Source organism: Bradyrhizobium sp. SZCCHNR1015, from assembly GCF_032489875.1.
In the GTDB taxonomy this organism is placed as follows: domain Bacteria; phylum Pseudomonadota; class Alphaproteobacteria; order Rhizobiales; family Xanthobacteraceae; genus Bradyrhizobium.
In genome coordinates this window covers 1-230,686 of the sequence record NZ_JAUEYW010000015.1, presented here as the reverse complement: position 1 = coordinate 230,686, position 230,686 = coordinate 1, and the positions used below count along the sequence as shown (strand labels likewise).

Here is a 230,686-nt window from a genome sequence, read left to right as displayed (position 1 = left end):
GCATGGTCATGGTCAGGATGGTGCCGACCAGGCCCGGCACGATGTTGAGCCGCGACGAGGCCGCCGGATTGTAACGGGCATGGGCCCTGATTTCGAACGGCGTGGTGACGGGATTGCCGGTGTAGAGATCATGCGCCAGCGCGGTCTGCACGATCATGCCGAGCGAGGACAGTGCCGAGGACGCCGCGACCGGATCGGTCGCGTCGGCCGCGACGAGCAAGGCCGGCCGGTCGCCGCGGCGGACCGCGCGCTCGAAGCCGCGGGGGATCTCGACGCCGAACAGGACCTTGCCGGACAGCAGGAGATCGTCGAACTCAGCGACGCTGCTGACTTCCCGGGTGAAACGGAAATAGGCGGTGTTCTCCATCGCCTTCAGGATCGAGCGGCCGAGGTCGCTGTCCTCCTGCAGCAGCACCGCCGCCGGCAGATGATGCGGCGTGGTGTTGATGGCGTAGCCGAACAGCATCAACTGCATCACCGGGATCATCACGATCATCGCAAACGAGACCCGATCGCGCTTGAGCTGGATGAACTCCTTGACGAGCATCGCATAGGTGCGCCGCCAGAAGCCGAAGCGCGGCTCGGAAGACGTGGGATGGACGGCCGCATCGCTCATTGGAAGTTGTCCCGCGAACGGTTCATCAGGTCGATGAAGACGTCCTCGAGCGAGGGCGCGGCGGGCTGCCAGTGCAGGTCAGCCTTGTCGCGCCAGGACGCGATCGCCGCGTCCAGCGCGTTGCGGTCGCGGCCGGACACGTGCAGGCTGGTGCCGAACGGCGCCACCATGTCGACACCCGGCTTGCCGGTGAGGTCAGCCGTGAGCTCGCGCAGATCGTCGCCGCTTACCGTGTAGGTCGTGAGCGCCGATTGCGCGATCACCTCGGCGACGGTGCCGTGCGCCAGCAGATGACCATAGGCGATGTAGGCAATCTCGTGACAGCGCTCGGCCTCATCCATGTAGTGGGTCGAGACGAGCACGGTCAGCCCTTCGCTGGCGAGCGCATGAATCTCGTTCCAGAAATCGCGCCGCGCCTTGGGATCGACGCCGGCAGTGGGCTCGTCGAGCAGCAGCAGTTGCGGGCTCGGCAGGGTGCAAGCCCCGAGCGCCAGCCGCTGCTTCCAGCCGCCCGACAACTCGCCGGCGAGCTGCCGCTCGCGGCCGGCAAGCCCGAGCCGCTGCACCATGTCGCGCGCGGCCCGGCGCGGATCGGACATGCCATAGAGGCGCGCCACGAATTCGAGGTTCTCCCGCACCGAGAGGTCCTGATAGAGGCTGAAGCGCTGCGTCATGTAGCCCACCCGGCGCTTGATCTTGTCAGCGTCGCGCCGGATGTCGAAGCCGAGGCAGGTGCCCTCGCCGCCGTCGGGTGTCAGCAGGCCGCACAGCATCCGGATGGTCGTGGTCTTGCCCGAGCCGTTCGGGCCGAGAAAGCCGTAGATCGAGCCGCGCTTCACCTGCATCGACAGATCATGCACGACCTCGCGGCCGTCGAAGGACTTGGTCAGTCCCTGGACGTCGATCGCGATCTCGGCCGGTCCCGCCCCGTTCATTGCTTGTCCGCCACCGGAGTCTTCCGATCGGGAGTCTTGAGGTTTGGATAGATGCTGACCGGCTGGCCGACGCGCAGCGCGTCCGGCCGCGAGGGCCGCGCCTGGATCAGATAGACGAGCTTGTTGCGCTCATCGAGGCTGTAGATCACCGGCGGCGTGTATTCCGCCGAGGTCGCGAGGAAATAGATTCTGGCGGTCAGATCATCAGCGCAATTGTCACAGGTGACGCGGACCTCGTCGCCGATGGCGAGTTTCGGCAGATCAGGCTCGGGCACGTAGAAACGCAGCTTCATGTTGCCCGGCGGCATGATCGATAGCACCGGCCGCTGCGCCGCGACCATCTCGCCCTCGCGGAAGTAGATCTGCTGGACGGTCCCCGCGACGGGCGCCACACCTTTGCGCCTTGCCAGCCGCGTCTGTGAGGTCACGAGATGGGCCTCGGCGACGCGCAGCGCCGAAACGGCGGAGTCGAGCGTCGCCTGCGTCCCCGCGCCCGTCTTGCTCAAGGCGGCGGCGCGGTCATAGGTCTGCTGCGCATTGGCCAGCGTCGCCTTGGTCTGGTTGAGATCGGCCTGCTGCAGATCGTCGTCGACCGAATAGAGCGGATCGCCGATCTTGACCACGTCCCCCTCATGCACGTTGAGCTTCGTGATCCGGCCCGCTTCGTCCGGGCTGACGAAGATCATGTCCGCCTCGACCCAGCCCTGATAGCCGGGATCGCGCGTCTCCTTGCAACCGTTGAACGTGAAGGCCGTGACCAGCACGGCGAGGCAGTGCAGCAGACTCATGTCGGCCTCCTCGCGCCAAAGATCAGATCGAGATGCGTCTGCAGCATCGCTTCCGCATCGAGCGGCGCATGACGCTCGAACAGGCTCTTCCAGATCACCGCGACCATCATCGGCGCGATCATCAGTTGCGGATGTTGCGCCAGCTTGGGCTCGCGGATCTCGCCGCGCGTGATCGCCAACTGGATCAGCGCACGCATGGCCGCGAGACCGCGGGAGACGACCTCGCGATAGTAGAAATCGGCAATGGACGGAAAGCGCGGCCCTTCCGCGATGATGAGCCGGACGAGATCGGCCCGCCGGGTGCCGGCGATTTCCTGCAGGAACATGCGCGCCAACGCCTCGACCATGTCGCGCACCGAGCCGCCGGCCGGCGGCGGCGCCGCAAGACGGCCGACGAAGGGCACGATCGCGGTCCGGATCAATTCCTCGAACATCGATTCCTTGTCCTTGAAGTGCAGATAGATCGTCCCCTTGGCGACCCCTGCCCGCTTGGCGACGTCGTCCAGCCGGGTCGCCGCGAAGCCTCGGGCGATGAACTCGTCCATCGCCGCCTGCACGATCGCCGCGCGGCGCTCGGCGGAGCGATCCGCCCGGCGCGAGGCGCCGGCTGCCGCCGGCTTGACGGGCTCAACTCTGCGCTCGGACAATTTCGACGGCTTCGACATTGAACAATTATGACTGACTAGTCAGTCATTGTAAAGAGGCCCCGAGAAGGCTGAGCCGTCGGCGCGGGTCAGGAGCCCGACCCGACCGCGCGCGGCCCCTCATCAGACGAAGTCAGCGCGATCACGCGCAGGACCTGATGTAAGGCCGATTGATCTCCCAAAGCTCGTCCACGATCTGGCGCGCGGCGGCGGCCGAGTTGACGACGGGATCGATGAGGAGCGCCTGCAAGGCGAGATCCTTGGACGCCGTCATGGCCGCCTGCACCGCCAGTTGCTGAACCTGAACCTGGACCGACATCAGCTTGGCGACGGCATCTGGAAGCGGGCCCAGCGAAACCGGATGGATGCCGACGCGATCCGCGACAACGGGCACTTCGACAGCGGCCTCAGCAGCCAGGTTGGGAATGACGTGACGGTTCAGAACGACGCCGGACTCGATGACCTGCTTGCGATCGTGCAGCACCGAACCGATCACGGTGACCGCGCGCTCTCCGGATGGCATTCGCCACCAGTCCGGCATGCCGGCTTTGCCCGCCAGGATCTCGTCGATCTGCCGAATCAGCTTGGCCCGCTCCGCCTCGTCCCACGCAAAGTCGTACCCGCTCTCGCCCGCTTCCCAGCCATACGCGAGATACTCGCCGACATGGCTGTCGCCGCAGCCCAGCCAGAAGCCGAAGTCGCGCAACAGCGCCCGCGTCAGCGGCGCGACCTTGGGGTCGTGGCTCCCGGCCTTTTCGCGAAGCAGTGGATAGAGATCGGCCCCGGTGTCGCGATCCCGGATCTGCACGAGGCATTGGAAATGATTGAGCCCGGCGCCCCACACGTCCACGCGCTCCTCGGCGAGTCCCAGAATGGAGGCCACCTGGCTGCGCGCGATGAAGATGCCATGGCACAGGCCGATATGCGCGACGCGGCTGTGAAGCCCGAGCGCGAGGATGATGCGGCTCTCGGGATTGGAGAAGTTGATGAACAGCGCGTCCGGACAGCGCCGCTCCATCTCGCGCACGAAGTCGAAGACGACCGGCAGGGTACGGAGCGTGAAGAACAATCCACCAGGCCCGCCATTCTCACCCAGCGTGTGTCGGATGCCGTATTTGCGCGGCACCTCGAAATCGAGCTTCCACAGGCGGTTGCGGTCGATCGCGGTGGCATGGATCACGAAGCCGGCGCCGTCGAGCGCCGCGCGCCAATCCGTGGTCGCCTCGATCTTGAGGCCGGCGCCGGAGAGGTCGTTGAGCAGCCGGGCGAGTGCTTCCGACCGGGCAAGCCGGACCGGATCGCGGCCGATCAGCACGAGCGTCGAGCCGGCGAGATCATGCGTCGAGAACAGGTCTCGGAAAACGCTGAGTCCGAAGGACGCGCTGCTCGCGCCGAGGAAGACGATCTTGGTGACGGCTGCCATGAACAATTTGTGCCAGCGCCGCGCGTCCCCCTTCCTGATCCAGATCAAACCGCCGCGAAGTGTTCGGCGCGGCGGCGCACCAATCGGTCATGCTGATCAGCCGAAGTCGAGCACCACGCGACCGTCGATCTTGCCGGCCTTCATGCGGTCGAAGACGGTGTTGATCTCCGACAACGGCGCCGTGGTCACCTCGGCCGTCACCTTGCCGTCCGCGGCAAACGCAATGGCTTCGTCGAGGTCACGCCTGGTGCCGACGATCGAGCCGCGCACGGTGATGCGCTTCAGCACGACATCGAAGATCGGCGTCGGGAATTCGCCCGGCGGCAAGCCGACAAGGCTGACCGTCCCCTTGCGGCGGACCATGTGCAGCGCCTGGGCAAAAGCCGGCGTCGACACCGCGGTGACCAGCACGCCATGAGCGCCGCCGCCGGTGATCCGGATCACCTGCTCCACGGCATCCTTGTCGAGCGCGTTGACGGCATGTTCGGCGCCCGCCTCCAGCGCGAGTTTCAGCTTGTCATCGGCGATATCGAGACCGATCGCCTTCAGCCCCATCGCCTTCGCGTACTGGATGGCGACATGACCGAGGCCACCGACGCCGGAGACCACCACCCACTCGCCGGGCCGCGTGTCGGTCTCCTTCAAGCCCTTGTAGGTGGTGACGCCGGCGCAGAGGATCGGGGCGATCCTGGCGAAGTCCACATTGGCCGGCAGACGCGCGGCGAACGCCGCGGACGCGATCACGTATTCGGCAAAGCCGCCATTCACGCTGTAGCCGGTGTTGTGCTGGTGCTCGCACAGTGTCTCCCAGCCGGTCTCGCAATACTCGCAGCGCAGGCAGGCATCGTGCAGCCAAGCCACGCCCACGGCGTCGCCGACCTTGAAGTCGGTGACCCCTGGCCCGAGCGCCGCGACGATGCCGGCCGCCTCGTGACCCGGGATGAACGGCGGCACCGGCTTCACCGGCCAATCGCCGGAGGCGGCGTGAAGATCGGTGTGGCAGACGCCGCAGGCCTTCACCCTGACCAGAATCTCGCCGGGTCCCGGCGCAGGAATTGGAACGTCCTCGATGACCAGCGGCTTGCCAAAGGCTTTGACGACGGCGGCTTTCATGGTCTGCATCTGTCTGCTCCTCATGTCGCGGCGCAAACTAACGACGTCGGAGTCGTCCGGTCTTGATCGGCGTCAAGCCGCGCCGCCGCATGAAGTAACAGTTTGATGACAGCGCAATGCGCCCGTTTCTGTCAGGCGTGAAATTTGAGTCCGTCGACGACCTTGTCGACCACCTTGCGCTCGGCACGAAACGCCAGTCCCACCAGATTGAGATCGGTGCGCGCCACCGCCTTCACGGCATCGCGGTTGGCCTCGTCATGCGTGGTCTTGAACATGTCCTCGGTGTAGAGCGCAGGCTTCACGCTGCGCGACAGCGCCCGATCCAGGGCACGCGCCAGCGCGGCACGATCCGGCGCGCCGTAGATCAGGATCGGCTGCCCGATCAACGCGTGATACAGGGTTGCCGAGCCGTCCTCATAAGGTGCGCCAATGCATTCGGGAAATGCGGCGGCGATGCCACTGGAAAGAAACGCCGCGACGTTGAGCTTCTGCCAGGCCTCGAGATCGTTGCGGATGATCAGCGCGATCTTGGTGTCGAATTGCATGTCACTTCCGGGGTTCGATGTCATCGAACGCCGAGAATAGCCGAGCCGTTCTCGGGGTGAAGCATCGAAATGAAAGCGGACGTGGAACCCCGGCAGCCGAGCCGTTGAGATCATCAGACTTGAATCAACCCTTGGCGTCGCAGACCCAGGCGCGGATGACGCATTCCTTGCCGCCATATTTGTAGCATTCCCGGGTCGCCTCGTTGAGTGAGGTCGAGATCGTCGGCCGAACAGCATAGCCGTGGGCGCCGCAGGGATTGGTGAGATCGACCGCGAACGCGGCGCAGGCCTTCTTCATCGTCACCGCGGTGCAGTCGCCCTTGCACTGCTTGAGCGCGGCGGCCTTGGCGAGATGCTCCGCCGGATAGTCGAACGCCTGGCCGTAGGCGGCGCACTGGCCCATGGCGAAGGCGCCGGCGGCGTGGGCCGGGCTGATGGCGCTGGTGCTCGCGATGCGCGCGGCAGCAACGATCACGGTCAGTCCAAATGCAAACAGCGCGAAACGTCGCGCAGCGGTCGAAATGATCACTCTCTCCTCCCCCGAGGCCCAATGTCGGCAAATCTAGCCGGGGGTCGTTGAGACTTGGTGAATGGGAGGTTGAGGGCGGGCTACGTGGGCTCAGCCACGCCGCGCGGCTTCCAGCGCCTGCGGCGTGTCGATGTCGAGAAACGCACTGTCACCATCGACCGGCACCTCGGCGACGGCCTCGGTGTGCTTGGCGATCAGGTGCCGCGCGCCGACGTCGCCGTCCAGCGTCATCAGCTCGGCGAAGAAGCGGCGCGACCACAGCACGGGGTTGCCGCGGCGTCCCTCGGACACGGGCACCACGATCAAATTGCCGCGATCAGGCGCGAACGTGCCGATCAGACGGTCGAGCAGATCCGAGGACACCATCGGCATGTCGCCGAGGCACACGACCGCGCCATCGACGCCCTCAGGCACCGCGGCAATGCCTGATTTAACCGAGCTGGCGAGCCCGCCGGCGAAATCGGGATTGCGGACGAAGCGGACCTTCAGGTCGGACAGCGCCTGTTCGACCAGCTCGGCCTGATGACCGGTGACGACGATGACTTCGCAGGCCCTGGAGGCCAGCGCCTGCTCGGTGACCGTCCGCACCAGCTTCTTGCCGTCGAGCTCGGCCAGCAGCTTGTTCGGTCCGCCCATCCGGGTCGAGCGTCCGGCGGCAAGCACGACCGCGGCGACCTTGCGTTCGCCCTCGGCCTCCGGCTTGGCACGCGGCTGCGGCCGCGTCACGATTTCCATCAGCAGGCCGCCGACGCCCATCGCGGTCAGCTCGGCGCGGGTGACCTTGATGCCGGCGAGCAGCCGCATCAGCACCCAGTCGAAACCGTTCTCGGCCGGCGAGCGGGCGCAACCGGGCGCGCCGAGCACCGGCACACCGCCGGCATTGCCGATCAAGAGCAGATTGCCGGGATCGACCGGCATGCCGAAATGCTCGATGGCCCCGCCGATGCCGGTGATCGCGGCGGGAATGACGTCGCGGCGGTCGGCGATCGCGGACGCGCCGAACACGATGACGAGCTCGGCGCCCAGCGCCAGCAGCTCCCTGATCGCAGCCGCCAGCGCGGCCTGCTCATGCGGCACGCGGCGCTCGGCGATGATGGTGGCGCCGGCCGGTGCGAGCCGCTCTGCGGTGACGCGCAGCGTCTTGTCGATGACCTTGGGCGCGAGCCCAGGAAGAAGCGTCGAGACCACGCCGACGCGCTTGATCACATAGGAGGCGATGCTGAGCGCGCCCCTGCCCGCCGCAGCGACGGCGGCATCTCGCAGGCGGCCTTCGACGCCGAACGGGATCAGCTTGACGGTGCCGACCATCTCGCCTTCGACCACCGGCTTGAACGCCGGCAGGGTCGCAAAGGTGATGGCCTCGTCGACGCCGTTGATGCGCTCGACCGCGGCGCGGTCGATCATCAGCACGCCGGGCTGCGCCGCGAACAGATTGGCGCGCCCGGTGAAGGCGCGATCGACGTGAATGCCCGCGCCGGCGACGACCTTGGCGACATCGGCGGCCGCCTCGTCCTCAGAGACGTCGCCGGCCTCGAGCCGGACGACGACGATCTCCTTGACCTCTTCCCGGGCCAGCGCCTCGACCTCCGCGGGACCGATCAGCGTGCCCTTCTTCAGCACCAATGATCCCTTGCGCAGGGTGTGCACCGTCACCCCGCCGATCGCATCGGCCGGACTGGCAGGACCGAACTTCATGCCGCCTGCTCTTTCTCCTTGGCCGGCAACCGCAACGTGGCGGTGATCTGGGCCATGATCGAGACCGCGATCTCCGACGGCGACACCGCGCCGATGGCGAGCCCGATCGGCGCATGGATGCGGGCGATGTCGGCGTCGCTGGCGCCCTGCGCCCGTAGCCGATCATGACGCTTGGCATGCGTCTTCCGCGAGCCGAGCGCGCCGATGTAGAAGCAGTCGCGCGAGAACGCGTGCAGCAGCGCCGGATCGTCGATCTTGGGATCATGCGTCAGCGCGACGAAGGCCGTGTAGTGATCGACGTTGAGCGGCGGCAGCGCCACGTCGGGCCATTCCGCGATCAGCGGCACGTCGGGGAAGCGTTCGGGGCTGGCGAAGGCCGTGCGCGGATCGACGACGGTGACGTCATAGCCCAGCGACTTGGCGATCGGCGCCAACGCCTGGCTGATATGGACGGCGCCGATGATCACGAGCCTGGCCGTCGGGGCGTAGACGTTGAGGAACAGCCGCTTCCCGTCCACCTCGACCATGCCGCTCTTGCCCATGCGCAGATGCGTCGACAGCTCGTTGCGCAGCGGGTCAGTCGCGATGGCGGCGGCCTTGACCAGGCGCTGCGCGCCGGACGCGACGTCGGTGACGAGAATGGCCGGGCGACGCGCGGCACGCTCGGCGTTCAGTTCTGCCAGCGTTGCAAGTTGCATCGGTCAGCCCACTTTCTCGACGAACACGCGGATGGTGCCGCCGCAGGACAGCCCGACGTTCCAGGCGGTCTCGTCGGCGACGCCGAACTCAAGCATCTTCGGCTGGCCGCTGGAGATCACGTCCAGCGCCTCGGTGACGACCGCGCCCTCGACGCAGCCGCCGGACACCGAGCCCAGGAAGGTGCCCTCGTCGTTGATCACGAGGTTGGAGCCGACCGGGCGCGGGGCCGAGCCCCAGGTTTCGACCACGGTGGCGAGCGCCACGCCGTGACCGGATTTGTGCCAGTCCTCGGCGGCCCTGAGGATGTCTTCGTCGCGATTGAGCATGGTCATCTCCCTCTCAGGCGGCGGGCCGGATCGCGCTGCGCTGATGCGGCGGCAGCGGCGACGACAGCGCCGAGATCAGCGTCTCGATCGAGGTCAAGTTATGCACCGGGCGGAATTCGTCAACGTGGGGCAGCATGGTTTTGATGCCCTGCGCCTTCGCCTCGAAGCCGGAATAGCGCAGCAGCGGGTTGAGCCAGATCAGCCGCCGGCAGGAGCGGTGCAGCCGGTCCATCTCGAAGGCGAGCTTGCTGTCGGCCTCGCGCTCCAGCCCGTCGGAGATCAAGAGCACGATGGCGCCCTGCCCGAGCACGCGCCGCGCCCACTGCTTGTTGAAGGTCTGCAGCGAGGTGGCGATCCTTGTGCCGCCGGCCCAGTCCTCGACATTCGCCGAGCAGCTCGCCAGCGCCTCGTCGGGATCGCGCTGGCGCAGCGCCCGCGTCACGTTGGTCAGCCTCGTGCCGAACAGGAACACCGAGACCCGCTTGCGCGCATCGGTGATGGCGTGGAGGAAGTGCAGGAACAGGCGGGTGTACTCGCTCATCGACCCGGAGATGTCGAGCAGCGCCACGATCGGCGCCGGCTTCTCGATCCGCCCCAGGCGATGGAAATTGATGATCTCGCCCTCGGTGCGCAGCGCCTGGCGCAGGGTCTTGCGCATGTCGATGCGGTGGCCGCGCGGATCGGTGGTGTGGCGGCGCGTCTTCAGCTCGGCCTGCGGCAGCCGCATCTTGGCGATCGCCCTGGTGACGTCGGCGATCTCCGCCGCGCTCATCTGCGCAAAGTCCTTCTTCTGCAGCACCTCGCGGTCGGACACCGAGAGCCGCAGGTCCTGCTCCTGCGCCTGCGGCTCCTCATGCATCTGCGGCTGCGACATCGCCTCCTGGACGCGGCGCGAGGCCGGCGGCGGCTTCTTCTTGGCGTGGTCCGGCAGCGGCACCGAATCGAGCATCGACTTCCATTCCTCGGCGGGACGGAAGAACAGGTCGAAGGCCTGGGCGAAGATCAGCGCGTGCTCGTGGCGCTTGACGAAGATCGATTCGAGCGTGGCGAAGACATCCGGCCGCTTGCCGATGTCGATGACCTCGAGCGCGGTCATGGCATCGATGACGGCGCCGGGCCCGACGGGCAGGCCCGCGGCGCGCAGCGCCCGCGCAAAGCCAGCGATGTTGTCGGCGATGCCGCCGGTCGGCGGCGCGAGGTGATTGATGCTGGTGGGCATGGCTCCATCCCCTCGTCATTCCGGGACATGCGAAGCACGGGCCCGGAATCCATAACCACGATCGTGAGTATGGATTCCGGGCTCGCCCTCCGGGCGCCCCGGAATGACGACCGTTGTTGTTGCGCGACCCCGCCTCAAGTCTCGCTGGTCGCGTCCTTGATCACCTTCTGCAACGCATCGCCCTGCATGCGGGCGATGTCGTCCTGATACTTCAACAGCGCGCCCAGCGTGTCGCCGACGACCTCGGCGTTCAGCGAGCGCGCATCGAGCTCGGTCAATGCGGTCGCCCAGTCGAGCGTCTCGGCGACCCCCGGCGACTTGTAGAAGTCCTGGTCGCGCAGCGCCTGGACGAAGCGCACGATCTGCTGCGACAGCCGCTGCGAGATGCCGGGCAGCCGGGTCTTGACGATGGCGAGCTCGCGCTCGGCGGAGGGATAATCGACCCAGTGATACAGGCAGCGCCGCTTCAGCGCGTCATGGATCTCGCGGGTCCGGTTCGAGGTGATGATGACGATCGGCGGATGCGGCGCCTTGACGGTGCCGAACTCCGGGATCGTGACCTGGAAGTCGGAGAGGATCTCGAGCAGATAGGCCTCGAACGCCTCGTCGGCGCGGTCGAGCTCGTCAATGAGCAGAACCGGCGCGCCGGCGACATCCGGCTCCAGCGCCTGCAGCAGCGGGCGCTTGATCAGGTAGCGGTCGGCGAAGATGTCCGACGTCAATTGATCGCGGTCGACCTCGCCGCCCGCTTCCGCCAGCCGGATCGCGATCATCTGCGCCGCTGAATTCCATTCGTAGACGGCGGAGGCGACGTCGAGACCCTCGTAGCACTGCAGTCGGATCAGCTTGCGACCGAGCGCCGCCGAAAGGACCTTGGCGATCTCGGTCTTGCCGACGCCGGCCTCGCCTTCAAGGAACAGCGGCCGGCCCATGCGCAGCGACAGATAGGTCACCGTCGCCAGCGATCGCTCGGCCAGATAGCCGCGCGAGGACAACAATTCGAGCATCGCGTCGACCGATGCTGGCAGGGCCGGAGCACTCATGGGCGAGACCGCTTCCTTCTTCACGCGTCCGTCACGAAGCCGGAGCCTCGGGTTCGGCGGCTCCCTCCGACGCGGTTGAGGCCTTGGCGCCGGTATTGGCCGCATCGACCGCACGGCGCGCCAGCACGCCGATCAGATGGGCACGATATTCGGCGCTGCCGTGAATGTCGCTGTTGAGGCCTTCGGCCGAGACCGGAATGCCTTCCAGCACCTTCGGCGAAAACCGCTTCTGCAGCGCCTCCTCGAAGGCGGTGACGCGGAACACGCCGTTGCCGCCGGCCCCGGTCACGGCGACCCGCACGTCCGACGGACGGCGCGCGACGAACACGCCGACCAGCGCGTAGCGCGAGGCCTGGTTGCGGAACTTCACATAGGCCGCCTTCTTCGCCAGCGGAAAGCTCACCTTGGTGATGATTTCGTCGGGCTCCAGCGCGGTCGTGAACAGCCCGAGGAAGAACTCCTCGGCCTTGAGCTTGCGCTTGTTGGTGACGATGGTGGCGCCGAGCGCGAGGCATGCCGCCGGATAGTCCGCGGTCGGATCGTTGTTGGCGATCGAGCCGCCGATGGTGCCGCGATGGCGCACCGCGGGATCGCCGATCAGGCTCGCCAGATGTGCCAGCGCAGGAATCGCCTCGCCGACGGTGGCGGAGTTGGCGACGTCGGCGTGACGCGCCATCGCGCCAATCACGAGGTTGCGGCCCTTCACCTCGATCGTATCGAGCCCCTCGACATGGGAGAGATCGACCAGATGCGGGGGGCTTGCGAGCCGCTGCTTCATGACCGGCACCAGCGTGTGGCCGCCGGCGACCAGCTTGGCGTCTTCGTTCTTGGTGAGGAGATTGGCGGCCTGGCGCACGGTCGCCGGCCGATGATATTTGAATTCGTACATGGGGAAATGTCCTGTGCGCAGCGGGCGGACTAAGGCGAGGTCAGACGTTTAGGCGAGGTCCGATTTGGCCATCGCCTTGGCGCCGGCGGCGATCGATTGCACGATGTTCTGATAGCCGGTGCAGCGGCAGAGATTGCCCTCCAGCTCCTCGCGGATGGTCTCTTCGCTGAGCTCATGTCCCTTGCGATGGACGAGATCGACCGCGGTCATGATCATGCCGGGCGTGCAGAAGCCGCATTGCAGGCCATGGTGCTCGCGAAACGCTTCCTGCATCGGATGCAGCGGCGCGCCGTCGGCGGCGAGCCCCTCGATCGTCCTGACCTCATGACCATCGGCCATGACGGCCAAGGTCGTGCAGGACTTGACCGCCTTGCCATCCAGATGGACGACGCAGGCGCCGCATTGCGACGTGTCGCAGCCGACATGGGTGCCGGTGAGGCGCAGATTCTCGCGCAGGAACTGCACCAGCAGCGTCCGCGGATCGACGTTCGCCGTGACGGGATTACCGTTCACAATCATGGAAATCTTGGCCATTCAGGACTCTCTATTATCCGCGCCACAGCGTTGCACTGCAGCGCAGCCCAGCAAAATCAGTCGAAAACCATCATATGGGCGCTCCCGGCGGCGGGCAACCTCGCCCCCGGCCGCGCATGGGTCGGTTGCGATCAGCCTTGAACCGCCTTGGCGAAGTTGGCGAAGAACTCGTCGGCGAGTTTCTTGGCGGTGCCGTTGATCAGCCGCTGGCCGAGCTGCGCCAGCTTGCCACCGATCTGCGCTTCGACATTGTAGGTCAGCAGCGTGCCGCCGTCCTTGTCCGCCAGCGCAACGACCGCGCCACCCTTGGCGAATCCGGCGACACCGCCCTCGCCTTCGCCTGAGATCTTGTAGCCGTTCGGCGGATCGAGATCGCTCAAGGTCACCTTGCCCTTGAAGCGCGCGGAGACCGGTCCGACCTTCATCTTGGCGACGGCGCGGAGGCCGCCATCCTCGGTCCTCTCCAGCTCCTCGCAGCCGGGAATGCAGGTCTTGAGCACCTCCGGATCATTCAGCTTGTCCCAGACCTGCTCTCGCGAAGCGGCCAGCTGGACCTCGCCCGTCATCGTCATTGCCATGTGCATCTCCCCCCGATTGGCGCGGTTAGAGGCATTCAAGTAAAGCACCGAACGCCCAAAAGGAAGGGCGGGCAGCGCCCGGAAGCGTTGCAGAAAAGCCGGAGCACCGCAGCATTCCGGACCTCGTCACCGTCGGGTTTTGATTGGCAGACGGCGGCGGCGGTGCTTAGTTCGCCATCAAATCTGCACGATTCCTCCGGCGGCGCGACCGCCTGCGACAAGGATTCCGCCCATGCCGATGATCGATGCCGACGGCTGTCTGTTGAATGTCACCGTCGAGGGCCGCGACGGCGGGCCGACCCTGATGCTGTCGAACTCGCTCGGCTCGACCCTGCAGATGTGGGAGCCGCAGATGCGCGCCTTCACGCAGGTGTTCCGCGTGATCCGCTATGACCGGCGCGGTCATGGCAAATCGCAAGTGCCGCCCGGGCCCTACTCGATCGAGCGATTCGGCCGCGATGCGCTGGCGATTCTCGATGACCTCAACATCGAGAAGGTGCACTGGTGCGGCGTGTCGATGGGCGGCATGGTCGGGCAGTGGCTCGCCGCCCATGCCCCTGAACGCGTCGGCAAGCTCGTGCTCGCCAACACCACCTGCTACTACCCCGATCCGGCAATCTGGGACGCCCGCATCAAGGCGGTCGAGGACAGCGGACTCGCTGGAATCGCCGACACCGTCATCGCCGGCTGGCTGACACAGGAGTTTCGCGATCACAATCCTGATGTCGCCGATCGGATGAAGGCGATGCTCGTGGCCACGCCCGTCGAGGGCTATCTTGCCTGCTGCGCGGCACTGCGCGCCTTGGATCTGCGCGAGGATCTGCCGGCCATCAAGAGCCCTACCCTCGTCGTGGCCGGCCGCTACGACAAGTCGACGCCGATCGCGATGGCGGAAGCGACCCGCAGCCGGATCGCCGGCGCCAGCATGACCATCGTCGATGCCGCGCACATCTCGAATGTCGAAGCGGCAGGCCAGTTCAACGATGCCGTGCTGGGCTTTCTGACCCAGCGCTGATGCACCGCGACGGATCGGGGCGTCATGCCTGCTGCGGCGACGGCGTCGCCGTGGGCTCCATCATCTTCGGCGGAGCGGATGCGGAGGACGGCGAGGCCTGCGTCGACGGCTTCTCCACGAGCATGACGATGGCCGTGCCGAGCAGCATCAGGAGTTCCGTGGCATGCAGACGCAACGCCTGGGGCTCCCCGACTTTGGCGGCCATGATCATGCTGAAGAAGGCGAGCATGCTGCCGAAGCCGAGCCCGATCGACAGCGCCTCGACATAGCCGGCCACCTTTCGCACCCGCGGAACCAGGATCAGCACCAGGAACATCGCGAAGAAGCCTGCGACCGTCAGTCGCGCCAGCGCAAGCAGCCAGGCGGCACGGACCGTCTCGATGCCCGACAGCTGCAGATGGTCGCTGATGAACAGCGCCACCGCGATATTCGGCCGCGCGAACAACCCCTGGATCGGCGAAACCATGATCTGAAACGCGATGATGGTCCAGGCGGGCACGAAATAGAGCGCCAGCAGCACACCGTTGACGCAGCTGAGCCGCCAATTCCTGATCACGCAATCCTTGATCATGTCACGCCCACCTTTGCATCCCACAAACCGCCCGTCCGGCCGATTTCCAGACGAGCTAACGCCCGGCAAACCCGCACGGCAATTTAAACCATTTGTTTACCTTAACAGGGGGCGACGGGCGCGAGAGTCCACCGTCCAATCGCCGTGGAGACGGTGCTGATGACCTCGCCGGTCAGGCCTCGAATATCCGCGTGACAGCGGCCTTTCCGGCCATCGACGCGTCCTCGAACATCTGCATCGCATCGAACATTGCGCCCGCTCGGTCTTCACCCCCGCGATGCGGCTCCTCCGGCGAAGGACCGCCGTCGCCGACGCCTGCATCAGGGCACGATCGATGCGCCGGCAGCCCGATCGCGGCAACAGCCGCTGATATCGCCCAGGCGCCTCGCAATTCTGTGCCGCCCCATCGGTGTTCTTGACTAGCGTCAAAGTAGCCGGACAATTAAATACTATCTTAAAACGAGCGCCACTGCGTTTCGCACAGCGGGATGGTGATGCGGCAGGCAGCTGCCGAGCGGGAGTACCGCATGAGAGTAGCTCGGATCTTCGTCGGCATCCTCCTGCTCGCCGGCGGCCTTTACATCCTGATCGGCGAGCATTTCGCGGGAACTTCAGGCGACGCGACCGTCAATGCCCGGCTGTACGTCGTGCGCGCGCCGATCGAAGGCCGCGTGACGCTGGGGGTGAGCAATATCGGCGCCAGGGTCAATGCCGGGGAACTCATGGCCGAGATCGTCGATGACCGATTCGACACCACGCGCCTGCTCAATCTCGAGCGCGAACGTGACGAGCAGAAGATCGCGCTCAAGCGGGTTCCAGCGCAGCGTTCGGCGCTCGAGCAGGCCCGGGCCGCCTTCGCGACCCAGTCGGCCAACTACAAGACCGGCCGCGTCCGGCAGATCGCGGCACGCATCGCCGAGGCAAAGGCGGCGGAAGATGCCGCGGCCGCCCGGCTGAAGCTCGCGGATCTCACCTTCACGCGGGCCAACGAGCTGAAGGAACGCGGGGTCCAGACGATTGCCAGCCTCGACCAGGCCAGCGTGTCGCTCGACATCGCCAAGCAGGATGTCGAAAGCGCGAAGCAGCGCACCAACTATTTCGAGACCGAGCTGGGCTCCGCGCAATCGGGGGTCTTCATCGGCGACTCCTACAATGACGTGCCGTTCTCGATGCAGCGCATCCACGAGCTCGACCTGCGTCTCGCCGAACTTGCCGTGGACGAGCAGCAGATCCAATCCCGCCAGCTCCAGTACGAGCAGCAGATCAACGCCGAGCGCGTCCGGATCAATCGACTGACCTCGGCGACGCTGAGGGCCCGCGTGCCGGGCATGGCTTGGGACTTCCTCGTCGACGATGGCGAGTATGCCCGTCGAGGTCAGGATCTCGTCAAGCTGGTGGACTGCAACAGTCTCGTGGTGACCGCGAGCGTTCCCGAAAGGCTCTACGACAGCCTGTCGATCGGTGTCCCGGTGCAGTTCCGTCTGTTCGGCGACGACCGGATATTCGATGGAACGGTGACACGTCTCGGCGGCTCGGGCGCCTCGCAGCTCTACGCCAATCTCGCCGTCGGCCCGACGCCGCAGCACTTGCAGCGCTTCGACGTCACCGTGGCGGTGCCAGATCTCGCCAAGCAGCCGGACCTGTCCTGCGCCATCGGGCGCACCGGCCGGGTGATCTTCACCAGCGGACCGGTCGCGGCATTCCGCCGCTTCGTCGCCCGGTACGGCTACTGATGCCGACGCTGTCACCATTTCTGTCCGCGTTCGCAGTCATTGCAGTCGTCATCGGACTGCGCCTCCTGGTGTTGCCTCTCCTGGACCCGAGGAAATGGTACTGGCGGGCCCTGCTCCTGAGCGGCTCGATCCTGCTGGCCTGGCGCTATGTCGCCTGGCGCTTCACGGAGACTCTTGCCCCGCTTGGCCTTACGCCGGATGGGCTCCTCAGCTGGGGCTTCGCCATTCTCGAAGCGCTCACCGTCGTCTCGTCGTCCTTCGCCTTCCTGATCCTGACCCGGACCAAGGAGCGGACGACGGAAGCTGATCGCCATGCCGGCTGGTGGCTTCCGAGGCCGCCGCCTCGGGTCGACATCTTCATCACAACCTATAACGAGCAGCTCGAAGTCCTGGAGCGAACCATCGTCGGCGCCAAGGCCATCACTTATGCGGCATTACGCGTTTTCGTCCTCGACGACGGCAGCCGGGCCTGGCTCCAGAACTACTGCGCCGAGCACGACATCGGCTATGTCGCCCGTACCGACAAGTCGCACGCCAAGGCCGGCAACATCAACAATGCCTTGCGGCTGCGCGCGGCGGATGCGGACCGGCCGGACTTCGTCGCCGTTCTCGACGCCGACTTCGTGCCTCATGTCGACTTCATCGAGCGGACGATGGCGCTGTTTCACGACCCGGCTGTCGGCCTCGTACAGACGCCGCAACACTTCTTCAACCCGGACCCGATCCAGCACAATCTCGGCATCGGCGCAGCCTACCCCGACGAGCAGCGCCACTTCTTCGACAACGTCGAGCCGGCGCGCGACGCCTGGGGCATCGCCATGTGCTGCGGGACCTCCTCGATATTCCGCGTCTCCGCCGTGGAGGAGATTGGCGGCGTCCCGACCGAGAGCGTCACCGAGGATTTCCTGCTCACGCTGCGCCTGTCTGCACACGGCTATCAGACCGTATACCTGAACGAGGCGTTGTCGGAGGGATTGGCGCCGGAAGGCCTTGCGGAATACGTCGTGCAGCGCGGCCGCTGGTGCCTCGGCCTCATGCAGATCGCGCGCAACGTCTACAATCCGTTCGGCTCCCATGGTCTCGATGTCTTCCACCGGCTCAGCGTGCTCGACTCGCTGCTCTACTGGACGTCGACCTATCCGTTCCGCCTCGCCGCGCTGATCTGTCCGCTGCTTTACTGGTGGGGCGGCGTGACCGTGGTGAATGCCTCGATCGCCGACATCATCCGGTACTACGGCCCATATTATCTCTCGATCATGTACACGCTGAACTGGCTGTCCAAGGGACTGTTCATTCCGATCGTCAACGATGTCTCGCAGATCGTCGCCGCCTGGCCCGTGCTCCGCGCCGCCGTTCTCGGCCTTCTTTCCCCCGGTCCGCACAAATTCTCGGTCACCGCCAAGGGCGGCGACCGCGCCAAGATCATCGTCCAATGGCCGCTGATGCGGCCCTTCCTGATCCTGATGGCGCTGACGGTCGGTGGCCTGATCGTGTCGCTGACGTCCGATTTCGTTTTCAATACCACGGGGACCGCGGGAGACGGCGTCGTCATCGTGATGTTCTGGACGGTCTACAACATTCTGGTGCTGTCGGTGGCGATCGCCGTTTGCATCGATCGTCCACGCTACAACCGGCCGCAACGTCAGATCGTCGAGCCGATAACCCTGACGATCGACGGCAAGGCGCAACGCGGCTGGATCGTCAATCTCGGTCCCGGCGGCGCGCGCGTCAGCGGTCCCGTCGGCCTTGCGACCGGCACCACCGGCACGCTCACCCTTCCCCTGATCGGCGAAATCCAGACCAAGGTCGCGGCTCCGACAAACGACGGCTACCGGCTCATATTCGGCGTAACGCCGCAGCAGCGCGCCCAGATCATCGAGCGACTACACACGGCAAGTGGAGTGCCGGGCGCCGACAGCGGCGATCTCGGCCGCATGCTGAAAGAACTCGCGCGAGCCGTGGCCGATTGAGGAGAACACGATGACCAGGCGACGGTGGAGCTTACAGACTACGGTGTTCCTCGGCGGCGCGACGCTGATCCTCGTGACGGCGCTGGCCGTGGCCATTCTCTATTCGGCGTCTCTGCAGCGGCGCGGCGAGGAACTCGCGATCGAGCAGTTGAGGACCCGCGGTGAGCTCAGCACAAACCTGCTGGCGCGACAGATGTACGGCACGTGGAGCGACGTGTCGCGGCTCGCCGCGATCATCGACCCAGCCGACGTCGCCGAGGCGCGCCGACAGATCCAGTTCGTGAGCGAGCTCGAGCCGCGCTATGCCTGGCTAGGCATCGCCGACCCCGGCGGCAAGGTGATCGCGAGCAAGGACCGGATGCTGGAAGGACGAAGCGTGGCCGACATGCGCTGGTTCCGGCAGGGTCTCGGGACGCCGACGGCTGTTGATGCCCACGAGTCGGAGGCGCTAGACCGGTTGTCGCAGACCGCTTCGGGATCGTACCGCTTCATTGCCATGTCGGCTCCGCTGATGCGCGACGGCACTCCCGGCGGCGTCATCGGGGCTCAAGTCGATTGGAAATGGGTGATCGAATCCGTCGCGGCGCTGGCGTCGCGCAACATAGACCTGGTGTTGCTGTCGCGCGAAAGTATCGTGCTGTTCGGGCCGCCGGATCTCGTCGGCAAGCAACTGACGATCGGCTCGGCGCAGGCCGCAAGCCGCGGGGCCTCGGTCGCGCTCATCGAGCGATGGCCCGACGACAAGGACTATTTCACCGTCACCATCCCCACCGTGGGCTACGCCGATCTGCCGAGCTTCGGCTGGTCCGTCCTGGTCCGGCAGGACGCCGTTGCCGCGATGGCCCCGACCCGCCAGTTGGTGCGCTCGTTCTGGTTCAATGTTGCCGGCGGCGTGTTCTCGATTCTGGTCCTGCTCAATTTCGCCGCGCAATGGGTGGCGACGCCGATGCGCCGTCTCGCCCAGGGCGCCGAGACCATGGTGAAAGATCCGTTCTCCGGCCTGCTGGCTCGGGAAACCCGGTACGACGAGGCGACGCGGCTGCGCGACGCCCTGGTCCGGCTTCAGTCGAAGCTGATGGGGAAAGTGCCTGGGCCGCCGGAAGACAGCGGTAGCGGCATATAGCGGCGCCGCAACCAGTGCGAGAACCCCCCTTTTCGGCGCTCGGTGCTGGGTTCCCTGGCGTTCGTTTGATGGCGACGGCCGGCCCCGAGGAAGGCAGGGGAACCGCGCCATCAAAGGAGGCGGGATAAGCCCGCAATTGTGGCACTGCACGCTGTTGCGGCACCCGGTTCCTAGCTGTTAGTACTGCCGCACGCGTCGCCTTGGGCGCGGGTGCATCTCCAGGCATACCAGCACCCGCTCTGCAAGGCCCCCGCCGCGTTGCGAACCGGTATCGGCAGTCTCACCCACGGCAGTTCATGGATTATTTCGCGCAACAGCTCATCAACGGCCTCGTCCTCGGCTCGATCTACGGCCTGATCGCCATCGGCTACACCATGGTTTACGGCATCGTCGGCATGATCAATTTCGCCCATGGCGACATCTTCATGATCGGCGGCTTCATCGCGCTGATCTCCTTCCTGGTGCTGGTATCGCTGGGCCTGACTGCGGTTCCGGTGATCCTGCTGATCGTGCTGCTGGTGTCGATGGCCATCACGGCGCTCTATGGCTGGACCATCGAACGCGTCGCCTACCGCCCGCTGCGGCACTCGTTCCGCCTGGCGCCCATGCTGTCCGCCATCGGCATGTCGTTCGTGCTCACCAACTATTCGCAGGTGTCGCAGGGCGCGCGCGTCAAGCCGGTGCCGCCGATCATCACCGGCGGCTACACGCTGCACGAGGGCGCGAGCGGCTTCGTCGTCCAGCTCTCCAACATCCAGATCGTGGTGGTCATCACCACCATCGTCCTGCTTGCGCTATTCACCTGGCTGGTATCCCGCACACGGCTCGGCCGCGACATGCGCGCCTGCGAGCAGGATCAGACCATGGCGGCACTGCTCGGCGTCGACGTCGACCGCACGATCTCGATGACCTTCGTGATCGGCGCGGCGCTCGCCGCCGTCGCCGGCATGATGTACCTGCTGTATTACGGCCTGGTCGATTTCTTCATGGGCTTCGTCGCCGGCATCAAGGCGTTCACGGCGGCGGTGCTCGGCGGCATCGGCTCGCTGCCGGGCGCGATGCTCGGAGGCCTCGCGATCGGACTGATCGAGACGTTCTGGTCGGCCTATTTTTCCGTGGAGTACAAGGACGTCGCGGCGTTCTCGATCCTGATCGTGGTGCTGATCTTCCTGCCGACCGGCCTGCTCGGCCGGCCCGAAGTCGAAAAAGTCTGAAGATGGAGTCCGCGTGAGCGCGTCCCTTCCCGCCTCGTCGAAAGGCTCCGAACCGGTTGGAGCCGCCTTCATCCTCAGGAAGGCCTTTCTCAGCGCACTGGTCGCTCTCGGCCTGTTCTCCCTGATGGTCGGCGTCCGCACCGAAGCGGGCCAGAGCGGCCAGCTCGTATACTGGACCCGCTTCGGCGACCTCGCCAGCCTGGTTGCGGCGGTGTTCGTCGGCTCGATCGTGGTCGAGCTGCTGCGGCTATGGCTCGGACCGCGTGGCGGCCTCGGCAGCTTCGTTCCGCCGGCCGTGCAGAGCGGCATGTCGGTCGCCGGCCGCTATCTCGCGCCGGCGCTGCTGATCTTCACCCTCCTGGTGCCGGTGATCTTCTACAATCAGCGTTACATCCTCGACCTCGGCATTTTGGTCCTCACCTACGTCATGCTGGGTTGGGGCCTCAACGTCGTGGTCGGTCTCGCCGGCCTGCTCGACCTCGGCTACGTCGCGTTCTACGCCGTCGGCGCCTATTCCTACGGCCTGCTCTCGACCACCTTCGGCCTGTCGTTCTGGATCTGCCTGCCGCTCGCCGGCATCCTCGCCGCATTCTGGGGCGTGCTGCTCGGCTTTCCGGTGCTGCGGCTGCGCGGTGACTACCTCGCCATCGTCACCCTGGCCTTTGGCGAGATCATCCGCCTTGTCCTCATCAACTGGCAGGACGTGACCGGCGGTCCCAACGGCGTCTCCGGGATTCCGCGACCGACGTTGTTCGGCATTCCGCTCACACCGGGCGAAGGCGGCCTTGCGTCGATGCTCGGCATCCCGTTCTCGCCGACGCATCGCATCGTCTTCCTGTTCTATCTGATCCTGGCGCTCGCGCTCTTGACCAACTGGGTCACCATCCGGCTGCGCCGGCTGCCGATCGGCCGCGCCTGGGAAGCGCTGCGCGAGGACGAGGTCGCCTGCCGCGCGCTCGGCATCAACATCACCACCACCAAGCTGACCGCATTTGCGACCGGGGCGATGTTCGGCGGCTTCGCCGGCGCCTTCTTCGCGACGCGCCAGGGCTTCATCAGCCCGGAATCCTTCACCTTCCAGGAATCGGCGCTGGTGCTCGCCATCGTCGTGCTCGGCGGCATGGGATCGCAGCTCGGCGTGGCACTGGCGGCGCTCGCCATGATCGGCGGCTTCGAGCTGTTCAGAAGCCTCGAGGACTACCGCATGCTGGTGTTCGGTCTCGCCATGGTGCTGGTGATGATCTGGCGTCCCCGCGGCATTGTCGGCCATCGCGCGCCGACCGTATTCCTGGAAAAATCCAAGAGCATCTCTTCGGACCTCGTCAAGGAAGGCCACGGATGAGCTCCGCTCCCATTCTCGCACTCGAAAACCTCACCATGCGCTTCGGCGGCATCGTCGCCGTCAATGCGCTGTCGTTCACCGCACAGCGCACGCAGATCACGGCCCTGATCGGCCCCAACGGCGCCGGCAAGACCACCGTGTTCAACTGCATCACCGGCTTCTACAAGCCGACCTCCGGCGTCATCCGCCTGACCCATGATGACGGCGCGCAGTTCGAGATGCAGAAGCTGAAGGACTTCAACATCTCCAAACAGGCCAAGGTGGCGCGGACGTTCCAGAACATCCGGCTGTTTCCGGGCATGACGGCGCTCGAGAACCTGATGGTCGCGCAGCACAACGCGCTGATGCGCGCGTCCGGCATGACGCTGCTCGGCCTGCTCGGCGTGCCCTCGTGGCGCGCGGCCGAGCAGAGCGCGATCGACAATGCGGTGTTCTGGCTGAAGCGCGTCGGTCTGATCGACCGCGCCGACGACGCGGCCGGCAATCTGGCCTATGGCGACCAGCGCCGGCTGGAGATCGCGCGTGCGATGTGCACCTCGCCGGCCCTGCTCTGCCTCGACGAACCGGCCGCCGGCCTCAACGCGCGGGAGAGTGCGGCGCTGAGCGAGTTGCTGCTGTCGATCCGGGCCGATCACGCCACGTCGATCCTGCTGATCGAGCACGACATGAGCGTCGTCATGGAAATCTCCGACCGCGTCGTCGTGATGGACTACGGCGTCAAGATCGCCGAGGGCACGCCGCGCGAGATCCGCGACGACCCGAAGGTCATCGCCGCCTATCTCGGCACCGATGAGGAAGAGGCCGCAGCCGTGATGGAGGCCGAGGCGTGAGTGCGTCCCTGCTCGCGATCCGCAATCTTCGCGCGTCCTACGGCAAGATCGAAGCGCTGAAGGGCGTCGATCTCGACATCAAGCCCGGCGAGATCGTCGCGCTGATCGGCGCCAACGGCGCCGGCAAGTCGACGCTGATGATGTCGATCTTCGGCCGCCCGCGCGCGAGCTCCGGGCACATCGTCTATGACGGCAACGACATCACGCAGGTGCCGACGCATCAGATCGCGCGGCTGCGCATCGCACAGTCGCCCGAGGGACGCCGCATCTTTCCGCGCATGAGCGTGGCGGAAAACCTGCAGATGGGCGCCGATGCCGGCGAGACGACCGACGCCGAGCGGGCCGCCACGCTGGAGCGCGTCTTCGCGCTGTTTCCCCGGCTGAAGGAGCGCATGGACCAGCGCGGCGGCACGCTGTCCGGCGGCGAGCAGCAAATGCTTGCGATCGGGCGCGCGCTGATGAGCCGGCCCCGCCTGCTGCTTCTGGATGAGCCCTCGCTCGGCCTGGCGCCGCTGATCGCCCGCCAGATTTTCGACGCCATTCGGACACTCAACCGCCAGGACGGGCTCACCGTGCTGATCGTCGAGCAGAACGCCAATCATGCGCTGAAGCTCGCCCATCGCGGCTACGTACTGGTCAACGGCATGATTACGCTGTCGGGCACCGGCACCGAGCTGCTGCAGCGGCCGGAGATCCGCGCCGCCTATCTTGAGGGCGGCCGCCACTGAGGCGGGCCCTCAAAACCCGGCCAGAATGGCCTTAGTCCTTCGTAGGTGTGGTCAAAAATTGCCGGTGACTTCGCCGGAAAATCAGCCACAATGCGCGCGGTCTGCGGCCCGCCGTTCGGGCCGTTCCGTGTCGACCTACCCCCCGCGAGGATTTCTCATGAAACCACTCAAACTCATCGGCTTGGCTCTGGGCGCATCGCTGGCGTTCTCGACCGCAGCTTTCGCCGAAGACATCAACATCGCCGTGGCCGGCCCCATGACCGGCAGTGAATCGGCCTTCGGCCGCCAGATGCAGAACGGCGCCGAGATGGCGGTGGCCGACCTCAACGCCGCCGGCGGCGTGCTCGGCAAGAAGCTCGCACTGCAGGTGGGTGACGATGCCTGCGATCCGAAGCAGGCACGCTCGGTTGCCGAAAAGCTCGCCGGCTCCGGCATTCCGTTCGTCGCCGGCCATTTCTGCTCGTCGTCGTCGATCCCGGCCTCCGAGGCCTATGCCGACAGCAACGTCCTGCAGATCACGCCCGCCTCGACCAACCCGCTGTTCACCGAGCGCAAGCTGTGGAACGTGGCGCGCGTCTGCGGCCGCGACGATCAGCAGGGTCTCGTCGCCGCCAACTACATCGCGAAGAACTTCAAGGGCAAGAACATCGCGATCCTCAATGACAAGACCACCTACGGCAAGGGTCTCGCTGACGAGACCAAGAAGGCGCTGAACAAGGCCGGCGTCACCGAGAAGATGTTCGAGTCCTACAACAAGGGCGACAAGGACTTCAACGCGATCGTCTCTCGCTTGAAGCGTGACAACATCGATCTCGTGTATGTCGGCGGCTATCATCAGGAAGCCGGCCTCATCCTGCGCCAGATGCGCGACCAGGGTCTCAAGACCATCCTGATGGCGGGCGACGCGATGAACGACAAGGAGTTCGCCTCGATCACCGGTCCTGCCGCGGAAGGCACGCTGTTCACCTTCGGCCCCGAGCCGCGCAACAAGCCGAGCGCGAAGGCGATCGTCGACAAGTTCAAGGCCAAGAACATCGATCCCGAGGGCTACACGCTCTACACCTACGCCGCGATCCAGGTCTGGTCGCAGGCGGTGAAGAAGGCCAATACCACCGACGCCAAGAAGGTGATGGACACCATCAAGGCCGGCGAGTGGGACACGGTGCTGGGCAAGCTCGGCTTCGACGCCAAGGGCGACATCAAGCAGATCGACTACGTCGTCTACAAATGGGACGCCAAGGGCGGCTACGCCGAGCTCGGCGGCAAGGGATCCTGATAGGAACTCCCGCTTCGATCATCAGCTGGATGCAAACGCCCCGGTCATCGACCGGGGCGTTTTGTCGAAACGTCTGAAGGAAATTGCGAAACTCCGTCATACGGAGAGAAAGTAGCAGGCCGGCTCAGCCGGCACAGGCCGAAAGCGATGCGGCCCCCTTCGCCGCGACTGCCGACCGGGCCGTTTCGACGGCGCGCATCAGCTCCGCCGGGCGGAACGGTTTCTGCAAGTACACGACACGGGTCAGCTCGTCCGACATCGACGCGCCATCGAAGGCGTTCATGCCGGAGACGGCGACCACCGGCACGTCGGGAACCAGCGCACGCATGCTACCGATGAGATCGAGCCCATTGGAATCATCGAGATAGATGTCGACGATGGCCGCATCGAATGCCTGGTCGCGGAACAGCTGCAGTCCGGACGCGGCGGTTCCCGCTTCGACCACGTCGAACTGATTGACGCGCAGCACCATGGAGATCATGGCGCGCACATCCTTCTGATCGTCGACCACCAGAATCCGTGGCATCAACTTCTCCAGAATTTTTCCGTTGGACAGCCTACAACATCGAAGGAAATCGAGCACAACTACCGGTATATTTATCTCATTAGCGGTAAAGGTGCAGTTACTTCTACTATCGACTCATTCTACAGAACGTCTCGATCTGGTACCATACAACCTTCATTAGAACATTGATTTTTATCGCGTACAAGTGGTGGCCGCCGCGTTTTGCACGTTGGCTCTGTTGCGCAGGATTCCTGGAGATGCAGAGCATCGAGGATCATCGCGAAGTCCTTCTGTCGACGTCCACCGCGACGCGCCGAGACCAGATCGCAGCATTGGCTGCGATTGCGATCTCGACCCTGCTGTTTGCCGCTGCCGCTCCCTTTGCAAAGGTGCAGTTGCCGGCAGTGCCTGCGTTCGTCGCGAGCTACCAATCGGCGTTGGCGCTAAACGATCTCATCACTGCGTTCCTGCTGTTCTCCCAGTTCGTGCTGCTGCGCTCCCGACCACTGCTGTGGCTGGCCTCCGGTTACCTGTTCACCGCGCCGGCGTCGCTGCTGCATACGCTGGTGTTTCCGGGGCTGTATTCTCACAGCGGCCTGCTCGACGCAGGTCCGCAGACCGCGGTGTGGATCTACATGATCTGGCACGGCGCGTTCCCGCTGTTCGTTCTCGCCTATGCGCTGCACGACCGTGTCCATCCGACACCCGTCAAATCCGTCGCGCTGTCGCTGTCGGTCGCCATTCTCGGCGTGGCGATCGCGCTTGCGGCACTGACCTGGGCGGTGATCGCCCATGATGCAGCGCTGCCCGCGCTCGTCCGCGCCGACGCTGCCACGCCGGCATTGAAGATCGTGGTCGGCGCCATCTGGTGCGTGACGTCGGCTGCCCTGCTCGTGCTGGCGCTGCGCCGGCCGCACAGCATTCTCGACCTCTGGGTCATGGTGGTGCTGTGCGCCTGGCTGTTCGATCTCTCGCTCTCCTCGCTGCTCAACGCCGCCCGGTTCGACCTCGGCTACTACGCAGGGCGCATCTATGGCCTGCTGGCAGCGAGCTTCGTGCTCGGCGTCCTGCTCGCGGACAATGTCAGTCTGCAGGCAAGACTCACGCGGCTGTTGCAACGGCAGCGCCGCGAGAGCGAGAGCGAGCGGGCACGCTTCATCGCGCGCGAGCGGCTGTTCAGCGCCGTGGTGGAATCCTCCAGCGACGCCATCATCACGCTGACGCTGCAGGGCAAGATCACGTCATGGAACCGCGCTGCCGAACACCTGTTCGGATATCGCGCAGACGAGGCGCTCGGCCACGACATCGGCCTGATCGTGCCCGCGGAACGGCGCAGCGAGGTCGATCGCATCCTGAGCCGGATCGGGGACGGCGAGAACATCGAGCATCACGAGACGATCCGCCGCCACAAGGACGGCCACGAGATCGAAGTGTCGCTCGGCGTGTCCCCGATTCTCGACGCGCGTGGCGCGGTCGTCGGCGCCTCCAAGGTCGCGCGCGACATCACCGAGAGCAAGCGCACCCGAACCGCCCTGACCCGTGAGACCGAGGAGCGCCGCCGCATCTTCGAGACCTCGCAGGACCTGATCCTGGTGGCCAACTCCTACGGACAATTGATGCAGGTCAGCCCGAGCGCGGTGGACGTGCTCGGCTACCGGCCGGAGGAGATGGTCGGCCGCAATGCCAGCGACTTCGTCTTTCCGCCCGAGCTCGAGGCGGTCCGTAGCCAGATGCGCGCCTGCCGCCGCGGCCGCGACGTCCACAATTTCGAGGCGCAGCTCCTGCACAAGGAAGGCCGCGGCGTCGTCCTGAACTGGATGGCGAGCTGGTCGGACCCGGTGCAGCGCCACTTCTTCGTCGGCCGCGACCTCACCGAGAAGCGCGCCGCCGAGGCGCAATTCCGCCAGGCGCAGAAGATGGAGGCGGTCGGGCAGCTCACCGGCGGCGTCGCCCACGACTTCAACAACATCCTCACCGTCATCACCGGCAGCATCGGCATTCTTGCCGACGCCGTGTCCGACCGGCCGGAGCTCGCCTCCGTCGCCAAGCTGATCGACGACTCCGCCGACCGCGGCGCGCAGCTCACGCGGCAGTTGCTGGCCTTCGCCCGCAAGCAGCCGCTGCAGCCGACGGATCTCGACGTCAACGCGCTGTTGAACGAGACCGCAGCCTTGCTGCAGCCGACGCTCGGCGCGCAGATCGAGATCGAGCGCACGCTCAGCTCCGATCCATGTACCGCACTGGCCGATCCGAACCAGCTCGCCACCGCGATCGTCAACCTCGCGCTCAATGCACGCGATGCGATGCCGCAGGGCGGCAAGCTGACGCTGGAAACGGCCAACGTCGCGCTCGACCAGGACTATGCCGACGCCCATAGCGAGGTTGCCGTCGGCGATTACGTGATGATCGCCGTCAGCGATACCGGCTGCGGCATCCCGCCCGCCTATCTCGAGAAGGTGTTCGATCCGTTCTTCTCGACCAAGGGCACCGGCAAGGGCACGGGCCTCGGCCTCAGCATGGTGTTTGGCTTCGTCAAGCAGTCGGGCGGCCATATCAAGATCTATAGCGAGGTCGGCCACGGCACCTCGATCAAGCTGTATCTGCCGCACTCGGCGTCCGCTCCGGCCGCCAGCGCGGGCCTGCAGGCGCCGGACGCGCGCGGCGGCAACGAGACGATCCTGATCGTGGAGGACGATCCGCTGGTACGCCAGCACGTGATCGCCCAGGTCGGCAGCCTCGGCTACACCACCCTGGCCGCAGCCAATGCCGCCGAGGCGCTCGACGTGCTGGAGCGCCATCCGGAGATCGACCTGCTGTTCACCGACGTCATCATGCCCGGCGCCATGAACGGCCGACAGCTCGCCGATGCCGCCCGCGCGCGGCAGCCGTCGCTGCGGACGCTGTTCACCTCGGGCTATACCGAGAATGCGATCGTGCATCACGGCCGCCTCGACGCCGGCGTGCTGCTGCTGCCCAAGCCCTACCGCAAGCCCGAGCTCGCACGCATGATCCGCATCGCGCTGGAGCGATGAAGCAGCGCGCTGTTGCATTGAGCCGCCGCGTCGGCCGCGCTATCCATCCGGCATCATCACCTGCAGCGAGGGCGACCGTGCAGAACCTCCTCACCGACATCCCTGGCGTGCGCGTGGGACACGCCGATGACGCGGCGCTCGCATCCGGCGTCACCGCGATCCTGTTCGATCAGCCGGCGGTCGCCGCGATCGACATCCGCGGCGGCGGGCCTGGGGTGCGCGAGGACGCTCTGCTCGATCCTGCGAATACCGTGGAACGGGTCGACGCCATTGCCCTGTCGGGCGGCTCGGCGTTCGGGCTGGAGGCCGCGAGCGGCATCCAGGCCTGGCTGGCGGAACAGGGGCGCGGCTTTGCCGTGCGCGACGCGCTGATCCCGATCGTCCCCGGCGCGATCATGTTCGACCTCTTGAACGGCGGCAACAAGGCCTGGGGTCGCTACGCGCCCTATCGCGAGCTCGGCTATGCGGCCGCAGCGGCGGCCGACACGACCTTCGCGCTCGGCAGCGTCGGTGCCGGGCTCGGCGCCACCACCGCCAACCTGCAGGGCGGACTTGGCTCGGCGTCAGCGACGACGACAGGCGGCATCAAGGTCGCGGCCGTCGCGGTCGTGAATGCGGTCGGCAGCGTCACGGTCGGCGACGGTCCGTGGTTCTGGGCAGCGCCGTACGAGGTCGACGGCGAGTTCGGCGGCCGCGGCCTGCCGGCCGCCTTCACGCCGGACATGCTGGCGATGCGCATCAAGGGCGGCCCGGCGGCGTCGGCCTCCGAGAACACCACGATCAGCCTCGTCGTGACCGACGCCGTCCTGACCAAGGCGCAGGCCAAGCGGCTCGCGATGATGGCGCAGACCGGCATGGCGCGTGCGATCTATCCGGTGCATCTGCCGCTCGACGGCGACATCGTGTTCGCGGCGGCGACCTGCGCCAGGCCGATCGAGCCGCTGGTCGAGCTGAGCGAGCTCGGCATGGTCGCGGCCAACGTCCTGGCGCGCGCGATCGCCCGCGGCGTCTATCACGCGAGGCCGCTGCCCTTCGCCGGCGCGCTGCCGTCCTGGCAAGGCCGCTTCGGCAGTTGAGCCTACGCGCTGACCGCGGTCGTTGAAGTCGTGGAGGCCGACAGCATGTTGGACTGCCGCTGGATCAGCTTCTCGATCATGTTGTAGGACGAGGTCGCAGCGCTGGACGCGGTGGTGGCCGCCGGCGTCGTCAGCGTCACCTTCGAGCCATCCGCGTAGGTGATCGTGGTGGTGGTCGACCCGTCGCTGTTGGTGGACGAGGAGCTCGAGGCGCCCGACAGCGCCTGCATCAGCGCATCCGCTCCTGCTCCCGACGAATTGCCGCTGCTGCCCGACCCGCCAGAGCCGGCCTGATGACGATGATGGCCACGACCGCTGCCCGCGCCCTTCAGCGCCGATGTCAGCTCGTCCATGCTGACACTGCCGTCGCCGTTGCTGTCGAGCTTGCCGAACACCTTGTCGGCATTCGCAAGGTTGGTGCCGCCGGCGCCGAGCGCAGTCTCGAATTCCGACTTCGTGATCTGCCCGTCGCCGTCGCCGTCGATCTGCGAGAACAGGTCCTGCAGCGGATTGGCGCTCGAGCTCGCGCTCGACGTCGTTCCCGACTGGCTCTGCGCCGCCAGCAGCGCGTTCATCGTCTCCGGCGCGATCTGCCCCGAGCTGCTGCTGCCGGAGCTCGACCACGGGGCGAAATTGCCGGAACTGCCCGCGTTGCCGCCGCTGAGGCTGAACAGCCCGCCGCCAGCATTGCCCGATTTGCCGGAACCAGACTTGGTGGATCCCAGCGACTGCAGTCCATCCAGGACCGACGCCGCGGCCCCCAGTGCAAACCACATGGTGAAACTCCGAGAAGGCCGCAGCGAACGGCGGCGACATGCGAACGTCCGCTCTCCTCGCAATCGCCATGCCATCGCCAAACCGCTGATATGTCCGGACATTTCGCGATGTTGCGGATGCCCCAACCCGGCACTTCATGCCGCGCCCGGCAGATTTTTCCTGCTCGCGTTGCCGGACTGGCCCCTGCATGATACGGCGACAATCCCGATCGCACTGGAACAGCCGTCCATGACCCAGCCCTTCACGCCGCGTCCGCTCGTCATCGCGCCTTCGATCCTGGCGTCGGATTTCTCCAAGCTCGGCGAGGAGGTTCGCGCCGTCGATGCCGCCGGGGCCGACTGGATCCATCTCGACGTCATGGACGGCCATTTCGTGCCGAACATTTCCTACGGCCCTGACGTCATCAAGGCGCTGCGCCCGCACACCACCAAGATCTTCGACGCGCATCTGATGATCACGCCCTGCGATCCCTATCTCGAAGCCTTTGCCAAGGCCGGCTGCGACCACATCACGGTCCATGCCGAGGCCGGCCCGCATCTGCATCGCTCGCTGCAGGCGATCCGCGCGCTCGGCAAGAAGGCCGGCGTCTCGCTCAACCCGTCGACGCCGCTCAACGTCATCGAATACGTGCTCGACCTCGTCGACCTCGTGCTGATCATGTCGGTCAATCCCGGCTTCGGCGGCCAGGCCTTCATTCCCTCGGCGATCGGCAAGATCCAGGATCTGCGGGCGATGACCGCCGGCCGGCCGATCGATATCGAGGTCGATGGCGGCGTCGGCCGCGACAATGCCGGCGCGCTCGCCGCCGCCGGCGCCAACGCCTTTGTCGCAGGCTCCGCCGTGTTCAAGGGCGGCACGGAGGAGGCCTATCGCAGCAACATCGCCGCGATCCGCAGCGCCGCCACGTTGGCGCGCGGCGAAGCGATCTGAGGCACGCGAGGCGGGATGCACGCGCTCACGCCGCAGCCGCTGACGAAAGCCGCGTTCGCCGCCTTCGGCGACGTCGTCGAGACCGATGGCGCCCAGCCCATCGACATCAACCAGGGCTTTGCCCGCCGCTGCAACGGCCTCGCCGCCATCGACGTCACCTCGGGCGGCGTCGGCGTCAATATCAGCCTGTTCGAGGCCAAGCTGCGGCCGCTCCCGATCGAGATCAGGCTGATGGAGCGGCATCCGCTCGGCACCCAGTTGTTCATGCCACTGCAGGACCGGCCTTGGCTGGTGCTGGTCTGCGCCGATCCGCGGGATCCCGCGAGCTACCGCGCCTTCGCCGCCAGCGGACGCCAGGGCGTGAACTACGCGCGCAACGTCTGGCATCATCCGCTGCTGGTGTTCGACGAGGCCTCCCGCTTCATGGTGGTCGACCGCATGAGCCCCGACAATCTCGAGGAGCTGTGGCTCGACCAGCCGCTGTTTCTGAGCATCCCCTGAATCATGGCGCGCGGGCGTGCCGATCCGCGCGCAGGAGAGACGACGATGGACAAGCCGAACTACTTCGTGCCGCAGGGCGGCCACCCGCCGCAGACCGATCTTCTCACCGGACGCGCCGTGTTCACCGAGGCCTACGCCGTGATCCCCAAGGGCGTGATGCGCGACATCGTCACCTCGGCGCTGCCGTTCTGGGACAAGACCCGGACCTGGGTGATCGCGCGTCCCCTCTCCGGCTTCTCGGAGACGTTCTCGCAATACATCGTCGAGGTGTCGCCCGGCGGCGGCAGCACCCAGCCGGAGCCTGATCCCGAGGCCGAAGGCGTGCTGTTCGTCGTCGGGGGCGAGATCGCGCTGACCATCGCCGGCACCGAGCATCGCTTGGGCAAGGGCGGCTACGCCTTCCTGCCGCCCTCCTGCAAGTGGACGCTGAAGAACGCCAGCGCGGCGCCCGCGACCTTCCACTGGATCCGCAAGGCCTATGAGGCCGTCCCCGGCATCCCCGCGCCGGACGCCTTCGTCACCAACGAGGCGACGACCGCGCCCGTCGGGATGCCCGGCACGGACGGCCGCTGGGCCACCACGCGCTTCGTCGATCCGCTCGACGTCCGCCACGACATGCACGTCAACATCGTCACCTTCGAACCGGGCGCCGTAATCCCATTCCTGGAGACGCATGTGATGGAGCACGGGCTCTACGTGCTCGAGGGCAAGGCGGTCTACAAGCTCAACCGCGACTGGGTGGAGGTCGAGGCCGGCGACTTCATGTGGCTGCGCGCCTTCTGCCCGCAGGCCTGCTACGCCGGCGGACCCGGCCGCTTCCGCTATCTGCTCTACAAGGACGCCAACCGCCACATGAAGCTGCGGCCCTTCCGGTGAGGGGCGCGGGCCCGCGAATGCTCCGGCAACGCCGGACCTCGTAGGACGCGCGATCGGAAACGGACTTCAATCTCAACCCTAACGTCTCACGTCCCCGATACGGCCTTGCCCGGCGCGTCGTCATCCTCATCATCCGCCTCTCGCGCGGCGTGGCGTGTGCGGACCACGGTGACAGTGCACCCCGCCTCCGCTGCGACCTTCGCCGAGACGCTGCCGAGCAGCGAGCGCAGCACGGAGTCGCGCCTCGCGCCGATGATGATGTGGTCGACCTGGTTGGCCTCGGCGAATTCGATGATGGTGGCGGCAGGATCGACGGCCTCCAGCACATGCACCGTCAGCCGGCTGGCGTCGAGCTTGAGCGGCGTCGCCCAGTGCTTCAGCGCGACCATGCGATCGATGTGCTTGTTGTTGCCCTCCTCGTCCAGGGTGCGGTCGATGGTGAGGCGCCCGAGCTTCAGCACGTTGACGCAGGCGAGCCGCGCCGCAGGCAAGGTCGCGAGGATGCGCTGCGCGGTGAGCCGCAGCGCGCCGTTGAGCTCCTCGCCGCCTTCCGCGGTGTCGATCGCGACCGCCACGATCGGACTGGAGGCGATCTGCACCGCGACATCGGATGCTTTCTGTTCCGGCTGCACCAGGCCGCGGTTGAAGCGGCGCCGCCACACGGTGGTGATCGGATCGCGCTTGACCTTCTCCGCGCGCGCCGTGAGCTTGACCTGGTCGGGATGGCCGAGATCGAAGGCAAGCTGCGCCGCGGTCGGGTAGCGCCAGACCGGCTCGATCTCCAGGCAGCGCAGCACGATCTCCTGCAGCCACGGTGGATAGTCCGGCTTCAATTGCCGCGGCGGATAGGGATCGCGCCAGAGACGCCGGCGCATGCCCCGCAGCGTCTCGGTCTCGCCGAACGGCCGCACGCCGGTGGTGAAGAAGTAGAGCAGCACGCCGAGCGAAAAGATGTCGCTGCGCGGATCGCTGCGCGTGCCCATCATGCGCTCGGGCGCCATGTAGGGGGCAGTGCCGTAAGGCAGGCGGAACTCCTCCTGCAAGAGATCCGGCAAGTGCTTGTGGCAGGACAGGCCGTAGTCGATCAGCACCGCCTCCCCAGACGGCCGGAACATGATGCTGGAGGGCTTGATGTCGTGATGGATGACGTGCTGCCGGTGAATATCGGCGAGCGCGGTCGCGATCTTCGCGACCAGCACCCGCGCCTCCTCGTAAGCCAGCGGCAGCTCGGGCAGCCGCTTGTACAGCGTCTCGCCCGGAATCTGCTCGATCACGACATAGGCCTGGGTGGCGAAATCGCCGGTGCCGAAACAGGCCGGCACATGCGGCCCGGACAGTTTCGGCAGGATCATCTGCTCCATCTCGAAGCTGACGATCGCCGCGGGATCCTCGCCCTCGGAGACGCGCGGCACCTTCATCAGGATGGGCCGGTCGATGTCCGGATGGGCGACGCTCCACAGCGTCGCCATGCCGCCGGAATGGACACATTCGCCGACCGTGAAGCCGTCGATCACGACGCCCGGCTGAAGTTTCGCTCTTGGCATGCTCTACCGCCCCATCGAGAGCCGCTGCGCCAGCCAGGGCGGCAGGCCGTTGTCGCGAATGCGCTGCGCCGCCGCGTCGACGTCATAGGGCACGCGGCAATAGGTCAGCTCGCGGGTCTTGGTGTCGAAGGTCACGAACGACGCGGCCGGATCGCCGTCGCGCGGCTGGCCGACCGAGCCGACCACGGCCAGCCATTGCCGGCCGCGCAACAGCTGAATGGGCATGTTGGCGGTCGGGGTGAAGCTCGTCATCTTGGCGGTGGCGGACATCGAATATAGCGCCGGACGGTGGATGTGGCCGCAGAACGTCACCTGCGCCTCGGTCGCGATCATGCTGCGCGCGGCATCGGCCGACGACTGCACATAGCGCCAGCGCGGCGGGCTGGACGCCTCCGCATGCACGAACAACCGGTCGTCGTCACCGATGCTCATCGGCAGCTCGGCGAGAAAGTGGCGCTGCTCGGCGCTGAGCCGGCCGCGCGTCCACTCCATCGCCGCCTGCGCCTCGGCATTCATGCTTTCGCTCGCCGCCGAGACGGCATTGTCGTGGTTGCCGCGCACCGCCAGCCCGCCCTCGGCGACGATCTCCATGACGGTGTCGACCGACCATTCCGGATCGGCGCCATAGCCGACGATGTCGCCGAGACAGATGAGACGATCCGCGCCACGGGCACGCGCCGCCTCCAGGCAGGCCGCAAAGGCCTGCCGATTGGCATGGATATCGGTGAAGATCGCAAGCAGCACGCCGTTCCTCCCGGTTCAACCGTACAAGCGGGCTTCGCACGGAATTTGAGCAACATCAAACCGGCCGGGCCGGGCAAGGGTTTTGAGCGCTGGCGGTTGACGCGCGGTCTTTCGTTCTCGCGGCGGCTCACGCCCGAGCTTTGCGATCGCGGTGCCCAATCGACAAGCGAGAGGGCGCGGGGAATGCCGGGTGAAGGCCTCACCCATGGCCCGCCTGCAGAAAAACGCAGGCGGCAGTCACCACAGGTTCAGCCGAACATCCGGCATTCCCCGCGCGACGGTTTTAACGCTTATATCGTGATCTCCCCGGGGACCGGCTTGTTGACCCCGTCATTGACGCAGCGCGCGAGCGCTGGCGTCAGCTTGACCTCGGCACCGGGAGGCCAGGACGACACGACTTCACGTCCGCAGGCCAAGCGCTCGTCTCACGCTAGCCCAGCGTCCATCGCTTCCCCGCCCCACGTGTCGTGACGATCGCGCGCTACGCCCCTCTGCTCGGGACGGGATGATAGCGTATAGCATGATTTCTGAAAAAATGAAATAGATTTCTTGGATGGCGCTTGCTACACGGCGAAATCCGTTCCCGCGTCTCACGCTCCGGAATAACCGATGATTATCGCTGTTTGGAACGAAGTACTTGGTGGTGTCGATCTGATGGTCGATACCGACAGCGTCGATGTGTTGATAGATCAATTGACTAGACTTAAGACGCAAAACAGAAATCACCTGCATATTTATGATGTCGGGCTGACATCTCCTTGGGGACACAAGCAGGTTGCCAAGCAGATCGTCATCAATTGGATTGGCGAACCCGACCTCTTTGAGGAGGAGGAGTCGTAGTCCGTGTGCCCACGCCGGAAGCGGCAGTCGAGTGTCTCACGCGCTCTGTCGGTGAACCCGGATATCGCTTTCGCTCTTCCGGGCTACACGATGATGAAGACCTCGCCGCTGTCATAGTCCCCGCCTCGCATGGTCGATGAGCGCGCGGAGCTTGGGCGCCAAGTTCCGGCGCCTTGGAAAGTACAGGTAGAATCCGGCAAACGGCGCGGAAAAGCTTTCGAGCAGCGGCACCAGTTCGCCACGCGCGACGTAGGGCTGGAACGTCTCCTCCATGCCGAAGGTGATGCCGCCGCCCGCGCATGCGGTGCGGATCATCAACGACATGTCGTTGGTCGTCAGGCTGGGCTTCACCTCGACATTGAAGTCCCTGCCCGCTTCGGTGAACTCCCAGCGATAGGGCGCGACCAGCGGCGCGGGCCGCCAGCCGATGCAGGCATGATGAATCAGGTCGCGCGGGTGCGCCGGCGCGCTGTGTTCTTCCAGATAGCTCGGTGCGGCGAAGGCCAGCTGCCTCTGATCTCCGGACACCGGGACAGCGATCATGTCCTGCGCGATGACTTCTCCGAGGCGCACCCCCGCGTCGTAGTGCTCGGCGACGATGTCGAAGGTGTCGTCGGTGATGGTGATGTCCAGTTCGATCGCGGGACAGGTTTGCATGAACGAGGCCAGCAATGGCCCGGAGATGAAGCGCTCGGCGATGGAGGACACGGCCAGCCGCAGCAGGCCGGACGGCGGCCCGGCCTTGTCGCCGATCTGCTCGGCGGCGGCATTCAGCGCGCCGATCGCCGGCGCGACATCGGCATAGAAACGGCGTCCCGCCTCGGTCAGGCTGAAGCTGCGGGTCGTCCGGCTGACCAGGGAAATCCCGAGATGGTCCTCCAGCCTGCCCATGGCCTGGCTGACGGCAGACCGCGTCACGCCCAGACGGTCCGCGGCAAGGCGGAAGCTCCCGGCCTCGGCGACTGCCACGAACAGCTCGATCATGTTCTTGTCGATCCGCATTGGTTAGACTCGCTTACCACCGAGACAATTATTGGGCAAATTGTCGTGACAATGCCGGCAAACTAGCTTCCGTCCGTCACCAACTGACGGGAGTTGAACATGGACAAGGTCATCCTGATTACCGGAGCTTCGAGCGGCATTGGCGCTGGGATCGCACGAGAGCTGGCCGCCACGGGCGCGCGGCTGCTGCTGGGCGCGCGCCGCCTGGATCGGCTCGAGGCGCTCGCCGCCGAGCTGCACGCGGCCGGCCAAACCGCCGAGGTTCGGGCGCTGGATGTGACCAACCGCGCCGATGTCGCGGCCTTTGCCGAGGCTGCGCGCGCGATGTGGGGGCACGTGGACGTCATGATCAACAATGCCGGCATCATGCCGCTCTCGCCGATGGCCTCGATGAAGGTCGACGAGTGGGATCGCATGGTCGACGTCAACATCAAGGGCGTGCTGAACGGCATCGCGGCGGTGTTGCCCGGCATGCTGGCCCGCGGCTCCGGACACATCATCAACATCGCCTCGATCGGCGCTCTGCAGGTCGTGCCGACCGCCGCAATCTACTGCGCGACCAAGCACGCCGTGCGGGCGATCTCGGACGGGCTCCGGCAGGAGAATGAGAAGCTGCGCGTCACCTGCATCCATCCGGGCGTGGTCGAGAGCGAACTCGCCAGCACCATCACGGACGAGACCGCAGCCGAGATGATGCGCAGCTACCGCGCGATTGCCCTGCAGCCGGACGCGATCGGCCGCGCCGTGCGCTATGCCATCCAGCAACCCGACGATGTCGACGTCAACGAGATCGTCGTTCGTCCGACGCGGGCGCCGTGAGGCGCAGGCGGCTCTACCGCAACACCACCTCGAGAAGGTTGGCGAGCCGCGCAGCGGCGAGCGCGGCCTGCTTGCGGGCAAGGTCGCGGGCGTTGGTCTCGTACTCGCGGGTCAATTCGACCGGCTGCTTGTCCGTGCGAACGGGAGAGGCATAGGCCACCGTCTTGGCGAGATCGAAGCTCTCTTGCGCCCACACCGCGGGGTCGATGATCTGCGCCTTGCCGGCGTCGGGCGTGACGGTCGACAGGCCTCCGCGCTGGTCGGCGTCGAAGATCGCGCCGAACACGGTCGAATAGCCGCCGAAGATGCCGTCCCAATAGGCGTGCAGATTCTGCGTCTCGCCGTTGGCGGCGATCACCTGCTCCTCATTGCCGCCGCGGTCGCCGCCTTTGTCGGGAAGCGCGGACGAATAGCGGGCGATGGCGTGCAGCGGCTGGTGCAGATCGCCGACGAGGTGGATGCTCCAGCTGAGGCTGTACGAACGCAGCGGCTCCGAGGCGTCGGTGTTCGCCGGCAGCTTGGCGATCATCAGCTTGAGCTGCGACACCGCATCCACAGCATCAGGGCGCGGCAGCGGCGTGTCGTCGGCCGAGAACAGCGCGTCCTTGTAGTGCCAGTACTGATGCTTGAGGTGGCCGTACGGCACCAGCTGCTTCGCCGTCGAATCCGTGACCTGATCGTCGTAATAGTCCGGCTTCATCTTGATGTCGTCCGGCCAGGTCGCCGCATGCACGAAAGCGTATAGCTTCTCCTGTCCCGCAGGCGCGCCGGCAACCCAGCTGGCGTAGTCGGGATTGAGCTTGAGCAGCGCATCGGCCCGGTCCCGCGTCGCCGGGGACAGCTTCTTGTAGGCCAGATAGGCGATCTGCATGTGGCCCTCGTCCCACCAGGCCAGAGCCGGTCCGGCCGGCCACAACATCAGGGCCAAAAACGCAATCATCAGCTTACGCATCGCGAAGCCCCCTCGAGATTCAATCAACAAATGAAACGCGCATTCGGCTGGATTACTAGACGATCCTGAGCCTAGCTTGAATGGAGAAAGTTGGCAATTTCACCGCTTGCGCCGCGGTCATTTTCCGCCGTCATTGCGAGCGCAGCGAAGCGATCCAGGGCTGCGAACTGGACCCTGGATTGCTTCGTCGCTTCGCTCCTCGCGATGACGGTGGCGAGTTATCGACTCTCCGCTGGGAGGTTCTTCCGCGTCGCCCCGTTCACTGCTCGTCCTTCGGCGGCATGCGCGGCGGCAGCAGTGGCGTGAACGAGACGCCGTCGCCAGCGTTCTTGGCGGCCTTGAACTCGCCGGTGGAGGGATCGCCGCCGGCGGTCTCGATGATGGTCTTCGGCAGGATGTATTCGCGCGCGGCGTCGATGACCCCGCCGTCGCCGGTGCCGAAATCAGCGGCGCGACCGCCCTGCGGATGACCGGCCGCGATCTGGTCGGCGGCGTGCTGGGCCTTGTCGGCGAGTGTGTCACTGTAGGGAATGCGATAGGCGCGCGGCACGCCGCTCGGACGGTTGTCGTCGTCGAGCGCCTCGACCCACAGATAGACCGCGCCGGGATCGCCCTCGACGGAGTGCGGATCGACGATCCGCACCTGCAGCACCTTGAAGCTCCGCGGCAGCCGGTCGACGCTGGCCCAGCCGAGCAGGCCGCGGGCGCCGACGAAGCTGCCGACATAGAACGCGCTGGTGACGATCACTGCGACCGCCTTCACCTGCCACGGCAGCCTTGCATAGACCAGCACCAGCAAGAGCAGCGCGCCGATCAGCGCATAGCACACGGACAGCGTGACGATGACGGTCTGCAGATTGCTCATCATCGCCTGATCATCCTGACGCCGGTCTTGGGATCGAGGTCGGCGCCGTTGGCGCGGACATTCCGGAACGTCTCCAGCAGCGATTTCGGCCGCCGCTGGACGTCGATCACCTTGCCTTCCGCATTGAGCTTGAAGCGCAGCGCGGTCTTCTCGTCGCCGGAATGGTCGAGCACGACCTTGTCGTCGAAGATCACCTGCGCGGTCGGGTTGAGCTTCTGCACCTTCACCGTGGCCTCGACCGGCGCGCCGCTGACGTTCTGGAAATGCGAGATGTTGACGGTGTATTCGCCGGCGACGATGCCTCTGATCGTGACGATCTCCTCGCGGATCGGCGACGGGATCTTCAGGCCGTTGACCAGGATGAAATCGTTGGCGCCGCCGCGGTCGTCGCGATCGAGCGTGAGGAAGCCGGCCTCGCGATGCCGGTACCAGGCGATGTTGCCGACGGGGTCCTGCACGAACAGGTCGAGATCGTCGGGATGGTTGTCCGGCCAGTCCATCGTGATCAGGAACTCGGCCTTGCTGTCCACCTTGCCGTCCTTGGCGTCCGGCGAGATCGCGAGCACCGCGATGAAGAAGAAGAATGCGACGATCTGCAACGCCTTGAACAGCATCACGCTGAACGGGTCGAACTGCTCCTCGCGCGGATAGAGTCCGAAATCGTCCATCATGCGTCCTGCTCCGGCGCGCGATCCATCGCGCGCTCGAGCCGCGGTGTCACCCGCGTCTCGGTGAGCATGACCGCGTCCGAGAACACGCGCCCGGTCGCCGCATCCAGCATGTAGTACTGGATGCGCACCAGGATCGAGCCGACGAGGCCGGCGAGCGTCGTGTACATCGCCACCGCCATGCCGTCGCTCATCAATCCCATCGAGGACTTCATCGCCAGCTTGTCGTTGATGTCGAGACCGGCAATCGGCGCCAGCATGATGATGAAGCCGATGATGGTGCCGAGCAGGCCGAGCTTCATCAGCGTGTCCGAGGCGAAGCCGCCGAAGCCGTTGGAGCCGCGCAGGCGGTCGGCGAGCGTCCGCAGCAGCAAGGTCTGGTCGAGACGCCCTGCCCCTTGCGTTTGCGCCTTGGTGACGAGGCTGCGGATGTGGTTGGTGACGAGCCCTTTGGGAAGCAACTGAGCATCAGGTTCGAGCGCGCGCGCCGCATCGGGCCCGATCAGCACGGCGCGGCAGCGCCGCGCTGCATCCGCCTCGCGCGCGATCGCTCTGGTGCGCCAGAAGCAATGGCAGCAGGTCACGACGTAGAGCACGGCGATGACGCTGGAGATGTAGGTGCGGTCTGAGGCGACCATCAGGTGGAAATAGCCGTAGCGGGCGAGCACCACGGCGGCGAATATCGTGAGGCCGGTGAAGATCATCCAGAGCAGCAGCGGCCCGCGCTCGGCGCTATCGCGCGCAGGTTCCACCCGATCGGCACTGCTGATCACGCTCATGCAAGACCTCCCGATGCGCGCCTTTTCGTTCGGCGCTTCGCAGAGGGAGTTAAGCAGAGCGGCGGAACAGCGTCCAAAGACATCTGCCTCGAGGCGCTCGGGAAAATTTCCCAACCTGCGGCTTGCTGCAGTGCATTTACTTGGCGGAGCACCAGCCCATTGTTACGCTGCGGCAAAAGCCGTGGAGAGGATCGCATGCGTCTCGTGCTCCAGCTCATTGCGCGCCTCGCGCTGATCGTGCTGCTGTGTCTGGCCGCCGCGGCCGTATGGGTCACCATCGACGCCTATCGCAGCGTCGACCGCGCCACCGCGGCATCGGCCGACCGGGTCTCGCAGGCGCTGGAGGCGCTGTATTGGCGCGAGCTTCTGCTGCGCGGCAACCGGTCGCGCGAGCGGCTGCTGCCGCTGCCCGACTGGCGCACGACCGAGACCATGAAGCTGATCGCGCCCGGCATCTGCGTGCAGCTCAAGCCAGAGGCCGCCTTCGAAAAGCCGCTGTGCGGCCAGAGCAAGGGCCTCGGCGCCGCGCCGCCGCGCTGGTTCTCAGGCGCCGTGGAAGCCATCCTCGGCGATCACGCGGCGGTCGCGCAGCCGATCAGCGCGCGCTCCACCACGGCGGGAACCGTTTCGGCGATCGCCGATCCCGATGCGGCGATCCAGCTCGCCTGGCTGCGTATCCAGGACAGTTTTGGCGTGGCGCTGGCGATGGCAATCGCGATCGGCGTGCTGGCCTCGCTGGCGATCGCGCATGCGCTGGCGCCGGCGCGCAGCATCGTCCAGGCCCTGCAGCGGATGGCCGAGGGCGACCACCGCCCCGCACTGCCGCGCTTCCGTTCGATGGAGCTCGCCATGATCGGCCGCGCCGTCGGCGAGCTCGGCGACCGGCTGGCGCAGGCCAACGAGCAGCGCGCCGCGCTCACCGAGCGCCTGCTCGACATCCGCGACGAGGAGCGGCGGGCGCTGGCGCGCGAGCTGCACGACGAATTCGGGCAGAACCTCACGGCCATCCTCGCCTTTGCCTCGACGATCGAGAGCACCGGCAGCGGCCGCAACGATCAGGTCGCGCAGGATGCGCGCATGATCACGCAGTCCGTCAGCCATCTGATGGCCTGCCTGCGCGGCACCTTGAGCCGGCTGCGCCGTCCGCTCACCGAAGAGCTCGGCCTCGCCGCAGGCCTGATCGCGCTGACCGAGAACTATCAGCATGCCGCGCGACCCGCGATCCGGCTCGACCTGCACGGCGATCTCGCCGACATCCAGGGCCCGGTCGCGGTCACCGCCTATCGCATGGCGCAGGAATGCCTGACCAATGCGCTCCGCCACACCAGCGCGAGCGAGGTGTCGCTGCGGGTCGAGCGCCGCCAGGGTCCCGACAGCGCGCTCGTGATCTCGGTCGAGGACGACGGCGGCGGCGATGCGGCACTGCTGGTGCAATCGAGCGGCTTCGGCCTCACCGGCATCCGCGAGCGAATCGCAGCCGTCGGCGGCTCGCTGTCGATCGGCCCGGCCGCGCGCGGGCTCAGCGTCTCCGCGACAATTCCACTGGCCGCCTGAGATAACGGGGATGCCCGAGCGCACAGGCATTTCGATCCTGCTGGTCGACGACCACCCGGTGGTCCGGCAAGGCTATCGCCGCGTGCTGGAGAGCCAGGAGGGATTTCGCGTCATCGCCGAGGCCGACAGCGCCGCGGCGGCCTATGCCGCGTTCAAGGCGCATGCGCCCGACGTGGTCGTGCTCGACATCTCGATGAAGGGCGCCAGCGGGCTGGAGGCGATCCGCAACATCCGTGCCCGCGACAATCGCGCCTGCATCCTGGTGTTCTCGATGCATGGCGAGGCGCCGCTGGTGAAGGCAGCGTTCGCCGCCGGGGCCGGCGGCTTCGTTACCAAGAGCAGCGAGCCGTCGGCGCTGGTCCGCGCCATCCGCATGGTGATCAGCGGCGGGCGCGCGCTCAGCGACGACGTCGCCCATGTGCTGGCCGCCGACAGCCTCGATCCGCAGCAGACCGTGCTGGACCGGTTGGGCGAACGCGAGATCGAGATCCTGCGCCAGTTCGCCTCGGGCCTGACCACCGAGCAGATCGCCGCGAACCTGCACCTCAGCGTCAAGACGGTGCAGAACTATCATTATCTGGTGAAGGCCAAGACCGGATTGCAGACGGACGCACAGCTCGTGCGGCTGGCGGTCACGAGCGGGCTGACGGATCTGTAGCCCGGATGAGCGAAGCGACATCCGGGGTCTCACGCGCTCCCGGCATGACCCCGCATGTCGCTGTGCTCATGCGGGCTACGCTTGGCTAACGCGCCGCAAGCCCGCGCAACAACAACGTCAGCACCGCATCGGCTCGGGCCGAGCAGGTGCACTCGCTCCACTCGTCGGCATGGGCCGGATGATGAAAACTTCTCGTCGCATCGAAGATCGCGGCGGCCGCAACTTTTGGATCGGCGACGTCGAACGCGCCCTGCGCGACGCCCTCCGCGATCATGCCCTCGACCTGGGCGATCAGGTTCTGCTTGTGCGCCTTGACCACCGAGCACGCCTCGCGCGCCAGGGTGAGATAGGTCGCGAACATCTCCGGATCTTCGCAGACCCTCTTCTGCTTGGCGCCGAACAGCTCGCGCAGCCAGCGCTCCAGCTTCGCCGGCGCGGGGGCCGGCTCCGCCGCGATCTGCGCCAGCGGCGCGCTGACCCGCTCGAGCCAGCGCTTGGCAACCGCCTCGCGCAGCGAGGCCTTGCTGGGAAAGTGACGATAAACGGAGCCGTGGCTGACATCGAGCGCTCTCGCGACGTCGACGACCGTCGCTTTGGCGAGCCCATAACGGCGCAACACATCCTCGGTAACTTCGAGGATGCGCTCGGATGTCAGAACCACGGCCTCATTCATGCGTGCACCATATCGGCGTCGGACGTATGCGCCTTGATCTGGATCGTCTCAGCCCGGTCGGCGGACGACGGCGCGCGAAACCTGGCGGCCTGGGCCTCAAGGTGACGCGCGACCTGGAGATTCAGCCAGTCCTGAAATTGTGAGTGCAACAATCGCTTTTCAATCTTCATCGAAGCGGTCCTTCGCAGTTGAAACCGCTGAACCCAAGGTCAGACAGTGGAAGTTGGTCTTAAGCACGGTGGCACAATCGATATACATCATCGCGCTGACAGATTTCAATATCTGTCAGCACGATTTTTGAGAAATGGTATTATAGTCTTGAATTGAGCCGCCAGCTCGCCGGAAAGACCGCCGTTTGTGTCGATCCGGCCGCTCTGGTAAAGCGCGGCGTAAAATGTCGGCGCGGACGCTTGGTCCCGCCCACCTTCCCTCCCGCCTCGGAGCGCCGTCGATGATCCCCCGCTATTCCCGTCCCGAAATGGCCTCGATCTGGGAGCCGCAGACCCGGTTCAAGATCTGGTTCGAGATCGAGGCGCATGCGGCGGACGCCCTGGCCGAGCTCGGCACGATCCCGAAGGACGCCGCCAAGACGATCTGGGCCAAAGCCAAGGACGCCACCTTCGACGTCGCCCGCATCGATGAGATCGAGCGCGAGACCAAGCACGACGTCATCGCCTTCCTGACCCATCTCGCCGAGATCGTCGGCCCCGAGGCGCGTTTCGTGCACCAGGGCATGACCTCCTCCGACGTGCTCGACACCTGCCTCAACGTCCAGCTCACCCGCGCCGCCGACCTGCTGCTCGCCGATCTCGACCGCGTGCTGGCGGCGCTGAAGACGCGCGCCTTCGAGCACAAGATGACGCCGACCATCGGCCGCTCGCACGGCATCCATGCCGAGCCGGTCACGTTCGGCCTCAAGCTCGCTTATGCCTATGCCGAATTCTCCCGCGCGCGCGAGCGCCTGGTCGCCGCCCGCAAGGAGGTCGCGACCTGCGCGATTTCCGGCGCCGTCGGCACCTTCGCCCAGATCGATCCGCGGGTGGAAGAGCACGTCGCCAAGGCGATGGGCCTGTCGCCAGAGCCGATCTCCACCCAGGTGATTCCGCGCGACCGCCACGCGATGTTCTTTGCGACGCTCGGCGTCATCGCTTCGTCCGTGGAGCGCCTGGCGACCGAAGTGCGCCATCTGCAGCGCACCGAGGTGCTCGAAGCCGAGGAGTTCTTCTCGGAGGGCCAGAAGGGCTCGTCGGCGATGCCGCACAAGCGCAACCCGGTGCTGTCGGAGAACCTCACCGGCCTCGCCCGCATGGTGCGCGCCTATGTGACCCCGGCGATGGAGAACGTCGTGCTGTGGCACGAGCGCGATATCTCGCACTCCTCCGTCGAGCGCATGATCGGCCCCGACGCCACCGTCACGCTCGACTTTGCGCTGATGCGCCTCGCCGGCCTGATCGAGAAGCTGCTGGTCTACCCGGCCAACATGGAGAAGAACCTCGACAAGCTCGGCGGCCTCGTGCACTCGCAGCGCCTGCTGATCGCGCTGACCCAGAAGGGCGCCAGCCGCGAGGACTCCTACAGACTGGTCCAGCGCAACGCGATGCCGGTGTGGCGCGGCGAAGGCGACTTCCGCACCTTGCTCAAGGCCGATGCCGAGGTGAAGAAGTATCTCACAGATGCCGAGATCGACGAGCAGTTCGACCTCGGCTATCACCTCAAGCACGTCGACACGATCTTCAAGCGCGTGTTCGGGGAGAACTGAGCGCGCGTCGAGCGGGCGGACGCCTCAGTCCGCCTCCTCGCACTTGTCCTGCTTGACCTTGAACATCTTCCGGAACTGGGTCTCGAGCGCGCTCCGCATCGCCTCCATCTTCGTCTCGCCGGTGTTGCGGAGGTTGTAGTTCACAGCGCAATTGGTCCAGCCGAAATTGACCAGATAGATCCGCATGCGCTCCTGGCCGTCCGCTTTCTGCGATTCGGCGAGGTTCCGGGCGACGCAGGCCTTCGGGCTGGCGTTGTCGGCACAGCCCTTGTCCACGGTCTGGCGAAACATCTGTTGCAGGTCGGTTTTGCCCTCGATCGCGTCGACGAAGCGCGCGCAGGCGGCGGCAGGCTGATAGTCGCGCAGCGCCGAGGGCGTCTTGAAGCCCCGGGTCTGCGCCAGGTCGAAATCGCAACTGTCCTTCAGCTCCGCGATCTTGGCGCGGCGGTAGTCGTCGACACCGGGCAGCGCGATGAACTCCAGCCGCGCGGCGGCGTCGAGCGTGGCCTTGCAGGCGCGATCGATCTTGTCGGGGTCGAGCGCTGCGACCGCCTTCGGATCGAACGCCGGCAACGTGCCCGGTGAGTCGAAATCGGACGGGCCGAACAGCAGACGCACGGTGTTGCGCAGCCGCGTCTCGTCGTGCTTGGCGGGATCGTATCGGACCGTGAAACGGCAGCCGCTCTCCCAGGACATCGTCCGCTCGGCGGCATGGGCGCTGGCACCGGCGAACGTGACGGCGGCGAGCGCCAGGCGTGCGATCCATCCGGTGCAGGTTCGTCGGGTCATGGTGCTCCTCGCAGGCGATCCCTGCCTGCATCCTACCCAGTCCCGACGCCAACACCAACCCGTGCCGCGCAGCATCCGCAGCGCGATGTCGTCACGCTCGACGCGGCGATGCCAGAGCTGACGGCGCGCCCAGCTACAGCTTCTTCAGCGAGACGGCCGCGTTGCCCTTGTTGTTGAAGTAGAATCGGTACAACAGCAGCCAAGGAAGCATAATGGAGGTGTCGTTGACGTAGACGAACACCTCCCCATCGCTGCGGGCCGTGAACCTGGCAGTCCAGCGGCTGCTGCCGGGCGTTTCCTGCTGGAAAGCTGGGAGATGCTCCTCCAGCCCGGTGCTGCCCACCCGCACGATCGGCGCGAACCAGTTCGACCAGATCAGGCGCTTGAAGGGTATCCCCGGCAGCTGCGTCCAGGTGCCGTAACCGAAGCCGGCCGGAGTCGCAGGGATGCCGCCGTCGCTCCATGCCTCCCCGACGTCGAGCACGATCTGATAGGTCTCGCCCTGCGCCACGGTCAGCGCCGTCGGATAGCAATGGTGACGCGTCTCGAACACTGGCCGAATGCTTCCACCAGGGTACGCGCCGATCTCTGTCTGCTCGACTTCGGTCGGCCTCAGCGTCTCCTTGCAGAACAGCCCGGCCGTATTGGCCGCGCCGAACCCCAGCCACCAGAACAGCCAGAACATGATGGCGAACGGGAAGATCCACGTTTTGAGGAGATAGAAACCGGCAACATACCAGCCCTGGCGGCGCAGCGAATAGACCGTCGCGCGCCAGCCGGTCACCGACGTGTGCCGTGACGGATCGTTCCAGGCGATGCGTGCGGTATCGCGGATCTTCTGCTGAAGCGAGGTGCCCCACGACGTCAAGCCGAGCGCCACAGCTACCCCGATCAAAAGGAAACCGGGCGAATCCCGAAACGCGACGAACCAGGGGTCGAGAAATTTTGGCAGGAACGCAGCGGCCGCGTTGACCGCCGGATCGCCCACCACATGCAGCGGAACATAGAGGAAGCGCGGCCAATAGATGACGGCGTATGGGATCGCCGCGACGAACAGCAGCGCGAACATGGTGACGAAATAGACCACGCGGCGCAGCCACACCCAGTTCCAGACGTCATCCTGGACGCGTATCCGCGCGCGTCCCTGATCGCACGGATGCAGACCATCGGCTGATGTGCCCGAGTCGTCGGTCACGCGGTAGCTGGCCGGCACGACGACCGGTGCATAATGATCGGTGCCCGACCGGATGCGTTCGAACACGGTGTGGTGGATGACAGGCTTCGCCGGCGGCAACGGCGGCTGTGGCAGGCTCGGATGCAGATCGCCGGCCAGAAGCTCCGTCTGCGGCTTGAACGGCGAATGCAGCAGCCATTTCATGCGCCTGATATCGTAACGCAGCGAGAGCTTGTACGGCGGCGCGTCGTAGATCTCGCGCAGATTGCGCGGCTTGTAGCGGTAATAGGCCGCAAGCCCCTTGCGGGAGTCGTTGAGCTTATCGAGCGGATCGATCTCTGGGTCGTAGAGCAGGCTGCGCCGCTCGTCGAGATAGACGAGACCATAGGCCTGAGCCCGGTCCAGCATCCAGTCGAGCGTCACATAGGACAGACCATCCTGCGGATAGCCGCCGCCGATGTCGGAGTGCACGCCGGTGAACCACACCTGGCTGATGCGCTCGCGGTCACTGGCCGGCAGATCGGTGCGCAGATGCGGCGGCGGGTCGGCGCGTTTCGCGGCCTCGCTGCGTGGATCGTGATCGATGCCGAACAGCCAGTCCTTCTTGTCACTCCGGCCGGGCACCGCCTCGTCACGCCCCCACACGTAGCGCTCGTCCCAGATCACCGGGCGGAACGCATCGCGCTCCTCCTCGATCGCGAGCGCATGGCAGGCGCGATGGACCTTCGAGCTCATGAATTGGTCTGGCATCGACAGCGGCCAGATCCAATAATCGATGGCACGGGTCATCTCCTCGATCGGACCGCCATAGGCGTCGACCGTGTCCCAGATGCCGACGAAATGGATGCTCTCCACCTGAATGGGCGGCGGCTCGGGGGGCAGGTTACGCCAGCTGCGCAGCTTGCGGATTCCCCAATCGCGGATCCCGCGGAGATCGAGGCCGATCCTGCCGAGATAGCGGAGGATGCCGCTGTTGTAGCGCCGGCGGTAGCGGCGATAGGCATCGGCGGCGAACCGTGCCAGATCAGCGTCATTGTTGTTGTAGGGAACGAGCCCCTGCCCCGCGATCATCGCCGCCACGATGCGGATCGTGAAAGCGCCGCGGCTGAAGCCGAAGCAGTAGATGCGATCGCCAGGCCGGTAGTTGCGGCAGCAGAAGCTATAGAGCGCAATGACGTTGCGCTTCAGGCCGAAGCCAAAGATGCCGCCGAGCGCCGCGAACAGCTTGAACGACGAGGTGCCGACGCCGTCGTCGTAGAACGCGATCTGCCGGCTGGGATCGCGCAGATCGAGCAGTTGGAACAGCCGCCAGACATTCGTCTTGAACAAGGCCTTGGCACTGTTGCCGGTCCCATCCGACAGCAGCACGATGTTTCTCGCAGCAGAGTTGGACATGAGGCCCCCCGACCAGAATGCCGGAGCGGAGCTTGGGACCCAATTGTAATAAAAGCAAGGCGCAATCCCCGCGCGAGCGACTTGGGCTGCTCGGCCTGTCAGATTGCTCTCGGGATCGCAGCAGCGACCGTCTCCACGCAGCTCGCATCACCCAGAAATGATCGAGAGAGACCCTCATCCAGTTGTCGTGCGAGAGGACGTCGACCTCTGATCCTTCGACATCGCGCCAGCGTGGTCTTATGCAGGCCGCTCCTTTGCGCGTGCGAGACCCGGATATGATCGAGACGACGACCGCCTACGACCCCTGGCTGCGATGGATTCACTGGGCCACCGCCGTGCTGTTCATCGCGGCCATGCTGATCGGCCTGTATTGCGGCCTGCAGCCGGCCGGCACGTCGCCGCGGCGGGAGCTGCTGGAGATCCACAAATCGCTCGGCATCACGCTGTTTCTGCTGGCGATCGCCCGGCTCATCGTGCGGGCCCGCACCACCGCTCCGCCCGCACCCGCGGCGTTCGGGCCGATGGTCCGCGCGCTGTCGCAGCTCAATCACTGGGCGCTCTATGCCGTGCTGCTGGTGATGCCGGTGACCGGCTACATGTTCTCGTCAGCCGGCGGCTATTCGCTGCGTTATTTCGGGACCTTCAGCTGGCCGCGGCTGTTCGCCGGCGACAAGGCGATCGCCCGTGCCGGCGAGGTCACGCACGATACGCTGGCCTATGTGGTCTACCTCGTGGTCGCCTTGCACATCGCAGCCACGCTCTGGCACGCGTTCGTCAAGAAGGATGAGACCTTGGCCCGGATGTGGCCGCGGCGGTGACGTCGCTGCCACAGCTAGCGGCTGCCGTGGGGTGGGCAACAAAACGAGGCGCGAATGGTGGGCACGGCGCCATCATCGTCTCAATTGTGGAGAGAGCACGGTTGCGCCTTTTCCCATCCTACGCAATCATGACCTACATCGGCTTCGCTGCCACGACGAGATCGCCGGCGCGCTGGTCCTGCTTCAGCAGCGCGGCCAATTCGCTCTCGTCGAGCGTCTCCTTGACCAGCAGCCGGCGCGCGGCGCGCTCCAGGACGTCGCGCTTGTCCTGCAGCAGCTTGCGGGTGCGCTCGAGCGCTGCGGTCACGATGGTGCGCACCTCGGCGTCGATCGCGTCGCCGGCCGCCTCGCCATAGTCGGCGCTGCGCGAGGCGCCCGGCGCCAGGAACGACTGGTTGTCGCGCTCATAGGCGACCGAGCCCAACTGCTCCGACATGCCGTAGCGCGTCACCATCGAGCGGGCGATGTCGGTAACGCGGCGGAGGTCGTCCGCGGCGCCCGTCGACAGATGGCCGTAGACCACGAGCTCCGCGGCGCGGCCGCCGAGCAGCACCGCCATCTTGTTCTCGAGCTCCTCGCGCGTCATCAGGAAGCGGTCCTCGGTCGGACGCTGGATGGTGTAGCCGAGCGCGCCGACGCCGCGCGGAATGATCGAGACCTTGTGCACGGGATCGGTGCCCGGCAGGCTCATCGCCACGATCGCATGCCCCATCTCGTGATAGGCGACGATCTCGCGCTCCTTCGGATTGAGCAGCCGGTTGCGCTTCTCGAGCCCTGCGACGATGCGCTCGATCGCGTTGTTGAAATCGTCGAGCGAGACTTCATTGGCGCCACGCCGCGTCGCCAGCAAGGTGGCCTCGTTGACGAGGTTGGCGAGATCGGCGCCGGTGAAGCCCGGCGTCAGCGCCGCGACCTTCTCGGGATCGACGTCGGCGGCGAGCTTCGCCTTCTTCAGATGCACGTTGAGGATCTGGATGCGGCCAGGCTTGTCGGGACGGTCGACCAGCACTTGGCGGTCGAAGCGGCCGGCGCGCAGCAGCGCCGGATCGAGAATCTCCGGCCGGTTGGTCGCCGCGAGCAGCACGAGGCCGGTGGAGGAATCGAAGCCGTCGAGCTCGACCAGGAGCTGGTTGAGGGTCTGCTCCTTCTCGTCATGGCCGCCCGCGAACGGGCCCATGCCACGGGCGCGTCCGAGCGCATCGAGCTCGTCGATGAAGATGATCGCCGGCGCCTTGGCGCGCGCCTGCTCGAACAGGTCGCGCACGCGCGCCGCGCCGACGCCGACGAACATCTCGACGAATTCGGAGCCCGAGATCGAGAAGAACGGCACGCCGGCCTCGCCCGCGACCGCCTTGGCGAGCAAGGTCTTGCCGGTGCCGGGCGGGCCGACCAGCAGCACGCCCTTGGGCATGCGGCCGCCGAGCCGGCCATAGGATTTCGGATCCTTCAGGAAGGACACGATCTCGCGCAGCTCGTCCTTGGCCTCGTCGACGCCGGCGACGTCCTCGAAGCGGACGCCGGTGTTGGCCTCGACATAGACCTTGGCCTTGCTCTTGCCGATCTGCATCAGGCCGCCGCCGAGCCCACCGGCGCCGCCCATCATCCGCCGCGAGAGCCAGTACCAGACGCCGAAGAACAGCGCGATCGGCATCACCAGCGAAAGGATGTCGCCGAGGATGTTGCTCTCGACCCGGCCGGTGAAGGTGACATTGGCCTTGGCGAGCTCCTTGGCGAACTCCTGGTCGACGCGGGTGGTCGCGAAGCGCGTCTGCCCGCTCGGCAGCGGCTCCTTCAGCGTGCCTTCCAGATAGTTCTCGGAGACGCCGACCTCCTTCACCTTGCCGGCGTTGAGCAGATCCTGGAATTGGCTGTAGGGAATGACGGCGACCTGGCGATAGCTCGTCCACGCATTGTGGATCATCATCGCGACGAAGATCGCGACAACAGCGTACCAGAGATTGAAGCGGGTCTGCTTGGTCATGGGTCTCTCGATCGGTGATCAGTCGAAAACGGGCGGCCGCAACCTGCGGATCATCCGGCGCCGCCCTCAGGTGCGGTCCTGCGCTGCGGCCTTGGGCACGAACACCGCCACCGCGCGCGGCAGCACGGAGAAGCGCGCCGGCGTGAAGGTGACGAGCTCGCCGTCGGCATTGATCGGGCGCGGCCGCCGGGTGCGGATCTCGAATGATGTGTCGCGCGATGCGCGCACCTCCTGCCACAGGCCGTGGCGGCCCCTGCGGAAGTCATAGGCCATCGCCAAGAGCTTCCAGACGCGGCCGATCTCCAGCGAATAGAGATCGAGGTGGGAATCGTCGATCTCGGCACGGTGGTCGACCGCCATGCCGCCGCCGTAGTAGCGGCCATTGCCGACCGCGATCTGCAGCGTCTTGACGCGCACCGCGCCGTCGGACGACACGATCATCGCGCGGAACGGCCGGGCATTGGTCAGCACCTTCAGCGCCGTGACCGCATAGCCGAGCCGACCGAACCTGCGCTTGGTCTCCTTGGTCAGTTGACGCGCGAGCTCGGCGCTCAGGCCGAGGCTGGCGACGTTGAAGAACGGATGGCCGTTGACCTCGCCGAGATCGATCCGGCGGCAATGGCCGGCGGCGATCACGTCGACCGCGGCCTCCATGTCCTGGGGCAGGCCGAGCGTACGGGCAAGGTCGTTGGCGGTGCCGGCCGGAATGATGCCGAGCGGCAGGCCGGTCCTGACCAGCGCCGGCGCAGCCGCGTTCAGGCTGCCGTCTCCCCCAGCGACGACGACCGCCTCCGCGTCGTCGGCATGGGCCTCGATCCACGGCGCCACCTCGCGCGGACTATGCGGTGCCGAGATCACGAGATCATAGCCGGCCGCGCTCAGCCGCGACACGGCAATGCCGGCCGCCTCGCCGCCGGAGCGGCTGCCGCGGTTGATGATCATCAGGAGGCGGCGCGTTGCCACGGCGGGGCGCGACGGCGGCGCCTTCGCGATCGATACCTGGTCACCCCCCGTGGTCACGATTGTCTCCCGTACACAAGATGCCAGCGCGCCTCGGCGCGCGGGTTCCATACAAAGTGGCGAGCAGGCACTCCGGTTCCATCACGATCCCGGCCCCAACCGGAGTATTCCGGAAGGCACGCGGATGACGATTGTCGGGATAGTGAAGTGGGGGGCGAGAGCCGCGAGGGCCGATAGCTACAAGCGACGCGTGTGGCCGCATCTCGTCAAACTCCTCCGCGCTCCAAAGCGCGCAATACCGTCAGCGGTATCGGTCATGAAAGAGAGTCCGACATCATAGTCCCGGGGACTATCAGAGGGGCCCGGATCTCCGGTCCTCTGGAATTAGTTGACCGACGCCCGCCTGCAAGACGCCTGCCGGGGTGGCAGACACTCTGTCGCACCTCGCCGTTCATCTTGCTGAACGTTGACGCAAACCGCGGGCTCTTGAAAACCGCGGGCTCTTGAAAACCAATCGGCAGACACCTACGTCCGTCGCCTACCCCTGGTCCGGGCCCCTCTGGTGAAGCTGCCGGTGCGCTCACGATGTCGGACCTGACATCAATCTCACCGGCCTGATTAAGAGGACCCGTCGTGGAATTCCTGTTCATCGCGTTTGCCGGCAAGCCCGTCTGGATGTGGCTCGCCTTCCTCGCAATCGTGCTCGCCCTCCTCGTCTTCGACCTCGGCATCCTCCATCGCAAGACGCGCGAGATCTCGGTCCGCGAGAGCCTCGTCATGAGCGCCGTCTACATCATGCTCGCCCTGGCCTTCGGCGCCTGGGTGTGGTGGCAGCTCGGCGCTGAGGCCGGCACCGCCTATCTCACCGCCTTCACGATCGAGAAGGCGCTGGCGATGGACAACGTCTTCGTCATCGCCATGATCTTCAGCTATTTCGCGATCCCGCGCGCCTATCAGCACCGCGTGCTGTTCTGGGGCATCGTCGGCGTGATCGTGCTGCGCGCGATCATGATCGGCCTCGGCGCCGCGATCGTCGCCCAGGCGAGCTGGGTGCTGTATCTGTTCGCGCTGTTCCTGGTCGCGACCGGCGTCAAGATGCTGGTGTTCAAGGACAAGCCGCACGACGTCGGCGCCAATCCGGCGCTCAACTGGATGCGCCGCCGCTTCGACGTCACCGACCGCCTGCACGAGGAGCGCTTCTTCGTGCGCCAGCCCGACGCGCGCGGCAAGCCGACCTGGTTCATGACGCCGCTGTTCCTGGCGCTGATCCTGATCGAGTTCGCCGACGTGATCTTCGCGGTCGACTCGGTGCCCGCGATCTTCGCGATCTCGACCGACCCGTTCGTGGTCTACACCTCGAACATCTTCGCGATCCTCGGCCTGCGCGCGCTCTATTTCGCGCTCGCCGCGATGGTCGATCGCTTCCAATATCTCAAGCTGGCGCTGGCGGCGGTGCTGATCTTCATCGGCTCGAAGATCTTCCTGGCCGACCTGCTCGGGCTCGAGAAGTTTCCGCCCGCCATTTCGCTCGGCATCACCTTCGGTCTGCTCGGCGCGGGCATCGCCTACTCGCTGTGGAAGACGCGGCCTGCGGTCGAGCCGATGAAGTGAGGCAGGTCAGAGGACATGAGGTTGCTGCGTGGCAATGAATGATGTCACATCCGACGATGAGGACTCCTCGGCGCCGCGCCGTCACAACGGGCCGATCAGCCGCCGGCTGCTCGCGATCGCCCGCACGGTGCGGTCCGAGGAGCCGTCGATCGGCGAGTTGTTCGACCGGCTGGAGTCGGAAGGTCTCGGCCTGACCCTGCTGCTGCTGACCCTGCCGGCGCTGATCCCGTTGCCTGGCCCATTCGGCATGGTGTTCGGCACGTTTGTCGCGCTGGTCGCGTTGCAGATCCTGTTCGGCGCCGAGCGGCTGTGGCTGCCCGAGCAGTTGCGCCGCCGGCCGGTGCCGCAGCGGCTGCTGCGCAAGATCATCCGCGCCGGGCTGGACTGGGCGGGCTATGCCGAACGCGGCCTGCGCGAGGACCGGCTGGTCTGGCTGACCGGCCGGCCGGCGCGGATGCTGCTCGCGCTGCCGCTGCTGCTGATGGCCGTCACCATCATCCTGCCGATCCCGATGGGCAACGTGATGCCGGCGCTGGCGCTGATCGCCGCCTCGATCGGCTTCATGGCCGGCGACGGCCTCGCGGTGCTGGTGTCGATCCTGATTGCAATGGCCGCCGTGGTGTGGACGGCCGTTCTGCTCTACACCGGCGCCGCGGCGGCCGATTATGCCGCAACTCTCCTGGCACGGCTTGCGGTGCAACTGCGGGCCATGCTGGAAAGCATCGGTGTCGATCTCGGCTTTGCCGCCGGCGTGACAACCGTGTTTGCAGTGGCAACCGGCATCGCCGCGCTGGCCCTCTGGGTGCAGGCGGTGCGCCACCGCCGCAGCCGGCGCGCATCCTACGATCCGGCGCAGGATCCCCGCGAGCGCTCCCGCGCGCTGGCGCGTCGCGGCCGCGGCCTCGTGGCCGCCGCGAGCATTGCGACCACCGCAGCCGCCGTCTTCGTCGCCACGCGCTTCATGCTCACCGGCTCGATCTGAAGTTCCCGCTGTGGCAGCGCGGCCGCGCGACGGTGCATTGCGGCTGCGACGGACATATCTCCGTGAGCGCCTGTCCGCGCAAGCGCGAGCACTTGTCATTGAAGCGGCAACAAAAAATGCGACCGGTAAGCGCCGACGCGTCGCGTATCATCGACGCCCTGCGAGAAATGCCACTGTCCCTTTGTGCCGGCTGCAGCTATACGAGAGATGACTGTCACTAAACGGTTACAGAATCGACACATGCCCGATTCGAACGCACCGGCGTCGATCCACGGCGATGGCCATGCGGTCGGCGTGCGGGAGGGTGGCGAGTCGGCGAGCAGCGATCCCGGCGGCGCCGCCGACAGCTTGACTGCGCAGCACCTTGCCGATCATGCGGTCACGCAGGGTGATGCCACGGCGCCCAGCGTGGACGCCGCAGCGCCGTCCTTGCCGGATCCGGCGGCCGGCAGCGGCCACGAGATCGAGCTGAAGCTTCTCGTCCCACCCGATCAGCTCGCCGGCTTCAACAACGCGCCGGTCGTCATCGCGCATGCGCGCAACAAGGGCTCGCGCAAGCATCTGACCTCGGTCTACTACGACACGCCAAAGCGCACGCTGTGGAAGAACGGCTTCACCTTGCGGGTGCGCCAGAGCGGCTCGCGCTTCGTGCAGACCGTGAAGGCGCAGCACTGCGACGATCCGCTCAAGCGCGGCGAATGGGAGGCGAATGTATCTTCGCTGGCGCCCGATCCGGCGCTGGCGGCCGCGCTGCTGCCGGAGGAGCTGCGCGCGACGCTGGCCGATGCAACGCTCGAAGCGGTGTTCACGGCCGACGTGCATCGCCATGCGCGCATGCTCGACGTGCCCGGCGCGATCATCGAGATCGCGTTCGACAGCGGCGTCATCAAGGCCGCCGAGCACAGCGAGATCGTGAGCGAGATCGAGCTGGAGCTCAAGAGCGGCAACCCCGCCGCCATCTACGAGATCGCACAGCGCATCGGCGATCACGGAGCGATCCGGCCTTCGATCCGCAGCAAGTCCGCGCGCGGTTTCGATCTCGCCACGGGCAAGGCTCCCGGCGCCGAGAAGCCGCGCAAGCCGTGCCTCGATCCAGCGGTGTCGCTGGACGAGAGCTTTGCGATCGTCCTGCGCGGCAGCCTGCATCATCTGTTGCAGGCGATGCCTGCGGCGGAGGACGGCCGTGATCCGGAAGGCGTGCATCAGTTGCGGGTGGCGCTGCGCCGCCTGCGCGCCGCGCTGCATCTGATGCGGCCGCTCGGGACCTCGGCGAGGCTCGACGGCCTCGAGGCGGATGCGCGCTGGCTGGCGCAGAGCCTCTCGGCAGCGCGCGACCTCGACGTGTTCCTGACCGATACGCTGCCCGAGATCGCCGAGGCCTGCCCGACGGTCGCAGGCTTCGACTCGCTCCGGGCGCTCGCCGAGCGGCGGCGCGAGCTCGCCTATCGCACGCTGCGCATCGCGATTGCCGAGCGCCGCTGCGCCGCTTTCGTGCTCGGCCTCGGCGAATGGATCGAGACCCGCGGCTGGCGCAACGACGTCTCCCCCGACGATCTCCGACGCCTCGCCGCGCCCGCGATCGATTTCGCCGGGCCCGTCCTGTCGGAGCGCCATCAGAAGGTGCTCAAGCGCGGTCGCCGCTTCAAGAAGCTGCCGGCCGAGCGCCGCCACCGGCTGCGTCTTGCGCTGAAGAAGCTGCGCTACAGCATCGACTTCCTGCTGCCGCTCTACGGCGCCAGCAAATCGGCGAAGAAATACGCGAGAACGCTCGCCGGCTTCCAGGAGCAGCTCGGCCACTACAACGACATGGCGGTCACCGCCGGCGTGATCGAGACCCTCGGCACCACCTCCACCGACGCGGCGATCGCGGCCGCCGCGATCACCGGCTGGCAGTCGCATGCCATGGCGGGCGTGGAGGAGCCGCTGCGCGAGGCGTGGCGCGCCTTCACCAAGGCGCCGACGCCGTGGGAGGCCGAGGAGGCGTGACGACCGGAGGCCGATGACGTCGGTTCATGGACCGCATTGATCTGGTTCAAGACATCCGGGCGAGAGATGTAGGAGCGTGATCCCATGAAGATATCCAGCGTGACGTGTCCTCATTGCCGTGCCGCCTACGAGATCGCGGAATCGACATCCGCGGTCGGCTCGGCCGGCCGGTTCGACTGCGGCGTCTGCGGGACGCCATTGGCGGCGTGGGACGAGCCGAAGCTGCGGGCCTTCCGGCTGGAGGTGCCGCCCGAGCACAAATACCCGCGCGTGCCGGCCCCCGCTCCGCTCGCCTGACTCCCGTTCCGAAATCCGGAACGACCGGCATGGTCGGTCGAGATGACCGCGCATCTGCGCATGGCACCATGGCCGGGCGCAACTTGCCTGGCTTTTTTGACCGGGTCATAGTCGGTGACAGCGCGGTGCTGCCGGCCGGTCTGGCCGCATCACTGCAGCGTCCCATTCCACTTCAGCGAGTCATCCGGTCCTCATGCCCATCCTCAACAGCATTGCCGCTCTCTCCGACGAAATGGCCGCCTGGCGCCACGATTTCCACGAACATCCCGAGCTGTTGTACGAGGTGCATCGCACCGCCGGCATCGTCGCCGACAAACTGCGCGAATTCGGCTGCGACGAGGTCGTGACCGGCATCGGCCGCACCGGCGTGGTCGGCGTGATCCGCGGCCGCAAATCGGCCTCCGGCAAGACCATCGGCCTGCGCGCCGACATGGACGCGCTGCCGATCGAGGAGACTTCGGGCGTGCCCTACGCCTCGAAGACGCCGGGCCTGATGCATGCCTGCGGCCATGACGGCCACACCGCGATGCTGCTGGGTGCCGCCAAATATCTCGCCGAGACCCGCAATTTCGACGGCACGGCGATCGTCATCTTCCAGCCGGCCGAGGAAGGCGGCGCCGGCGGCAAGGCGATGGTCGACGACGGCCTGATGACGCGCTGGGGCATCCAGGAGGTCTACGGCATGCACAACATGCCGGGCGTCCCCGAAGGCCATTTCGAGATCTCGCCCGGACCGATGCTCGCCTCGGCCGACGCGATCCACATCAAGGTCACCGGCAAGGGTGGCCATGGCGGCGCCGGCCCGCACCGGGCGATCGACAGCATCCTGATCGCCTCGCAGATCGTCAACGCGCTGCAATCGATCGTCGCCCGCAACGTCGACCCATTGAAATCCGCCGTCATCTCGGTCTGCTCGATTCACGGCGGCACCACCTTCAACGTGATCCCCGAGACGGTCGAGATGCTCGGCACCGTGCGCACGCTCGATCCGGAGATCCGCGATCTCGTCGAGAAGCGGATCGTCGAGGTCACCGAAGCCACCGCGCGCGCCTATGGCGGCTCGGCGGAAGCGATCTACGAGCGCAAATATCCGGTGACGATGAACCACCCTGCGCAGGCGGCTTTCGCCGCCGACGTCGCCCGCGAGATCGCTGGCCAGGAGCGCGTCAACGACCGCGCCATTCCGCTGATGGGCGGCGAGGACTTCGCCTTCATGCTGGAGGCCCGCCCCGGTGCGTTCGTGTTCCTCGGAATGGGTCCCGGCAACGAGTGCCACCATCCGGCCTACCGCTTCAACGACAACATCCTCAGCGCCGGTGCGTCGTACTGGGTGAAGCTGGTCGAGAAGAGCATGCCGGCGAACTGATCGGCTGACGAAAACGTAAGGTGGGCAAAGCAGCCGCCGAAGGCGGCAGCGTGCCCACCGTCGCGCGGCATTCTCCGCGGCGAGATGGTGGGCACGGCGCCACCACGATCTCACGCGACGAAACAGCACGGCCGCGCCTTTGCCCACCCTACAGACTGGATTCCTTCGCTCGCAATGACGCCGGTGGTGGGCACCGGAAGCCCTCCAAGCTCCGACATCGCGAGCGCCAGCGAAGCGATCCAGGGGCGCAGTGCGCGAACCAGACTGGCGTGCGCTTCGAACTCCAAGGGAACAGTTCGCTCCCTATCGAAACGTCGCGCGCGGCCAGCGGCTAGGAGAAGGGCTCCCTCTCCGTCCGCGAGACCCATATGCAGCGCAGCTCCGACCTCCCCCGAGACCTCGCCCTCCTGCTTCTGCTCTCCACTCTGTGGGGCGCCTCCTACACCCTGATCAGGATCGGCGTCGAGACGATCCCGCCACTGACCCTGATCGCCGCGCGCACGCTGATTGCGGGGCTGCTGCTGGCCGCGATCATCCGCAGCCGCGGCCTCGCCTGGCCGCGCGAGCGCAGGATCTGGCAACGCTTTCTGATCCAGGCCGGCCTCAACAGCGTCGTTCCATTCACGCTCATCGCGTGGGCCGAGCGCACCATCGAGGCAGGCCTCTCCACGATCCTGAACGCGACCTCGCCGATCTTCACCTTCCTTCTGACCGCGCTGGTCACGCGCCACGAGCCCGTCACGCTGCGCAAGCTGATCGGCGTCGCGGCCGGCCTCGCCGGCACCAGCCTCATCGTCGGCGTCGAGGCGCTGCACGGGCTTGGCCAGCAATTATGGGCCCAGCTCGCGATCGTCGCCGCCACCATCTGCTATGCCGGCGCTGCGATCCTGGGCAAGAGCTTCAAGGGGCTCGATCCGATGCTGCCGGCCGCGGGATCGCTGCTGTCGGGCGCCGCGGTGCTGATACCAGTCGCGCTCGTCGTCGACCATCCATGGGCGCTGGCACCGTCGCTGCGCTCGGTGCTGGCGCTGAGCGCGCTCGCGACCGTCTCGACCGCCGCCGCGATGGTGATCTATTTCCGCCTGGTGCAGACGCTCGGCTCGATCGGCGCGACCGCGCAATCCTATCTGCGGGTGCCGATCGGCGTTGCGATCGCCGTCGCCGGCCTCGGCGAGCACCTCGCGCCGACGGCGTGGATCGGGCTCGGCTGCATCATCATCGGCGTGCTCGCAATGACGATGCCGGTGCGCAAGGCGGTCACGAAAGATCGGGAAGCGTCGTAGCCCGCATGAGCGCAGCGACATGCGGGGACGGTTGCCCGGGGTCGCTTCGCTCGCCCGGGCTACGCGGAGCGAGCAAACCACGCCTCACCCGATCGCGATCGCGACCTTCCCCAGATGCGCGCCGCTCGCCATGTAGTGGAACGCCTCGCGCGCCTCGCTGAACGGAAACACCCGGTCGACCACCGGCTTCACCTGATGCAGCGCCAGCGCGTTCGCCAGCGCCTGGAGATCGTCGACCGCGCCGACCGTGACGCCCTGCAGCCGCTGCTGCTGCATCACCATCAGCGGCAGCCGCAGCTCCGAGGCCGGCGCGCCGGCGAGCACGCCGATGAAGGCGATGGTGCCGCCGATCCGGGTGGCGCGGATCGATTCGTTCAGCGTGCCGACGCCGCCGACCTCGACCACGAGATCGACGCCCTGCCCGGTGATCTCGCGCGCCTTCTTGCCCCAGTCCGGCACCTGCTTGTAGTTCAGCGTCACGTCGGCGCCGAGCGCCGCCAGCCGCGCGATCTTGGCCTCGCTCGACGACGTCGCGATCACCCGCGCGCCGGCCATCTTCGCGATCTGCAGCGCGAAGATCGAGACGCCGCCGCTGCCTTGCGTCAGCACGGTCTGGCCGGGCCCGATGCCGCCGAGCTTGATCACCGCACTCCAGGCGGTAACGCCGGCGCAGGGCAAGGTCGCAGCCTCGATGTCGGTGAGATGCGCCGGCGTCCGCACCAGCGCCTGCATCGGAAACACCCGATACTGCGTCAACGTGCCGTCGACGGCGCCGCCCAGCGCCGCGCGCATCTTCGCCTCGCTCGGCTCGCCGCCGGTCCAGCTCTCGAAGAAGCTGCCGATGACACGGTCGCCGGCCGCGAACGCCGCGACGCCCTCGCCGACCGCCTCGACCACGCCCGCACCGTCGGACAGCGGCACCAGCGGAAATTTCTGCCGCGAGCCGTAGCCGCCCCTCACCGTGAGCAGGTCGCGATAGTTGATGCTCGCCGCGGTCAGCCGCACCAGCACCTCGCCTCGCCCCGGCTGCGGCACGGGCTTGTCGACCAGCGCCAGCGCATCGATTCCGCCGGGCCCCTGCAGCTCGTAACATTGCATCGGATGTCTCCCGCCCCTGCGGCGCCGCCTTGTTGTTCTGACGGGAATGGTGAAGCGTTTCGTGCCGGCGATCAAGCCGAGTGCGTTCCGCGCGACGGACAAACGACGCGGCCCTCAGTCATCGATCAGCGGGATCACGACATGGTTCAGCACATATTCCGTGCCAACCCAGGTGATGGTGATCGAGAGCAGCAGCAATCCAGCCAGCAGCAGCATGTCGCGTCGTTCCATCGACCACATACGCGGCGGCGCTGCTGCGCGTTTCGCATCGCAGCCATGCCGCGCGCCGCGAGACATGCGACGCCTGCGAGGAACCGCACACCGACCGACGACACGCCGTCACATCGCCGCTTCGAACCTGATCCGGCAGACCAGACCTTCGTCGCGATAATCCTGCTCGATGCTGCCGCCGATCGCCGCAAGGCTCGCCCGGATCATGCGCGTGCCGAACCCCTCTTTCCCGGGCGGCTCGATCGGGTGCGGACCGAGTTCGCGCCAGGCCACGGTGCCCCGGCCGCCTTCCTGCGCAATCTGCAGCTCGAGCCGTCCGCCCGGGCCGCGCAGCGCGCCGTATTTGACGGCGTTGGTCGCGAGCTCGTGAAACACCAGCGCGAGGTTGCGCACCGCCTCCGGCCCCAGCGGCATGTCCGGCCCCTCGACCGTCACCGCGCCGGAGGCGCGATACGGCTGCAGCTCGACGTCGAGCAGCATGCGCAAGGTCATCAGGCGGTGATCCGACCAGGCCAGACTGTTGGCGCGCGCGACGGCATCGAGCCGCAGCGCGATCGCTTCTCCCTTGGCGCGATCCTCGCCCGACAGGCTCGATCTGACGATCGCCTGAAACAGTGCGAGCTGATTGTTCACGCGATGCCTCAGCTCGCCGAGCAGCAATTCGCGCGCATGCTCGCTGCGCTTCAGCTCGATCAGCGCGCCGCGACAGAGATGCGCAAGCCAGATGATCAGCGCCGCAGTGCTCAGGAACCCGACGAGGTTGACCGCCTCGGTATGATCAGGACGGTCGGTGAAGCCCACCAGCACCACCGTGGCCGAGAGCCAGGCGGCAAAAATGGCCGCGGGAATGCCGCCGAGCAGCGCGGCGAACACGACCGCGGGATAGAAGGTCGCGTAGGGCAGCGTCGCGCCGGCGAAATCCAACCCGATCCGGCCTGCGGTCGAAATCGCGACAGCAAACGTGGTGAGCAGAAACGTGGTCGCCGACCACTGTCTGCCCCGACCGATCCAATCTGAGAAACGCTGACCCACTCGCACGACTGACCCCGAGCGCAACGTCTATCGCCCGACGCCGCCGGGAACAAGCTGAAGGAACTGCCACTCAGGTGCAAAAATTTTAGGAACTTTTGCAGTGTCGTTGCGTTCAGCCGTCCCTTTTACCATCGCCGGACCGCATCATGCCGCGCCGTGGGAGAAGCCACCATTCAATCGTGACAGACATGCGTCACTGCATAGCGTGAAGCGCGCTGCATCGGGGCTGCTCGAGGGCATCGGTGCTACTCCGCGTCGCGTCCGAGTAGCACGAATGCCGGACGTTGCACGATCAGTTCGTCGCAGGCCGCGCCGACGAACTGATTGGCGATGGTATCGGAGCGCTGCACGTAAGAGAGCTTGTATCCAGCGCCTCTTGTTGCGCTAATCCTAGCGGCTTGCCGCTGAGCGCCGCAGCGTCGATCATGCGACCATGACGACGAAATCGCGCGAGAGACTCTACGGTGCCGGCATCCGCATCGCGCAGGAGCAGGCCGCGCGCGCACGCAAGGAAGCGGATCGTCTGGCCTGCGACGCCTGGAACAAGCGCATGCTCGGCTACAAGGGACCGGCGCAGCCGTCGCCGCTGCTCGGCGATGCGCTGAACGCGGGCTACTGCTATCTCGAAGTGCGCTGCCTCGGCTGCGACACCAATCAGACGGTCGCGCTCGACGTCATCAGGCGCGCCAAGACGACGCCGATCCATGAGCTCGAGCGCTACATGCGCTGCCAGGACTGTTCGCGGCTTCGCGGTCATCCCTATAAGCGCAGCGCGCTGGTGGCATTGCGCGAGACCAAGATCTCGGCCGCACATCCGGCCTCGACATGGTGGCCCGGTGAACGATAGACAGTCGAACCGCGCGCGTCGTGTGTCGCCTCTGATCCGCGGAGGTACTCCGATCAGGACCGAGCGCTGCACTCGCAAAAATACATCGACACCCGGAACAAACATGAAGATCCCCCGTTCTGAACTGTTGCCGGCGCGGCAGGGAAGCGGAACATGTCAGAGTTTATGACCCAGCCGGACAAGCTGCGGGCCGACGCGGCAGAATGCGCCCTCATTCGTGATCTCGCCACCGACCGCGACAAGCGCGAGCTGTTTGCGCGCCTGGCCGAGCATCTGAGCATGCTCGCCGCCGAGGTCGAACGCGCGGCGCGCGCACCCGACAGCCGCGCGGACGCCGGCCTTCGCTGAACCGCTCTCGCGACGACCTGCTCCGATTGCGCTCCGCTGCTGTCGCGGTGCTCGCCACACAATCGCGCAACTCCACTTCGCTATAGATCGGGATGATCCGCGATCGATTCGCGCAGCGAGCGATCACGCCCCTCTCAGCGCCACAGGTGCCGATCTTGCGACGTCTCCTCCCCCGCCTCGCCTGCCTCGTTCTGCCGCTTCTCCTCAGCTTCCCCGCCGCAGCCGCCGAGCTCGTCGGCCGCGTCAGCATCGTCGATGGCGACACGCTGGACATTCATGGCGAGCGCATTCGCCTGTGGGGCATCGACGCGCCCGAAAGCGCGCAGCTCTGCCGCGGCCGCGACCGCAAGCCATATCGTTGCGGCGCGCTGGCCGCCAACACGCTGGACGCGTTCACGCGCGGCAAGGTTCTGCGCTGCCTGCCGGTCGATGGCGATCGCTACGGCCGCATCGTCGCGCGCTGCGCAGCCGGCGCGACGGATCTCGGCCAGTTCATGGTGGCGCGCGGGCTCGCGGTCGAGGAGCCGCAATATTCGCGCGGCGTTTACACCGCCGATCAGCGCGCCGCCCGCCGCGCCGGCCGCGGCATCTGGTCGGGCCGCTTCACCGAGCCGCCGCTCTATCGCAGCTGCATGCATTCAGGTGGAACGACGGCGGTGTGCTCGGACGGCGGGATCGGCTGGCGTTGAGTGGCGCCGCCTTGTCCACCGGCACAACAGCTCAATTGCCACGCCTCGGCGTCTCGCTGTACGGTCGCGCACCGCAAGGACCAGGGCTGGACGAGGACGATGACAGAGACAAAGACGCGCGTGGCGATCCTGTTCGGTGGGCGCTCGGCGGAGCACGACGTCTCGCGCGCCTCGGCGGCCAACATTGTCCGCTCGCTCGATGCCGGCCGCTACGCCGTCACGCTGATCGGCATCACCACCGATGGACGCTGGGTGCTGGCCGACGCCGCGAATGACGGCACAGGCGCGGCGCTGACAGTGCCCGCGGACGGCCCGCAGATCGTGCTGCTGCCGGCCGGTCGGGGCCGCGCGCTGGTCATCGGCGACGGGCCCCTGCGCGAGCTCGCCTTCGACGTCGTCTTCCCGGTGCTGCACGGTCCGAACGGCGAGGACGGCACCGTGCAGGGCGCGCTGGAGCTCGCCGATGTCGCCTATGTCGGCGGCCGCGTGATGGGATCGGCGGCGGCGATGGACAAGGACGTCGCCAAGCGCCTGCTGCGCGACGCCGGCCTGCCGATCGTGCCGTTCGTCACGATGACCGCCGCATCAGCGGTGAGCTATGAAGCGGCGGTCGCCGCGATGGGCTCGCCCGAGCTGTTCCTCAAGCCGGCCAATCTCGGCTCCTCGGTCGGCATCTCCAAGGCGCGCAACGAAGCGGAGTTCGACGCTGCCTGCCGCCTCGCGCTGCGCTTCGACGGCAAGATCCTGATCGAGCGCTGCATCAGCCCGGTGCGCGAGATCGAATGCGCCGTGCTCGAGCATCCCGACGGCAAGGTCGCCGCTTCCGAGCTCGGCGAGATCGTGCCCGCCGACAGCCACGGCTTCTATTCCTATGAAGCCAAGTACACCGACGCATCCGGCGCCTCGCTGCACGTCCCGGCGCAGGTCGAACCTGCGCTCGCCGCGCGCATCCGCAAGATGGCCACCGAGGTGTTCGGCGTGCTCTGCTGCGAGAGTCTCGCGCGCGTCGACTTCTTCGTCCGCGGCGAGGAGGTCTATGTCAACGAGGTGAACACCCTGCCGGGCTTCACCAACATCAGCATGTACCCGAAGATGTGGGAGGCCACCGGCCTGCCCCAGCCGGCGCTGATGGATCGTCTGATCGCGCATGCGCTGGCGCGTCATGCGCGGCTGAGAGAATTGGCGTCGCAGCGCTGAGGAACGCTTCTGCGGCGGCCGCAGGTCAGCGTGGCGCCACCTTGACGCCGGCGGCGACCCGGTCGCTGGGATAGATGATCACGACATCGCCGCCGGCGACGCCGTCGGCCACGGCGGCGAACCGGCCCGAGCGCCGGATGAGCCGGACGGTGCGCAGCTCGGCGCGCCCATCCTTCAGCGCAAACACCGACCAGTCGTCACCGCGCTTGAACAGCGCGCCGGTCGGAACGATGGTCGCATCCTCCTGCGTGAAGACGACGATCTGCGCATCGAGCTGATAGGCATCGCCGAGCCGCTGCCATTGCTCGGCCGGCGAGACGATGTCGATCAGCACGTTGACGCGCTGCTCCTCGACGCCGAGCGTGGAGATCTTCGTGAAGGCCGCCGGCTCGACCCGGCGAACCCGGCCCGACAGGCGGCCTGCCCCGCCCCAGCGATCGATCGTGACCTCGGCGCCGGGACGGATCTCGACCGCGTCGGTGCTGAGCACGTCGATGACCACTTCGAGATCACGGGGATCGCCGAGCTCGAGCAGCGCCTCGCCTGGCTGCACCGTCGTTTCGCTTTCCTGGGTCACTTTCAGCACCAGCCCGCCGACCGGTGCGGTCACGTTCCAGCTATCCGCGGGCGCGTCGGTATCCGTGTTGCTCCCGTAGCGCGCCAGCATCGCCCTGAGCTGGCTGAGCTCGTGCTCGGCGGCATGGTCGGCATATTCGGCGGCGCGCAGGTCACGTTCGGCAATCCGCATCGCGAGCTCGGCGCGCTCCCGCGCCTGCGCCGTCGCAGCGCCGCTGGCGGCCAGCGCCATGGTGCGCGCAAGATCAGCGCTCGCCTGCGCGCTCTGCGCCTGCGCCCGCGCCACCACCTCCTTGGCCCGCTCGACATTGGCTTCGGCCGCGCCGAGCTGCTCCTCGACCTCGCGGCGGGAGCGCGGATCGAGCAGCGGTGCCGGCGCCGGCGTGATGGTGGCGACGACGTCGTCGGCCTTGACCTGGTCGCCGGCCTTGAAGCGGATGCGCCCGAGACGGCCGGCGAGCGGCGCCGCCACGACGTAGCGCTGGCGCACCCGCGTCTTGCCGTCGTCATCGACGGTGGCAACGAACCGCCCTTTCGTCACCGCGGCCGTCTCCACCGGGACCGGACCCGGCATCACCATCCAGGCGATGATGCCGGCCGCGGCCAGAACGCTCGATACGATGACGACGCGGCGCAAAACGGGGGGCATGCTCATTCCCTGGTCTTGAGGGCCGCGACCAGATCGAGCCGATCCACCCTCCTGCGAACGATGATGGCGCTGATCGCGGCGCTGGCCAAGACCACCGCGGTCGCGATCAGGTAGGTCCGCGGCGCGATCACACCCGGGATCTGAAAGCTCTCGCTGGAATGCAGCCGCGCGATCAGCCCGATGATGGCGTGCGACAGCAACAGGCCGAGCGGAATCCCGACCGCGATGTCCAGCGCGAACTCGCCGAACAGGATGCCCGCGACCTCGCCGCGGGTGAAGCCGAGCACGCGCAGGCTGGCGAGCTCCCAGGCGCGCTCCTGCAGGCTGATGCGGGCGCTGTTGTAGACCACGCCCACGGTGATGATCGCGGCGAAGCCGGTGAGGATGCCGGCGGTGACGAACACGAGGCCCGCGATCTTCTCGATGAAGGATGCGAGGGTGTAGGCCTTCATGGTGACGGATTCGATTTTCGGCATGCTCTTGAACTTTGCGCCGAGCGCGGCCAGCGCCGCCGGCTCGACATGGAGGCTCGCCGCCGAGATCACCGCGCCTTCGCCGGTGAAGCGATTGAGCGTGTCGATATCCATGTAGGACGCCATCCCGATCGCCTCGTCGACGATGGCGCTCACCGGCAGGTCGCGTCGCCGGCGGCGGCCTTCCATCGCCTCCACCGTCACGACCTGCCCCGCGCCCAGCGCCAGCCGCTCGGCGAGGCGCCGGGTCAGGGTGATGCCGTCGGGCGCCGCGACGATCGGGCGACGTGCGGAATCGTGCGGCCGGCGCAGCTCGTCGGTGGCCGCCAGTCCGATCACCGAGGTGAGGTAGCTCTGATGCCCGGCCCGCAGCCGCACCGGAACGATGCGCTGGCCTTCGATCGCGAGCACGCCGGGCTGGCGCGCCAGGTCACGCAGGATCGCGCGGTCCATCGGATGGATGAACGTGATCGTGGCGTTGCCGCGCTCGACCAGGTTGAACTGCAGCTCGATCATCTCGCCGATGGCGTCGCGCCAGAAGATCCCGAGCACCATCATCGGCACCGCGAAGGCGATGCCGATGATGGTGAACAGCGAACGGAACGGCCGCCCCGCGACGTTGCGCAGCATCATCATCCGCCGCGCGCCGAACGCCGTGCCGGGCACGATGCGCTCGATCCAGGAGCGGCGGAACCCCAGCGGCATCGCGGGCCGCATCGCCTCTGCCGGCGCAAGGCCGACGACCTCCTGAAGCGCCGTGACCACGCCGAGGGCGCCCGCCGCGACGCTGATCGCGACGCCGGCCACCGCCGCCCAGGGCGCCAGCCGGAATGGCAGCTCGGGCAGACGGAAGAATCCCTGATAGCTCGATATCATGGCATGGCCGAAGCCGACGCCGCCGGCGATGCCGAGCGCCGATCCGATCAGCACGATCACCAGCATCAGCTTGAGATAATGGAAGGTGAGCCGCAGCGTCGGAAAGCCGAGCGCCTTCAGCGCCGCGATCTGCTCGCGCTGCGCGGCGACCAGCCGCCCGAGCGCGCCGTTGAGCAGGAATGTGGCAACACCGAAGAAGATGATGGGGATGGTGATCGACATCACCTTCTGCTGGTTCAACTCGTCCTCGAGAAAGCGGTTCGACGGCTGGTCGCGCCGCGCGATCGCGCCGATCGAGCCATAGGGCTCGAGCAGCCGGTCGAGCTCCTCGATCACGGGCTTGGGATCGACGCCCGGGGCGAGCGCGATCACGGCGTCGTTGAACGCCCCTTTCATATCGAAGGCGGCCTCGGCCGCGCTCCGGTCGACCCACAGGATGGCGTAGAGACGATCGTCGGGGATCGGCAATCCCGGCTTCACCGCGTAGACATATTCCGGCGACAAGGCGATGCCGGAGACCCGGAAGCCCTGCACGCGGCCATTGAGCAGCACGCGGATGTCGTCGCCCGGATTGACGCCATTGGCCTCGGCAAACGCCTCATTGACCGCGGCGCTGCGCGCGGTCCCCGGCTCGGGCGCCGTGCCGCGCCGCAGATGCAAACGCGCCAGCGCTTCGTCGCCCGCGCGGCTCAGCGACACCAGGCGCGCCGAGACCGGCTGCGACGCCGCCGGCCAGTCGACGATCACCTCGCGCACGATGCGCGGCTCGACCGCGACCACGCCGGCGATGGAGCTCAGTCGCGGCACCAGCGCCAGCGGCGCCCGCTTCAGCGTGACGAAGATCTGCGGAAACCGGCCATCGGCATAGAACTGCTCGCAGCCGTCGCGCAGGGACAGATAGGTCGAGACCGAGCCTGCGAACACCGCGACGCCGGCCGCCACCAGCAGCGCGATCGTGATCACCTGCCCGCGCATCGCACCGATGTCGCGCCACAGCTTGCGGTCCAGCAGGCTCACCAATGCACCTCCTCGGCCGACAGCCGCCGTGCATTGCGCTCCTCGCCGACGATGCGCCCGCCGCCGAGCCGCAGCACGCGATCGGCCATGCCGGCGATCGCCGCATTGTGCGTGATGATGATCGTGGTCGTCCCGAGCTGCGCGTTGGCGCGCGCGATCGCGGCGAGCACCACCTTCCCGGTCTCGTAGTCCAGGGCGCCGGTCGGCTCGTCGCACAACAGCACGTCGGGCGCCTTGACCATGGCGCGGGCCACCGCGACGCGCTGCTGCTCGCCTCCGGAGAGCTGCGAGGGAAAGTGGTCGATCCGCCGCTCGAGCCCGACGAGCTTGAGCACCTCGCGCGGATCGAGCGGCCTGTCGGCAATCTCGGTGACCAGCGCGACGTTCTCGAGCACCGTCAGACTCGGGATCAGGTTGTAGAACTGGAACACGAAGCCGACATGTTCGCGCCGGTAGCGCGTCAGCTCGGCATCGCCGGCGCCGACCAGTTGATGATCGCGCCACTGCGCCTCGCCCGAGGTCGGGCTGTCCAGCCCGCCGAGAATGTTGAGCAAGGTCGACTTGCCGGATCCCGAGGGGCCGAGCAGCACCACGAACTCGCCCTCGTAGATGTCGAGATCGACGTCGCGCAACGCATGCACCTCGACCTCGCCCATGCGGTAGGTCTTGGAGAGCTTGCGGGCGCGAAACACGGGTGCGGCACCCGGATGCTCCGGACGCGCGGCAGCGCTCGCGTCGTTGATCGTGGTCGGACTCATGAGGCCGCAGTTCCTGTCCGGCGAAGGCCTACGCAGAACGCCCGAGACACCTCCATGCCATCGAGGCCGGACGACTTCATAGCCCACAATCGGTCAGCAGCCGTCTTTGCCGGTTGATGCATATCAAGCGACCGACATCATCGGGGCGCGTCACACACATCTGCTCACGTCCATCCCAACGTCGAGACCTCGTAGATCAGCACGGCGGCCCCGAGACAGCGGCGCCAGGGATTGACGCCGCGCACGAGCTCATCGACGGCCCAGACGACGAGACCGGCCTTCACCAGACAATCCAGATTCGCGCCCGTCCGACCCGGCGGGTGCAAGGCCCAGCCCACGAGGCTTCCCACCAGCACGATCCACAGCGCCGGGTTCGGCATCTGGGCGATCGTGATCTCGCCGGTCGCGCGATTGCGGAAGAGCCAGTTGAGAAAGCGCGACATCGTGCCGCCAGCCTGCCCGGTCACGCTCCGCGTCCCTCCTGCTTCCCACGCTGCAGGATGCGGCCCAGGCCGCGCGAGATCAATGGCCGCACGGGAAGAAACAGCCTGTAGCCGAACTCCAGGACCGCCAGCGCGCCCGGCATCGAGGCCACACGCGCCGCCCAGCGCCAACGCGGCAGACGGCGCCAGATCTCGACGAACGCCGCAGCGCCCGAGAGCAGGCGCCCGTCACTGGCACGCACATGAAACCGCGCCATCGCCTGTTGCTGGGTCACGCCATCCGGCGTTTCCGCGCCTGGTTCGGAGACGTCGACGAAACACAGCGCACCCGCCTGATCGGTCCGGCCGTAATAGCCGATCTCCGCTCGACACAGCGGACAGGATCCATCGAAGTACACGGTCGATTGTGCAGGCTCTGGCGCCATGCAGATCTCCTCCAAAACACCAGCTCAAACCTCAGAGCCCTGAACGTCCGCGCCGGCGCTTCGGGTCTGTGGCTCGTCAAATTTCATTGGGAGGAGCGGGTGATAGTCAAGGCTATCGCATTTGAAGAATGGACCAGGCGGCCATAACGACCGTCCATTTGTTACTCCGTCATGCCCGGGCTTGTCCCACGGCTGTCCGGTTCAGCTTCCGCATATTGCGAGGCTCAACTGTTGTGGGTTTTTGGCAAGTTGGGGTGGCCCCGTGAGCAATTGATCGATGGGGCGGCGATGCATGAGGTTGGTGCGGACCAATCTGGCAAAGACCAAGGGGCTTTGGATTGCCTTCTGAAGGTCTTGCGCGAGGCGAAGCAAGAGGAAGGCGATCAGGGCAACGGCGATCTGGATACGAACGGCGTTCTCAGAAGTCCCGAGGAACCTGGTGATCTTGAGGGTCTGCTTGACCCAACGAAAGAACAACTCGATGGCCCAGCGGCGACGATAGAGGTCGGCGATCTCTTGAGCGCTGGCATCGAGGTCGTTCGACAGGATGCGCAGGATCTTTCCCGTTTCCAAGGTGACGCGCACTTCGCGCACCGCAGTCTGCATTGGATTGCGGCGGCTGTAGGCTTGGCGTTGTGGAAGGAAGCCGATGCGGTCGGAGAGGATGTTGCCATCCGCGATGACAGGCAACTCCTCCACGACCCGCAGCGGCGTATTGGATTTGAACCGGGTCACGATTCGACAACCGGCGGCGTCCAGTTGAGCCCACCAAGCATATTCATAATAGCCGAGATCGAAGACGTAGGTTGCTCCCGGCTCGATGGGCATCTGATGCGCTGCAGTATTGTCGTTGACGTTGGCTCCGCTGATTGCCGCATAAATCGGCCGGTCGGCGTCGGCATCATAGATCACATGCACCTTGGCACCGCAGACACCGGTAGAGAACCGTGCCCAGCCAGCGCTGGCTTCTGTCAGCCGTACGCTGGTCGAATCAATCAAATACGTCGTCTCGGCAAGCTTGCGGCGTAACCGGCGATGGGCCTGCTTCATCATGATGGCCAACAGGGCGGCAAACATCTCCGCAGGCCGATTCATATTGGCGTCCGCGAAAGTCGAGCGGCGGACAGGGCCCCCACCCAGGTGATAAAGCCGCGCGGTGTGGCTCGACAGCCCGGTGACAATCTCACGCAGACTGGAAGCCCCCGAAAGCTGACCGTACAGCAGCGCCACAAATTGGTCTTTGGTGGAAAGCCGTCGAATCCGCGCGTCCGTGCCATGCTCGTCCACAAGCGCCTCGAAGCGATGCCAGGGGACCAACTTCAGAATGTCTCGGAATACTGTATTCTGATGCGGCATGGCGGGACCTTCCTGGTGTGTCTCGAACATTTGGCGATGCTCAAGACCGCAGAAGAATCCACGCCATGCACCATGTCCAGTCTGTCTGAACCGGACAGCCGTGGGCTTGTCCCGGCCATCCACGTCGTTCGGAGCGCGCAGGACGACGTGGATGGCCGGGACAGGCCCGGCCATGACGATTCGGAAACGATCCGCGCAACACCTCAAGCGCAGTTGACGAGAGCTTTGCGGTGGCAATCCAGCCCCGTCGCCGCGGCGCCCCACTCACCGCGGCGGCATCTTCTCGAATTTCGGCAGCGCCGGATCGAGATGATCCCAGGGGTGTCCGGCCGCGGTCCAGGACACCAGTTGCGGCCGGTAGCGGCTGGGATCGTCGAGGCTTGCGGGCGTGACGATGAACACATCGGGCATCGCCGGAAACGTCAGGTGCATCGACGAGCCGCAGGTCTGGCAGAACGCCCGCCGCTTCACCGTACCGCCATCGCCGATGGTCTGGAAATGCGACACCTCGCCGTCGACCTTCACCTCCGCCGCGACGAAGGTCAGGTGCGACTGATGGCCGGTGCCGCTGTCGCGCTGGCATTGCCGGCATTGGCAATCCAGCATGACCGCCGGCTCGCCCTTGATCTCGTAACGCACCGCCCCGCAGGCGCAGCCCCCGACATAGGAATTGGTCATGTTGCTCTCCTCAGTGCGACCGCTGCGGTGACGCCTGCTCGGCGGCGACCTGATCGAGCTTCTTGACGACGGTCTTCCAGCCCTCGCCCATCTTGCGATACGCCGTCTCGTTGGCCGGCAGCACGAAGCCGGAATGCACGAGGCGAAGGCGCGTGCCCGTGTCCGCTCTGGACAGGCTGAAGGTGACCACCGTCTCCAGCTTCGCGCCGTAGCCGACATTGCTGTCATGGCCGCCCCTCCACGCGTAGGACAGCCGCTCGTTCGGCACGACCTCCAGCACCTCGCAGTGGATGGTGCCGTCCCATTGGCCCGCCGGCGTGGTCTGAAAGGTGAAGCGATTGCCGATGACGGGCTCAAAACCCTTGGGCGCCATCAGCCAGCGGCCGATCAGCTCGCCATTGGTCAGGGCTTTCCAGATGACCTCCGGCGCATGCGGGAAGATGTCCTCGACGACAATGGCCTGCGTGTCCGCGTTCACGGCCTGGTTCATGGATCGATGTCCTTCAGCAGTTTTTTCAGATTGGCGAAGCGGTCGCGCCAGAACACGCCGTAATGGCTCATCCAGTCGGCCAGCGGCTCCAGGCCGCGTGGCTCGGCGCGGTAATAGACCTTGCGGCCCTCGGGGCGCTCGCAGACCAGGCCGGCCTGCTTCAGGGATTTCAGATGCTGCGAGATGGCGCCCTGCGTGACGGTGCTGCCGCGCGTGAGCTCGACGACGGTGATCTCGTCGGCCGCGACGATGCGCTCGAACACCGCGCGCCGGGTGGGATCGGCCAGCGCGCGCATGACGGCCGTGATGGGTTCAGACTGGATCATGCGAAAGCAATAGCAATCACTAATCAATCAGTCAACACTAATGTTATACGTGACGCCAATCGCGGCTCGTATGCTCCCGCTGGACGGTGCCGCCAGAAAATCCGAATTTTTATCTTCCGTTTTTCAGAATTCAATGCTATGGTATCGCGTCCCGCCCCGATTGAGGGGCGCATCGCGATCGTCACGAGCGTTGGGTGCGGGATGCGGTGGGCGTGTCGGGTTGCAGCGTGAGCGATCATGCCGACGAACGATCCGATGCGTACGGCGAAGTCGTGTGGTCCTGGCATCGCGGTGCTGATGCCAAGCTGGCGCTGCAAGTTCGACGAGCGCGCTGGCGACGGGGGCAAGAAAGCCGATCCCCGGGGAGATCACGTATAAGCCGTTCAAACCATTGCGCGGGGAAGGCCGGGATGATCCGGCCCGTACCTGTGGTTCCTGCCGCCTGCATTTTTTTCGCAGGCGGGCCATGGGTGCGACCGGCACCCGGCCTTTCCCGCGCCCTCATCTTGGAGAGGGCGATCAGATGAGCAACACTCGGACGCGAAAGCGGGCGCGAGGATGAGAACGCATGTTTTGCCCGTGTCTCACCGCCGTCATTGCGAGGAGCGCAGCGACGAAGCAATCCAGAGTCGTCGCGGGACTCTGGATTGCTTCGCTCGCAATTACGCTGTCGTCCCCGCAAGCTGCGGCAACGCGCAAGCGTTGGCGCGGCGCCGACCCGGGACCCCTACGCCGCGGCGGTTGTTTGAGGCACGCTGGAGCGGACGGCCTTGGCGCCAATTTCCGCCGGTGGTCATGGATCCCGGCGTTCGCCGGGAGGACATCGGTTTCTGGATGGCCAGCTTGGCCCACATGCGCGTTTTTGAACCTTCCCTTCTGCCGCGGGAACACACCCAAGCGCCTCACTGCCGCCAAACCCCGCAGAAAAACCGACTGAATCGCCCCTCCCATTCCGGTACACTCGCCGCGTGACCCATCGCCCTACGATTCTCGTGTTCGACTCCGGCCTCGGCGGCCTCAGCGTGCTGCGCGAGGTGGTGCGGGCGCGGCCTGACGCCCACTACGTCTATGTCGCCGACGACGCCTTCTTTCCCTACGGCCATCACAGCGAGCAGGCGCTGGTCGCCCGCGTGGTGCCGCTGATGGGCGAGCTGATCGCCGCGCACCGGCCCGACCTCGTCGTGATCGCCTGCAACACCGCCTCCGTGCAGACGCTGGCGCCGCTGCGCGCCGCCTACCCCACGCCCTTCGTCGGCACCGTGCCGGCGATCAAGCCGGCCTGTGCGCAGTCAAAGACCAGGCGCGTCTCCGTGCTCGGCACCAGGGCGACCGTGCAGCGCGAATACACCCACGCGCTGATCCGCGATTTTGCGCAAGGCTGCAACGTCACCCTGGTCGGCTCGCCGGAGCTTGCGTCACTGGCGGAGGCCGCGCTCAGCGGAACGCAGGTCAGCGACGCGGCCATCGCCGCCGAGATCGCACCCTGCTTCGTGGGCGACGCCGCCGATCCCGCTGATCGAACCGACACGGTCGTGCTCGCTTGCACGCATTATCCGCTGCTGCTCGACCGGCTCGAACGCCTGGCGCCCTGGCCCGTCACCTGGATCGATCCGGCACCGGCGATCGCGCGCCGCGTCGTCGACCTGCTGGGCCCCCCGGCTGGCGACGCCGACGATGGCGGCGCCACCATGATCTTCACCTCGAGCAAGCCACATCAGCTCGGCCGCGCGCTCACGCCCTATTTCGGCGGCCGCGTCCCGGCCTGACGGAGACCGCCGATGTCCGCACCGCGCCAACCGCTCAACCGTCTCAAGCAGGCCTGGCGCGACAAGCGGCCGACGTTCGGCGCCATCGCCACCATCCCGAGCATCCAGACCGTGCGCATCATGGCGCAACAGCTCGACTGGATCATCGTCGACCTCGAGCATGGGCCGATCGATCTCTCCACCGCGCACGCGATGATCACCGCCACCGCGGGCACGCCCTGCGTGCCGCTGGTGCGGATCGCCGCCAACGAGCCGCATCTGGCGAAGGCGCCGATGGACCTCGGCGCGCTCGGCATCAACTTCCCGATGATTTCGAGCCGAGCGGACGCCGAGAAGGCGGTGCGCAGCGTGCGCTACCCACCCCGCGGCGACCGCCTGTGGGGTCCGTTCCACGCGCCGTTCCACTGGAACGTGTCGATGGCCGATTACATGGCGACGGCCGATGACGACATGATCTGCATGGTCACGATCGAGCATGTCGAGGCGGTCGAGCGCATCGACGAGATCATGGCCACGCCCGGCATCGACATCGCGGTGATCGGCCCCGGCGACCTGGCCACCTCGATCAACAAGCGCGGCCAGCTCGATGATCCCCAAGTGAAATCCCTGATCGCGCGCGCCGAGGCCGGGATCATCAAGTCAGGCGTGCCGATCGGCGGCGCGGCGCGCAGCGCCGATCAGGCCAATGCGATGATCGCGCGCGGCTACCTGGCGCTGGCGCTCGGCTTCGACTGGTCCTTGTTCCAGCGCGGGATTGCCGCGAGCTTCGACGGGATCAAGCGCTGAGTCCGTGCCGCTTCACGTTCCAAACGAAAAACAGGATTGGAGGCGAAGCCCATGACGAAGAAGACGATTTTGGGCGTGGCGCGGGCCGTGCTCGGGCCGCCGGCCGCACCGGCACCCTAGAGCGGCGCTTCCGTAACCCGGCCTGCGGTGTTAACAGCAGCCGCCGCCGGGGAGCCGGACCAGGCCAAGCAGAACGAACGGGAGCGACAGGTCCAGGATGCGCGGAACGACCAGGCCGATTTCGCTGCACCGCCGTCTGATCATCGATCTGATGCACGCCTCGCGCGGCGTGCCGTTCGTGTCGCTGGCCCGGACGATCCAGATCGGGCCGCTGCTGGAGGCCCGCGCCGCGGCCGTCTGCCCGCCCGGTTTCGCCGCGATCTTCGTCAAGGCGTTCGCCCTGGTCGCCCGCGACGAGCCGGTGCTGCGCACGCTTTACACCGGCTGGCCGCGGCGCTGCCTCTACGAGCTGCCGCGCAGCGTCGCCACCGTCACCATCGCCCGGGTCGAGAATGGCGAGGATTGCGTGCTGCCGCAGCGCGTCTCCGGGCCGGAGGCCATGTCGCTGGCCGAGATCGACGCCCTGATCCGCCAGGGCAAGGAGGCGCCGGTCGACGACGTCGCCATGTTCCGCAAGATCATGCGCGCGACCCGGCTGCCGCTGCCGCTGCGCCGGTTCGCCTGGTGGGTCGGGCTGAATTTCGGCCGCCAGCGCGCCAACTGGTTCGGCAATTTCTCCGTCACTAGCATCGCCGCCTGCGGAGGCGGCCAGTTGCACGCCCTGAGCCCGGGACCGTTCATCATCAATTACGACGTCGTCCAGCCCGACCAGACGATTCCCATCCTGATCCGCTGGGACCACCGGGTTACCGACGGCGCCATGATCGCCCGGACCGCGATCCGACTCGAGCAGGTGCTGAATGGCGAGATCGCAGCCGAGCTGAGGGCCTGCCCGGTTCCCGGGCGCAGTCCGGCGGAAGCCGACCTGGGATGCGAGGCGGGGCGGCGGAAAATGACCGTCCTGAAGGGGCCGAAAGGGTGATTTTGCCGGCAAAAGCGGCCGTTGCGGTTTGACAAGCCGGCAGTTTCTCGCCTAAGAACCCCCTGCTCGCGGGCCGCTTTCGGCCCGCGTTGCGTTTCGCGACCCGTGGCCTTCTCCCTTCATGCTTTGGGGAGGGGTCTGTCGGTGGACCGGATTTCCCGGACACACAGGAGGGCGCGTTTCCTCAAACCCGAACGAAAGACTTGAAGAGGACGCGATGACTAAGCGCAGTGAGGCGAAGTACAAGATCGATCGCCGCATGGGCCAGAACATCTGGGGCCGCCCGAAGAGCCCCGTCAACCGCAGGGAATACGGCCCCGGCCAGCACGGCCAGCGCCGCAAGGGCAAGCTCTCCGACTTCGGCGTGCAGCTGCGCGCCAAGCAGAAGCTGAAGGGCTACTACGCCAACATCTCCGAGCGCCAGTTCCACGGCATCTATGTCGAGGCCGGCCGTCTCAAGGGCGACACCGGCGAGAACCTGATCGGCATTCTCGAGCGCCGTCTCGACACCGTCGTGTTCCGCGCCAAGTTCGTGTCGACCATGTTCGCCGCGCGCCAGTTCATCAACCACGGCCACATCAAGGTGAACGGCCGCAAGGTCAACATCGCGAGCTACCAAGTCAAGCCGGGCGACGTGATCGAGGTCAAGGAAGCCTCGAAGCAGCTCGCCGTGGTGCTGGAAGCGAGCCAGCTCGCCGAGCGTGACGTGCCCGACTACATCGAGGCCGATCACGGCAAGATGACCGCGAAGTTCATCCGCATCCCGGCGCTGTCGGACGTGCCGTTCGCGGTGCAGATGGAGCCGCATCTGATCGTCGAGTTCTACTCGCGCTGATCTTGACCGGACTGCGGTCCGGCACCATCTGATAATCCGAAGGCCCTGGCACGCGCCGGGGCCTTTGCTTTTTGGGGTTTCGGATGCGGCGAACCGATTCCCGAATGCCACACTTGCCACGAATTCGCCCCAACCTGGGCTGACAGGGAATCCGTCCCGTGATTCACTGTCTGCAGTTGTAAAGTAGCGGGGCGTTCGCCATGGAGTTCAACAGGCGCAATATCATCTTTGGTGCGTTGCCGACCGATGCGGTCGGCGCCCCGCCTCTGCCGCCGTTGCGGGCGCCGCCGCTCACCGCTCCGCCGTTACGCGCACGGACCTCCGGCGTCCGCTATCGCTTCAACGACGGCCTCTATCCCTCGACCGTCTTCGACATCCTCGAACGCTCCTGCTGGCACGTCCAGTCCGATGCGACAGCCCATGTGATCCGCCATGTCGGGACCGGGCTCACCTTTGCCGATGCGCAGCTTCGCCACGATCCCTACGCGCTCGAGCTTCTCCACTGTTTCGACGACTCGCGCGAGCTCACCGACGAATGGCACACCATGCTGGTGGGCTGGGCCGCGGTGAACATGGGCTGGAACGTCAAGCGGCAGCGCCCGGGCGCCGCGCTGCTGCTTTCACCGTCGCGGCAGAGCCCGCTCGAACCCTGGGTGTTCGACTGCACCGCGGCGCCGCCGCTGGTCGCCGAGCCGATCGAGAGCAAGCCGTTGCGGCGGCCGGACATCTGGCTCAACCCGCCGCGCGCGGCGTAGTCGAGGAGGCGTTTTGCGGGAGCGTTGCGAGTTGGGTAAGGTCGGGTCGTGATAAGCGAACGAGGACTGCCGATGTATTACACCCCGCCCCCGCGCGATCCCAAGGCGCCGCCCGTGCGCGTCAATCTGCTGTCGGACACGCAGACCCGCCCGACGCCCGCAATGCGCGAAGCCATGGCGCGGGCCGAGGTCGGCGACGAGCAGATCGGCGACGACCCGACCGTGCACGAGCTCACCGCCCGCGTTGCCGCCCTGCTCGGCAAGGAGGCGGCGGTGCTGATGCCGTCGGGCACGATGTGCAATGTCGGGGCGACCTTGGTGCATTGCCGGCCGGGCGACGAGATCCTGGCGCACGAGACCGCGCACATCATCTCGCGCGAGGGCGGCGCGCATGCGGCGCTCGGTGGTTTCCAGGTGACGCAGCTGAAGGGCCCCGACGGGCAGTTCACACCGGAGACCTTTCGCGCCGCGCTACATCCGCGCAGCCGCTACCAGCCGCCGCAGACCGTGGTCAGCGTCGAGCAGACCGCCAATATCGGCGGCGGCACGATCTGGAAGAAGGCTGATCTCGACGAGATCGTCGAGATCGCCAAGGCGAATGCAATGGCGACGCATATGGACGGCGCGCGGCTGCTCAACGCGACCGTCGCCACCGGCATTCCCGCGGCCGAGATGACCGCGGGCTGGGACTCGGCCTGGATCGATTTCTCCAAGGGACTGGGCGCGCCGATCGGCGGCGTGCTCGCCGGCAGCGCCGCCTTCATCGACGAAGTGTGGCGCTGGAAGCAGCGGCTCGGCGGCGCGATGCGCCAGGCCGGCGTCGTCGCGGCGGCCTGCATCTACGCGCTCGATCATCACGTCGGCCGGCTCGCCGAGGATCACGCCAATGCGCGGGCGCTGGCGCGCGGGCTGTCGCAGATCCAGGGCGTCGAGGTGCAGGAGCCCGAGACCAATCTGGTGTTCTTCAAGCCGGATGGCGCCGGCGTGTCAGGCGACAAGATGGTGAGTGAACTACGCAAGCGCGGCGTGCTGCTGGCGATGATGGACGGCCGCATCCGTGCCTGCACGCATCTCGACGTGTCAGCCGCTATGATTGAGGAAGCGATCGGCCATGTCAGGGAGATCGTGCGCGGCGCATGACGATCATGACGCGAGGGCTGCGTAAACCAGCCGGCCACACAGGCGGCCGCCGTTATCGCGGCGACCCCTTGCGAGCGCGGCTCTCGATCGCCTTACTCAACGCCTCATCGTGCAGCTCGGCGCTCGCCTCGGAGAAGCAGCAGAACACGATCTGCGACAGCGAGGTCTCGCCGCTGATGGCCTCGATCGTAGTGGCGACCGCAATCGAGGCGGCGCGATCAGCGGGAAAGCGAAAGATGCCGGTCGAGATTGCGGGAAAGGCGACGGAACACAGCAGGTGGTTGTGACACAGCTCAATCGAGCGGCGGTAGCACGAGGCCAGCAGCTCCGGCTCACCGCGGTCGCCGCCCTGCCAGACCGGGCCGACCGTGTGGATCACATGACGGGCGGGCAACCGGTAGCCCTTGGTGATCTTGGCCTCGCCAGTCTTGCAGCCATGGAGCATGCGGCATTCCATGACGAGGTCCGGTCCCGCCGCACGGTGGATCGCGCCATCGACGCCACCACCGCCGAGCAGAGACGTGTTCGCGGCGTTGACGATGGCGTCAACGCCGAGCTTGGTGATGTCGGTGACGACGACCTCGAATCGGGTCGTGCCGATCTTTCGGACCGGATAGCTCAGGCGGAGGCCGCCGTGCCGACCGGGATGCCCTTGTCGGTGAACAGCTGCTGCAGCTCGCCGCTCTGGAACATCTCGCGGACGATGTCGCAGCCGCCGACGAACTCGCCCTTCACGTAGAGCTGCGGAATCGTCGGCCAGTTCGAGAACGTCTTGATGCCGTTGCGCAGCTCGGCGGATTCGAGAACGTTGAGGCCCTTATAGCCGACGCCGACGTGGTCCAGGATCTGCACGACCTGGCCGGAAAATCCGCATTGCGGAAACTGCGGCGTCCCCTTCATGAACAGGACGACGTCGTTCGACTTCACTTCATTGTCAATGAATTGCTCAATGCTCATCTTCGCTTCCTCTAGGGCGCCTCAAGGAACGCCTGGGGCTCGGTCCGCGCTGATCGCCATCGGACGGATTTCGCCCGCAGCCGATCGCCACTCTTCTATATGTAGCGCAAACCGTTGTTCAGCCAAAGTAAAATGCCGAGGATCGGCCCGCGACCCAGGCCCCCCCGGCCGGACCATAGGCTGACGGCAGCAATATTATAGCCGCCACGAGGGTTTCATCCCGTAACCAAGCCCCTATTTAGGACGAACTGTCGAAAGGAACTTGTTCCGTCGAACATCGTTTTCTGCTGGCAAACGGAGACCCTCGTGACCAGTTCTGCCTCCGCTACGGCCTCCATCCCCGTCACTGATACGCTTCAGACCGGGTCCGGCTCCCTCGCCGGGCGCCTGACCGAGGCGTACCTCGCCGTTCGGGGCGAGACCGAGCGGCGCGCGGCGCCGCTGAGCCCGGAGGATCAGGTCATCCAGTCGATGCCGGACGCCAGTCCGGCCAAATGGCATCGCGCCCATACGACCTGGTTTTTCGAGCAGTTCGTGCTGGGCGAGCACTGCCGGGGATATATCCCTTTTCACGCCGATTACGCGTTCCTGTTCAATTCCTATTACGTCAGTGCCGGCCCGCGCCACACGCGGGGCGAGCGCGGCCTGATCACCCGGCCGGGCGTGGCCGACATCACGGCATATCGGCAACACGTCGACGCGGCGATGGCGGACTTCCTGGGCAGCGCCGAGCCTGCCACATTGGCCGCTGTGGCGCCGCTGGTGGAGGTCGGCCTCAATCACGAGCAGCAGCACCAGGAGCTGATGCTGACCGACATCCTGCACGCATTCGCGCAGAACCCGACGGCCCCGGCCTATGATCCATCCTGGACCTTTCCTGCCCCGGCAGGCCGGGGCGCGGATTGGATTCACCTCCCCGAGGGCATCCATACCGTCGGACACGCCGGTGATGGTTACCATTTCGACAATGAGGAGCCAGCCCATCGCGCGCTCGTCGGGCCGGTGAGCATCGCGCGCAATCTCGTCACCAATGCCGAGTGGCTCGCTTTCATGGATGACGGCGGCTACCGGACCGCCACGCTCTGGCTCATGGACGGCTTCGCCGCCGCCAGTCGCGAGGGCTGGCAGGCGCCCGGCCATTGGTACAAGGTCGAGGGCGAATGGCGCATCATGACGCTGGGAGGGCTGCGGCCGGTCGATCCGGATGCACCCGTGTGCCACGTCAGCTACTATGAGGCCGACGCATTCGCACGCTGGCGCGGCAAGCATCTGCCGACCGAGATGGAGTGGGAGGTCGCCGCGCGCGGCAACCAGCTCAGCGACGCCTTCGGCATTGTCTGGCAGTGGACCCGCAGCGCCTACAGCCCCTATCCCGGCTATCGTGCCACGGAAGGCGCGCTCGGCGAGTACAACGGCAAGTTCATGGTCAATCAGCTGGTGCTGCGCGGCTCATCGCTCGCGACGCCGGCGGGCCACAGCCGCGTCACCTATCGCAACTTCTTCTATCCACATCATCGCTGGCAATTCACCGGGCTCCGGCTCGCGGACTACGCCTGAGCTATCAGCATTCGTTGCCCGACAGTCGCGCGTGTGCGCGTCCAGGAGAGTATCATGAACGTGCACGTCAACGCGCTGCTCGATGCCCATCTCCCCGACGACAAGACGTCGGCCTTTGCGACAGACGCAGTCGCAGGCCTCACCCAGCAGCCCAAGCAGCTATCGCCGAAATATTTCTACGACGCCGCCGGATCAGACCTGTTCGAGCAGATCACGCGCCTGCCGGAGTACTACCCGACGCGCACCGAGCTCGGCATCCTCAGGGATCGCGGCGCCGAGATCGCGGCGGTCATTCCCGACGATGCTGCGCTGATCGAGTTCGGCGCCGGCGCCACCACCAAGGTGCGGCTGCTGCTGGAGAGCTGCCGCTTCGCGGCCTACGTGCCGGTCGATATTTCCGGCGAGTTCCTGACCGCACAGGCCGACAGCCTGCGCCGCGACTTCCCGCAGCTGGCCGTGCACCCGGTCATCGCGGATTTCACCACCGCATTCAAACTGCCTGATGCCATCGAAGGCAAGCCGAAGGTCGGCTTCTTTCCGGGATCGACGATCGGCAATTTCGAGCCGCATGAGGCGTGCCGGTTCCTGCGCTCGGCACGCGAGATCCTGGGGACCGGCGCGCTGATGATCGTCGGGGTCGACCTGGAGAAGGACGAGCGCGTCCTGCATGCCGCCTACAACGACGCCGCCGGCGTGACCGCGCGTTTCAATCTCAATCTGCTGTTGCGGATCAACCGGGAGCTCGGCGGCAATTTCGACCTGTCCGCCTTCGTTCACCGCGCGATCTACAATCGCGAGCAGCACCGCATCGAGATGCATCTGGTGGCACGAAAGCCGCAAACCGTGCGGCTGCTCGGCACCACTCTCTCGTTCCGGGCCGGCGAGAGCATCCACACCGAGAACAGCTATAAATACAGCATCGAGCGCTTCGGCGCGCTGGCCCGCGGCTCCGGCTGGAAAGTCCAGACCGTGTGGACGGATGCGGAAAACATGTTCTCGGTTCAGGCGCTCGTCGCCGAGGCGTGAGGCTCCGGCTTCGACCGCAGCGACAGCGTCTCCCACAGCGCGACGATCGCCAGCAGCGCGCTCGTCAGCGCTGATAGCACGAGCGGCGACAGTTCGGTCGCGAACCAGCCGAGCCCGATCAGCGCCAGCAGGCCAGCGCCGTGCGACAGCTGCAGGAAGCCGCGGATGTTGAACTTGAAGAGGATGGTCCCGAGCAGAAACACGAACGGACCGCCGATCGTTGTCGCCGCCGTATTCAGGCCGGTATGCCCGAGGGGGTGCTTCAGGATGATCTCGTCCGATACCGCCGAAACGATGATGCCGGCGACGATCGGCATGTGCAGGTAGGTGTAGGCCGAGCGCGCCATAAGCCCGGATTGCGCCGACTGCGAAATCACCTCCGATCCCGCCTCAGCGCCGCGGTTGAAATACACCGCCCACATCGCCACCGTGCCGATGAAGGCACTGGCAAAGGCGGCAATGTTGGCTCCGGTCCAGTCGAGCTCGGCAAAGGTCGCGCCGGTGACGACGATGGATTCGCCGAGCGCGATGATGATGAACAGCGCACAGCGCTCCGCCATGTGGCCGCCTTCGACCATCCAGTCCTCGACGGTGGATGCACCCAGCCCGGGGACCCAGAAGTGGACGGCCGGCGACACATATTCCAGGGTGAGCGCCGCCCCCACAGCCCCATCCGCGCCGGGCCCTCGGCAAGGCCGCCGAGCAGCCAGAGCACTGCGGAGGCACTGAGCCAGGAGAGAATGCGGGCGGCGTTGCGACGGACGGCCAATCGCTGCGGCGGCGTCGCGGTCAGCCAGAACGCGGTCCGGCCGACCTGCATGGCGGCGTAGGCCATGGCGAACCACAGGCCGCGGTCCTCGAACGCCCGCGGGATCGACATCGACAGAACGAGGCCCGCCAGCATCAGCGCGAACAAGAGACCTCGGACGAGCGCCTTCTCGGGATCGAGCCAGTTGGTCACCCAGGCGGTGTAGACCCACACCCACCAGACCGCGAGAAACAGAACGGCCGTCTGGGCGGCGCCGAGCGGCGAGAAATGGCCGATCAGATAGTGCGAGATCTGCGTGACCGCGTAGACGAAGACGAGATCGAAGAACAGCTCGACGAAGGTGACCCGGCTGTGCCGGTTCGGCTCGATGACGCGAAACAGCGCACCACGCGGATTGTCCACCGCCATCTCCCCCGGATGCGTGCTGCGCGATCTGCCCCTGAATGGTCAGCGCTGGTCCGGCACCCCGGTCTGCAGCGCCAGAGCATGCAGCACGTCACCCATCTGGCCGCGCAGCGATTGATAGACGAGCTGGTGCTGCTGCACGCGGGATTTGCCGCGGAACGATTCCGAGATCACCGTCGCGGCGTAGTGGTCGCCGTCGCCAGCGAGATCGCGAATCGTCACCTGGGCGTCAGGGATGGCAGACTTGATCATCTGCTCGATATCGTGGGCATCCATGGGCATCCCGGTGCATCTCCTTGTGTCGGGCCGGCGCCGCATCCCGTAGACGATGTAGCCCGCAGGGCCCGCGGCTTGGCTGCAGCTCCCATCAGTGGCCCGCCGAGCACGGCGAATCAAGGCATTCTCGCGGGACCGTGATATTGAAATCTAGCGCGAACCGCTTTCGAGGTCACGCGCGGAACCACTATATACCGGGATCAGACGAGATACGTCGGACTGGGTGACGCACCCAAAAGGCCGAATCGTGAGGACGACGACATGAAGCTTCCAGGACCGGATCATCCGATCACCGTCACCCCCAACCCGAAACGCGTACGGGTGATCGCCGACGGCGTCGTGATTGCCGACACCGCCCGTGCGTTGACGCTGAAGGAAGCGAGCTACCCCGCGGTTCAATACGTGCCGCGGGCCGACGCCAACATGGCGGCCTTGCAGAAGACTGATCGTGTCACCCATTGTCCGTACAAGGGGGATGCGAGCTATTTCAGCGTCGTCGCCAACGGCAAGACATTGGACAATGCGATCTGGAGCTACGAGGCGCCCTTCCCGGCGATGACCGAGATCTCGGGCCACCTGGCGTTCTATCCGGACAAGGTGCGGATCGAGGAGGTCGCAGCTGATTGAACCCGGTGACAGCCCGCCGCGCGGCGGGCGCGAGGCGATACCGGCGCGGCGGTTGTTTCGATCACTGACGCGATGGCGTGCTACACTCTGAAAATCGTAAGCCCGAGAATCAGGAGCACGAGGAAGATCACCAGGAAGATATAGAACAGGATCCGCGCAATGTCGGCGGAAGCTGCCGAGATGCCGGTGAAGCCGAGAATACCGGCCACCACCGAGATCACGAAGAACAGCAGCGCCCATTTGAGAAGTGTCACGGTATGGTCCTCCGGTTCTGCGCCGTGCCGGCGCGGCGCCTCACTAACGATGAGGCGGGGAACCGGTTCCTTCGGCCATCGGTCCCGGCGCCGAAGAAATGCGCAACCCACGACCGTCCCGGCCGTAACTTCATAGGTCGTCGGTTCGTAAGGATATCGGGAGCGGAAATCGGCATGTGTGAGAAACCGGCTTGCGGACCGCGGCACTTGCTGATTTGCAGCACCAAAGACGACATCTGGTAGTCCGGCGCCGTCATTCGCCCGCTTGCGGGCGACTCCAGCGAATGACGGTGCCATAGGTCACACGAGCTCATCCACTCATTCCGGCTCGCGCAGCCTTGGACGACGTTTGCATGACGCCCCGCGGCGAGGGGGATGCGAACGTCCCATCCGCTGCACGGGCCGGGCAGCAGCGACGCCGGGGGGCGTATGGTCATATCGGTTACACAATCGGCGGCGGCCGCGAAGATCGAGCTTCAGGCCCGCCCGCGCGCCCGGGCGCGCAACGCCGCGCTCGATCACGCCCGGACATTCCTGACGCTGGTGGTGCTGCTCCACCACGCCGTGATTCCCTATACCTATTTCGGGCACACCGATCCGACGTTCTTCCTCGGCTTCGATGCCATCGTGCTGGCCACCGACAGCTTCTTCATGGCCATGTTCTTCTTTCTGTCGGGCCTGTTCGTGTGGTCGGGCCTTGCTCACAAGTCGACGCTGCAGTTCCTGCGTGACCGGCTATTGCGCCTTGGCCTGCCGTTCGCCATCGCAGCCCTGACCGTCATTCCGCTTGCCTATTACGCGATCGAGCTGCGCGCCAATCCGGACGCCACCTTCGCTGCCTTCTGGTGGAAGACGGTCACGGTCGGTCCATGGCCGAGCGGGCCGATCTGGTTCATCTGGGTGCTGCTGGCGTTCGACACCTCGGCAGCCCTTTTGTACCGCGTCTCGCCACGCCTGCTGGATCCGATCAATCGGCTGTCGCAGCGCGCCTTCGAGCATCCGCGCGACTTCTTCTTTGCCTTCCTGCTGATCACAGGCGGACTCTACATCCCGTCCCGGCTCTATTTCGGCCCGACGTTCTGGTTTGAAGCCGGACCGCTCTCGGTGCAGGCCAGCCGCGTCCTGCTCTACGCCGCCTATTTCTACGTCGGGGCTGGCATCGGCTCGGCCAATGTCGAACGTGGCCTGCTGGCCGCAGAAGGGCAGATGTCGCAGCGCGGACTCGGGGCCTGGATCGTGGTTACGCTGGTGCCCTATGCGCTGCTCTGGGTGCTCATCACGATCAAGCGCCAGGTGCTGGGCAATCCCCCCGTGTTGCCGCAATGGTACGAGGCAGCCTATGGCTTCCTGTTCGTCATCTTCAGCGCCGCGATCCTGTTTGCGATCCTGTCCTATTTCCTCAACAACCGCCGCTCGGAATTCTCCGTGCTCGATCGCATGCAGGCCGACGCCTATGGCATGTTCCTGGTGCACTATCCGATCGTGCTGTGGATCCAGTACTGGCTGTTCGACTTCGGCCTGCCGGCCATCGCCAAGGCCACGATCGCCTTTGTCGGCAGCATGCTGCTGAGCTGGGGCGCGACCTGGGTGCTCAGGCAGATTCCGGGGGCGAAGAACGTGTTGTAGGACGGTCCTGCCTCCTCCGTCATTGCAAGGAGCGCAGCGACGACGCAATCCAACCTCCCGCCGGAGCTCTGGATTGCGTCGCTGCGCTCGCAATGAGCGCGTGGAAAGGCACCGCGCTGACAACGTACTCCGCTGTCGTCCTGCGAACGCAGGGACCCATAACCGCAAGATCTTGTTGTTGGCGCAGGTCAACGACCAGTCCCGCCGACTACTCCGTACACCGAGTGGGTCCCGGATCGGCGCCACGTCGGCGCGGTGCGCCGCCGTGGCTTGTCCGGGACGACAACGGTGTGTCAGGCAGCCGCCCCGCCCATATATTCTGGTAGCCAGCTCTCGAACCGGCTCTTCAGCGTATCCACTTCCACCGAGGCCTCGCCGGCGATCGCCAGCGCAGTGCCGCCTGTCGTGCCGATGCGCGTGCACGGCACGCCGGCGCCGCGCATCTTGGCGAGCACGCGGCCGGCCTCGGTCTCCGGCACCGTCACGAGATAGCGCGCCTGGTCCTCGCCGAACCAATAGGCATGTGGCACGATCGAGGCAGGCGCGGCCAGCAGCCGCGCGCCGATGCCGGAGGCCATCGCCATCTCGGCGAGCGCGACGAGCAGACCACCGTCGGCCAGATCATGCGCAGCCGTCGCCGTGCCCGCATGGATCATGCCGCGCACGACATCGCCGATGCGCTTCTCCGCGGCCAGGTCGACCGGCGGCGGAGCGCCCTCCTCGCGGCCGCAGACGTCGCGCAGGTAGACCGACTGGCCGAGCCAGCCATGGGTCTCGCCGATCAGCAGGATCGCCTCGCCCTCGGCCTTGAAGGCGATGCTCGCCGACTTGGTGAAATCATCGAGCAGGCCGACGCCGCCGATCGAGGGCGTCGGCAGGATCGCGCGGCCGTTGGTCTCGTTGTAGAGCGAGACGTTCCCGGAGACGACGGGGAAGTCGAGCGCGCGACAGGCCTCCGAAATGCCCTTCAGGCAGCCAACGAACTGGCCCATGATCTCGGGCCGTTCCGGGTTGCCGAAATTGAGATTGTCGGTGATCGCAAGCGGCCGGCCACCGACCGCGGTGATGTTGCGCCAGGCTTCGGCGACGGCCTGCTTGCCCCCCTCGAACGGGTCGGCCTCGCAATAGCGCGGCGTGACGTCGACGGTGAGCGCCAGCCCCTTCGGCCCGTCCTGCACGCGCACCACGGCGGCATCGCCGCCCGGGCGCTGCACGGTGTTGCCGAGGATCACATGGTCGTACTGCTCCCAGATCCAACGCTTGGAGCACAGATCGGGCGTTGCGACGAGCTTCTCCAACGCCGGGATGATGGCCAGGGGCGCCTTGACCTCGCGGGCGTGGATCACCGGCAGCGCCGATGAGGCCACGTGCGGGCGATCATACAGCGGCGCCTCGTCGCCGAGCTCCTTGATCGGCAGGTCGGCCATGACGTCGCCGCCATGCTTCACCACGAACCGCTTGCTCGGCGTGGTGTAGCCGACCACCGCGAAATCGAGCCCCCACTTGCGGAAGATCGCTTCCGCCTCCTTCTCCTTCTCCGGCTTCAGCACCATGAGCATGCGCTCCTGACTCTCGGAGAGCATCATCTCGTAGGCGCTCATGCCGATCTCGCGGGTCGGCACGGCATCGAGATCGAGATCGACGCCGAGGTCGCCCTTGGCGCCCATCTCGACCGCCGAGCAGGTCAGCCCGGCCGCGCCCATGTCCTGGATCGCGATCACGCAGTCGGCGGCCATGATCTCGAGGCACGCTTCGAGCAGCAGCTTCTCGGCGAAAGGATCCCCGACCTGCACCGTCGGGCGCTTCTCCTCCGAGGAGTCGTCGAATTCGGCCGAGGCCATCGAGGCGCCGTGGATGCCGTCGCGGCCGGTCTTGGAGCCGAGATAGACGATCGGCATGTTCACGCCGGAGGCGGCCGCATAGAAGATCTTGTCGGCGTCGGCGAGGCCGACCGCCATCGCGTTGACCAGGATGTTGCCGTCATAGCGGGTGTGGAAGCGGGTCTGGCCGCCGACCGTCGGAACGCCAAACGAGTTGCCATAGCCGCCGATGCCGGCCACCACCCCGGACACCAGATGCCGCGTCTTCGGATGCTCCGGCGCGCCGAACGACAGCGCGTTCAGGCAGGCGATCGGGCGTGCGCCCATGGTGAACACGTCGCGCAGGATGCCGCCGACGCCGGTCGTGGCACCCTGGTACGGCTCGATGTAGCTCGGATGGTTGTGGCTCTCCATCTTGAACACGACCGCCTGGCCGTCGCCGATGTCGATCACGCCGGCGTTCTCGCCGGGGCCCTGGATCACCCAGGGCGCCTTGGTCGGCAGGCCCTTGAGATGGATGCGGGACGATTTGTACGAACAGTGCTCGTTCCACATCGCCGAGAAGATGCCGAGCTCGGTGAAGGTCGGGACCCGCCCGATCAGCTTCAGGATGCGCTCATATTCGTCGGGCTTCAGGCCGTGGGCGGCGACGAGCTCGGGGGTGATCTGCGGTTCATTGCGCATGGAGAAATGCCTTTGCCCCGTGGGCCGCTGGTCCCTTAAACCCTGCTTCATAGATACAGAGGCAGAAGCGGAAAAGGCCTTTTACGGCCCTATTCCGCCCTGTCCAGAGCTTTGGCCCGGACCCGCCAAGCGGGATATTTGCAGATTGGCGGCCAATCGGATTTAAGACGGTAAATCAACAGTTAAAGGCCCTTGCACGTGCACGATCTGACCCGTTCCGCCTTCGAGAACCGCCCCGGCATCCATATCGCGACCGACGGCGAGTTCGCCGGCTGGCGCACCTGGATGCGCGACAGCTACGAATCCCATACCGGACCGTTCTGGCACCGGATGGAGGACGACGGTTCGATCCGCTGCGCCTTCCGGGTCGAGAAGAAGCATTTGAACGGCGGCGGCAACGTCCATGGCGGCTGCCTGATGACCTTCGCGGATTACTGCCTGTTCGCCTTCGCCGCGCCGATCATGCAGGGCCCGGGCGTCACGGTCTCGTTCTCGTCCGAATTCCTCGACGCCGCGCGCGAGGGGGAATTGATCGAGGCCACCGGCGAGGTCACCCGCGCCGGCGCGTCGCTGATCTTCCTGCGCGGCATGCTGCATTCCGGCACCAAGCCGCTGTTCTCGTTCTCAGGGACCATCAAGCGCGTCAAGCGGCGGACGCCGGAGGCAGCGAACTCGCCGTAGCCTGATTTGATTTGTAGCCCGGATGAGCGCAGCGATATCCGGGATCTCACGCGCTCCCTCGGTGAACCCGGATGTCGCTGCGCTCATCCGGGCTACGGCCTCACCCCGCGAGCTGCTTCTCGGCGATCGATATCCACTCGGCCTGCGCCTTGCGCACATGGCGCGGGGCGCGCTTCATCTGGATCAGCAGCTCGGTGAATACGATCTTGGCCTCGTCGATGCGGCCGGCCAGCTTGAGCAGCAAGCCGTAGCGGACCTTCGCCTCGCTGCCCGGCGCGTAGTCCAGCAAGGCCTGGTACTCCTCCAGGGCCTCGTCGGTGCGGCCGGCTTCCTGCAAGGCGCGAGCATAGAGCAGATGCGCCTCGACCGAATTGTAGTCCGGCCAGGTCTTCTGCAGCTCGTCGAGCGTCGCCAGTGCATCCGCGGGGCGGCGGCGCGCGAACTGCGCCTTGGCCTTGCCGAGCGCGAACAGCGGCTCGTGGCCCATCGGCAGGCTCAGGATGTGATCATAATGCTGCTCGGCCTCGTCATAGCGACCGACGGCGACGCATTCCTCGGCGAGCGCGGCGCGGTTGGCAATCGTATCCGTCACGGCGACGCGATCCGACAACTCACGATAGTATTTCTCAGGGTCCAGCTTGTTGGCGACGCGCTTGCGCGCCTTCTGGACGTCGTGGCTGCCCAGCCATTCCGGCACCAGCTCGACGACGATGTAGGCGAGCGCGCCGATCAAGGGGACCAACAAGATGATGAACGCCCAGGGCTGCATCCGCCCGGTCCGCGACGCATGATAGATCAGCGAGATCTGAAGAAGTATAATGACGAGTGCAACCGGCACGGCGGTCCCCACGGCCAATCCCTACACGCCAACGTTGATAGCGTGGCCGCGCGCGGCCGACAATCCCGTCCGCGCCAGCTCAATTGACGAGGCCGGTTTGACGCATGAGGACAACGGCCGGTTCGAGCAGCGGAGCAAGGCTCGTTCGATGGCCGTACGGAAGGCGATCCTGTCGCGAAGAAGGGCGGAAGCGCGTCGCGCCCCCGCCCTCGAGCCGCCGTCGTATCGCCACGCCGCTATTGCTGCTGGTCGATGACCTGCACCACCTTCTGATCGCGCGGGTCGACCAGCACGACCTGCTCGCCGATCGCCAGATACTGGTAGTTGGCGAGCTCCGGATTGCTGCGCGCGAGCTCATCGGGCACCCGGCGCAGGCTCAGGCAGCTCGTTCCGGACGAGGTCGATGACGATGTCGTCGATCCGACGGTGCCGGTCTCGGTCGCGGCGCGGCGCAGGATCTGGCGCTGATCGTCGGACAGCACGATGCGGGTCGAGCTCACGCCGTAGCCGCCGCGCTCATAGCCGCGATCGGCGCGCATGCCGTCCTGGGGGATGACATCGACGATCTCGCGGCTGCGCGGATCGACGATGGCGATCTCGTCATGCACGACGGTGTACTCGTAGCCGCGATATTCCGGAACGATGGTGACGATGTCCGACGGCAGCGGACGCGGCCGCACGCGCTCGGGCAGGCGCTCGCCGACGTTGATGCGGATGTCGATGTCGGTGCGGGCACGGTCGAAGTCGTGATCACGCTTGAGCTGGTCGACCACGCGGGTCTTCTGTTGCTCGTTGACCGAAACCTGCGTGCTGGAGCGGGTGTTGTTGGTCTGGGTCTGGTTGCTGGCCTGCCCGGTCGCGTCCGGCTTGCCCGCAGCGGCACCGGCCGGACCGGTCTGCTGGTTCTGCTGCGCGGTCGTGCTCTTGCTGTCCGTTGCGCCCGGCTGATTGGCCTGCTTGCTGCGGCCGGTCTGCTTGTCGGCCGCCTGGTCCGACGTGCCGGCCTTGCGCTCGTCCTGGCTTTGCCGGCTCTTGTCGCTGCCGCTGCGCTCGGCCTCGCGGTCGGACTTGCGATCCGTGGCGCCCGACTTGGTTTCGGCGGCGCGATCCTCGCCCTTGCGCGGCTCGTCGGCGCGTCCCTGCTGTTGCTTCGACTCAGCCTTGCTCTTGCTGTCAGACTGCTTGCTGTCGGCCTGCGACTTGCTCTCGGCGCTGTCCTTGGCGTCGCGCTCGCGCTGTGCCGAGTCCGGCCCGCGCTCGCCCTTGCTCTGCTCCGCGCTCTGCTTCGCATCGTGCGCCGAGCGCTCCTGAGCCTGCTCGCGCGCGGCCGATGACGGCTCGCTGCGACCCTGCGCGCTCTGCTTCGCCTCCGACGCGCCGTGTTCCACGGCCGCGCCAGCGCTCTTGGCCTCGCTGCCGGGCCGGATCGCTTCGCGTGCGGTCGGGGCAGTGGCGCCACCCTCGCGCTTCATCTCGGACTGCGCCGATGCGGCACCTGATGCCGTGCCGATCGCCAGAATGATCGCGGCCGTTCCCAGCCAATGTTTCGTCGTCATATGAGAACCTCCTTGGTTCCTGTCCCGTGGAATCGGGCGGACAACGCAAACAGCCGCCGGGCGTTGCCGGACGGCGCGAGAAAAAACTACGGAACGATTTCGATGAACGGCGTCAGGCCGCGCGGTCGAGATGGGCGACGAGGCCGGCAAACAGGCCACGGCCGTCGGTGCAGCCCATGATGTCTTCGACGTGATTCTCGGGATGCGGCATCATGCCGAGCACATTCCCGTTCTCGTTGACGATGCCGGCGATCGAATGCGCAGCGCCGTTGATGTTGCTGAGGTCGCCAACCTCGCCATCGGCCGAGCAGTAACGATAGAGCACGCGCCCATCGCCATTGAGCCGCTTCAAGGTCTCCTCGTCGGCCGCATAATTGCCCTCGCCGTGAGCGACGGGCACGCGGATGACCTGTCCCGCATTGTAGCCGCGGGTGAACGGAGAATCCGAGCGCTCGACCCGCAGATGCACGTCCTTGCAGATGAATTTCAGCTTATCGTTGCGCATCAGCACGCCCGGCAGCAGGCCGGACTCGCACAGGATCTGGAAGCCGTTGCAGACGCCGAGCACGAGGCCGCCCTTGGCGGCGTGATCGCGCACCGCGTCCATGACCGGCGCCCGCGCCGCGATCGCGCCACAGCGTAAGTAATCGCCATAGGAGAAGCCGCCGGGGACGACGACGAGATCGGTGCCCTTCGGCAGCGACGTCTCGGCGTGCCAGACCATCGCCGGCTCATGGCCGGAGATCATGCGCAGCGCGCGCGCCATGTCGCGCTCGCGATTGATGCCGGGGAAGACGAGGATGGCGGATTTCATGCTTGCGACCTATTTGCTGGCTTCCTGCAGAGCCTTCTCGAATCGCGCGAGATTGGCTCGGCTGGCGTATTCGTCGTTCGACGAACTGATCAAAACGTATTGTGATGTAGCGCTGTCGACGATACCGGAGAGTCTGTGGCTCGTCGTTCGCACCTCGGGCGGCTCGCCCGAGAGCTCAGCGGCCATCTCATCCCACTTGCGCAGGATGCCCGGAAGCAGCGCCGAATGGGGCGGCTTGCTTTGGCAAACAAGCCGAGACCCAGGCACACAGTCGACACGTGCGCATACGAAGACATGCAGGCCGTTCGGTCCAGCGGTGTAGCGCCATCCGTCCATAGTGACCGGAGCCGCTGCGCTCGCCATCGATACCGATAGAAGGAGACCAACTGCCGCGACGCCCAGTCTGACTTCGTTTCGGCGGATCATGTCTCCCCCTCAGCGCCCTACCCCAGCAGCTCCACCCGGTAATTCTCGATCACCGTGTTGGCGAGCAGCTTGTCAGCGGCGGCCTTCAGGGCCGCCTCCGCCTGGGCCATGTCTGCGCCGGCGAGCTCGATGTCGAACACCTTGCCCTGGCGCACGGACGCGACGCCGTTGACGCCGAGCGATTTGAGGGCGCCCTCGATCGCCTTGCCCTGCGGATCGAGGATGCCGGATTTCAGCGTCACCGTGACACGCGCTTTCACGTCTTTATCCCTTTTAGCTCTTGACCAGGACCGGGCCGGAGCCCGCCGGACGCTCGTTCTCGATGAGGATGCCGAGCCGCTTGGCGACCTCGGTATAGGCCTCCAGAAGGCCGCCAAGATCACGACGGAAGCGGTCCTTGTCGAGCTTCTCGTTCGACTTGATGTCCCACAGCCGGCAGGAATCGGGGGAAATCTCGTCGGCGACGATGATCCGCATCATCTCGTTCTCGAACAGCCGGCCGCACTCCATCTTGAAGTCGACCAGACGAATGCCGATGCCGAGGAAAAGGCCGGTCAGGAAGTCGTTGACGCGGATGGCCAGCGCCATGATGTCGTCGATCTCCTGGGGGGTCGCCCAGCCGAACGCGGTGATGTGCTCCTCCGACACCATGGGGTCGTTGAGCTGGTCGTTCTTGTAATAGAATTCGATGATCGAACGCGGCAGCTGGGTGCCTTCCTCGATGCCCAGGCGCTGCGACAGCGAGCCCGCCGCCACGTTGCGCACGACGACCTCGAGCGGGACGATCTCGACCTCGCGAATCAACTGCTCGCGCATGTTGAGCCGGCGGATGAAGTGAGTCGGGACCCCGATGTCGTTGAGGTGCTGAAACAGGTACTCCGAGATCCGGTTGTTGAGGACGCCCTTGCCTTCGATCACCTGATGCTTCTTGGCATTGAAGGCGGTGGCGTCGTCCTTGAAGTGCTGGATCAGGGTGCCCGGCTCGGGGCCTTCGTACAGGACCTTGGCCTTGCCTTCATAAATGCGACGCCGACGGCTCATTGGGATGTACCGTGTTTTGTTGAAATCCATGAAATGGTGGGCTCCGGATGACTTTGGACAGGACCACGACGGAGCTGCCGCGAGGGCCCGGACGGACGGAAACAGAACAGGAACCGGGCCTGTGGGAAACCTATCTCATTGGTGTCCCGAGCACAATCGATCCAGACCTCGGGGGCGGAGTTTTACCGCCCTTCCCTGCGGCCTCGTACCCGTTGTATTGGCAAGATGTTCCAATTATTTAGGCGTGCGGCCACCGCCCCGCAACCGCCTGCGCGGTTAACCCTCTTCGGCAACACTGGAAGTTCCGACCATGACCACGTTCGACAAGCGCGAGGACGCCTTCGAGAAGCAATTCGCCCATGACGAGGAATTGAAGTTCAAGGCAGAAGCCCGCCGCAACAAGCTGCTCGGCCTGTGGGCCGCCGAAAAGCTCGGCAAGTCCGGCGCTGACGCCGACGCCTACGCCAAGGAGGTCGTCGCGGCCGATTTCGAGGAAGCGGGCGATGCCGACGTGCTGCGCAAGGTGCTGGGAGACCTCAACGCCAAGGGCGCCGCCGTCACCGAGGCGGACGTGCGCGCGAAGATGAGCGATCTGCTGTCGACCGCCGTGGCGCAGGTCAAGGCGGGACAATAACGGGCGAGTTGCGAATGGCGAGTAGCGAATAGGGCAAGAAGATCCCTATTCGCCACTCCCTATTCGCCTATTCTTCCTTGAAACCGTACTCCGGCACGTTGCCGCTGGCGCCGTAATATTTGTACGGCAGGAACTTGCCCGACATCGTGATCTTGACGCGGTCGCCCTTGGCATTGGGCAGGCGCTCCATCACCATGTCGAAATCGATCGCCGACATGATGCCGTCGCCGAACTCCTCCTGGATCAGCTCCTTCCACGCCGGGCCGTTGATCATCACCAGCTCGTAGAAGCGATAGATCAGGGGATCGGTCGGCGGCATCTGCACGCCCTCGCCGCGCATCGGCGTCTCGTTCAGCATCGCGATCTCGGACTTCGACAGGCCGAACAGCTCGCCCGCATTGGCGGCCTGCGGCTTGGTCAGCTTCATCTGGCCGAGAATGGCGCCGACGATCAGCACCTCGGAATAGCCACCGATCGTCTCGCAGATGTACTTCCAGCTCCAGCCCTTCTCGCGCTTGATGTCGAGCAGCTTCTCGGTGAGGTCGGATCGCTTCATGCTTGGTCTCCCTTGATGGATCTTCGTTGATGGGTTTCTTCCGTGCCTCAGCGGGCGACCGCCAGCGGCGTATCGCTCTCGACCGGCTTGGACGCTACGATCGCCGGCTCGGTGCGCCCGATCTTCACCACCGGCACCTTGCGCGGGTCGTGATCCGGCGTCTCGGCAGTGAAGGTCCTGCTGCGGCTAACCAGGAAATCGATGATGTGATTGCGTAGCGCGTAGTACAGCGGATGACGATGCAGGTCGCCGCGCAGCCGGTCCTTCGGCAGCGGGTTCTCGACGATCTCCGCCAGCACCGCGCCGGGACCGTTGGTCATCAGCACGATCTTGTCGGCGAGATAGATCGCTTCGTCCACGTCGTGGGTGATCATGAACACGGTCTGCCCGGTCTCGACGCAGATGCGGCGGACCTCGTCCTGCAGGGTGCCGCGCGTCAGCGCATCGAGCGCGGAGAACGGCTCGTCCATCAGCATGATCTTCGGCGTGATCGACAGCGCCCGCGCGATGCCGACGCGCTGCTTCATGCCGCCGGACAGCTCCGAGGGACGCTTGTGCTCGGAGCCGGCAAGCCCGACCAGCTCGATATATTTCAGCGCATGCGCCTTGACCTTGGCGCGATCCCATTTGCGCCATTTCGACGAGACGGCATAGGTGACATTGCCGAGCACCGTCCGCCATGGCAGCAACGCATGACTCTGGAAGATGACCGCGCGGTCGAGGCTCGGGCCTTCGATGGCCTGGCCGTCGACGATGACGGCGCCTTCGCTCCGTGCGTCGAGGCCGGCAAGAACATTCAGCACCGTGGTCTTGCCGCAGCCGGAATGCCCGATCACGCAGACGAACTCGCCGCGCGCCATCGCGAGCCACAGGTTCTCGAAGATCGTCGTGCTCCGCGCCCCGTCGTAGCGCTTGGCGATGCCCTCGATGGAGATGAACTTGTCTGAGGTCATCGAGCAGACTCCGCGAGGACGGTGCGCTCCCTCTCCCCGTTCTTCACGGGGAGAGGGTTGGGGTGAGGGGCAGCCGCACGAAAGGTGCCTATGGAAAGAGATGATTCGGGGCACACGCGCCGGGAGTGTCCGTGGATGGACCTGTACCCCCTCACCCGGATTGCATCTACGATGCAATCCGACCTCTCCCCGCAAGCGGGGAGAGGTAAGACGGCCGCTCTGCTTGGGATCACGACCGTCATCCCCCTACTCCGGAAACGTCACAAGCCGCGCGACACGGGCCAGGATCTGATCGAGCATCATGCCGACCAGACCGATCATCAGGATCGCAATGATCACGTTGGTGATCGAGAGGTTGTTCCACTCGTTCCAGACGAAGTAGCCGATGCCGGTGCCGCCGACGAGCATCTCGGCGGCGACGATGACGAGCCAGGCGATGCCGATCGAGATCCGCATGCCGGTGAGGATCGTCGGCGCCGCAGCCGGCAGGATAACCGTGAAGGCGCGGCGGAAATTCCCGACTTCAAGTGTGCGCGCGACGTTGATCCACTCCTTGCGCACGCTGGCGACGCCGAAGGCGGTGTTGATCAGCATCGGCCAGACCGAGCAGATGAAGATCACGAAGATCGCCGACAGGCTGGAATCCTTGATGGTGTAGAGCGCCAGCGGCATCCAGGCGAGCGGCGAGATGGGCTTGAGAATCTGGATGAACGGATCGAGCGCCTTGCTCATCAAGGGCGACATGCCGATCAGGAAGCCGAGCGGGATCGCGACCGCGACCGCGATCAGGTAGCCGAGCATGACCCGCCCCAGCGAGAAGGCGAGCTGGATGCCAAGCCCCTTGTCGTTCGGGCCATTGTCGTAGAACGGCCGCCGGAGATGCTCCCACAGCTTGGCGCCGACATCGAGCGGCCCGGGCATCGCCGACTTGCCTTGCGTCGCGGTCATGCCCATCAGCTTGGCGTATTCCGGGCTCATGTTGGCAGCCGTGCCGGTGCTGCGCGTGGCGATGTGCCAGGCGCCGAGGAAGACGGCGAGCAGCACGATTGAGACGACGGCGGCGCGCAGACGAAGTGAGGCGGTCATGCCGTCGCTCCACCACCGGCGTCATCCCTGCGAACGCAGGGACCCATAACCACCGAAATCAATGGATGGATAAGATTGTCGCTACTGCTCCTGCCACAAGCCAGGTTACGGCGTATGGGTCCCCGCGTTCGCGAGGACGACACCGGTGGTGTGGCCGGCAGCGTGCCCATCGCTCCCATCACGACGCCTTCTTGATCTTGAAGCTGGCAACGTAGTCGTCCGGCTTGGTCGGATCGAACGGCTTGCCCATCACCGAGAACGATTTGTAGGAGTCCTTCGGCGGCGTCAGGCCCATGTCGGTCATGACCTTGCGGGTGTCGGTGGCGAGATAGATCTGCTCGGCGACCGCCTTGTAGTCGACGTCGCCCTTGATCTGCCCCCAGCGCTTCATCTGTGTCAGCATCCACACCGCGAAGGACTGCCACGGGAACGGATCGAAATCGACGCGTTTCGGATCGGTCTTCACGCCGCCGAGGCCATCGGCGTAGGTGCCGGTCAAGACCTGCTCCATGACGGTCACCGGCGCATTGATATAATTCGCCGGAGCGATCGCCTCCGCGATCTGCTTGCGGTTCTCGGCCTTCGACGCGTACGCGGTGGCATCGACGATGGCGCGGGTGAGCGCCGCGAAGCTGTTCGGCGCCGTCGTGATGAACTCGCGGCTCGCCGCGAAGCTGCAGCAGGGGTGACCGTCCCAGATCTCCTTCGACAGCACGTGCAGGAAGCCGACGCCGTCGAAGATCGCCCGCTGGCAGATGTTGTCAGGCGCGAGAAAACCGTCGATGTTGTCGGCGCGCAGGTTCGCGACCATCTCCGGCGGCGGCACCGAGCGCAGCTGCACGTCGGTGTCGGGATCGATGCCGTGCTCGGCGAGATAGTAACGCAGCAGATAATTGTGCATCGAATAGTCGAACGGAATGGCGAACTTCATCCCCTTCCAGTCCTTCGGGTCACGCTTGTCCTTGTGCTTCATCGCCAGCACGATGCCCTGCCCGTTGATGTTCTCGATCGCGGGCACGGTGAACGGGATCGGCTGTGCACCGAGGCCGAGCGAGATCGCGATCGGCATCGGCGCCAGCATGTGCGAGGCGTCGTATTCCTTGTTGATGGTCTTGTCGCGGATCACGGCCCAGCCGGCGGTCTTGACGACCTCGACGTTCAGCCCGGCCTTAGCATAGAAGCCGAGCGGCGCTGCCATGATGATCGGCGTGGCGCAGGTGATCGGGATGAAGCCGACCTTGAGATCCTTCTTCTCCGGCGCGCCCGCTTCGGCGAAAGCTTCAGTCGCCGTCTTCAGCGGAAAGAATTGCGAGACGGCAGCGAGCGCGGTGGCGGCGCCGACCGACTTCAGGAACGCGCGGCGGGTGGCAGCTTGCGGAAACACCGCGCGCAGCACGGCGGACGCGACCACGTTCTCGTAGCGCTTCTCGGTGGACTCCGCCACGGGCTCGCAGCGCAGCGCCAGCATGGCGTGCTCATGTTCGGCCGGGCTGCGATGCTGGCCGCAGATACAACCAGCATTCACGCGTGAATCGGCATCGAACGGATCATCGAAAATCGACATGTGCTGCGCCCCTTTGTCACACCTGCGCTATCAGCGCCTTCGAACTGCTCATCCGGCCGCGTTTTTCAGCGGCCGGACGTGCTCAACATGCAGCTTCTATGCCGCCTTGCTGGTCATCGCCGGCATCGGAAGACCTTCCTCGATCGGCAGCGACGGATCGCGCGACCACTCGTTCCACGAGCCGAAGTACATCCGCACATCCTTCACGCCGGCGTTCTTCAGCGCCAGGAAGGTGTTCGAGGCCCGCGCGCCCTTGAAACAGTAGAGATACACCGGCGTGTCGACGGTGATGCCGACGGTGGCGCATTCGGCGAGGATCTCGTCCTTCGACTTGAAGCGCGGCCCCTCTCCGGTCGGCTTCATCATGCGGTACCATTCGAGCCAGACGGCACCGGGGATGCGGCCCTTGCGCGGACAGAAATCCTTGCCGTAGGGCGAGGAGGAATCGCCGATCCATTCGTCGACATCGCGGACGTCGAGGATCGCGATCGCGGGATTGCCGACGGCGGCCAGCATCGCCTTGGCGTCGATCAGGATGCTCCCCGCCTCCGGAACGATGCTGAACGATGCCTTCGCCGGCGACGGCACGTCGGTCGTCACGGGCGTGCCGGCGGCGACCCAGGCGTCGTAGCCGCCATGCAGCACCTTGATCTTGGGATAGCCGAGCATCGTGAGCAGGAAATAGCCGCGGCACGACTGGCCGAAGCCGGAGTTCATCGACTGCTCGTAGACCACGGCGGTCTCCGCGCCCGACAGGCCGGCGGCACCGAACGCGTCGGCAAACTTCGTCTTCAATTCCTCCATGCCTTCCGGGGTCGACGTCGCGAGATAGGTGAAGATCTCGTGGACGTTGACCGCGCCGGGAAGATGTCCCGCGGCATAGGCATCGGGATTGCGGGTGTCGATCACGACACACGGCTCGGTCTTGATGAACTCGGCGAGTTCGCCGGCAGTAATCAGAACGTCCGTCATGGCAGGCCTCTCCTGGTCTAAACTTCGTTGTTTGCCGTTCTCGCCGGCGTCAGCCGTCGGCGAGCATCTTGCGGAGCTGCTTGGTCGCGGGAGTCACGATCGCGACGAAATAGGCCTCGCGCAGGCGACGTTCGGCGCGATTGCCCTTGAGGTAGCCGCGCGCTCCGCAATGGAGCATCGCGGCATGAGCCGCAGCGACGCTGGCCTCGCCGGCCCGCAGGCGCAGCGCGACGACCTTGCGCCAGTAGGTCTCGTCGGTGTTGAACGGATCGCTGGCGAGGATGGCGGTCTCCCGTGCGAGCTCGTCGGCGAGCGCGCTGAAGTCGACCGGCTGTTGCGGCAGATAGCGGTTGACGTGACCGAGCGGCGCCTCGACCTCCTGCATGATCTTGATGCAGTCCTTGATCAGGCCGAGCGCCATGCCGGCCTGCAGCAGGATGAATCCGGCGCGGATCTTCTTGACGAAGGGACCGGCGGGATCGGCCAGGATCAGTTCGTCCGGCACGAACAGGTCGCGAAACTGGATGCCATAGGTGCCGGTGCCGTCCATCGCCAGGAACGGCTGGCATGGCTGCAGGGTCACCGCCGGATCGGAACAGTCGGCGATGAACATCACGATCTCGCCCGGCGCGTCCTCACGCTCGAAGATGGTGCCGAACATGTGGTCCGGTCCGAGGTTCGAGACCCAGGGCAGCACGCCGCGCACGACGTAGCCGCCCTCGACCTTGCGGCCCTTCAGCTTGAGCTTCTCGATGCCGAAGAAGCTCTTCATCGGATTCGACAAGCCGGTGCCACCGAGCAACCGGCCGCTCGCGGCGTCGTCGAGCAGACGGTCGACGAGCGCCTTGTTGGGCGAGTTGGCGATGTACCAGACCAGCGTGTTCTGGCACCACGCCATGAAGGCAGAGGCGCCGCAGACCTCGCCGATCGCGCCGATGGCGTCGATCGCGCAGTTGAGATCCGCCGCGCCATTGTCCGGCACGTGGCTGCTCCACGCGCCGACCTCGCCGAAGCGGCGGAGCACGTCGGCCGGGTACACCGTCCCGGCGTCGATGCCAGAGGCCAGCGGCGCGAGCTCCTTGCGCGCGATCGCCGTGACCTGCTCCACGGTCGACGGCACGGGCATCACGCCCGCGCTGTCGACTGCCAGATGCTGTCCGAGTGAACCCATGACGTCCTCCGCTACTCGCAGGCCCTCGGCCGATCAGATTCCGACTTCGAGATTGACGGGGCGGGTAAACGTGTTGGCGACCGGCGACCACTTCTTGACGTGATCGATCAGCGCCTTGACCTCCTCTTGCGGAATGCCCTCGCACTCCATGTCGACCTTGACGCGGACGTCGGTGAAGCCGACCGGCTTCTCGCTGACGTCGCCGGTGCCCCAGACTGCGGTGATGTTGAGATCGCCCTCGAGCTCCAGCTCGAGCTTGTTGACGATCCAGCCGCGATGCACCGCATTGGCGTGCAGGCCGACGGCCAGGCACGAGCCGAGCGCGGCGAGCGAGGCTTCCGACGGATTGGGCGCGGTGTCGTCACCGAGCAGCCCCGGCGGCTCGTCGACGATGTAGGGCGCGAGGTTGCGGATGTAGTTGGCGTGGCGGAACTTGCCCTCGGCGACGGTCTTGCACTTCAGGGTCTTGATGACCTTGGGGTTGGCCTTGCCGTTGACGATGAGCTGCTCGAGCCCACCTCTGTCGATGGGCGCGAGGCAGCCCGTCAGCGCCGTCTTCTGAACCACAGCGGTCATCTCATTTCTCTCCCTGGGATGAGGATACCGAACGGTCTGTATCCTGCACGAAGCGTGCCAGAGAGGCCGAAAATCAAAAGCCGGAGTGATCCTCGCGGCTTACGCGATCATCGCGGCAAGCGGCGACCCGCTGCGTCCCCTCCGCTGCCCAAGCGCGGTGCAGAATGCCGCCCTCGGAGATCAAATTGCGCGCAACGCTGCCTCGCGCACGTCAGCGGTCTTGCTGACTCACGCGCACAGCGATTAAGCTTGCAGGTATGGCAAAGTCAGTTGCGGGCAAACAAACCGGCAAGAAGCAGGCGATCGCGAGGACGATCGCGGCCGGCGATGACGAATCCGCGCGCGGCCGTCTGCTCGGCGCCGCCACGCGGCTGTTCTGCAAGAACGGAATCAATGCCACCGGCATCGATGCGATCATCAGCGAGGCCGGCACCGCGAAGACCACGCTCTACAAGCTGTTCGGATCGAAGACCGCGCTGGTCACCGCCGTGCTCGAAAGCGAAGGCAAGCAGTGGCGCGAATGGTTCATCGCGGAAATGGAGAGCGGCGGCGGTGACGCCGAGACCAAGCTGGCACGCATCTTTCCGGCGCTAAAGAGCTGGTTCGGCGAGGAGCGCTTCTACGGTTGCCCCTTCATCAATGCGGTCGGCGAGCACGACAAGGATCAGAAGCAGTTTCGCACCATCGCGATGCGCCACAAGAAGGTGGTGCTGGCGCATATCGAGAGGCTCGCCCGCGAGATGGGCGCCGCCGAGCCGGAGAGCTTCTCGCATCAGCTCGCATTGCTGATCGACGGCGCGATCGTGGCGGCAATGGTGTCACGCAATCCCGAGGTCGCGGACACGGCCGGCCTGGCCGCGAAGGCGCTGATCGAGCCGGCGAAGCTGAAGGCGGCACAGCGCAACAGCAAGGCAAACCCGCAGCTCGCGACGGCGTGAGCCGCCCTGCTCCGCGACCGAGCGTCTGGATTAGCGGAAATACTCCGTCACCAGCTTCAGGTCGGCCCGGTCTGCGCACGCGCCGTTGAGGCTGGCATCGATGACGCGGCGGCAGGCCGCGACCGCAGCCTCATCACCGAGCTCGTTGGCCGCTTCGAGTACATGCCAGGCCGCATCGGCCGCCGCGCGGTCCGCAGGCGTCTCGCGATGGCCGAGCCGCTGCTCTCTGCGAAGAGGGAGTTCCGTGCCGTTCATCCGCGATCACCTCCGTCCATCGCTGCAGGTTCAATACGCCGCCGCGCGCGGCGTGGACGCCTTGCCGCCTTTGCCCGGATTCTTGCGGGACTGATAGAATTCGAGCACGCTGCGCGACGTCTGCGACTGGAGCTTGGCATAGTCACGCTCCAGCTCCTGCAATTCACCGGCCGTGATGCGATGTTCGCGGGCACCGAGGAAGGCGAGCGCCATCATCGTATCCCAGGTGAAGCCGAGCGCCTTGGCGAGCATCAGCAGCATCTCGCGGTTACGGTCAAACAAGGCGCGCTCGACGACGTCGACCGGCAGTCCCGACAGCAGCGCGAGGCCGATCGTCACCTCCTCGACCTTGTGCGCCGTCGCATAGCTGGCGATGGTGCTCTCGTGCAGATTGCCGAGGCGGTGCTGGATCGTCACGGTGCGCTTGGCGACGAAGTAGTTGCGCGAGCCGGGCCCGAACTTCGACTGCAGGTCGCCGGCGATGTTGGCGACCGAGCTGTGGATTTCACCGAGCAGTTCAGGGCGCTCGCCGGCCAGCCGCTTGCCGACGTCGTCCGAGGCCTTGGCGATGAGCTGCTGGAACAGATGGCGCGGGATGTCGAGCCGGCGGCCGAGATGCTCGGCGAGGATCGAGTCGTTCTCGGCCCGCTTGACCATGTGCAGGAAGCCGGCGCCGGAGAACTGAGCGCCCTGGTTGCGCGCCACCGCCGTGGCGACGGCGCGGTTGCCGCGCGTCGCCAGCACGTCGGTCACCGCCGGGCTCAAGGTCTTGCGTTCGGCGATCGCGAGCAGATGGTCCTGGCTCTTGGTGCTGGCGTTCTCGACCAGGGTGGCGTCATCGAGCCGCTCGGATTCGCGCAGCACCGGGCCGGCGACCCAGATCTCGTCGTCGAAGGCGAGCTTGCGGATGACGCTGGCCGGTGAATATTCGATCCTGGCGAGGCGATCGGCGAGTTTGGCGCGCGCTTCGACCTCGATCTCGTCGGCCAGCCGGCCGATGACCTCGCCGAAGGTGGCGATCTCCTCCTCGCAGTACCGTCCCGCGATCAGCAGGTCGGTCGCATGCCACAGCGCGCGCTCCCGGCTGTCGGCGGTCCCCCGCGCGATCGCATCCTCGAGGTCCCGCAACACCGATCTGGTTTCGTTCATGATGAAAGGCCGCACCGCTGCAACAATGGAAGGGCAATGCGCAGATCATACCGTTCGAACCCGAGCGTTCCGTAACCCGCCGCGTGCGGATTTGACCGGGCATTTTCACTCAAATGCGCGCGTGCGCGTTAAGCATGCGCGCGCATGCTGTCTACGGCATGACGTGGAGCGCGCGCGCCTCTGCCTCGGCGACCGACCGTTCGCGCGACGTCCACCGGCACTCGGCGAGAGCCCGGTCGATCAGCTGCATGGCGTCGCCCTCGCGACCCTGGTGGAGCATCAACTCGCCGGCGAAGAAGCTCGCCTCGCAGCGCCGTGCCTGGCGCGTGGCGGGAGCACCGCGGTCCGCCGCCGCAAGCACGGCCTCTGGCGTTTCCTGGCCGAGAAACAGGCGGACGATCGGCGCCGGCCATTTGCCCATGTCGAGCCGCTTGGCGTGGTCGGCAAGCTCGCTCGCGAGCCCGGCACGGCGGCGCGCCAGGTCCAGCCACAAGGCCGCATCGGCATTGTTGGGATCGATCTCGCTGAGCCATCGGAAGTCGTCCTGCGACTGCTCCAGGAGACCCGCCTGGAAGCTTGCGATCCCCAGCGCGCGATAGGCTTGCGCGCGGTAGCCATTGCGACCGAACGCCCGCCCGAAACCCGACCCCGGCTGCGGCTCGCTCTCGCGCAGATCGGGGCCGGCGCGATCGAATGCGACAAGAAGACCGGCCGAGGACTGCTCGATGACGATCTTGTAGTCGTCGATCGCATGCTCGACATCTCCCTTGCGGAAATAGGCGCCGGCGCGTGCGAAACGGGCTTCGATCACCTGCGGCGTCGCCGGCTTGCCGTGCTCGATCACGACAGTGCAGCCGGCGATGCGCTCGTCGGCGCCGAGATCGGCCGCGGTCGTACACCGCTTCGGTGCCGCCGCCTCGGCGCTCGCCGACAAGCCGAAGATCGAACCGGTGATCAACGCACAACTCAAAAACGAGCGCCATCGTCGCGTAGCCATGAATGCCCCCTTAGGTCTTGCTCTTTGTGCTGCGATCTAACCAGAACCGATCGGACGAACCACAATCTGGAATTGCGTTCGCAAATCATCGTTCAGCCGGTGTAAACGGGATCGCAGACTCGAGGCCCGCCGGGGCGCGGATGAATTGCCAGGGCCGTGTGAGCCGCCCGACAACTCAATCGGCAATTGCGCGCGATGGACGGATGCGCGAAGCCATTGATAGCCGCCACGCGGCTCGCGACGCGACCGTCGGCGACTACTTGGCTGCGCCGATCAGCGCCTGCAGCCGCACCAGCTCGGCCTCCAAATTCGCCTCGACATCCGCGGCCTTCACCTCGGTGACGCGATAGTCGCGGCTTTCCAGCCATGCCCGCCGTGCGCTGCGATCGGCGACGACGCCCTCGCTCTCGTCGGGGCCGACGAGCTCGATGGCGAGGCGGTGGATGAAGGAGACGAAATCGGGGATGTGGCGGCCGACCGGGGTCTGGCGCTTGAACTGGCCGGCGAAGCGGCGGTCGCGCGACAGCGCGTGCCACAGCGCCCGCTCGGCGTCCGTGGGATTGCGGCGGAGCAGCCGCGCCAGCCCGCGCAGCGAGCCGCGCGAATCCGGCAGGTTGGCGACGGTACCCTGCTCGGCGATCAGCGCGCGCAGCCGCGTCGCCTGCTCGCTGTCGAGCACGCCGCCCTTGGCCGGTCCCTTGCGTCCCTCGGCGATCGCCATCACCACGCCGTGCAGGGTGTGGATGTCCTGCCGCGACGGCTCCATGCGGAAGAAGATGTTGCGCAGGTTGACCAGCATGGTCTCGCGCTTCTCCGGCGGGCGCAGGAATTCGACCCGGTCGAGCTCGCGCACCAGGTTCTCGAAGAACGCCTCCATCTGCCCCTGGCTGGCGCGCTCCGAGCGTTCGGGCATGGCGAAGGGCAGCGCGCCGGATGTCACCAGCTTGAACCACTCATAACCCATCAGCAGCACCGCCTGGGCGAGGTTGAGCGAGGCGAAGCCCGGATTGACCGGATAGGTGATGATGCGGTTGGCGCGGGCGACCTCCTCGTTGGTCAGCCCCGCCCGCTCGCGGCCGAACAGGATGCCGGCGCGGCCGCCGGCGGCAATCTGGCCCTGCATCTCCCGCGCGGCCGCCTCCGGGCCCATCACCGGCTTGGCCTGGTCGTGGGCGCGGGCGGTGGTGGCAAACACCAGGTCGAGGTCGGCGATCGCCTCCGGCAGGGTGTCGAACAGCCGGACGTGATCGATGATGTGGTCGGCCCCGGCCGCCGCCCGTTGGGCGGCGATGTTCGGCCAGCCGTCGCGCGGGTTGACCAGTCGCAGCTCGGACAACGCAAAATTGCCCATGGCGCGCGCGGCCATGCCGATGTTCTCGCCGAGCTGCGGCTCGACCAGGATCACCACCGGGCCCGCGATCTCCAGTCCCGCCTTCGTCTTGTCGGTGCCCGACACGGTCAATCCTCGACTTCCAGATCCGGTTGAAGCGCGCGCCCGCGCGCCCTGCCCGCTCCGTTGGCCCGGCTGGCGAGAATTCTCAAGCAAAATAATCGGCTTAGCCAAGAATTTTACGGTTTGCGCGAAACCGCAGCCGGCCGCCTCGCCGCCGCTGCCCAGCGCATGAGCGGGCTGCGAAAATCAGCACCGGACGCATACCGGGTGCGCTTCCGCCCGCGGTGCAGCAGTGCTATGACGCGCTTGATTTCACAAGCGCTTTCCATTCCTGGCGCGCTGTTCCCAAGAAGGCCCCATCGATCATGGCAAAAATCAAGGTGACCAACCCGGTCGTCGAGCTCGACGGCGACGAGATGACGCGGATCATCTGGCAGTACATCAAGGACAAGCTGATCAACCCGTTCCTTGACATCGATCTGCAGTATTTCGACCTGGGGATGGAGAGCCGCGACAAGACCAACGACCAGATCACGATCGATGCCGCCAACGCCATCAAGAAGGTCGGCGTCGGCGTCAAGTGCGCCACCATCACCCCCGACGAAGCCCGCGTGAAGGAGTTCGGCCTCAAGGAGATGTGGAAGTCGCCGAACGGCACCATCCGCAACATCCTCGGCGGCGTCGTGTTCCGCGAGCCGATCATCTGCAAGAACGTGCCGCGCCTGGTCCCCGGCTGGACCAAGCCGATCATCATCGGCCGCCACGCCTATGGCGACCAGTACCGCGCCACCGACTTCAAGTTCCCCGGCAAGGGCGTGCTGACGATGAAGTTCGTCGGCGACGACGGCACCGTGATCGAGAAGGAAGTCTTCAAGGCGCCCGGTGCCGGCGTCGCGATGGAGATGTACAATCTCGACGAGTCGATCTACGACTTCGCCCGCGCCTCGCTCAACATGGGCCTCGCCAAGAACTACTCGGTCTACCTCTCGACCAAGAATACTATCCTGAAGGTCTATGACGGCCGCTTCAAGGACATCTTCCAGGAAGTGTACGAGAAGGAATTCAAGGACAAGTTCGAGGCCAAGAAGATCACCTACGAGCACCGCCTGATCGACGACATGGTCGCCGCGGCGCTGAAGTGGTCGGGCGGCTATGTCTGGGCCTGCAAGAACTACGACGGCGACGTCCAGTCCGACACCGTGGCCCAGGGCTACGGCTCGCTCGGCCTGATGACCTCGGTGCTGATGACGCCGGACGGCCAGACCGTCGAGGCCGAGGCCGCGCACGGCACGGTGACCCGCCACTTCCGCGAGCACCAGAAGGGCAAGGAGACCTCGACCAACTCGATCGCCTCGATCTTCGCCTGGACCCGCGGCCTGTCGCACCGCGCCAAGCTCGACAACAATGCCGAGCTCGCGAAGTTCGCCTCGACCCTGGAGAAGGTCTGCGTCGACACCGTCGAGTCCGGCTACATGACCAAGGACCTCGCGCTGCTGGTCGGCGCCGACCAGCGCTGGCTGTCGACCACCGGCTTCCTCGACAAGATCGCCGAGAACCTGACCAAGGCGATGGCGGCGTAAGTTTCGCCACTTTCGCCCTTCACATTGGTCACCTATCAACGGGCCGCGCCGCCAGCGCGGCCCGTTTCGTTTCCGCTGTGACCCGAGGACTTGACCATGCGCGTGATCCCGACGCTTTCGCTGCTGCTGCTCGGCGCCCTCTCCGTCCCCGTCGAGGCCGCCGAGACCACCATCCCCGATGCCCTGGTCGCCGCCGGCGAGAAGCCGGTGCTGACGCTGCACGCCGAGGGCGCCCAGGTCTACGACTGCAAGGCGGACAAGGACGGCAAGCTCGCCTGGACGTTCCGCGAGCCGATCGCGACCCTGTTCGCGGATGGCAAGACGGTCGGCCGGCACTATGCCGGCCCGAACTGGGAGCATCAGGACGGCTCGATCGTCGGCGGCCGCGTGCAGGGCACCGCGGTCGGCGCCACCGACAACGACATTCCCTGGCTCAAGCTCGAGGTCATCTCCCATCGCGGCGCAAAGGGCGCGCTCTCGGATGTGACCACCGTGCAGCGGATCAACACCGCCGGCGGCAAGCTGTCAGGCGCCTGCGACACCGCCGGTCAATTCCGCAGCGTCGCCTATTCCGCGGACTATGTGTTCCTGAAGAAGGAGTGAGGCGCCTCACGCCTCGCGATAATCGAGCAGGATCAGCCCGACCAGCACGAACGCCACCGGCCACACCCAGGCGGCCGCGCGGCTGATCCTGCCATCCATGCGCAGCTCCAGCCAGCGCGCCCAGCCGGCGGTGATGCCGCAGAGCGCCAGCGGCGTGTGGCTCATCTCGATCAGCAGCTGGTCCTTGATGTTGGCGATGGCGTGCGAATGCGTCATCAGCAGCGCGCCGCCGGCGGCGACCGTCAGCGGAAACACCAGCGCCGCGCGCCCTGCCTGCTGACCGCGCAGCCGCACCCGCCATTCAAACAGGCCGAACAGGAGGATCAGCACCACGAACAGCCGGTGCTGCGCCACTTCGGGATCGCGCCACGAGGCCCAGAAGCCGATCGGGCCGAGGGGCCAGGCCATCTCGTCGGCGCGCAGGAACAGGAACGCGGCCATCACCAGGAACAACAGCGGCCAGTGCCGCGCCCATCGGCCCCAGGCAAAGCGCTCGATCAGCGCCAGCACGCCGATCAGCACCACGAAGATGCCGGCCCAATGGTGGTTGTATTCCGACCAGGCGATGTCGGCGGCGCTGCGCGGCAGGATCACGCCCTCGCCCGGCACATAGGCTTGCGGCGCCGTCAGGCGCTGCGCGTCGGCGGCGTCGATCCTCGCCTGGAGCTGCGAGATCGTGAGCTGGTCGACCGAGGGGCTCGTCAGCCGCGGCCATTGCGGCGCGGCGCGCTCGACGATCTCGCTTAAGCTCAACCGGTCCTGGCTGAGATCGATGCCGGGCGGCAGCGAGGTCAGCGAGCCCGCCGTCAGGAGCGCCGTCAGCCCGATGCCGAGCTCGACCTCGACGAAGCGCTTCATGCGCGAGAGCGGTGCTGTGGGATCACGGCGGCGCAAACGTTCGACGGCGAAGAAGTTGCCGGCGCCGAGCGCGAGCAGCATCAGCAGCATCGCGACCTTGGCCGACATCATCACGCCATAGGCGGTGCCGTAGATCGCCGCGAACGAGCCGAGATAGGCGATCGCCATCACAATGCCGCCGAGCACGATCGCCGCCACCGAGACCATCGACATCAGCGAGTAGCGCCGTCCGATCAGGCGCTGATCGTCATCCGCCTTGCAGCCGTGCAGCGCCATCAGGAAGTACGGCAGGCCGCCGATCCAGATTCCGGCGCCGAGCATGTGCAGGAAGTCAGCGGCGAGCAGCGGCCAGCGCACCTCGAGCCGGCTCGCCGCGTGCGTCAGGTTGAGCTGCAGCAGCAGCGCGGCACCAGCCAGCACGGCCAGTGCCACGACGCGCCAGGCGGCCCAGCTGCCGGTCCGGGCGAGCGCCGCGATGCCGAGCGCGCAGGCGCCAACGGCCATGCCGGAGCGCGCGAAGTCGGCGCCCGCCGCCGCGCCGAGCGACAGGTCGAGCGTCCCGATCAGCGCCGCCATGTTGACCGCGAGCGAGGCCAGCACGACCGCGAACCAGCCGAACGCGCTTCGGCGCAGGAAGCGCTGGCTGCGCTTCCCCACGACGATCGCGTCGGCGGACAGCCTTTGCTGTAGCGGGCGAAGCAGCAACAGCAGAAACGCCAGGCCGCCCACGGTGAAGGATTGTGCCAGCAGGGTCAGGCCGCGCAGCACCACCGAGAGATAGCCGAAGATGTCGAGGAAGAGCGACACGGCTAGCGCACGTTGAAAGGAATGTCGCCACGGGTGATGTGGCCATCGACGCTGAGCACCTGCCATTGCAGATGCCAGGCGCCGGGGCTGAGCGCCCTGGCCTCGGCGTCGATCTCGTCGGCCGGCGCGTCGGCGGCCGGCGTGAGCGCCTGCTCGGCGCCGTCGGGCGCGCGCAGCTTCAGCCGCGAGCGGGCGTGATCGATGCGGCTGTTGAAGCGCAGCCGGATCAGTGTCGGCTGCTTCTCGATGGTCCCGCCCGCCGCGGGCTGCGACGAGACGATGATAGCATGGGCCGAGGCGGCGCCGGGGGCGGCCAGAAGCAGCGCGGCAAGGGTCGGCAGGTGACCGAATCGGATGACGGACGACATGGGACGCGCGGGCGGAGGCTGCGGCGGGAACGTTCGGGCTGGACCGGGTCGAACAAAACTCTACCGTTCAAATCTAAGCGCCCTTCCTGTTCCCCGCGTAGCCACAAAGTCGTGACTGCGCCGAACGGGGACCTGCGGCTGTGGACAGCCGCGCGCCGGCCCTGCCCGCGGAGCATCCCGGAACGGCGAAATTTAGGGTCGAATCATCAAGCACTTCGCTGTATGCCTCGCCGCATCATTGCCGTCTGTCCGGCCCGGCCTGCCGGCCCGCGGACCAACATTGCCTTTCGAGGAACGCCTGAGGAAACCCGTCATGCCCGCCTATCGCTCCCGCACCTCCACCCATGGCCGCAACATGGCCGGCGCCCGCGGCCTGTGGCGCGCCACCGGCATGACCAACGAGGATTTCGGCAAGCCGATCATCGCCGTGGTCAACTCCTTCACCCAGTTCGTGCCGGGCCATGTCCACCTCAAGGACCTCGGCCAGCTGGTCGCCCGCGAGATCGAGAAGGCCGGCGGCGTCGCCAAGGAGTTCAACACGATCGCGGTCGATGACGGCATCGCGATGGGCCATGACGGCATGCTCTACAGCCTGCCGTCGCGCGAGCTGATCGCCGACAGCACCGAATACATGGTCAACGCGCATTGCGCCGACGCCATGGTCTGCATCTCCAACTGCGACAAGATCACGCCCGGCATGCTGATGGCCGCGATGCGCCTCAACATCCCCGCGGTGTTCGTCTCGGGCGGCCCGATGGAGGCCGGCAAGGTCAACATCGAGGGCAAGCTGCGCAAGGTCGATCTGATCGATGCGATGATCGTGGCCGCCGACGACAAGGTCTCGGACGCCGACGTCGAGGTGATGGAGCGCTCGGCCTGCCCGACCTGCGGCTCCTGCTCCGGCATGTTCACGGCCAACTCCATGAACTGCCTGACCGAGGCGCTCGGCCTGTCGCTGCCCGGCAACGGCTCGGTGCTGGCGACGCATGCCGACCGCCGCGGCCTGTTCGTCGAGGCCGGTCACCTGATCGTCGATCTCGCCCGCCGCTATTACGAGCAGGACGATGCGTCGGTGCTCCCGCGCTCGATCGCCAACTTCAAGGCGTTCGAGAACGCGATGAGCATGGACATCGCGATGGGCGGCTCGACCAACACCGTGCTGCATCTGCTCGCCGCCGCGCATGAGGGCGAGATCCCGTTCACGATGACCGACATCGATCGCCTGTCGCGCAAGGTCCCCTGCCTGTGCAAGGTCGCTCCCGCCGTGGCCGACGTGCACATGGAGGACGTGCACCGCGCCGGCGGCGTGATGGGCATCCTCGGCGAGCTCGCCCGCGCCGGCCTGCTGCACACCGAATTGCCGAGCGTCCATTCGGCCTCGCTGGCATCAGCGCTGGAGCGCTGGGACATCCGCAGCACGGCGAGCGAGAGCGTCAAGAACTTCTACATGGCCGCCCCCGGCGGCGTGCCGACGCAGGTCGCGTTCAGCCAGGACCGCCGCTACCAGGAGCTCGATCTCGACCGCGAGAAGGGCTGCATCCGCGACCTCGCGCATGCCTATTCCAAGGATGGCGGCCTGGCCGTGCTGACCGGCAACATCGCGCGCGACGGCTGCATCGTGAAGACCGCGGGCGTCGATGCCTCGATCCTGAAGTTCTCGGGTCCTGCGCGCGTGATGGAGAGCCAGGACGCCGCGGTCGAAGCGATCCTCACCAACAAGATCAAGGCCGGCGACATCGTCGTCATCATCTATGAGGGCCCGCGCGGCGGCCCAGGCATGCAGGAGATGCTGTATCCGACCAGCTATCTGAAGTCGAAGGGCCTCGGCAAGGCGTGTGCGTTGATCACCGACGGCCGCTTCTCCGGCGGCACCTCGGGGCTGTCGATCGGCCATGTCTCGCCGGAAGCCGCCGAGGGCGGCCTGATCGGCCTGGTGCAGGACGGCGACCGCATCGAGATCGACATCCCCAACCGCACCATTCATCTGGCGGTCTCGGATGCCGAGCTCGCGCAGCGTCGCGCGGCAATGGAGGCCAAGGGCGACAAGGCCTGGAAGCCGAAGACCCGCGCCCGCAAGGTGTCGACCGCGCTGAAGGCCTACGCCGCGTTCGCGAGCAGCGCCGCCAAGGGCGCGGTACGCATCGTGAAGGACTAGGACGCTCGACGGTCCCTAGCCAGGACTATCGTCTACGATGATCGGAGTTTTGCGCCGATCTGTCTCCACTGTCATGGCCGGGCTTGTCCCACGGCTGTCCGGTTCAGCTTCCGCATATTGCGAGGCTCAACTGTTGTGGGTTTGGCAAGTTGGGGTGGCCCCGTGAGCAATTGATCGATGGGGCGGCGATGCATGAGGTTGGTGCGGACCAATCTGGCAAAGACCAAGGGGCTTTGGATTGCCTTCTGAAGGTCTTGCGCGAGGCGAAGCAAGAGGAAGGCGATCAGGGCAACGGCGATCTGGATACGAACGGCGTTCTCAGAAGTCCCGAGGAACCTGGTGATCTTGAGGGTCTGCTTGACCCAACGAAAGAACAACTCGATGGCCCAGCGGCGACGATAGAGGTCGGCGATCTCTTGAGCGCTGGCATCGAGGTCGTTCGACAGGATGCGCAGGATCTTTCCCGTTTCCAAGGTGACGCGCACTTCGCGCACCGCAGTCTGCATTGGATTGCGGCGGCTGTAGGCTTGGCGTTGTGGAAGGAAGCCGATGCGGTCGGAGAGGATGTTGCCATCCGCGATGACAGGCAACTCCTCCACGACCCGCAGCGGCGTATTGGATTTGAACCGGGTCACGATTCGACAACCGGCGGCGTCCAGTTGAGCCCACCAAGCATATTCATAATAGCCGAGATCGAAGACGTAGGTTGCTCCCGGCTCGATGGGCATCTGATGCGCTGCAGTATTGTCGTTGACGTTGGCTCCGCTGATTGCCGCATAAATCGGCCGGTCGGCGTCGGCATCATAGATCACATGCACCTTGGCACCGCAGACACCGGTAGAGAACCGTGCCCAGCCAGCGCTGGCTTCTGTCAGCCGTACGCTGGTCGAATCAATCAAATACGTCGTCTCGGCAAGCTTGCGGCGTAACCGGCGATGGGCCTGCTTCATCATGATGGCCAACAGGGCGGCAAACATCTCCGCAGGCCGATTCATATTGGCGTCCGCGAAAGTCGAGCGGCGGACAGGGCCCCCACCCAGGTGATAAAGCCGCGCGGTGTGGCTCGACAGCCCGGTGACAATCTCACGCAGACTGGAAGCCCCCGAAAGCTGACCGTACAGCAGCGCCACAAATTGGTCTTTGGTGGAAAGCCGTCGAATCCGCGCGTCCGTGCCATGCTCGTCCACAAGCGCCTCGAAGCGATGCCAGGGGACCAACTTCAGAATGTCTCGGAATACTGTATTCTGATGCGGCATGGCGGGACCTTCCTGGTGTGTCTCGAACATTTGGCGATGCTCAAGACCGCAGAAGAATCCACGCCATGCACCATGTCCAGTCTGTCTGAACCGGACAGCCGTGGGCTTGTCCCGGCCATCCACGTCGTGCGGCATACTGAGAACGACGTGGATGCCCGGGACAAGCCCGGGCATGACGGAGTAACTCATCGGCAGGATCGTTCGTTGCAACCGAGCCCTGCCGAGGGCCGCGTTACACTCCACGCGGATGCACGACGTTTCCATCATTTCGCTCTTGCCCCCTCGCGCGAGCAGGTTCACGCTCATCCTCCACAACGAGCGCGTCAGCCGCAACGCATGCGCCTTTCCGTGGAGAGACCGCCATGTTGAACCGCCGCAGCCTGCTGCTCGGATCGTTGGCCGCCGGAGTGACGATGACCACGACAGCCGCACGCGCCAAGCCCGCGCAGCCTTCCACCCCAGTCGATTTCGACGTGCCGCCCGGCGCCTGCGACTGCCATACCCACATCCACGGCGATCCCGAGAAGTTTCCGTTCGCGGCCAACCGTGTCTACACGCCCGAGCCCGCCTCACCGGAAGAGATGGCGGCGCTGCACAAGGCGCTGCACATCCAGCGCGTGGTGATCGTGACGCCGAGCGTTTACGGCACCGACAATTCCGCGACGCTGTACGGGATGAAGGCGCGCGGCAATGACGCGCGCGGCGTCGCCGTCATCGACGACAAGACCACCGAGGCGCAGCTCGATACGATGACAACGGAAGGTTTCCGCGGCATCCGCCTCAATCTCGCGACCGGCGGCATCAATGACCCCAATGTCGGCCGCGCCCGCTTCCAGGCCGCGGTCGAACGGATGAAGGCGCGCGGCTGGCACGTCCAGCTCTACACCAACACGGCGATGATCGCGGCGATCAAGGACCTCGTGATGCAATCGCCCGTGACGGCCGTGTTCGACCATTTCGGCGGGGCGCAGGCCGATCTCGGCCTCGGGCAGCCGGGCTTTGCCGATCTGGTCGAGCTCGTCCGCAGCGGCAAGGCCTATGTGAAGATCTCCGGCGCCTATCGCGCCTCGACCCGCGGTCCCGACTACACCGATGTGATCCCGTTCGCGAAGGCCCTGATCGAGGCCAACCCCGACCGCATCGTCTGGGGCACCGACTGGCCCCACCCGGATTCGTCGCCGCATCCCGAGCTGAAGGTCACGGATGTTAGGCCCTTCTATCCCATCGACGACGGCCGCCTGATGAACCAGCTCCCGGTCTGGGCGCCAGACGCCGCGGTCCGCAAAAAGATCCTGGTCGATAATCCGGCGCAGCTTTACGGGTTCTAGCTCCTCGCGATCCTGGCGTCTCGGAACGACACCAGCCGGCGCTGCTGTTCGTCCCACAGCACCAGTCGGACGCAGCGCAGGCTCTCGGGCAGCGTGATGCGGCCGATCTCGCGCAGTTCGGGATGATCGCGCAGCACGACCGGCAGCCGGTAATAGGGAATTCGGCTCGAGAGATGGTGGACGTGGTGGATGCCGATGTTGGCGGTGAGCCAGTGCAGCCATGCCGGCAGGTCGTAATGTGAGCTGCCGTAGAGCGCAGCCTGCTGCTGCGTCCAGCGCTCGCCCCGCTCCCAGACGGTGTGCTCGAACTGATGCTGGACGTAGAACAGCCACACCCCGGCCATGGCGGCGAGCAGCATGATCGGGAGATGCACGACCAGGAACGCCTGGATGCCGATCAGCCACATCAGCCCGGCGACCACCAGGGCGATGCCGAGATTGGTGGCCATCGTGCTGACCCAGGGCGACCAGCCAGCCCGCATGAGACCGAACGGAAGACGGTGCTGCAGGAAGAACAGGTAAGCGGGACCGGCCACGAACATGACCAGGGGATGGCGGTAAAGCCGGTAGCGCAGCCGGGCCCAGCTCGACCGCGCCTGATATTCCCGCACGGTCAACGTATCGATATCGCCGATGCCGCGCCTGTCGAGGTTGCCGCTGCTGGCGTGGTGGATCGCATGCGTGCGCCGCCACCAGTCGTAAGGCGTCAGGGTCAGCACGCCCAGGATGCGGCCGACCCAGTCGTTCGCCTGACGCCCGGCGAAGAAGGTGCCGTGGCCGCAATCGTGCTGGATCATGAACAGACGCACCAGAAAGGCGCCGGCAGGAATCGCGATGAGCAACGACGCCCAGGCATGGCCGAGCGAGAACGCGAACCAGGCGGCCGTCCACAGCGCCACCAGCGGCACGGCCGTGATCACCAGCTCGGTCACGCTGCGCAGGCGGTTTGGCGTGCGATAGCTGCTGAGAATCTGCATCCAGTACCTTGCGTCGGCCGCCGCGCGGCCCTCGTCGTCGCCGGCGCGCAGCGTGGCGCGGTCCTTGGGCGGCACAGTCGCCATCGCGACTGGCTGATCGAACTGCAATGTCGTCTCCACCTTGTGTTCTTGGCGATCGCGCATGGCGGGACCGCGGCCAAATGGACCCCTGCGGACCGCCGCAGGCGTTCGAAACCAGAGCTTTCGCGGATTCAACCGGGGGTCGAAGCCAAATGATTCATCGTGCGCCCGACGATGAGCCGGTCTGGAAGAGCAGTCTGAGACATGCCCGCAGGAGAGAGGTCAAGGGCGCGCAGGACAGATCATACAGCGTAACCCGCCGGACTCCGCATTGCTAGGAGATGGCGGATTACGATCCGTTAATTCCCTCTTGTTTGCCGCGCCGATATGGCGCTGCGCTGTTTTCTCCGGGTTATTGCGGGGTGGGCCCGGGCTCCGTAGCCACCACTGCACGAGATGAGACGAGCGCAGCGATGATCCCGCCAATGACGGCCTTTTGGTGGTCATGAATCCGGGCCGACCCCTGGCGCTTCTGCCCGGGAATGACGGGAGCAGAATTCGAGTCATCCTCACGGTGGCGGTCATCGGCCCATCGTGACGTGCCTCATCGTCCAGTACCCTGCGTGGTGTCGTGCACGAACGCCCCATCGCCGCGCGCGTCGGAGAACATGTTCCAGATCGCGATGAACATTGCGGCGATGACCGGCCCGATGATGAAGCCGTTCAGACCGAACGCCTCGATCCCGCCGAGGGTCGAGATCAGCACGACATAGTCGGGCATCTTGGTGTCTTGGCCGACCAAGAGGGGACGCAGCAGATTGTCGACAAGCCCGATCACCAGGGCGCCATAGGCGATCAGGATCACGCCATGCCAGACCGATCCGGTGGCCAGCAGATAGAGCGCGACCGGAAACCACACCAACCCAGCTCCGACAGCCGGAAGCAGCGACAGAAACGCCATCACGACGGCCCATAGCAGCGGCGCGGTGATGCCGAGGAACCAGAAGATCAGACCGCCCAGAGCGCCCTGCGCCAGCGCCACGACCAGATTGCCCTTCACCGTCGCGCGAATGACGACCGTGAACTTGCCCAGCAGCGCGTGCCGCTGCTCCGCGCGCAGCGGAATGGCGTTGGCGATACGCGCCGACAACGCCTCCTGATCGCGAAGCAGAAAGAACAGCAGATACAGCATGAGGAACAGATTGACGAAAAACTCGAAGGTCCCTTGGCCGATGTTCAGCGCCTGGCCCGCAATCATCTGGCTGCCTTTCAGCAGGCCGGCCGACAGCCTGTCCTTCAGTCCGGCCAGGCTGCCAAGTCCAAAACGGTTGAGGAGATCGACCACCCATGTCGGAAGCGCCTCCAGCATCTTCTGGAAATACTGCCCGAGGTCCAACTGGCCCGACTGCGCCTGGCCGTAGACACCGGAGGCCTGCTGCGCCAGCGCCGCCCCGATCAGCGACAGCGGCAGAATGACGATCAGGACGACCAGCAGTACGGCGACGGCTGCGGCAAGCCCATCTCTGCCGTGCATCGACCGCGACAATCGGCGGTGAAGGGGAGAAAACACGATGGCCCCCACGACTCCCCACAGCACGGCAGGGTAGAATGGCAGCAGGATCCAGCCGAGCATCAGCGTGATCACCACGAGCAGGAACAACAGAACTCGGTCTTCGAAGCTGCGCATGTCAACTTTCCAGTCTGGCCGCGACATCTGGACGCGTGCCGTGGTCTTTCGAGCATCGCGAGTCGGCTATCGCCGAATCCAACAGGGGTCAACGCGCGAACGCGCCATTCGGGCTCCAAGCTGGTCGCGAGATCGATGCGGCACGTTGCATGACATCCATCATCGCGTCGCGCTCATATCACGCGCGGTGTCAGGGACGCCCCCGCCTCCCCGCCGTCATTCCGGGGCAGCGGCGAGAGCGTGCGCCAAAACGCGGATTTCGCCTGAACCCTCAACAACAACGCCAATTTCAAGAGTTTCCGCGAAAAATCAATCGCTTCTGAACACCAGCAGATCAGTTCACAGGGCGGGGGTTGGCGCAGCGTAACCCGCCGAAAGCTTGGCGCGAGAAGATGGTGGATTGTGCTACGGCAATCCGCCCTGCGCGCTGCTATGAGGTCGTAGGGCGGGTCGCGCCGAAGGACTTCCGAGATGGCGTGCGTTAGACCCGGCTGCTCAAGCGCTCGCCTGGGCAGATACCGGCTCGCTGCGGGAGGAGCGCGATGCATCCGATGATCACTGCCGCCAGAATTGCCGACGCGTAGTACCGGCTGAACGCCAGCCCGCCGTTCGCGATCGGCTTGTCCAGAAAATCGCCGAGCGTCGCACCAAGCGGTCTGGTGAGAATGAACGCGGCCCAGAACAGCGTCGTGCGCGACAGCGAGGTGAAATAGTAGGCAGCGGCGATCGCCGCTAGGCCGGCGCCGAAGACGAGAGCACCGCGTTCGTAGCCGAGACCGTTGGTGTCGGCCATCCAGTCCCCAAGCGCGGTACCCAGCGTCTGAGAGAACAGAATCGATATCCAATAGAAGGCCTCGACACGCGGAGTCGAAACGGTGTTGACCGAGATTGATCCTTCCGATCGGTACCAGACGAGGAGGGAGAGCATCAACAGCGCGAAAAGAAGCGACGTGCCGCCAGCATATCCGATTTCCAAGGAGCGGTCGGCAAGGTCGGCCACGGTCGTGCCGGCCGTGGTCGTGGCGATGACAACCAACCAATAGAGGAAGGGGCGAAATTTTCCTGCCGCGATCTGGGCGGCGACAACAACGAGGAAGAGGCCGATGAATATCGCGCTGCTGACCCCGTATCCAAGTTTCATCGACATCGAAGCGGCGTCGCCACCCGTCTCGCCAAGCGTCGTCGCCAAAATCTTGATGACCCAGAATATCAGGGTCACTTCCGGAACCTTGCTCGTCTCGATGCCGTCGTTCATGCGGCGATCTTTCATTTGATTGTAGATTGCTCCGGTGCGCCGGAACGTGGCGGCCCATTGCGAAATGGGCCGCCACCGGCTCTGGAGACGCGGGCTAGGCCTTCATGGAGTCCATCGCCGACAGCAGAACGGCGAGGGCCGTCTTGCACTTCGCTGCGTCCGGCTTGGTCTCGCGGACGGCTTCGAGCGCCCGGTCGATCGCCTTGTCGACGGTGTGCCAGTCGGCCGCGGCGCGCGGTTTCAGGCCAGCCTCCGACTCGTCCCACTTGGTCTCTAGGTCCTTGATGCGGGTCTTGGCGCCCGAAAGGTCTCCCTTGTCGACGAGAGCCGCGACTTCGGCGGCGATGCTTCTGAAGGCGGTCAGGTCGCCGAGCTTCGACTGCGCCGCTTCCGCGCGCGGCACCAGGAAAGCGCCTCCGCGGGCGACCGGGGCCAACTGGGCGATGGACAGGGCGAGGATGACTGCGGTGCTCGTGAACAGGGTCTTCTTCATTGTTGGACTCCGATGGTGGTCTGGGTTGGATCGGTTTGCGAGGAACTAGATCATTCGCTCAGATAGGCCTCGGTCTTCCGAGGGCGGTCGTCTTCGAAGGACAACCATGCGACCAGCCCGATGATGACGGCGAGGAAGGCCAGGCTGGTATGGATGGTGCCTAGTCCGAGTCCGCCATATTCGCGTGACTGCGAAAGGAGGTCTCCGAGCGAGGCTCCGAGCGGACGGGTCAGGATGTAGGCGAGCCAAAAGGTCAGCACGGCGTTCGCGCCCAGCAAAGAGGCAACGGCGACGGCGGCGATCAGACCCGCAAAGGCAAAGACGCCGACGTTGAAGCCAAGCCCCAAAGCCTCGGTCGCGAGGTCGCCTGCGGCGGTACCGAGCGCGAACGTGAAGAGAATCGCGGACCAGTAGAAGGCCTCGCGCCTCGTCGTGAAGATGGTATGGATCGAGAGCGTCCGTTCGAACGCGTACCAGACCGCGAAGATCGCAGCCAGGACGATGGCAAACGCCACCGTGCTGACATACAGGCTGACCTCGAGTTTGTCGGTCAGCGCATCGGTGATCTGGGTGCCAACCACGCTGACCAGGACCACGGTCAGCCAGTAGATCCAGGGCACGTACCTCTTCATGCTTAGCTGGACCGCGAGCACCGCTGCAAGAAGGCCCGCCATGACGAGACCGGTCACCGTCGTTCCCAACCCGACGTGCACGGCAAGATAGTCAGCGCCGGTTTCGCCGACGGTGGTCGACATGATCTTGATCACCCAGAAAACGAGGCTGACCTCGGGGACCTTGTTGAGCATCCTGTGGCCTGTCCATTCGTTCCCGGGCATTTCGCGCAACTCCTGTTCGATCTGGTCTGGCGACGTTTCGTCGTTCCCATGCAAGGTGCCTGCTCAGACTTAGCTCCGCCTTAGAGGGAACCTCTGAACGCGGCTAAGTCGCCCCTAAGTCGCGATCGTCATGGTGCCGGAGGGGGACATGAAACGGAGAAACGGAATGCTACGTTCACCAATCGCCGCCTGCTCCATCCTTCTGTTGACGATCGTCGCGGCTTCGGCGGAAACTCCGAGCACAGCCCCGAATGAGGCCGGTCCGATCGCAACGGCCAGAATCTCGCTGCCGTCCGCGATCGACATCGCCGAGAGGCACGCCAACGGCAAGACGGTCCGGGCGGAATACGAAAAGCAGAAAGATGGAAGCTGGGTCTACGACGTCGAAGTGAAGGCCGACAACGGAGTGACCGACGTCAAGGTCGATCCGGAGAAGGGAACGATCGTGGCGTCTGCGGCGGACAGGGACGACGAGGACAACGACAAGGCCGATTGATCGAAGGTGCTCGGCGGCCGGCAGGCTTATCTTCCGGTCGCCGTTCGGGGACGGACAGATGCGTGTATTGCTCGTGGAAGACGACGCGATGATCGGTGCCGCGGTTTCGCAGGCGTTGAAGGACGCCGCCTACGCAGTGGATTGGGTGCGGGACGGCGAACTCGCGATCGACGCGGTGAGAAGCGAGGCCTACGATATCGCGCTGCTCGATCTCGGCCTGCCCGAGATCGACGGTCTGGAGATACTGCGGAAAGTCCGCAGCGGCGGCGCGCGCCTGCCGGTGATCATACTGACCGCGCGTGACGCGCTGGACGACCGCATCAGAGGTCTCGATCTCGGAGCCGACGACTACCTCGTCAAGCCGTTCGAGATCGGGGAGCTGCTGGCGCGCATGCGGGCGGTGACGAGGCGGGAGGGCAGCGGTGCGGCGCCAATTCTGACGAACGGAAAGCTTCAACTCGACCCGGCGACGCGCGAAGCCTCCTATTTCGAGGAAAAGGCGGTTCTCAGCGCGCGCGAATTCGCGCTGCTTCGGGCGCTGCTCGCACGGCCTGGAACGATCCTGTCCCGAAGCGAGCTGGAGGGACATATCTACGGATGGAGCGAAGAAGTAGAAAGCAACGCCGTCGAGTTCCTGATCCACGCCGTGCGGAAGAAGCTCGGCAATACGTCGATCAGAAACGTTCGAGGCGTCGGCTGGATGGTGGATCGCTCTACATGATCGGATCGCTGCGCGGCCGCCTCTTCGCCGGACTCACTGCCGTCATCGTCGTTGCAGGAGCGGTCGGAGGAGCATTTGCATATGTCTGGGCTTACGACGAGGCCATCGAGATGCAGGACTCCGTCCTCAACCAGATCGGGGTCTTCGCGCTGAGCTCCCCGATCAGGCAGAGCCAGCCGCTCAATGGGGTCGACGCCGAGTCGGAGATCGCCATCGTCGAATTGGGCGAGATCCCGCGTGGTCCGGCCGACAATCGTCGGTTCTGGGGTCTTCAGGATGGATTGCACAACGATACGTATCAGGGGCAACCGGTGCGTGCTCTGCTCCGGACGCGTCCCGACGGGACCCGGCTCGCAATCACGCAACGAACGGAAATCCGGACCGAGCTCGCGAGCGATATGGCGCTGCGCACGCTGCTTCCCATCCTCGCGCTGATCCCGTGCCTGATGCTGGTCATCGCGATCGTGATCGCCCGCTCCCTGCGGCCCCTGATCGTTCTGGCCGGCGAGCTGGATGCGAGGAAGCCTGACGATATCGAACTATTGAAGGCCACGACCGGCCCCAGCGAGCTGCAACCTTTCCTCGACTCCATAAACGGTCTGCTTCGGCGCATGCGCGCCATGATGGAGCAGCAACGGCGCTTCATCGACGACGCGGCGCACGAGCTCCGGACGCCGATTACGGCTCTCAGCCTGCAGGCGGAAAATCTCGACCTCATGGAGATGCCGGCGGCGTCTCGGGAACGCCTCGCCGCTTTGAAAAGCGGTATGCGGCGAACGAAGCATCTGCTCGAGCAGCTTCTGGCCCTCGCCCGTCACGACGCCGAAATGCCCGCAACCCACGAGCCGTTACATCTGCACAGGATCACGAAGGGCGTGGTGGCCGATCTTCTGCCTGAAGCCGCCAGCCGCGACATCGACGTCGGTTTCACGATGGCCGAGACGGTCGTGGTGGAAGGCACGGCGTTCTTCGTCATATCGGCCGTTCGGAACCTGATCGAAAACGCGATCAAATTCACCCCAGACGGCGGCAGAGTCGATATCGGTATCTATCGGGAGGGCGAAACAGCGATCGTGCAGATCGAAGATACCGGGCCAGGCATCCCGCTATCGGATCTCGAACGCATCTTCGAGCCTTTTTTCCGGTCGAGACAGGCCGGCGGCGAAGGATCGGGGCTCGGTCTCTCGATCGTCAAACGCATCGTCGAGAGGTATCGCGGATCGATTTACGTCGAAAATATCGTGGAGGCGGATCGCTCCGGCCTTCGCGTCATTCTACGCTTGCCCGCCTCGGACAAGGTGCCCGCATAGTGACCTGCTTCCCTGGTATTGTTCGGTTCGGACTATGACGGCGCGGCGCGCCGCCTACCACGTGAATCTCACCCGGCAGCGGTTGCAGGCAGCCCCGCTGCACGAAAATCCGCACCGCATGCGGCCTTTGAACCAGGCACCTCGTCACCCCAGGCTCGACGGGTCCGTACGAAAGATGACCACGGACGGCCAGGCGCGGCTGGCTAGGGATTCCCGGCTTAGCCGCCGGCACGGCAGCTTCGTAAACAGCGTCCCAATGTGCGGCGAAGCGGTGCGCTGAAACGCGGATTTGGCCTGAACGCTCAACAACAACGCCCATTTCAAGAGCCTGCGCGAAAAATAAACCGCTTCCGAAAATCAGCAAATCAGGCGTATACTGCCCGCGTTCCGGTCCGGATGAGGGACGTACGCGTCGTCACGATACGTTGGGCCGGCAATGCGGTGGACGTGAGGGCATCGGCACGCATCATGTGCGGACGAACGATGCACTTGCGGACGTGAAGTCGCGTGGTCCTGACACCCCGAAGCTGGTGTCCCCGCGGCGGCGTGCGAGAAGCGCGTCGTCGCGTACGGTGGCCAACAAGCCCGGTGCACCGAGGAGAGCGCGTATAAGCGTTAAAACCTCCGCGCAGGGAATGCCGGGATGTCTCGGCTGACCTGTGGTGACTGCCGCCTGCTTTTTTTCTGCAGGCGGGCCATGGGTGCGGCCAGCGCCCGGCATTCCCTGCGCCCTCATCATGTCACGAGGGCCCGCCTATCGCATGACCCGGACGCACTGGGCGTCGCGGCGATGCTGCGGCTCGTCCTGATCCGGATCCTCGTCTGCGGCCTCCGCCCCGGTTGCCAACCGCGCGATGAGTCGCAATAAACAGCGCTTCCGAGCCGGCGCGACCGGCCCGTCGACCTGGAGGCATGATGATGACGACGAGACCGACCGCAAAATCATCCGACAAGGATGTCTGGCGCGTCGGCGTGCTGTTCTCACGCAGCGGCCTGATGGAGGTCACGGAGTCCGAGCATTTCTTCGGCACCGCGCTGGCGATCCAGGAGATCAACCGGGACGGCGGCGTGCTCGGCCGCGAGATCGAGGTCATCGCCTATGATCCGGGCTCGCAGCCTGAGACGTTCCGCAAGCTCGCCGATCGGCTGCTGACCGAGGACGGCGCCTCCGTCATCTTCGGCTGCTCGACCTCGGCCGAGCGCAAGGCGGTGCTGCCGGCGATCGAGCGTCGTAACGGCCTGCTGTGGTATCCCTCGCTCTACGAGGGTTTTGAATATTCGCCGAACGTGATCTACACCGGGCCGGCGCCGAACCAGAACGCGTTCCAGCTTGCCGAATACATCGTGCGCAAGCATGGCCCGCGCGTCTACCTGATCGGCTCGGACTACATCTATCCGCGCGAATCCAACCGCATCATGCGCGACCTCGTCGAGTCCTATGCGGGCCGCGTCGTCGGCGAGCAATATGTGGCGATGGAGGCGACCGATGCCGAGCTCTCGCGCGGCCTCAATGCCATCAGGGATGCCGCGCCCGACGTCGTGTTCTCGACCATCGTCGGCCGCACCGCGCAGCGCTTCTATCGCATGTATGCGCAGGCCGGCTTCGATCCGAAGCGGCTGCCCATCGCCAGTCTCACGATGGCCGAGGGCGAGGTCCGCGCCATCGGTCCCGAATATTGCGCCGGCCACCTCACTGCGGCGAGCTATTTCGGCACGCTCGCGCGCGACAGCAACGACCGCTTCAAGGCGGCGTTCGCGGCCGCCTTCGGCGCCGACAAGCCGGTCAGCATGTGGAGCGCCTCGGCCTATGCGCAGATCAAGCTGTTCGCGCTGGCGTTGGCGCAGGCGGGCAGCCTCGATACCCAGAAGCTGGTCGAAGCCGCGCTCGGCCTCAGCCTGGAGGCGCCGGAGGGACCGATGCGGATCGATCCCGACAACAACCACGTCTGGACCACGCCGCGCATCGGGCGCGTGCGCGCCGACGGGCAGTTCGACATCGTCTGGGAGAGCAAAAGCCCGATCAAGCCGGACCCGTATCTGTCAGTCTCGCCGATCGGTGGCCGCTGGCTGAGCGAAGAGGCGCTCTCAGCATGAGACCGGATGACCGCATGAAGCCGGGGGTGCGCCGGCTGATCGAGGAGCTGCGCGGCGCGCGCGTGCTGGTGATCCATCCGCGCGATGCCGAGGGCGATGCGCTGATCGACCAGCTCAAGCGCATCGGCTGCAACGTGCGCGGCGTGTGGCCGCCGCCGGCCGCGATCCCGCACGACATCGACACCGTGTTCCAGCTGATCGAGACCTCCGAGGAGATGATCTTTCCAGAAGGCACCAGCGAGCATCCCCTCACCTTCATCGCCATCGTCGACTACGAGAATCCGACCATCCTGAAGCGGCTGCTCGACAGCAACGCGCATGGCGTCGTCAACAAGCCGATCCGCTCGTTCGGCATCTTGTCGTCGCTGGTGCTCGCGCGCTCGCTACGCGGCTACACGCGCAGGCTCGAGGGCAAGGTGCAGAAGCTGGAGGAGACCTTGAAGGCGCGGCGCGACGTCGACAAGGCGGTGAAGATCCTGATGGGGCTGAAGCAGGTCGGCGAGGTCGAGGCCTATGAGCTGATCCGCGCGCAGGCGACGCAGAAGCGCGTCGCGATGGCGGATATCGCGATCTCGATCATCAATGCGCAGGAGACGCTCGGCGGATTGGGTGTGCTGGATGCGCCGGCCTCGCGCTGAGCGGGTGTTTCCGCGCTCATGCGCTGGGCAGCCGCGGCCCGAAATTTTTGCAGCCGATGGCGTTGACTTCGTATCAAGCATGGGAATTACTTGAGGACGTCGCGGACATCGGATGTCCGCCAATGGCCGGTCGGCCATTTCACATCAGGCTATGCAGCCCTCGCATTGCGCCGCAAGGCGCAGTCGGGGGCTTTTTGTTTGGCGCGCGCGACCCTCGCGAACGCAACGGAGACTCGTGCCTTGACGACGGATGACGACAGCAAACTGCGGATCGCCTGCATCCAGATGCAGCCGATGGTCGGCGAGTTGGCAACCAACCTCGCCCACAGCCTCGACCTGATTCACCAGGCCGTGGCGCAAGGCGCCAGGCTCGTGGTGCTCCCCGAGCTCGCCTCCTCCGGCTACGTATTCAAATCGCGCGAGGAGGCCTTCGCCGCCTCCGAGACCATTCCAGGCGGTCCCGCAGTGACCGCCTGGAGCGAGATCGCCGCCGAGCACGGCCTGCATCTCGTGGCAGGGATCTGCGAGCGCGACGGCGCCAAGCTCTACAACAGCGCCGTGCTGATCGGACCGAACGGCTATATCGGCACGTTCCGCAAGGTGCACCTGTGGAACGAGGAGAACCTGTATTTCGAGCCCGGCAATCTCGGCTTCCCCGTCTACCACACCGAGATCGGCCGCATCGGCATGGCGATCTGCTACGACGGCTGGTTCCCCGAGAGCTATCGTCTCAATGCGCTGCAAGGCGCCGACATCGTCTGCGTGCCGACCAACTGGGTGCCGATCCCCGGCCAGGCGCCGGGCCGCGAGGCGATGGCCAACATTCTCGCCATGGCCGCCGCACATTCCAACTCGATCTTCATCGCCTGCGCCGATCGCGTTGGCATCGAGCGCGGCCAGCCGTTCGAGGGTCAGAGCCTGATCGTCAGCTACACCGGCTGGCCTGTCGCCGGTCCCGCGAGCCGGGACAAGGAGGAGATCGTGGTCGCCGACGTCTCGCTCGGCGAGGCCCGCCGCGCCCGCAACTGGAACGCCTTCAACCAGGTCCTGCGCGACCGCCGCTCCGATGTCTATGACGAGATGCTCGGCAGCGAGGTCAAACGGGGGTGGTACTGACTGCTCCACGGCAATTTTCATCTCGACCATTCACGGAGGACAATCGATGACGTCGCGTTTGATCACCACCTCGCTGGCGCTCGCCCTTGCGGCGGGAACGGCACTCTCGCCTGCTCTGGCCGCCGATCCGATCAAGATCGGCGTTCCCGTCGGCCTGTCGGGCGCCAACTCCGTCGTTGCACCGTCGGTGGTGCAATCCGCCGAGCTCGCGGTGGAGGAGATCAACGCCAAGGGCGGCGTGCTCGGCCGCAAGCTCGCGCTCGAGGTCGCCGATGACGCCTCGGGCGCGGCCGGCGCCCAGAAGGCATTCGACGCGCTGATCTTTCAGAAGAAGGTCAACGTGCTGATCTCGATGGAGACCAGCGCGGCCCGCAACGCCGGCCTGCCGATCGTCGCCCGCGGCAAGACGCCCTACATCTACACCTCGTTCTACGAGGGCAAGTCCTGCAGCCCCTATCTGTATGTCAACGCCTGGGTGCCGGACCAGCAGGTGCCGCCGATCGTCGACTACTTCAACAAGGAGAAGAAGGCGAAGAACTATTTCCTGATCGGCTCCGACTACGCCTTCGGCCGCGGCATGCTCGGCTTCACCAAGAGCTACATCGAGAAGACCGGCGGCAAGGTGGTCGGCGAGGAATATCTGCCGATGGACGGCTCGGACTGGACCTCGATCATCTCCAAGCTCAAGACTTCCGGGGCTGACGCGCTGATCACCTCGACGGCGGGCGGCGCGCCGAACGTGACCCTGACCAAGCAACTGCGCGCCGCCGGCGTGAATCTGCCTTACGGCAACCTCGCCGTCGACGAGGGCACCGCCAAGGGCATGGGTGCTGATGCCGCCGGCATCTATCTGTCGGCCTCGTACGTCACGGGCATCGACACCCCTGCCAACAAGACCTTTTTGGCGGCGATGGCCAAGAAGTTTGGTGCCGAGCTGAAGACGCCGAACGATCTGTCGGTTCCGGAGTATGAGGCGGTGTACGCCTACAAGGCGGCGGTCGAGAAGGCCGGCAGCACCGACCAGGACAAGGTGCTGAAGGCGCTGGCCGAGGTCTCGGTCGACGGCCCGCGCGGCACGATCAAGATGGACAAGCAGCGCCATGCGCCGCTGACGATGTATCTCGGCCAGGTCCAGGCCGACGGCAGCGTCAAAGTGATCCAGAGCTTTGCGAACGTCGATCCCGGAGCGCAGTGCCCGGGCAAGTCCTGATCGCGTATGCTCCCGCGGGGCGGACGCGCGTCCGCCCCGCAACCTCTCGACCGGGAATGACCATGCTGACCGTCGCCCTCGATGCCGTCACGACGGCCGCCATGCTCTTCATCATCGCCGCCGGCCTTCTGATCGTGTTCGGCGTGATGAAGATCATCAACTTCGCCCATGCCGCCTTCCTGACCGTGGGCGCTTATGCAGCCCTGGTCGGCGCGCAACTGGGCCTGCCGTGGTTTCTGATCCTGCCGCTCGCCTTCGTCGCCGGCGCGGTCTGCGGCGGCGTGACGGAGATCGTGATCGTCCGCCGGCTCTACAAGCGTCCGCTCGATGCGATCCTCGCCACCTGGGGCCTCGGCATCGTACTCGGGCAGCTCATCACGCTGATGTTCGGCCGCGAGGTGCAGTTTGTGCAAGCGCCGATCTCGGGAACGGTGCATCTGTTCGGCGCCGATTATTCGGCCTACCGGCTGGTGATGATCGCCGCGGCCATCATCGTCGGCCTGCTGTTCACCGCTCTTCTCAACGGCACGCGGCTTGGTCTGTCGACCAAGGCCGTGATCATGAACGAGATGCTGGCGCAGGGCCTCGGCGTCGACTCCTCACGGGTCAGGCTGATCACCTTCGCACTCGGCAGCGGGCTCGCCGCGCTGTCGGGCGCACTGATCACGCCGCTGTCGAGCGTCGACCCGAACATGGGCGTGCCCTGGCTGATCGGTGCGTTCATGCTGGTCATGGTGTCCGGCGGCTCGCTGCTGGCGCTGGCCGGCTCCTGCGCGGTCCTCGGCACCCTTCAGGTCCTGGTTTCGACCTTCGTCAATCCGATCCTCGGCGGTCTCACCATCGCGATCTGCGCCGCCGTCGTGCTGCGGATCCGCCCGGAGGGTTTTGCCCGTGCCTGATGCGCGCCCCCTCGCCTCTCCTGTGTCCCCAACGAAGCGCGCGATGCCGCTCCTGATCGTCCCCGCGTTGCTGGTCGCGCTCGCCGCCGGCGTGATCGTCGTGGCGCCGCTGCTGCTCGATACCTACCTCGTGAACATCCTGGTGCGCGCCTGCTTCGTCGCCATCGCGGCGATCACCGTCGACATCATGTGGGGCTATTGCGGCACGCTGACGTTCGGCCAGTCCGCCTTCTTCGGCATCGGCGCCTATGCGCTCGCGATCATGTTCACCGAATATGGCTTCGGCCCCTGGCAGATCTGCGCCGCGATCGGCGCAGCCGTGGTGGTGGCGGCCGCTGTCGCCGCCTTCACTGGCTGGCTGTCGTTCTACCCTGGCTCGACGCCGCTCTACGCCTCCGTGATCTCGCTGGTGGTGCCGATCGTGCTGGTGCAGATCCTCTATTCCGGCGGCACATTCACCGGCTCGTCGAGCGGACTTGTCGGCTTCGAAAGCTTCGATCTGGAGATCGAGACCTGGCTGCGACTCGCTGGTTTCGGATTGCTGGCGACGGCGACGCTCGCGCTCGTCGTGATGCGCAGTGACACCGGACGTCTGCTGGCGGCGCTGCGCGACAACGACGCACGCTGCACCTATCTCGGCATCGACACGTCGCGGCTGCGTATCACGGTGCTGGTATTGTCCGCGATCGTCTCCGCGCTGGCCGGATTCTTTTATGCCGGATTCGGCGGTATCGCCGCGCCCGAAAACGCGAGCTTCAGCTTCGGAACCAACCTCGTGATCATGGTCGCGCTCGGCGGCCGCGGCACCGTGATCGGTCCGGTGATCGGCGCGCTGTGCATCGAGGTGGCGAGCGCCTACCTTGCCAATAGCCTCCCCTACGTGTGGGAGCTGATCGTCGGGCTTGCGCTGATCATCGTGATCCTTGTCTTCCCGGACGGTCTGCTTGGCGCTGTGATGCGCCTGGTCAAGCGCGGCGGTTCGGGACGGCGCACTGCGACGACGCTGCGCCCGGCCGCTGCCGCCACGGCGGTCAGCAATCCGGACGCCGTTGCCATCGAAGTTCGCGCGCTCGGCAAGCATTATGGCAGTCTCGCAGTGCTGGACGGCGTGCAGTTCACGGCATATCGCGGCGAATTGCTGAGCCTCGTCGGTCCCAACGGGGCTGGCAAGACCACCTTGATCCGCTGCCTCTCCGACGGCCGCGAGCGCTCGGCCGGCGACGTCGCGATCGCCGGCCATGACATCGCGCGGTTGCCACCGGATCGCGTCGTTCGCTTTGGTCTCGGCCGCAAGTTCCAGACCGCGTCGGTGTTCGAAACCCTGACCGTCGCGGAATGCCTGCGCGTCGCGCGGACACATGCTGATCCTCCCGCACTGACCTCGCGCGCGGTGACGCTGGCGCTGCCGCCTGCAGCCATGTCGGTCGTCGAACGCTCCGGGCTCAGCGAGCGGCTCGATGAGGAAGCGCGCAATCTGAGCCACGGGCTCAAGCAGGCACTCGAGCTCGCGATGGTGCTGTCGCTCGAGCCCGACGTGCTGCTGCTGGATGAGCCAACCGCCGGACTGACGCGCGCGGAACGGCAGAGCTTCGCCGACATCCTCACCGCCCTCGCCCGCCGCGACCGGCTCTGCATTCTCCTGGTCGAGCACGATCTCGATTTCGTGCGCGAGATCTCGTCGCGCATCATTGTGCTGCACCAGGGGCACCTCGCGCTCGACGGCTCGGTCGACGAGGTCGTGAACAGCGAGCTGGTGCGCGAAATATACACCGGACAGCATGTTCCGCATGCGGAGGCCCTCGCATGAGCAGCGTTCTGGATGTTCACGAGCTGGCAAGCGGCTACGGCTCGTCGGAGGTGATCAGCAATGTCGGTTTTGCGCTCGGCAAAGCCGAAACCCTCGCGATCGTGGGCAAGAACGGCATGGGCAAGACCTCGCTGCTCAAGGCCATCGTCGGCTTCCTGCCGGCCTGGCGCGGCCGAGTGAGACTTGCAGGCAAGGACGTGACGCGGATAGCGCCGCATCTGAAGCGGAAGATGGGGCTGGTCTATGTGCCGCAGGAGCATGCGCTGTTCCAGGATCTGTCGGTGCGCGACAATCTCAGGCTCGGCGTGCTCACGGACGACGACATGACCGCGCGTTTCGAGCAGGTCGGCGGCTGGTTCCCCGTGCTCACCAAGCGGCTGAGCCAGCGGGCCGGCACACTGTCCGGCGGCGAGCAGAAGATGCTGATCGTGGCGCGCGCGCTGATGGCGAAGCCCGACGTGCTGCTGCTCGACGAGGTCACGGAAGGTCTGCAGCCGTCCGTCGTCGACCGGCTGTCCGAGGTGCTGGTGCGGGCTCGCCGCGAGATCGGCACCTCGATGATCGTGGTCGAGCAGCATCTGCCGTTCGCGCTCTCGATCAGCGACAGATACCTCGTGTTCAAGCGCGGCGAGATCGTCGATGCCGCCGCGGTCGACCGTGACTCCGCCGCGCGCATCGACGAGCACATGCGGATCTAGCGAACGCCTCGGCGGGAGAACAGCGAGATCAGCACCGGCAGCGTGATCAGGATGACCATCGGGGCCAGCATCATGCCGGTGACCACGACGATCGCGAGCGGCTTCTGCACCTGCGAGCCGATGCCGGTCGACACCGCGGCCGGCATCAGGCCGATGCCGGCGACGACGCAGGTCATCAGCACCGGACGCAACTGCAATTCGCCGGTGCGGATGACGGCCTCGATGCGGTCGACACCCTCGTCGATCAGCTGGTTGAACTGCGACAGGATGATGATGCCGTCCATCACGGCGATGCCGAACAAGGCGATGAAGCCGATCGCCGCCGAGACGCTGAACGGGATTCCGGTCAAGACGAGGCCGACCACGCCGCCGAAGATCGCCATCGGGATCACGCTCATGGCGAGCAAGGTATCGGCCATCGAGCCGAAATTGAACCACAGGAGCACGCCGATCAGCGCGAGGCTGATCGGCACCACGATCGACAGCCGCTTGATCGCATCCTGCAGATTGCCGAACTCGCCGACCCACTCGACATGCGAGCCGGGCGGCAACTGCACCTGCTCGGCGACCTTCTGCTGCGCCTCCTGGATCGCGCTGCCGAGGTCGCGCTCGCGCACCGAGAACTTGATCGGCAGATAGCGCTCCTGCTGCTCGCGATAGATATAGGCCGCGCCCGACACCAGCTTGATGGCGGCGACCTCGCTCAGCGGAATTTGCGTAATGCCGTTCGGCCCCTGCGCACCGATGCGCAGATTCTCGATCGCCTCCGCGCTCTTGCGATATTCCGGCGCCAGACGAACGATGATTGGGAAATGCCGGTCGGAGCCGGGCTCGTAGAGATCGCCCGCGGTGTCGCCGCCGATCGCGACCTTGATGGTGGCGTTGATGTCGCCAGGCGCGAGCCCGTAGCGCGCCGCCTTGGCGCGGTCGATGTCGATCTGCACGGTCGGCTGTCCGAGCGAGGTGAACACCGCGAGATCGGTGATGCCCTGCACCGTCGACAGCACCTGCTTGATCTTGTTGGCGGTATCCGTCAGCGCCTGCAGATCATTGCCATAGAGCTTGATCGAGTTCTCGCCTTTCACGCCGGAGACGGCTTCGGAGACGTTGTCCTGCAGATATTGCGAGAAATTGAACTCGACGCCGGGGAAGCGGTCGTCGAGCTGCTTCAGCAACTCCGCGGTAAGCTGATCCTTGTCCTTGGTGCCGGGCCAGTCCTTCACCGGCTTCAGCGGCGCGAAGAACTCGGCATTGAAGAAGCCCGCGGCATCGGTGCCGTCGTCGGGACGGCCGTGCTGCGAGACCACCGCATCGACCTCGGGCCGCGCGCGGATGATCTTGCGCATCTCGTTGACGTAGGCGTTGCCCTCCTGCAGCGAAATCGTCGGCGGCAGGGTCGCACGGATCCAGAGATTGCCCTCCTCCAGCTTGGGCAGGAATTCGAGCCCGAGCAGCCGGCCGACCACCACGGTCAGCAGCACGAGACCGATCGCGCCGGTCATCACCAGATTGCGGTTGCCGACCGCCCAGCGCAGCACCGGCGAATAGATCGCGTGCAGCAGCCGCATCAGCCGGGTCTCGGTCTCCTCGACATGTGCGGGCAGGATGATCGCGCTCAGCGCCGGCGTCACGGTGAAGGTCGCAAGCAGACCGCCGGCGAGCGCATAGGCATAGGTGCGCGCCATCGGCCCGAAGATGTTGCCCTCGACGCCGCTCAGGGTGAACAGCGGCAGGAACGCGGCGATGATGATCGCGGCGGCAAAGAAGATCGAGCGCGACACGTCGGCGGCCGCCGACAGGATCGCGTGGCTCTTCATGCCCATCATCGTCTCTGGCGAGATGTGGCTCTCCTCGGCCTCGGACAATGGCGTGGTCTGCGTCAGCCGGCGGAAGATCGCCTCGACCATGATGACGGTGGCATCGACGATCAGGCCGAAATCGATCGCGCCGACCGACAGCAGGTTCGCCGACTCGCCGCGCAGCACCAGGATGATGACGGCGAAGAACAGCGCGAACGGAATCGTGGCGCCGACGATCAGCGCGCTGCGGAGATTGCCGAGGAAGATCCACTGCAACAGCACGATCAGACCGATGCCGACCACCATGTTGTGCAGCACGGTGTGGGTCGTGGTGTCGATCAGGTCCTTGCGGTCGTAGATGCGCTCGATGCGCACGCCCGGCGGCAGGATCGTCGAGTTGTTGATCTGGTCGACCAGTTGCTCGACCCGCGCGATCGTCGGCGAACTCTGCTCGCCGCGCCGCATCAGCACGATGCCCTGGACGATATCGTCGTTGTTGTTGAGGCCGGCGATGCCGAGCCGCGGCTTCTCCGCCACCGTGACGTTGGCGACGTCCTTCACCAGCACCGGATTGCCGCCGCTCTGCGACACCATGGTATTGGCAAGGTCGTCCATCGAGCGGATCAGGCCGACGCCGCGCACGACCGCCGACTGCGTGCCGATCTCGACCGTGTTGCCGCCGACATTGATGTTGGAGTTGCCGACCGCCTGCAAGAGCTGCGGCAGGGTCAGACCGTTGGCGACCAGCTTGTTGAAATCGACCTGGATCTCATAGGTCTTGGTCTTGCCGCCCCAGCCGGTGACGTCGATGACGCCAGGCACGGCGCGGAAGCGCCGCTGCAGCACCCAGTCCTGTAGGGTCTTGAGGTCGAGCACGCTGTAGCCGGGCGGACCACGCAGCCGGTAGCGATAGATTTCGCCGACCGCGCTCAAGGGCGAGATCTGCGGCGTGACGTTGCCCGGCAGTGGTGACAGCTGCGACAGCCGGTTCAGCACCTGCTGCAAAGCTTCGTCGTAGGTGTAGTCGAACGAAAACTGCAGCTTGACGTCGGACAGGCCGTACAACGAGATCGTTCTGATCGTGCGCAGGTTCTTGATGCCCGCAACCTGGGTTTCGATCGGGATCGTGATGTAGCGCTCGATCTCCTCGGCCGAGAGACCCGGGCTCTGCGTCACGATGTCAACCATCGGCGGGGTCGGATCGGGATAGGCTTCGATGTTGAGCTGGCGGAACGCGATCAGGCCGCCGATCAGGACGGCGACGAACATTCCGACCATCAGGAAGCGCCGCTGGACGGCGATGGCGACGAGGCGGTCCATTCAGATCGGCACTTTCAGGAAGGCAGGCGGGAGGCGCGCATCTCAGCTGCCCGAGGCTGCGCGATCGATGAACAGGCTGCCCTTGGTGACGATCTGCTCGCCTGCGCTCAGATTGCTTTCGACGGCGACCTGATCGCCATTGATCAGACCGGTCTTGATCTTGCGCAGCTCGATCGACTTGTCGGGACGGGCGACCCAGACGCGAACCTGGTTGCCTTCGTAGATCAGCGCCTGTCGGGGCACCGCGACGGCGGGTTGCTCGCCTGGCGAATAGATCGTCACATTGGCGAACATCTCCGGCTTCAGCAGGCCGTCCTTGTTGTCGATGGTCGCCCGGACGAGCAGCCGGCGGCTCGCCGGGTCGATCGAAGCGGCGACGTAGTTGATGCTGGCCTTGAGCGGCCGGCCGGGCAGCGCCAGCACGTTGACGAGGATTTCCTCGCCGATGTTCACCAGCGCCGCATCGCTCTCACGGACGAACGCGGTCAGCCAGACGGTGGAGAGATCGCCGATCACGAACACCGGGTCGCTCGCGCCGGAGTTTACGTATTGTCCGGGGCCGACCTTGCGCTGCACGACCGTGCCGGCGATCGGCGAATAGATCGTGATCTCGCGGTCGATCACGCCCTTGCTCTGGAAATCGGTGATCGCGGCATCCGTGAAGCCGAGGATGCGCAGCTTGTTGCGGGCGGCCTCCAGCGCCGTTTGTGACGACCGCATGTCATTCTGGGCCTGAACGGAGGTCGCCTCCGCCTGCTGGAAATCCTTCAGCGGGATGGCCCTGCCTTCAAACAGGTCCTTGGCGCGCTTGTACTGGATGTCGGCGAGATCGAGCGCGGACTTCGCCTTGTTCATCGAGGTGATGGCCGCAATGAAATCGTTCTGGGCCTGCACCGTGTCGGCGGCCTCGATCACGAACAGCGGCTGGCCCTGCTTGACGTTGTCGCCCGGGCGGGCCAACAGCTTGGTGACGCGGCCGGCATAGGGCGAGAACACCGGCGTCGAGCGGTCCTCGTCGACGGCAACCTTGCCCTCGGTGACGTGCTCGGCACGGAAAATCTTGTCGCAGACCGGCTCGATCGTCAGCGTCGCCCATTCCGCCGCCGATGGCGTGAAAGTGGTGCCGTTGCGCTTGGACTGGCTGGAGAGCTCGATATTGTCTTTCGCAGCCGATCCCGACTGGAATTGCGTATAGCCATAGCCGCCCGCGCCGGCCACCGCCAGGGCAGTCAGGCCGATCAGCAGCCGCTTGGTGCTGAGCATCTGCGGGGATGGGTTCATGTCAGACGCCATGGCTGGTCAGATAGGCTCGCTTTATCTGTCGACGATTCCGGCTCTGGCGGTCTCATCGTGGCGCTAATAGTGCGGAACTGGAGCTTTAAACAACCTAAAAATCGCCCAACTCGTCCCTGTTTTGCTTTAAAAATTTGAAAGTTCAACGACAGCCGTTCAGCTTGCATTCAGCTCGTTCCGGGCAATCGCGGTTACACCGCGGCGCACCATGGACGCATCGACGGCGCCGCGGATCGCCGGGACGGTGTCGCCGGTCGATGAGCCAACCTCCGCGGGTACGCCCCTACTCCGGCCTCACCTTTTGTGCTCCGGCTCGGGCGAGATCGCAACGTCGTGCGTGTTCGCGAAAATCGAGTCATGGTTTCCATGGCCCTGCGATGGCTGGCGGCCATGCGATCATCGATGGCAGCCTCGATCAGGTGACTGGGACGCGCACATGAAGACGCAGTCTCGCGGCGCAGATGCGTCCGAGTCTTGCTGATTTTCTTGCCGATCGCTTCACCCTCTCGTGAAGAGGGCGCAGGGAAGGCCAGGCGCCGGCTGGCGCCTGCGGCCCGCCTGCGAAAAGAATGCAGGCGGCAGGTACCACAGGTGCAGCCGAGAACGCCCGGCCTTCCCTGCGCGATGGTTTTCACGGTTATAGCGCGCTCTCCCCGGTGTCCGGCTTGATAGCCACCGTCGTCGGCGGGATCATCACCCGCGGACTTAGCGCCAGCGTCGGGGCGCCAGGACCACACGCCTTCCCGTCCGTGCCACGCCGTTCGTCCGCGTAGCCAAGCTACGCTGCGGCATGAACACAGCCATCGCTCCCCGCCCCGCGTGTCGTGACGATCGCGCGCTACGCCCCTTCTTCATGGAGCGGGATGCGCGGAATAGAGCATGATTTCTGAAAAAATGAAAGAGGAATTTTGGAGTGGAGCGAAGTTTTCCGGATTTCTGAATTCCAATGATGCGACCTCTGCCGGTGGGCAGGTCGCGCAGCGCCGTTATCAGCTTAAGTTAGGTCCTGGATGCGCTGTGAGATACAGCGCCCTCTCCCCTTGTGGGAGAGGGCATCTCCGACCTGTCCACAAACGCGATTGGGTGAGGGGTATCTCTCCGAAAGCAACGACCGTGGAGACAGACCCCTCACCCAACCGAACTTGCCGCACCTTCCTACATGCCCTCTCCCACAAGGGGAGAGGGCGCATTCACTTGCACTGCGCACGATCTTTCAACGTGCAAACACCGCGATGATAATTCCAATCGTTGATGCGGATCGTCATTGCACTTGGTGGAGGAAGTTACTTCGGGCGATGCGAAGCATTGCACGAAACACCGCGCCCAACATGTTAGGCGAGCCATGTGGCAACACCTCTCCGTACCTCAATGAAAATCCCGCGAGCGCGGCAGGATGCGGACGTTGCGGGGGTGGCTGACGCGCTGGGAGGGAGTGTCGGGGTGGTCGCGGCGGTCGTCGTTGAGCGGCTCGGCGGGCGTGGCGCCATGAGGGACGGCGCCGAGGCGGTCGTCTGACAGCAAGGTGAGATCGGCGCTGCGGTCGACCAGGCTGATGGCGACGAGATGAACGACTTTCTCGGGGCTGCTCTGGATGCGGCCTTCGACCAGCACGAGGCGCGCACCCATCACTTCCTTGCGGAAGGTCTCCATCACCTTCGGCCAAACCACGATGTTGGCGATCCCGGTCTCGTCCTCCAGTGTCATGAACACGACGCCTTTGGCGCTGCCGGGCCGCTGCCGCACCAGCACGACGCCAGCACAGCGGACGCGGCGCCGATCGTTGGCGTGGTTGACGTCGCGGCAGGCCAGCACGCCTTCGGCAGCGAAGCGCTGGCGCAGGAACTCCATCGGGTGGCCTTTCAACGACAGGCGGATGGTCTGATAGTCCGCGACGACGTGCTCCGGCAGCGGCATCTCGGGCAGCGGCTTGGCGCCCTCGTCCGGCTGCTCGCGGGCGATGGCGGCCTCGAACAGCGGCAGCGGCACGTCGTCGGGCAGCCGGCGCACGGCCCAGAGCGCGGCGCGACGGTCGAGCCCGAGCGATCGGAACGCATCGGCATCGGCCAGCAGCAGCAGCGCGCGCTTGGGCAGCGCAGTGTCGCGGGCGAAGTCTTCCAGCGAGGTGAACGGTCCGCGGGCGCGGGCCTTGATGATGCGGTCGGCCCAGTCGTCTTCGCGGTCGTCGTTTGGGAGTGACAAGTGAATTTGTTGCTCGTTGTCATTCCAAGGCGAAGCGACAGCGTCGAGCCCTCGAAACGCATCAAGTCTTTGTGAGTCACCCGCTGTATCCCCACCGTCATTCCGGGATGCGCCCTCTTGGGCGCAGGCCCGGAATGACACCGGGGAGACAGCTGGCAATAAAGGTGTGGAATCAGCCAGCGTCTCTCTCCGCATCTTCTCCGACAATTTCCTGATCCGTTCCTCGTCGCGGTCGATCCAGCGGAAGCCGTCGATCTGGCGGAAGCCGAGGCGGACGGCGCAGTATTTGTCGTTCGTGTTCTCCAGCGTGTTGTCGGCGAAGCTGTGGGACACGTCGATGTTGCGGATCTCGACGCCGTTCTTGTGGGCGTCGCCGACGATCTGCGCCGGCGCGTAGAACCCCATCGGCTGCGAGTTCAGCAACGCGCAGCAGAACGCATCCGGATGGAAGCATTTCAGCCAGGACGAGACATAGACCAGTTGCGCAAAGCTCGCGGCATGGCTCTCCGGAAAGCCATAGGAGCCAAAGCCCTTGATCTGGTCGAAGCAGCTCTTGGCGAAGGCCGGATCATAGCCGCGCGCGATCATGCTCGTGACCATCTTCTCCTCATAGGAGCCGATGGTGCCGACGTTGCGGAACGTCGCCATCGCGCGGCGCAGGCCGTTCGCCTCCTCCGGCGAGAACTTTGCCGCCTCGATCGCGATCCGCATCGCCTGCTCCTGGAACAAAGGCACGCCGAGCGTCTTGTGCAGCACCTTGTAGAGTTCGTCCGCCGGGCCGTGATCGGGCGACGGCGACGGATAGGTCACCTTTTCCTGATTGTTCCGACGTCGCAGATACGGATGCACCATATCGCCCTGGATCGGCCCGGGCCGGACGATCGCAACCTCGATCACGAGGTCGTAGAAGGTGCGCGGCTTCAGCCGCGGCAGCATGTTCATCTGCGCCCGGCTCTCGACCTGGAACACGCCGAGCGACTCGCCCTTGCACAGCATGTCGTAGACTCTGGAATCCTCCCGCGGCACCGACGCCAGATCGTGATGAATATGCTTATGCTGCTCGATCAGCGCAAAGCTCTTGCGGATGCAGGTCAGCATGCCCAGCGCGAGCACGTCGACCTTCATCATGCTGAGCGCATCGACGTCGTCCTTGTCCCATTCGATGAAGGTGCGGTCGTCCATCGCGGCATTGCCGATCGGCACGTAGCTGTCGAGCCGATCCTGCGTCAGCACGTAGCCGCCGACATGCTGAGACAGATGGCGCGGAAAGGTGATCAGCTCCCCCGCCAGCTCCACCGCGCGACGGATCATCGGGTTGGCGGGATCGAGCCCGGCCTGGCGCACCTGCATGTCCGACAGGCCGTCGCCCCAACTGCCCCACACGGTGTCGGCGAGCACGGAGGTGACGTCTTCGGTCAGGCCGAGCGCCTTGCCGACGTCGCGGATGGCGCTGCGCGGGCGATAATGGATGACGGTGGCGATGATCGCCGCACGGTGGCGGCCGTAGCGGCGATAGACATATTGCATCACCTCCTCGCGCCGCGAATGCTCGAAATCGACGTCGATATCCGGCGGCTCCAGCCGCTCCTTGGAGATGAAGCGCTCGAACAGCAGATCGATCTTGGTTGGATCGACCGAGGTGATGCCGAGCACGTAGCACACGGCCGAATTCGCCGCGGAGCCGCGGCCCTGGCACAGGATGCCCTGGCTGCGGGCATAGCGGACGATGTCGTGGACGGTGAGGAAGTAATGCGCGTAGTTGAGCTCGGCGATCAGCGCCAGCTCCTTGTCGAGAACAGCGCGCAGCTTGTCATCGAGATGGTCGCCGAAACAGGTCTTGGCGCCGGCCCAGGTCAAATCCTGCAGATGCCCCTGCGCGGTCTTGCCGGGAGGCACCGGCTCGTCCGGATATTGGTATTTGAGCTGGTCGAGCGAGAAGACGATGCGGTCGGTGAAACGGATGGTCTCGGTCACAGCGTCGGGGTGGTCACGGAACAGCCGCGCCATTTCGTGGCCCGGCTTGAGATGGCGCTCGGCATTGGCCTGGAGCCTTCGGCCGATGGTCTCGATCGAGGCTTTCTCGCGGATGCAGGTGAGCACATCCTGCAGCATGCGCTGCTGCGGATGATGATAGAGGACGTCGTTGGTGGCGATCAGCGGCACTTTGCTGGACGCCGCAAGGCGCGCGAGCCGCGCCAGCCGGCGGCGGTCGTCGCCACGATACAGCAGGCTGCCGGCCAGCCACACGCCTTCGGCGGGGCTGTCTTTCAGCCGTGCCAGGATTTTGCCGAGCACAGCCTCGTCGAAGCGATGCGGCGGCATCAGCACCACGAGCTGGCCTTCGATGAACTCGAACAGATCCTCGAAACTCAGGCGGCAGTCGCCCTTGGCGACCTTGTCGAGATCGCTGCCGCGCTTGCCGCGGGTGAGCAGTTGGCACAGCCGGCCGTAGGCGGCGCGGTCGCGCGGATAGACCAGGATGTCCGGCGTGCCGCAGGTGAACACCAGCCGCGCGCCGTAGAGCAGCTTCGGCTTGCAGCTCAGCCGGTCGCTACTCAGCTCGCTATAGGCGCGGACGATGCCGGCGAGCGTGTTGTGGTCGGCGATGCCGATGGCGGTGAGGCGATACTCGGCGGCCTGATGCACATAGTCCTGCGGATGCGAGCCGCCGTGCAGGAAGGAAAAATTGGTGGTGATGCCGATCTCGGCATAGGGGATGGAGGTCATGGCGGAGGCGCTCGTGCTGGAATAGCGGCGGCCCTGCACCCCCAGTCGTCATGCCCGGGCTTGTCCCGGGCATCCACGTCGCTCCCAGGATGCCGAACGACGTGGATGGCCGGGACAAGCCCGGCCATGACGGAGTCAATAATTGAGCGGGTCGCTGGTCGCGACAGCCCCATATCCTCATATGGAATGGACCTGCCCCTCATGCGAACAGCCCGTGCATGTACCAGGCGGGCTGCATCGGCAAACCGTTCTCCGGCTGCTCGAGCTCGCGGTCATACAGACCGTCGCGGTAGAGCCAGAAGCGCAGGCCGTGCTCGTCCTCGACGCGGAAATAGTCACGCGTGAGGCCCCGCCCGTCCGGCCGCCACCATTCCATCGCGATGCGCTCCGGGCCTTCGGCGCGCACCACCGCATGCGCGGCACGACGCCAGACGAAGCGCGCGGGCGGGCCGTCGGGCACACCGGCGATCACTTGAATCGCCTCGGGACGCGCGAACAGCCGCAAGGGCCGCAGCGGCGGCTCGCCTTCGCTGCGCTCCGGCCAGTCGGCAACATTCGAAGCCGCCAGATGCTGCTGCGCCGGCAGCGGCAGCGCCGCGCGTTCCGGAATATGCGTGTCCACCGGCAGATGCACGACCACACGCTTGCCGCCGATGCGCGCGGCGATGCGGTCGATCAAGGCCGACAGTTCGTCATTGTCATGGACATGGGCATCGAGATCGCGCTGCTGCTGCACCACGATCTCGCTGCGGCTGGCCGACAGCCGGATCATGTCGAAGCCGAAGCCGGGATCGAGCGGATCGTTCAGCGCCTCGAGCCGTTCGCGAAACAGCCGGTCGATGACGGCGGCCTCGGTGACCGGCTGGCCGGTGTCGACCGCGATGACGCGCACCAGCCCATCGGTGCGGAAGAAGCAGGCCTCCAGCCGCCGCGCGCCCTTGCCCTGCTGCGCCATCGCCGCCACCAGCATCGCGGCCAGGCTGGAGAGGCTGGCCGCGATCACGGTGTCGGTCGCGACCGGCTCGGCGAAGCGCTTGTCGACGATGTAGTCCGGCGGGACTTTGCGCGGGCTGATCGGCGCATCGGCCTCGCCCAGCGCCTGCGCCAGCACACGGGTGAAAGCGGCGCCGAACCGCGCGGTGATCTCGTTGCGGCCGCGCGCGGCGACGTCGCCGATCGTCTTCAAGCCGGCGCGGCGCAGGCCGAGCGTGATCGCCTCGCTGCCGCCCAGCGCGGCCACCGGCAGCGGCGCCACCGCAGTCGCCTCCTCGCCATCAGGCACGATGCGGCCGTGCACCTGCCGGTTCAGCGTCCGCGCGCAGACGGCGTTGGAGGCGATCGCCGCCGACACAATGAGGCCGTGCGCGGTCAGCGCGTCGCAGACCGACCGCATCAGTCTGGCTTCGCCGCCGAACAGATGCACGCAGCCGGTGATGTCGAGCAAAAGCCCATGCGGGGGATCGAGCGCCACCAGCGGCGTGAAGCGGTCGCACCAGTCGGCGATGCCCTCCAGCATCTTTGCATCAGCCGCCAAATCCGCCTCGTGCACGACGAGATCGGGACAGACCGCGCGGGCATTCGCCAAGGGCTGGCCGAGGCTGACGCCGTGACGCGCCGCCGCCTCGTCCAACGAATGGATCAGCAGCATATTGGCATCCTTGAGGACGACGGCCTGCGGAAGGCCATCATGCGGATCGGCGGCGCGGCTGCGCTTGATGCGATCGATGGGCAGGCGCGGCAGCCACAAGCTGAGGATCCGCCGCCGGTTCATTGAAACGGCATGCATCGGGGGTCCACTCCATGATCCATCGTCCGGTCTGGCCGTGACGGTTGCGAATGAGCTCGGCATCGAGGCGCGGCGCGCCCCACGCCATCCAGGGCGCCGAGGGCAGCGACGGCGCGGTGCGGACGATCCAGCGCGTCTCGGCGGTCGAGGGCTCGGGCGTGGCCGCGATGCGCAGCATGAGCGCCGTCACCCCGGACTCCTGCGCCGCCAGGGTCAGCTTGCGGCTGGCGACGAGATCGAGCTTTTGCGTCTCGCCCCACACCTCCAGCATCACACCGCCCAGCGCATCGCAGGCGAGCGCGTCGGCGGCGGTGCGCAGGGCGTGATCGAGATCGGGCGCGCGCACGATCACGATCCGACGCGGATCGAGGCCGAGCTCGGCGAGCCCGCTCATCGACAGCGCGCCCATCTCGCGCTCGGCGAAATCCTGCCGGATCCAGATCAGCGGCCGGCGCGCGGCGACACGCGCGGCAAGCCCGCACAGAAAACCGGTCGCGGCCGCCGCCTGGCGGCCGGTCTCGGCGAACACCTCATGCAGCGCGCCGGTGGCGAGCCCACCCTGCAGCACCGCATCGGCCGCGTCATGGCCGAGCGCGACCCGGCGCAAATCATGTGCGCCATCTCCCGCCTCGAGACGGGCAATGCGGCCGCGCAGACGCGCGAGCGTATCCATGCGTGCGCCGGTCATCCGTCGCCGCTCCTCTTCAATCCATCGTGCGGGCGCTGCCGTTCTCAAGTGAAGCAGGCAGTTGAACCCGCGACGACCCTCTTTGTTCATGATACGTTCTAATATAAAGCTAACGCCTTCGAGAGAGTCAATCGGGATTGCCCCGGATACGATTCAACGAATGGAATCAAAGGGATTCAAAGGTATGGAGCTGCTCCGCAAGCTGGAGATCCTGGCCGATGCCGCCAAGTACGACGCGTCCTGCGCCTCCAGCGGTACTGAGATGCGGGATTCCCGCGACGGCAAGGGTCTCGGCTCGACCGCGCCCGGCATGGGCATCTGCCATTCCTATGCGCCGGACGGACGCTGCATCTCGCTGCTCAAGGTTCTGCTGACCAATGCCTGCAACTACGACTGCCTGTATTGCGTCAACCGCGCCTCCTCCAACGTGCCGCGCGCCCGCTTCACGGTCGACGAGGTGGTGAAGCTCACCATCGACTTCTATCGCCGCAACTACATCGAGGGGCTATTCCTGTCGTCGGGCATCATCCGCAGCCCGGACTACACGATGGAGCAGGTCGTGAGCGTCGCGCGCAAGCTGCGCGAGGAGCATCGCTTCCGCGGCTACATCCATCTGAAGACGATTCCCGAAGCCGACGAGGCGCTGATCGCGGAAGCCGGCCGCTACGCCGACCGGCTCAGCATCAACATCGAGACGCCGCTGGAAGAGAGCCTGACGCAGCTCGCGCCGGAGAAGGACCAGCGCGCGATCCGCCGCACCATGGGCCGTCTCAGGCTGAAGCTCGACGAGACGGCGGAAGCCAAGAAGACGGTGCGCCGGGCGAAGCCGCCGCGCTTTGCGCCGGCCGGCCAGAGCACGCAGATGATCGTCGGCGCCGACGCGGCCAACGACCGCGTCATCCTGTCGACCTCGGCCAATCTCTACGGCGCCTACAAGCTCAAGCGCGTGTATTACTCCGCCTTCAGCCCGATCCCCGATGCCAGCCGCGCGCTGCCGCTGCAGGCCCCGCCTCTGGTGCGCGAGCACCGGCTGTACCAGGCCGACTGGCTGATGCGGTTCTACGGCTTCGACGCCGACGAGATCGTCGAGGAGAACGAGGGCATGCTGCCGCTCGACATCGACCCCAAGCTTGCCTGGGCGCTGCGCCACCGCGACCGCTTCCCGCTCGACATCAACACCGCAAGCCACGAGGAGCTGCTGCGCGTACCCGGCTTCGGCACCCGCACCGTGCAGCGCATCCTCGCGACCCGGCGCACCACCACGATCCGCCTTGCGGATCTCGCCCGGCTCAACGTCGTCCGGAACAAGGCGCTGCCGTTCATCGTTCTCTCCGACCACCGGCCGTCTCCGTCTTTGCTCGACGGTGCCAGCCTCAGAGCCCGGCTGCGGCCGAAACCGCAGCAGCTGGGATTTGGATTTTGACGGAAGCCGTCATCGCGAGCGCAGCGACGCGATCCAGGGGCGACACGACGACTCTGGATTGCTTCGTCCTCGCAATGACGTGAGGAGACAAATGCACGTCGTAACCCTCGACAGCGACACCGATTTCGACGGCTGGCGCCGGGCGGCGCGGGCGCTGGCGATGAACGACGTCAGGCCGGCGGATGTCACCTGGCGCGTCAAGGGCGCGGCGCCCGATCTGTTCGACGACCATGCTGACACCCAGCTGCCCGAGGTGCCCAAGGGCGCGTTTTCGGTGCCGGCGAGCTTCATGGAGCTTGCTGAAAGCGCGATCCTGCACAGCGACCCCAGCCGCTTCACCCTGCTCTACCGGCTGCTGTGGCGTCTGCGGACCAACCACGATCTCATGGACATCGCCACCGATCCCGACGTCGCGCAGGCCAATGCGCTGGCGCGCGCGGTGCGCCGCGACGTCCACAAGATGCACGCCTTCGTCCGTTTCCGCGAGGTCGGCCGCGAGCGCGAGTCACGCTACGTCGCCTGGTTCGAGCCGGAGCATCACATCGTCGAGCGCGCCGCGCCGTTCTTCGCCCGGCGCTTCGCCGACATGCCCTGGTCGATCCTCACCCCGGAAATCTGCGCGCATTGGGACGGCAGCCACGTCTCGTTCACGCCGGGTGTGAGCAAGGCCGAAGCGCCGTCGGAAGACCGCCTCGAAGAGGTGTGGCTGCGCTATTATGCCAGCATTTTCAATCCGGCACGGCTCAAAGTGAAGGCAATGGAAAAGGAGATGCCGAAGAAATATTGGCAGAACCTGCCCGAGGCCAAGCTGATCCAGCCGCTGATCGCGGCTGCCGCCCGGCGCACCACCGAGATGATCGCCGAACCTGGCACCGAACCGCACAAGCCACAGAAGCGCGTCGAGGAGACCGCGATGACCCGCAAGCCGAAAGCCCACGCGCATGCTGCTGCTGAGACCTCACGTGATGTTGTCGCCGCCGACCTTGAGACCTTGCGTGAAGAAGCCGCGTCCTGCCGCGCCTGCCCGCTGTGGAAGGATGCGACCCAGACCGTGTTCGGGGAAGGTCCTGAGCATGCGCCGCTGATGCTGGTCGGCGAGCAGCCGGGCGACAAGGAGGATCTGGCCGGCCATCCGTTCGTCGGCCCGGCGGGACAGATGCTCGACCGTGCGCTCGCAGAGGCTGGCATCGACCGGTCCAAGGTCTACGTCACCAATGCGGTGAAGCATTTCAAGTTCGTGCCGCGCGGCAAGATCCGGCTGCACCAGAAGCCGGCCACGCCGGAGATCAAGGCCTGCCGGCAATGGTACGAGCGCGAGCTCGCCGCCGTCCGGCCCGCTCTGGTCGTGGCGCTGGGTGCCACCGCGGCGCAGTCGGTGTTCGGCAAGATCACCCAGGTCACCAAGAATCGCGGCCATGTGGTCGACCTGCCCGATGGTGTCAGGGCGATGATCACGGTGCACCCGTCCTATCTCTTGCGCCTGCCCGACGCCGACGCCAAGGCGCGTGAATACGAACTCTTCGTGCAAGACCTGAAGATCGCCGCCGCCGCGCTCAAGCGCGCCCACGCGGCATGACCGCCTCCCCGCCATCGGGCGTAAAGCACGACGCGGCAACCGTCGGTCAGGATTTGCGCGAGGTGTAAACGTGCTCGCGCAGCAGGGCCTGGATCAGCGCGGCGCGATCCGGAAACCCGAGCGATCCCGCCAACTCCGCCTCGTCCTGGCCTCCGTCGTCGGGCGCTGCCGGCAGATATCTCGCCATCAGCTCGTCCTCGCTGATCCCGAAATCGGCCGGACAGCCGCCGCCATCGATCTCCGTCTGCTTCAGCACCTCGCATTTGTCGCGGGCGCGCGCCAGCAGATCCTCGAAATGGCCGTCGATCCGGGCCCAGTCGGCCAGCGCATTCAGGGCCGAGCCGTTGAGCCCCTTCCTGAACGAGCGTATGCGCGCCTCGTCCAGCATCAGCTCCAGAAACTCCGAGCGGGTCAGGCCGTTGCGCGCGATCCACGCCTCGAGCTCGGCCGGGTCCATCAGATCCCTGCTCTGGCGAAACCGGATGATCTCCGCGCTCAGCGCCTGGGCGTCGACCCTGACGCCGCGGCGCTTGGCCTCCGATGCGGCGAGAAATCGCGCGATCGCCTTGTCGGACAGGTCGCCGCCGCGCGCCGCCAGCAGCCGCAGCTCGTCCATCAGTTGCGGCGTCCCGTCCGGGATGCCGGACTCGCGTTCTGCGGCCGCCGAGCGCTGCGCGTCCTGGATCAGCCCGTCCCACAACTGCGTGTGTTCGAAGGCGTACTCGACCGCCTTGGGCACCACGTCTCCGGCGAACCGGCGCCGCATCGTCCGCAGCATCTCCAGCGCGTCCTCGCGCTTCTGGTCGATGCGGTGATCCGGCAGCCAGGCCTCGAGCGCGGCGATCTCCTGCGACGTCAGGCGGCCATCGGACCGCGCGCCCTGCAGCAGCGCCGGGTAGCTGCGCTCGGGATAGAAGCTCGCCTTGCCGAGCGCCTCCAGGATCTGACGGGACGCCTCCGAGATCACCCCAGCGGCGACCGCCTTCTGCAGGGTGAAACGGATGTTGACCAGCGGCTCGGACAGCGCGGGAAAGCCGAGCTCCGCCGGCCCGTGAATCAGGGCGACCTCGTCGTCGGCCTCGAACACGCCGTCGCGATACGCCGCGAATACCTTGCCGACGCCCTCCATGCCGAACGCGTGCAGCTCGGCCGCGCGCAGCGCGCCCATGCTGGCGCTGCCGAACACATGGATGCCGCTGGCCATCGCCCACAGGATCTCCTTGTGCCACACCGACGGCACCTGCTCGAAATAGCCGTCGATGATCCCGATCGCCGCAGGCTTCGCCAGCGCGGCGCGATAGACGTCGCCCTGCTGCACCGGCGGGAGATACTCCGCCTCCAATTCGAGCGCGGCGTCGCGCGGATGCAGCGTCGGCCCGGTGAACACGATGCATGTCATAGCGGATGCCCCGATGGCTGGCGCCGCGAGAGCTGATCATCGGCGAAGGCCCGCGCCCTCCGCCCCGGGCTGTAGTCCGGATTCTTGTCGAAGGTCTCGAGCCCCGGAATGACGACCCTCGCCACGGGGATCTCGAACCTGCTCTTGGTGAGATCGACCGCGATCACCTGCCGGACACCGGCGGACTGCAGCCGTTCGAGAACCACGGCGAGGTCGTCGTTGAACGTCTCCGACGCCAGCGACGGCGTTTCGCGCAGGCTTCGTTTCGGCGGGCTGGTTCGCAGCAGCGCCCGCTGCTCGCCGAGAAACTGCGCGGCCAGCGCCGTCTCGTCATATTCCTCGCGAAACACATCGTCGCGCGCCCCCGCGATCAGCGTCAGCCGGCTCTGCGCCGCTTCCGTCAGCGCGCGCAGGAAGGCGATCTCCGGCGACAGATGCGCGCCCATGCCCAACGCAGCATAGAGATCCCGCCCCAGCTCCAGGTCGCGATCGAAGATCAGGCACTGGCAGGCGGCGAGCCCGACATCGGAGCTGATGTCCCACGCCACCACCTCGAGGCCCGCACGCTCGCACATCTCCAGCAGCCGCCTGTTGCCTTCGTCCTGAACCGTGTCGAGCGCGATGCGCCGGCCCTGCTGCTCGTCCGGACTGCGCAGGTGCCAGAGCGTGGTCGCATCGCGCTCCACGACCTCGCAGATGCCGTGCAGCAGCGCCTCGATCAGGTGGTTGCCGGACGCCAAGCCGTTCGACGACGAGATGAAGCTGCCGGCCGGCATTTCGGGGCGCGATGTCGAGAGGTTCACCATCTCGAACGGCACCCAGACATCGGCATCCGCCATCAGATCGCGGCCTTCGATCCACAGCATCTGCAGATCCGGATGGAAGCGGCCGCCGGCGATCAGCGGCAGGTCGGCGACGTCGACCACGTCATGGTCGCGGATCAGCTCGGCATAGGTCGCAAGCTTCAACGGCAGCGTGATCGTCTCGGCGTGAAACAGCTCGATCGATTCCATCAGGCCCGACGCCTTCGCGGCGTCCAGGGTCAACCCCTTGCCCTGCGACACCGAGACCGAGCGCGAGTTCGGCCGGCAGACCATGGTGACGGGAATGCCGACCCGGTCGAGGCCGGTGACGTCGGCCACCCGCGTGATCCCCATCTCGGCGAGGTAAGGACGCACCCGCTCCACCGTCTGCGACGGCGGCACCGACCGCTGCGTTCCCGATCGAAAGCTCTTCTGGACCGGATGCGCGGCCAGACGATCCCGATGCAGTGCCGTTCCGCTCCCCATCCGCAGCCTCCGCACTCAACCGTCACCGACGTCGTCGTCGCATCAGCCTGCATGGCGGACATCGGCGAAAGCGCCGACGACGACGTTCTGCATCTCCTCGATGGTCTTCTGCACATCGGCGTCGACCACCGACGTGAACCCCGCGATGCTGTCGAGCAGCGGCTGCTTGCAGAAGCCGCGCAGGCAGAGCTGGATGCGCTTGATTGCGACGCCCTGCTCGAACGCGCCGGACTGCATCGCCCGGCTCCAGAAATGCAGCAGGCCGTACCAGACGAAACAGGCCTGCAGGAACGACGGAAACGGCAGCCGGCTGCCGCTCCAGGGCGAGGTGATGCGCGGCAGCGACCCCTTCGCCGTCGAATCGAGAAACCAGGGCTGTTCCTGCTCCTGCATGTAGAGCAGCGCGTGGATGCCCTCATGGACCAGCGCATCGGCGACGTGGGATTCGTCGATCTCGGGAAGATGCGGGTTGGCCAGGAAGGTTCGGCCGATGTAGTAGCCGTTCGATCCCGACGAGAAGCTTTCCGGGCTCTCCGGATCCTTCTGCAGGATGAGTGCGATGTTGAAGCGCGCGACGAAGCGGGGAAGCCCCGCCTCGGTCCGTTCGAGCGCCGCCCGCGACCGGCGCAGCAGATCGTGCAGCCGGTCGATTTCGCTGTCCGAGAACGGCGGGCGCGGCGGCGGGACCGGCCGGTCCTGGCCGGACAGGTCCACCCTGAGCGCATGCGGGCTGCCGTAATCGGTCACCGGCATGCCCTCGACCTGGGGCCAGATGCAGGCGCCGTCACGGAGATAGCCGCGGTCGCCGAGCGCGGTCCACACGTCCCGGTCGGCGGCGACGTCGAGCCCCTGGCGCAACGCCTCGGCCACGAACGCATCGCGCAGAAATCGTCCCTTGTCCTCGGCGTGCCGGCCTGGCGCCGACAGCAGACGGAACGAGGTCTCGGGAGCATCGAGAACCCGCATGAAACCTTCGTCCGCAACGCGATCCATCAGGCTGCGCAGCTCGTCCCCGCCCGCGGGATCGTCGCGGCAGATCTCGCCCACGGCCTCGCCCAGCTTCTGCGCGAGCCGATCGCCATAGCTGGCAAGCACGCCGTCGCACACCGCGTCGTAATCGTCCCAGCGCAGAACATCGGGCATCCGGGTGATCGTCATCGTGCGCACTCCTTCCGCTTCCGCATTCCACTCTCCGCCCCGCGGCCATGCCGCAGGTCGGCGCGATCGCTCATAAGACGGCGATCAAGGTCCCGCCTCAGCCGATGGCCGGCAACTCCTGCTGCAGCCCCACCGCCCGCTGCAGCGCCATGTCGATGAAATGGGCCCGGCGGAGCTTCGTTTCTTCCACCGACGTCCCCAGCCGTTCACGGACATGATCGAACAGTTTCAGGAGATCGGCGCACCACACCGTCGGATTGTTGAAGCCGGTCTGCGACGCATAGCGATGCGGAAGATAGCCGCCGGCACAGGTGTCGCGCTCGCGGCAGGCGCGGCAGCCGTCGGGCAGCGGCAGGCCCTCGAACACCGCCGCGCGGTGAAACGCGCCGGCGTGCTGGACGTCCATGAAGTCGGAGGTCCGCACATTCAGGCCGGTGCGCGCGGCACCGTCGTAGCAGACCCGCAGCACATCCAGCCCTTCGATCTCGCCATCGGTGTTGACGAACAGGAAGGTCAGCGGCTGGTTGCCGAGCATGTCGATGCGGCTCTCCCCGCCCTGAACCAGCCAGGCGATATTCCAGAAAATCTTGATCCGGAGATCCAGCGTGCCGTCCCGCCACCAATCCTCGAAGATCGGGATCAGGAAATCGGCACAGGGCGTCGGCCCATAGCGGTCGCGAACCGCCGCGATGGTGTCATGGGTGAAATCCGGCAGCAGATAGTCGATGGAGGCCGGGCTCAGGCTCGTCAGATGGCGATGCACCGCGGCGCCGCTGGCCCCGAGCTGGATCACCGACAGGAAGCGCAGCGGAATCCCGGCGCGGCGCAGCACCGAAAGGCCCTGTTCGACGTCGTGATAGGAGCCCCGCCCGGCATGATCGACACGCAGGGAATCATGCACGTCCGGCGTTCCGTCGATGCTGATCCCGAGATCGATGTCGAACCTCTTGATGATCTCGGCCCAGCCGTCGTCGAGCAGCGTGCCGTTGGTCTGCATGCAGAGCTGCACCCGCGCGACGCCCGCCAGCCCGTCCTTGATCTTCTGGCACCAGGAGCTGAACCGCTCATGCTTGACCAGGCACGGCTCGCCGCCATGAAAGGTGATCGTCAAATAGGTCTGGCCTGTTGCCAGGCAATGGCGGCGGATGCGGTCGATCGCGATCTCGACGACCTCATCGTCCATGATCGCGGGGCGCTCTTTCCAGGTGCTGTCGCCCTTGTTGTAGACGTAGCAATAGGAGCAGTTCAGATTGCAACGCGACGCGACCTTGAACACGAAGTGAAGATGCGGACCGTCCTTCATTGGTAGGCTATCTCGGCGGTGCGATCGACGAAGATGCGGCCATCCTCGGTCAGGAACTGTCGGGCATCACCCAATACGACCTGCGCCTCCTTGAGCTTGGTCAGCATGTTGGCAAGCTCGGCATCATACTCGGCCGATCCGCCAAACCCCTGCTTCTCGGCCTCGCGATAGAAGGCACAGATGTAGGCGATGGCGTGAAACGCCAGCAGGATCCCGCGCAGGGGCCGCGGCTCCGGTCGCAGCGGCGATGCGTAGCGGCCCTGGTGCTGCGGATCCACCAGGGGTCCAGAGGCCTCCGCCATGAACAGATGCAGATGCGCGGATTCGTGGACGATGGCCTCCATCACCTGCATCAGGCCGCCGAACAGGTCGGCATAGACCATGCCGGGCACGTCGGCCTGCGATCCGCTGCGGAAATAGGATCGCTCGCTGCTGCGCAAGGGGATCAGGACCCGCGTCACGTCGGACACCCAATTCACGCATTCGGGAAACTTCTTCGCGGCGGTCACGAGGATCTCGAGCGAGTTCGTCACCTCGCGCGTCATCTGGGCCCGCTCGTCGGCCGAGAGATCGGTGTGCTCGGCCCAGGTATCGGGGATCGGAAATCCCAGCGAGTGGCACCCCACATCGACGGATATGTCGTAGGGCCACTCCTTCATCGGAAGCAGTCCGGCCAGCTCGTTCAGGTCATACGTGCCGGCCTCGATCCGATAGCCTCCGACCGGCGACCATAAGGTCAGCGGCTCCGGCGCCGTCAGCGACGTGGACGCCGTCGGCGCATTGGCAGCCGTCCAGATCGCGACCTGCAGATCGCGCTGCGGGCTTTTGTCGTGTCCCTCATAGGTGATGGAGTTCATGCAGGGATGGCGAAGCCAATCCGCTTCATGCGCATTGGCTTCGATGAGCGATGCCTTGAGCGGCTCGCCATCCAGGCCGAGGCGCTCCTCGGGCTGCCATCTCAGGATCTTGTCGCTGAATTTCTCATGCCAGGCAGATTTCGACGGTCGCCAGGTCCAAGCGTCACTCATGATCGAGCATGCCTCCGGAAATACGCCAACGAAGCCAGCCGCAAGCTTTCCTGCCGAGGCAGGACCGCAACCGATGCCGGTATCAAGAGCAGCTATCAGGAAAGCTCATGCGGACGACGGCGACCACGTCCCGTCATACACAATGGTCAGGCGCAAGCGGGCCACGACCAGTCACATCGGCAAGATCCGACATGGCAGGCCCGCTTCGCTTGGTCTGAGCCGAACGATCGATCCGTTCACCTGGTCGATTTCGGCGCGGCCGGTGCCTGAGACACGTTGAACTGACCCTTGAGGTCCTTCACCGCCCGCACCTGCGTGAGGCGCTCAGCAAGAGCCCCCAGGACCGCAGGATCGTTGGCGATTTCGCGTTCCATCTCGTCCGGACGCTCCATCGCCGCGAGGCGGCTGAAGACGATGCCGCGCGAAAACGGGTTGGTCTTGCTGAAGATCGCTCCGCGCGAGAATGGAACGCCTTCCGCCATGATGTCGATCTTCAGAGAGGCACGTGCAATCTCTGAATCTACTACGGATTTCAACGCAAGATCGACCTTCTTGCGCATTTCCGCCGGATCGCGATCAGCCATTCCTAAAACTCCCAGTCGGTTGAGAACCGCCATTCATTCAGAAAGGAAATAGCAACGTCCCGGTACAAGTCCTGTGACCTCGCGCCCTGAACTCACAGATCCTGGAACATTCGTCTTGGAACACAGACAGATCTTGCAACGATGTAGCTGTGCTAACCACTTCGCTCAGGCCGTCCACACTCGGCCAGTCGCCGAAGTCGGAAAAAACTAACATGAAGCTATTTGAGGCACAATAGAGTAGTCGGGTCGATACACCTGCTGATTGCTTACATGGAGGACATGCTGCGATCGCCTCATATGCCTGCAACGGCTGCGCATGACGCGTGCCTGGCGCCTGCAAACATCATCGCAAGGCATATCGTCGCACCTCGCTCCACCGCAGCGCACGCGCAGCCATCTCGCGAAGGTCATGAACCCCAACGTGCATAGGCAAGCAAAAGGCCCGCGCTCACCGCGCGGGCCCGTCACATTCCCATGCGCGATGACGAGCCTCACGCCGCCAGCGTGTTCTCCACCACCTTGATGAAGAACGACGTTCCGTAGACGATCGCCTCGTCGTTGAAATTGTAGGCGGGGTGATGCAGGCCGGCGCTGTCGCCATTGCCGACGAAGATGAAGGCGCCGGGACGGGCCTCGAGCATGTAGGCGAAATCCTCGCCGCCCATCATCGGCGGCATTTCGTGGACGTTGGCGTCGCCGGCAACCTCCTTGGCAGCGCGGATCGCGATCTCGGTCTGCTCGGCGTGATTGATCACCACGGGATAGCCGCGCGCATAGTTCAGGTCGATCCTGGCGCCGGTCATCTGAGCGACGCCGGTCACGACTTCGCGCACCCGCTTCTCCATCAGCTCACGCACCTTGGGTGTCAGCGTCCGCACGGTGCCGCGCAGCACCGCGCTCTGCGGAATCACGTTGCGGGCATTGCCGGCGTGGAACTCGCAGATCGACAGCACTGCGGCCTCCAGCGGATCGACGCTGCGCGACACGATCTGCTGCAGCGCGGTGACGAGCTGGGCGCCGACCAGAAGCGAGTCGATGCAATTGTGCGGCTTGGCGGCATGGCCGCCATGGCCCTCGATGGTGATGTCGATCGCGTCGGTCGACGCCATCAGCGCCCCCTGGCGGATGGCGAAGGCGCCGACCGGCAGGCCGGGCCCGTTGTGCATGCCGTAGACCTGGTCGATCTTGAAACGGTCGATCAGGCCGTCCTTGATCATCGCGTCCGCGCCGCCGCCGCCCTCCTCGGCCGGCTGGAAGATCACCGCCACCTCGCCGGCGAAGTTGCGGGTCTCCGCCAGATAGCGCGCGGCGCCGAGCAGCATCGCCGTATGGCCGTCATGGCCGCAGGCATGCATCATGCCCGGGGTCTTCGAGGCATAGGGCAGTCCGGTCGCCTCCACGATCGGCAGCGCGTCCATGTCGGCGCGCAGTCCGAGCACCTTCACCTCGCCATGGCCGGGCTTGCGGCCCTTGATGACCCCGACGACGCCAGTTTGGCCGAGGCCGGTCACGACCTCGTCACAGCCGAACTCGCGCAGCCGATCCGCGACGAAGGCCGCCGTCCGATGCACATCGTAGAGCAGCTCCGGATGCGAATGGATATCCCGCCTCCAGGCCTGGATATCGGGCTGCAGATCGGCGACGCGGTTGACGATGGGCATGGGGAATCTCGTAACTCCGGTGGGACTTTGCGCCTGTTTAGCATGCAAAAGTCGCACCGCCCAAGATAAGGGCTGCGCCCGTCTCATGGCTCGGTCAACCAGCCATGAACGTGGCGCTTGTCCGGGCCGGTCCGGGCTGACTAAAAGCTCGCAACGATGGGAAGGGAATGCCGATGCCGAGACAGCTCGAGGGGGATTACGACTATATCGTGGTGGGCGCCGGCACCGCCGGCTGCATCCTCGCCAACCGGCTGTCGGCCGATCCCAAGGCCCGCGTCCTGATTCTCGAGGCAGGCGGCAACGACAACTGGATCTGGTTCCATATTCCGGTCGGCTACCTCTTCGCGATCGGCAATCCGCGCTCCGACTGGATGTTTCGCACCGAGGCCGAGCCGGGCCTCAATGGCCGCTCGCTGGCCTACCCCCGCGGCAAGGTGATCGGCGGCTGCTCGGCGATCAACGCCATGATCTCGATGCGCGGCCAGGCCGCCGACTACGACCATTGGCGCCAGCTCGGCCTCGCCGGCTGGAGCTATGCCGACGTGCTGCCGGTGTTCCGGAAGCTGGAGGATCATTTTCTCGGCGAAAGCGAACACCATGGCGTCGGCGGCGGCTGGCGGATCGAGGCGCCCCGGCTGTCCTGGGCGGTGCTCGACGCGGTCGGCGACGCCGCCGAGCAGATGGGCCTGCGCCGCATCCCCGACTTCAACACCGGCGACAATGAGGGCATCAGCTATTTCCACGTCAACCAGAAGCGCGGCCGGCGCTGGTCCTCCGCGCGGGGCTTCCTCAAGCCGGCGCTGAGCCGGCCGAACCTGCGGCTGGAAACGCAGGTGATGGTGGATCGCCTGATCATCGAGAACGGCCGCGCCGTCGGCGTGCGCTTCCGGCAGAACGGCGAGACCATCGAGGCCCGCACCAGGGGCGAGGTCATCCTCAGCGCCGGCTCGATCGGCTCGGTGCAGGTGCTGCAGCGTTCGGGCATCGGCCCGGCCGAGTGGCTCGGCGCGCTCGGCATCGACCTCGTCCTCGACAGACCGGGCGTGGGGCGCAACCTGCAGGACCATCTGCAGCAGCGCGCGATCTACAAGGTCACGGGCGTGAAGACGCTGAACGAGACCTACTACTCGCTGGTCCGCCGCGGCCTGATGGGGCTCGACTACGCGTTCCGGCGCCGCGGGCCGCTGACCATGGCGCCGTCGCAGCTCGGCATCTTCACGCGCTCGGATGCGACGCGCGACCGCGCCAACATCCAATTCCACGTGCAGCCGCTGTCGCTCGACAAGTTCGGCGATCCCCTGCATCGCTTTCCCGCGATCACGGTCAGCGCCTGCAATTTGCGCCCGACCTCGCGCGGCAGCGTCCGCATCCGCTCCGCAGCAATCGATGAAGCGCCATCGATCGCGCCGAACTATCTGGCGACCGAGGACGACCGCCAGGTCGCGGCCGACGCCATCCGCGTCACCCGCCGGCTGATGAAACAGAATGCGCTCGCCGCCTACAGGCCGGAAGAATATCTGCCCGGCCCATCGGTCGGCGATGACGACGCGGCGCTCGCCAAGGCCGCCGGCGACATCGGCACCACCATCTTCCACCCCGTAGGCACGGCGAAGATGGGCTCCCCCGATGATCCGATGGCCGTGGTCGACGAGCGGCTGCGCTTCCGCGGCATCGACCGCCTGCGCATCGCCGACGCCTCGATCATGCCGACCATCACCTCGGGCAACACCAACACGCCGACCGCGATGATCGCAGAGAAGGCGGCGATGATGATCCTGGAGGATGGGCGGTGAAGCGCGCGCATGCGATCCCGCTCGTTTTGCGCCGAACTCGCGCGCGCAATTCTCACCATCGGCATCGATGGCGTTGACACAGGGCGCTGTACGATACAGCGCCCTCTCCCCTTGTGAGAGAAGGCATCTTCGGCCTATCCACGCGCGCGGTTGGGTGAGGGTATATCTCGGCGAGCGACGCTCGTTGAGGCATACCCCTCACCCAACCGAGCTTGCTGCACTGTCCTACATGCCCTCTCCCACAAGGGGCCCACAAGAGGAGAGGGCGCATTCACCCGCACCGCGCCTCGTCTTATTGACGCCAAGTGTCACCGTAACGAGTTCGACGGCAGCCACCGCCGCGCGCAACGGATCAGACGATCCGCGCCACCAACGGGATTCGGCGCAACAGCACAGTCGCCAGCCAGCTCACCGACAGCGTGCCCGCCAGCACGATCGCGAACTTCACTCCCGCCGGCCACGCCGGGTCGTAGACCAGATATTGCAGCCACAGCAGCGGCAGGAAGTGCAGCAGATAGATGCCGTAGGCCGACGGCTGCAGGCGATCCATCAGCGCCAGCGGCGCCTTCGCCCAGCGCAGGAAGAAGGTCGGCACGCCGAACGCCATCGCAGCACAGAAGCTTGCCACGGCGCTGCCATAGGCCGCACGCCACCATAGCGGCGGCGAGTCGAAGTCGGCGATCCAGTTGTGATGGGCGTAGGCCAGCAACAGGATCGCGCCATAGCAGCCATAGGAAAGACCGAACCAGATCCACCAGCGCCGCACCAGCGCGCCGTCGGCCGCGAACGGGCCCGCTCGCAGCCCGGCGGCACCGATCGCGACGCCGCCGACGAAGAAGGCCGGATAGAGCAGCACCCGGCTCGCCTGCAGCGGCAGCGGAAAATGTCCGGGCATGAACCAGAAACCGTCACCGAAGCCGAGATGCGGCGGCAGATAGGCCAGGTTGGCGATCACGAGGAAGATCAGGAAGCCAGTGAGCGGATAGTGCAGCAACGCCCCGGCCCAGCGCCCGACTGCGCCGATCGCCTGCGGCGGCCAGGACGCAGACGAGCGCAGCCAGTATATCAAACCCCAGCAGCACGCCGAGAAACCAGGCCGAGCCGGACGGCCACGGCCCTTCGCTGATCATGCGCCACCACACCGCGGCGAACTGATCCTCGGCCACGTAGTATCGGTAATAGGCGATCGGCATGATCACGAGGATCGACACGATGTAGGGCACGCCGAGCCGCAGCGCGCGGCGCCCGACATAGTCCGACGCGCCCCGGCCCGCCAGGCTTGCCGGCACGAACAGGCCGGAGATGAAGAACATGCACGACATGAAGTAGCTGTCGTTGAACAGCGCGACGAGGTCGAAGCCGAGCCAGTGCATGCGGTCGCCGCCCTGGCCGAAATGAGTGTAGTTGATGGCGGAGTGATAGAGCACGACCGAGAGCGTGATGAACGTCCTGGCGCGATCGAGCGGCACGATCCGATCGGCAGACAGCTCGGTTCGTTGCAGGTTGGGGATCACGCGCTCATGCATCGACGTCGCATCCAGTCCATCAGCCGCCCTTCGGCGGCGCACGCCGCTTGTATATTTCGCGCGGCCCTGCGCCGACATCCTGCGCGAGCAGGTGAGCCGCCGGCCATGGCCGGCATGATCACGAACACGTCATCGCGTTTCGATCGCGAGAAGCCGGGAATAAAACCGGGCCGCCATCGCTCTTCTCACCCGCAAGCCCGATGACGGGCAACGGGAGATGACGATGAGCCTTGGTGATCACGACGAGAACGGCGTCAGCCGTCGCAAGGTGCTGGAGTGCATGACGTGGGCAGGCACCGGCGTGCTCTGGACGCTGTCGGGCGGCGTGCCGCGTTCGCTCGGCCTGGTCGACGCCGCGCGGGCGGCCGAGCAGCCCGCCTCCGGCCTGACCTTCCTGCAGATCAGCGACAGCCATGTCGGCTTCGACAAGCCGGCCAATCCCAACGCGCTCGGCACGCTCGAGGAGGCCGTCAACCGCATCAAGGCGATGCCGGTGAAGCCGTCCTTCATGATCCACACCGGCGACATCTCGCATCTGTCGAAGGCGGCCGAGTTCGACGACGCCGATCGCATCATCTCGCAGACGCGGCTCGACGTGCACTACGTGCCCGGCGAGCACGACTTCCTCGACGAGGACGTCAAGCTCTACAAGGAGCGCTACGGCAAGGGCACGCGCGGCTCCGGCTGGTATTCGTTCGACGCCAATGGCGTACACTTCATCGGGCTGGTCAACGTGGTCGATCTCAAGGCCGGCGGGCTCGGCAATCTCGGCGCCGAGCAGCTCGCCTGGCTGGAGCAGGATCTCAAGGGCCGCTCCAAATCGACCCCGGTCGTCGTGTTCGCGCACATCCCGTTGTGGACCGTATATCCGGAATGGGGCTGGGGCACCGAGGATGGCGGCCGCGCGCTGGACAGCCTGAAGGGGTTCGGCTCGGTGACGGTGCTGAACGGCCATATTCATCAGGTGATGCAGAAGGTCGAGGGTAACGTCACCTTCCACACCGCGCGCTCGACCGCCTTTCCGCAGCCGGCGCCGGGCACGGCGCCCTCGCCCGGCCCGATGAAGGTCGAGGACGCCAGGCTGCGCAGCCTGCTCGGCATCGCCAGCATCGACTTCAAGGTCGGGTCCGAGCGGCTCGCCATCATCGACACGCCGCTGGCCGGCTGAGGACGGAAACGCAATGAGCCAGTCTGTTGTTCGCGGCGCCTGCCTCGCCGCCGCGCTGCTTCTCGGCGCCACGCCGCTGCGCGCCGAGACCATCAAGGTCACCATCGACAACTTCACCTTCACCCCGGCCGCGGTGACGGTGAAGGTCGGCGACACCGTGACCTGGACCAACCACGACGACATCCCGCACACGGTGGTGTCGGCCGGGAAATACCGGTCGAAAACGCTCGATACCGACGACAGCTTCTCCTTCACCTTCGCAGCCGCCGGCGACTACAAATATTTCTGTTCGCTGCATCCGCACATGACGGGGCTGGTCAAGGTTGAGTAGCATCGCGAACCAGGGCATGAGCATCGTCGCATGGACCGGTCGGCGGCGTAGCGCCGGCCGCGCCGTGCGACCGCGAACCGGGCCGGAGACCACGCCGGTGACGACAGCCAGTGACGATCCCGAGAGGGCGCGACGCTTCCGCGAGGCGGCACTGCCGCATCTCGACGATGTCTACACGCTGGCGCGCTATCTGCTGCGCAACGCCGCCGACGCGGAGGACGCGGTGCAGGAATGCTACCTGCGCGCGCTGAAGCATTTCGACACCTACCGTGGTCCGGCGATGAAGCCGTGGCTGTTTGCGATCCTGCGCAATGTCTGCCACGCCGAATTCGCGCGCCGCGCCGGTGCGCCGGTCAAGGCGCTCGACGATGCGCCCGAAGCGGCCGAGCAGCCGCCGCTGTGGCAGGAGAGCACCGAGACGCCGGAAGGCGCCGTGCTGCGCGAGCGCGATGCCTCGGCGATCCGGCGAATGATCGACACGCTGGCCGAGCCGTTCCGCGAGACGTTCGTGCTGCGCGAGGTTCACAATCTGTCCTATCGCGAGATCGCGGAGGCCGCCGACGTGCCGGTCGGCACCGTGATGTCGCGTCTCGCCCGCGCCCGCGCGATGCTGCGCGCCGCCTGGCTCGCGCAGGAGGAGCTCTAGCCATGACCTGCGATGAAGCCGAGATCCTGATCCACGCGCTGGCCGATGGCGAGCTCGACGCCGGCCACGCTCTCGAGGTCGAAGCCCATGTCGCGACCTGCCCGCGCTGCGCTGCGGAGCTTGCTGCCATCAGGGAGATGAAGCAGATGCTCGCCGGCGCCGACCTCGGCTACAAGGCGCCCGCCGCCTTGCGCCAGCGCATCGAAGCCGCCCTGCCGCCGGTCGAGGCGGCCGTCGTTACTCCGTTTGCCGTCCGGCCGAACCGCCGCTCGCTGCTGAAGGGCTTTGCGATGGGCTCGGCCGTGTCGGCGCTGGCCGCCACCGGTCTCGTCGCCATCGTGCTGCGCAATGACGACCAGCAGCGGATCGAGGCCGAGATCGTCTCGGCGCATCTGCGCTCGCTGCAGGCCGGCCACCTGACCGACGTGATCTCGACCGACCAGCACACCGTCAAGCCCTGGTTCAACGGCAGGCTCGACGTGGCGCCGCCGGTGATCGACCTCACCGCTGAGGGATTCACCCTGATCGGCGGGCGGCTCGATTATGTCGATGCCCGCCCGATCGGCGCGGTGGTCTATCGCCGCCGCCAGCACGTCATCAATCTGTTCGTGGCGCAGACCTCGTCCACCGAGCGCCGCGCCGCACGGATGGACACGATCCAGGGCTTCAATATCAGGAGTTGGCGCGACCGCGGCCTCAGCTATTGGGCGATCAGCGATATCGGCGGCGACGAGCTCGAGGAGTTCGGCGAGCGGTTCGAGCGGAAGATGGGTGGGAGCAGCTGAGTCGCTCTCGCGCGCTCCGTCATTGCGGGCGAAGCGACGCAATCCCGAGGCGCGAAGGAAGGCTGGATTGCTTCGCTCACCATGACAAGCCCTTCGTAGGGCGGGCAAAGCGTAGCGTGCCCCACCAAAGGTCCTGCGAGGATCGAGATGGTGGGCACGGCGCGTCGCGCCTTTGCCCACCCTACATGTTCGTCAGTTCACGCCGATTTGCGGATGGCGTTGTCGACCAGCGTCTTGCCGAGCGACCAGATCGCGCCGGGGACCTTGTGGCTCTGTGCGATGACGTCGTCGAAGGCGCGCTCGATCCAGGCGCAGTCCTCTTCGGTGATGGTCAGCGGCGGCAGCAGCTTGATCGTGTGCAGACCATGGCCGGCGACCTGGGTCAGGATCTTGTGATCCTTGAACAGCGGCACCGTGATGAGCTGGCAGAACAGGCCCTTGTTGGCGCTCTCCAGCATGGTCCACGAGGCCTTGAGGCGCAGCGATTTCGGCGGACCGAACTCGACGCCGATCATCAGCCCCTTGCCGCGCACTTCCTTGAGCAGCTCGTAGCCCGGCACCATCCGCGTCAGCGCCAGCCGCAGCTCGGCGCCGCGCTTGGCGGCGGCCTCCACCAGCTTCTCGGCCTTCATCACCTCGAGGGTCGCGATGCCGGCGGCCATCGCGAGGTCGTTCTTGGCGAAGGTCGAGCCGTGCACCACGGCGCGGTCCATGCGGTTGAAGATCTTGTCGAAGATCTGCTTGCGCGTCAGCAGCGCGCCGACCGGGACGTGGCCGCCGGACAGCGCCTTCGACAGCAGCACCATGTCGGGCTCGACGTTCCAATGTTCCACGGCGAGGAACCGGCCGGTGCGTCCCATCCCGGTCTGGATCTCGTCGGCGATGAAGATGGTGCCGTATTTCTTGCAGAGCGCAGCGGCACCCGGCAGGAACTCGTCGGAGGGCATGTTGACGCCCTTGCCCTGGATCGGCTCGACGATGAAGGCTGCGATCTCGCGCGACGACAGCGCCTGCTCGAGCGCGGCAAGATCGTTGAAGGGGATCGCCGTGCAGCCCGGCAGCAGCGGCTCGAAGCCGTTGCGGAAGTTCGAATCATCGGTCAGCGACAGCGCGCCATAGGTGAGACCGTGATAGGAGTGCCCGCAATAGACGATGCCGGGCCGGCCGGTCGCGCCACGCGCGAATTTGATCGCGGCTTCCACGGTCTCGGCGCCGGAATTGGCGAAGAACACCTTGTCCAGATACGGGACATATTCCAGCAGCCGCTCGGCAAGAACGCCCGCCAAGGTCGAGACGTCGAGCTGAACGAGATTCGGCAGGTCGGTGTCGAGGACGCTTTTCAGCGCGGCGCGCAGTGTCGGATGATTGCGGCCGATTGCAAAGACGCCAAAACCGCTGAGCAGGTCAAGATAACGGGCCCCATCACGATCGTAGAGATATTGCCCTTGTCCCTTCTGGAACCCAACATCATATCCAATCGTTTTGAGAACGCGGACAAGCTGCTCGTTCAGATGCCGAGAGTGCATCGTGCTGCGCTGCGCTTGGCGCTCCACAAACATCTCGGAAACGTCTAGATTGGGTTTTAGCATCGGCTACATACTTCGGTTGATGGACGTGACGTCAACTGAAAACGCGCAATGCGGCGTTTTGCCCTCATTCGCACCATCAAAGCAAGCACGGGTTTCTGCCAATGTTGCATCGCCTTAGATATCTCATGTCGACGACACTAGCATACTCCGCAGTCGTGTTCGCAGCAGGAATTTCTTCCGCGCTCGCGGCCGACCCCACCGGCGACTGGCGGGTTGCCGACGGCGTCGCGAACATCCGAGTCGCACAATGTAATGGCAGCATGTGGGGCGTCGTGGCCTGGGAGAAGACCCCGGGCGGACGCGACAGCAACAACCCCGATCCGGCCCGCCAGAGCCGCCCGACGCTCGGCATGCCGATCCTGATCGACATGAAGAAGAAGCCCGGCGCAGACGCGTGGGAAGGCCAAGTCTACAACGCCAAGGATGGGCAGCTCTACAGCTCCACCATCACGCCGGTCGACCCCGATCACCTGGAGATCAAGGGCTGCGTGCTCGGCTTCCTGTGCGGCGGCGAGACCTGGACGCGGGTTGCTCCGCCGATTCCGTCGAGCCCTGTGAACAGCATGGCCAAAGGTACACAGAAACCAATCGCGCCGGCCCCTGCTCCGGCGGCCAAGACGACCACCGGCGTCGGCAGTGGCGCAACCGCATCGGCCAAGCCGGGACACAAGCCCGCGGACCAGGTCGGCGATATCTGCCTGCTGCCCGAGATCGCGCGCCCCCGCTAACTAACGGGCGTCCGTCACGCGAACAAAAAAAAAGCGGCCGAGAGATCGGCCGCTTTTTCTATTCCGTGATCACGAGCCCTCTTGCTCCTTGATCTCGCGAGGCTTGCCCATCAGCGCCGGCTGGAACAGCAGCACGGCGGCGAGCGTGGTGACCAGCGACAGCGCCAGCAGCTTGCCCATGCTGGACGTGCCGGGATGGCTCGACAGCCACAGGCTGCCGAATGCGGTCGCCGTCGTCAGTGCGCTGAAGAAGATCGCCCGGGTCAGGCTGGTCTGGAGCAAATTTGTGCGGCCGCCGCGCCACGCCACCACGTAGTAGATCTTGAACGCGACGCCAATGCCTAGCAGGAGCGGCAGGGCGACGATGTTGGCGAAGTTCAGCGGCAGCTTGATCAGCACGCAGATCTCAAGCGTCACGGCGCCCGCAACCAGCAGCGGCACGATCGTCATGAGCACGTCGCTGAAGCGCTTCAAGGTCACCCACAGCAGGAGGCTGATCACGACCAGCGAGTAGATGCCGGCGTGGATGAATGCCTTCACGATCGTGTCACCGGACTTCAGGATCGAGACCGGACCGCCGATCGCGTTGGGCTCGGCCGTCAGGACGGCGTTGGCGAATCGCCTGAGATTGTCGTTGTCGTTCGGATCGCCCTTGGGCTGCGCCTCGACCCGAATCAGTCCGTCCTTGCTCTTCCACTGCGACACCAGTTCCGGCGGCAGGTTCGCGAGGCTGACCGGCTGCGCCTGGAGAGTGGCGCTGAGCTGCGTCAGCGTGATCTTCCACGGCTCGACGAACACCGCCTGCGCCTTGTTGCGAACCGTTTCGCTGGCGCCCGCGAGCCTGGCAAGCGCGTCGGCGAGCCGCCGCGACGCGACCGCGCCCGGCCCGTTGCTCTCGCCCGCGGTGCGCCGGAGATTGTCGACGGTCGAGTTCAGGGCGTCGACATTCTCCTTGTCGCTCGGCACCGCATCGACCTGATCGGGGTTGAGTGCAGGCCCCAGCACCTTCGCGCCCTGCGCGATCAGCTTCAATTTGGCCGGCTGGTCCTCGGGGACGAAGCTGTCGAGCGACATCACGCGCGCCACCTCGGGCAACTTCGCCAGCTTGGCCTCGATCGCCTTGGCCTCGGTCTCGGAGCGCGTCAGCACGTCGATCGCATTGGCGCCCGTGTTCGGATCCTTTCGCAGGTCGAGATAGGTCGCGATCGACTCGGCGCGCGGATTGCGCAGGTTCATCGGATTGAAGTCGAACTTCATGTAATAGAGCAGCGGCAGGCCGGCGACGACCAGGCCGAGCGTGCCGACGATGATCGGCACGCGGTGCTTCTCGAGGAAATGATCGACCGGCGCCAGGAAGGCGTAGCCGACCGGCTCCTTCTCGCCGGGCGGATTGAGGATCCTCAGCAATGCCGGCAGCACCGTGATCGACGACAGGAACGCGATGATCATGCCGGCGCCGGCGATGGCGCCGAGCTCGGAGATGCCCTTGTAGTCGGTCGGCAGGAAGCACAGGAAACCGGCAGCCGTCGCCATCGCCGCGAGCGACAGCGGCACCGCGGAGCGGCGCGCGGCTTCCGCCAGCGCCTCCGGAAGATTGTCGTTCTTGAACCGCTCGGAGCGATAGCGAACGCTGAACTGGATGCCGAAATCGACGCCGAGGCCGATGAACAGCACGGCGAACGCGACCGACAGCAGATTGAGCGAGCCGACCATCATCAGGCCGACGGCCGTGGTGAGCGCGAGGCCGATGAACAGGTTGATGAACACGGCCGAGATGATCTTGGCCGAATGCAGCGCCAGCCACAGGATGATCAGCACGACGACCACGGTGCCGATGCCGTTGACGACGGCGCCTTCCTGCACGGTGGCGTATTCCTCGTTGGCGATCGGCACCGGCCCGGTCAGCCGCACGCGGGCGTGAAAGCGGTGCGGGAAATCGAGCTCGGCCGCCGCCTGACGGATCGCATCCGTCGCCGCCTTGCCGGGCTCCAGGGCCTGGTAGTCGAGGATCGGCTTGAACTGGATGAAGGCGCGCTTGTCGCTGTCTTCGAGCGGCTTGTCGGAGATCAGCTGGCGCCAGGAGAAGGTCGCATCGCCCTTGTCGAGCACGGTCTCGACCGTCTGGGAGATGTAGTCGAACGGCCGCGCGGCATTATCGAGCTTGACCTGGCCGCGCTTGACGCCGGCAAGGCCGGTCTCCAGCGCACCGGTCAGGCCGCGGATCGAGGGGTCCCCGGCCATGATCTCGACCAGCGGCGCCGCCGCCGTGAACTGGTCCGTGAGCTGCTTGACCTCCTCGGTCGGCAGGAACAGCAGGCCGTTCCTGGCGAAGAACTCGCCGCCGCCGAGCAGCTCGACCGATGAGAAGTTCGCGGTGTCGCCCTTGAGCTTCTTGGCAAGCGCATCAGCCGCCACGCCGGTCAGCTCTGGTGTCGCCGCCTCGACCACGCCCAGGATCATGCGATCGCGATCGAACGCCTGCTCATATTGCTGGTCGCGCTTGCGCCAGTCGAGATCAGGCGAAATCAGCTTGTTGATGTCGGTATTGATCGAGAAATGACGCGCCGTATAGAAGCCCGCGCCGACGGAGAGCAGCAGGGCCGCAATCAATGTCGGCCAGGCAAACCGGGTGCAGGCCTTGACGATCGAGACGACAAACGTGGTCAGCACTTCGTGACTTTCTAATGTTTAGAGAGCTGGGCGGAAACGTCCGCTTCATGGCGGAGTTCCCCGATCAGGGCGAGCCCCGGACGCACACATCCTGAGCGCGCCCCGACCCGGCCTGGCCCAACCTTGAAGACGAGGATGGTCCCTCGACGGCGGATCAAGTTGAACGATGCACGGAACCGTCGGGCCGGCTGATATAGCGGCTGTTCTCGGCGGTAAAGTGACGAACGAGTGAGAGCATAACCAACTCAATTGATTGATCTAATTTATAATTACTAAATTACCTGCAACCTCTCGGGGGCTGCGTGCGACGCATCACATGCGAGCGACTTGCAGACCGGCTTTTCTCTTCGCTCGATTTTTGACACAAAGCCCTGCGTTTCCATCCGTGTGGCGGGCCATTGGGGCACTCGCTGGTGCGATTATTGCAACCCTGTCGCACGCACGGAGGTGCCGGGTCGAAAGTGAGGCAACGTGGCTGGACGTCCCATGCAGGTGTATCTCGCGCAGCCGCGCGGTTTTTGTGCTGGAGTCGTGCGTGCGATCGAGATCGTGGAGCGCGCGCTGGAGAAGTATGGCCCGCCGGTCTACGTGCGTCATGAGATCGTCCACAACAAGCATGTGGTCGAGAGCCTGAAGGCCAAGGGCGCCATCTTCGTCGAGGACCTCTCCGAGGTGCCGCCGCGCGCCGTCACCGTGTTCAGCGCCCACGGCGTCGCCCGGACGGTCGAGGAGGAAGCGGCCGCCCGCGGGCTGCCGGTGCTCAATGCCACCTGCCCGCTGGTGACCAAGGTTCACAACCAGGGCAAGCGCTACATGTCCAAGGGACGTACCCTGGTACTGATCGGTCATGCCGGCCATCCGGAGGTGGAGGGAACCATGGGCCAGGTTCCCGGCCCGGTCTACCTCGTGCAGAACGTGGCCGATGTGGCCGCCCTGCCCCTGCCGCTCGACACCCCCTTGGCCTATATTACCCAGACCACGCTCAGCGTGGACGACACCAAAGACATCATTTTAGCCCTTCAAGCCCGCTTTACAGACCTTCAAGGTCCCGATATCCGGGATATCTGCTATGCGACACAGAACCGGCAATCTGCGGTAAGGGACTTGAGCAAGCTGGTGGACGTCATCCTGGTGGTGGGCGCCGCCAACAGCTCCAACTCGAACAGACTGCGCGAGATCGGCACCGAGGCCGGGGTCGCAAGCTATCTGATCGCTGATGGCAGCGAGCTCGATCCGGTTTGGCTGAAGGGGGCCAAGGCCGTCGGCATCACCGCCGGCGCCTCGGCTCCCGAAGTGCTCGTCGACGACGTCATCGAAGCCCTGCGGCGCATCGGACCGGTCGAGGTCGCGGTGGTCCCGGGGCGGGAAGAAAACATCGAATTCCGCCTGCCGGCCGAGCTGGTCGCGGGCTGATCGGTCCTCGTTTGGTCCAGAAAGAAGAGACGTAATGGCAATCCCCTTCCATAAGGAACTGCGTATCGGGGCCTATCTGATGAAGCAGAAGCTTCTCGGCCGGAAACGCTATCCGCTCGTGCTGATGCTGGAGCCGCTGTTCCGCTGCAACCTGGCCTGCGCGGGCTGTGGCAAGATCGACTATCCCGACGCGATCCTCAACCGCCGCATGAGCGCGCAGGAGTGCTGGGACGCCGCCGACGAATGCGGCGCGCCGATGGTCGCGATCCCCGGCGGCGAGCCGCTGATCCACAAGGAGATCGGCGAGATCGTGCGCGGCCTCGTCGCGCGCAAGAAGTTCGTCTCGCTCTGCACCAACGCGCTGCTCCTGGAGAAGAAGCTCGACCTGTTCGAGCCGTCGCCCTACCTGTTCTTCTCGGTGCATCTCGACGGCCTGCGCGAGCATCACGACAAGGCGGTGTCGCAGAAGGGCGTGTTCGACCGCGCCGTCTCCGCGATCAAGGCCGCCAAGGAGCGCGGCTTCACCGTCAACGTCAACGCCACCGTGTTCGACGGCCACCCGGCCGAGGAGATCGCCAAGTTCCTGGACTTCACCACCGAGCTCGGCGTCGGCGTCACCATGTCGCCCGGCTATGCCTATGAGCGCGCGCCGGACCAGGAGCACTTCCTCAACCGCACCAAGACCAAGCAGCTGTTCCGCGACGTCTTCAAGCTCGGCAAGGGCAAGAAGTGGAATTTCATGCATTCCGGCCTGTTCCTCGACTTCCTCGCCGGCAACCAGGAATTCGAGTGCACGCCCTGGGGCATGCCTGCGCGCAACATCTTCGGCTGGCAGAAGCCCTGCTATCTGCTCGGCGAAGGCTACACCAAGACCTTCAAGGAGCTGATGGAGACCACCGACTGGGATTCCTACGGCACCGGCAAGTACGAGAAGTGCGCCGACTGCATGGCGCATTGCGGCTATGAGGCGACCGCCGCCAATGCGGCGCTGACCAACCCGATCAAGGCGATGTTCGTGTCGCTGCGCGGCATCAAGACCGAAGGCCCGATGGCGCCGGAGATCGACCTCTCCAAGCAGCGCCCGGCGCAATACGTGTTCTCGTCGGAGGTGCAGAAGCGCCTCTCCGAGATCCGCAAGGACGAGGCCGTCGAAGCCCAGCAGAAGGCCTCGACCGCGGCCTGAGGCCGCTGAGATCAGTCCACAACGAAACGGCCGCCGGGCAACCGGCGGCCGTTTTTCGTTGAGGTGCTATGGGCTCGTAGGCGCCGCTCCGTTTCGGTGCAGGGATTGCGCCTCTGAGCGAAGCTCTTTCCACACGTCATTGCGAGCGCAGCGACGGAGCAAGCGGGATTATCGGAGCCTTAGCCGATAAAGCCGACGATCATTCGCCAGCCGGCGCCTTACGCTTCGGCGGCGGCCAGCGTCTCGGTCTCGAGGAAATGCTCGGCCGCCAGCAGGCCGCTCAGCAGCAGGTCGCGGGCGCCGCGCAGCGAGCGCAGGGCGCGATTGAACTCGATGCCCGTCGACACCAGACCACGCAGCACGGCCGGATTGCGGGCGACGCCGCGCAGGATCATCGGCAGGTCGATGTCGCCGTTGGGCTTGATGGCGTCCTTGGCGAGCGACGGGAGGGTGCGATGGGCGGGATCGGAGATCACCCGCAGCGCCGCGAACGGCAGCCCGTACTCGGCGGCATAGGCGGCAGCGATGTGGCTCTCCATGTCGACCGCGGCCGCGCCGGTCTTCATGCGCAGCGCCGCCTTGCGGGCCTGCGCCACCACCACCTCTTCGGCCCCGGCGAGCACGCCGCGCACGACGCGGCGCTTCTTCAGGGCGGCGCGGGCGATGTGCTCCTCGCGCAGCGACAGGCCCGACAGCCAGCGGGCATCGCCGGCGGTCACCTCGGTGGCGACGACGATGTCGCCGGCCTTGAGGGTCGGATCGAGGCCACCGGCCACGCCGAAGCTGACGACGCCGCGGATCGAGGTCGGGTCGAACACGGTGAGCAGCGAGCGCAACTGTCTGGGGTCGCTCGAGCTGCAGATCACCATCATGCCGGGCCCGGCAGCAATCCGGGCCTCCTGCACCAAGCCCGTCACGACCAAGACCGGCCGCGGATCAATCGGGCGATCCGCGGACGTGTCGTCCCCCATCCCCAACTTCACAATCCGACCCCTGACACCTTCTCGGACGTCGCGTGATCCGACGTCTCCGTCTCTTGTTCCAAAGCCTCAGCCGCGGCGGCGCCAGAGCGGAAAGACCTTAACAAACCGAGGATTACGCAGAAAATTTCCACGAGGAAACCCCGTTTGCGCCGCACTGCACCCGCACCCGATGCGTTTTTTGCCGGGTGTTGCCATTTGGCCCCGCCGACCCCTGTTCCGCCCTGGAACAGATCGCGCCAGCGCCTCCAGGCGTGGAACTTTAAGCAAGAACTACGCCACGAAAATGTGAGACTCGCGGCGCAGGCGGCCTGACGGCGCGTCCAGATTCGGCAGCCCTGCGCCCGTCAGCCGTGCCCGAGCAGGAGATTCGCGGCGCGGTCGCCGGAGCGCACCGAGCCTTCGATGGTTGCCGGCAGGCCGGTATCGGTCCAGTCCCCTGCCAGAGCGAGATTGCCGAACGCCGTCTTCACTCCGGGCCGGAGCGCGTTCTGCTCCGGCGTCGCCTCGAAGGTGGCGCGACGCTCGCGCACGATCTGCCACGGCGGCAGCTCGCCCGAGATCCCGGCGGCCTTGCAGACGTCGGCCCAGATCGCGGCGGCGAGTTCCTCGCGCGGCATGTCGACCAGGCGATCGCCATTGCTGATGGTGACCGAGAGCCGCTGCGGGAAGGCGAACAGCCACTCGACCAGGCCGCCGACCACTCCGAGCAGAGCTGGTGCATCGCGCGGCGGCGTGATGCGGAAATGGGCATTGACGATGGCACGATATTTCGTCGGCCCCGTGAGTCCCGGCAGCAGCGCCATCGCCGGCCGCGGCGGCACGGCGAGCACCACGACGTCGGAGGGACCGAGCGCGACGGTTTCATCACCGCCGAACCTGAGCCCGGTGACGCGACCGCCTGCATTGTCGAGGCCGCGCAGCTCGCGGCCGATCCGGACGCTGCCGCCCTTGCCTTCCAGGAATTTCACGGCCGGATCGATCAGTACGCCCGACAACCCGTCGCGCGCGATCAGCGGCCGGCAGGCCTGTCCGCCGGCCAACAGCGTCTCGCGGACGATGGCGCCGGCGAGCCCCGCCGAGCCCTCCGGCGGATCGCAGTTCAGCGCCGCGAGCAGCAGCGGCTGCACCAGCCGGTCGTACAGCGCGCCCTTGCAGGGAATCGTGCTGCCGATGGTCTTGGACGTGCCGGCCCAAATCAGCGGCGACAATGCGAGATAGTCGCCGAGCTTGGTATCCGGCACGCGGCGGCCCTCGTCGAACACCCACAGCGGCAGCCGGCCGTTGCCGAGATCGAGCAGCCAGCGCTGGCCGCTCCGGATGTCGACGAATGCGAACTGCGCCTTCTCCGGCCCGACCAGCCCCGCTTCCGAGCCGATCGCACGGGCATAGGACAGCACGTGATGATTGGCCGACAGCAGCAGATGGTTGCCGTTGTCGATCACCAGGTCGGTCGCGGCGTCGTAATAGGACCGGCAGCGGCCGCCGAGCTGCTGGGTGGCCTCATGGACGTGCACGATGTAGCCCGCGTTGGCGAGCCGCACGCCGGCGGAAAGGCCGGACACGCCGGCGCCGATGATGTGAGCTGTCTTCTGCATCAGATGATTGCGTAACGGAGGATGATGCCGATCTTCGTGAGCTTGCTCACGCGGACGGGCTCGCGCGGCAGCGCGAAGCCGCGTTCGAGCAGGAGGTCGAACACGGCGCGATAATATTTCGACATGATCCGCGGCGCCCGCACGGCGCGCCGACGATTTCGCCGCATGATCTCGTCGGCCTTCTCGAAATGCGTCTTGGCCCTGACCGCTACCGAGTTGCAGACCTTGGGCAGCGCCCGCTCCTGCATCACCTTGACCGGATCGTCGCTGGTGATGCCGGCGAACAGCAGCGCCTCGCGCGGCAGGTAGAGCCGGCCGATGCCGGCATCCTCGTCGATGTCGCGCAGGATGTTGGTGAGCTGCAGCGCGCGGCCGAGATGGTGCGCGAGCAGGATGCCGTCCTCCTCGGGCATGCCGAAGATGCGCACCGAGAGGCGGCCGACCGCGCTCGCCACGCGGTCGCAATAAAGGTCGAGCGTGGCGAGATCGGGCGCGCGGATCTCCGCCGGCACGTCCATCTCCATGCCGTCGATGATGGCGAGGAAGTCCTCGCGCTTCAGTCCGAAGGTCTTCACCGACGCGACATAGTCGCGCAGCCGCGGCGGCGGGTTGCCCTGGTACAGCGCGTCGATGTCGTCGCGCCATTTCTGCAGCGCTGCCAGCCGCTCGGGCCGCGGGCCGTCGGAATCGGCGATGTCGTCGACCTCGCGGCAGAAGCTGTAGACCTGGAACATCGCATCGCGCTGGGCGCGCGGCAGGATGCGCATGGCGGCATAGAACGAGCTGCCGGAGGCCGCCGTGCCGTGATCGACGTTATCCGCGGTCGCCTCGAGGGTCATGCGCCGGCTGCCGATTTGGTCTGGGGATGACGCCCGGCCACGCGGCGGCCGATCTCGCCCATCACCGAGGTGAAGGTGAGACCGAGCATGCCGATGGGCGACAGGTGCACGCGCTCGCTCAGCGGATCGCGCACCTTCAGCAACGCCACGATGCGGTCGGCGAAAGCCTGGATCACGGCGATCTCCAGTCCGAAGCGGAAATCCCGGACGCCGCCGTTGAGGTCCCTGCCCTCCTCGAGCAGCGCCGCATTGCGGACGGCGAGCTTCTGCAGGCAGGCCAGCAATTGCGGCGGCGATCTGGCCTCACCGAGCATCTCGACCGTGGCGCCGGCTTCGGCAAGCGCATCGCGCGGCAGATAGACGCGGTTGAGCGCCTTGTAGTCCTTGCCGCAGTCCTGCAGGTGGTTGTTGATCTGAAGGCCGGCGCAGATCGCGTCCGAGGCCGGCCAGGTCGCGGTGGACTCGCCGTGCACATCGAGCATGAAGCGGCCGACCGGCATCGCCGAATAGCGGCAGTAGTGGATGACCTCGTCCCAGTTCTCGTAGCGCAGCTTGGTCACGTCCATCCGGAAGGCAACCAGCAGATCGAGCGCGTGCCGGGGCGACATGCCGCGCCCGGCGAGCGCCCGGCGCAGGCTGACGGCGACGTCCTGGGTCTCGCCCGTTCCCGTCAGCTCAGCCTCGAGCAGGTCGAGCAGCCGCAGCTTCTCGTCGCCCGGCAGGCTCGGATGGTCGGCGATGTCGTCGGCGGTGCGCACGAAATTGTAGAAGGCGAGGATCAGCGCCCGATGCTCAGGACGGATGATCCACGACGCCACCGGAAAGTTCTCGTCCCGGTGTGTCTTGCCGGATCGCAAATCGCTCGCGGTGGTCATGGACGAAACAGCTATCAGGTTGAAGGGGCGCTACCGAAAACAATGCCCGCCGCTTCGCTCATGCGAACGGATTGCTCGCCCCCCATATAGGCGAAGATCCCGCCAAAACCAATGCAATCGATGTCGGGCAGCCCATAGAAGCGAACCGCCGTCCTGCCCCGAGGGGGCGGGCCGGCGGTCGTTAACCAAGAGAGTTCGAAAACAACCGTTCCGAACGGCAACCGCTTACTGGTTGTGGGTCTTCAGCACCTGATCGCAGGCCGAGCTGATCTTGGGGCGGTTCTCCTTGAGGCACGCCAGAATCGTGAAGTCACCCTGATCGATGACCGCACGGCAGAACTTCTGAACGTCACGCGTGCAGGCCGCCTGCTCTTCGGGCGTGCCGCCGCGGCCTTGCGCGAACGCACCGGTGGAAACGGACACCGACGACAGCAGGGAAAGTGCCAGGAAAATCTTACGCATCGTGTTCCTTCATTTTGACAGCAGAGGAGACCTCCCGGATCGCCGATGCTGCCCGGGAAACACCTGTTTGGTTTGGCAAGGACCGCAAGCCCCCCAGCGCCGGAGGTACGCTGCCAAATGCGGCCAAATTTGCGCCCTATGATCCCGAGCGGATCAAGCTCGGAGATCACAGCTTTGGCACAAACAAGGCGTTGATACTAGGGCGTTATTCTCGGAACACGTTTTTCGCATTTGGCTGTTGCAAGCATGCCGCGCGGACCGTTAGATGCGGGCGCCGTCGAGGCGGCTTGCGTGCAGCCGTCTTGCGAGGACGACCATTCGGCGCCGACCGGTCGCACGGTATCGGCGGGCATCATGGCATCCGGTCGCAGCGCCCGACCGGCCGTCATTTGAACCTAACCTTCGGCGAGAACACCAAGTGTTCGAAGCGGCGGCATACGCCGACACAGCGGTGTCATTTTGGATGGGAAACTCGATATGAAACTGTTCGGCTCACCTTTCTCTGGGCACGTCGTCAAGGCCGCCGGTCTCGGAGCGGCACTGTTCGTGGCGGCGACCGCAGTTCAGGCTCAGTCGGGCCCGTTCGCCGGCTTCGACGGCTCGTGGTCGGGCAACGGCACGGTCGCGCTGTCGGACGGCACCACCGAGCGCATCCGCTGCAAGGCCAGCTACAAGGTGGCCGGCGCCAATCTGAAGCAGAGCCTGCAATGCGCCAGCGACAGCTACAAGTTCCTCCTGTCCAGTGACGTCACCAGCCAGGGCGACCGCATCTCCGGCAACTGGAGCGAATCCAGCCGCAACGTGAACGGCGAGCTGCAGGGCACCGCCGGCAACGGCCAGATCGACGTGTTCGTGCAGGCCGCCGGCTTCGCCGCCAGCATCACCCTGCGGACCAGCGGCAACAAGCAGGTCGTGCAGATCTCCTCCAAGGGCGAGATTCGCGGCGTCAACATCACGATGTCGAAGACCTGATCTTTGGACCGGAGCGCGTCGCGCGCTCACGGGCAGTCGAATGCGCAAACGGCCCTGACAATGTCAGGGCCGTTTTGTTTTGCGGTGCTTCCGCAGCCGTCGGATACGAATGAGACCCACCGTCGTCGTCGCCCGGCTTGCCGCCTTCGCTCACGCTTCGGCACGCCCCCGAGGTGTTTAGCCGCGTCGAAGCCGAAGGCGCAGACAGGACCGGGCGCCCAGTGTTCCAGAGGCTGTCGTAGTTGAACCGATAGGCCACGGCGTACTGGATCACCCGCTTTCGCGGGTATAACGGCCCTGGTTTACGCAACAGCCTGGGCTAGAGCGGTTTGCGCTTCAGCTTCTGCGACAGGTTGATCAGGAACATCGCGGTCGGGCGGAGGATGAAGAGGTCGGCAAACAGCGCCGCCACCATCGAGAACGCGCTGAGCCAACCGAACAGCCGCAGCGACGGCAGATCCGAGAACACGGTGACGACCAGGCCGCAGGCCAGCACCACGGTGGTGAGGATCAGCGCCGGTCCGACCAACACGGTGGCCCGCTCCACTGCGACCGCGGCACTGACGCCGGGCGCGCTCTCCATCCGCAGCCGGTTCAGGAAGTGGATGGTGGCCGACAGGCCAAGGCCGAAGGAGACCGTGAGCGCCACCACGCTGGCGAATTGCAGCCCCTCCCCCATGGCCCACAGCACGGTGCCCGACATCACGACAGGGAAGATGCCGGGCAGGATGCAGGCGAGCATGACGACCCAGGACCGGAAGGCCAGCCCGATGAACATCGCCACCAGCGCGAACTCGATCGTCAGCCCATGGTTGAGCTTTTCGATCATGCCGGCCGAGTTGCGCGCGGCGATGGCGGCGAGACCGGTAACGGCGATTTCATAGCCGGGATGCTTCTTTCTCACCGCATCGAGCTCGTGGTCGAGCTTGTCGACCACCGGCAGCAGCTGGCTGGAGTCGACATCCGGCACACGGCCGGCGACCACCACCGCATCCTGCTCCTTGTCGATGAAGCGGCGCACCAGATGCTCGGGGATCAGATTGACGTATTCCTGCAGGGTCGCGGTATCCGACGAGCCGGCCTTCTCGGCCAGCCAGCGCCGGAGCGTCTCGACCGACCAGACGTTGCCGACACCCGCGGTCTTCTCGACCGTGGCATGGACGTCGGCGATGGTCTGCAGGGTCTCCGGGGCATAGAGCGAGGCGCCCTTCGGAAACTGGATGAGCACGTTGACCGGATTGGCGCCGGTCAGCTTGGCATCGAGCCGGTTGCTCGCCGCAACCGCCTGCTGCTTGTCCGGCACCTGGTCGGCGAGGCGATAGCGCGGCTCCAGGGTCGAATACACCACCGCGAGCGAGCCGACGAACAGCACCGCGATCAGGCTGAACAGGCCGGGACGGCCGACCATGCGCACCGCGATCCAGTAGCAGAAATTGCGCAGCGCCTGGACGCCGGCGTCGGCGCCCTGGAATTTGACCGCGAACGTCTTCTCGTTGCGCACCAGCAGCACGCCGAACACCGGCACCAGCGACAGCACCGCGACCAGCGCGATGATGGTGGCGGCGAGCCCCGCCTCGCCGAACTTGCGGATCAGGTCGCTGTCGGAGAACTGCAGGGCGATGAACGAAATGCCGGCGGTGGCGTGGGTCAGGACGCAAGCCGGGCCGACGACCAGCACGGCGTTCTTGAACGCCGTCACCTTGTCCTGCCCCGCGATCAGGCGGTCGCGAGCGGCGAAGGTGAGCTGCATCGAATCGGAGAAGCTGATGACCATGATGAGCGGCGTCATCACGTTCAGGAACATGTTGAGATTGAAATTGGCCCACCCGAGCGCGCCGAGCGCGAGCATGATCGCGATCAGCGGCGGAAACGCCGCCGCGATCATGAACGAGACCTTGCGGAAGAAGATGATGGCGATGACGCAGCCGGCGAGAATGCCGAGAATGTTGTAGGTCAGCCCGTCACGCTCCACCGCGTTGCGGATCTCGAGCTGCATGACCGGCACGCCGGAAAGCTGGACATTCAGGCCGGTGTCGCCGAGGTCCTCCGCCATCAGCTTCCGGATGTCGCCCACCACCTTCCCGAGATCGTTCGAGGCGACCACCTTGGGCTCGAGCGACAGCACGATCAGGGCCAGCGTGCCGTCCTCCGACAACAGCTTGCCACGGATGATCTCGTTGGACTTCACCGTTTCGATGAACTTGTCGTAGGCCTCGCCCTCCGGCAGATCCGACGGAAACAGCGCGGCCGGCAGCTTGCCGGGCGCCGGCGCCTGACGGGCCGAGAACAGCGACACCAGGCCCCGGGTGCCCTCGACCAGTTGCAGGTCGGTCACGAAGTCACGAAGCTTCTCGAGGTTTGGGCGGGCCAGCAGGGTCTTGCCCTCGACCACGACGAGGACGTCGAATTCCTCGGCCGGGAACTTCTTCGTCACCTCCTCGTACTGGTGGAATTCCTTGCTGTCGGAGCGAAACAGCTGGCTGAGCGAATCGTCGATCTGGATGCGCTTGATGCCGAACACCGCCGCCACGATGAGGACGAGCAGGACGACGCAGGAGAAGATCGGCGCCTTGACCGCGAGGAGGCCGAGCCGCTCGATGCCAAAGGCGATGCTGTCGGCCGGCCGGTGCTCGACCTTCTCGACATGGACTTCGTTGTCGTGCCTGACTTCCAGCATGCGGTGTCCAGTGGTTGGGGCGCGGCCCAATTCGGAAGGCCTGAGCGCATAGGGCAGAAATAAGGCCGCTCAGCGAAGCAGAGATGACCGCATTGTGGCCCGCAGCCGAAGCTAATCCTTGAAAACACGTGAAAATTCGTCGAGGCGGTCTAGCAGGGTTCACTCCCCGGCCGCAACCATGCGCGGCCACACAAGACGGCGAGCCGCGACGGCTTCCGATCACGCCACGATTCTGCCGTGCTTGAAAAGAGGTGGACGGCCCCGACGGACGCGGGGCTCGAAACCTGAACGACTCAAGGACCGGTATCCGACTGAGCCGTCCTTGCCGGAGCAGGCCGCGGCGCCGGCGAGCGCCCCGCTGCCCTGCCCCGGCGAGGCCATCACCCCGCAGGAAGGGCGGCCTCGCGCAGCCGGATCGAGTAGTTCGACGCGTTCTGATGCCCGCGCGAGGCGGCGCGCGCAAACATGATGAGGTGATGCGCGATCAGCGTCACGGCGATGAAATTCTCGATCTCGCCGCGCTTGAGCTGGCTCCAGGCAAAGCGCCAGAACGGCCGCTTGTAGTCGCCGAGCACGCCCACCTTCCAGAAGATCTTGCCCATCATGACCAGGCCGCGCCTGACGTTCGGCCAGCTCTTCATCTCGTCGCTGACCGGCACCTCGATGCGGTTGGCGTAGGTGGTGTCGCATTGGTGCTTGTAGCGCGCGAACAGCCGCTCCGGCTCATAGGCCACCTCCATGCAGCGCCGCCACGCCGTGACCACCTCGTCATAGGGCATCAGGAATTTCACGTTGGAGTCGCGACCGTCGTCGTGGACCAGCCTGCCCTCGCGCTCGAGGCGATCCCACAGGGGCGTCTTCGGGAGCGCCTGCAGCAGATTGATCGTGAGCAGCGGGATCCGGCTCTCCTCGACGAACTGCAGCAGCGCGTCCGCGGTCTGCGGCGTGTCGGTGTCCAGCCCCATGATGATACCGGAGACGACCTCCATGCCGTAGCTGTTGATGGTCCTGATCCCCTCCAGGATCGGCACCATCATGTTGTGATCCTTCTGCATGGCCGTCAGCGCATCCGGATCGGGCGTCTCGATGCCGCAGAAGATGGTGATGAAATAGGCCTCGCGCATCTTCTCCAGGATCTCGGGCCGCTTGGCGATGTTGAGCGTGGCCTCGCAGGCGAGCCGCATCACATAGCCGGTGCGCTTCTGCCATTCGATCAGATGCGGCAGCAGCTCCGTCGCGGCTTTGCGGTTGCCGATGAAATTGTCGTCGACGAAATAGACCGAGCCGGTGACGCCGCATTCCCTGAGCTTGTCGAGCTCGGCGATGATCTGCTGCGGCGACTTGATGCGCGGGTTGCGCCCATAGAGGCCGGGGATGTCGCAGAACTCGCATTGATAGGGACAGCCGCTGGAATACTGGATACTGCCGAGAAAGTACTTCTTCACCTCGGCGAGCTCATAGGCCGGCACCGGGAAATCGGTCATCGCCACCCGCTCGCTGGTCCGCAGCACGACCTGCTGCGCAGGCCGTGACGGATCCCGCGCCAGCCGCGCGATCAGCTCGTCGGTCGCATCGCCAAGCTCGCCGACATGCAGATAGTCGAAGCTCGGATAGTAGTCCGGGCAGGCGCTGACCGAAGGGCCGCCGAGCGCGACCGGCAGGTCGAACGCGTGCGCCCGCTGGCAGATGTCGTTCATCTGCTGACGCTGGATGTGCATGCCGCTGACGAACACCGCTTCGGCCCAGGAGAAATCCTCGTCCCGCGCCGGGCGGATGTTCTCGTCGATGAAGCGCACCTGCCAGGAGCTTGGAAGATAGGCCGCGATCAGCAGCAGCCCCTGCGGCGGCATGAAGGCCTGGATGCCGTCGGTGAGCGGATAGGCATGCTCGAAGGTTCCGAACGACGAGGTGTAGCGCGGAAACACACAGAGAATGCGACGTACCGTTTCGATGCCCTCGAATCTCATCGACTGCCCCTCGCGACAACCCGCTAACTGGTTACCTTACGGCCGAAGACAAGGCTTCGCCACCCCTTCCGGAAAAGTTGAGGTGCGATCGAGTTTTCCGCTCCTGTCGCAAGGCGCGACGTCCCCGCCGCGTGCCCGATGCTCACGCTGCCAGGCATGATCAGACGCGACCTGATGAGGCGACCTGATCCAATGTATCGCAATACGGATGGCGGAATGCGACGGGCGATCCAAGGTTCCAATCAGATGGATCATCGATCGGTCGAGCGCGACGACCGCTCCCGCCTGTCTCCGATCGGCGACCAATTGCTGAGCGCGCGTGCGCGCGGTCACTGGTTTGCAATGCATTTGCAAGGGAACGAGGGGCCTCGAAAGGGCGCATGCCCTCCGTAGTCAACCGGACGCCCCGGCGCGCGCCCCTGCTGCGGAGCACCAACTAATCGATTGAAACGCCAAGCAAAGTACGCTGTGGTTGTATAATACTGACGGTGTCCACTTAACGCTTTCTCCATGAAGGTTTTGCATAACTATTAACAATCAAGCGCCTCCTCCGTCGCAGCAAAAACTCGCGGTGTCTCACCTCATGACCTCACGCCCGACGTCAACGAAGACGGCCACGCGCCGATCCATCGCAGTCAAGCTCTATGCAATCTTCGCGTTGTTTGCGCTATTGACCGCCGCAATCACCTGGCTGTCCGACTACAACTCGCGGCGGGCCACGGAGCTCATCAAAGCCATCGAGACGGCCAATCTCGCCGCTCACAACGTTCAGCTGGTCAACGGCCTCGTCTATGCCGTCGTGATGGAGTCGCGTGGCGTCTACATGTCGACAGATCCGGCCGTCGTGAAGCAATACGGCAACGGCTTGCTCAAATTCAACGCCGAGATTCTGAAGGTCGTCGACAAGTGGCAGGCGATCGTACAGGCCGACGACGCCCAGCAATTCGCAACTTTCAAGAAGCGGATCGAGCAATTCGTCGAATTCCGCGCCGAACTGGTCCGCCGCGCCAATGAAATCAGCCCGGCTGCGGGACGCGAGTGGGGCGACAACGACGCCAATCGCTCCGTGCGCAAGGCGCTCAACACGGACCTCGAAGCGCTGTCCAAAGTCTATGTCGAGCGCGGAGGAAAGATCGCCGAGAAAGCGGCGCTGAACAACAAGCTCTCGCTCATGCTGACAGGCCTTGGCGGCTTGATGTTGGTTCTGGTCGCAGCCGGCGTGGTGATCATCGCTCGCTCGATCGCTCGGCCGCTGTCTCAGATCACCGAGACGATCCGCCAGGTCGCCACCGGCGCCGAGAACGTCGAAGTGCCGTATGCCGGGCGCGCCGACGAGGTCGGCGAGCTGGCCCGCGCCATCGGCGTGTTCCAGCAGGCGATGGCCCACAACCGCGACCTCAATGTCCAGGTCTCGCAGGACTCCGAAATCCGCGAAGCCCGGGCCCGCCACATCGAAACCGCGGTCGAGGAATTTCGCACCGCAATCGGCAGCGTGATGCGGACCGTCACCGAGAACGCCGCCGCGATGCGCGCCACCGCCGAGGCGATCACACGGCTGACGGCGGACGCCAACGAGCGCGCGGTCACCGCAGCCGGCGCGACGTCGCAGGCCTCGACCAACGTTTCCGCCGTCGCGAGCGCCGCCGAGGAGTTGTCGACGTCCGTCGAGGAGATCGGCCGGCAGATCCGGCAGTCGGCCGGCGCCGTCGAGCAGACCGGCCAACGCACCGAGAAGTCGGTCACGGAGATCGAGGGCCTTGCCGCCGCCACCCAGCGCATCGACGGCGTATTGACCCTGATCCAGACCATCGCCGAGCAGACCAACCTCCTCGCTCTGAATGCGACCATCGAGGCCGCCCGCGCCGGCGAGGCCGGCCGCGGCTTTGCCGTCGTCGCTCACGAGGTCAAGGCGCTGGCCGGGCAGACGGCCAAGGCGACCGAGGAGATCAGCCAGAACGTCGGCCTGATCCAGGCCTCGACCAAGACCGCGGTCGACGCGGTCCGCGAGATCGGCCAGGCGGTCCGCGGCATCAACGAGATCACCTCGAACATCTCCAATGCCATCCAGCAGCAGGACCAGGCGACGCGGGAGATCTCGACCAACGCGCAGTCGACCGCCCAGGGCAACCAGACGCTGGTCATGAACATCGGCTCGCTCCGCGACGCCATCAGTGAGACCTCGACGGCCGCCGCCTCCGTCCTGTCGGCGTCCGGCGACCTCAACGCGACCGCGCAGACGCTCGCCAACGAGGTCGAGAAGTTCTTTCAGAACCTGCGCTCGGGTCCGTCCGCGGAGATGCGGCTGCGCAAGGCGAGCTGACCGGGGCGAGCCCTCGGTTGCGGAAATCGCCCCCCGCAAGACGTGATCCGTTCCGACACCGGAACCGTTTCTTGGTTTTTGGAGAGCCGTCGTGCGCCAGACAGCCAAGAAACTTCCGTTCGCCTGCGACCCGGTCGCGGTCACCCAGGATGACGTCGAGGACGCCATCCGCACCATCCTGACCTGGATCGGCGAGGATTCGTCACGCGAGGGTCTCTCCGAGACCCCGGCCCGCGTGGCGCGGGCCTACAAGAGCTATTTTTCCGGCTATGAGCAGAACCCCGAGGAGTATCTGCGCAAGACGTTCGAGGAGACGGCCGGCTACGATGAGATGGTGCTGTTGCGGAACATCCCGTTCCAGAGCCATTGCGAGCACCACATGGCGCCCATCATCGGCCGCGCCTGGGTCGGCTACGTGCCGCGCAACCGCGTGGTCGGGATTTCCAAGCTCGCCCGGGTCGTCGAGGCCTATGCCAGCCGGCTGCAGATCCAGGAGCGCATGACCGCCGAGATCGCCAACATCATCGACGAGGTGCTGCAGCCGCAGGGCGTGGCGGTCGTGATCAAGGCAGCCCATCACTGCATCAGCTCGCGCGGCGTCAAGAAGCACGGCGTCGATCTCACCACCAGCCGCATGCTCGGCTGCTTCCGCACCGACCCGATGAGCCGCCAGGAGTTCCTGGCGATGGTCAATTCCGACCTGAAGGATTGAAGGGGCCGGAAAATCCTCCGCCCACTGTGATCCAGCCGTCCATGGTCCACGTTATCCAGGGTCAAGCAGCGTGCCGGGGACCATGACCACGCGACTGAGAGCGACTGGATTAGCGCAATGGAACGTGGCATCGTCCCGGCATCGATTTGCACGGGCCTTCAGTGCCCGTACCAGGGTGAATGTGAGCAGAGGGCCGAAGGCGACTGTGGACTGGGCTGAATTGATCGGACGCGTCGCCGCGCGCGGCGATCGCGAGGCATTCAAGGCCCTGTTTGCGCATTTTGCGCCCCGCATCAAAGGTTTCCTCATCAAGACCGGCTGCAACGCCGACGACGCTGAGGAAATCGCCCAATCCACCATGGTGGCGGTGTGGACGAAGGCGGGGCAATTCGATCCGTCGACGGCCGGCGCGGCCGCCTGGATCTTCACGATCGCGCGCAACCAGCGGATCGACGCCGCGCGCAAGGCTGCCCGCGACAGCCGGCTGAGCAGAGAAGTGGGGCGGGACGAGGAAGCCGATCCGACGCCCGCAGCCGACCAGATCGTCTCGCGTGTCGAAGATGCCACACGGGTGGCGGCCGCGATCGAAAGATTGTCGGTGGAGCAATCCACCGTGATCCGCCTGTCGTTCGTTGAAGAACGACCGCATTCGGAAATCGCGGCGGTGCTCGGCCTGCCGCTGGGTACGGTAAAGTCACGAATCAGATTGGCGATGAATCGCCTGAGAGACCTGTTGGACGACGCGACATGACGATCAGCCACCACCCGCCGGAAGACCTGCTGGCCGACTTCGCCACTGGTGCGCTCGACGAGGCCGAGCGGCTGGTCGTCGGTGTCCATGTCGCCGATTGCGGCCGATGCCAGCGCTTCGTCCGCGCCATCGAGCAGCTCGCCGGCGCCTCGCTGGATGCGGCCGAGCCGATCGCGACGGGCGCGGATGCGTTCGATGCCGTGATGGCACGCATCGATCGACGCCCGCAGGCGGCGCCACAGGTGAGCGAGGTCGCCGAGCACGATCCCGAGCTCGCCGACCTCCCCGAGATGGTCAAGCGCTGCAAGATCGGCAAGCGCCGGCGTGTGGCGCCCGGCATCAGCATGCGCCCGATCCTGCTGCCGGGCACCGGCAAATCGCGCGCCTTCCTGCTGCGCTCGGAGCCTGGGGCGCGGATGCTGGAGCATACGCATTCCGGCAACGAGCTGACCTGCGTGCTGAAGGGCAGCTTCAGCCATCTCGGCGGCTATTACGGACCCGGCGACTTCGACTATGGCGACGACGAGGTCGACCATCGTCCGGTGGTCGGTGACGAGGGCCCCTGCCTCTGCCTCGTCGCCATGACCGGCGACCTGCGCATGCACGGCCTGCTCGGCCGGCTGATCAGCCCATTCGTCCGGCTCTGAATTGCTCCGCCGTCATTGCGAGCGCCGCGAAGCAATCCGGAGCGACGCGGAGGGCCTGGATCGCTTCGTCGTTTCGCTCCTCGCAACCATGACCGCAAGCATTCGGGTGATCCGCATCGGACTCTGACCCGTTTCCGCTCAGGAAGCGCATGGAGGAGACAGATGCGATCAGCAAGCGCGGATAAGGGGTACGTCGCGCATCTCGGCGGCTTGCTGGCCCGTGCCGGACGCAACGACGAGCAAGCCTTTGCCGAGCTGCATGCTGCAACGATCTTGAAGATGCGGAAGACCGTGCGCGCCTTGCTGCCCTCCTCGGCCGACCTCGACGACATCCTGCAAGATGGCTACCTGAAGATCTGGCGGCATGCCGCGAGCTTCGACCCGGCGCGCGCCTCGCCCATCACCTGGATGTGCACCATCATGCGCAACACCGCGATCGATGCGCTGCGCGCCACCGGCGTGCCGACCTCGGAGCTCGATGAGGCGCTCGCGATCCCTGATCCCGCTGACAGCGCCGCCGACGACGAGTTCGACTACGCGCTGGCGGAACCGATCGCCCGCGAGGCGCTCGAGCGGCTGCCGGAGGAGCGCCGACGGCTGCTGGCGCTCGCCTATCTCGAGGGCGAAAGCCGGACGCGGCTGTCGGAACGGTTCGGCGTGCCGGTCGGCACCATCAAGACCTGGCTGCATCGCAGCCTGCTCACGGTGCGCAAGGATTGTCTCGGCCAGGCCCACGCGGTTACCGTGGCGGCCTGATCGTCGGCATGGCGCGATGACCAACGTATCATGATCAGGACACGTCCCGTCAGACATCTCGTCGTCGTGCTGGGCGACCAGCTCGATGCGGACTCGGCGGCCTTCGACGGCTTCGACCCGGAGCAGGATGCCGTGCTGCAGATGGAGGTCGCCGACGAGGCGAGCTACGTGCCGCAGCACAAGATGCGCATCGCCTATTTCTTCGCGGCGATGCGCCACTTCCGCGCCGATCTCGAGGGCCGCGGCCGTACCGTCCACTATGTCCGGCTCGATGATCCCGCCAACACCGGCACGCTCGACAGCGAGATTGCGCGGCATCAGGCCGCGCTGCAGCCGGCGGCGACGATCGTGCTGGAGCCCGGCGACTTTCGCGTGCGCGAGGGCTTGCGCAAGCTGCCGCAGCGGATCGACATCCGCGCCGACCGCCACTTCCTGTGCACGGCGGACGAGTTCGACGCCTTCACCGAGCGCCATCCCCGCCCGATCATGGAAACGTTCTACCGCGCGATGCGGCGCAAGACCGGCATCCTGATCGACGACAGCGGCCGCCCGGTCGGCGGCAGCTGGAATTTCGACGCCGACAACCGCAAGGGGTTCGGCAGGAGCCGCCCGCCTATTCCCGTGCCCCGATCCTATGCTCCCGACGCGATCACGCGCGACGTGCTCAAGCTGGTCGCGGCGCGCTTCTCCAACAGTCCGGGCAAGCTCGGCCGCTTCGACCTGCCGGTGTCGCGCGTCGACGCGCTGACGGAGCTGTCGGACTTCGTCGCCTGGCGGCTGTCGCTGTTCGGCACCTATCAGGACGCGATGCTGAGCGACGAGCCGTTCCTGTATCACTCGCGGCTGTCGGGCGCGCTAAACCTGCACATGCTGAACCCGCGCGAGGTGGTCACGGCCGCGCTCGAAAGCCGCAACGCGCCGCTGAACGCTCTCGAAGGCTTCGTCCGCCAGATCATCGGCTGGCGGGAATTCGTGCGCGGCATCTATTGGCAGCGCATGCCTCACTACGCCGATGAGAACGCGCTCGACGCCAGCCTGCCGATGCCGCGCTTCTACTGGACCGGCGAGACCGAGATGCGCTGCCTGGCGCAGGCGATCGGCCACACCATTGACCATGCCTATGCGCATCACATCGAGCGGCTGATGGTGCTCGGCCTGTTCGCGATGCTGCTCGGCGTCCGGCCCTACGACGTGCACCTCTGGCACATGTCGATGTTCCACGACGCCATCGACTGGGTGTCGCTGCCCAACACACTCGGGATGAGCCAGCACGGCGATGGCGGCGTGGTCGGCACCAAGCCCTATGCGGCGTCGGGCCACTACATCGACCGCATGAGCGACCATTGCCGCAATTGCCGCTACGATCCGAAGCAGGCGACCGGCGACAGCGCCTGCCCGTTCACGACGCTGTATTGGAGCTTCCTCGCCAAGCACCGCCGCCGCTTCGCCAATAATGGTCGCATGCGCAACCAGTACGTCAATCTCGAGCGCCGCAGCGCGGCGGAGATCCGCGCCATCCGCAACCACGCCGACGCGATCGTGTCGGCCCTGGTGTAATCCGGCGTTCGCCGGTCTGAACAGCGCTCACGGCTTGCTGGCCGGACGCCGATCGGTCATATCTTGGGCAGTTCCATCCCGCCCCTCCGCCGATCAAGCCCGGAATGCCTCACTCATGACCGCTGCCATCGTCGCCGTCTTCACGCTCGCCTATGCCGTGGTGGCGCTGGAGCACCCGTTCCGGATCAACAAGGCGGCCACCGCCCTGGTCGGCGCCGGCCTGATGTGGACCGTCTATGCTGTCATGGGCGGCACGGCTCCGGCGGTCGCGACCGAGCTCAACGAGTCCGTGGCCTCGACCGCCCAGATCATCTTCTTCCTGATCGGCGCGATGACCATCGTCGAGGTGATCGACGCCCATAACGGCTTCGAGGTCGTGACCTCGCTGATCGGCACCCGCAACCAGGTCACGCTGGTCTGGCTGGTCGGCTTCGTCACCTTCTTCCTCAGCGCCATGCTCGACAACCTCACCACCGCGATCGTGATGGTGTCGCTGATGAAGAAGCTGTCCGGCCGCGACGAGGACCGCCTGGTCTTCGCATCGATCATCGTCATCGCCGCCAATGCCGGCGGCGCCTGGTCGGCGATCGGCGACGTCACCACCACCATGCTGTGGATCGGCGGTCAGATCACGCCGCTCGCGATCATGAAGTCGGTCTTCATCCCCTCGCTCCTGAACCTGCTGGTCCCGCTTGCCGTCATCAGCTTCACCCTGCGCGGCAAGCAGCTCGTGCCGCCGGCGAGCGCCGGCCTCGCCTCGATCAGCCCGATCCTGCCGTTCGAGCGCAATTTGATGTTCTTCATGGGCCTCGGCATCCTGGTCGCCGTGCCGGTGTTCAAGGCGGCGACGCACCTGCCGCCGTTCATGGGCATCCTGTTCGGCCTCGGCCTGTTGTGGATGGTCGGCGAGATCGTCCATCGCGAGAAGGCCTTCGAGCAGAAGCAGCGCCTGACCCTGGTGCATGCGCTGACTCGGATCGACATGCCCTCGATCGTGTTCTTCATCGGCATCCTGCTGGCGGTGGCCGCGCTCGAGCACACCCACATCCTGGAGGCGCTGGCGCAATGGCTCGACCGCAGCGTCGGCCGGCTCGACCTGATCGTGATCGTGCTGGGGCTCGCCAGCGCCGTGATCGACAACGTGCCGCTGGTCGCGGCATCGATGGGCATGTACAGCCTGAGCCAGTTTCCGCCGGACAGTTTTCTCTGGGAGTTCGTCGCCTACTGCGCCGGCACCGGGGGCTCGATCCTGATCATCGGCTCGGCGGCCGGCGTCGCCGCGATGGGGCTCGAGAACATCCACTTCTTCTGGTACGTCCGCCGCATCAGCCTGCTCGCGCTGCTCGGCTATTTTGCCGGTGCCGCGGCCTACATCGTCCAGTACAATCTGCTGCACTGAGCGGATCGCATGAGCTGGTCGTGGCGCATTCTGGCAGTCGTCGCGACCCTGCTGCTCGGCGCGGGCGACGGCCGCGCCGACGACGTGACGCTCAAGAGCGGCTACGCGCTCGGCGCGAAGAGCTGCGGCGAAGCGCCCCTCGGCTTTCCACGGCTGCGGATCGACATGAAGGCCGGCTTCTGCGCCGGCCTCGTCGCCAGCCGCGACGACGGCCTGAGATTTCCCCGCGGCATCGTGCAGATCCCCGGCCATCGGCAGTTCGTGATCGCGGACATGGGCGGCTGGGGCCATGATGACGGCCGGCTGCTGATCCTCGATCCCGCGGCGCCGGCCGGCCAGCGCCTCCGCGAAGTGATCACGCGGCTATCCTATCCGTTCGGACTTGCGGCCGGCCCTGGCGGCCGCATCTACGCCTCCACCGACACGTCGATCTTCCGCTTCGATCCGCTCGCGGCCGATCCGAGAGCAACGATCGAGACCATCATCCGCGACCTGCCGGGACGCCGCCTCACGCTGCCCGACGGCACCCGCCTGTCGGAAAGTGCGCATCCGCTGAAGGCATTCGCCTTCGACCGTACCGGACGGCTGTTCGTCAATATCGGCGCGCCCAGCGACAACTGCCTGTCGCCGGCGCCGATCACGCAGCCCTGCGCCGCGGGCGAAGGCCCTTCGGCACTCGCCGCGATCTGGCTGTTCACGCCACCGGCCGGCGGCGTCTTTGCGGCGCTGAAGCCCGGCGATCCCTCGCCGCCGCACCAGGTTTACGCGCGCGGCCTGCGCAACTCGATGGCGCTGGCATTGCATCCGCGCTTTCCCGATCCCGGCACCGCCTTCCTGCAGGGCGAGAACGCGCGCGACCTGCAGGACGTGTTCGCACCGAACGAGGAGATCAACGCGATCGAGCAAGGGCGCCACTATGGCTGGCCCTATTGCTACGACCTCGCCACGCCGAGCCCGGAGTTCAGGCGCGTGCTGCAATCCGGAACGCTCAAGAGCTTCTGCACGACAGCCTCGCACTATCAGCAGCCGTGGTCGCTGCTGCCGCCGCATGGCGCGCCGCTCGGCATGCTCTACTACACGGGCGATCGTTTCGAGGAGCTGAAAGGCAGGCTGCTGGTCGGCCTGCACGGCTATCGCCCGACCGGCAGCCGCCTGCTCGCCTATGAAGTCGACGAGCACGGCTTTCCCAAGCTGAGCCCGGCGCCGGTGCGCTATCACGTGAGCTGTGCCGCCGAGCCGACGCGCGCCTTCCAGACCGCGGCGGGGCCGGCGCGCGCCGCCGCGTTCGACGAGATCATCGCCGGCTGGCATCGCGTCAACGGCATCCGGCCGCAGGGCGCACCGGTCGGGATGACCATGGCTGACGACGGCGCGCTCTGGCTGGTCGAGGACAAGAACCAGACCGTGATCCGGATCGACCGCACCGGCGAGGCTGCGCCCGAGCCGCTGCCCTGCGATGTCAGAAGCGATCAGTTGATCGACCGGCTGGCCGCCTTGGTGATGGACGATGGCACGAACCGCGCGCGGCTGGCGACGGTGCGCAGGACCCTGGTCGAGAGACATTGCAGCGGCTGCCATTCGGATTTCGGCCTCAAGGCCGGACAGTCCGAGCGAGACAAGGACCTCGCGGTGCTGCGCTTCATGCTGGCCCAGGACGGCTGGATCTATCCCGGCGATCCCGAGTCCGGCCGGCTGCGTCAGCGGCTGCGCGGACTGGGCGCCGAGCGGCAGATGCCGCCCGGTGCAGATCTGATCAAGACGGAACCAGGCTATGCGAAGCTGCTTGATGTTGCCGACGACCTCGTCGCGCGCATGGTTCCCGGCACGCGGATGCGCGTCAAGCCCGGCGGTCCGCCGCACCGCAAGTTCTTCGCCGCTGATGGCCGCGAATGCGGCGACATTCCGTTCGGCAAGATCGTCGTGGTGACCGAGAGGTCTGCCGTCAATAAGCCCGGCTTCAGCCGTTTCTTCCGGCCGGCCGACACCTATCTCAACGGCGCCTGCACGGACGATGATGGCTATTACATCCAACAGCAGTTTCTGGTGCCGCTCTGACGACGCCGCGATGAATCGTAGGGTGGGCAAAGGCGCAGGGCGACGCTTCCTCCGCCAAAACGCAATCTCGCGCGCGCCGTGCCCGCCGGCCGCGGGCACCTGTCTCCGTGATGGTGGGCACGGCGCGCACGAGAGCGCGTTGTGGCGCGCGCAGTGGCGTATCGCGCCTTTGCCCACCCTACGCATCTCCTGTTGGGCGATGCTCGTCACGCTCGCCCTCGCGACCGTCCCTGCCCTGGCCACCTCGAAACTGTTCGAGAGCGCGCAGCTCACACCTTCCGGCGAATACACCTTCGGCATCGAGGGGCCCGCCGTCGATCGCGACGGCAATCTCTTCGTCGTCAATCTCGGCAAGCCCGGCACGATCGGCCGGCTCGCACCTGAGGCGACCACGTCAGAGAAATTCACCGAGCTGCCCGACGGCAGCGTCGGCAATGCGATCCGCATCGACGCCGCCGGCACGATGTTCATCGCCGACTACAAGAAGCACAACATCTTTGCCATCGCACCGGGCGAGACCGCGCCGCATCTCGTCTTCCATGCCGACGACATGAGCCAGCCCAACGACATCACGCTGTCGCGCGACGGCACGATCTATGCGAGCGATCCGAACTGGAAGGCGCGCAGCGGCCGCATCTGGCGGATCGCGAGGGGGCCCAACGGCGCGCTGCAGGGCGAGGCGATGGCGGCACCGCGGGCGATGGGCACCGCCAACGGCATCGATCTGAGCCCTGACGGCCGCACGCTCTATGTCGGCGAATCCAACAGCGGCGAGATCTGGTCCTATGCGGTGGATGGCGACGCGCTCGCCACGCCCAGACTGATCAGAAGGTTCGAGCCCAACACGATCGACGGCCTGCGTACCGATGCCAGCGGCCGGCTGTTCGTCGCACGCATCCTGAAGGGCAGCATCGCCGTGCTGACGCCCGACGGCCGCGCCATCAGGGAGATCACGCTGCGAGCCAAGGAGCCGACCAACCTCGCCTTCGGCGGCAGCGACGGCAAGACCGTGTTCGTCACCCAGCGTCAGGGCGGCTTCGTCGAGTCCTTTCGCACCGATGTCGAAGGGCGCGAGCATTGCTTGCAGACACAGACGTGCTGACTGCTCAGCCGGGTGGGACACGACCAGCATCACTCGGACACGACGTGTAGCGACACTACTGCAGCATATTCAATGTCTGGCGCTCATGAGAGACCGTGCAACAGATTGGCTGTCGTCCCGGGCAAGCCGTGCCAGCGCGACAGCGTTGGCACGGCGCCGACCCGGGACCCATACTCCGCAGCAGGAGTGAGATGCGAGATGTAGCTAACGCTGTGCCGGCCAATAAAACAGTTGGGGTTATGGGTCCCGGCGTTCGCCGGGACGACACTGGTTGTTGCGCAAGCGCATTCCAACTCACTGGAAACGGAAAGCCCCGCATGCGCGAGGGCCTTCCTGACAACAGCGATCGCTTACCGCCCGTACACCACCGGCGCGCGTTGGACGATCAGCGGCGGCGGCAGGTCGCGCTGCCAGACGCGGCCGTCGTCGAACTGGATACGCATGCCGTCGGGCGAATAGACCGCGCTTTCGTCACGCGCATCGATCCAGAGCCGGCTATTGGGCGCATTCCAGTCCGGCCAAGCCTGGAGGGACTCGCCGGTCTCGGTGGTCAGGTTCACGGCATCGCCGTTCTGCGTCACGAAGGCCGGCGCGCCGATCATGCCGTCGCGGCACATCTGGATGCAGCGGTAGGTGCCGGTGAGGTTCGCGCTCGGCTGGGCCGAAGCGGTGCCGGCGACGCAGGCGCCGACCAGGCCAATCACGATTGCAACACGTTTCATGTCGATCACTCCATCGCTCGAAAGGGTCAGCCAGCCCCCATTCGGGCCCCTCGGGCGGATCAAGTGCGATGCGGGAAAAATGTTCCGGATGTTCCCCTCGAGGGAACCGCCCTACTCGACCCTCACGACGTCGACGGCGACGCCGAGCTTCTGCTTGGGCGAGCCGACGATGATGCCGTCGACCGGCGACACGTCGGAGAAGTCGCGGCCCATGCCGAGGATGATGTGATCATTGCCGACCAGGAGATCGTTGGTCGGATCGAAGCCGATCCAGCCGAGCTCGTCGCCGCACCACAGCGACACCCAGGCATGGGTGGCGTCGGCGCCCTGCAGCCGGGGCTGGCCCTCCGGCGGGATGGTGCGCAGATAGCCGCTGACATAGGCCGCGGGCAGGCCGAGGCCACGCAGGCCGGCGATCATGACATGCGCAAAATCCTGGCAGACGCCATGGCGATTGTCGAACACCTCGCGCAGCGGGGTCGAGATCACGGTCGCCTTCGGATCGTATCTGAACTCCTTGCGGATGCGCCGCATCAGATCGGCGGCGCCGGTGACGATGCGGGTGCCGGCGCGAAAGCTTGCCTGAGCATAGTCCGTCACCAGCTCCAGCACCGGCACCAGGGCGCTTTCGAAGACGTAGCCGATCGGCGACGACGGGCCGAGGCTCGTCGCCTCGAACGCTGCATCGCGCACCTGCTCCCAGTCCGCACTCGGCGCATCGCGCTCGGGCGGCGTGCGCGACAGCCTCACCCGCGAGCGCGAGTCGATGCGCAGGTGGCGGTGCTGGGTGTCGATCACGACGCTCTCGGTCAACGTGCCGAAGAAATCGCGCCGCGCGGTCCGCTCCGAGGGCCGCGGCCGGATGTCGACGCTGTGCGAGATCAGCTCCTGGCCGTCGCCGCTGAGCGGCTCGAGCCGCAGCGAGCAGCGCGCGAAGCTGACGGCGCTCTCATACTCATAGGTCGTGACGTGCCGGATGTCGTAGATCACGCGAGGCCCGTCAGCTTTTCCGGCCGCGTCGCATTCGGACCATGCGGGAAATAATGCTGGCCGATCGCCTCCGCCAGGTTGAGCAGGTCCTGCTCCAGCGCAAACAGGGCGCGGCCATCGAGATGCGCCGCCTCTGCCGCGGTCAGCCGCGCGCCCAGCGAGATCGCGAGGCGCTGCGGCCGCTCGATCAGCCCGTTCTCCTTGAGCACCGGCAGGCTCGCGATGTGCTCGTTGAGCAGCTCGACCTGGAACGCGACCGAGCGCGGATTGTAGAGGTCGAGCACGACGAGGTCGCGGATCGGCGCCAGCGACGGGCCGATCAGATAGCGCGAGCGATAGGTGATCTGGCAGTCGACGAGCGTGAGCAGGACGTCGAGATCCTCGGGCGTCGCCTCGTCATAGCCGAACTGGCGCGCGAAGCGCGCGGTGTTGATGGCGCGTTCAACGCGGCGGCCCATGTCGAGAAACCGCCAGCCGGCGGCGCGGTTCATGTTCTCCTGGGCGAGGCCGGCGAAGCTCGCGAGCCGGTCCAGCGTGAGCTCGGCGATGCTGACGACGGCGTCCTCATCCTCGGCCTCCTGCGCCAGCCGGTTCGGCATCTCGGTGATGACCTGCCAGGCGTCGGGCGAGAGGCGCTCGCGCAGCGAGGTCGCGGTGCGCTGGGCGGATCTGAGCAGCGACAGCGCCGAGCCGAACTGCGCCTCGGCCTGCAAAGCCTCGGCCGCCACCTGGAATCCCTTGCTGCGCGAGGTCTGCTCAACCGCGCCCCACGCCAGCAACAGCCGCTGGATGCGCTCGGCGGTGTTGAGCTGCGCCAGCGACCCCTTGCCGGGATCGCGATGCTGGGCTGCGAGCGCGCGGATCAGCCGCACGGTGGCCTCGGCGCGCTCCAGATAGCGTCCCAGCCAGAACAGATTGTCGGCGGCGCGGCTCGGCAGCACGCCGGCGATTCGGCGGATCCGCACGTTGTCAGAGCCCGGCAGCAAGGTGCGCGCCGCCACCGCCTTGTCGGCGACCACCCAGACGTCGGCCGCGCGGGCGCCGTCGCCCATCGACACCGCGCGCGCATCGGGCTTGTCGGCGATGCGACAGAAGCCCCCGGGCATGACGGTCCAGCCGTCCGGCGTGGCGGCCGCGAACACCCGCAACACGAATGGCCGCGGCGCGATCCGGCCGTCCTCCCACACCGGCGTGGTCGACAGCCGCACCACCTCCTGGCCGACATAGTCGATGCCGCGCTGGCTGATCGCCGCGCGCAGCCGCTCGCGCTCCGCGGCCGAGAGCTCGCCGGCCAGCACCGGACCACTGCTTGCAAAGCCGGGCACGCCGCGGCCATAGGCGCCTTCGATCGCGAACTCCTCGAGCCGCGACAGCACCTCGTCGCGCGCGGACTTCTGGCCGCACCACCAGGTCGCGATGTGCGGGATCTTGAGATCCTCTCCGAGCACGCGCCGCGCGAGGCTCGGCAGGAAGCCAAGCAGCGCGCGCGCCTCCAGCACGCCGGAGCCCGGCATGTTGGCGATCGCCACGCCGCCCTTGCGCACGACGTCCATCAGGCCGGCGACGCCGAGCCGCGAGCCGGCATCGAGCTCGAGCGGATCGAGCGAGTTGGAATCGAGCCGCCGCAGCAGCACGTCGACGCGCTTGAGACCGGCGACGGTGCGGATGTGCACGCGGTCGCCGCTGACGGCGAGATCGTCGCCCTCGACCAGCAGAAAGCCGAGATAGCGCGCCAAGGTCGCGTGCTCGAAATAGGTCTCGCTGAACATGCCCGGCGTGAGCACGGCGATCCGCGGCTCGTCACGATCGGCGCTGGCGCGCAGCGCATCGCGGAACGCCTCGAAGAACGGCGCGAGCCGCTCCACGTTCATGGACTTGTAGATCGAGGAGAAGGCGCGCGACTGCACCAGGCGGTTTTCCAGCGCGTAGCCCATGCCGGACGGCGCCTGGGTGCGATCATTGAGCACCCACCAGCGCCCGTCGGGGCCGCGGCCGATGTCGGCGGCATAGATGCTGAGGAAGCGCCCGCCCGGCGGTTTGACGCCGCAGACTGGACGCAGATATTCGCTGGAGCCGGCGACGGCGGCTGCCGGCAGCGCGCCGCTCGCGATCAGCCGTCCTTCGCCATAGATGTCCTGCAGCACGCGCTCGAACAGCTCGGCGCGCTGGACGATGCCCTGCGAGAGCTGCGCCCATTCGGACTCGTCGATCAGCAGCGGCAGATGACTGAGCGGCCACGATCGCTCGGCGTTGTCGCTAGGCGAGCGATAGGTGACGCCTGCCTCGCGCAGATGGCGGTCGGCGGACGCGAAGCGGCGGTCGATGTCGGTCGGCGCGAGCGCGGCGAAGGTGTCGGCAAAGCGGGTCCAGACCGGCCGCGGCTGGCGATCGGCGCCGATGAACTCATCGGGGATGCCTGGGAGCCGGGCATAATCGCGGGCCCACTGCTCGGCACGGCGCAGCGGAGAACGTGCCGCCGGCCGACCGGCGGCGGGGCTCGCTCCCTGGTCCTGGCCGCTCGAGCCGTCCATACCCTGGTCCTCCGCACAAACTCCGTGCCATCAATGCAGGAGCGGCCTGCGCAAGTCGAGGGTCATCGGGAATTCATTTGTGCGTTCTTCCGGCGGCAGCGCGATTCGTCCGGGAGTGTGGCCGTGGTCCTGGAAGCGGGCGAGCCGCCGCGCCTCAGCCTCGTAGGAGTTGATCGGCTTGGTGTCGTAGTTGCGGCCGCCGGGATGGGCGACGTGATAGACGCAGCCGCCGAGCGAACGGCCGTTCCAGGTGTCGATCAGGTCGAAGGTCAGCGGCGCATGCACGGGAATCGTCGGGTGCAGGCCGGAGGCCGGCTGCCACGCCTTGAAGCGCACCGCCGCGACCGCCTCGGCGGATCGCCCGGTCGAGGTCATCGGCATCCTCCTACCATTGCAGGTGATGAGGTGGCGGCCCTCGACAAACCCTTCGGCTTTCACTTGAAGCCGCTCGACCGAGGAATCCACGTAGCGCACGGTGCCGCCCGCGGCGCCCTCCTCGCCCAGCACATGCCAGGGCTCCAGCGCCTGCCGCAGCTCCAGGGTCACGCCGCCATGCTGCACGCGGCCGAAGGTCGGAAAGCGAAATTCGAGCTGCGCCTGGTACCATTCCGGCGAGAAGTCGTAGCCGGACGACCGCAGCTCATCCAGCACATCAAGAAAATCTTCCCAGATGAAGTGAGGCAGCATGAAGCGGTCGTGCAGCGCCGTGCCCCAGCGCACGAACCGGCCGTCCTGCGGCTCGCGCCACAATTTGGCGATCAGCGCTCGGATGAGAAGCTGCTGCGCCAGCGACATGCGCGGATCCGGCGGCATTTCCAGCGCGCGGAACTCCACCAGTCCGAGCCGGCCCGTCGGTCCCTCCGGCGAGTACAGCTTGTCGATGCAGATCTCCGAGCGATGGGTGTTGCCGGTGATGTCGACCAGCAGATGCCGGAACAGCCGGTCGACCAGCCACAGCGGCACGCTCTGCCCGACGTGGGGCACGTTGGCGAGCGCGATCTCGAGCTCATAGAGGCTGTCGTGGCGGGCCTCGTCGATTCGCGGAGCCTGGCTGGTCGGCCCGATGAACATGCCGGAGAACAAATAAGACAGCGACGGGTGCCGTTGCCAATACAGGACGAGGCTCTTCAGCAGATCCGGGCGCCGCAGGAACGGCGAATCCGGCGGCGAGCTGCCGCCGACGACGACATGATTGCCGCCGCCGGTGCCGGTGTGGCGGCCGTCGATCAGGAAGCGATTGGCGCCGAGCCTCACCTTCGCCGCGTCCTCATAGAGCCCGAAAGTGATGTCGACCGATTGCCGCCAGCTCGCGGCCGGCTGGATGTTGACCTCGATGACGCCGGGATCGGGTGTCACCTTGATCACCTCGATGCGCGGATCGAACGGCGGGGCATACCCCTCGACGTGAACCTTGATCTGCATCGCCTCGGCCGTCGCTTCGACCGTTGCGGCCAGTTCCAGGTAGTCCTCGATGGTTTCGACCGGCGGCATGAACACGCAGAGAATGCCGTCGCGGATCTCGACCGACATCGCGGTGCGGACGCCGAGCCCTCCCCAGTACTGATACTGCACGTCCTGCGGCGACTGTGCACGATCGAGCTTCGGCAGTGGCGGCACCTGCGGCACGATCACCGGGCGTCCCTGCGCGTAGGTCGGCAGCGGCCCGCGCTCCTCCATCGGGTCCTGCTCGTGGATGTACGGGAAATCCTCCGGCGGAATGTGGGCCAGCGAGCCGATCGGCAGCCGCAGGCCGAGCGGCGAGTCGCCGGGAATCAGGAAAAGCCGCTTGCGCCGCAGGCCCCAGCGCTCGCTGCGCCAGCGCCTGGGCTGTGCATTCCAGCGCTGGATCGGCAGCACGAAGCCGCGCGGAATGTGCAGCCCTTCGTCGAACACCCGCGCCATCCGCGCGCGTTCCTCGGGATCGGCGAGCTTGGAGTCGAGCGCATCGACGTTCTCGGGCAGCGCGGCTTCCTTCTGCAGCCAATGCGCGGGATCTTCGAACGCGGGCAGCACGTAGTCCGGCTCGAGCCCGAGCGTCTCGGCGGCCGTATCGAGGAAACGCTCTGCGTCCTGGATCGTCGCCATGCGCGGGCCATCCACGCTGGCGATCAGATCCGGATTGCGCCAGACCGGCTCGCCATCCTTGCGCCAATACAGTCCGAACGCCCAGCGCGGCAGGCTTTCGCCAGGATACCACTTGCCCTGGCCGTAGTGCAGCAGGCCGCCGGGCGCGAACCGCGCGCGCAGACGCCGGATCAGGCTGTCGGCGAGCCCGCGCTTGGCCGGGCCGACCGCCGCCGTATTCCACTCCGCCGATTCCATGTCGTCGATCGACACGAAGGTCGGCTCGCCGCCCATCGTGAGGCGCACGTCGTGCGCGGCGAGATCGACATCGACCGCTTCGCCGAGGCGGTCGAGCCGGTCCCACGCCTCATCCGAAAATGGCCGGGTGATCCGCGGCGCTTCGCGGATGCGCCTCACATTCATCTCGAAGTTGAAATCGACCTCGGCAACGCCGGCACTGCCGCTGATCGGCGCGGCCGAGTGATAGTGCGGCGTAGCCGCGACCGGAATGTGCCCCTCGCCCGCGAGCATGCCCGAGGTGACGTCGAAGCCGATCCATCCAGCGCCGGGCAGATAGACCTCGGCCCAGGCATGCAGATCGGTGAAATCATTCTCGACCTCGACCGGTCCCTCGACCGGATCGATGTCGGGACGGAGCTGGATCAAATAGCCGGAGACGAAGCGGGCGGCGAGGCCGAGATGTCGCAGCGTCTGGATCAGCAGCCATGCCGAGTCGCGGCAGGATCCGGCGGCCTGCGACAGCGTCTCCTCCGGCGTTTGAACGCCGGGCTCCATCCGGATGATATAACGAATCTTTTTCTGCAACTGCGCATTGAGTTCGACGAGATAGTTGACCGTGTTGTCCGCGTCACGGGGAATCGACTTCAAGTATTCCGCGAACAACGGCCCCGGCTCGATCGTCTCGAGATAGGGCGCGAGTTCCACCTTGAGGCCGTCCGGATAGGCGAAGGGAAAACTGTCGGCATAAGGCTCGACGAAGAAGTCGAACGGATTGATCACGGTCATCTGCGCCGTGAAGTCGACCTCGATTTTGAGTTCGTTCACCTTCTCGGGGAAAACGTAGCGGGCCAGCCAATTGCCCTGCGGGTCCTGCTGCCAGTTCACGAAATGGTTGGGCGGCGTGACCTTGAGCGAATAGCTCAGCACGGGGGTCCTGGTATGGGGTGCAGGACGCAGGCGGATGGTCTGCGGGCCCAGTTCGACCGGACGATCATATTTGTAATGGGTGACGTGATGTAACGCGACGTAGATTGACACGAGGTTTCGGCGCTCCAGCAACTTTTTTGAGCAGAACATTGCCGTGCTTAGGGATCAAGCACTAACAAAGGGCAAGAGCTGCCTATTGAACTATCCTAAGCCCGAAAGGCGGCATTTGGCGCCGCGCCGTTGGAATGTATCCCCCCTATCAGGTGCCTCCGCTGCACGTACCGGTCGCTTTTCCGGCCGCTGCGCGCCCCAATCGGGGCTGGAACGAAGAACGAGAGAAGAACAAACAACCTATCAGCCGCTCCACGCAGAGTTGTCCACAGGAAGCCGCGGAAGCGCTCACGGAAGATTGACCAGTTCGTCAAAGCAGGGATTAACCCCGAATGATGAACTAACAAGAACTAATAGCGTTGCATTTGCCGCAATCGCTTGATAGCTCGACTACACATGCTATTTAGGACCACCATTGCCAAAAGGAGAATCAAGTGGCGAAGACAGCTAAGAAGGCAGCTACCAAGAAGTTGGCGCGGAAACCCTACACGCCCGCCGACATCAAGCTGCTGAAGCAGCACTCGAAGTCCAAGACCCCGGTTGCCAAGATCGCCAAGGCGATGAAGCGGACCGAAGGCTCGCTCCGCCAGAAGGCTCTGGCGCTCGGCATCGGCCTGGGTCACCAGCGGTAAATTGCTCGGCGCCGCTGTCGCGCGAGCGTCGGCAGGGCAAGCCCATGACGGACTGCCCATAACAGGCTGACCACGACAGCCAGCACATGGCGGCGCGCTCACCTGTCATCTGATCTCAGTTGCGATCCAATCTCAGCTAACTTGCGATCTCAGCTGCGATCAGATGCCGGGACATCCGAACCACAGCCCCGATGGGGGCCGTCGAATAGCTGAGTGATCCAGCTACACCGATCAAGCTACATCGTCGCGCCGAGCACCCAGGGTGCGAACTCGGCCCCGCCGAAATCGAAGCTCTCGCTCTTGGTCGGCTGCCCCGAGGCGGTCTTCAGCATCAGTTCGAAGATGCGCTGGCCGCAGTCCTGCACCGTCTCCTCGCCGTCGAGGATGGTGCCGCAATTGACGTCCATGTCGTCTTCCATCCGCTTGTACATCGGCGTGTTGGTCGCAAGCTTGATGGACGGCGCCGGCTTGCAGCCGAACACGCTGCCGCGGCCGGTGGTGAAGCAGACGAGATTGGCGCCGCCGGCGACCTGCCCCGTCGCCGCAACCGGGTCGTAGCCGGGCGTGTCCATGAACACGAAGCCCTTCTTGGTGACCGCTTCCGCATAATGCAGCACATCGACCAGATTGGTGCTGCCGGCCTTGGCCATCGCGCCGAGCGACTTCTCGAGAATCGTCGTCAGGCCGCCGGCCTTGTTGCCCGGGCTGGGATTGGCATTCATCTCCGCGCCCTCCCGCGCCGTATACTCCTCCCACCAGCGCATCAGGGAGACGAGCTTCTCGCCGACGTCGCGGCTGACCGCGCGGCGCGTCAGCAGATGCTCGGCACCATAGGTCTCCGGTGTCTCCGACAGGATTACTGTGCCACCATGTCGCACGAGGAGATCGCTTGCCGCACCGAGCGCCGGATTGGCCGAGATGCCGGAATAGCCGTCGGATCCACCACATTGAAGGGCGACTGTCAGTTCGCTGGCCGGAACCGTCTCGCGCTTGACCCTGTTGGCGTCGGCGAGCGCTTCCTTCACGAAGCCGATGCCGGCCTCGACGGTCTTGCGGGTGCCGCCGACCTCCTGGATGTCCATGGCGCGCAGGCGGCCGGCGAGCTTCTGCTCCTCCATCAATCCGCCGATCTGATTGGCCTCGCAGCCAAGGCCGAGCACGATCACAGCGGAGAAATTCGCGTGCCGCGCGTAGCCACCCAGGGTTCGCCGCAACAGCTTCAGCGGTTCGTCCAGCGTCATGCCGCAGCCGGTCTTGTGCGTCAGCGCCACCACGCCGTCGACGTTGGGGTAGTCGGCGAGCGGATCGTCGCCAGTGAACGGATTGCGCTTGAACACATCGGCGACCAGGCCCGCGACATGGGCGCTGCAGTTCACCGAGGTCAGAATGCCGATGTAGTTGCGGGTCGCAACCCGGCCATCGGGCCGGCGAATGCCCTCGAACGTCGCCGGAAGATCGAAATTCGGTGTCGGCTTCACGTCGACCCCATAGGCGTAGTCCTTGGCGAAATCGCCCATGCCGCAGTTCTGTGTATGAACATGCTGGCCCGGCGCGATCGGCGCGGTGGCGAAGCCGATGATCTGGCCGTAGCGGCGGATCGGCTCGCCCTGCGCGATCGGACGCACCGCGACCTTGTGACCGGCCGGAATCCGGTCGGTCGTCGTGACCCCCTCGGCGATCGACAGCCCCGGAGGCAGGCTGGCGCGCGCGATCAGGACGCTGTCCTCGGGATGAAGACGGATGACGGGGGGCGGAGCCATGGCTGTCTCTCTCGTATCAGGACGTCGATCGCGAACAAACATGCGAATGGCGAGCGGCGCATAGCGAAAGGAAACGAATCCTCTTCGCTACGCCCTCCTCGCCATTCGCCTTTCTCGTTACGCCTTGCCGCCGGAGTCCTTGCGGGTCTGCGCGACCTGCTGGCGGGCATAGACCTGCATCAGGCCGACCTCGTTCGACAAGGTCACGAGCTTGAAGCCCATGTTGATGGCGCGGACCGCACCCTCGGCGCCGCTGCAATGAATGCCGGGATTGAGCCCGCGTTTGCCGCATTCCTTCACGATCTTCTCATAGATCTTGAGGATCTCCGGCTCGTCGCGATCGAGCTTCGGCACCAGACCATAGGAAAAGCCGAGATCGGAGGGCCCGATATAGACGCCGTCGATGCCTTCGACATCGAGGATGGCCTCCATGTTCTCGACCGCGGTCCTGGTCTCCATCATCGGCAGCAGCACGATCTCGTCGTTGGCCGTCTTCTGATACTCGCCCGCACTGCCATACATGCCCGAACGAATCGGACCGTTGGAGCGCACGCCCTTCGGCGGATATTTTGAGTAGGAAACGAGGTTGCGGGCTTCCTGCGCTGTGTTGACCATAGGGCAGATGACGCCATAGGCACCGCCATCGAGCACCTTGCCGATGATGCCGGGCTCGTTCCACGGCACGCGCACCATCGGCGTGACCGGATGGCCATGCATCGCCTGGAAGCATTGGACCATCGACAGATAGTCCTGCACCCCGTGCTGCATGTCCACGGTGACGCTGTCGAAGCCGCACTGAGCCACGACCTCCGCGGAAAACCCCGAGGGGATCGCGAGCCAGGCATTCACCACCGCCTTGCCTTCGGCCCAGAGCTGCTTGACCTTATTGTTCGCCACGACTGCGTTTCCTTCCCTTGTTGTTCAACCGTTCTGTCTCGTTCAAATTCGTTCTCGCCGATGGCGCAACGCAATGCAATCCCGCTCAATCTGCGCGTGGATCGCTCGCGCCACCGGCGATCACACTGATATCACGATGTCGCCCGCTGAATGCTCGCTTCGCTGACACCCACGTCGCGCGCCGTGTTCACTATTGCCGCCCAGGTGTCGTCGGGCAATGGCACGCCATTGGCCGTACGCTCGGCCCGCATCTTGCGCTCGGGGTCGCCCGGCACCAGCACCTGATCGACGCCGGAGACCGGCTTGGTCGCCCGGATGAAATCCGTATAGCGGGTGATCTCACCGTCGAAGAAGCTCGCCGGATCGACCACCTTCGGGTCGATGTAGATCGCGAGCATGCCGTTGGCGAAGCGCCGGTTTGCCGACGTCGCCCCGGTGCCGGTCAAGGCGCCGCCGAGCAGCTCACAGATAAAGGCGAGCCCGGAGCCCTTGTGCTCGCCGAAAGCGCGGATCGCTCCCGTCCCCTTGGTGTGGTCGCGCGTCCCCTCGGTCTCATAGGGTCCATAGAGCACCGCCGGATCCTCGCTGAGCGTCCCGTCGGCATCGATCAAAGCGCCCTTGGGCAGCTTCTTGCCGCCGCGGCTCGCCACCAGGACCTTGCCCTCGGCCACGATCGAGGTCGCGAAATCGAGCACGATGGGGTCCTGCCCCTGGCGCGGGATGCCGACACAATAGGGCGCGGTCGAGAACCGCTTCTCGACGCCGCCATAGGGCGCCACCAGCAGGGAGCCCGCGGCCGTGACGAAATGAATGGACACGAGTCCTTCGGCGGCGGCCATTTCTGCCCAGTCGCCGACGCGGCCGAGATGGCCGGAATTGCGCAGCGCCAGCGCAGCCAGGCCGCTCTTCTTGCAGCGCTCGATGCCGATCCTCACGGCCTGCGGCGTCACCGTCTGGCCGTAGCCGAACTTGCCGTCCACGACCACCAGCGACGGCGTGTCGACCACGATGTCCGCCGTCTGGTTGGGCACGATCGATCCCATCTTCTTCCAGCGGATATAGACGGGCACCCGGATCACACCGTGACTGTCATGCCCGGTGAGATTTGCCGTCGTGAGATAGGTGGCGATCCGCCGCGCCTCCTCAGCAGAGGACTCGGCATGTTCGAAGACGTCGGCGACGAAATCGATGAGGCGGGCAACCTTGATTGTGACCATGACAACTCGCGGGTTCGATCAGCATGCGGACAGAGTTAGCATGGAATGCCATGCCTGCGACGCACGCCATCTCCGCTCGACTGCATCGCTTCTTATCAAAACGCCGAACGGCCTGCCAAGTACGAGACCCCTTCCGTTGCGCCTCGTCCGCGGCATATCAGCCGTCACCGCTGTCGTCGGGGGCGAGATCGCCGCCGATGCTCAGCTCGAGCTCGCCAAGCATCTTGTGCAATGCGGCAAGCTTGCGTGTACCGTACCGGCTGGCAATCGATGCGTAGATCGCCTCCGAGCTCGGCGCGACCTGCGCGATCAGCTTCATGCCCTTGCTCGAAATCGACAGCACGCCCCTGCGCATGTCGCGACTATCGACTTCGCGCAGAATCAAGCCACGCGCCTCGAGATCGCGCAGGATGCGGGACAGGCTGGGCCCGAGCAGGAACGCGACCCGCGCCAGCTCGGTCACCTCGATCACGTCGACCGCCGCCAGCGCGCGCAGGATGCGCCATTGCTGCTCGGTCAGGCCGTGCTGCCGCAGATTGGGACGAAACTGCCGCATCACGGCCTCGCGCGCCCGCAACAAGGCCATCGGCAGCGACTGCGAGAAGTCGCGCATCGGCACCTTGCGGGCGTCCTTCGCCGCCGGCCTCGCGACCTTCGCCCTGGTCTCGCTCACATCAATCTCCTGGGGGTCGCCCCGAATATTTGCACTGCAGCAAATGTCCTTTCGGTTTGCCGGCAGAAACTTAACATGTTAATCATCTGCGGCCACCTCTTTTCTGAGCGACAACCATGCCTCTTTCGAGCGACCAGATACATAGCTGCGCGTTACGCCTGGATCAGGCTGAAAAGAGCCGCCACCAGATCAGGCAGTTTTCGCAGGAGTTTCCCGATATCACCATCGCAGATGCCTATGCCATCCAGGAGGCCTGGATCGGCATCAAGGTGGCCGCGGGCCGCGTCATCAAGGGGCACAAGATCGGGTTGACATCGAAGGCGATGCAGAGCGCGCTGAACATCGATGAGCCGGATTCGGGCGTGCTGCTCGACGACATGTTCTTTGCCGATGGCGGGCTGGTGCCGTCCGACCGCTTCATCGCGACGCGGATCGAGGCGGAACTTGCCTTCGTCATGAAGCACCGTCTGTCGGGGCCGGACTGCACGGTGTTCGACGTGCTCAACGCGACCGATTTCGTGGTACCGGCACTGGAAATCCTGGATACGCGGATCGAGCGGGTGGATCCCGCGACCAAGGCGACCCGCAAGATCTTCGATACGATCGCCGACAACGCGGCAAATGCCGGAATCGTGCTCGGCGGCCGGCCGCTGCGGCCGCTCGATACCGACCTGCGCTGGATCGGCGCACTCTGTTATAAGAACGGCCAACTGGAAGAGACCGGCTTGGCCGCCGGCGTGCTGAACAACCCGGCGACGGCCGTTGCCTGGCTCGCCAACAAGATCGCAGCGCGCGGGCTTGCCCTCGAACCAGGCCAGGTCGTTCTGGCCGGCTCCTTCATCCGGCCGATCGAGGCCCGCAAGGGCGACACCATCCAGGCCGACTACGGCCCGTATGGAACGGTGAGCTGTTACTTCACCTGACGCCTGCACCGGAGCGACCGCATCATGCCGCATTTCAGCATCGAATACTCCGCCAATCTCGACGCCTTTGTCGTGATGGCCAACGTCTGCGAGGTGGTCCGTAAGGCCGCCAGTGAGACCGGGATCTTTCCGATCGGCGGCATCCGCGTGCGCGCGATCCGCTGCGAGCATTACGCGATCGCCGACGGCAAGCCCGATGCCGCCTTCCTCGCCATGCTGCTGCGGCTCGGCGAAGGCCGCGACCTCCCGGCACGGCAGAAGGCCGGCGAATACGTCTTCAAGGCGCTCTCGGATTACCTCGATCCCGTCTTCGCCAGCAGCAAGTTCGCGCTGTCCTTCGACATGCAGATCAACGACGCCGCGACCAGCTGGAAACGCAACAACATCCACGACGCCCTGAAAGCGAAGGCATCCCATGGATAAGGCCAATCCCAAAACCGACATTTACAAGTCCAACCTCGACCGCGCGGCTCCCCTGCTCGCGAAGCTGAAGCACGAGGGCATCGGCCATTTCATCGACGGCAAGGTGGTGCCGGCCATCTCGGGCGCAACGTTCGAGACCAAGTCTCCGATCGACAACACCGTGCTCGCGACCGTCGCACGCGGCAATGCCGAGGACATCGACCGCGCGGCGACATCGGCCGCACTTGCCTTCAAATCCTGGCGCGACATGGCGCCGGCGATGCGGCGCAAGCTGCTGCATCGCGTGGCCGATGCGATCGAGGATCATGCCGACGACATCGCGGTGCTCGAATGTATCGATACCGGGCAGGCCTATCGCTTCATGGCCAAGGCCGCGATCCGCGCCGCGGAAAACTTCCGCTTCTTCGCCGACAAATGCACCGAGGCCCGCGACGGCCAGAGCACGCCGAGCGACGAGCACTGGAACATTTCGACCCGGGTGCCGATCGGCCCGGTCGGCGTGATCACGCCCTGGAACACGCCGTTCATGCTGTCGACCTGGAAGATCGCGCCCGCGCTCGCGGCCGGCTGCACGGTCGTGCACAAGCCGGCGGAATGGTCGCCGATCACGGCGCAATGGCTCGCCAAGCTCGCCAAGGACGCCGGCATTCCCGACGGCGTGCTCAACACGGTGCATGGCTTTGGCGAAGAGGCCGGCAAGGCGCTGACCGAGCATCCCGCGATCAAGGCGATCGGCTTCGTCGGCGAGAGTTCGACGGGGTCTGCGATCATGGCGCAGGGAGCACCGACCTTGAAGCGGGTGCATTTCGAGCTCGGCGGCAAGAACCCGGTGATCGTGTTCGACGATGCCGATCTCGACCGCGCGCTCGACGCCGTCGTGTTCATGATCTACTCGCTCAACGGCGAGCGCTGCACGTCGTCCAGCCGCCTGCTGGTGCAGCAGAGCATCGCCGAGACTTTTACGGCCAAGCTCGCCGCGCGCGTGCGTGCGCTGAAAGTGGGTCATCCGCTCGATCCCGCCACCGAGATCGGACCGCTGATCCATGAGCGGCACCTCGCGAAGGTCTGCTCTTATGTCGACGTTGCGCGCGAGGATGGCGCGATCATCGCCGTCGGCGGCAAGCGGTTCGACGGCCCGGGCGGCGGCCATTACGTCGAGCCGACGCTGGTGACCGGCGCGCGCCAGACCATGCGCGTGGCGCAGGAAGAAGTGTTCGGGCCGTTCCTCACCGTGATCCCGTTCCGCGACGAGGCCGACGCGATCGCGATCGCCAACGACGTGCAATATGGCCTCACCGGCTATGTCTGGACCGGCGACATGGGCCGCGCGCTGCGCGTCGCCGACGCGCTGGAGGCCGGCATGATCTGGCTGAACTCGGAGAACGTCCGCCACCTGCCGACGCCGTTCGGCGGCATGAAGGCGTCGGGCATCGGCCGCGACGGCGGCGACTATTCGTTCGACTTCTACATGGAGACCAAGCACGTCTCGCTCGCGCGCGGCACCCACAAGATCCAGCGGCTCGGCGTGTAAGGAGAGATGCCCATGACCTCCCCTCGCCTCGCGACCTACTCCGTCAACGGCTCTGTCCGCTATGGACTTGTCACTGACAAAGGTCTTGTCGATCTCTCGGCGCGCTTCGCCAAGGACTATCCGACCTTACGCGAAGTCATCGCGGCGGGCGCCCTGCCGCGGCTGATCGAGACCGCCGCCGGCCTCTCGCCCGATCACGGCCTCGATGCCATCACCTGGCTGCCGCCCATCCCCTCGCCCGAGAAGATCATCTGCATCGGCGTCAACTATCCCGATCGCAACGCCGAATACAAGGATGGCCAGGACGCGCCGAAATATCCGTCGATGTTCATGCGCACGCCGCGCTCCTTCGTCGGCCACGAGACGCCGCTGGTGCGCCCGCGCGCCTCGCTGCAACTGGACTACGAAGGCGAGTTCGTGCTGATCATCGGCAAGGCGGGCCGTCACATTCCCGAGGCCCAGGCGTTGGATCACATCGCGGCGTTGACGCTGTGCAACGAGGGCACCATCCGCGACTGGGTGCGGCATGCCAAGTTCAACGTCACCCAGGGCAAGAACTTCGACTCCACCGGCAGCCTCGGGCCCTGGATCGTGCCCTACACCGACGAAAGCCAGATCGCCGACATCCGGCTGACGACGCACGTCAATGGCGAATTGCGCCAGGACGATCGCACGTCGCGGCTGATGTTCGGCTTCCGCTACCTCATCAACTACATCTCGACCTTCACCACGCTGATGCCCGGTGACGTGATCGTGACGGGCACGCCCACCGGCGCCGGTGCACGGTTCGACCCGCCGCGCTATCTGAAGCCCGGCGACGTCATCGAGATCGAAGCCGAGGGCGTCGGCACCTTGCGCAATGGCGTCGTCGACGAAGCTCTATAAAATCAGCAACGGAATGTCAGCATGACCACCATGACCGGCGGCGAAGCCATCGTCAGCGGGCTCGTCGCCCACGGCGTCGACACCGTGTTCGGCCTTCCTGGGGCGCAGGTCTACGGCCTGTTCGACGCCTTCCACCAGGCGCAGCTCAAGGTCGTCGGCGCCCGCCACGAACAGGCCTGCGGCTACATGGCGTTCGGCTATGCCCGCGCCAGCGGCAGGCCCGGCGTATTCAGCGTCGTTCCCGGACCCGGCGTGCTCAACGCCGGCGCGGCGTTGCTCACCGCCTTCGGCTGCAACGAGCCGGTGCTGTGTCTCACGGGCCAGGTGCCGACGGATTATCTCGGCCGTGGCCGCGGCCATCTGCACGAGATGCCGGACCAGCTCGCCACCTTGCGCACCTTCGTCAAATGGGCGGAGCGGATCGAATATCCTGATAGCGCGCCGACGCTGGTCGCGCGCGCGTTCCAGGAAATGCTGTCGGGGCGACGCGGTCCCACGGCCCTCGAGATGCCGTGGGACGTGTTCACGCAGAAGGCCGAGACAGCGGCTGCCAAGCCGTTGCCGCAGTTCGCGCCGCCGCAGCCCGATCCCGACCGCATCGCCAAGGCCGCCGGACTGATCACCTCTGCGAAAACGCCGATGATCTTCGTCGGCGCCAGCGCGATCGAGGCCCGCGAGGAGATCCTCGAGCTGGCCGAGATGATCGACGCGCCGGTCGTGGCGTTCCGGTCCGGACGCGGCATCGTCTCCAACGCGCATGAGCTCGGGCTCACCATGGCCGCCGCCTACAAGCTCTGGCCGACCACCGACCTGATGATCGGAATCGGCACCCGCATGGAGCTGCCGACCACGTTCCGCTGGCCGTTCAAGCCCGATGGTTTGAAGTCGATCCGCATCGACATCGACCCCGCCGAAATGCGGCGCCTGGTCGTCGATGCCGGCATCGTCGCCGATGCCAAGGCCGGGACGGCCGCGCTCTCGGCGGCCGTCGGCAAGGCGGGCTACCGCAAGACCTCCGGCCGCCGCGCAACCATTCGCGAGGCCAGCGCCGCGACCTTGCAGGAGATCCAGAAGGTGCAGCCGCAGATGGCCTATCTGAACGTGCTGCGCGAGGTGCTGCCGCCGGACGCCATCGTCACCGACGAATTATCGCAGGTCGGTTTCGCCTCCTGGTACGGCTTTCCGGTGTACGAGCCGCGCACCTTCATCACCTCGGGCTATCAGGGCACGCTCGGCGCGGGCTTCCCGACCGCGCTCGGCGCCAAGGTCGCGCATCCCGACAGACCGGTGGTGGCGATCACAGGCGACGGCGGCTTCATGTTCGCGGTGCAGGAGCTGGCGACGGCCGTGCAGTACAACATCGGCGTGGTCACGCTGGTGTTCAACAATAACTCGTATGGCAATGTCCGGCGCGACCAGCGCGAGCGCTTCGACGGCCGCGTCGTGGCCTCCGACCTCGTCAACCCGGATTTCGTCAAGCTCGCGGAGTCGTTCGGTGTCGCGGCGAGCCGCGTTACCGCGCCCGGTCAGTTCAAAGCCGCGCTGGAGACGGCGCTCGCGCATGGCGGGCCCTATCTGATCGACATCGAGGTGCCGCGCGACTCGGAAGTCTCGCCCTGGGCCTTCATCCATCCGGCGAAGCCTGCAGGGATCTGATCGTCCTCACGGTGGGGACGCGCGGCGTCCCTGCAATCCAGCCGCGGCCATCGCCAGCAGGCCGGCGCCGGCCACGAGCCAGCAGGCGACCGGCGCCCACTGCACCAGCGGCGCATAATCCGGCAGCTTCTGTAGGCCGCCGGCGACGGCGGCGATCCGCGCGAAGGTTGCCAGCGCCAGCGCCGAGAACACGAGCCCGGTCACCTTGCCCTCGGCGCCGGTCGTCCCGATCGCGAGCGCCGCGGAAATGGCGCTCATCATCATGCAGCCCCAGGCGGCCCCGGCGATGAACTGCGCCACGATCAGCACGGTCAGTGCGCCCGCGAGCTCGGCGATCACGATCGCGAGCGTGCCGAGTAGACCGGCGATTCCCATCACCATGAGCCCGCCGCGATGCTTGACGACCACGCTGGCCGGGAACAGCACAAGGTTGAAGCCGATCCAGAACACCGGCATCAGCCAGGACAAGTCCTCCGGCCTGGCGAAGCGCAGGAAGAAGGCCGAGCTGTTGATGCTGAAATGCAGCTGGTAGCCGAGCGCGAGGATCACCATGGCGCCGATGAACAGCAGCGGCAATCCCCGCAACGGCTTGGGCTCGACCTTCAGTGTGACCTGTTTGGCCGCCGATCCGCCATCCTGCGCGATTCGCGACAGGCCGAGCGCCGTCAGCAGCAGCACGGCCGAGGAGACGATGAAGGGCAGCCGCGGATCATAGTCGCGCAGGACCACGCCGAGATACGGCGACACCGCGCCGGCCACGCCATAGCCGAGCATGACCAGCGCCATCAGGAATGGGATGGTCGGCCGCGCCGCATGGCGCCCGAGCAGGGTCAAGGGTGGCGCCCGCAGCACGGAGGAGGTCAGCGCCCACACCACGATCAGTCCGACGAAGGCGGTCGGACCGGCCGACGCCGCGACGAATGGCAGCGCGACGAACGCGCAGCAGGAGACCGCCGTCACCAGGCCGATGAAGAGGCCGAATCGCGCGGCGATCCTCCCGAACCGGTCCGCGGCGATTCCCATGGCCGTATCCGAGAGCGTGAAGATCGCCTGGTCCAGCATCAGGATCAGAACGACGGCCGAAGGGGCGATGCCGGCCTGCGCCGCGAGCTTGGGCAGATAGATCACATAGGTGGTCCACAGCAGGCTGAAGACCAGTTGCAGCAGCGCCAGATGAAGTCCGAGGCGCGTCGCCCCCGACGCGCGCTCGTCCGAAAGTTCGACAGTGCTCATGGCCCCTCTCCGTGGCGCAGCATAGAGCCAGGGATGCCCATTGCAAAATGAGGAAGGTCACAGAGCGGCCAGGACTAGCGCGCGCGGCGAAACGTCAGGTTGACGCGCTGGCGGCCGAGTTGTGCATGCTCGCCATCGGCGAGCGGCGCGACCCCGTGAAAGGCGAGCCGCGCCGGACCGCCCCACACGACGACGTCGCCATGGACCAGCCGATGGCGCTGCGTCTTGTCGGTGCGTTTCAGACCCCCGAACAGGAACGTCGCCGGCAGCCCGAATGATACCGAGACGATCGGCGCCCCCAGATCCTGCTCGTCGCGATCCTGGTGCAGCGACATCCTCGCGCCCGGCTCGTAGCGGTTGATCAGGCAGGCATCGGGCGCGAAGGCGGCAAAGCCGGCGTCGGTCGCGGCCTGCTCGGCAAGCTGCCGAAACAGCGGCGGCATCGCCGGCCAGGGCTGGCCACTGTCCGGATCGCGGGCATCGTAGCGGTAGCCGCTGCGGTCCGTCACCCAGCCGACCAGGCCGCAATTGGTCATCGCCACCGACATCTGATGGCCACCCGGCGTCACCATGCGGCGGAACGGCGCCTGCGCCGTGATCGCCTCGATGGCAGAGATCAGCTCGGTCTCCTGTGGCCGCGCGAAGCCGCGCAGCAGCATTGCCCCGGGCGCGAGCGGCTCGCGCGCCGGTCCCGCCGCCTCCAGGCCATCGAACAGATCAGCCGTCATCCGCCTCACTTCGCATCGTGAAAGATCACGCCGAGCGTATGCCGCCGGCCTGAGCGCAGCCGACTAACGCCATGGCGCATGGTGACCCGGTAGCTGCCGCGCGTGCCCTGCACCGGACGCTGGTGGACAGCGAACACCACGGCATCGCCCTGGCGCAACGGCACCACCTCGGCGCGCGACTGCATCCGCGGCCGCTGCTCGGTCAGCACGAACTCGCCGCCCGCGAAGTCGCGCCCCGGCTCGGACAGCAGGATCGCGACCTGCAGCGGAAACACGTGCTCGCCATAGAGATCCTGGTGCAGGCAGTTGTAGTCGCCTTCGACATATTGCAACAGCAGCGGCGTCGGCCTCGTCTGACCGGCAGCATGGCAGCGGGCGAGAAACGCGGTGTGATCGTCGGAATATTGCACGTAGATGCCCATGGTCGCATTCCAGCGATTGGCGACCGGAACCAGGCCGGCATAGAGCTGCGGCCGCAGCTTCGCGACCGGCTCCGGCAGCGGATAGCTGAAATATTTGTACTCGCCGCGCCCGAACCCGTGCCGCGCCATCACCACGCGGCTGCGGAAATGCGCGTCATCCGGATAAAGCGCCGCCAGCGCGCGGCATTCATCGGGCGACACGAGCTGCGGCAACACAGCGCAGCCGCTGGCATCGAGATCACGTTCGACCACTGGCCAATCGATCGCATCGATCCCGGTCGCGGCGGGAGAAGCGAGGTCGGGCACTGCGTGCGTGAGTCTGGCCATGCAATTCATCCCAGTTGTCATTCCGGGGCGGCGCGCAGCGACGCGCCCGGAATCCATACTCACGATCGTGGTTATGGATTCCGGGCCTGCGCGCAAGGGCGCGGATCCCGGAATGACGAGGATGCGACAGAAGGGGCGCAGCGCCCACCCGTTTCCTGGACATTTTGGCGATATCACGCAGGAAAGACCTGATGAACCAGGACGCATCCCAAGGAACCAATCTTCCGACGATGCCACGTTCCCGCACCCAATGCGTCTTCATCCTGTTCGGCAAAACGATCCTGGCCGTGCTCTCGCTCGCCGTCATGCTGCTGCTCTACGCCGAAGGCTATGTGATCTGGTACTTCGAATATGGCCTCGGCCTGCCCACCGAGAGCCAGCTTGCGGCTCTCCCTACCACAGGCCCGCTCTGTACGACGAAACCGGGAAGCTCCTATGTGCCGCTCTCAGAGATTCCGCACCTGGTCCGGAACGCCGTCGTCGCCTCCCAGGATCGCGACTTCTACGAACGACGGTCGATCGGCCCGCTGGCACGGCTCGCATCCGAGATCGTGGCCGGTCGTCAGCCGGGCAATTCGAGCATCATCCACGCGGTCAGCCGCGATTGTCTCTGGACGCTGGTTCCGGACTGCTGCAAGGGACCGAGCCTGGAATGGCAGCTCGGCACACAGGTCTTCATGGGCCGTATCGAGCGCACGTTCACGCGCGACCGCATCCTCGAGGCCTATCTCAACAATGCCTATTTCGGCCGCGGCGCCTTTGGTGCTGCAGACGCCGCCACGGCGTATTTCGGCAGATCCATCGCCAGCCTCGACATCGGCGAGATCGCCTGGCTCATCACCCGGCTGCGAATTCCGAGGCCTACGCGATACGACCAGGAGCGCCGCGATCGCGTCATCGACACGATGCTGGCGGCCGGCCTGATCGACCAGGCGCAGGCGGCAGCGGCGAAAGCCGTCCAGCCTCCCACCAGCGGCGGCCCGCCACGCAATCCCTGATCACGGCTCGCGTTCGATGCAGTCGCGCGGAACGCAGAAGCTGTGGCCGGTGCAGCGCGAGCCATCGGCGTCGTCGACAGTCATACCGAAGCCGAGCCAGTAATAGCCATGCGCATCGATCTCACTCACCGCGCATGATTGGCCAAGGAAGCCGCGCATCTCCGCCTGCTCGCTCGCGGGCAGATCATGCAGCAGCCAGTCGGGCAGGCCGAGCAGCCTCACGCGGTCCCCGACCCGGATGTCATCCGACACCGCGCCCTCCTCAGCCCCGCACCGCGCCCTCGATCCCCGCCGCGATCTCCAGCAGCTTGCGGTCGTGGCCGCCGGACTGCGCCAGCATCAGGCCGACGGGCACTTCGCCATGGCGGTGCGCCGGGAGCGAGATGGCGCAGCCGTCGATCATGTTGATGAAGGTGCAGTTGCGCAGCGCACGGACGTTCTCGCGGGCGAAGGCCTGGTCGTCGGCGAGATCGGCGATTTTCGGCGGCGCGTTGGCGGTGGTCGGCATCACCAGCGCGTCGTAGGGCGCGATCCGCGCGGCGGCGCGCGTCACCAGCGAGCGGCGGGCGTTGAGCATCTCGATGTAGTCGGGCACGGTGATCGCCTCGCCGCGCATGATGCGCACCGAGACGCGCGGATCGTAGACGTCGCCCTTGGCCGCCAGCAGGAAGCGGTGCCAGGCATAGCTCTCGGCGGCGGCGAAGCCGCCCTTTGCGCCGATGATGCCGACGTCGAGGAACTCCGGGAATTCGATGCGCGCGATCAGCGCGCCCTGCTTCGCCAGGCTCTCCAGCGCGCGTTCGAACGTAGCGGCCACCTCGGCATCGAGCTCGTCCAGCACGATGGTGGTGGGCACGGCGAGCCGCAGGCCCTTCACCGGGCGTGATGCCAGCGGCCGGATCGGCTCGTCGGCCAGCACGGAATCGAGCACGGCGCAGCACGCCACGGTGTTGGCGAGCGGGCCGAAGCTGTCGAGCGTGGTCGACAGCGGCACGCCGCCGTCGAGTGGCACGCGGGCCTGCGTCGGCTTGTAGCCGACGATGCCGTTGAACGCCGCCGGGATGCGGCAGGAGCCGCCGGTGTCGGTGCCGAGCGCACCATAGGCCATGCGATCGACGATGGAGACCGCGGCGCCCGACGACGAGCCGCCGGGCACGTAGCCAACGTCGCGCTTCCAGGCGCTCTTCGGCGTGCCGTAATGCGGGTTGATGCCGATGCCGGAATAGGCGAACTCGGTCATGTTGGTGCGGCCGATCACGACGAAGCCGGCCCGGCGCAGCCGCGCCACCGCCGGCGCATCGGCCTCGGCCGGCGCGGAATCCTCCAGCGCCCGCGAGCCGGCGCGGGTGACCTGGCCCTTGATGTCGAACAGATCCTTGATCGACACCGGAATGCCGGCGAAGGGCGACGGCGCGGCATTGGCCTTGCGCAGCGCGTCCATGCCATCAGCGGCAGCGAGCGCCGCCTCCTTGTCGACATGGATGAAGGCGCGCTCCCCCTCACCCGCAGGATCGGCAATGCGGGCGAGGCACCCCTCCACCAGCTTGCGCGCGGTGGTGCGGCCGGCGGCGAGATCGTCGGCCAGCGCGGCCAGGGTCGGAATTGAAACGGTCATGGCATCCTATCGCATGTCTGCGGCATCGGCCGCGATGTCCAGATCGAGCAGCGCGGAACTCAGCGACTTGCCGTGCGCATCCAGCGCGAGCGAACGGGTGACCCCGCCGCCGAGCGCCCGGCTCATCACGAAGTTCAGCGCCGCAATGTTGGGCAGCTCATAGCGGACCACCTCGCCCTGGACAATGCCGGCGAAGTGCGCCTTCACCCGCTCCGCCGTGACTTGTGCGAGCAGCAGCGGGTAATCCTTGGGGTCGTAGGCGATGACCGAGATGTTCGAGGTGTCACCCTTGTCGCCGGTCCTGGAATGGGCGATGTCACGCAGCTTCATCTCGGCTCCGATCCTACTCTCCGCATCAAAGACCAATTTTCATCAGGCGGCAATTGCCGTCCAAACACCTCTGCGCCCCCCGGAGGGCCGCATGCGCGGCGTGATGGACCGTTGACGCGTCTGCGTCAAATGGCGCATCACGGATGCAAAGGAGCGGGCGACGGAGCCCGCCGCAGGGAGGATCAACCCGGATGGCCGAGCCGATGCGCGCACGTCCCAAACCGACGCCGGAGACGCAGCATTTCTGGGACGGCACCCGGGCCGGTGAGTTGCGGCTGCAGCGCTGCGACGCCTGCGCCCACGTCTACTTCCCGCCGCGCCCGTTCTGTCCGGCCTGCGCCAGCCGCAAGGTCAGCGTCTTCAAGGCCACGGGCAAAGGCACGCTCTACAGCTACGTCATCAACCATCGTCCCCCTGCGCCCGGCTTCACGCCGCCTTACGCCATTGCCGTCGTGGCGCTCGAAGAGGGCCCGCGCATGATGAGCAACATCACGGGCTGCCCGCAGACACCGGAGGCGTTGGAGCTCGACATGGCCCTCGAAGTCACATTCGAGACATTGGACGAGCAGATCACCCTGCCCCTGTTCCGGCCGGCGAAAGGATAACGCCATGCGTCGAAACCAGGTTGCCGTGGTCGGCGCGGCCGAGACCACCGAGCTCGGTGTCATCCCGACGATGTCGCAGATCCAGCTGCATGCGGACGCGGCACTGAATGCGATCGCCGATGCCGGGCTGAAGCTGTCGGACATCGACGGCTTCGCCACCGCCGTCGAGACGCCGCAGCAGATCTGCCATTACCTCGGCATCACACCGACCTGGGTCGATGGCACCTCGGTCGGCGGCTGCTCCTTCATGCTGCATGTCCGCCACGCCGCGGCTGCGATCGAAGCCGGCCTGTGCAAGACCGTGCTGATCACCCATGCCGAGAGCGGCAAATCGATGATCGGCAAGCTGCCGCGCTCGATTGCGCCGGATAGCCTGCAGGGCCAGTTCGAGGCGCCGTTCGGCGTCTACGGCCCGCCCAGCATGTTCCCGATCCCCGTGCTGCGCTACATGAAGACCTACGGCATCACCCATGAGCAGTTGGCGATGGTTGCGGTCGTACAGCGCGAATGGGCGGCAAAGAATCCGCGCGCGATGATGAAGGACCCGATCACCGTCGACGACGTCCTGAACTCGCGCATGATCGCCTACCCGTTCCGCCTGCTGCAGTGCTGCCTCGTCACCGATGGCGGCGGCGCGCTGATCCTGACCTCGGCCGATCGCGCCAAGGATTTTCCGCGCAAGCCGGTGTACATTCTCGGCACAGGCGAAAGCGTGGAGACGCCGATGGTCAGCCAGATGGAGACGTTCAATTCGTCGCGTGCCTTCAAGGTCGCGGGCCCCCTCGCCTTCAAGGAAGCCGGCATCGGCCATGCCGACGTCGATCATCTGATGATCTACGATGCGTTCGCGCATCTGCCGCTGTTCGGTCTCGGCGATCTCGGCTTCATGCCGCATGAGGAGACCGGGCCGTTCATCGCAGCCGGACACACGCGGCCGGGCGGCAAATTGCCGCTCAACACCAATGGCGGCGGCCTGTCCTACATGCATTCGGGCATGTACGGCATGTACGCGCTGCAGGAGAGCGTGCGCCAGATGCGGGGCATCGCGCCGGCGCAGGTGCCGGGAGCCAAGATCTCGGTGTGTCACGGCGTCGGCGGCATGTTCGCCGCATCGGGCACGATCATCTTCACGAACGAGAGATAGCAGCCTCCGTCATTCCGGGGCGCGCGGCACGTGCGAACCCGGAATCTCGAGATTCCGGGTCTGGTGCTTCGCACCATCCCGGAATGACGGAGCAAAACAGGAGAAGACTCATGACCAAATCGCTCCAGGACAAAGTCGTCATCGTCACCGGCGCCGGCCGCGGCATCGGCCGCGAGATCGCGCTGCTGTGCGCCGCCGAAGGCGCCAAGGTCGTCGTCAACGATCCCGGCGTCGCCTCCGACGGCTCGGGCACCAGCGCCGCGCCGGCGGAGGAAGTGGTCGAGGAGATCAGGAAGCGCGGCGGCACGGCGGTGGCGAATTTCGAGAGCGTGTCCGAAGCGATCCCGGCCAGCAAGATCGTGAAGGCCGCGACCGACCACTTCGGCAAGCTCGACGGCGTGGTCAACAATGCCGGCATCCTGCGCGACATGATCTTCCACAAGATGAGCATCGAGGCGTTCGAAGCCGTCATCAAGGTCCACCTGATGGGCTCGTTCTACGTCGCGCACTCCGCCGCGCGGCTGTTCCGCGAGCAGGAGAGCGGCTCCTTCGTCCACTTCACCTCGACCTCGGGGCTGATCGGCAATTATGGCCAGGCCAACTACGCCGCGGCGAAGCTCGGCATCGTCGGCCTGTCGAAGTCGATCGCGCTCGACATGGGCCGCTTCAACGTGCGCTCCAATTGCGTCTCGCCGTTCGCCTGGAGCCGCATGATCGGCACCATCCCGGCGGAGACCGAGGCCGAGAAGGAGCGCGTCGAGCGCATGAAGCGGATGGGGCCCGAGAAGATCGCGCCCGTCGTCGCCTATCTGCTAGGCGATGCCTCGAAGGACGTCACCGGCCAGATCTTCGCCGTTCGCATGAACGAGATCTTCCTGATGAGCCAGTCGCGCCCGCTGCGCTCGGTGCACCGCGGCGAGGGCTGGACGCCGCAGACCATTGCGGAGCATGGCATGCCGGCGCTGAAGCCGTCGTTCTACAAGCTCGATCGTTCCGCCGACGTGTTCGGCTGGGACCCGATCTGAGATTGCAGCGCCGAAATTCCGCTTGCGGCGCACACCATCTCAAGTTGTTTTTTATCCACACGACCCGCGCGCCGCCATGATTTCGTCGTATGGTCGCCTCCCAACAAAAAGTCGGGAGGACACAGATGACGAATTCACGACACGACGGCGCACCGGACTTGTCGGTCGCAGCTCACGGCTTCAACCGGCGCAGACTGCTGAAAGGAGCCGCGGCTTTCGCCGCTGCTTCAACAGTCACGACTGCGTCGGCCGCAACCGTCACGCCGCCGGGCCAGACGGGGGCGCCGACAATCTCGACGGACCCGCTGCCGCTCGGTCCCTTGCCGGGCAGCCGCTATCCGGACTCTCATCTGGAGTCGGCGAAGAAGCCCAAGCTGTCATTCGGGCCGGCGGAATTTCCGGCCTTCGCAGGCACTATGGCCGTCGAGCGCGTCGCCACCGGAATGCGCTGGGCCGAAGGCCCGGTCTATTTTGCTGCTGGCCGCTATGTGCTGTTCAGCGACATCCCGAACAATCGCATCATGCGCTTCTCCGAGGACGATGGTCATCTCAGCGTCTATCGACAACCGTCGATGAATTCGAACGGCAACACCATCGATCGGGAAGGACGGCTGATCACCTGCGAGCACAGCGGCCGACGGGTCACCCGCACCGAGCTTGACGGCTCGATCACGATCATCGCCGACAGCTACAATGGCAAGCGCTTGAACTCGCCCAACGATGCGGTGGTCGCGGCCGACGGCGCAATATGGTTCACCGATCCGGTCTACGGCATCGGTGGTTTCTATGAGGGCCTCAAGGCGCAGCCCGAGCAGGACAAGCACAATGTCTATCGGGTCGATCCGAAATCGGGAGAGGTGAAGGTTGTGGTCGACGACTTCGTCGAACCCAACGGGCTGGCCTTCTCGCCCGACGAGAAGAAACTCTACATCATCGACACCGGCTTCACCGACGGGCCGGACAATCCCGCACACATCCGCGTATTCGACGTCGATCACGCGGCCGGCAAGCTGGCCAACAGCAAGGTGTTCGCCGAAATGCCGAAGCCAAGCATCTCCGACGGTGTCCGATGCGACCGCGACGGACGGGTCTGGTGCTCCGTGGGTTGGGGTGATCCGAACGAGGACGGCGTGCGCTGCTATGCCCCGGACGGAACGTTGCTGGGCAAGATTCATATACCTGAAACGGTCGCCAACCTTTGCTTCGGCGGCCAGCAGCGCAATCGACTCTACATCTGCGGCTCAACATCGCTCTATGCGGTGTATACGAGTGCACAAGGCGCTCTGAAGCCCTGATCCGCAGACAGCTGATGTGTCGGGCTGGCGAGGAGCTCATTGTCCTCGCCAGTCCGCGTTCGTCGCGTCAGCCCGTATTCCTCAGCCCCGCCGAGATGCCGTTGATCGTCAGCTGAATCCCGCGCAGCACCTGCTCGTCCGGGTTCTGCGCGCGGTGCTCCTTCAACAACTCGACCTGCACGTGGTTGAGCGGATCGAGATAGGGAAAGCGGTTGCGCACCGAGCGCTCGAGCAGCGGGTTGCCCTGCAACAGACGCTCCTGCCCGGTGATGTCGAGCAAGGTCTCGATCACCAGATTCCATTCACGGCGGATGCGGCCGAAGATCTTTTCCCGCAGGGCCTCGTCAGGGACCAGCTCCGCATAGCGCGAGGCGATCGCGATCGAGCTCTTGGCGAGCACCATGTCCATGTTCGACAACAGCATGCGGAAGAACGGCCATTCCCGGTAGAGCTCGCGCAGGAACGGCATGCCCTGCTCCGGATTCTCCGCGATCCAGGTCTCGACCGCGCTGCCGAAGCCGTACCAGCCCGGCAGCATCAACCGGCACTGCGCCCAGGAGAACACCCAGGGGATGGCGCGCAGATCCTCGATCGCGCGGGTCTTCTTGCGCGAGGCTGGGCGGCTGCCGATGTTCAAGGTCGCGATCTCGTTGATGACGGTCGAGGCCCAGAAATAGTCGACGAAGCCGTCGGTCTCGTAGACCAGGCCGCGATAGGCCTTGAACGCGAGCTCCGAGAGCCGGTCCATCGCGGTGAGATATTCGCGCTTTGGCGCCGGCTGGCGCGGATGCAGCAGGCTGGCCTCGAGCGTCGCCGCGGCGAGGATCTCCAGATTGTTGCGGCCGACCTCGGCATTGGAATATTTGCTGGAGATGATCTCGCCCTGCTCGGTGATCCGGATCTGGCCGTTCACGGCGCCCCCGGGCTGCGCGATGATGGCATCGTAGCTCGGGCCACCGCCGCGGCCGACCGAGCCGCCGCGGCCGTGGAACAGCCTGAGCCGGATGCCATGGCGTTCGAAGATATCGACCAGGCCGATCTCGGCCTTGTAGAGCTCCCAGCCCGAGGTGACGAAGCCGCCATCCTTGTTGCTGTCGGAATAGCCGAGCATGACCTCCTGCACGGCGCCGCGGCTATCGACCAGGCGGCGGTAATCGTGCAGCGCCAGCATGCGGTCCATGATGCCGCTGGACGCCTGCAGGTCCTCGATGGTCTCGAACAGCGGCACGATATTGACGGCGCAGCGGCCCGATGGATCGATCAGGCCGACCTCCTTGAGCAGCAACGCCACCTCGAGCATGTCCGACATGCCCTTGCACATCGAGATGATGCACTGGGGAATCACATCGGCACCGAACGTCGCGTGCGCCTCGGCGGCGGCGCGGAACAGCGCGAGCTCGCCGACGGTTTCGTCGCTGTACTTCACGAACTGCGAGACCAGTGGCCTGGCATTGCGCAGCTCGCTGACCAGCAGGCCGACGCGGGCATCCTCGCTGAGCGCCATGTAGGACATGCCGGGCATCGCGGTGTCGATCAGCTCGGCCACGGTGCGCTCATGCACCGCCGAATTCTGGCGGATGTCGAGCCGCGCCAGATGGAAGCCGAAACAGTCGACCGCGCGACGGAGCATCCGCAGCCGGCCGCGCGCAATGACCTCGGCATTGTTGGCGATCAGCGAGCGATGCAGCACGTCGAGATCGTCCTGCAGCTCCTTGACGCTGTCGTAAGGCGCGACCGCCGCCACCGGCAGGCGGCTGATCTGGATGCCGAGCTTCTTCGCGGTGGCCGCCAGCCGCGCATAGATGCCGGACACCGCGAGACGATACGGCTCACCACGACGATGCGGCGACGTGTCCGGCGAGCGCTCGGCCAGCGCGCGCAGCTCCTCGGAGACATCGGCGAGATGCGCCGCAATGGACAGCTCGCTGCCGAGCAGATGCAGCTCCTCCAGATAGTAATGCAGCGCCAGGCTGGATTGCAGCTTGAGCGTTCCGCGCATGACCTCGGCGGTCACGAACGGATTGCCGTCGCGGTCGCCGCCGATCCAGCTCCCCATCCGCAGGAACGAGGCGAGATCGCCCGCCACCTCCGCGCCGTCGTTGAGCCGATCTTCCAGCGTGCACAGCAGCCGCGGCACCTCGCGCAGGAAGGTGTAGTCGTAGAACGACAGACCGTTGGTGACCTCGTCGAGCACCGTCAGCTTGGTCCGGCGCAGCAGGTTGGTCTGCCACAAGGTCAGCACGGCGCGGCGCAGCGCCTCGTCATTGGCCTCGCGCTCATCCGGCGTCAACTGCATCCGCTCGCGGCGGTCGAGCAGCATCGCGATCTCCATCTCGCGATCCATCGTGCTCTTGCGCCGCACCTCGGTGGGGTGCGCGGTCAGGACCGGGCTGACCAACGCGGTGGAGAAGAACTTGCGCAGCTCCGCCGCCTCGAAGCCGGCCGACTTGGCGTGGGCGAGCGTCGCCGCCAGCATGCCATTGCCGCCGTTGGCGTCGCTCTTGGCGCGCATGCGGCGAATGTTGTTCTGGTCCTCGGCGATGTTGGCGAGATGGGAGAAATAGCTGAAGGCGCGGACGATGCGGACGGTCTCCGCGGTCGACATGCCGTCGAGGATCTGCTCCAGCTCGCGCCGCGCCTGGCGGTCCTCGTCGCGATGGAAGCGCACCGAGGTCTGGCGTATCAGCTCGACGAGGTCGAAGACGTCGGCGCCCTCCTGGTCGCGAACGGTGTCGCCGAGGATGCGGCCGAGCAGCCGGATGTCGTCCCGAAGCCGCGCATCCTCCTCCATGGCCTGCGCCTCGGCGGCGCGGTTGGGACGGATTTCCTCTGGTATGGCTTGCGGCGACATGGATGCGCTCTCCAGCAGCTGCCCATTTACGGGTCAGTCTGCCGTATCCGCATTGCAGCGCAAGATCAAGAAAGAGGCGTCGCCTGCCCTATTCCAAGCTATCGTTCCTCCCCTCGGTCAGATTTGCCTTCCGGCTCGCTCCCAATACGGATCGCGCAGCCGCCGCTTGAAGATCTTGCCGGAATCCTCGCGCGGCAGCTTGCCGTGGATTTCGATATGCCTGGGCACCTTGTAGTCGGCCAGCGACGCCTTCAGCCGCGCCTTGATCTCGCCGGTATCCAGCGTCACGCCGGGCTGCGGCTCGACCACCGCCATCAGCGCCTCGCCGAACTCCGTGTCGGGGATGCCGAACACAGCGCAATCATGCACGCCCGGCACGGCATGCAGCACCGCCTCGATCTCGGCCGGATAGATGTTGACCCCGCCGGAGATCACCATGTCGCGCTTGCGGTCGCACAGGAACACATAGCCATCGGGGTCCATGTAGCCGACATCACCCGAGGTGATGAAGCCGTCGCGGTCGATCTCGGCGCGCTTCTCCGGCTTGTTGTGATAGGTGAAATCCGGGTTGCCCGCGATGCGCGAATAGATCTCGCCGATCTCGCCCTGCGGCAGGATGCGCCCGTCCTCGCCAAGGAAGCGCAGCTCGGCGCCCGGCGAGACCTTGCCGACGGTGCCGGGCTTCTTCAGCGCGTCCTCGGAGCTCGCGAAGGTGACTGCGCCCGATTCGGTCGAGCCGTAGAATTCGTAGATGACCGGCCCCCACCATTCGATCATCGCGCGCTTGACGTCGGCCGGGCACGGCGCCGCGGCGTGGATGATGTGACGCAGCGACGACATGTCGTAGCGGCCGCGCACCTCCTCGGGCAGCTTCATCAGGCGGATGAACATGGTCGGCACCATGAAGATGGTGTCGATCCGCTCCACCTGGATGATACGGAGAAACTCCTCCGGCTCGAACCGCGGCATCAGCACCAGCGCGCCACCGAGCCGTCCGGCCCGCAGGCCGAAGGCGTTCGGCGCGGAATGATACAGCGGTCCGGGCAGCAGCGCGCGCGAGCCCGGCTTGAGTCCATAGATCAGCGCCCGCATCCGTTCGGCCGAGGCCGCCTGCTCCACCGTCGGCGCATTGCGCCGGACGCCCTTGGGATGACCAGTCGTGCCGGAGGTGTAGATCATGTTCTGCGGCTGCGGCACCTGCGGTCCTTCGTAAGGACCCTGTTGCATGAGCCAGCTTTCCAGGTCGGTCGCGAACTCCGGTGTTGCGAGCAGATCCGCGCCGATCTTGTAGTTGGACAGGATCTCCGGCGGCGTCGGGACGCTGAGCACGGTGATGCCGGAGGGAATCATGCCGCGAAGCTGATGCAGCAGATCGGCGTGACCGATCAGCACCCGCGTCGCGGAGTCCTTGAGGATGTAATCGATCTCCTCCGACTTGAAGTGCCAGTTCACCGGCACACCATAGGCGCCCAGTCGCATCGCGCCGTAGGCGGCCTCGATGAAGGCGATGTCGTTGCGCATGAGCATGCAGACGCAGTCGCCCTGGCGCACGCCGAGCTGCGCGAGACCGCTCGCGATCCGCGCGGCGCGGTCGGCGATGTCAGCGTGGCTGCGCCGGCGTTCGCCGGAGATGATGCCGCAAAACAGGGAGGACGTTTCCATTGTTATTGCCTTGTCCGATCTGGCGTCGGTTCGAGTTTCCGCCGTCATTCCGGGGCGATGCGCAGCATCGAACCCGGAATCTGGAAATTGTTTGGCTCAGCTCCTTCGGGGCTGCCCGCAAGGAGGAGGCTAATCTACAAACTTGGGCGCACGCTTTTCGATGTTCGCCCGCACCGACTCCAGCTGGTTCGGGCTGCCGATCAGCTTCTGCTGCTCGACCGATTCCGCGAGCAGCGCTGGGCCCGGATCGACCGAGAGGTTGTTCAGCATGCGCTTGGCGGCGCGGATCGCATCCGGATTTTTGCCTGCGATCTCACGCGCCGTCTCCAGCGCGGCGGCGCGCGGATCGGCGCAGATGCGCGTAACGAGGCCGTAAGCCTGCCCCTCTTCCGCCGAAAACACGCGGCCGGTATAGGTCAGCTCGCGCAGGATGTCGTCGCGCATCAGGGTCGCCAGGATCGGCGTGCCCGCCATGTCCGGCACCAGACCCCATTTGATCTCCATGATCGACATCTTGGTGTCCGGTGCGACGTAGCGCATGTCGGCGCCGAGCGCGAGCTGGAAGCCGCCGCCATAGGCCACGCCATGCACTGCAGCAATCACCGGCACCGGCAACTTCCGCCAGCCCCACACCGCCTGCTGGGCGAAGTTCGCCTTGCCGTGGGTGCGAACGGTGAGGTCGCGCTTCTCGCCGCCGGGTATGCCGTTGCCGCCGGAGTCCTTCATCGCCGCGAAGCGGCCCATGTCGAGCCCGGCGCAGAAGGCGCGGCCCTCGCCGGACAGCACCACGGCGCGCAGCCCCTTTTCCTTCGCCAGCCGCTCGGTGGCCGCCACCAGCGCCTCGAACATCTCCATGTCCAGCGCATTCATCTTGTCGGCGCGGACCAGGCGAACGTCGGCGACGCCGTCCTTGATCTCGATCGCGATGCGGTTGTCCATCGAGCGGTCTCCTCACGAATGTCTTTGTGACTTTACAGAAGGCTGTCGGAGCGATTTAGTCAATCGACCAATTAACTCACAACATGTCAGGCGGAAACTCTCCCATGTTCAAGGACAATCTCCTCGAAGGTCGGCGCATTCTGGTGACCGGCGGCGGCACCGGCCTTGGCAAAGCGATGGCCGCACGCTTCCTGCAGCTTGGCGCCGAAGTGCATATTTGCGGCCGGCGGAAAATCGTCTGCGACGAGACCGCGACCGAACTGATGGACCTCTATGGCGGGCGCGTCACCAGCCACGGCGTCGACATCCGCAATGCGATGGCGGTCGAGGAAATGATCGAGGCGATCTTCCAGGAAGGCGGCCTCACCGATCTCATCAACAACGCCGCCGGCAATTTCATTTCCCGCACTGAGGAATTGAGCCCGCGCGGTTTCGACGCGGTTGCCAACATCGTGATGCACGGCACGTTCTATGTGACGCATGCCGTCGGCAAGCGCTGGATCGCAGCGATGCAGCCGGGCAACGTCGTGTCGATCACGGTCACCTGGGTGCGCAACGGCTCGCCCTATGTGGTGCCCTCGGCAATGAGCAAGTCGGCGATCCACGCGATGACGATGTCGCTCGCCACCGAATGGGGCCGCTACGGCATCCGCCTCAACACCATCGCACCCGGCGAGATCCCGACCGAAGGCATGAGCAAGCGCATCAAGCCCGGCGACGAGGCCGGCGCGCGCACCAAGGCGATGAACCCGATGGGTCGCGTCGGCACCATGGAGGAGTTGCAGAACCTCGCGGTGTTCCTGATCTCCGGCGGCTGCAACTGGATCAACGGCGAGACCATCGCGATGGACGGCGCCCAGGCGCTGGCGATGGGCGGCAACTTCTATCAGCTGCGCGACTGGAGCGACGACGACTGGACCAAGGCCAAGGAGTCGATCAAGGCGCAGAACGAAAAGGACCGCGCGACGCGCACGAGCTGATGGCCCAATCGCCCGGTTGATCGGCGACGTGCTCTCTGTAGACTGATCGAGAGATGCTTGCTCCGGCGCAATCCGGGGCGAGGACCACGACAAGACATCGAACAAAGAAAAAGACGTAATCGGAGGGGAAACATGTCCGTCTCGACGGCAACGTCGACGCTCGTCGACGTCGTGCGCGACAGAGCGCAAACGCTGGGCTCCGCCACCGCATATGAGTTCGAAGGCCGCGTCACCAGCTTCGCCGAATTCGACCGCAAGACCAACCAGGTCGCCAACGCGCTGAAGGCGCTCGGCATCAAACAGCACGAGCGGATCGCCTATTTCGGCAAGAACAGCGACATCTATTTCGAGCTGCTGGTCGGCGCCATGAAGGCCAACGTCGTGATGGCGCCGGTGAACTGGCGCCTCGCCGGTCCCGAGGTCGCCTTCATCGTCGAGGACTGCAAGGCGCCTGCCCTGTTCGTCGGTCCCGAGTTCATCACGATGATCCGCAACATCCGCGGCCAGATTCCGAGCGTGCGGCACATCATCACGACCGAAGGCGGCGCGCCGGAATGGCAGGACTACACGGCCTGGCGCGACGCGCAGAGTGCCGACGATCCTGGCGTAGCGATCACGCCGCGGGACATCGCGCTGCAGCTCTACACGTCCGGCACCACCGGCAAGCCGAAAGGCGCGATGCTGTCGCACGCGAACTTCCTCAACCTGGTGAATACCGGCAATCCCGAGGAGAAACCGGACTGGAACAAATGGTCGACCGACGACGTCTCGCTGATCGCGATGCCGATCTTCCACATCGGCGGCTCCGGCTGGGGCCTGATGAGCCTCTACCACGGCGCCCGTGGCGTCATCGCGCGCGAGTTCGATCCCACGAAGATCCTCGACTTCTTCGAGCAGTCCGGCATCACCAAGCTGTTCATGGTGCCCGCCGCGATGCAGTTCGTGGTGCGGCAGCCGCGCGCGCGGCAGGTCGATTTCTCGCGGCTCAAATACATGCTCTACGGCGCCTCGCCGATCCCCGCGGCGCTGCTGAAGGAATGCATCGAGGTGTTCAAATGCGGCTTCGTGCAGATGTATGGCATGACCGAGACCACGGGCACCATCATCGCGCTGCCGCCCGAGGATCACGTCGAAGGGCTGGAGCGGATGCGCTCGGCCGGCAAGCCGCTGCCGGGCGTCGAAGTCGCGATCATCGATCCCTTGGGCAATCCGCTGCCGCCGCGGCAGGTCGGCGAAATCGCCACCCGCTCCGGCTCCAACATGACCGGCTACTGGAACCTGCCGGAGGCGACCGCACGCACGCTTGGCAGGGACGGCTGGCTGCGCACCGGTGATGCCGGCTACATGGACGAGGACGGCTACGTCTACATCCACGACCGCATCAAGGACATGATCATCTCCGGCGGCGAGAACATCTATCCGGCCGAGGTGGAGAGTGCGATCTGCGATCATCCTGACGTCGCCGAAGCCGCCGTGATCGGCATTCCCGACGAGAAATGGGGCGAGGCTGTCAAGGCGATCGTCGTGATGAAGCCGGGCAAGCAGGCGACCGCGACCGACATCATCAACTTCACCCGCACCCGCATCGCCGGCTTCAAGACGCCGAAGACCGTCGACTTCCTCGACGCCCTGCCGCGCAATCCCTCCGGCAAGATCCTGCGGCGGAATCTGCGCGACCCATATTGGGCGGGCAAGGACCGGCAGGTGAATTGACAACCGGCGGTCTTCTCGTTGCGACAGCCTGGATCGCGTCGCTGGCGCTCGCGATGACGTGGAGAGAGCGCGCACTCTCTCCACACCGTCATTGCGAGGCGCCCTTGCGCCGAAGCAATCCAGGGGCCAAGTGACAGGTCTGGATTGCCGTGCTGACGCTCGCGATGCCGCCACGCGATCAGGCCGCGCTCACCGCTTGTTCGCCCCCATATAGCCAAACAGGAACCCCGCCACCTTGCGCATCTGGATCTCCTCACTGCCCTCGGTGATGCGATAGCGGCGGTGGTGGCGGTAGATGTGCTCGAACGGCTTGTGGCGCGAATAGCCCATGCCGCCATGCACCTGGATGGCGCGGTCGGCGGCCTCGCAGCACAGACGGTTAGCCCAGTAGTTGCACATCGACACCTTGTCGGAGAGCGTGTGCTCGACCTGCGCCTGGGTGAGCTGGTCCATCTCCCACGCGGTCTTGCGGATCAACAGCCGCAGCATCTCGGCCTGGGTCGCCAGCTCCACCAGCGGCCACTGGATTGCCTGGTTCTCGGCCAGCGCCTTGCCGAACGGCTTGCGCTCACGCGCGTAATTCACGCTCTCGTTGATACAGTAGACGGCCGCACCGAGCGAGCTCGCCGCCTGGCGGATGCGGTTCTCGTGCACGAAGCATTGGGCCAGCGACAGCCCGCGCCCGACCTCGCCGAACAGCGCGTCCTCCGGCACGAACACGTCGGTGAAGCTGACGCGCGGATGGTCGGTCGGCATGTTGAAGGTCCAGAGATATTCCTCGACCTTCACACCCTCGGTCTTGGCCGGCACCAGGAAGCAGGTGATGCCGCGCGCATCGCCGTCATTGCCCGAGGTGCGCGCGAACAATGCGCAATGCGTGGCGACGTGCATGCCCGTGGTCCACATCTTCTCGCCGTTGATCAGCCAGCCCTTGACGTTGTCGCGGGTCGCCGGGACGGCCTTGGTCTCCATATGAGTCGCATCCGAGCCGTGATGCGGCTCGGTCAGACCAAACGTGATGCGGTACTTGCCGGTGATCGAGCCGTCGATCATCGCCTTCTGGTCGTCACGGCCGTAGCGGTCGAGCATGGTCACGATCGGCAGATTGCCGACGATCGAATGCTCGTTCTGCAGGTCGTTGTGCAGGCCGAGGCCCTTCGACGCGAAATGCTCGCGGATTACCGCCATCCAGAGGTTCGAGCCGTCCTTGCCGCCATAGCGTTTCGGGATCGCGAAGCGCAGATGGCCGGCCGCGTCGGCGCGGTCCTTGGCCTTGCGCAGCAGCCGCTCCCAGTCATGCCGCGGCAGGCCGCCATTCTCGAAATCGGTGCGCGCCCATTCGCGGCGATGATCGAAGAAGCGGATGTTGTCGTCCGCCTGCTCCAGCGGCTTGATCTCGGCGTCGATGAAGCGGTCGAGCTCGTCGAGATAGGCGATCAGTTCCTTCGGCAAGGAAAAATCCATGGCGTGTCTCCCTGTGCGTGTCGTTGTTGTTCTTGCTCTTGGTCAGGCCAGCCCGCCGCCGCGTGCTTGTGGCGCGCGGCGCGGTTGCGTATTTGGATGACCGCGCGCGCGGCGCAGGCGCTAAGCTCGCGCACGGCAGCCAATCAGAAACCAGGAGGAACGGTCGATGGAGCTGAAATTCTCGAAGGTCACGCGCAAGGGGCCGATCACAATCGTCACCCTTGCCCGTCCCGAGGTCTACAACGCGCTGCATACCGACGCACATTACGAGCTGGAGGCGGTGTTCGACGGGTTCGCCGCCGATCCCGAGCAATGGGTTGCGATTGTCACCGGCGAGGGTGACAAGGCGTTCTGCGCCGGCAACGACCTGAAATGGCAGGCGGCCGGCGGCAAGCGCGGCTGGGGCCGAAGCGGCTTCGGCGGACTGACGTCGCGCTTCGATTGCGACAAGCCGCTGATCGCCGCCGTGAACGGCGTCGCGATGGGCGGCGGCTTCGAGATCGCGCTGGCCTGCGACCTGATCATCGCCTCCGAGAATGCGACCTTCGCGCTGCCCGAGCCGCGCGTCGGCCTCGCCGCGCTCGCCGGCGGCCTGCAGCGGCTGCCGCGCCAGATCGGCATGAAGCGCGCGATGGGCATGATCCTCACAGGCCGCCATGTCGCCGCCAGCGAAGGCCACGAGCTCGGCTTCGTCAACGAGGTGGTGCCGCGGGGCGAGGCGCTGGCGGCCGCCGAGCGCTGGGCCGAGACCATTGCCAGGAACTCGCCGATGTCGATCCGCGCCTCCAAGCAGGCGATCGAGAAGGGCCTGGCGGTGTCGCTGGAGCAGGCGATCACCGAGCAGCGCGACTACCCGGCGGTCCAGGCGATGATTCATTCGCAGGACTACATCGAGGGACCGAAGGCGTTTTCGGAGAAGCGGCCGCCCAAGTGGCTGGGGCGGTAGAGCCTCACCGAGCTCGTCATTCCGGCGCGCGCGCAGCGCGAGCCCGGAATCCATAGCCGCGATCATGCCTATGGATTCTGGGCTCGCGACTGCGTCGCGCGCCGGAATGACAGCGCGGGTCTGCCTCCACTCCGTCATGGCCGGGCTTGACCCGGCCATCCACGTCTCGCGGCAGATTCGTGAGAGGATGGATGCCCGGGTCAAGCCCACGGCTGTCCGGTTCAGCTTCCGCATATTGCGAGGCTCAACTGTTGTGGGTTTTTGGCAAGTTG

General features: G+C 65.9%; 204 protein-coding genes and 2 pseudogenes (1 of these 206 cut by a window edge). 91 read left to right on the top strand and 115 right to left on the bottom strand.

The genetic code is table 11. The features are described from left to right. The 16 genes from QX128_RS25520 to QX128_RS25445 all read right to left on the bottom strand — a co-directional run. On the bottom strand, positions 1 to 616 hold the 5' portion of the coding sequence (locus tag QX128_RS25520) for an ABC transporter permease (protein ID WP_315801124.1). The gene continues 542 nt to the left of window position 1, outside the view; only the first 616 of its 1,158 coding nucleotides appear in the window; the start codon lies at positions 614 to 616; its stop codon lies beyond the left edge, outside the window. Continuing rightward, a complete protein-coding gene (locus QX128_RS25515; protein WP_316176913.1) occupies positions 613 to 1,551 on the bottom strand; it encodes an ABC transporter ATP-binding protein in 939 nt (312 codons plus the stop codon). The genes QX128_RS25520 and QX128_RS25515 overlap by 4 nt, the downstream gene beginning before the upstream one ends. Beyond that, positions 1,548 to 2,339 carry an efflux RND transporter periplasmic adaptor subunit gene (locus tag QX128_RS25510; protein WP_315801126.1) on the bottom strand — a complete coding sequence of 264 codons (792 nt, stop codon included), beginning with the start codon at positions 2,337 to 2,339 and terminating at the stop codon, positions 1,548 to 1,550. Before QX128_RS25510 ends, QX128_RS25515 begins: the two co-directional genes overlap by 4 nt. After that, positions 2,336 to 3,004, bottom strand: coding sequence for a TetR/AcrR family transcriptional regulator (locus QX128_RS25505; RefSeq protein WP_315801127.1), 669 nt, complete (start codon positions 3,002 to 3,004; stop codon positions 2,336 to 2,338). Before QX128_RS25505 ends, QX128_RS25510 begins: the two co-directional genes overlap by 4 nt. Positions 3,005 to 3,125: 121 nt before the next feature. Next, positions 3,126 to 4,406, bottom strand: a complete 1,281-nt coding sequence (locus QX128_RS25500; protein WP_316238842.1) for an alpha-glucosidase/alpha-galactosidase — start codon at positions 4,404 to 4,406, stop codon at positions 3,126 to 3,128. A 96-nt stretch (positions 4,407 to 4,502) separates the two neighbouring features. Then, positions 4,503 to 5,528 carry an alcohol dehydrogenase AdhP gene (gene adhP, locus QX128_RS25495; protein WP_315801129.1) on the bottom strand — a complete coding sequence of 342 codons (1,026 nt, stop codon included), beginning with the start codon at positions 5,526 to 5,528 and terminating at the stop codon, positions 4,503 to 4,505. 122 nt (positions 5,529 to 5,650) lie between these two features. Then, on the bottom strand, positions 5,651 to 6,064 hold the full coding sequence (locus QX128_RS25490) for a DUF2000 family protein (protein WP_315759242.1): 414 nt from the start codon (positions 6,062 to 6,064) through the stop codon (positions 5,651 to 5,653). Positions 6,065 to 6,188: 124 nt separating this feature from the next. Beyond that, on the bottom strand, positions 6,189 to 6,593 hold the full coding sequence (locus QX128_RS25485) for a DUF4189 domain-containing protein (RefSeq protein ID WP_315801130.1): 405 nt from the start codon (positions 6,591 to 6,593) through the stop codon (positions 6,189 to 6,191). Between the two features lie 90 nt (positions 6,594 to 6,683). Beyond that, positions 6,684 to 8,288 carry a molybdopterin-binding/glycosyltransferase family 2 protein gene (locus QX128_RS25480; RefSeq protein WP_316238841.1) on the bottom strand — a complete coding sequence of 535 codons (1,605 nt, stop codon included), beginning with the start codon at positions 8,286 to 8,288 and terminating at the stop codon, positions 6,684 to 6,686. Then, positions 8,285 to 8,986: an XdhC family protein gene (locus QX128_RS25475; protein ID WP_316176906.1), complete on the bottom strand. Its 702-nt coding sequence runs from the start codon at positions 8,984 to 8,986 to the stop codon at positions 8,285 to 8,287. The genes QX128_RS25480 and QX128_RS25475 overlap by 4 nt, the downstream gene beginning before the upstream one ends. Before the next feature lie 3 nt (positions 8,987 to 8,989). Then, complete coding sequence (locus QX128_RS25470) at positions 8,990 to 9,313, bottom strand: XdhC family protein (protein ID WP_315750017.1); 324 nt, start codon at positions 9,311 to 9,313, stop codon at positions 8,990 to 8,992. A gap of 13 nt (positions 9,314 to 9,326) precedes the next feature. Next, entirely contained in the window at positions 9,327 to 10,532 is a 1,206-nt protein-coding gene (locus QX128_RS25465; RefSeq protein WP_316215959.1) for a VWA domain-containing protein, read from the bottom strand. Between the two features lie 134 nt (positions 10,533 to 10,666). Then, complete coding sequence (locus QX128_RS25460; protein WP_316238840.1) at positions 10,667 to 11,575, bottom strand: MoxR family ATPase; 909 nt, start codon at positions 11,573 to 11,575, stop codon at positions 10,667 to 10,669. Positions 11,576 to 11,606: 31 nt separating this feature from the next. Beyond that, positions 11,607 to 12,464, bottom strand: a complete 858-nt coding sequence (locus QX128_RS25455; RefSeq protein ID WP_315801135.1) for a xanthine dehydrogenase family protein subunit M — start codon at positions 12,462 to 12,464, stop codon at positions 11,607 to 11,609. Between the two features lie 48 nt (positions 12,465 to 12,512). Continuing rightward, a complete protein-coding gene (locus tag QX128_RS25450; protein WP_006612357.1) occupies positions 12,513 to 12,998 on the bottom strand; it encodes a (2Fe-2S)-binding protein in 486 nt (161 codons plus the stop codon). A 131-nt stretch (positions 12,999 to 13,129) separates the two neighbouring features. Further along, positions 13,130 to 13,576 carry a carbon monoxide dehydrogenase subunit G gene (locus QX128_RS25445; protein WP_315801136.1) on the bottom strand — a complete coding sequence of 149 codons (447 nt, stop codon included), beginning with the start codon at positions 13,574 to 13,576 and terminating at the stop codon, positions 13,130 to 13,132. Positions 13,577 to 13,808: 232 nt separating this feature from the next. Between QX128_RS25445 and pcaD the strand changes: the two genes are divergently transcribed. After that, positions 13,809 to 14,591: a 3-oxoadipate enol-lactonase gene (gene pcaD, locus QX128_RS25440; protein WP_316238839.1), complete on the top strand. Its 783-nt coding sequence runs from the start codon at positions 13,809 to 13,811 to the stop codon at positions 14,589 to 14,591. A gap of 22 nt (positions 14,592 to 14,613) precedes the next feature. On the opposite strand, the gene QX128_RS25435 is transcribed toward pcaD, so the two are convergent. Next, positions 14,614 to 15,162, bottom strand: a complete 549-nt coding sequence (locus QX128_RS25435) for a hypothetical protein (protein ID WP_316215957.1) — start codon at positions 15,160 to 15,162, stop codon at positions 14,614 to 14,616. Positions 15,163 to 15,689: 527 nt separating this feature from the next. On the opposite strand from QX128_RS25435, the gene QX128_RS25430 reads away from it, so the two are divergent. The 8 genes from QX128_RS25430 to QX128_RS25395 all read left to right on the top strand — a co-directional run bounded on the left by QX128_RS25430 (position 15,690) and on the right by QX128_RS25395 (position 25,378). Beyond that, positions 15,690 to 16,895 carry an HlyD family secretion protein gene (locus QX128_RS25430; protein WP_315801140.1) on the top strand — a complete coding sequence of 402 codons (1,206 nt, stop codon included), beginning with the start codon at positions 15,690 to 15,692 and terminating at the stop codon, positions 16,893 to 16,895. Further along, positions 16,895 to 18,865, top strand: coding sequence for a glycosyltransferase (locus QX128_RS25425; RefSeq protein ID WP_316238838.1), 1,971 nt, complete (start codon positions 16,895 to 16,897; stop codon positions 18,863 to 18,865). The genes QX128_RS25430 and QX128_RS25425 overlap by 1 nt, the downstream gene beginning before the upstream one ends. A 43-nt stretch (positions 18,866 to 18,908) precedes the next feature. Continuing rightward, positions 18,909 to 19,988 carry a hypothetical protein gene (locus tag QX128_RS25420; protein ID WP_315801142.1) on the top strand — a complete coding sequence of 360 codons (1,080 nt, stop codon included), beginning with the start codon at positions 18,909 to 18,911 and terminating at the stop codon, positions 19,986 to 19,988. Between the two features lie 296 nt (positions 19,989 to 20,284). Next, on the top strand, positions 20,285 to 21,202 hold the full coding sequence (locus tag QX128_RS25415) for an ABC transporter permease subunit (protein ID WP_315801143.1): 918 nt from the start codon (positions 20,285 to 20,287) through the stop codon (positions 21,200 to 21,202). Positions 21,203 to 21,215: 13 nt separating this feature from the next. After that, complete coding sequence (gene livM / locus QX128_RS25410; protein ID WP_316238837.1) at positions 21,216 to 22,544, top strand: high-affinity branched-chain amino acid ABC transporter permease LivM; 1,329 nt, start codon at positions 21,216 to 21,218, stop codon at positions 22,542 to 22,544. Beyond that, positions 22,541 to 23,374, top strand: coding sequence for an ABC transporter ATP-binding protein (locus QX128_RS25405; RefSeq protein ID WP_315801145.1), 834 nt, complete (start codon positions 22,541 to 22,543; stop codon positions 23,372 to 23,374). The genes livM and QX128_RS25405 overlap by 4 nt, the downstream gene beginning before the upstream one ends. Continuing rightward, positions 23,371 to 24,102, top strand: coding sequence for an ABC transporter ATP-binding protein (locus QX128_RS25400; RefSeq protein ID WP_315801146.1), 732 nt, complete (start codon positions 23,371 to 23,373; stop codon positions 24,100 to 24,102). The genes QX128_RS25405 and QX128_RS25400 overlap by 4 nt, the downstream gene beginning before the upstream one ends. A gap of 157 nt (positions 24,103 to 24,259) precedes the next feature. Then, positions 24,260 to 25,378, top strand: coding sequence for a branched-chain amino acid ABC transporter substrate-binding protein (locus tag QX128_RS25395; RefSeq protein WP_316238836.1), 1,119 nt, complete (start codon positions 24,260 to 24,262; stop codon positions 25,376 to 25,378). Positions 25,379 to 25,502: 124 nt separating this feature from the next. Here the strand turns inward: QX128_RS25395 and QX128_RS25390 are convergent, their stop codons facing one another. Further along, positions 25,503 to 25,904: a response regulator gene (locus QX128_RS25390; protein WP_315801147.1), complete on the bottom strand. Its 402-nt coding sequence runs from the start codon at positions 25,902 to 25,904 to the stop codon at positions 25,503 to 25,505. A gap of 236 nt (positions 25,905 to 26,140) precedes the next feature. Between QX128_RS25390 and QX128_RS25385 the strand changes: the two genes are divergently transcribed. Then, the gene (locus tag QX128_RS25385; protein ID WP_316238835.1) at positions 26,141 to 28,915 is read left to right on the top strand and encodes a PAS domain S-box protein; all 2,775 of its coding nucleotides are present in this window, start codon (positions 26,141 to 26,143) and stop codon (positions 28,913 to 28,915) included. Between the two features lie 77 nt (positions 28,916 to 28,992). Continuing rightward, entirely contained in the window at positions 28,993 to 29,991 is a 999-nt protein-coding gene (locus tag QX128_RS25380; RefSeq protein WP_315801149.1) for a P1 family peptidase, read from the top strand. A gap of 2 nt (positions 29,992 to 29,993) precedes the next feature. Here the strand turns inward: QX128_RS25380 and QX128_RS25375 are convergent, their stop codons facing one another. After that, positions 29,994 to 30,767, bottom strand: a complete 774-nt coding sequence (locus QX128_RS25375) for an EF-hand domain-containing protein (protein ID WP_316176888.1) — start codon at positions 30,765 to 30,767, stop codon at positions 29,994 to 29,996. A gap of 229 nt (positions 30,768 to 30,996) precedes the next feature. Between QX128_RS25375 and rpe the strand changes: the two genes are divergently transcribed. The 3 genes from rpe to QX128_RS25360 are packed head-to-tail and all read left to right on the top strand — an operon-like array spanning position 30,997 to position 33,075. After that, a complete protein-coding gene (rpe, locus tag QX128_RS25370) occupies positions 30,997 to 31,698 on the top strand; it encodes a ribulose-phosphate 3-epimerase (protein ID WP_315801151.1) in 702 nt (233 codons plus the stop codon). Positions 31,699 to 31,713: 15 nt separating this feature from the next. After that, entirely contained in the window at positions 31,714 to 32,199 is a 486-nt protein-coding gene (locus QX128_RS25365) for an ureidoglycolate lyase (RefSeq protein WP_316238834.1), read from the top strand. A gap of 45 nt (positions 32,200 to 32,244) precedes the next feature. Further along, on the top strand, positions 32,245 to 33,075 hold the full coding sequence (locus tag QX128_RS25360; protein WP_316176884.1) for a bifunctional allantoicase/(S)-ureidoglycine aminohydrolase: 831 nt from the start codon (positions 32,245 to 32,247) through the stop codon (positions 33,073 to 33,075). 86 nt (positions 33,076 to 33,161) lie between these two features. Here QX128_RS25360 and QX128_RS25355 read toward each other — a convergent pair whose 3' ends face one another. Next, positions 33,162 to 34,619, bottom strand: coding sequence for a bifunctional serine/threonine-protein kinase/universal stress protein (locus tag QX128_RS25355; protein WP_316238833.1), 1,458 nt, complete (start codon positions 34,617 to 34,619; stop codon positions 33,162 to 33,164). 3 nt (positions 34,620 to 34,622) lie between these two features. Beyond that, the gene (locus tag QX128_RS25350) at positions 34,623 to 35,363 is read right to left on the bottom strand and encodes a metallophosphoesterase family protein (protein WP_316238832.1); all 741 of its coding nucleotides are present in this window, start codon (positions 35,361 to 35,363) and stop codon (positions 34,623 to 34,625) included. 609 nt (positions 35,364 to 35,972) lie between these two features. On the opposite strand from QX128_RS25350, the gene QX128_RS25345 reads away from it, so the two are divergent. Beyond that, positions 35,973 to 36,203 (top strand): hypothetical protein, encoded by a 231-nt coding sequence (locus QX128_RS25345; RefSeq protein WP_316238831.1) that lies wholly within the window; start codon positions 35,973 to 35,975, stop codon positions 36,201 to 36,203. Between the two features lie 111 nt (positions 36,204 to 36,314). Here QX128_RS25345 and QX128_RS25340 read toward each other — a convergent pair whose 3' ends face one another. Continuing rightward, complete coding sequence (locus QX128_RS25340; protein ID WP_316238830.1) at positions 36,315 to 37,205, bottom strand: LysR family transcriptional regulator; 891 nt, start codon at positions 37,203 to 37,205, stop codon at positions 36,315 to 36,317. Positions 37,206 to 37,304: 99 nt separating this feature from the next. Between QX128_RS25340 and QX128_RS25335 the strand changes: the two genes are divergently transcribed. Then, a complete protein-coding gene (locus QX128_RS25335; RefSeq protein WP_316238829.1) occupies positions 37,305 to 38,024 on the top strand; it encodes an SDR family oxidoreductase in 720 nt (239 codons plus the stop codon). A 13-nt stretch (positions 38,025 to 38,037) separates the two neighbouring features. Here the strand turns inward: QX128_RS25335 and QX128_RS25330 are convergent, their stop codons facing one another. The 4 genes from QX128_RS25330 to QX128_RS25315 form a co-directional block, all read right to left on the bottom strand. Continuing rightward, the gene (locus QX128_RS25330) at positions 38,038 to 38,976 is read right to left on the bottom strand and encodes a S1/P1 nuclease (RefSeq protein WP_315801159.1); all 939 of its coding nucleotides are present in this window, start codon (positions 38,974 to 38,976) and stop codon (positions 38,038 to 38,040) included. Positions 38,977 to 39,235: 259 nt separating this feature from the next. Next, positions 39,236 to 39,844, bottom strand: coding sequence for a hypothetical protein (locus QX128_RS25325; protein ID WP_316183107.1), 609 nt, complete (start codon positions 39,842 to 39,844; stop codon positions 39,236 to 39,238). After that, a complete protein-coding gene (locus QX128_RS25320) occupies positions 39,841 to 40,512 on the bottom strand; it encodes a hypothetical protein (RefSeq protein WP_316183106.1) in 672 nt (223 codons plus the stop codon). The genes QX128_RS25325 and QX128_RS25320 overlap by 4 nt, the downstream gene beginning before the upstream one ends. Further along, a complete protein-coding gene (locus QX128_RS25315; protein ID WP_316183105.1) occupies positions 40,509 to 41,288 on the bottom strand; it encodes a MotA/TolQ/ExbB proton channel family protein in 780 nt (259 codons plus the stop codon). Before QX128_RS25315 ends, QX128_RS25320 begins: the two co-directional genes overlap by 4 nt. Before the next feature lie 195 nt (positions 41,289 to 41,483). On the opposite strand from QX128_RS25315, the gene QX128_RS25310 reads away from it, so the two are divergent. Further along, positions 41,484 to 42,842 carry a histidine kinase gene (locus QX128_RS25310; protein ID WP_316238828.1) on the top strand — a complete coding sequence of 453 codons (1,359 nt, stop codon included), beginning with the start codon at positions 41,484 to 41,486 and terminating at the stop codon, positions 42,840 to 42,842. A 10-nt stretch (positions 42,843 to 42,852) separates the two neighbouring features. After that, the gene (locus QX128_RS25305) at positions 42,853 to 43,500 is read left to right on the top strand and encodes a response regulator transcription factor (RefSeq protein WP_316183103.1); all 648 of its coding nucleotides are present in this window, start codon (positions 42,853 to 42,855) and stop codon (positions 43,498 to 43,500) included. 85 nt (positions 43,501 to 43,585) lie between these two features. Here QX128_RS25305 and QX128_RS25300 read toward each other — a convergent pair whose 3' ends face one another. Next, positions 43,586 to 44,173 carry a TetR family transcriptional regulator gene (locus QX128_RS25300; protein WP_316238827.1) on the bottom strand — a complete coding sequence of 196 codons (588 nt, stop codon included), beginning with the start codon at positions 44,171 to 44,173 and terminating at the stop codon, positions 43,586 to 43,588. Then, on the bottom strand, positions 44,170 to 44,343 hold the full coding sequence (locus tag QX128_RS25295; RefSeq protein WP_316183101.1) for a hypothetical protein: 174 nt from the start codon (positions 44,341 to 44,343) through the stop codon (positions 44,170 to 44,172). The genes QX128_RS25300 and QX128_RS25295 overlap by 4 nt, the downstream gene beginning before the upstream one ends. Positions 44,344 to 44,624: 281 nt before the next feature. Here QX128_RS25295 and purB point away from each other — a divergent pair, with 281 nt between their 5' ends. After that, positions 44,625 to 45,932: an adenylosuccinate lyase gene (gene purB / locus QX128_RS25290; protein ID WP_316238826.1), complete on the top strand. Its 1,308-nt coding sequence runs from the start codon at positions 44,625 to 44,627 to the stop codon at positions 45,930 to 45,932. 24 nt (positions 45,933 to 45,956) lie between these two features. On the opposite strand, the gene QX128_RS25285 is transcribed toward purB, so the two are convergent. Together QX128_RS25285 and QX128_RS25280 are read right to left on the bottom strand one after the other, a co-directional pair. Continuing rightward, positions 45,957 to 46,721, bottom strand: coding sequence for a hypothetical protein (locus QX128_RS25285; protein WP_316238825.1), 765 nt, complete (start codon positions 46,719 to 46,721; stop codon positions 45,957 to 45,959). 133 nt (positions 46,722 to 46,854) lie between these two features. Continuing rightward, positions 46,855 to 49,290 carry a DUF2235 domain-containing protein gene (locus QX128_RS25280; protein ID WP_316238824.1) on the bottom strand — a complete coding sequence of 812 codons (2,436 nt, stop codon included), beginning with the start codon at positions 49,288 to 49,290 and terminating at the stop codon, positions 46,855 to 46,857. 275 nt (positions 49,291 to 49,565) lie between these two features. Between QX128_RS25280 and QX128_RS25275 the strand changes: the two genes are divergently transcribed. Further along, positions 49,566 to 50,108 (top strand): cytochrome b, encoded by a 543-nt coding sequence (locus tag QX128_RS25275; protein WP_316238823.1) that lies wholly within the window; start codon positions 49,566 to 49,568, stop codon positions 50,106 to 50,108. 133 nt (positions 50,109 to 50,241) lie between these two features. Here QX128_RS25275 and ftsH read toward each other — a convergent pair whose 3' ends face one another. Then, positions 50,242 to 52,089 carry an ATP-dependent zinc metalloprotease FtsH gene (ftsH, locus tag QX128_RS25270; protein WP_316238822.1) on the bottom strand — a complete coding sequence of 616 codons (1,848 nt, stop codon included), beginning with the start codon at positions 52,087 to 52,089 and terminating at the stop codon, positions 50,242 to 50,244. A 66-nt stretch (positions 52,090 to 52,155) separates the two neighbouring features. Then, a complete protein-coding gene (locus QX128_RS25265; protein WP_316238821.1) occupies positions 52,156 to 53,109 on the bottom strand; it encodes a lipid kinase in 954 nt (317 codons plus the stop codon). Between the two features lie 573 nt (positions 53,110 to 53,682). Here QX128_RS25265 and QX128_RS25260 point away from each other — a divergent pair. The 6 genes from QX128_RS25260 (at position 53,683) to QX128_RS25235 (ending at position 60,574) form a co-directional block, all read left to right on the top strand. After that, the gene (locus QX128_RS25260; protein WP_316238820.1) at positions 53,683 to 54,660 is read left to right on the top strand and encodes a TerC family protein; all 978 of its coding nucleotides are present in this window, start codon (positions 53,683 to 53,685) and stop codon (positions 54,658 to 54,660) included. A gap of 28 nt (positions 54,661 to 54,688) precedes the next feature. Beyond that, positions 54,689 to 55,642, top strand: a complete 954-nt coding sequence (locus QX128_RS25255; protein ID WP_316183095.1) for an exopolysaccharide biosynthesis protein — start codon at positions 54,689 to 54,691, stop codon at positions 55,640 to 55,642. 240 nt (positions 55,643 to 55,882) lie between these two features. Continuing rightward, positions 55,883 to 57,628: a CYTH and CHAD domain-containing protein gene (locus QX128_RS25250; protein WP_316238819.1), complete on the top strand. Its 1,746-nt coding sequence runs from the start codon at positions 55,883 to 55,885 to the stop codon at positions 57,626 to 57,628. 84 nt (positions 57,629 to 57,712) lie between these two features. Next, positions 57,713 to 57,925 (top strand): hypothetical protein, encoded by a 213-nt coding sequence (locus QX128_RS25245; protein ID WP_315801177.1) that lies wholly within the window; start codon positions 57,713 to 57,715, stop codon positions 57,923 to 57,925. Between the two features lie 193 nt (positions 57,926 to 58,118). Beyond that, positions 58,119 to 59,291 carry a M20 aminoacylase family protein gene (locus QX128_RS25240; protein WP_315801178.1) on the top strand — a complete coding sequence of 391 codons (1,173 nt, stop codon included), beginning with the start codon at positions 58,119 to 58,121 and terminating at the stop codon, positions 59,289 to 59,291. A gap of 368 nt (positions 59,292 to 59,659) precedes the next feature. Then, complete coding sequence (locus QX128_RS25235; RefSeq protein ID WP_316238818.1) at positions 59,660 to 60,574, top strand: DMT family transporter; 915 nt, start codon at positions 59,660 to 59,662, stop codon at positions 60,572 to 60,574. 84 nt (positions 60,575 to 60,658) lie between these two features. Here QX128_RS25235 and QX128_RS25230 read toward each other — a convergent pair whose 3' ends face one another. Continuing rightward, positions 60,659 to 61,672 carry an NAD(P)-dependent alcohol dehydrogenase gene (locus QX128_RS25230; protein WP_315801180.1) on the bottom strand — a complete coding sequence of 338 codons (1,014 nt, stop codon included), beginning with the start codon at positions 61,670 to 61,672 and terminating at the stop codon, positions 60,659 to 60,661. A gap of 339 nt (positions 61,673 to 62,011) precedes the next feature. Then, positions 62,012 to 62,959, bottom strand: a complete 948-nt coding sequence (locus QX128_RS25225; protein ID WP_315801181.1) for a sensor histidine kinase — start codon at positions 62,957 to 62,959, stop codon at positions 62,012 to 62,014. 409 nt (positions 62,960 to 63,368) lie between these two features. Here QX128_RS25225 and QX128_RS25220 point away from each other — a divergent pair, with 409 nt between their 5' ends. From QX128_RS25220 to QX128_RS25205, 4 genes are all read left to right on the top strand, one after another. Next, entirely contained in the window at positions 63,369 to 63,782 is a 414-nt protein-coding gene (locus QX128_RS25220) for a hypothetical protein (RefSeq protein ID WP_316238817.1), read from the top strand. A gap of 153 nt (positions 63,783 to 63,935) precedes the next feature. Beyond that, positions 63,936 to 64,130 carry a hypothetical protein gene (locus tag QX128_RS25215; RefSeq protein ID WP_316183092.1) on the top strand — a complete coding sequence of 65 codons (195 nt, stop codon included), beginning with the start codon at positions 63,936 to 63,938 and terminating at the stop codon, positions 64,128 to 64,130. A gap of 152 nt (positions 64,131 to 64,282) precedes the next feature. After that, complete coding sequence (locus QX128_RS25210) at positions 64,283 to 64,819, top strand: thermonuclease family protein (protein WP_315801379.1); 537 nt, start codon at positions 64,283 to 64,285, stop codon at positions 64,817 to 64,819. Between the two features lie 99 nt (positions 64,820 to 64,918). Further along, positions 64,919 to 66,016, top strand: a complete 1,098-nt coding sequence (locus tag QX128_RS25205) for a D-alanine--D-alanine ligase family protein (protein WP_316238816.1) — start codon at positions 64,919 to 64,921, stop codon at positions 66,014 to 66,016. Positions 66,017 to 66,041: 25 nt separating this feature from the next. Here the strand turns inward: QX128_RS25205 and QX128_RS25200 are convergent, their stop codons facing one another. From QX128_RS25200 to QX128_RS25160, 9 genes are all read right to left on the bottom strand, one after another. Continuing rightward, positions 66,042 to 67,241 (bottom strand): efflux RND transporter periplasmic adaptor subunit, encoded by a 1,200-nt coding sequence (locus QX128_RS25200; RefSeq protein ID WP_316238815.1) that lies wholly within the window; start codon positions 67,239 to 67,241, stop codon positions 66,042 to 66,044. 2 nt (positions 67,242 to 67,243) lie between these two features. After that, complete coding sequence (locus tag QX128_RS25195; protein ID WP_316238814.1) at positions 67,244 to 69,610, bottom strand: ABC transporter permease; 2,367 nt, start codon at positions 69,608 to 69,610, stop codon at positions 67,244 to 67,246. Beyond that, positions 69,604 to 70,365, bottom strand: a complete 762-nt coding sequence (locus QX128_RS25190; protein WP_315801187.1) for an ABC transporter ATP-binding protein — start codon at positions 70,363 to 70,365, stop codon at positions 69,604 to 69,606. Before QX128_RS25190 ends, QX128_RS25195 begins: the two co-directional genes overlap by 7 nt. Positions 70,366 to 70,529: 164 nt before the next feature. Next, positions 70,530 to 70,808: a hypothetical protein gene (locus QX128_RS25185; protein WP_316238868.1), complete on the bottom strand. Its 279-nt coding sequence runs from the start codon at positions 70,806 to 70,808 to the stop codon at positions 70,530 to 70,532. Between the two features lie 20 nt (positions 70,809 to 70,828). Next, entirely contained in the window at positions 70,829 to 71,233 is a 405-nt protein-coding gene (locus QX128_RS25180) for a DUF393 domain-containing protein (protein WP_316238813.1), read from the bottom strand. Positions 71,234 to 71,434: 201 nt separating this feature from the next. After that, entirely contained in the window at positions 71,435 to 72,589 is a 1,155-nt protein-coding gene (locus QX128_RS25175) for an IS4 family transposase (protein ID WP_315800429.1), read from the bottom strand. Between the two features lie 264 nt (positions 72,590 to 72,853). Beyond that, the gene (locus QX128_RS25170; RefSeq protein ID WP_315801189.1) at positions 72,854 to 73,267 is read right to left on the bottom strand and encodes a GFA family protein; all 414 of its coding nucleotides are present in this window, start codon (positions 73,265 to 73,267) and stop codon (positions 72,854 to 72,856) included. Positions 73,268 to 73,277: 10 nt separating this feature from the next. After that, positions 73,278 to 73,757, bottom strand: coding sequence for an SRPBCC domain-containing protein (locus tag QX128_RS25165; protein ID WP_315801190.1), 480 nt, complete (start codon positions 73,755 to 73,757; stop codon positions 73,278 to 73,280). Then, positions 73,754 to 74,083: a metalloregulator ArsR/SmtB family transcription factor gene (locus QX128_RS25160; RefSeq protein ID WP_315801191.1), complete on the bottom strand. Its 330-nt coding sequence runs from the start codon at positions 74,081 to 74,083 to the stop codon at positions 73,754 to 73,756. The genes QX128_RS25165 and QX128_RS25160 overlap by 4 nt, the downstream gene beginning before the upstream one ends. A 968-nt stretch (positions 74,084 to 75,051) precedes the next feature. Here QX128_RS25160 and murI point away from each other — a divergent pair. The 6 genes from murI (at position 75,052) to QX128_RS25130 (ending at position 80,407) form a co-directional block, all read left to right on the top strand. After that, a complete protein-coding gene (murI, locus tag QX128_RS25155; protein WP_316238812.1) occupies positions 75,052 to 75,849 on the top strand; it encodes a glutamate racemase in 798 nt (265 codons plus the stop codon). Between the two features lie 12 nt (positions 75,850 to 75,861). Continuing rightward, entirely contained in the window at positions 75,862 to 76,635 is a 774-nt protein-coding gene (locus QX128_RS25150; RefSeq protein ID WP_316238811.1) for an HpcH/HpaI aldolase family protein, read from the top strand. Positions 76,636 to 76,852: 217 nt separating this feature from the next. After that, positions 76,853 to 77,677, top strand: coding sequence for an acyltransferase (locus tag QX128_RS25145; protein WP_316238810.1), 825 nt, complete (start codon positions 76,853 to 76,855; stop codon positions 77,675 to 77,677). Positions 77,678 to 77,894: 217 nt separating this feature from the next. Next, a complete protein-coding gene (gene rpsD / locus QX128_RS25140) occupies positions 77,895 to 78,512 on the top strand; it encodes a 30S ribosomal protein S4 (RefSeq protein WP_315801195.1) in 618 nt (205 codons plus the stop codon). Between the two features lie 200 nt (positions 78,513 to 78,712). Further along, on the top strand, positions 78,713 to 79,267 hold the full coding sequence (locus tag QX128_RS25135) for a hypothetical protein (RefSeq protein WP_316215933.1): 555 nt from the start codon (positions 78,713 to 78,715) through the stop codon (positions 79,265 to 79,267). A gap of 72 nt (positions 79,268 to 79,339) precedes the next feature. Next, positions 79,340 to 80,407, top strand: coding sequence for a threonine aldolase family protein (locus tag QX128_RS25130; RefSeq protein WP_316238809.1), 1,068 nt, complete (start codon positions 79,340 to 79,342; stop codon positions 80,405 to 80,407). Positions 80,408 to 80,459: 52 nt separating this feature from the next. On the opposite strand, the gene QX128_RS25125 is transcribed toward QX128_RS25130, so the two are convergent. Together QX128_RS25125 and grxD are read right to left on the bottom strand one after the other, a co-directional pair. Beyond that, a complete protein-coding gene (locus QX128_RS25125; protein ID WP_316238867.1) occupies positions 80,460 to 81,029 on the bottom strand; it encodes an O-acetyl-ADP-ribose deacetylase in 570 nt (189 codons plus the stop codon). Further along, entirely contained in the window at positions 81,026 to 81,364 is a 339-nt protein-coding gene (grxD, locus tag QX128_RS25120) for a Grx4 family monothiol glutaredoxin (protein WP_006609190.1), read from the bottom strand. The genes QX128_RS25125 and grxD overlap by 4 nt, the downstream gene beginning before the upstream one ends. Before the next feature lie 306 nt (positions 81,365 to 81,670). Here grxD and egtB point away from each other — a divergent pair, with 306 nt between their 5' ends. Further along, complete coding sequence (egtB, locus tag QX128_RS25115) at positions 81,671 to 82,921, top strand: ergothioneine biosynthesis protein EgtB (protein ID WP_316238808.1); 1,251 nt, start codon at positions 81,671 to 81,673, stop codon at positions 82,919 to 82,921. 54 nt (positions 82,922 to 82,975) lie between these two features. After that, positions 82,976 to 83,947 (top strand): L-histidine N(alpha)-methyltransferase, encoded by a 972-nt coding sequence (egtD, locus tag QX128_RS25110; RefSeq protein WP_316238807.1) that lies wholly within the window; start codon positions 82,976 to 82,978, stop codon positions 83,945 to 83,947. Here egtD and QX128_RS25105 read toward each other — a convergent pair. Both QX128_RS25105 and QX128_RS25100 read right to left on the bottom strand, forming a co-directional pair. Beyond that, positions 83,923 to 85,124: pseudogene (locus tag QX128_RS25105) on the bottom strand (low temperature requirement protein A). The gene egtD and the pseudogene QX128_RS25105 sit on opposite strands and share 25 nt — an antisense overlap. 39 nt (positions 85,125 to 85,163) lie before the next feature. Beyond that, on the bottom strand, positions 85,164 to 85,403 hold the full coding sequence (locus QX128_RS25100; RefSeq protein WP_315714834.1) for a BolA family transcriptional regulator: 240 nt from the start codon (positions 85,401 to 85,403) through the stop codon (positions 85,164 to 85,166). Positions 85,404 to 85,658: 255 nt separating this feature from the next. Between QX128_RS25100 and QX128_RS25095 the strand changes: the two genes are divergently transcribed. Beyond that, complete coding sequence (locus tag QX128_RS25095; protein ID WP_316238806.1) at positions 85,659 to 86,024, top strand: DUF427 domain-containing protein; 366 nt, start codon at positions 85,659 to 85,661, stop codon at positions 86,022 to 86,024. A gap of 80 nt (positions 86,025 to 86,104) precedes the next feature. On the opposite strand, the gene QX128_RS25090 is transcribed toward QX128_RS25095, so the two are convergent. Continuing rightward, the gene (locus QX128_RS25090) at positions 86,105 to 86,278 is read right to left on the bottom strand and encodes a DUF1328 domain-containing protein (protein ID WP_009031962.1); all 174 of its coding nucleotides are present in this window, start codon (positions 86,276 to 86,278) and stop codon (positions 86,105 to 86,107) included. A gap of 429 nt (positions 86,279 to 86,707) precedes the next feature. On the opposite strand from QX128_RS25090, the gene QX128_RS25085 reads away from it, so the two are divergent. Beyond that, on the top strand, positions 86,708 to 87,904 hold the full coding sequence (locus tag QX128_RS25085; RefSeq protein ID WP_316183080.1) for an acyltransferase: 1,197 nt from the start codon (positions 86,708 to 86,710) through the stop codon (positions 87,902 to 87,904). Between the two features lie 293 nt (positions 87,905 to 88,197). Here QX128_RS25085 and purL read toward each other — a convergent pair whose 3' ends face one another. Next, on the bottom strand, positions 88,198 to 90,408 hold the full coding sequence (gene purL / locus QX128_RS25080; RefSeq protein ID WP_316183079.1) for a phosphoribosylformylglycinamidine synthase subunit PurL: 2,211 nt from the start codon (positions 90,406 to 90,408) through the stop codon (positions 88,198 to 88,200). 198 nt (positions 90,409 to 90,606) lie between these two features. On the opposite strand from purL, the gene QX128_RS25075 reads away from it, so the two are divergent. Next, the gene (locus tag QX128_RS25075; protein WP_315801205.1) at positions 90,607 to 91,089 is read left to right on the top strand and encodes a PaaI family thioesterase; all 483 of its coding nucleotides are present in this window, start codon (positions 90,607 to 90,609) and stop codon (positions 91,087 to 91,089) included. 100 nt (positions 91,090 to 91,189) lie between these two features. Here the strand turns inward: QX128_RS25075 and QX128_RS25070 are convergent, their stop codons facing one another. The 6 genes from QX128_RS25070 to purC all read right to left on the bottom strand — a co-directional run bounded on the left by QX128_RS25070 (position 91,190) and on the right by purC (position 95,764). Then, positions 91,190 to 91,927, bottom strand: coding sequence for a tetratricopeptide repeat protein (locus tag QX128_RS25070; RefSeq protein ID WP_316215930.1), 738 nt, complete (start codon positions 91,925 to 91,927; stop codon positions 91,190 to 91,192). Between the two features lie 236 nt (positions 91,928 to 92,163). Next, on the bottom strand, positions 92,164 to 93,399 hold the full coding sequence (locus QX128_RS25065; RefSeq protein WP_316238866.1) for a DUF1236 domain-containing protein: 1,236 nt from the start codon (positions 93,397 to 93,399) through the stop codon (positions 92,164 to 92,166). A gap of 196 nt (positions 93,400 to 93,595) precedes the next feature. Beyond that, a complete protein-coding gene (gene purQ / locus QX128_RS25060) occupies positions 93,596 to 94,297 on the bottom strand; it encodes a phosphoribosylformylglycinamidine synthase subunit PurQ (RefSeq protein ID WP_315801206.1) in 702 nt (233 codons plus the stop codon). Positions 94,298 to 94,306: 9 nt separating this feature from the next. Next, positions 94,307 to 94,723 (bottom strand): hypothetical protein, encoded by a 417-nt coding sequence (locus tag QX128_RS25055; RefSeq protein ID WP_315801207.1) that lies wholly within the window; start codon positions 94,721 to 94,723, stop codon positions 94,307 to 94,309. Between the two features lie 17 nt (positions 94,724 to 94,740). Continuing rightward, positions 94,741 to 94,983: a phosphoribosylformylglycinamidine synthase subunit PurS gene (gene purS / locus QX128_RS25050; RefSeq protein WP_316238805.1), complete on the bottom strand. Its 243-nt coding sequence runs from the start codon at positions 94,981 to 94,983 to the stop codon at positions 94,741 to 94,743. 13 nt (positions 94,984 to 94,996) lie between these two features. Beyond that, entirely contained in the window at positions 94,997 to 95,764 is a 768-nt protein-coding gene (purC, locus tag QX128_RS25045) for a phosphoribosylaminoimidazolesuccinocarboxamide synthase (RefSeq protein ID WP_016843454.1), read from the bottom strand. A 310-nt stretch (positions 95,765 to 96,074) separates the two neighbouring features. Between purC and QX128_RS25040 the strand changes: the two genes are divergently transcribed. Then, on the top strand, positions 96,075 to 96,398 hold the full coding sequence (locus QX128_RS25040) for a DUF1476 domain-containing protein (RefSeq protein ID WP_316238804.1): 324 nt from the start codon (positions 96,075 to 96,077) through the stop codon (positions 96,396 to 96,398). 67 nt (positions 96,399 to 96,465) lie between these two features. On the opposite strand, the gene cynS is transcribed toward QX128_RS25040, so the two are convergent. The 7 genes from cynS to QX128_RS25005 form a co-directional block, all read right to left on the bottom strand. Further along, entirely contained in the window at positions 96,466 to 96,954 is a 489-nt protein-coding gene (cynS, locus tag QX128_RS25035) for a cyanase (protein WP_315779742.1), read from the bottom strand. 47 nt (positions 96,955 to 97,001) lie between these two features. Further along, positions 97,002 to 97,907: an ABC transporter ATP-binding protein gene (locus QX128_RS25030; protein WP_316238803.1), complete on the bottom strand. Its 906-nt coding sequence runs from the start codon at positions 97,905 to 97,907 to the stop codon at positions 97,002 to 97,004. Positions 97,908 to 98,153: 246 nt separating this feature from the next. Next, positions 98,154 to 98,993 carry a nitrate ABC transporter permease gene (ntrB, locus tag QX128_RS25025; protein WP_316215927.1) on the bottom strand — a complete coding sequence of 280 codons (840 nt, stop codon included), beginning with the start codon at positions 98,991 to 98,993 and terminating at the stop codon, positions 98,154 to 98,156. A gap of 178 nt (positions 98,994 to 99,171) precedes the next feature. Continuing rightward, positions 99,172 to 100,557 (bottom strand): CmpA/NrtA family ABC transporter substrate-binding protein, encoded by a 1,386-nt coding sequence (locus QX128_RS25020; RefSeq protein ID WP_316238802.1) that lies wholly within the window; start codon positions 100,555 to 100,557, stop codon positions 99,172 to 99,174. Positions 100,558 to 100,653: 96 nt separating this feature from the next. Next, positions 100,654 to 101,529 carry a sulfurtransferase gene (locus QX128_RS25015; protein ID WP_316238801.1) on the bottom strand — a complete coding sequence of 292 codons (876 nt, stop codon included), beginning with the start codon at positions 101,527 to 101,529 and terminating at the stop codon, positions 100,654 to 100,656. Positions 101,530 to 101,578: 49 nt separating this feature from the next. After that, complete coding sequence (locus tag QX128_RS25010) at positions 101,579 to 102,700, bottom strand: acyl-CoA dehydrogenase family protein (protein WP_316238800.1); 1,122 nt, start codon at positions 102,698 to 102,700, stop codon at positions 101,579 to 101,581. Positions 102,701 to 102,733: 33 nt separating this feature from the next. Beyond that, positions 102,734 to 103,276 carry an OsmC family protein gene (locus QX128_RS25005; RefSeq protein ID WP_315801216.1) on the bottom strand — a complete coding sequence of 181 codons (543 nt, stop codon included), beginning with the start codon at positions 103,274 to 103,276 and terminating at the stop codon, positions 102,734 to 102,736. A 257-nt stretch (positions 103,277 to 103,533) separates the two neighbouring features. Here QX128_RS25005 and QX128_RS25000 point away from each other — a divergent pair, with 257 nt between their 5' ends. Further along, complete coding sequence (locus tag QX128_RS25000) at positions 103,534 to 104,214, top strand: TetR/AcrR family transcriptional regulator (RefSeq protein ID WP_315801217.1); 681 nt, start codon at positions 103,534 to 103,536, stop codon at positions 104,212 to 104,214. 30 nt (positions 104,215 to 104,244) lie between these two features. Here QX128_RS25000 and QX128_RS24995 read toward each other — a convergent pair whose 3' ends face one another. From QX128_RS24995 to QX128_RS24980, 4 genes are all read right to left on the bottom strand, one after another. Then, complete coding sequence (locus tag QX128_RS24995; RefSeq protein ID WP_316238799.1) at positions 104,245 to 104,469, bottom strand: hypothetical protein; 225 nt, start codon at positions 104,467 to 104,469, stop codon at positions 104,245 to 104,247. Between the two features lie 30 nt (positions 104,470 to 104,499). Continuing rightward, positions 104,500 to 105,618 carry a DUF2336 domain-containing protein gene (locus tag QX128_RS24990; RefSeq protein WP_316238798.1) on the bottom strand — a complete coding sequence of 373 codons (1,119 nt, stop codon included), beginning with the start codon at positions 105,616 to 105,618 and terminating at the stop codon, positions 104,500 to 104,502. Between the two features lie 151 nt (positions 105,619 to 105,769). Further along, positions 105,770 to 106,576, bottom strand: coding sequence for a hypothetical protein (locus QX128_RS24985; RefSeq protein WP_316238797.1), 807 nt, complete (start codon positions 106,574 to 106,576; stop codon positions 105,770 to 105,772). Positions 106,577 to 106,871: 295 nt separating this feature from the next. After that, entirely contained in the window at positions 106,872 to 108,071 is a 1,200-nt protein-coding gene (locus QX128_RS24980) for a TrmJ/YjtD family RNA methyltransferase (protein ID WP_316238796.1), read from the bottom strand. A 302-nt stretch (positions 108,072 to 108,373) separates the two neighbouring features. Here QX128_RS24980 and QX128_RS24975 point away from each other — a divergent pair, with 302 nt between their 5' ends. Together QX128_RS24975 and QX128_RS24970 are read left to right on the top strand one after the other, a co-directional pair. Then, positions 108,374 to 109,588 (top strand): NADP-dependent isocitrate dehydrogenase, encoded by a 1,215-nt coding sequence (locus QX128_RS24975; RefSeq protein ID WP_316238795.1) that lies wholly within the window; start codon positions 108,374 to 108,376, stop codon positions 109,586 to 109,588. A gap of 96 nt (positions 109,589 to 109,684) precedes the next feature. Then, complete coding sequence (locus QX128_RS24970) at positions 109,685 to 110,191, top strand: DUF3455 domain-containing protein (RefSeq protein ID WP_316238794.1); 507 nt, start codon at positions 109,685 to 109,687, stop codon at positions 110,189 to 110,191. A 6-nt stretch (positions 110,192 to 110,197) separates the two neighbouring features. On the opposite strand, the gene QX128_RS24965 is transcribed toward QX128_RS24970, so the two are convergent. After that, positions 110,198 to 111,856, bottom strand: a complete 1,659-nt coding sequence (locus QX128_RS24965; RefSeq protein WP_316238793.1) for a copper resistance D family protein — start codon at positions 111,854 to 111,856, stop codon at positions 110,198 to 110,200. A gap of 2 nt (positions 111,857 to 111,858) precedes the next feature. Further along, entirely contained in the window at positions 111,859 to 112,224 is a 366-nt protein-coding gene (locus QX128_RS24960; protein WP_316238792.1) for a copper resistance protein CopC, read from the bottom strand. Positions 112,225 to 112,537: 313 nt separating this feature from the next. Between QX128_RS24960 and ilvD the strand changes: the two genes are divergently transcribed. Next, complete coding sequence (gene ilvD, locus QX128_RS24955) at positions 112,538 to 114,379, top strand: dihydroxy-acid dehydratase (protein WP_316238791.1); 1,842 nt, start codon at positions 112,538 to 112,540, stop codon at positions 114,377 to 114,379. Positions 114,380 to 114,482: 103 nt separating this feature from the next. Here ilvD and QX128_RS24950 read toward each other — a convergent pair. Further along, positions 114,483 to 115,635, bottom strand: a pseudogene (locus QX128_RS24950) (IS4 family transposase). Between the two features lie 362 nt (positions 115,636 to 115,997). On the opposite strand from QX128_RS24950, the gene QX128_RS24945 reads away from it, so the two are divergent. Further along, on the top strand, positions 115,998 to 116,963 hold the full coding sequence (locus QX128_RS24945) for an amidohydrolase family protein (protein WP_316238790.1): 966 nt from the start codon (positions 115,998 to 116,000) through the stop codon (positions 116,961 to 116,963). Here the strand turns inward: QX128_RS24945 and QX128_RS24940 are convergent. The 5 genes from QX128_RS24940 to QX128_RS24920 form a co-directional block, all read right to left on the bottom strand. After that, a complete protein-coding gene (locus tag QX128_RS24940; protein ID WP_316238864.1) occupies positions 116,960 to 117,940 on the bottom strand; it encodes a fatty acid desaturase in 981 nt (326 codons plus the stop codon). The genes QX128_RS24945 and QX128_RS24940 overlap by 4 nt on opposite strands. A gap of 625 nt (positions 117,941 to 118,565) precedes the next feature. Next, positions 118,566 to 119,648 (bottom strand): AI-2E family transporter, encoded by a 1,083-nt coding sequence (locus QX128_RS24935; protein WP_316238789.1) that lies wholly within the window; start codon positions 119,646 to 119,648, stop codon positions 118,566 to 118,568. Between the two features lie 481 nt (positions 119,649 to 120,129). Next, a complete protein-coding gene (locus QX128_RS24930) occupies positions 120,130 to 120,903 on the bottom strand; it encodes a hypothetical protein (protein WP_316238788.1) in 774 nt (257 codons plus the stop codon). Positions 120,904 to 120,997: 94 nt separating this feature from the next. Next, entirely contained in the window at positions 120,998 to 121,396 is a 399-nt protein-coding gene (locus tag QX128_RS24925; RefSeq protein WP_316238787.1) for a hypothetical protein, read from the bottom strand. Positions 121,397 to 121,446: 50 nt separating this feature from the next. Next, entirely contained in the window at positions 121,447 to 122,202 is a 756-nt protein-coding gene (locus tag QX128_RS24920; RefSeq protein WP_316238786.1) for a hypothetical protein, read from the bottom strand. A gap of 235 nt (positions 122,203 to 122,437) precedes the next feature. Between QX128_RS24920 and QX128_RS24915 the strand changes: the two genes are divergently transcribed. From QX128_RS24915 to QX128_RS24870, 10 genes are all read left to right on the top strand, one after another. Continuing rightward, positions 122,438 to 122,728: a PepSY domain-containing protein gene (locus QX128_RS24915; protein WP_316238785.1), complete on the top strand. Its 291-nt coding sequence runs from the start codon at positions 122,438 to 122,440 to the stop codon at positions 122,726 to 122,728. Between the two features lie 58 nt (positions 122,729 to 122,786). Then, positions 122,787 to 123,449, top strand: coding sequence for a response regulator transcription factor (locus QX128_RS24910; protein ID WP_316238784.1), 663 nt, complete (start codon positions 122,787 to 122,789; stop codon positions 123,447 to 123,449). Beyond that, complete coding sequence (locus QX128_RS24905; RefSeq protein WP_316238783.1) at positions 123,446 to 124,759, top strand: ATP-binding protein; 1,314 nt, start codon at positions 123,446 to 123,448, stop codon at positions 124,757 to 124,759. The genes QX128_RS24910 and QX128_RS24905 overlap by 4 nt, the downstream gene beginning before the upstream one ends. Positions 124,760 to 125,677: 918 nt before the next feature. After that, positions 125,678 to 126,853, top strand: a complete 1,176-nt coding sequence (locus QX128_RS24900; protein WP_316183057.1) for a transporter substrate-binding domain-containing protein — start codon at positions 125,678 to 125,680, stop codon at positions 126,851 to 126,853. Positions 126,854 to 126,867: 14 nt separating this feature from the next. Beyond that, positions 126,868 to 127,491 (top strand): ANTAR domain-containing response regulator, encoded by a 624-nt coding sequence (locus QX128_RS24895; protein WP_172131072.1) that lies wholly within the window; start codon positions 126,868 to 126,870, stop codon positions 127,489 to 127,491. Between the two features lie 240 nt (positions 127,492 to 127,731). Beyond that, positions 127,732 to 128,607 carry a nitrilase family protein gene (locus tag QX128_RS24890; protein ID WP_316238782.1) on the top strand — a complete coding sequence of 292 codons (876 nt, stop codon included), beginning with the start codon at positions 127,732 to 127,734 and terminating at the stop codon, positions 128,605 to 128,607. Positions 128,608 to 128,653: 46 nt separating this feature from the next. After that, the gene (locus tag QX128_RS24885; protein WP_316215918.1) at positions 128,654 to 129,817 is read left to right on the top strand and encodes a substrate-binding protein; all 1,164 of its coding nucleotides are present in this window, start codon (positions 128,654 to 128,656) and stop codon (positions 129,815 to 129,817) included. A 62-nt stretch (positions 129,818 to 129,879) separates the two neighbouring features. After that, positions 129,880 to 130,716: a branched-chain amino acid ABC transporter permease gene (locus QX128_RS24880; protein WP_315801235.1), complete on the top strand. Its 837-nt coding sequence runs from the start codon at positions 129,880 to 129,882 to the stop codon at positions 130,714 to 130,716. Between the two features lie 43 nt (positions 130,717 to 130,759). Continuing rightward, positions 130,760 to 132,523, top strand: a complete 1,764-nt coding sequence (locus QX128_RS24875) for a branched-chain amino acid ABC transporter ATP-binding protein/permease (RefSeq protein WP_316238781.1) — start codon at positions 130,760 to 130,762, stop codon at positions 132,521 to 132,523. Continuing rightward, positions 132,520 to 133,221, top strand: a complete 702-nt coding sequence (locus QX128_RS24870) for an ABC transporter ATP-binding protein (protein WP_315801237.1) — start codon at positions 132,520 to 132,522, stop codon at positions 133,219 to 133,221. The genes QX128_RS24875 and QX128_RS24870 overlap by 4 nt, the downstream gene beginning before the upstream one ends. Here QX128_RS24870 and QX128_RS24865 read toward each other — a convergent pair. From QX128_RS24865 to QX128_RS24845, 5 genes are all read right to left on the bottom strand, one after another. Then, a complete protein-coding gene (locus QX128_RS24865) occupies positions 133,218 to 136,340 on the bottom strand; it encodes a CusA/CzcA family heavy metal efflux RND transporter (RefSeq protein WP_316238780.1) in 3,123 nt (1,040 codons plus the stop codon). The two genes, QX128_RS24870 and QX128_RS24865, sit on opposite strands and share 4 nt — an antisense overlap. A 42-nt stretch (positions 136,341 to 136,382) precedes the next feature. Beyond that, positions 136,383 to 137,621 (bottom strand): efflux RND transporter periplasmic adaptor subunit, encoded by a 1,239-nt coding sequence (locus QX128_RS24860; protein ID WP_410053178.1) that lies wholly within the window; start codon positions 137,619 to 137,621, stop codon positions 136,383 to 136,385. A 1,377-nt stretch (positions 137,622 to 138,998) separates the two neighbouring features. Beyond that, positions 138,999 to 142,559: an error-prone DNA polymerase gene (locus tag QX128_RS24855; RefSeq protein WP_316238778.1), complete on the bottom strand. Its 3,561-nt coding sequence runs from the start codon at positions 142,557 to 142,559 to the stop codon at positions 138,999 to 139,001. A 199-nt stretch (positions 142,560 to 142,758) separates the two neighbouring features. Further along, positions 142,759 to 144,345 (bottom strand): DNA polymerase Y family protein, encoded by a 1,587-nt coding sequence (locus tag QX128_RS24850; RefSeq protein ID WP_316238777.1) that lies wholly within the window; start codon positions 144,343 to 144,345, stop codon positions 142,759 to 142,761. After that, positions 144,245 to 145,033 (bottom strand): DNA repair protein, encoded by a 789-nt coding sequence (locus QX128_RS24845; protein ID WP_315801242.1) that lies wholly within the window; start codon positions 145,031 to 145,033, stop codon positions 144,245 to 144,247. Before QX128_RS24845 ends, QX128_RS24850 begins: the two co-directional genes overlap by 101 nt. A gap of 184 nt (positions 145,034 to 145,217) precedes the next feature. Between QX128_RS24845 and QX128_RS24840 the strand changes: the two genes are divergently transcribed. Both QX128_RS24840 and QX128_RS24835 read left to right on the top strand, forming a co-directional pair. Then, the gene (locus tag QX128_RS24840; RefSeq protein WP_316218568.1) at positions 145,218 to 146,456 is read left to right on the top strand and encodes a putative DNA modification/repair radical SAM protein; all 1,239 of its coding nucleotides are present in this window, start codon (positions 145,218 to 145,220) and stop codon (positions 146,454 to 146,456) included. 91 nt (positions 146,457 to 146,547) lie between these two features. Next, positions 146,548 to 148,032 carry a UdgX family uracil-DNA binding protein gene (locus QX128_RS24835; protein WP_316183639.1) on the top strand — a complete coding sequence of 495 codons (1,485 nt, stop codon included), beginning with the start codon at positions 146,548 to 146,550 and terminating at the stop codon, positions 148,030 to 148,032. A 46-nt stretch (positions 148,033 to 148,078) separates the two neighbouring features. Here QX128_RS24835 and QX128_RS24830 read toward each other — a convergent pair whose 3' ends face one another. From QX128_RS24830 to QX128_RS24800, 7 genes are all read right to left on the bottom strand, one after another. Then, positions 148,079 to 149,431 (bottom strand): TfuA-like protein, encoded by a 1,353-nt coding sequence (locus QX128_RS24830; protein WP_316238776.1) that lies wholly within the window; start codon positions 149,429 to 149,431, stop codon positions 148,079 to 148,081. Beyond that, complete coding sequence (locus QX128_RS24825) at positions 149,428 to 150,720, bottom strand: YcaO-like family protein (protein WP_316238775.1); 1,293 nt, start codon at positions 150,718 to 150,720, stop codon at positions 149,428 to 149,430. The genes QX128_RS24830 and QX128_RS24825 overlap by 4 nt, the downstream gene beginning before the upstream one ends. 42 nt (positions 150,721 to 150,762) lie before the next feature. Further along, positions 150,763 to 151,878: an aKG-HExxH-type peptide beta-hydroxylase gene (locus QX128_RS24820; protein ID WP_316238774.1), complete on the bottom strand. Its 1,116-nt coding sequence runs from the start codon at positions 151,876 to 151,878 to the stop codon at positions 150,763 to 150,765. Positions 151,879 to 151,975: 97 nt separating this feature from the next. Next, the gene (locus tag QX128_RS24815; protein ID WP_316238773.1) at positions 151,976 to 153,181 is read right to left on the bottom strand and encodes a radical SAM protein; all 1,206 of its coding nucleotides are present in this window, start codon (positions 153,179 to 153,181) and stop codon (positions 151,976 to 151,978) included. Then, complete coding sequence (locus QX128_RS24810) at positions 153,178 to 154,209, bottom strand: aKG-HExxH-type peptide beta-hydroxylase (RefSeq protein WP_315801249.1); 1,032 nt, start codon at positions 154,207 to 154,209, stop codon at positions 153,178 to 153,180. Before QX128_RS24810 ends, QX128_RS24815 begins: the two co-directional genes overlap by 4 nt. 236 nt (positions 154,210 to 154,445) lie before the next feature. Next, positions 154,446 to 154,793 (bottom strand): hypothetical protein, encoded by a 348-nt coding sequence (locus QX128_RS24805; RefSeq protein WP_315801250.1) that lies wholly within the window; start codon positions 154,791 to 154,793, stop codon positions 154,446 to 154,448. Between the two features lie 491 nt (positions 154,794 to 155,284). Further along, positions 155,285 to 156,454, bottom strand: a complete 1,170-nt coding sequence (locus QX128_RS24800; RefSeq protein ID WP_315801251.1) for a M20 aminoacylase family protein — start codon at positions 156,452 to 156,454, stop codon at positions 155,285 to 155,287. Between the two features lie 173 nt (positions 156,455 to 156,627). Here QX128_RS24800 and QX128_RS24795 point away from each other — a divergent pair, with 173 nt between their 5' ends. Next, positions 156,628 to 158,247: a GMC family oxidoreductase gene (locus QX128_RS24795; protein ID WP_316238772.1), complete on the top strand. Its 1,620-nt coding sequence runs from the start codon at positions 156,628 to 156,630 to the stop codon at positions 158,245 to 158,247. 352 nt (positions 158,248 to 158,599) lie between these two features. Here QX128_RS24795 and QX128_RS24790 read toward each other — a convergent pair whose 3' ends face one another. Both QX128_RS24790 and QX128_RS24785 read right to left on the bottom strand, forming a co-directional pair. Continuing rightward, a complete protein-coding gene (locus QX128_RS24790; protein ID WP_316238771.1) occupies positions 158,600 to 159,241 on the bottom strand; it encodes a hypothetical protein in 642 nt (213 codons plus the stop codon). Continuing rightward, positions 159,156 to 159,773 (bottom strand): acyltransferase, encoded by a 618-nt coding sequence (locus tag QX128_RS24785; RefSeq protein WP_316238770.1) that lies wholly within the window; start codon positions 159,771 to 159,773, stop codon positions 159,156 to 159,158. The genes QX128_RS24790 and QX128_RS24785 overlap by 86 nt, the downstream gene beginning before the upstream one ends. A 223-nt stretch (positions 159,774 to 159,996) precedes the next feature. Between QX128_RS24785 and QX128_RS24780 the strand changes: the two genes are divergently transcribed. The 4 genes from QX128_RS24780 (at position 159,997) to QX128_RS24765 (ending at position 162,703) form a co-directional block, all read left to right on the top strand. Beyond that, positions 159,997 to 160,941, top strand: a complete 945-nt coding sequence (locus tag QX128_RS24780) for a metallophosphoesterase family protein (RefSeq protein ID WP_315801254.1) — start codon at positions 159,997 to 159,999, stop codon at positions 160,939 to 160,941. A 13-nt stretch (positions 160,942 to 160,954) separates the two neighbouring features. Next, the gene (locus tag QX128_RS24775) at positions 160,955 to 161,272 is read left to right on the top strand and encodes a cupredoxin family copper-binding protein (RefSeq protein WP_315801255.1); all 318 of its coding nucleotides are present in this window, start codon (positions 160,955 to 160,957) and stop codon (positions 161,270 to 161,272) included. Between the two features lie 97 nt (positions 161,273 to 161,369). Next, positions 161,370 to 161,918 (top strand): sigma-70 family RNA polymerase sigma factor, encoded by a 549-nt coding sequence (locus QX128_RS24770; RefSeq protein WP_316238863.1) that lies wholly within the window; start codon positions 161,370 to 161,372, stop codon positions 161,916 to 161,918. Between the two features lie 2 nt (positions 161,919 to 161,920). After that, a complete protein-coding gene (locus QX128_RS24765) occupies positions 161,921 to 162,703 on the top strand; it encodes an anti-sigma factor (RefSeq protein WP_316238769.1) in 783 nt (260 codons plus the stop codon). Positions 162,704 to 162,900: 197 nt separating this feature from the next. On the opposite strand, the gene hpnO is transcribed toward QX128_RS24765, so the two are convergent. Beyond that, positions 162,901 to 164,292, bottom strand: a complete 1,392-nt coding sequence (gene hpnO / locus QX128_RS24760; RefSeq protein WP_315714885.1) for an aminobacteriohopanetriol synthase HpnO — start codon at positions 164,290 to 164,292, stop codon at positions 162,901 to 162,903. Positions 164,293 to 164,393: 101 nt separating this feature from the next. Here hpnO and QX128_RS24755 point away from each other — a divergent pair, with 101 nt between their 5' ends. Further along, positions 164,394 to 165,020, top strand: a complete 627-nt coding sequence (locus QX128_RS24755; RefSeq protein ID WP_409997886.1) for a DUF2147 domain-containing protein — start codon at positions 164,394 to 164,396, stop codon at positions 165,018 to 165,020. Between the two features lie 69 nt (positions 165,021 to 165,089). Here the strand turns inward: QX128_RS24755 and QX128_RS24750 are convergent, their stop codons facing one another. Next, a complete protein-coding gene (locus tag QX128_RS24750; RefSeq protein WP_316238768.1) occupies positions 165,090 to 167,690 on the bottom strand; it encodes an MMPL family transporter in 2,601 nt (866 codons plus the stop codon). 486 nt (positions 167,691 to 168,176) lie between these two features. Between QX128_RS24750 and ispH the strand changes: the two genes are divergently transcribed. Together ispH and hpnH are read left to right on the top strand one after the other, a co-directional pair. Continuing rightward, entirely contained in the window at positions 168,177 to 169,103 is a 927-nt protein-coding gene (ispH, locus tag QX128_RS24745) for a 4-hydroxy-3-methylbut-2-enyl diphosphate reductase (RefSeq protein ID WP_316218555.1), read from the top strand. 34 nt (positions 169,104 to 169,137) lie between these two features. Beyond that, positions 169,138 to 170,286, top strand: a complete 1,149-nt coding sequence (gene hpnH, locus QX128_RS24740; protein ID WP_316183626.1) for an adenosyl-hopene transferase HpnH — start codon at positions 169,138 to 169,140, stop codon at positions 170,284 to 170,286. Positions 170,287 to 170,504: 218 nt separating this feature from the next. On the opposite strand, the gene QX128_RS24735 is transcribed toward hpnH, so the two are convergent. The 5 genes from QX128_RS24735 to QX128_RS24715 form a co-directional block, all read right to left on the bottom strand. Further along, positions 170,505 to 171,269: a phosphorylase gene (locus QX128_RS24735; protein WP_410051467.1), complete on the bottom strand. Its 765-nt coding sequence runs from the start codon at positions 171,267 to 171,269 to the stop codon at positions 170,505 to 170,507. A gap of 344 nt (positions 171,270 to 171,613) precedes the next feature. Further along, positions 171,614 to 172,864 (bottom strand): hydroxysqualene dehydroxylase HpnE, encoded by a 1,251-nt coding sequence (gene hpnE / locus QX128_RS24730; protein ID WP_316183367.1) that lies wholly within the window; start codon positions 172,862 to 172,864, stop codon positions 171,614 to 171,616. Continuing rightward, the gene (gene hpnD, locus QX128_RS24725) at positions 172,864 to 173,703 is read right to left on the bottom strand and encodes a presqualene diphosphate synthase HpnD (protein ID WP_315801263.1); all 840 of its coding nucleotides are present in this window, start codon (positions 173,701 to 173,703) and stop codon (positions 172,864 to 172,866) included. The genes hpnE and hpnD overlap by 1 nt, the downstream gene beginning before the upstream one ends. Beyond that, positions 173,700 to 174,578 carry a squalene synthase HpnC gene (gene hpnC / locus QX128_RS24720; protein ID WP_316238767.1) on the bottom strand — a complete coding sequence of 293 codons (879 nt, stop codon included), beginning with the start codon at positions 174,576 to 174,578 and terminating at the stop codon, positions 173,700 to 173,702. Before hpnC ends, hpnD begins: the two co-directional genes overlap by 4 nt. Positions 174,579 to 174,803: 225 nt before the next feature. Continuing rightward, complete coding sequence (locus tag QX128_RS24715) at positions 174,804 to 175,040, bottom strand: hypothetical protein (RefSeq protein WP_315801265.1); 237 nt, start codon at positions 175,038 to 175,040, stop codon at positions 174,804 to 174,806. Between the two features lie 477 nt (positions 175,041 to 175,517). Between QX128_RS24715 and QX128_RS24710 the strand changes: the two genes are divergently transcribed. Continuing rightward, positions 175,518 to 176,012 (top strand): hypothetical protein, encoded by a 495-nt coding sequence (locus QX128_RS24710; protein WP_315801266.1) that lies wholly within the window; start codon positions 175,518 to 175,520, stop codon positions 176,010 to 176,012. 319 nt (positions 176,013 to 176,331) lie between these two features. Here the strand turns inward: QX128_RS24710 and QX128_RS24705 are convergent, their stop codons facing one another. Continuing rightward, the gene (locus tag QX128_RS24705; RefSeq protein ID WP_316238766.1) at positions 176,332 to 178,689 is read right to left on the bottom strand and encodes an efflux RND transporter permease subunit; all 2,358 of its coding nucleotides are present in this window, start codon (positions 178,687 to 178,689) and stop codon (positions 176,332 to 176,334) included. 380 nt (positions 178,690 to 179,069) lie between these two features. Then, positions 179,070 to 180,656, bottom strand: coding sequence for a B12-binding domain-containing radical SAM protein (locus tag QX128_RS24700; RefSeq protein ID WP_316183364.1), 1,587 nt, complete (start codon positions 180,654 to 180,656; stop codon positions 179,070 to 179,072). Between the two features lie 583 nt (positions 180,657 to 181,239). Between QX128_RS24700 and QX128_RS24695 the strand changes: the two genes are divergently transcribed. The 9 genes from QX128_RS24695 (at position 181,240) to QX128_RS24655 (ending at position 191,955) form a co-directional block, all read left to right on the top strand. Next, entirely contained in the window at positions 181,240 to 182,976 is a 1,737-nt protein-coding gene (locus QX128_RS24695) for a methyl-accepting chemotaxis protein (protein ID WP_316183363.1), read from the top strand. A 91-nt stretch (positions 182,977 to 183,067) separates the two neighbouring features. Continuing rightward, positions 183,068 to 183,688, top strand: coding sequence for a GTP cyclohydrolase I FolE (gene folE, locus QX128_RS24690; protein WP_316238765.1), 621 nt, complete (start codon positions 183,068 to 183,070; stop codon positions 183,686 to 183,688). Between the two features lie 205 nt (positions 183,689 to 183,893). Further along, positions 183,894 to 184,439, top strand: coding sequence for a sigma-70 family RNA polymerase sigma factor (locus tag QX128_RS24685; RefSeq protein WP_315772520.1), 546 nt, complete (start codon positions 183,894 to 183,896; stop codon positions 184,437 to 184,439). Then, on the top strand, positions 184,436 to 185,086 hold the full coding sequence (locus QX128_RS24680; RefSeq protein WP_315749232.1) for a ChrR family anti-sigma-E factor: 651 nt from the start codon (positions 184,436 to 184,438) through the stop codon (positions 185,084 to 185,086). The genes QX128_RS24685 and QX128_RS24680 overlap by 4 nt, the downstream gene beginning before the upstream one ends. Before the next feature lie 162 nt (positions 185,087 to 185,248). Then, on the top strand, positions 185,249 to 185,842 hold the full coding sequence (locus tag QX128_RS24675; RefSeq protein WP_315801270.1) for an RNA polymerase sigma factor: 594 nt from the start codon (positions 185,249 to 185,251) through the stop codon (positions 185,840 to 185,842). Between the two features lie 30 nt (positions 185,843 to 185,872). Further along, positions 185,873 to 187,399 (top strand): cryptochrome/photolyase family protein, encoded by a 1,527-nt coding sequence (locus QX128_RS24670; RefSeq protein ID WP_316238764.1) that lies wholly within the window; start codon positions 185,873 to 185,875, stop codon positions 187,397 to 187,399. A 115-nt stretch (positions 187,400 to 187,514) separates the two neighbouring features. Beyond that, entirely contained in the window at positions 187,515 to 188,798 is a 1,284-nt protein-coding gene (gene nhaD / locus QX128_RS24665; RefSeq protein ID WP_316183359.1) for a sodium:proton antiporter NhaD, read from the top strand. A gap of 9 nt (positions 188,799 to 188,807) precedes the next feature. Next, positions 188,808 to 190,853 carry a PQQ-dependent sugar dehydrogenase gene (locus tag QX128_RS24660; protein WP_316238763.1) on the top strand — a complete coding sequence of 682 codons (2,046 nt, stop codon included), beginning with the start codon at positions 188,808 to 188,810 and terminating at the stop codon, positions 190,851 to 190,853. 199 nt (positions 190,854 to 191,052) lie between these two features. Then, positions 191,053 to 191,955 carry an SMP-30/gluconolactonase/LRE family protein gene (locus tag QX128_RS24655; RefSeq protein WP_316238762.1) on the top strand — a complete coding sequence of 301 codons (903 nt, stop codon included), beginning with the start codon at positions 191,053 to 191,055 and terminating at the stop codon, positions 191,953 to 191,955. Between the two features lie 350 nt (positions 191,956 to 192,305). Here the strand turns inward: QX128_RS24655 and QX128_RS24650 are convergent, their stop codons facing one another. The 4 genes from QX128_RS24650 to QX128_RS24635 form a co-directional block, all read right to left on the bottom strand. Further along, positions 192,306 to 192,686 (bottom strand): hypothetical protein, encoded by a 381-nt coding sequence (locus QX128_RS24650; protein WP_315801275.1) that lies wholly within the window; start codon positions 192,684 to 192,686, stop codon positions 192,306 to 192,308. Between the two features lie 102 nt (positions 192,687 to 192,788). Continuing rightward, complete coding sequence (locus QX128_RS24645; protein WP_316238761.1) at positions 192,789 to 193,667, bottom strand: transglutaminase family protein; 879 nt, start codon at positions 193,665 to 193,667, stop codon at positions 192,789 to 192,791. Then, entirely contained in the window at positions 193,664 to 196,198 is a 2,535-nt protein-coding gene (locus QX128_RS24640) for a circularly permuted type 2 ATP-grasp protein (RefSeq protein WP_316238760.1), read from the bottom strand. Before QX128_RS24640 ends, QX128_RS24645 begins: the two co-directional genes overlap by 4 nt. A gap of 30 nt (positions 196,199 to 196,228) precedes the next feature. Beyond that, on the bottom strand, positions 196,229 to 199,540 hold the full coding sequence (locus QX128_RS24635) for a transglutaminase family protein (RefSeq protein ID WP_316238759.1): 3,312 nt from the start codon (positions 199,538 to 199,540) through the stop codon (positions 196,229 to 196,231). A gap of 434 nt (positions 199,541 to 199,974) precedes the next feature. Between QX128_RS24635 and QX128_RS24630 the strand changes: the two genes are divergently transcribed. After that, positions 199,975 to 200,172, top strand: coding sequence for a hypothetical protein (locus QX128_RS24630; protein ID WP_008964013.1), 198 nt, complete (start codon positions 199,975 to 199,977; stop codon positions 200,170 to 200,172). Positions 200,173 to 200,408: 236 nt separating this feature from the next. Here QX128_RS24630 and QX128_RS24625 read toward each other — a convergent pair whose 3' ends face one another. From QX128_RS24625 to hpaR, 4 genes are all read right to left on the bottom strand, one after another. Continuing rightward, on the bottom strand, positions 200,409 to 201,932 hold the full coding sequence (locus QX128_RS24625) for an altronate dehydratase family protein (RefSeq protein ID WP_316218542.1): 1,524 nt from the start codon (positions 201,930 to 201,932) through the stop codon (positions 200,409 to 200,411). 117 nt (positions 201,933 to 202,049) lie between these two features. Next, on the bottom strand, positions 202,050 to 202,829 hold the full coding sequence (locus QX128_RS24620) for an HpcH/HpaI aldolase family protein (protein WP_316183352.1): 780 nt from the start codon (positions 202,827 to 202,829) through the stop codon (positions 202,050 to 202,052). A 131-nt stretch (positions 202,830 to 202,960) separates the two neighbouring features. Continuing rightward, positions 202,961 to 204,046 carry a malate/lactate/ureidoglycolate dehydrogenase gene (locus QX128_RS24615; protein WP_316183351.1) on the bottom strand — a complete coding sequence of 362 codons (1,086 nt, stop codon included), beginning with the start codon at positions 204,044 to 204,046 and terminating at the stop codon, positions 202,961 to 202,963. 157 nt (positions 204,047 to 204,203) lie between these two features. Next, positions 204,204 to 204,659 carry a homoprotocatechuate degradation operon regulator HpaR gene (gene hpaR / locus QX128_RS24610; RefSeq protein WP_410053179.1) on the bottom strand — a complete coding sequence of 152 codons (456 nt, stop codon included), beginning with the start codon at positions 204,657 to 204,659 and terminating at the stop codon, positions 204,204 to 204,206. A gap of 176 nt (positions 204,660 to 204,835) precedes the next feature. On the opposite strand from hpaR, the gene hpaH reads away from it, so the two are divergent. Genes hpaH through QX128_RS24585 form a run of 5 tightly spaced genes read left to right on the top strand, consistent with a single transcriptional unit; the run spans position 204,836 to position 210,137 of the window. Next, complete coding sequence (gene hpaH / locus QX128_RS24605) at positions 204,836 to 205,642, top strand: 2-oxo-hept-4-ene-1,7-dioate hydratase (protein WP_315801283.1); 807 nt, start codon at positions 204,836 to 204,838, stop codon at positions 205,640 to 205,642. 24 nt (positions 205,643 to 205,666) lie between these two features. Then, complete coding sequence (locus QX128_RS24600) at positions 205,667 to 206,065, top strand: 5-carboxymethyl-2-hydroxymuconate Delta-isomerase (protein WP_315801284.1); 399 nt, start codon at positions 205,667 to 205,669, stop codon at positions 206,063 to 206,065. Continuing rightward, positions 206,058 to 207,596: a 5-carboxymethyl-2-hydroxymuconate semialdehyde dehydrogenase gene (hpaE, locus tag QX128_RS24595; RefSeq protein ID WP_315801285.1), complete on the top strand. Its 1,539-nt coding sequence runs from the start codon at positions 206,058 to 206,060 to the stop codon at positions 207,594 to 207,596. Before QX128_RS24600 ends, hpaE begins: the two co-directional genes overlap by 8 nt. 12 nt (positions 207,597 to 207,608) lie before the next feature. Next, positions 207,609 to 208,481: a fumarylacetoacetate hydrolase family protein gene (locus QX128_RS24590; RefSeq protein WP_316238757.1), complete on the top strand. Its 873-nt coding sequence runs from the start codon at positions 207,609 to 207,611 to the stop codon at positions 208,479 to 208,481. A gap of 21 nt (positions 208,482 to 208,502) precedes the next feature. Next, positions 208,503 to 210,137 (top strand): thiamine pyrophosphate-dependent enzyme, encoded by a 1,635-nt coding sequence (locus QX128_RS24585; protein WP_316238756.1) that lies wholly within the window; start codon positions 208,503 to 208,505, stop codon positions 210,135 to 210,137. 6 nt (positions 210,138 to 210,143) lie between these two features. Here QX128_RS24585 and QX128_RS24580 read toward each other — a convergent pair whose 3' ends face one another. The 3 genes from QX128_RS24580 to QX128_RS24570 all read right to left on the bottom strand — a co-directional run bounded on the left by QX128_RS24580 (position 210,144) and on the right by QX128_RS24570 (position 212,847). Further along, complete coding sequence (locus QX128_RS24580) at positions 210,144 to 211,370, bottom strand: MFS transporter (protein ID WP_316238755.1); 1,227 nt, start codon at positions 211,368 to 211,370, stop codon at positions 210,144 to 210,146. A gap of 74 nt (positions 211,371 to 211,444) precedes the next feature. Continuing rightward, positions 211,445 to 212,098 carry a DNA oxidative demethylase AlkB gene (gene alkB, locus QX128_RS24575; protein WP_316238754.1) on the bottom strand — a complete coding sequence of 218 codons (654 nt, stop codon included), beginning with the start codon at positions 212,096 to 212,098 and terminating at the stop codon, positions 211,445 to 211,447. A 5-nt stretch (positions 212,099 to 212,103) separates the two neighbouring features. Then, on the bottom strand, positions 212,104 to 212,847 hold the full coding sequence (locus QX128_RS24570) for a 2OG-Fe(II) oxygenase (protein WP_316238753.1): 744 nt from the start codon (positions 212,845 to 212,847) through the stop codon (positions 212,104 to 212,106). 230 nt (positions 212,848 to 213,077) lie between these two features. Between QX128_RS24570 and QX128_RS24565 the strand changes: the two genes are divergently transcribed. Continuing rightward, positions 213,078 to 213,845: a transglycosylase domain-containing protein gene (locus tag QX128_RS24565; protein WP_315801291.1), complete on the top strand. Its 768-nt coding sequence runs from the start codon at positions 213,078 to 213,080 to the stop codon at positions 213,843 to 213,845. Here the strand turns inward: QX128_RS24565 and QX128_RS24560 are convergent, their stop codons facing one another. From QX128_RS24560 to QX128_RS24550, 3 genes are read right to left on the bottom strand one after another with little or no spacing between them, the layout of a single operon-like run. Further along, positions 213,846 to 214,097, bottom strand: a complete 252-nt coding sequence (locus tag QX128_RS24560) for a hypothetical protein (protein ID WP_316218537.1) — start codon at positions 214,095 to 214,097, stop codon at positions 213,846 to 213,848. It lies immediately after the preceding gene. A 10-nt stretch (positions 214,098 to 214,107) separates the two neighbouring features. After that, positions 214,108 to 215,460 carry an amidase gene (locus QX128_RS24555; protein WP_316238752.1) on the bottom strand — a complete coding sequence of 451 codons (1,353 nt, stop codon included), beginning with the start codon at positions 215,458 to 215,460 and terminating at the stop codon, positions 214,108 to 214,110. 6 nt (positions 215,461 to 215,466) lie between these two features. Beyond that, positions 215,467 to 215,790 (bottom strand): hypothetical protein, encoded by a 324-nt coding sequence (locus QX128_RS24550; protein WP_316183343.1) that lies wholly within the window; start codon positions 215,788 to 215,790, stop codon positions 215,467 to 215,469. 191 nt (positions 215,791 to 215,981) lie between these two features. Between QX128_RS24550 and QX128_RS24545 the strand changes: the two genes are divergently transcribed. The 4 genes from QX128_RS24545 (at position 215,982) to QX128_RS24530 (ending at position 219,859) form a co-directional block, all read left to right on the top strand. Next, positions 215,982 to 216,395, top strand: a complete 414-nt coding sequence (locus tag QX128_RS24545) for a Zn-ribbon domain-containing OB-fold protein (protein WP_315801294.1) — start codon at positions 215,982 to 215,984, stop codon at positions 216,393 to 216,395. A gap of 4 nt (positions 216,396 to 216,399) precedes the next feature. After that, the gene (locus QX128_RS24540) at positions 216,400 to 217,539 is read left to right on the top strand and encodes a thiolase C-terminal domain-containing protein (protein WP_316238751.1); all 1,140 of its coding nucleotides are present in this window, start codon (positions 216,400 to 216,402) and stop codon (positions 217,537 to 217,539) included. A 110-nt stretch (positions 217,540 to 217,649) separates the two neighbouring features. Then, on the top strand, positions 217,650 to 218,564 hold the full coding sequence (locus QX128_RS24535; protein ID WP_315801296.1) for an SDR family oxidoreductase: 915 nt from the start codon (positions 217,650 to 217,652) through the stop codon (positions 218,562 to 218,564). Between the two features lie 416 nt (positions 218,565 to 218,980). Then, positions 218,981 to 219,859: an SMP-30/gluconolactonase/LRE family protein gene (locus QX128_RS24530; RefSeq protein WP_315801386.1), complete on the top strand. Its 879-nt coding sequence runs from the start codon at positions 218,981 to 218,983 to the stop codon at positions 219,857 to 219,859. Between the two features lie 67 nt (positions 219,860 to 219,926). On the opposite strand, the gene ppc is transcribed toward QX128_RS24530, so the two are convergent. The 3 genes from ppc to QX128_RS24515 form a co-directional block, all read right to left on the bottom strand. Next, positions 219,927 to 222,710, bottom strand: coding sequence for a phosphoenolpyruvate carboxylase (gene ppc, locus QX128_RS24525; protein WP_316238750.1), 2,784 nt, complete (start codon positions 222,708 to 222,710; stop codon positions 219,927 to 219,929). A gap of 117 nt (positions 222,711 to 222,827) precedes the next feature. Then, on the bottom strand, positions 222,828 to 224,372 hold the full coding sequence (locus tag QX128_RS24520) for an acyl-CoA synthetase (protein WP_316238749.1): 1,545 nt from the start codon (positions 224,370 to 224,372) through the stop codon (positions 222,828 to 222,830). Between the two features lie 129 nt (positions 224,373 to 224,501). Continuing rightward, positions 224,502 to 225,311 carry a crotonase/enoyl-CoA hydratase family protein gene (locus tag QX128_RS24515; protein WP_315801299.1) on the bottom strand — a complete coding sequence of 270 codons (810 nt, stop codon included), beginning with the start codon at positions 225,309 to 225,311 and terminating at the stop codon, positions 224,502 to 224,504. 104 nt (positions 225,312 to 225,415) lie between these two features. Here QX128_RS24515 and QX128_RS24510 point away from each other — a divergent pair, with 104 nt between their 5' ends. Together QX128_RS24510 and QX128_RS24505 are read left to right on the top strand one after the other, a co-directional pair. After that, a complete protein-coding gene (locus QX128_RS24510) occupies positions 225,416 to 226,291 on the top strand; it encodes an SDR family oxidoreductase (RefSeq protein WP_315801300.1) in 876 nt (291 codons plus the stop codon). Between the two features lie 132 nt (positions 226,292 to 226,423). Continuing rightward, the gene (locus QX128_RS24505; RefSeq protein WP_315801301.1) at positions 226,424 to 228,004 is read left to right on the top strand and encodes a fatty acid--CoA ligase; all 1,581 of its coding nucleotides are present in this window, start codon (positions 226,424 to 226,426) and stop codon (positions 228,002 to 228,004) included. Between the two features lie 189 nt (positions 228,005 to 228,193). Here the strand turns inward: QX128_RS24505 and QX128_RS24500 are convergent, their stop codons facing one another. Further along, positions 228,194 to 229,468: an acyl-CoA dehydrogenase family protein gene (locus QX128_RS24500; protein ID WP_315801302.1), complete on the bottom strand. Its 1,275-nt coding sequence runs from the start codon at positions 229,466 to 229,468 to the stop codon at positions 228,194 to 228,196. Between the two features lie 166 nt (positions 229,469 to 229,634). On the opposite strand from QX128_RS24500, the gene QX128_RS24495 reads away from it, so the two are divergent. Next, positions 229,635 to 230,414 carry an enoyl-CoA hydratase-related protein gene (locus QX128_RS24495; RefSeq protein WP_315801303.1) on the top strand — a complete coding sequence of 260 codons (780 nt, stop codon included), beginning with the start codon at positions 229,635 to 229,637 and terminating at the stop codon, positions 230,412 to 230,414. The last annotated feature ends 272 nt before the right edge of the window (positions 230,415 to 230,686 follow it).

Bases quoted from the DNA above. Each gene is read 5' to 3' on its own strand.
- QX128_RS24825 (WP_316238775.1), bottom strand. From the start codon at position 150,720: ATGGGGAGCGGAACGGCACTGCATCGGGATCGTCTGGCCGCGCATCCG.
- QX128_RS24510 (WP_315801300.1), top strand. From the start codon at position 225,416: ATGTTCAAGGACAATCTCCTCGAAGGTCGGCGCATTCTGGTGACCGGC.
- purQ (WP_315801206.1), bottom strand. From the start codon at position 94,297: ATGAAATCCGCCATCCTCGTCTTCCCCGGCATCAATCGCGAGCGCGAC.
- hpaH (WP_315801283.1), top strand. From the start codon at position 204,836: ATGCCTCTTTCGAGCGACCAGATACATAGCTGCGCGTTACGCCTGGAT.
- hpaE (WP_315801285.1), top strand. From the start codon at position 206,058: ATGGATAAGGCCAATCCCAAAACCGACATTTACAAGTCCAACCTCGAC.
- QX128_RS25040 (WP_316238804.1), top strand. From the start codon at position 96,075: ATGACCACGTTCGACAAGCGCGAGGACGCCTTCGAGAAGCAATTCGCC.
- QX128_RS25475 (WP_316176906.1), bottom strand. From the start codon at position 8,986: ATGCAACTTGCAACGCTGGCAGAACTGAACGCCGAGCGTGCCGCGCGT.
- QX128_RS25280 (WP_316238824.1), bottom strand. From the start codon at position 49,290: ATGTCCAACTCTGCTGCGAGAAACATCGTGCTGCTGTCGGATGGGACC.
- QX128_RS24945 (WP_316238790.1), top strand. From the start codon at position 115,998: ATGTTGAACCGCCGCAGCCTGCTGCTCGGATCGTTGGCCGCCGGAGTG.
- QX128_RS24520 (WP_316238749.1), bottom strand. From the start codon at position 224,372: ATGGAAACGTCCTCCCTGTTTTGCGGCATCATCTCCGGCGAACGCCGG.
- QX128_RS25295 (WP_316183101.1), bottom strand. From the start codon at position 44,343: ATGAAGATTGAAAAGCGATTGTTGCACTCACAATTTCAGGACTGGCTG.
- QX128_RS25355 (WP_316238833.1), bottom strand. From the start codon at position 34,619: ATGCCAAGAGCGAAACTTCAGCCGGGCGTCGTGATCGACGGCTTCACG.
- QX128_RS25345 (WP_316238831.1), top strand. From the start codon at position 35,973: ATGATTATCGCTGTTTGGAACGAAGTACTTGGTGGTGTCGATCTGATG.
- QX128_RS25480 (WP_316238841.1), bottom strand. From the start codon at position 8,288: ATGAAGTTCGGTCCTGCCAGTCCGGCCGATGCGATCGGCGGGGTGACG.
- QX128_RS24580 (WP_316238755.1), bottom strand. From the start codon at position 211,370: ATGAGCACTGTCGAACTTTCGGACGAGCGCGCGTCGGGGGCGACGCGC.
- rpe (WP_315801151.1), top strand. From the start codon at position 30,997: ATGACCCAGCCCTTCACGCCGCGTCCGCTCGTCATCGCGCCTTCGATC.
- QX128_RS24910 (WP_316238784.1), top strand. From the start codon at position 122,787: ATGCGTGTATTGCTCGTGGAAGACGACGCGATGATCGGTGCCGCGGTT.
- ntrB (WP_316215927.1), bottom strand. From the start codon at position 98,993: ATGACCGCCTCACTTCGTCTGCGCGCCGCCGTCGTCTCAATCGTGCTG.
- QX128_RS25240 (WP_315801178.1), top strand. From the start codon at position 58,119: ATGCCCATCCTCAACAGCATTGCCGCTCTCTCCGACGAAATGGCCGCC.
- QX128_RS25220 (WP_316238817.1), top strand. From the start codon at position 63,369: ATGACGACGAAATCGCGCGAGAGACTCTACGGTGCCGGCATCCGCATC.
- QX128_RS24505 (WP_315801301.1), top strand. From the start codon at position 226,424: ATGTCCGTCTCGACGGCAACGTCGACGCTCGTCGACGTCGTGCGCGAC.
- QX128_RS24565 (WP_315801291.1), top strand. From the start codon at position 213,078: ATGCCACGTTCCCGCACCCAATGCGTCTTCATCCTGTTCGGCAAAACG.
- QX128_RS25405 (WP_315801145.1), top strand. From the start codon at position 22,541: ATGAGCTCCGCTCCCATTCTCGCACTCGAAAACCTCACCATGCGCTTC.
- QX128_RS25100 (WP_315714834.1), bottom strand. From the start codon at position 85,403: ATGCCCATGGATGCCCACGATATCGAGCAGATGATCAAGTCTGCCATC.
- QX128_RS25165 (WP_315801190.1), bottom strand. From the start codon at position 73,757: ATGAACCAGGCCGTGAACGCGGACACGCAGGCCATTGTCGTCGAGGAC.
- QX128_RS24535 (WP_315801296.1), top strand. From the start codon at position 217,650: ATGACCAAATCGCTCCAGGACAAAGTCGTCATCGTCACCGGCGCCGGC.
- QX128_RS25305 (WP_316183103.1), top strand. From the start codon at position 42,853: ATGCCCGAGCGCACAGGCATTTCGATCCTGCTGGTCGACGACCACCCG.
- QX128_RS25205 (WP_316238816.1), top strand. From the start codon at position 64,919: ATGACAGAGACAAAGACGCGCGTGGCGATCCTGTTCGGTGGGCGCTCG.
- QX128_RS24670 (WP_316238764.1), top strand. From the start codon at position 185,873: ATGATCAGGACACGTCCCGTCAGACATCTCGTCGTCGTGCTGGGCGAC.
- QX128_RS25175 (WP_315800429.1), bottom strand. From the start codon at position 72,589: ATGCCGCATCAGAATACAGTATTCCGAGACATTCTGAAGTTGGTCCCC.
- QX128_RS24800 (WP_315801251.1), bottom strand. From the start codon at position 156,454: ATGCCCATCGTCAACCGCGTCGCCGATCTGCAGCCCGATATCCAGGCC.
- QX128_RS25030 (WP_316238803.1), bottom strand. From the start codon at position 97,907: ATGACCTCAGACAAGTTCATCTCCATCGAGGGCATCGCCAAGCGCTAC.
- alkB (WP_316238754.1), bottom strand. From the start codon at position 212,098: ATGACGGCTGATCTGTTCGATGGCCTGGAGGCGGCGGGACCGGCGCGC.
- QX128_RS24655 (WP_316238762.1), top strand. From the start codon at position 191,053: ATGCTCGTCACGCTCGCCCTCGCGACCGTCCCTGCCCTGGCCACCTCG.
- QX128_RS25190 (WP_315801187.1), bottom strand. From the start codon at position 70,365: ATGAGTCCGACCACGATCAACGACGCGAGCGCTGCCGCGCGTCCGGAG.
- QX128_RS24920 (WP_316238786.1), bottom strand. From the start codon at position 122,202: ATGCTCAACAAGGTCCCCGAGGTCAGCCTCGTTTTCTGGGTGATCAAG.
- QX128_RS24600 (WP_315801284.1), top strand. From the start codon at position 205,667: ATGCCGCATTTCAGCATCGAATACTCCGCCAATCTCGACGCCTTTGTC.
- QX128_RS25360 (WP_316176884.1), top strand. From the start codon at position 32,245: ATGGACAAGCCGAACTACTTCGTGCCGCAGGGCGGCCACCCGCCGCAG.
- rpsD (WP_315801195.1), top strand. From the start codon at position 77,895: ATGACTAAGCGCAGTGAGGCGAAGTACAAGATCGATCGCCGCATGGGC.
- QX128_RS25145 (WP_316238810.1), top strand. From the start codon at position 76,853: ATGCGCGGAACGACCAGGCCGATTTCGCTGCACCGCCGTCTGATCATC.
- purB (WP_316238826.1), top strand. From the start codon at position 44,625: ATGATCCCCCGCTATTCCCGTCCCGAAATGGCCTCGATCTGGGAGCCG.
- hpnD (WP_315801263.1), bottom strand. From the start codon at position 173,703: ATGACCCTCGAGGCGACCGCGGATAACGTCGATCACGGCACGGCGGCC.
- QX128_RS24640 (WP_316238760.1), bottom strand. From the start codon at position 196,198: ATGGACGGCTCGAGCGGCCAGGACCAGGGAGCGAGCCCCGCCGCCGGT.
- QX128_RS25465 (WP_316215959.1), bottom strand. From the start codon at position 10,532: ATGCCCACCAGCATCAATCACCTCGCGCCGCCGACCGGCGGCATCGCC.
- QX128_RS24570 (WP_316238753.1), bottom strand. From the start codon at position 212,847: ATGGCCAGACTCACGCACGCAGTGCCCGACCTCGCTTCTCCCGCCGCG.
- cynS (WP_315779742.1), bottom strand. From the start codon at position 96,954: ATGAAGCGATCCGACCTCACCGAGAAGCTGCTCGACATCAAGCGCGAG.
- QX128_RS25275 (WP_316238823.1), top strand. From the start codon at position 49,566: ATGATCGAGACGACGACCGCCTACGACCCCTGGCTGCGATGGATTCAC.
- QX128_RS24850 (WP_316238777.1), bottom strand. From the start codon at position 144,345: ATGCATGCCGTTTCAATGAACCGGCGGCGGATCCTCAGCTTGTGGCTG.
- ppc (WP_316238750.1), bottom strand. From the start codon at position 222,710: ATGTCGCCGCAAGCCATACCAGAGGAAATCCGTCCCAACCGCGCCGCC.
- QX128_RS24755 (WP_409997886.1), top strand. From the start codon at position 164,394: ATGTTGCATCGCCTTAGATATCTCATGTCGACGACACTAGCATACTCC.
- ftsH (WP_316238822.1), bottom strand. From the start codon at position 52,089: ATGACCAAGCAGACCCGCTTCAATCTCTGGTACGCTGTTGTCGCGATC.
- QX128_RS25065 (WP_316238866.1), bottom strand. From the start codon at position 93,399: ATGAAGCGCGAGGGTGGCGCCACTGCCCCGACCGCACGCGAAGCGATC.
- QX128_RS25000 (WP_315801217.1), top strand. From the start codon at position 103,534: ATGGCAAAGTCAGTTGCGGGCAAACAAACCGGCAAGAAGCAGGCGATC.
- QX128_RS25285 (WP_316238825.1), bottom strand. From the start codon at position 46,721: ATGACCCGACGAACCTGCACCGGATGGATCGCACGCCTGGCGCTCGCC.
- nhaD (WP_316183359.1), top strand. From the start codon at position 187,515: ATGACCGCTGCCATCGTCGCCGTCTTCACGCTCGCCTATGCCGTGGTG.
- QX128_RS25325 (WP_316183107.1), bottom strand. From the start codon at position 39,844: ATGATGAGCAATCTGCAGACCGTCATCGTCACGCTGTCCGTGTGCTAT.
- QX128_RS25250 (WP_316238819.1), top strand. From the start codon at position 55,883: ATGCCCGATTCGAACGCACCGGCGTCGATCCACGGCGATGGCCATGCG.
- QX128_RS24975 (WP_316238795.1), top strand. From the start codon at position 108,374: ATGGCAAAAATCAAGGTGACCAACCCGGTCGTCGAGCTCGACGGCGAC.
- QX128_RS25315 (WP_316183105.1), bottom strand. From the start codon at position 41,288: ATGAGCGTGATCAGCAGTGCCGATCGGGTGGAACCTGCGCGCGATAGC.
- QX128_RS25130 (WP_316238809.1), top strand. From the start codon at position 79,340: ATGTATTACACCCCGCCCCCGCGCGATCCCAAGGCGCCGCCCGTGCGC.
- QX128_RS25150 (WP_316238811.1), top strand. From the start codon at position 75,862: ATGTCCGCACCGCGCCAACCGCTCAACCGTCTCAAGCAGGCCTGGCGC.
- QX128_RS24700 (WP_316183364.1), bottom strand. From the start codon at position 180,656: ATGAGATTCGAGGGCATCGAAACGGTACGTCGCATTCTCTGTGTGTTT.
- QX128_RS24625 (WP_316218542.1), bottom strand. From the start codon at position 201,932: ATGGCTCCGCCCCCCGTCATCCGTCTTCATCCCGAGGACAGCGTCCTG.
- QX128_RS25390 (WP_315801147.1), bottom strand. From the start codon at position 25,904: ATGCCACGGATTCTGGTGGTCGACGATCAGAAGGATGTGCGCGCCATG.
- hpaR (WP_410053179.1), bottom strand. From the start codon at position 204,659: ATGCGCGACTTCTCGCAGTCGCTGCCGATGGCCTTGTTGCGGGCGCGC.
- QX128_RS25515 (WP_316176913.1), bottom strand. From the start codon at position 1,551: ATGAACGGGGCGGGACCGGCCGAGATCGCGATCGACGTCCAGGGACTG.
- purL (WP_316183079.1), bottom strand. From the start codon at position 90,408: ATGCGCAATGAACCGCAGATCACCCCCGAGCTCGTCGCCGCCCACGGC.
- QX128_RS25015 (WP_316238801.1), bottom strand. From the start codon at position 101,529: ATGACGGACGTTCTGATTACTGCCGGCGAACTCGCCGAGTTCATCAAG.
- QX128_RS24590 (WP_316238757.1), top strand. From the start codon at position 207,609: ATGACCTCCCCTCGCCTCGCGACCTACTCCGTCAACGGCTCTGTCCGC.
- QX128_RS24695 (WP_316183363.1), top strand. From the start codon at position 181,240: ATGACCTCACGCCCGACGTCAACGAAGACGGCCACGCGCCGATCCATC.
- ilvD (WP_316238791.1), top strand. From the start codon at position 112,538: ATGCCCGCCTATCGCTCCCGCACCTCCACCCATGGCCGCAACATGGCC.
- QX128_RS24585 (WP_316238756.1), top strand. From the start codon at position 208,503: ATGACCACCATGACCGGCGGCGAAGCCATCGTCAGCGGGCTCGTCGCC.
- QX128_RS24990 (WP_316238798.1), bottom strand. From the start codon at position 105,618: ATGAACGAAACCAGATCGGTGTTGCGGGACCTCGAGGATGCGATCGCG.
- QX128_RS24660 (WP_316238763.1), top strand. From the start codon at position 188,808: ATGAGCTGGTCGTGGCGCATTCTGGCAGTCGTCGCGACCCTGCTGCTC.
- QX128_RS25330 (WP_315801159.1), bottom strand. From the start codon at position 38,976: ATGCGTAAGCTGATGATTGCGTTTTTGGCCCTGATGTTGTGGCCGGCC.
- QX128_RS24515 (WP_315801299.1), bottom strand. From the start codon at position 225,311: ATGGACAACCGCATCGCGATCGAGATCAAGGACGGCGTCGCCGACGTT.
- QX128_RS24870 (WP_315801237.1), top strand. From the start codon at position 132,520: ATGAGCAGCGTTCTGGATGTTCACGAGCTGGCAAGCGGCTACGGCTCG.
- QX128_RS25310 (WP_316238828.1), top strand. From the start codon at position 41,484: ATGCGTCTCGTGCTCCAGCTCATTGCGCGCCTCGCGCTGATCGTGCTG.
- QX128_RS24830 (WP_316238776.1), bottom strand. From the start codon at position 149,431: ATGACATGCATCGTGTTCACCGGGCCGACGCTGCATCCGCGCGACGCC.
- QX128_RS25320 (WP_316183106.1), bottom strand. From the start codon at position 40,512: ATGATGGACGATTTCGGACTCTATCCGCGCGAGGAGCAGTTCGACCCG.
- purC (WP_016843454.1), bottom strand. From the start codon at position 95,764: ATGAGCCGTCGGCGTCGCATTTATGAAGGCAAGGCCAAGGTCCTGTAC.
- QX128_RS24785 (WP_316238770.1), bottom strand. From the start codon at position 159,773: ATGCATGAGCGCGTGATCCCCAACCTGCAACGAACCGAGCTGTCTGCC.
- QX128_RS24495 (WP_315801303.1), top strand. From the start codon at position 229,635: ATGGAGCTGAAATTCTCGAAGGTCACGCGCAAGGGGCCGATCACAATC.
- QX128_RS25020 (WP_316238802.1), bottom strand. From the start codon at position 100,557: ATGTCGATTTTCGATGATCCGTTCGATGCCGATTCACGCGTGAATGCT.
- QX128_RS24885 (WP_316215918.1), top strand. From the start codon at position 128,654: ATGACGTCGCGTTTGATCACCACCTCGCTGGCGCTCGCCCTTGCGGCG.
- QX128_RS25445 (WP_315801136.1), bottom strand. From the start codon at position 13,576: ATGGCAATGACGATGACGGGCGAGGTCCAGCTGGCCGCTTCGCGAGAG.
- hpnC (WP_316238767.1), bottom strand. From the start codon at position 174,578: ATGACCACCGCGAGCGATTTGCGATCCGGCAAGACACACCGGGACGAG.
- QX128_RS24530 (WP_315801386.1), top strand. From the start codon at position 218,981: ATGGCCGTCGAGCGCGTCGCCACCGGAATGCGCTGGGCCGAAGGCCCG.
- egtD (WP_316238807.1), top strand. From the start codon at position 82,976: ATGAACGTGCACGTCAACGCGCTGCTCGATGCCCATCTCCCCGACGAC.
- QX128_RS25435 (WP_316215957.1), bottom strand. From the start codon at position 15,162: ATGATCAAGGATTGCGTGATCAGGAATTGGCGGCTCAGCTGCGTCAAC.
- QX128_RS24680 (WP_315749232.1), top strand. From the start codon at position 184,436: ATGACGATCAGCCACCACCCGCCGGAAGACCTGCTGGCCGACTTCGCC.
- QX128_RS25055 (WP_315801207.1), bottom strand. From the start codon at position 94,723: ATGATCCGCCGAAACGAAGTCAGACTGGGCGTCGCGGCAGTTGGTCTC.
- QX128_RS25230 (WP_315801180.1), bottom strand. From the start codon at position 61,672: ATGCAATGTTACGAGCTGCAGGGGCCCGGCGGAATCGATGCGCTGGCG.
- QX128_RS24970 (WP_316238794.1), top strand. From the start codon at position 109,685: ATGCGCGTGATCCCGACGCTTTCGCTGCTGCTGCTCGGCGCCCTCTCC.
- QX128_RS25505 (WP_315801127.1), bottom strand. From the start codon at position 3,004: ATGTCGAAGCCGTCGAAATTGTCCGAGCGCAGAGTTGAGCCCGTCAAG.
- QX128_RS24715 (WP_315801265.1), bottom strand. From the start codon at position 175,040: ATGCGTAAGATTTTCCTGGCACTTTCCCTGCTGTCGTCGGTGTCCGTT.
- QX128_RS24815 (WP_316238773.1), bottom strand. From the start codon at position 153,181: ATGAAGGACGGTCCGCATCTTCACTTCGTGTTCAAGGTCGCGTCGCGT.
- QX128_RS25085 (WP_316183080.1), top strand. From the start codon at position 86,708: ATGGTCATATCGGTTACACAATCGGCGGCGGCCGCGAAGATCGAGCTT.
- QX128_RS25300 (WP_316238827.1), bottom strand. From the start codon at position 44,173: ATGAATGAGGCCGTGGTTCTGACATCCGAGCGCATCCTCGAAGTTACC.
- QX128_RS25005 (WP_315801216.1), bottom strand. From the start codon at position 103,276: ATGACCGCTGTGGTTCAGAAGACGGCGCTGACGGGCTGCCTCGCGCCC.
- QX128_RS25470 (WP_315750017.1), bottom strand. From the start codon at position 9,313: ATGCTCAATCGCGACGAAGACATCCTCAGGGCCGCCGAGGACTGGCAC.
- QX128_RS25235 (WP_316238818.1), top strand. From the start codon at position 59,660: ATGCAGCGCAGCTCCGACCTCCCCCGAGACCTCGCCCTCCTGCTTCTG.
- QX128_RS25215 (WP_316183092.1), top strand. From the start codon at position 63,936: ATGTCAGAGTTTATGACCCAGCCGGACAAGCTGCGGGCCGACGCGGCA.
- QX128_RS24865 (WP_316238780.1), bottom strand. From the start codon at position 136,340: ATGGACCGCCTCGTCGCCATCGCCGTCCAGCGGCGCTTCCTGATGGTC.
- QX128_RS24880 (WP_315801235.1), top strand. From the start codon at position 129,880: ATGCTGACCGTCGCCCTCGATGCCGTCACGACGGCCGCCATGCTCTTC.
- QX128_RS25335 (WP_316238829.1), top strand. From the start codon at position 37,305: ATGGACAAGGTCATCCTGATTACCGGAGCTTCGAGCGGCATTGGCGCT.
- QX128_RS25450 (WP_006612357.1), bottom strand. From the start codon at position 12,998: ATGGCCAAGATTTCCATGATTGTGAACGGTAATCCCGTCACGGCGAAC.
- QX128_RS24675 (WP_315801270.1), top strand. From the start codon at position 185,249: ATGCGATCAGCAAGCGCGGATAAGGGGTACGTCGCGCATCTCGGCGGC.
- QX128_RS24840 (WP_316218568.1), top strand. From the start codon at position 145,218: ATGGAGCTGCTCCGCAAGCTGGAGATCCTGGCCGATGCCGCCAAGTAC.
- QX128_RS25135 (WP_316215933.1), top strand. From the start codon at position 78,713: ATGGAGTTCAACAGGCGCAATATCATCTTTGGTGCGTTGCCGACCGAT.
- QX128_RS25455 (WP_315801135.1), bottom strand. From the start codon at position 12,464: ATGTACGAATTCAAATATCATCGGCCGGCGACCGTGCGCCAGGCCGCC.
- QX128_RS25340 (WP_316238830.1), bottom strand. From the start codon at position 37,205: ATGCGGATCGACAAGAACATGATCGAGCTGTTCGTGGCAGTCGCCGAG.
- QX128_RS24555 (WP_316238752.1), bottom strand. From the start codon at position 215,460: ATGACCGTTTCAATTCCGACCCTGGCCGCGCTGGCCGACGATCTCGCC.
- QX128_RS24615 (WP_316183351.1), bottom strand. From the start codon at position 204,046: ATGGTCACAATCAAGGTTGCCCGCCTCATCGATTTCGTCGCCGACGTC.
- ispH (WP_316218555.1), top strand. From the start codon at position 168,177: ATGCAGGTGTATCTCGCGCAGCCGCGCGGTTTTTGTGCTGGAGTCGTG.
- QX128_RS25245 (WP_315801177.1), top strand. From the start codon at position 57,713: ATGAAGATATCCAGCGTGACGTGTCCTCATTGCCGTGCCGCCTACGAG.
- QX128_RS24705 (WP_316238766.1), bottom strand. From the start codon at position 178,689: ATGCTGGAAGTCAGGCACGACAACGAAGTCCATGTCGAGAAGGTCGAG.
- QX128_RS24710 (WP_315801266.1), top strand. From the start codon at position 175,518: ATGAAACTGTTCGGCTCACCTTTCTCTGGGCACGTCGTCAAGGCCGCC.
- QX128_RS24905 (WP_316238783.1), top strand. From the start codon at position 123,446: ATGATCGGATCGCTGCGCGGCCGCCTCTTCGCCGGACTCACTGCCGTC.
- QX128_RS24930 (WP_316238788.1), bottom strand. From the start codon at position 120,903: ATGAACGACGGCATCGAGACGAGCAAGGTTCCGGAAGTGACCCTGATA.
- QX128_RS25490 (WP_315759242.1), bottom strand. From the start codon at position 6,064: ATGCAATTCGACACCAAGATCGCGCTGATCATCCGCAACGATCTCGAG.
- QX128_RS24925 (WP_316238787.1), bottom strand. From the start codon at position 121,396: ATGAAGAAGACCCTGTTCACGAGCACCGCAGTCATCCTCGCCCTGTCC.
- QX128_RS25180 (WP_316238813.1), bottom strand. From the start codon at position 71,233: ATGGCGCCAGAGCCTGCACAATCGACCGTGTACTTCGATGGATCCTGT.
- pcaD (WP_316238839.1), top strand. From the start codon at position 13,809: ATGCCGATGATCGATGCCGACGGCTGTCTGTTGAATGTCACCGTCGAG.
- QX128_RS25415 (WP_315801143.1), top strand. From the start codon at position 20,285: ATGGATTATTTCGCGCAACAGCTCATCAACGGCCTCGTCCTCGGCTCG.
- hpnH (WP_316183626.1), top strand. From the start codon at position 169,138: ATGGCAATCCCCTTCCATAAGGAACTGCGTATCGGGGCCTATCTGATG.
- QX128_RS24795 (WP_316238772.1), top strand. From the start codon at position 156,628: ATGCCGAGACAGCTCGAGGGGGATTACGACTATATCGTGGTGGGCGCC.
- QX128_RS24775 (WP_315801255.1), top strand. From the start codon at position 160,955: ATGAGCCAGTCTGTTGTTCGCGGCGCCTGCCTCGCCGCCGCGCTGCTT.
- QX128_RS24995 (WP_316238799.1), bottom strand. From the start codon at position 104,469: ATGAACGGCACGGAACTCCCTCTTCGCAGAGAGCAGCGGCTCGGCCAT.
- QX128_RS25430 (WP_315801140.1), top strand. From the start codon at position 15,690: ATGAGAGTAGCTCGGATCTTCGTCGGCATCCTCCTGCTCGCCGGCGGC.
- QX128_RS25460 (WP_316238840.1), bottom strand. From the start codon at position 11,575: ATGAGTGCTCCGGCCCTGCCAGCATCGGTCGACGCGATGCTCGAATTG.
- QX128_RS24960 (WP_316238792.1), bottom strand. From the start codon at position 112,224: ATGTCGTCCGTCATCCGATTCGGTCACCTGCCGACCCTTGCCGCGCTG.
- QX128_RS24820 (WP_316238774.1), bottom strand. From the start codon at position 151,878: ATGACGATCACCCGGATGCCCGATGTTCTGCGCTGGGACGATTACGAC.
- QX128_RS24855 (WP_316238778.1), bottom strand. From the start codon at position 142,559: ATGACCTCCATCCCCTATGCCGAGATCGGCATCACCACCAATTTTTCC.
- adhP (WP_315801129.1), bottom strand. From the start codon at position 5,528: ATGCAGACCATGAAAGCCGCCGTCGTCAAAGCCTTTGGCAAGCCGCTG.
- grxD (WP_006609190.1), bottom strand. From the start codon at position 81,364: ATGAGCATTGAGCAATTCATTGACAATGAAGTGAAGTCGAACGACGTC.
- QX128_RS24835 (WP_316183639.1), top strand. From the start codon at position 146,548: ATGCACGTCGTAACCCTCGACAGCGACACCGATTTCGACGGCTGGCGC.
- QX128_RS24940 (WP_316238864.1), bottom strand. From the start codon at position 117,940: ATGCAGATTCTCAGCAGCTATCGCACGCCAAACCGCCTGCGCAGCGTG.
- QX128_RS24805 (WP_315801250.1), bottom strand. From the start codon at position 154,793: ATGGCTGATCGCGATCCGGCGGAAATGCGCAAGAAGGTCGATCTTGCG.
- QX128_RS24500 (WP_315801302.1), bottom strand. From the start codon at position 229,468: ATGGATTTTTCCTTGCCGAAGGAACTGATCGCCTATCTCGACGAGCTC.
- QX128_RS24845 (WP_315801242.1), bottom strand. From the start codon at position 145,033: ATGACCGGCGCACGCATGGATACGCTCGCGCGTCTGCGCGGCCGCATT.
- QX128_RS25375 (WP_316176888.1), bottom strand. From the start codon at position 30,767: ATGTGGTTTGCACTGGGGGCCGCGGCGTCGGTCCTGGATGGACTGCAG.
- hpnE (WP_316183367.1), bottom strand. From the start codon at position 172,864: ATGCAGAAGACAGCTCACATCATCGGCGCCGGCGTGTCCGGCCTTTCC.
- QX128_RS25500 (WP_316238842.1), bottom strand. From the start codon at position 4,406: ATGGCAGCCGTCACCAAGATCGTCTTCCTCGGCGCGAGCAGCGCGTCC.
- QX128_RS25385 (WP_316238835.1), top strand. From the start codon at position 26,141: ATGCAGAGCATCGAGGATCATCGCGAAGTCCTTCTGTCGACGTCCACC.
- QX128_RS24875 (WP_316238781.1), top strand. From the start codon at position 130,760: ATGCCGCTCCTGATCGTCCCCGCGTTGCTGGTCGCGCTCGCCGCCGGC.
- QX128_RS25395 (WP_316238836.1), top strand. From the start codon at position 24,260: ATGAAACCACTCAAACTCATCGGCTTGGCTCTGGGCGCATCGCTGGCG.
- QX128_RS25095 (WP_316238806.1), top strand. From the start codon at position 85,659: ATGAAGCTTCCAGGACCGGATCATCCGATCACCGTCACCCCCAACCCG.
- QX128_RS25185 (WP_316238868.1), bottom strand. From the start codon at position 70,808: ATGTCGCGCTTTCTCAACTGGCTCTTCCGCAATCGCGCGACCGGCGAG.
- QX128_RS25510 (WP_315801126.1), bottom strand. From the start codon at position 2,339: ATGAGTCTGCTGCACTGCCTCGCCGTGCTGGTCACGGCCTTCACGTTC.
- QX128_RS25425 (WP_316238838.1), top strand. From the start codon at position 16,895: ATGCCGACGCTGTCACCATTTCTGTCCGCGTTCGCAGTCATTGCAGTC.
- QX128_RS24780 (WP_315801254.1), top strand. From the start codon at position 159,997: ATGAGCCTTGGTGATCACGACGAGAACGGCGTCAGCCGTCGCAAGGTG.
- QX128_RS24540 (WP_316238751.1), top strand. From the start codon at position 216,400: ATGCGTCGAAACCAGGTTGCCGTGGTCGGCGCGGCCGAGACCACCGAG.
- QX128_RS25200 (WP_316238815.1), bottom strand. From the start codon at position 67,241: ATGCCCCCCGTTTTGCGCCGCGTCGTCATCGTATCGAGCGTTCTGGCC.
- QX128_RS25365 (WP_316238834.1), top strand. From the start codon at position 31,714: ATGCACGCGCTCACGCCGCAGCCGCTGACGAAAGCCGCGTTCGCCGCC.
- QX128_RS24860 (WP_410053178.1), bottom strand. From the start codon at position 137,621: ATGAACCCATCCCCGCAGATGCTCAGCACCAAGCGGCTGCTGATCGGC.
- QX128_RS25010 (WP_316238800.1), bottom strand. From the start codon at position 102,700: ATGGGTTCACTCGGACAGCATCTGGCAGTCGACAGCGCGGGCGTGATG.
- hpnO (WP_315714885.1), bottom strand. From the start codon at position 164,292: ATGCTAAAACCCAATCTAGACGTTTCCGAGATGTTTGTGGAGCGCCAA.
- QX128_RS24935 (WP_316238789.1), bottom strand. From the start codon at position 119,648: ATGCGCAGCTTCGAAGACCGAGTTCTGTTGTTCCTGCTCGTGGTGATC.
- QX128_RS24895 (WP_172131072.1), top strand. From the start codon at position 126,868: ATGAAGCCGGGGGTGCGCCGGCTGATCGAGGAGCTGCGCGGCGCGCGC.
- QX128_RS24765 (WP_316238769.1), top strand. From the start codon at position 161,921: ATGACCTGCGATGAAGCCGAGATCCTGATCCACGCGCTGGCCGATGGC.
- QX128_RS24545 (WP_315801294.1), top strand. From the start codon at position 215,982: ATGGCCGAGCCGATGCGCGCACGTCCCAAACCGACGCCGGAGACGCAG.
- QX128_RS25160 (WP_315801191.1), bottom strand. From the start codon at position 74,083: ATGATCCAGTCTGAACCCATCACGGCCGTCATGCGCGCGCTGGCCGAT.
- QX128_RS25170 (WP_315801189.1), bottom strand. From the start codon at position 73,267: ATGACCAATTCCTATGTCGGGGGCTGCGCCTGCGGGGCGGTGCGTTAC.
- QX128_RS24550 (WP_316183343.1), bottom strand. From the start codon at position 215,790: ATGAAGCTGCGTGACATCGCCCATTCCAGGACCGGCGACAAGGGTGAC.
- QX128_RS24900 (WP_316183057.1), top strand. From the start codon at position 125,678: ATGACGACGAGACCGACCGCAAAATCATCCGACAAGGATGTCTGGCGC.
- QX128_RS24810 (WP_315801249.1), bottom strand. From the start codon at position 154,209: ATGAGTGACGCTTGGACCTGGCGACCGTCGAAATCTGCCTGGCATGAG.